The sequence below is a fragment of the Pontibacter sp. H249 genome, from assembly GCF_037892465.1.
Lineage (GTDB): Bacteria > Bacteroidota > Bacteroidia > Cytophagales > Hymenobacteraceae > Pontibacter.
Map to the genome: position 1 here is coordinate 1 of NZ_JBBKTR010000009.1, position 176,643 is coordinate 176,643.

General features: G+C 45.3%; 153 protein-coding genes and 2 tRNA genes. 75 read left to right on the forward strand and 80 right to left on the reverse strand.

Features of this window, described 5'->3' with window-relative positions; genetic code table 11:
* Positions 1–1,017, forward strand: a 1,017-nt coding sequence (locus WG943_RS12135; protein WP_340409314.1) for a hypothetical protein, incomplete at its 5' end; no start/stop codon positions are given.
* Between the two features lie 73 nt (positions 1,018–1,090).
* Here WG943_RS12135 and WG943_RS12140 read toward each other — a convergent pair.
* Positions 1,091–2,167, reverse strand: a complete 1,077-nt coding sequence (locus WG943_RS12140) for a mannose-1-phosphate guanylyltransferase (protein WP_340409315.1) — start codon at positions 2,165–2,167, stop codon at positions 1,091–1,093.
* A gap of 4 nt (positions 2,168–2,171) precedes the next feature.
* Complete coding sequence (locus WG943_RS12145; protein ID WP_340409317.1) at positions 2,172–3,143, reverse strand: KpsF/GutQ family sugar-phosphate isomerase; 972 nt, start codon at positions 3,141–3,143, stop codon at positions 2,172–2,174.
* Positions 3,144–3,208: 65 nt separating this feature from the next.
* Here WG943_RS12145 and recQ point away from each other — a divergent pair, with 65 nt between their 5' ends.
* Positions 3,209–5,389: a DNA helicase RecQ gene (gene recQ / locus WG943_RS12150; RefSeq protein WP_340409318.1), complete on the forward strand. Its 2,181-nt coding sequence runs from the start codon at positions 3,209–3,211 to the stop codon at positions 5,387–5,389.
* Positions 5,390–5,576: 187 nt separating this feature from the next.
* Entirely contained in the window at positions 5,577–6,866 is a 1,290-nt protein-coding gene (gene purD, locus WG943_RS12155) for a phosphoribosylamine--glycine ligase (protein ID WP_340409319.1), read from the forward strand.
* Between the two features lie 87 nt (positions 6,867–6,953).
* Here purD and WG943_RS12160 read toward each other — a convergent pair whose 3' ends face one another.
* Positions 6,954–7,367 carry a BrxA/BrxB family bacilliredoxin gene (locus WG943_RS12160; protein WP_340409577.1) on the reverse strand — a complete coding sequence of 138 codons (414 nt, stop codon included), beginning with the start codon at positions 7,365–7,367 and terminating at the stop codon, positions 6,954–6,956.
* Positions 7,368–7,604: 237 nt separating this feature from the next.
* Between WG943_RS12160 and WG943_RS12165 the strand changes: the two genes are divergently transcribed.
* Positions 7,605–7,949, forward strand: a complete 345-nt coding sequence (locus WG943_RS12165; protein WP_340409320.1) for a hypothetical protein — start codon at positions 7,605–7,607, stop codon at positions 7,947–7,949.
* Between the two features lie 205 nt (positions 7,950–8,154).
* Here the strand turns inward: WG943_RS12165 and WG943_RS12170 are convergent.
* Positions 8,155–8,225, reverse strand: a tRNA-OTHER gene (locus WG943_RS12170).
* 97 nt (positions 8,226–8,322) lie between these two features.
* On the opposite strand from WG943_RS12170, the gene WG943_RS12175 reads away from it, so the two are divergent.
* The gene (locus tag WG943_RS12175) at positions 8,323–9,660 is read left to right on the forward strand and encodes a tyrosine-type recombinase/integrase (protein WP_340409322.1); all 1,338 of its coding nucleotides are present in this window, start codon (positions 8,323–8,325) and stop codon (positions 9,658–9,660) included.
* A gap of 403 nt (positions 9,661–10,063) precedes the next feature.
* Here the strand turns inward: WG943_RS12175 and WG943_RS12180 are convergent, their stop codons facing one another.
* Together WG943_RS12180 and WG943_RS12185 are read right to left on the reverse strand one after the other, a co-directional pair.
* Complete coding sequence (locus tag WG943_RS12180; RefSeq protein ID WP_340409324.1) at positions 10,064–10,294, reverse strand: hypothetical protein; 231 nt, start codon at positions 10,292–10,294, stop codon at positions 10,064–10,066.
* Between the two features lie 112 nt (positions 10,295–10,406).
* On the reverse strand, positions 10,407–12,203 hold the full coding sequence (locus WG943_RS12185) for an FG-GAP-like repeat-containing protein (RefSeq protein ID WP_340409325.1): 1,797 nt from the start codon (positions 12,201–12,203) through the stop codon (positions 10,407–10,409).
* Between the two features lie 740 nt (positions 12,204–12,943).
* Here WG943_RS12185 and WG943_RS12190 point away from each other — a divergent pair.
* From WG943_RS12190 to WG943_RS12200, 3 genes are all read left to right on the forward strand, one after another.
* Positions 12,944–14,251, forward strand: coding sequence for a T9SS type A sorting domain-containing protein (locus WG943_RS12190; RefSeq protein ID WP_340409326.1), 1,308 nt, complete (start codon positions 12,944–12,946; stop codon positions 14,249–14,251).
* Between the two features lie 1,195 nt (positions 14,252–15,446).
* A complete protein-coding gene (locus WG943_RS12195) occupies positions 15,447–16,799 on the forward strand; it encodes an ATP-binding protein (RefSeq protein WP_340409328.1) in 1,353 nt (450 codons plus the stop codon).
* Between the two features lie 384 nt (positions 16,800–17,183).
* The gene (locus WG943_RS12200; RefSeq protein ID WP_340409329.1) at positions 17,184–18,449 is read left to right on the forward strand and encodes a DUF1036 domain-containing protein; all 1,266 of its coding nucleotides are present in this window, start codon (positions 17,184–17,186) and stop codon (positions 18,447–18,449) included.
* Between the two features lie 133 nt (positions 18,450–18,582).
* On the opposite strand, the gene WG943_RS12205 is transcribed toward WG943_RS12200, so the two are convergent.
* The 4 genes from WG943_RS12205 to WG943_RS12220 all read right to left on the reverse strand — a co-directional run bounded on the left by WG943_RS12205 (position 18,583) and on the right by WG943_RS12220 (position 22,747).
* Positions 18,583–19,389: an NARF domain-containing protein gene (locus tag WG943_RS12205; RefSeq protein ID WP_340409330.1), complete on the reverse strand. Its 807-nt coding sequence runs from the start codon at positions 19,387–19,389 to the stop codon at positions 18,583–18,585.
* A gap of 39 nt (positions 19,390–19,428) precedes the next feature.
* Positions 19,429–21,564 carry a ThiF family adenylyltransferase gene (locus WG943_RS12210; protein WP_340409331.1) on the reverse strand — a complete coding sequence of 712 codons (2,136 nt, stop codon included), beginning with the start codon at positions 21,562–21,564 and terminating at the stop codon, positions 19,429–19,431.
* Positions 21,557–22,516: a nucleotidyltransferase domain-containing protein gene (locus WG943_RS12215; protein WP_340409333.1), complete on the reverse strand. Its 960-nt coding sequence runs from the start codon at positions 22,514–22,516 to the stop codon at positions 21,557–21,559. The genes WG943_RS12210 and WG943_RS12215 overlap by 8 nt, the downstream gene beginning before the upstream one ends.
* Before the next feature lie 93 nt (positions 22,517–22,609).
* Positions 22,610–22,747 (reverse strand): hypothetical protein, encoded by a 138-nt coding sequence (locus WG943_RS12220; RefSeq protein ID WP_340409335.1) that lies wholly within the window; start codon positions 22,745–22,747, stop codon positions 22,610–22,612.
* A 946-nt stretch (positions 22,748–23,693) separates the two neighbouring features.
* On the opposite strand from WG943_RS12220, the gene WG943_RS12225 reads away from it, so the two are divergent.
* Positions 23,694–23,945, forward strand: coding sequence for a hypothetical protein (locus tag WG943_RS12225; RefSeq protein WP_340409337.1), 252 nt, complete (start codon positions 23,694–23,696; stop codon positions 23,943–23,945).
* 85 nt (positions 23,946–24,030) lie between these two features.
* On the opposite strand, the gene WG943_RS12230 is transcribed toward WG943_RS12225, so the two are convergent.
* The 10 genes from WG943_RS12230 to WG943_RS12275 form a co-directional block, all read right to left on the reverse strand.
* Positions 24,031–24,555, reverse strand: coding sequence for a hypothetical protein (locus WG943_RS12230; protein ID WP_340409339.1), 525 nt, complete (start codon positions 24,553–24,555; stop codon positions 24,031–24,033).
* Positions 24,552–25,505: a relaxase/mobilization nuclease domain-containing protein gene (locus WG943_RS12235; protein WP_340409340.1), complete on the reverse strand. Its 954-nt coding sequence runs from the start codon at positions 25,503–25,505 to the stop codon at positions 24,552–24,554. The genes WG943_RS12230 and WG943_RS12235 overlap by 4 nt, the downstream gene beginning before the upstream one ends.
* Positions 25,480–25,872, reverse strand: a complete 393-nt coding sequence (locus tag WG943_RS12240; protein WP_340409342.1) for a plasmid mobilization protein — start codon at positions 25,870–25,872, stop codon at positions 25,480–25,482. The genes WG943_RS12235 and WG943_RS12240 overlap by 26 nt, the downstream gene beginning before the upstream one ends.
* Before the next feature lie 142 nt (positions 25,873–26,014).
* On the reverse strand, positions 26,015–26,938 hold the full coding sequence (locus tag WG943_RS12245; RefSeq protein ID WP_340409344.1) for a toprim domain-containing protein: 924 nt from the start codon (positions 26,936–26,938) through the stop codon (positions 26,015–26,017).
* Positions 26,939–27,159: 221 nt separating this feature from the next.
* The gene (locus WG943_RS12250; RefSeq protein WP_340409346.1) at positions 27,160–27,495 is read right to left on the reverse strand and encodes a helix-turn-helix domain-containing protein; all 336 of its coding nucleotides are present in this window, start codon (positions 27,493–27,495) and stop codon (positions 27,160–27,162) included.
* A 92-nt stretch (positions 27,496–27,587) separates the two neighbouring features.
* Complete coding sequence (locus WG943_RS12255; protein WP_340409347.1) at positions 27,588–28,562, reverse strand: hypothetical protein; 975 nt, start codon at positions 28,560–28,562, stop codon at positions 27,588–27,590.
* A gap of 570 nt (positions 28,563–29,132) precedes the next feature.
* Positions 29,133–30,011 (reverse strand): agmatine deiminase family protein, encoded by an 879-nt coding sequence (locus WG943_RS12260; protein ID WP_340409349.1) that lies wholly within the window; start codon positions 30,009–30,011, stop codon positions 29,133–29,135.
* A complete protein-coding gene (locus tag WG943_RS12265; RefSeq protein ID WP_340409351.1) occupies positions 29,998–30,531 on the reverse strand; it encodes a hypothetical protein in 534 nt (177 codons plus the stop codon). The genes WG943_RS12260 and WG943_RS12265 overlap by 14 nt, the downstream gene beginning before the upstream one ends.
* Positions 30,532–30,623: 92 nt before the next feature.
* The gene (locus tag WG943_RS12270) at positions 30,624–31,208 is read right to left on the reverse strand and encodes a hypothetical protein (protein ID WP_340409353.1); all 585 of its coding nucleotides are present in this window, start codon (positions 31,206–31,208) and stop codon (positions 30,624–30,626) included.
* Between the two features lie 145 nt (positions 31,209–31,353).
* Positions 31,354–31,995 (reverse strand): hypothetical protein, encoded by a 642-nt coding sequence (locus WG943_RS12275; RefSeq protein ID WP_340409354.1) that lies wholly within the window; start codon positions 31,993–31,995, stop codon positions 31,354–31,356.
* A gap of 283 nt (positions 31,996–32,278) precedes the next feature.
* On the opposite strand from WG943_RS12275, the gene WG943_RS12280 reads away from it, so the two are divergent.
* Positions 32,279–32,923: a hypothetical protein gene (locus WG943_RS12280; RefSeq protein ID WP_340409355.1), complete on the forward strand. Its 645-nt coding sequence runs from the start codon at positions 32,279–32,281 to the stop codon at positions 32,921–32,923.
* A gap of 38 nt (positions 32,924–32,961) precedes the next feature.
* Here the strand turns inward: WG943_RS12280 and WG943_RS12285 are convergent, their stop codons facing one another.
* Positions 32,962–33,432 (reverse strand): JAB domain-containing protein, encoded by a 471-nt coding sequence (locus WG943_RS12285; protein WP_340409357.1) that lies wholly within the window; start codon positions 33,430–33,432, stop codon positions 32,962–32,964.
* 18 nt (positions 33,433–33,450) lie between these two features.
* Here WG943_RS12285 and WG943_RS12290 point away from each other — a divergent pair, with 18 nt between their 5' ends.
* The gene (locus WG943_RS12290) at positions 33,451–33,591 is read left to right on the forward strand and encodes a hypothetical protein (protein WP_340409359.1); all 141 of its coding nucleotides are present in this window, start codon (positions 33,451–33,453) and stop codon (positions 33,589–33,591) included.
* Between the two features lie 435 nt (positions 33,592–34,026).
* Here WG943_RS12290 and WG943_RS12295 read toward each other — a convergent pair.
* Positions 34,027–34,100, reverse strand: a tRNA-Arg gene (locus WG943_RS12295).
* A gap of 66 nt (positions 34,101–34,166) precedes the next feature.
* Positions 34,167–34,889, reverse strand: coding sequence for a TVP38/TMEM64 family protein (locus tag WG943_RS12300; protein ID WP_340409361.1), 723 nt, complete (start codon positions 34,887–34,889; stop codon positions 34,167–34,169).
* A gap of 174 nt (positions 34,890–35,063) precedes the next feature.
* Here WG943_RS12300 and WG943_RS12305 point away from each other — a divergent pair, with 174 nt between their 5' ends.
* Entirely contained in the window at positions 35,064–36,203 is a 1,140-nt protein-coding gene (locus WG943_RS12305) for a cystathionine gamma-synthase (RefSeq protein ID WP_340409362.1), read from the forward strand.
* 156 nt (positions 36,204–36,359) lie between these two features.
* Positions 36,360–36,869 carry a DUF6141 family protein gene (locus WG943_RS12310; RefSeq protein WP_340409363.1) on the forward strand — a complete coding sequence of 170 codons (510 nt, stop codon included), beginning with the start codon at positions 36,360–36,362 and terminating at the stop codon, positions 36,867–36,869.
* 210 nt (positions 36,870–37,079) lie between these two features.
* On the opposite strand, the gene WG943_RS12315 is transcribed toward WG943_RS12310, so the two are convergent.
* Both WG943_RS12315 and WG943_RS12320 read right to left on the reverse strand, forming a co-directional pair.
* Positions 37,080–37,790, reverse strand: coding sequence for an OmpA/MotB family protein (locus tag WG943_RS12315; RefSeq protein WP_340409365.1), 711 nt, complete (start codon positions 37,788–37,790; stop codon positions 37,080–37,082).
* A 254-nt stretch (positions 37,791–38,044) separates the two neighbouring features.
* On the reverse strand, positions 38,045–38,596 hold the full coding sequence (locus WG943_RS12320) for a hypothetical protein (protein ID WP_340409366.1): 552 nt from the start codon (positions 38,594–38,596) through the stop codon (positions 38,045–38,047).
* A gap of 97 nt (positions 38,597–38,693) precedes the next feature.
* Between WG943_RS12320 and WG943_RS12325 the strand changes: the two genes are divergently transcribed.
* Positions 38,694–39,725 carry an isoaspartyl peptidase/L-asparaginase family protein gene (locus tag WG943_RS12325; protein ID WP_340409368.1) on the forward strand — a complete coding sequence of 344 codons (1,032 nt, stop codon included), beginning with the start codon at positions 38,694–38,696 and terminating at the stop codon, positions 39,723–39,725.
* A 71-nt stretch (positions 39,726–39,796) separates the two neighbouring features.
* Here WG943_RS12325 and WG943_RS12330 read toward each other — a convergent pair whose 3' ends face one another.
* Both WG943_RS12330 and WG943_RS12335 read right to left on the reverse strand, forming a co-directional pair.
* Positions 39,797–40,153, reverse strand: a complete 357-nt coding sequence (locus tag WG943_RS12330) for a SpoIIAA family protein (RefSeq protein ID WP_340409370.1) — start codon at positions 40,151–40,153, stop codon at positions 39,797–39,799.
* A gap of 82 nt (positions 40,154–40,235) precedes the next feature.
* On the reverse strand, positions 40,236–40,637 hold the full coding sequence (locus WG943_RS12335) for a DUF5329 family protein (RefSeq protein ID WP_340409371.1): 402 nt from the start codon (positions 40,635–40,637) through the stop codon (positions 40,236–40,238).
* Between the two features lie 136 nt (positions 40,638–40,773).
* Between WG943_RS12335 and WG943_RS12340 the strand changes: the two genes are divergently transcribed.
* Both WG943_RS12340 and WG943_RS12345 read left to right on the forward strand, forming a co-directional pair.
* Positions 40,774–42,705: a hypothetical protein gene (locus tag WG943_RS12340; RefSeq protein ID WP_340409372.1), complete on the forward strand. Its 1,932-nt coding sequence runs from the start codon at positions 40,774–40,776 to the stop codon at positions 42,703–42,705.
* 44 nt (positions 42,706–42,749) lie between these two features.
* Positions 42,750–43,256 (forward strand): DUF421 domain-containing protein, encoded by a 507-nt coding sequence (locus tag WG943_RS12345; RefSeq protein WP_340409373.1) that lies wholly within the window; start codon positions 42,750–42,752, stop codon positions 43,254–43,256.
* A gap of 82 nt (positions 43,257–43,338) precedes the next feature.
* On the opposite strand, the gene trxA is transcribed toward WG943_RS12345, so the two are convergent.
* Positions 43,339–43,665, reverse strand: coding sequence for a thioredoxin (trxA, locus tag WG943_RS12350; protein ID WP_114783039.1), 327 nt, complete (start codon positions 43,663–43,665; stop codon positions 43,339–43,341).
* A 555-nt stretch (positions 43,666–44,220) separates the two neighbouring features.
* Here trxA and WG943_RS12355 point away from each other — a divergent pair.
* Positions 44,221–45,231, forward strand: a complete 1,011-nt coding sequence (locus WG943_RS12355; protein ID WP_340409376.1) for a YncE family protein — start codon at positions 44,221–44,223, stop codon at positions 45,229–45,231.
* A gap of 88 nt (positions 45,232–45,319) precedes the next feature.
* On the opposite strand, the gene dnaE is transcribed toward WG943_RS12355, so the two are convergent.
* A complete protein-coding gene (gene dnaE / locus WG943_RS12360; protein WP_340409378.1) occupies positions 45,320–48,943 on the reverse strand; it encodes a DNA polymerase III subunit alpha in 3,624 nt (1,207 codons plus the stop codon).
* A 212-nt stretch (positions 48,944–49,155) separates the two neighbouring features.
* Positions 49,156–50,235: a mechanosensitive ion channel family protein gene (locus WG943_RS12365; protein ID WP_340409380.1), complete on the reverse strand. Its 1,080-nt coding sequence runs from the start codon at positions 50,233–50,235 to the stop codon at positions 49,156–49,158.
* Positions 50,236–50,412: 177 nt separating this feature from the next.
* Between WG943_RS12365 and WG943_RS12370 the strand changes: the two genes are divergently transcribed.
* Complete coding sequence (locus WG943_RS12370) at positions 50,413–51,738, forward strand: MFS transporter (RefSeq protein ID WP_340409381.1); 1,326 nt, start codon at positions 50,413–50,415, stop codon at positions 51,736–51,738.
* A gap of 133 nt (positions 51,739–51,871) precedes the next feature.
* Here WG943_RS12370 and WG943_RS12375 read toward each other — a convergent pair whose 3' ends face one another.
* From WG943_RS12375 to WG943_RS12390, 4 genes are all read right to left on the reverse strand, one after another.
* Positions 51,872–54,457 carry a LysM peptidoglycan-binding domain-containing protein gene (locus tag WG943_RS12375; protein ID WP_340409383.1) on the reverse strand — a complete coding sequence of 862 codons (2,586 nt, stop codon included), beginning with the start codon at positions 54,455–54,457 and terminating at the stop codon, positions 51,872–51,874.
* A gap of 293 nt (positions 54,458–54,750) precedes the next feature.
* Positions 54,751–55,395, reverse strand: coding sequence for an O-methyltransferase (locus WG943_RS12380; protein WP_340409385.1), 645 nt, complete (start codon positions 55,393–55,395; stop codon positions 54,751–54,753).
* Between the two features lie 157 nt (positions 55,396–55,552).
* Entirely contained in the window at positions 55,553–56,785 is a 1,233-nt protein-coding gene (locus WG943_RS12385; protein ID WP_340409387.1) for a M16 family metallopeptidase, read from the reverse strand.
* A 296-nt stretch (positions 56,786–57,081) separates the two neighbouring features.
* Positions 57,082–57,873, reverse strand: a complete 792-nt coding sequence (locus WG943_RS12390) for a hypothetical protein (protein ID WP_340409389.1) — start codon at positions 57,871–57,873, stop codon at positions 57,082–57,084.
* A gap of 250 nt (positions 57,874–58,123) precedes the next feature.
* Between WG943_RS12390 and WG943_RS12395 the strand changes: the two genes are divergently transcribed.
* The 3 genes from WG943_RS12395 to WG943_RS12405 all read left to right on the forward strand — a co-directional run bounded on the left by WG943_RS12395 (position 58,124) and on the right by WG943_RS12405 (position 62,374).
* Positions 58,124–59,125, forward strand: a complete 1,002-nt coding sequence (locus WG943_RS12395) for a glycosyltransferase family 9 protein (RefSeq protein ID WP_340409391.1) — start codon at positions 58,124–58,126, stop codon at positions 59,123–59,125.
* Positions 59,126–59,215: 90 nt separating this feature from the next.
* Positions 59,216–60,508, forward strand: a complete 1,293-nt coding sequence (locus tag WG943_RS12400) for an aminopeptidase P N-terminal domain-containing protein (protein ID WP_340409393.1) — start codon at positions 59,216–59,218, stop codon at positions 60,506–60,508.
* A 393-nt stretch (positions 60,509–60,901) separates the two neighbouring features.
* Positions 60,902–62,374: an OmpA family protein gene (locus WG943_RS12405; protein ID WP_340409395.1), complete on the forward strand. Its 1,473-nt coding sequence runs from the start codon at positions 60,902–60,904 to the stop codon at positions 62,372–62,374.
* Positions 62,375–62,555: 181 nt separating this feature from the next.
* Here WG943_RS12405 and WG943_RS12410 read toward each other — a convergent pair whose 3' ends face one another.
* The 7 genes from WG943_RS12410 to WG943_RS12440 all read right to left on the reverse strand — a co-directional run bounded on the left by WG943_RS12410 (position 62,556) and on the right by WG943_RS12440 (position 67,712).
* Positions 62,556–63,479 carry an aspartate carbamoyltransferase catalytic subunit gene (locus WG943_RS12410; protein ID WP_340409396.1) on the reverse strand — a complete coding sequence of 308 codons (924 nt, stop codon included), beginning with the start codon at positions 63,477–63,479 and terminating at the stop codon, positions 62,556–62,558.
* Positions 63,480–63,490: 11 nt separating this feature from the next.
* Complete coding sequence (pyrR, locus tag WG943_RS12415; protein WP_340409398.1) at positions 63,491–64,039, reverse strand: bifunctional pyr operon transcriptional regulator/uracil phosphoribosyltransferase PyrR; 549 nt, start codon at positions 64,037–64,039, stop codon at positions 63,491–63,493.
* A 161-nt stretch (positions 64,040–64,200) separates the two neighbouring features.
* The gene (locus WG943_RS12420) at positions 64,201–65,679 is read right to left on the reverse strand and encodes a hypothetical protein (protein WP_340409400.1); all 1,479 of its coding nucleotides are present in this window, start codon (positions 65,677–65,679) and stop codon (positions 64,201–64,203) included.
* Between the two features lie 123 nt (positions 65,680–65,802).
* Positions 65,803–66,207 (reverse strand): EVE domain-containing protein, encoded by a 405-nt coding sequence (locus tag WG943_RS12425; protein WP_340409402.1) that lies wholly within the window; start codon positions 66,205–66,207, stop codon positions 65,803–65,805.
* Positions 66,208–66,322: 115 nt separating this feature from the next.
* Entirely contained in the window at positions 66,323–66,754 is a 432-nt protein-coding gene (locus WG943_RS12430) for a hypothetical protein (RefSeq protein WP_340409404.1), read from the reverse strand.
* Positions 66,755–66,940: a hypothetical protein gene (locus WG943_RS12435; RefSeq protein WP_340409406.1), complete on the reverse strand. Its 186-nt coding sequence runs from the start codon at positions 66,938–66,940 to the stop codon at positions 66,755–66,757.
* Positions 66,941–67,403: 463 nt separating this feature from the next.
* Positions 67,404–67,712 carry a hypothetical protein gene (locus WG943_RS12440; protein ID WP_340409408.1) on the reverse strand — a complete coding sequence of 103 codons (309 nt, stop codon included), beginning with the start codon at positions 67,710–67,712 and terminating at the stop codon, positions 67,404–67,406.
* Positions 67,713–67,923: 211 nt separating this feature from the next.
* Between WG943_RS12440 and polX the strand changes: the two genes are divergently transcribed.
* The 4 genes from polX to WG943_RS12460 all read left to right on the forward strand — a co-directional run bounded on the left by polX (position 67,924) and on the right by WG943_RS12460 (position 71,364).
* Positions 67,924–69,627, forward strand: coding sequence for a DNA polymerase/3'-5' exonuclease PolX (gene polX, locus WG943_RS12445; protein ID WP_340409410.1), 1,704 nt, complete (start codon positions 67,924–67,926; stop codon positions 69,625–69,627).
* 134 nt (positions 69,628–69,761) lie between these two features.
* Complete coding sequence (locus WG943_RS12450; RefSeq protein ID WP_340409412.1) at positions 69,762–70,742, forward strand: glycosyltransferase family 9 protein; 981 nt, start codon at positions 69,762–69,764, stop codon at positions 70,740–70,742.
* A gap of 14 nt (positions 70,743–70,756) precedes the next feature.
* Positions 70,757–71,149: a hypothetical protein gene (locus WG943_RS12455; protein ID WP_340409414.1), complete on the forward strand. Its 393-nt coding sequence runs from the start codon at positions 70,757–70,759 to the stop codon at positions 71,147–71,149.
* 14 nt (positions 71,150–71,163) lie between these two features.
* On the forward strand, positions 71,164–71,364 hold the full coding sequence (locus WG943_RS12460) for a hypothetical protein (RefSeq protein ID WP_340409416.1): 201 nt from the start codon (positions 71,164–71,166) through the stop codon (positions 71,362–71,364).
* A gap of 66 nt (positions 71,365–71,430) precedes the next feature.
* On the opposite strand, the gene serS is transcribed toward WG943_RS12460, so the two are convergent.
* The gene (gene serS / locus WG943_RS12465) at positions 71,431–72,705 is read right to left on the reverse strand and encodes a serine--tRNA ligase (RefSeq protein ID WP_340409418.1); all 1,275 of its coding nucleotides are present in this window, start codon (positions 72,703–72,705) and stop codon (positions 71,431–71,433) included.
* Positions 72,706–72,990: 285 nt separating this feature from the next.
* Here serS and rho point away from each other — a divergent pair, with 285 nt between their 5' ends.
* On the forward strand, positions 72,991–74,805 hold the full coding sequence (rho, locus tag WG943_RS12470) for a transcription termination factor Rho (protein ID WP_340409420.1): 1,815 nt from the start codon (positions 72,991–72,993) through the stop codon (positions 74,803–74,805).
* A gap of 202 nt (positions 74,806–75,007) precedes the next feature.
* Here rho and WG943_RS12475 read toward each other — a convergent pair whose 3' ends face one another.
* The 4 genes from WG943_RS12475 to WG943_RS12490 all read right to left on the reverse strand — a co-directional run bounded on the left by WG943_RS12475 (position 75,008) and on the right by WG943_RS12490 (position 77,804).
* Positions 75,008–75,481: a hypothetical protein gene (locus WG943_RS12475; RefSeq protein ID WP_340409422.1), complete on the reverse strand. Its 474-nt coding sequence runs from the start codon at positions 75,479–75,481 to the stop codon at positions 75,008–75,010.
* Positions 75,482–75,532: 51 nt separating this feature from the next.
* The gene (locus WG943_RS12480; protein ID WP_340409424.1) at positions 75,533–76,408 is read right to left on the reverse strand and encodes a UbiA family prenyltransferase; all 876 of its coding nucleotides are present in this window, start codon (positions 76,406–76,408) and stop codon (positions 75,533–75,535) included.
* 31 nt (positions 76,409–76,439) lie between these two features.
* On the reverse strand, positions 76,440–77,231 hold the full coding sequence (locus WG943_RS12485) for a class I SAM-dependent methyltransferase (RefSeq protein WP_340409426.1): 792 nt from the start codon (positions 77,229–77,231) through the stop codon (positions 76,440–76,442).
* Positions 77,232–77,297: 66 nt separating this feature from the next.
* Complete coding sequence (locus WG943_RS12490) at positions 77,298–77,804, reverse strand: hypothetical protein (RefSeq protein WP_340409428.1); 507 nt, start codon at positions 77,802–77,804, stop codon at positions 77,298–77,300.
* 188 nt (positions 77,805–77,992) lie between these two features.
* On the opposite strand from WG943_RS12490, the gene WG943_RS12495 reads away from it, so the two are divergent.
* Entirely contained in the window at positions 77,993–80,323 is a 2,331-nt protein-coding gene (locus tag WG943_RS12495) for a penicillin-binding protein 1A (protein ID WP_340409431.1), read from the forward strand.
* A 71-nt stretch (positions 80,324–80,394) separates the two neighbouring features.
* Here WG943_RS12495 and WG943_RS12500 read toward each other — a convergent pair whose 3' ends face one another.
* From WG943_RS12500 to WG943_RS12510, 3 genes are all read right to left on the reverse strand, one after another.
* The gene (locus WG943_RS12500; RefSeq protein WP_340409433.1) at positions 80,395–81,306 is read right to left on the reverse strand and encodes a TIGR01777 family oxidoreductase; all 912 of its coding nucleotides are present in this window, start codon (positions 81,304–81,306) and stop codon (positions 80,395–80,397) included.
* 125 nt (positions 81,307–81,431) lie between these two features.
* On the reverse strand, positions 81,432–82,124 hold the full coding sequence (folE, locus tag WG943_RS12505; RefSeq protein WP_340409435.1) for a GTP cyclohydrolase I FolE: 693 nt from the start codon (positions 82,122–82,124) through the stop codon (positions 81,432–81,434).
* Complete coding sequence (locus WG943_RS12510) at positions 82,087–82,494, reverse strand: 6-pyruvoyl trahydropterin synthase family protein (protein ID WP_340409437.1); 408 nt, start codon at positions 82,492–82,494, stop codon at positions 82,087–82,089. The genes folE and WG943_RS12510 overlap by 38 nt, the downstream gene beginning before the upstream one ends.
* Before the next feature lie 221 nt (positions 82,495–82,715).
* Between WG943_RS12510 and WG943_RS12515 the strand changes: the two genes are divergently transcribed.
* Complete coding sequence (locus WG943_RS12515; protein ID WP_340409438.1) at positions 82,716–83,414, forward strand: DNA repair ATPase; 699 nt, start codon at positions 82,716–82,718, stop codon at positions 83,412–83,414.
* A 105-nt stretch (positions 83,415–83,519) separates the two neighbouring features.
* Here the strand turns inward: WG943_RS12515 and WG943_RS12520 are convergent, their stop codons facing one another.
* From WG943_RS12520 to WG943_RS12560, 9 genes are all read right to left on the reverse strand, one after another.
* Entirely contained in the window at positions 83,520–84,104 is a 585-nt protein-coding gene (locus tag WG943_RS12520) for an inorganic diphosphatase (RefSeq protein ID WP_340409439.1), read from the reverse strand.
* A gap of 118 nt (positions 84,105–84,222) precedes the next feature.
* Positions 84,223–84,576, reverse strand: a complete 354-nt coding sequence (gene rplS, locus WG943_RS12525) for a 50S ribosomal protein L19 (RefSeq protein ID WP_340409440.1) — start codon at positions 84,574–84,576, stop codon at positions 84,223–84,225.
* A gap of 160 nt (positions 84,577–84,736) precedes the next feature.
* Positions 84,737–85,426: a tRNA (guanosine(37)-N1)-methyltransferase TrmD gene (trmD, locus tag WG943_RS12530; protein ID WP_340409441.1), complete on the reverse strand. Its 690-nt coding sequence runs from the start codon at positions 85,424–85,426 to the stop codon at positions 84,737–84,739.
* Positions 85,426–86,004 (reverse strand): ribosome maturation factor RimM, encoded by a 579-nt coding sequence (gene rimM / locus WG943_RS12535; RefSeq protein ID WP_340409443.1) that lies wholly within the window; start codon positions 86,002–86,004, stop codon positions 85,426–85,428. Before rimM ends, trmD begins: the two co-directional genes overlap by 1 nt.
* A gap of 12 nt (positions 86,005–86,016) precedes the next feature.
* Positions 86,017–86,568, reverse strand: a complete 552-nt coding sequence (locus WG943_RS12540; protein WP_340409445.1) for a 30S ribosomal protein S16 — start codon at positions 86,566–86,568, stop codon at positions 86,017–86,019.
* Between the two features lie 199 nt (positions 86,569–86,767).
* On the reverse strand, positions 86,768–87,538 hold the full coding sequence (locus WG943_RS12545) for an acyl-CoA desaturase (protein WP_340409447.1): 771 nt from the start codon (positions 87,536–87,538) through the stop codon (positions 86,768–86,770).
* A 160-nt stretch (positions 87,539–87,698) separates the two neighbouring features.
* Positions 87,699–88,388, reverse strand: a complete 690-nt coding sequence (locus WG943_RS12550) for an RluA family pseudouridine synthase (RefSeq protein WP_340409449.1) — start codon at positions 88,386–88,388, stop codon at positions 87,699–87,701.
* 19 nt (positions 88,389–88,407) lie between these two features.
* A complete protein-coding gene (gene panB / locus WG943_RS12555) occupies positions 88,408–89,226 on the reverse strand; it encodes a 3-methyl-2-oxobutanoate hydroxymethyltransferase (RefSeq protein WP_340409451.1) in 819 nt (272 codons plus the stop codon).
* A gap of 76 nt (positions 89,227–89,302) precedes the next feature.
* Positions 89,303–91,972 carry a putative LPS assembly protein LptD gene (locus WG943_RS12560; protein ID WP_340409453.1) on the reverse strand — a complete coding sequence of 890 codons (2,670 nt, stop codon included), beginning with the start codon at positions 91,970–91,972 and terminating at the stop codon, positions 89,303–89,305.
* A gap of 85 nt (positions 91,973–92,057) precedes the next feature.
* Between WG943_RS12560 and WG943_RS12565 the strand changes: the two genes are divergently transcribed.
* The 4 genes from WG943_RS12565 (at position 92,058) to WG943_RS12580 (ending at position 96,609) form a co-directional block, all read left to right on the forward strand.
* Positions 92,058–92,840: an N-acetylmuramoyl-L-alanine amidase family protein gene (locus WG943_RS12565; RefSeq protein ID WP_340409455.1), complete on the forward strand. Its 783-nt coding sequence runs from the start codon at positions 92,058–92,060 to the stop codon at positions 92,838–92,840.
* A 22-nt stretch (positions 92,841–92,862) separates the two neighbouring features.
* Entirely contained in the window at positions 92,863–93,933 is a 1,071-nt protein-coding gene (locus WG943_RS12570; protein WP_340409457.1) for an MlaD family protein, read from the forward strand.
* Between the two features lie 92 nt (positions 93,934–94,025).
* Positions 94,026–95,654 (forward strand): acyl-CoA carboxylase subunit beta, encoded by a 1,629-nt coding sequence (locus tag WG943_RS12575; RefSeq protein ID WP_340409459.1) that lies wholly within the window; start codon positions 94,026–94,028, stop codon positions 95,652–95,654.
* A 106-nt stretch (positions 95,655–95,760) separates the two neighbouring features.
* Positions 95,761–96,609 (forward strand): transglutaminase-like domain-containing protein, encoded by an 849-nt coding sequence (locus WG943_RS12580; protein WP_340409461.1) that lies wholly within the window; start codon positions 95,761–95,763, stop codon positions 96,607–96,609.
* A gap of 65 nt (positions 96,610–96,674) precedes the next feature.
* Here WG943_RS12580 and WG943_RS12585 read toward each other — a convergent pair whose 3' ends face one another.
* The gene (locus WG943_RS12585) at positions 96,675–97,259 is read right to left on the reverse strand and encodes a thioredoxin family protein (protein WP_340409463.1); all 585 of its coding nucleotides are present in this window, start codon (positions 97,257–97,259) and stop codon (positions 96,675–96,677) included.
* A gap of 21 nt (positions 97,260–97,280) precedes the next feature.
* Positions 97,281–97,919 carry a 4'-phosphopantetheinyl transferase superfamily protein gene (locus tag WG943_RS12590; RefSeq protein WP_340409465.1) on the reverse strand — a complete coding sequence of 213 codons (639 nt, stop codon included), beginning with the start codon at positions 97,917–97,919 and terminating at the stop codon, positions 97,281–97,283.
* A gap of 104 nt (positions 97,920–98,023) precedes the next feature.
* Here WG943_RS12590 and WG943_RS12595 point away from each other — a divergent pair, with 104 nt between their 5' ends.
* The 3 genes from WG943_RS12595 to folB are packed head-to-tail and all read left to right on the forward strand — an operon-like array spanning position 98,024 to position 100,278.
* Complete coding sequence (locus WG943_RS12595; protein WP_340409467.1) at positions 98,024–98,986, forward strand: WD40 repeat domain-containing protein; 963 nt, start codon at positions 98,024–98,026, stop codon at positions 98,984–98,986.
* Positions 98,946–99,914, forward strand: a complete 969-nt coding sequence (locus WG943_RS12600; protein WP_340409469.1) for a DivIVA domain-containing protein — start codon at positions 98,946–98,948, stop codon at positions 99,912–99,914. The genes WG943_RS12595 and WG943_RS12600 overlap by 41 nt, the downstream gene beginning before the upstream one ends.
* Before the next feature lie 7 nt (positions 99,915–99,921).
* Positions 99,922–100,278: a dihydroneopterin aldolase gene (folB, locus tag WG943_RS12605; RefSeq protein ID WP_340409471.1), complete on the forward strand. Its 357-nt coding sequence runs from the start codon at positions 99,922–99,924 to the stop codon at positions 100,276–100,278.
* Between the two features lie 425 nt (positions 100,279–100,703).
* Here the strand turns inward: folB and meaB are convergent, their stop codons facing one another.
* Entirely contained in the window at positions 100,704–101,684 is a 981-nt protein-coding gene (gene meaB / locus WG943_RS12610) for a methylmalonyl Co-A mutase-associated GTPase MeaB (RefSeq protein ID WP_340409473.1), read from the reverse strand.
* Between the two features lie 270 nt (positions 101,685–101,954).
* Between meaB and WG943_RS12615 the strand changes: the two genes are divergently transcribed.
* Positions 101,955–103,349: a DUF5723 family protein gene (locus tag WG943_RS12615; RefSeq protein WP_340409475.1), complete on the forward strand. Its 1,395-nt coding sequence runs from the start codon at positions 101,955–101,957 to the stop codon at positions 103,347–103,349.
* Between the two features lie 78 nt (positions 103,350–103,427).
* On the opposite strand, the gene WG943_RS12620 is transcribed toward WG943_RS12615, so the two are convergent.
* The 8 genes from WG943_RS12620 to WG943_RS12655 form a co-directional block, all read right to left on the reverse strand.
* Complete coding sequence (locus WG943_RS12620) at positions 103,428–104,561, reverse strand: hypothetical protein (RefSeq protein WP_340409477.1); 1,134 nt, start codon at positions 104,559–104,561, stop codon at positions 103,428–103,430.
* A gap of 139 nt (positions 104,562–104,700) precedes the next feature.
* Positions 104,701–104,934, reverse strand: coding sequence for a hypothetical protein (locus tag WG943_RS12625; protein ID WP_340409479.1), 234 nt, complete (start codon positions 104,932–104,934; stop codon positions 104,701–104,703).
* A gap of 77 nt (positions 104,935–105,011) precedes the next feature.
* Positions 105,012–106,637, reverse strand: coding sequence for an alpha,alpha-trehalase TreF (gene treF / locus WG943_RS12630; protein WP_340409481.1), 1,626 nt, complete (start codon positions 106,635–106,637; stop codon positions 105,012–105,014).
* Positions 106,638–106,710: 73 nt separating this feature from the next.
* Entirely contained in the window at positions 106,711–107,106 is a 396-nt protein-coding gene (locus tag WG943_RS12635) for a hypothetical protein (protein WP_340409483.1), read from the reverse strand.
* A 321-nt stretch (positions 107,107–107,427) separates the two neighbouring features.
* A complete protein-coding gene (scpA, locus tag WG943_RS12640; RefSeq protein ID WP_340409485.1) occupies positions 107,428–109,569 on the reverse strand; it encodes a methylmalonyl-CoA mutase in 2,142 nt (713 codons plus the stop codon).
* Between the two features lie 145 nt (positions 109,570–109,714).
* Positions 109,715–110,155 (reverse strand): YybH family protein, encoded by a 441-nt coding sequence (locus tag WG943_RS12645; protein ID WP_340409490.1) that lies wholly within the window; start codon positions 110,153–110,155, stop codon positions 109,715–109,717.
* Between the two features lie 3 nt (positions 110,156–110,158).
* A complete protein-coding gene (locus WG943_RS12650; protein WP_340409492.1) occupies positions 110,159–111,985 on the reverse strand; it encodes a methylmalonyl-CoA mutase subunit beta in 1,827 nt (608 codons plus the stop codon).
* 90 nt (positions 111,986–112,075) lie between these two features.
* A complete protein-coding gene (locus WG943_RS12655) occupies positions 112,076–112,456 on the reverse strand; it encodes a YkvA family protein (RefSeq protein ID WP_340409494.1) in 381 nt (126 codons plus the stop codon).
* A 357-nt stretch (positions 112,457–112,813) separates the two neighbouring features.
* Here WG943_RS12655 and WG943_RS12660 point away from each other — a divergent pair, with 357 nt between their 5' ends.
* Complete coding sequence (locus WG943_RS12660) at positions 112,814–114,121, forward strand: amidohydrolase (protein WP_340409496.1); 1,308 nt, start codon at positions 112,814–112,816, stop codon at positions 114,119–114,121.
* Between the two features lie 58 nt (positions 114,122–114,179).
* On the opposite strand, the gene WG943_RS12665 is transcribed toward WG943_RS12660, so the two are convergent.
* Positions 114,180–115,592: a T9SS type A sorting domain-containing protein gene (locus WG943_RS12665; RefSeq protein ID WP_340409498.1), complete on the reverse strand. Its 1,413-nt coding sequence runs from the start codon at positions 115,590–115,592 to the stop codon at positions 114,180–114,182.
* A 174-nt stretch (positions 115,593–115,766) separates the two neighbouring features.
* Between WG943_RS12665 and WG943_RS12670 the strand changes: the two genes are divergently transcribed.
* The 3 genes from WG943_RS12670 (at position 115,767) to dnaA (ending at position 118,998) form a co-directional block, all read left to right on the forward strand.
* Positions 115,767–116,522: a 5'-nucleotidase gene (locus WG943_RS12670; RefSeq protein WP_340409501.1), complete on the forward strand. Its 756-nt coding sequence runs from the start codon at positions 115,767–115,769 to the stop codon at positions 116,520–116,522.
* A gap of 12 nt (positions 116,523–116,534) precedes the next feature.
* Positions 116,535–117,467 (forward strand): bifunctional metallophosphatase/5'-nucleotidase, encoded by a 933-nt coding sequence (locus WG943_RS12675; protein WP_340409503.1) that lies wholly within the window; start codon positions 116,535–116,537, stop codon positions 117,465–117,467.
* Between the two features lie 106 nt (positions 117,468–117,573).
* On the forward strand, positions 117,574–118,998 hold the full coding sequence (gene dnaA, locus WG943_RS12680) for a chromosomal replication initiator protein DnaA (RefSeq protein ID WP_340409505.1): 1,425 nt from the start codon (positions 117,574–117,576) through the stop codon (positions 118,996–118,998).
* 69 nt (positions 118,999–119,067) lie between these two features.
* Here the strand turns inward: dnaA and WG943_RS12685 are convergent, their stop codons facing one another.
* The gene (locus WG943_RS12685; RefSeq protein WP_340409507.1) at positions 119,068–119,580 is read right to left on the reverse strand and encodes a hypothetical protein; all 513 of its coding nucleotides are present in this window, start codon (positions 119,578–119,580) and stop codon (positions 119,068–119,070) included.
* A 51-nt stretch (positions 119,581–119,631) separates the two neighbouring features.
* Positions 119,632–120,066 carry an OsmC family peroxiredoxin gene (locus tag WG943_RS12690; protein WP_340409509.1) on the reverse strand — a complete coding sequence of 145 codons (435 nt, stop codon included), beginning with the start codon at positions 120,064–120,066 and terminating at the stop codon, positions 119,632–119,634.
* A 162-nt stretch (positions 120,067–120,228) separates the two neighbouring features.
* Here WG943_RS12690 and WG943_RS12695 point away from each other — a divergent pair, with 162 nt between their 5' ends.
* From WG943_RS12695 to WG943_RS12715, 5 genes are all read left to right on the forward strand, one after another.
* Positions 120,229–121,728, forward strand: a complete 1,500-nt coding sequence (locus WG943_RS12695; protein WP_340409579.1) for a GH3 auxin-responsive promoter family protein — start codon at positions 120,229–120,231, stop codon at positions 121,726–121,728.
* 152 nt (positions 121,729–121,880) lie between these two features.
* Positions 121,881–123,032 carry a 1-deoxy-D-xylulose-5-phosphate reductoisomerase gene (locus WG943_RS12700; protein WP_340409511.1) on the forward strand — a complete coding sequence of 384 codons (1,152 nt, stop codon included), beginning with the start codon at positions 121,881–121,883 and terminating at the stop codon, positions 123,030–123,032.
* Between the two features lie 47 nt (positions 123,033–123,079).
* Positions 123,080–124,393: an RIP metalloprotease RseP gene (gene rseP / locus WG943_RS12705; protein WP_340409512.1), complete on the forward strand. Its 1,314-nt coding sequence runs from the start codon at positions 123,080–123,082 to the stop codon at positions 124,391–124,393.
* Positions 124,394–124,407: 14 nt separating this feature from the next.
* On the forward strand, positions 124,408–125,502 hold the full coding sequence (locus tag WG943_RS12710; RefSeq protein ID WP_340409516.1) for a LysM peptidoglycan-binding domain-containing protein: 1,095 nt from the start codon (positions 124,408–124,410) through the stop codon (positions 125,500–125,502).
* 2 nt (positions 125,503–125,504) lie between these two features.
* Positions 125,505–126,008 (forward strand): DUF6702 family protein, encoded by a 504-nt coding sequence (locus tag WG943_RS12715; protein WP_340409518.1) that lies wholly within the window; start codon positions 125,505–125,507, stop codon positions 126,006–126,008.
* Positions 126,009–126,062: 54 nt separating this feature from the next.
* Here WG943_RS12715 and WG943_RS12720 read toward each other — a convergent pair whose 3' ends face one another.
* Both WG943_RS12720 and WG943_RS12725 read right to left on the reverse strand, forming a co-directional pair.
* On the reverse strand, positions 126,063–126,806 hold the full coding sequence (locus tag WG943_RS12720) for a DUF4184 family protein (protein ID WP_340409520.1): 744 nt from the start codon (positions 126,804–126,806) through the stop codon (positions 126,063–126,065).
* 9 nt (positions 126,807–126,815) lie between these two features.
* Positions 126,816–128,798 carry an OmpA family protein gene (locus tag WG943_RS12725; RefSeq protein WP_340409522.1) on the reverse strand — a complete coding sequence of 661 codons (1,983 nt, stop codon included), beginning with the start codon at positions 128,796–128,798 and terminating at the stop codon, positions 126,816–126,818.
* A gap of 225 nt (positions 128,799–129,023) precedes the next feature.
* Here WG943_RS12725 and lon point away from each other — a divergent pair, with 225 nt between their 5' ends.
* The 3 genes from lon (at position 129,024) to hslU (ending at position 134,127) form a co-directional block, all read left to right on the forward strand.
* Positions 129,024–131,516: an endopeptidase La gene (gene lon / locus WG943_RS12730; protein ID WP_340409524.1), complete on the forward strand. Its 2,493-nt coding sequence runs from the start codon at positions 129,024–129,026 to the stop codon at positions 131,514–131,516.
* Positions 131,517–131,626: 110 nt separating this feature from the next.
* Entirely contained in the window at positions 131,627–132,673 is a 1,047-nt protein-coding gene (porQ, locus tag WG943_RS12735; RefSeq protein WP_340409525.1) for a type IX secretion system protein PorQ, read from the forward strand.
* Positions 132,674–132,732: 59 nt separating this feature from the next.
* On the forward strand, positions 132,733–134,127 hold the full coding sequence (gene hslU / locus WG943_RS12740) for an ATP-dependent protease ATPase subunit HslU (protein ID WP_340409526.1): 1,395 nt from the start codon (positions 132,733–132,735) through the stop codon (positions 134,125–134,127).
* A gap of 113 nt (positions 134,128–134,240) precedes the next feature.
* On the opposite strand, the gene WG943_RS12745 is transcribed toward hslU, so the two are convergent.
* On the reverse strand, positions 134,241–134,663 hold the full coding sequence (locus WG943_RS12745) for a hypothetical protein (protein WP_340409528.1): 423 nt from the start codon (positions 134,661–134,663) through the stop codon (positions 134,241–134,243).
* Positions 134,664–134,792: 129 nt separating this feature from the next.
* Between WG943_RS12745 and WG943_RS12750 the strand changes: the two genes are divergently transcribed.
* The 22 genes from WG943_RS12750 to prfB all read left to right on the forward strand — a co-directional run bounded on the left by WG943_RS12750 (position 134,793) and on the right by prfB (position 160,825).
* Positions 134,793–135,521, forward strand: a complete 729-nt coding sequence (locus WG943_RS12750) for an SDR family NAD(P)-dependent oxidoreductase (protein ID WP_340409530.1) — start codon at positions 134,793–134,795, stop codon at positions 135,519–135,521.
* A gap of 193 nt (positions 135,522–135,714) precedes the next feature.
* Complete coding sequence (locus WG943_RS12755) at positions 135,715–136,134, forward strand: IS1/IS1595 family N-terminal zinc-binding domain-containing protein (protein WP_340409532.1); 420 nt, start codon at positions 135,715–135,717, stop codon at positions 136,132–136,134.
* Positions 136,135–136,684: 550 nt separating this feature from the next.
* Positions 136,685–138,025: a hypothetical protein gene (locus WG943_RS12760; protein WP_340409533.1), complete on the forward strand. Its 1,341-nt coding sequence runs from the start codon at positions 136,685–136,687 to the stop codon at positions 138,023–138,025.
* A 40-nt stretch (positions 138,026–138,065) separates the two neighbouring features.
* The gene (locus tag WG943_RS12765; RefSeq protein ID WP_340409535.1) at positions 138,066–138,329 is read left to right on the forward strand and encodes a DUF4212 domain-containing protein; all 264 of its coding nucleotides are present in this window, start codon (positions 138,066–138,068) and stop codon (positions 138,327–138,329) included.
* Between the two features lie 25 nt (positions 138,330–138,354).
* Complete coding sequence (locus WG943_RS12770; protein WP_340409536.1) at positions 138,355–140,043, forward strand: sodium:solute symporter family protein; 1,689 nt, start codon at positions 138,355–138,357, stop codon at positions 140,041–140,043.
* Between the two features lie 147 nt (positions 140,044–140,190).
* The gene (locus WG943_RS12775) at positions 140,191–140,409 is read left to right on the forward strand and encodes a hypothetical protein (RefSeq protein ID WP_340409538.1); all 219 of its coding nucleotides are present in this window, start codon (positions 140,191–140,193) and stop codon (positions 140,407–140,409) included.
* The gene (locus WG943_RS12780; protein WP_340409540.1) at positions 140,406–143,129 is read left to right on the forward strand and encodes a sensor histidine kinase; all 2,724 of its coding nucleotides are present in this window, start codon (positions 140,406–140,408) and stop codon (positions 143,127–143,129) included. The genes WG943_RS12775 and WG943_RS12780 overlap by 4 nt, the downstream gene beginning before the upstream one ends.
* A 3-nt stretch (positions 143,130–143,132) precedes the next feature.
* Positions 143,133–143,516, forward strand: a complete 384-nt coding sequence (locus WG943_RS12785) for a response regulator transcription factor (protein ID WP_340409542.1) — start codon at positions 143,133–143,135, stop codon at positions 143,514–143,516.
* A 25-nt stretch (positions 143,517–143,541) separates the two neighbouring features.
* The gene (locus WG943_RS12790) at positions 143,542–145,467 is read left to right on the forward strand and encodes a propionyl-CoA synthetase (RefSeq protein ID WP_340409544.1); all 1,926 of its coding nucleotides are present in this window, start codon (positions 143,542–143,544) and stop codon (positions 145,465–145,467) included.
* Between the two features lie 108 nt (positions 145,468–145,575).
* Positions 145,576–147,489 (forward strand): acetate--CoA ligase, encoded by a 1,914-nt coding sequence (acs, locus tag WG943_RS12795; protein ID WP_340409546.1) that lies wholly within the window; start codon positions 145,576–145,578, stop codon positions 147,487–147,489.
* Between the two features lie 501 nt (positions 147,490–147,990).
* Positions 147,991–149,928, forward strand: coding sequence for a DUF294 nucleotidyltransferase-like domain-containing protein (locus WG943_RS12800; RefSeq protein WP_340409547.1), 1,938 nt, complete (start codon positions 147,991–147,993; stop codon positions 149,926–149,928).
* On the forward strand, positions 149,928–150,629 hold the full coding sequence (locus WG943_RS12805) for a 3'-5' exonuclease (RefSeq protein ID WP_340409549.1): 702 nt from the start codon (positions 149,928–149,930) through the stop codon (positions 150,627–150,629). The genes WG943_RS12800 and WG943_RS12805 overlap by 1 nt, the downstream gene beginning before the upstream one ends.
* 78 nt (positions 150,630–150,707) lie before the next feature.
* The gene (locus WG943_RS12810) at positions 150,708–151,556 is read left to right on the forward strand and encodes a TlpA family protein disulfide reductase (RefSeq protein WP_340409550.1); all 849 of its coding nucleotides are present in this window, start codon (positions 150,708–150,710) and stop codon (positions 151,554–151,556) included.
* A 76-nt stretch (positions 151,557–151,632) separates the two neighbouring features.
* The gene (locus WG943_RS12815; RefSeq protein WP_340409551.1) at positions 151,633–152,016 is read left to right on the forward strand and encodes a RidA family protein; all 384 of its coding nucleotides are present in this window, start codon (positions 151,633–151,635) and stop codon (positions 152,014–152,016) included.
* A gap of 129 nt (positions 152,017–152,145) precedes the next feature.
* Entirely contained in the window at positions 152,146–152,709 is a 564-nt protein-coding gene (locus tag WG943_RS12820; protein WP_340409552.1) for an NUDIX hydrolase, read from the forward strand.
* Positions 152,710–153,172: 463 nt separating this feature from the next.
* Entirely contained in the window at positions 153,173–153,979 is an 807-nt protein-coding gene (locus WG943_RS12825; RefSeq protein ID WP_340409554.1) for a lysophospholipid acyltransferase family protein, read from the forward strand.
* Positions 153,921–154,208, forward strand: a complete 288-nt coding sequence (gene gatC, locus WG943_RS12830; RefSeq protein ID WP_340409555.1) for an Asp-tRNA(Asn)/Glu-tRNA(Gln) amidotransferase subunit GatC — start codon at positions 153,921–153,923, stop codon at positions 154,206–154,208. Before WG943_RS12825 ends, gatC begins: the two co-directional genes overlap by 59 nt.
* A 14-nt stretch (positions 154,209–154,222) precedes the next feature.
* The gene (locus WG943_RS12835) at positions 154,223–157,264 is read left to right on the forward strand and encodes a tetratricopeptide repeat protein (protein ID WP_340409556.1); all 3,042 of its coding nucleotides are present in this window, start codon (positions 154,223–154,225) and stop codon (positions 157,262–157,264) included.
* A 10-nt stretch (positions 157,265–157,274) separates the two neighbouring features.
* A complete protein-coding gene (locus WG943_RS12840; protein ID WP_340409558.1) occupies positions 157,275–158,003 on the forward strand; it encodes an ABC transporter ATP-binding protein in 729 nt (242 codons plus the stop codon).
* On the forward strand, positions 158,004–158,552 hold the full coding sequence (locus WG943_RS12845) for a cob(I)yrinic acid a,c-diamide adenosyltransferase (RefSeq protein WP_340409559.1): 549 nt from the start codon (positions 158,004–158,006) through the stop codon (positions 158,550–158,552).
* Between the two features lie 30 nt (positions 158,553–158,582).
* Positions 158,583–159,656, forward strand: coding sequence for a branched-chain amino acid aminotransferase (locus tag WG943_RS12850; protein ID WP_340409580.1), 1,074 nt, complete (start codon positions 158,583–158,585; stop codon positions 159,654–159,656).
* A gap of 91 nt (positions 159,657–159,747) precedes the next feature.
* Positions 159,748–160,825, forward strand: a protein-coding gene (prfB, locus tag WG943_RS12855) for a peptide chain release factor 2 (RefSeq protein ID WP_340409560.1) whose coding sequence is annotated in 2 segments (ribosomal slippage) — positions 159,748–159,807 and positions 159,809–160,825 — 1,077 coding nt in all. Because the reading frame shifts where the segments join, the coding sequence is not laid out codon by codon here.
* Positions 160,826–160,899: 74 nt separating this feature from the next.
* Here prfB and WG943_RS12860 read toward each other — a convergent pair.
* Genes WG943_RS12860 through WG943_RS12870 form a run of 3 tightly spaced genes read right to left on the reverse strand, consistent with a single transcriptional unit; the run spans position 160,900 to position 166,220 of the window.
* The gene (locus WG943_RS12860) at positions 160,900–161,499 is read right to left on the reverse strand and encodes a hypothetical protein (protein WP_340409561.1); all 600 of its coding nucleotides are present in this window, start codon (positions 161,497–161,499) and stop codon (positions 160,900–160,902) included.
* Positions 161,500–161,522: 23 nt separating this feature from the next.
* Positions 161,523–163,028: a SusD/RagB family nutrient-binding outer membrane lipoprotein gene (locus WG943_RS12865; RefSeq protein WP_340409563.1), complete on the reverse strand. Its 1,506-nt coding sequence runs from the start codon at positions 163,026–163,028 to the stop codon at positions 161,523–161,525.
* Between the two features lie 18 nt (positions 163,029–163,046).
* Positions 163,047–166,220, reverse strand: a complete 3,174-nt coding sequence (locus WG943_RS12870; protein ID WP_340409565.1) for a SusC/RagA family TonB-linked outer membrane protein — start codon at positions 166,218–166,220, stop codon at positions 163,047–163,049.
* A 719-nt stretch (positions 166,221–166,939) separates the two neighbouring features.
* Here WG943_RS12870 and WG943_RS12875 point away from each other — a divergent pair.
* The 3 genes from WG943_RS12875 (at position 166,940) to WG943_RS12885 (ending at position 172,251) form a co-directional block, all read left to right on the forward strand.
* Positions 166,940–170,041, forward strand: a complete 3,102-nt coding sequence (locus WG943_RS12875) for a SusC/RagA family TonB-linked outer membrane protein (RefSeq protein ID WP_340409567.1) — start codon at positions 166,940–166,942, stop codon at positions 170,039–170,041.
* Positions 170,042–170,060: 19 nt separating this feature from the next.
* On the forward strand, positions 170,061–171,557 hold the full coding sequence (locus tag WG943_RS12880) for a SusD/RagB family nutrient-binding outer membrane lipoprotein (protein ID WP_340409569.1): 1,497 nt from the start codon (positions 170,061–170,063) through the stop codon (positions 171,555–171,557).
* Between the two features lie 94 nt (positions 171,558–171,651).
* Entirely contained in the window at positions 171,652–172,251 is a 600-nt protein-coding gene (locus tag WG943_RS12885) for a ribonuclease HII (RefSeq protein WP_340409571.1), read from the forward strand.
* Between the two features lie 45 nt (positions 172,252–172,296).
* Here WG943_RS12885 and WG943_RS12890 read toward each other — a convergent pair whose 3' ends face one another.
* Positions 172,297–172,734 (reverse strand): response regulator, encoded by a 438-nt coding sequence (locus tag WG943_RS12890; RefSeq protein WP_340409572.1) that lies wholly within the window; start codon positions 172,732–172,734, stop codon positions 172,297–172,299.
* Positions 172,735–172,791: 57 nt separating this feature from the next.
* The gene (locus WG943_RS12895) at positions 172,792–174,252 is read right to left on the reverse strand and encodes a sensor histidine kinase (protein WP_340409573.1); all 1,461 of its coding nucleotides are present in this window, start codon (positions 174,250–174,252) and stop codon (positions 172,792–172,794) included.
* 410 nt (positions 174,253–174,662) lie between these two features.
* Here WG943_RS12895 and gcvT point away from each other — a divergent pair, with 410 nt between their 5' ends.
* Together gcvT and WG943_RS12905 are read left to right on the forward strand one after the other, a co-directional pair.
* The gene (gene gcvT, locus WG943_RS12900) at positions 174,663–175,751 is read left to right on the forward strand and encodes a glycine cleavage system aminomethyltransferase GcvT (protein WP_340409574.1); all 1,089 of its coding nucleotides are present in this window, start codon (positions 174,663–174,665) and stop codon (positions 175,749–175,751) included.
* Positions 175,752–175,859: 108 nt separating this feature from the next.
* Positions 175,860–176,585, forward strand: coding sequence for a 2-phosphosulfolactate phosphatase (locus tag WG943_RS12905; RefSeq protein WP_340409576.1), 726 nt, complete (start codon positions 175,860–175,862; stop codon positions 176,583–176,585).
* Positions 176,586–176,643: the final 58 nt, after the last annotated feature.

Below are 176,643 nucleotides of genomic sequence, written 5' to 3' on the forward strand. Positions count from 1 at the left end.
ACTCTTTATTTGTCAAGCAATTTGTATTTCAAGTCAAAGTACAGGCTAAACTTTAAAAGCATCTCACTGATTGGAGAATTGAACTTTCATCACCTTATTAACCACTTGAAATTAGGAGAATTTGGATACAGCCAATCACCTTCTTTCATTAATCCATCAGTAGGATTAGACTGGAGAATTAATGAAAAAAATAAATTAATAACCACATACTCGTTTAATACGACTAATGCTGGTGTACTTGATGTTCATGACAACTTTATACTAACAGGTATAAGGTCTTTCAACAAGGGTACAGGAAACTTTAATCAATTCAATGCTTCATCTGTGTTGTTAAACTATCAGCATGGAGGATGGAGCAACCAGTTCTTAGTAAACTCGTCTCTGTTATACAGCAAGAATCATGATTTCTTCTCAAGTAAGTCATTTGTGAATCAAAACTTCTCACTTAGTGAAAAGATATTAATTAAAGACAGGGAGTTCGTAAGTTTTACTACCGATATAGATCAGTTTGTTAACTTGATTTCTTCTAATCTGAAGCTGAGTGTAGGGTTCTCAAAATCAAACTATAAGAATATTGTAAACGATAATCTCAGATTAGTAAAGTCAATTAATTACTCATACGGCCTTGAAGCTCGTTCTGCTCTTCCCGGATTCTTTAATTTTCATATTGGTTCAGAATGGACAAGGAACCTAGTTGAAACCAGCATCAGGAGTTCATTCACCAATAACTTGTCTTTTGTAGACTTGCTCTTTAAGATAGACAGTAAATCTAATATTCAATTACAAACGGAGCGTTATTTCTTCGGGCAGATTGGAAGAAGTAATACCTATTATTTTATAGATCTAAACTGGAGATATACTGTTAAGGAAAATAAACTGACAATTGTTGTAAATGGAAATAATCTTTTAGATAACCGTAATTTTAGAACTACGGCTGTCAGTGACATTAGCGTTTTAAGAACAGATTACCAGCTCTTGCCAAGATCCCTACTTTTAACTTTAGAGTATAGACTTTAAAATCAAAAGCAACACAAACAACTGCAAGCTGTGATTAGCCTACTTTAAGACAACTCAATCCTGAAGCTGACATCTAAATAAAGTCTACACCTTTACGTGACTTAGCATCAGCCATAAATTCCTTCACTTTCTGCTCTTCAGATTTTTTGCAGATCATCAGCACATTGTCGTACTCTGCCACAATGTAATCCTGCAGGCCCTGTAGTACCACCAGGCGCTCTTTAGGTGTTTTGATGATGCAGTCCTTTGTATCGTAAAGCAGTACTTCGCCGTCAATTACGTTGCCATTGCTGTCTTTATCGTTGATGGTGTAAAGCGAGTTCCAAGTGCCCAAGTCAGACCAGCCGATATCAGCTAATAGTACATACACGTTGTCTACCTTCTCCATGATGCCATAGTCGATAGATACATTGCGGCACTGCGAATAGGCTCTAGTTATAAAGTTCTGCTCCTGTGGGGTATTGTATATACTATTGCCCTCTTCAAAGATCTCTGTGATCTCTGGTAGCTGTGCTCTGAAGGCGCTGATTATACTTTTAACATTCCAGATAAAGATGCCTGAGTTCCATACAAAGTCGCCGCTGTTCAGGAACATCTCTGCCAACTCCAGGTTAGGCTTTTCGGTAAAGGTTTTTACCTTTTTTATACTTTGGCTTTCGTCACCGATGTACTGAATGTAGCCGTAGCCGGTATCAGGCCTGCTTGGTGTTATGCCCAGCGTAATCAGCACATCGTCCTTATCAGCAGCGGTAACAGCCTCTTTAATCACATTCGTAAATACCTCCTGCTTCAGTACCACATGGTCTGATGGCGTAACCACCAAGTTAGCATCCGGATTTATCTGAGCGATCTTATAAGAAGCATAGGCAATACAAGGTGCTGTATTGCGGCCAATCGGTTCTAAAAGTATTTGGTTACTGTTCAGGAACGGCAGCTGTTGCTTTACCAGTTCTTCATAATCTTTGTTAGTTACCACATACACATTTTCAGGTGGGCAAATATCCTGAAAACGTTTTGCTGTCATCTGCAGCATGCTTTCGCCTATACCCAGCACGTCATGAAACTGCTTAGGATAGTTGGTACGGCTAAATGGCCAGAAGCGGCTTCCGATGCCGCCGGCCATAATCACCACGTAAGTGTTTTTGTCCATTATTTTATACAAGTCCTTCTTTAAGAAGATCGTGCAGGTGCACGAAGCCTTCGAAATTACCTGATTTGGTTACAATTAGTTGTGTAATGCTTTTTTCTTGCATGATGGCAAGTGCTTCTGCAGCATACTGCTCCGGCTCTATGGTTAAAGGCGAAGGCGTCATGATGTCGCTGGCTTTAATGCCTTCCGTTGAGTCATACTTGTTTAGCATGCGGCGCAGATCTCCGTCAGTAATAATGCCTACCAACTCTTTCGAACCGTCTTTAACAACGGCTGTTGCCCCTAGTCTTTTAGACGAGATCTCAATAATAATCTCCTTTAACGAAGCGTTTTCATTTACGTTGGGTGCTTGGTTATAACCATAGATATCGCCCACCATCAGGTACAGTCGTTTGCCCAGTGAGCCACCCGGGTGCAGGTGCGCAAAATCAGAGCTGCTAAAACCGCGTGCCTCTAACAAACTTACTGCAAGCGCATCGCCCATAGCTAATGCGGCAGTGGTACTGGTAGTAGGGGCAAGATTGTGCGGGCAAGCTTCACGCTCTACGTTCGCGTTAAGTATAAAATCAGCGCTCTGGGCCAGATAAGAGTCTGTACTGGAGACTAATGCAGCTAATTTAGAGCCTTTGCGTTTAAGAAGTGGAACAAGCACTTTTATCTCTGGGGTGTTACCGCTTTTAGAAATGCAGATTACAAAATCGTCTGGTTGTATCATACCCAGGTCGCCGTGAATAGCATCGGCGGCGTGCATAAACAAGGCAGGAGTTCCCGTAGAGTTTAAGGTGGCTACTATTTTGGTGGCAATGTTGGCGCTTTTGCCAATTCCGGTTACTACAACGCGGCCTTTAGATCGAAGTATGGCTTCGACGCAGTTTTCAAAACTTTCGTCGATAAATTCTGCTAGTCTGGCGATTGCATCAGCCTCAGCGTGCAAGACTTTTTTTGCTGTAAGGGCTATATTATTAACAAGATTCAAAGTAAATTTGTATTAAGGTACCCCGAAAAGGGTGTATGCAATTGATTAATTTTCTGCAAGATTACATGTCAGTACAACAAGAGGTAAATCTCAAGAACAAATTAAAGGAAGTTTTTGGGTATAATCAATTTAGAGGAAATCAAGAGTTGATAATTAATAACATTATCAACGGCAAGAACACCTTCGTGATTATGCCAACAGGCGCCGGCAAGTCGTTGTGTTACCAGCTACCTGCCCTTTCCTTACCAGGCACAGCCATCGTTATTTCGCCGCTGATTGCCCTCATGAAAAACCAGGTCGATCAGCTTAATGCCTTTGGCGTTAATGCTCATTTCCTAAACTCTACCTTGTCTAAGGCTGAGATCAACAAAGTTAAAAAAGAGACGCTGGCCGGTGAGGTAAAGCTGTTGTATGTGGCGCCAGAGTCGCTTACTAAAGAAGAGACTGTAGAGTTTATGCGCGCTTCCAATATCTCGTTTGTAGCTATTGATGAGGCGCACTGTATTTCGGAGTGGGGCCACGATTTCCGTCCGGAATACCGTCGTATCCGTGGTATTATTGATCAGATTGGCAACCTTCCTATCATTGCGCTTACTGCCACAGCTACGCCAAAGGTGCAGTTGGATATACAGCGCAACTTGCAAATGGACGAGGCTTCTGTGTTCAAATCCTCTTTTAACCGCACCAACTTATACTACGAGGTTAGGCCAAAGCACAATACTAAAAAGCAGCTCATCCAGTATGTAAAAAAGAACAAGGGTAAGAGTGGCATTGTGTACTGCCTGAGCCGCAAAAAGGTAGAGGAGATAGCCGAGTTACTGCGTGTAAATGATGTAAAGGCGTTGCCATACCATGCAGGCCTGGACTCCAGTATACGAATGGCCAACCAGGATGCATTTTTGAATGAGGATGCCGATGTAATTGTGGCAACCATTGCCTTTGGTATGGGTATCGATAAGCCCGATGTACGCTTTGTGATTCATTATGATACGCCAAAGTCCATTGAGGGCTACTACCAGGAAACAGGCCGTGCCGGACGTGATGGTATGGAAGGCAACTGCGTTATGTACTATAGCTACGACGACATTGTAAAGCTGGAGAAATTTAATAAAGACAAGCCTGTAACAGAACGCGACAACTCGAAGCTGTTGCTGCAGGAAATGGCCGCCTATGCCGACTCTGCAGTATGCCGTCGTAAGCAACTGCTGCACTACTTTGGCGAGGCTTATGAAAAAGACTGCGGCTTTTGCGATAACTGCCTGCACCCGAAAGAACGCTTTGAGGCACAGGATGAAGTACAGCTGGCGCTGAAAGCCGTGCAGCAAACCGGTGAGCGTTTTGGAATAGAGCATATTACAGCCGTACTGACAGGCCTGCGCAACCAATATGTTACCAGCTACGACCACGATAAACTAGAAGTGTTTGCCGCTGGCAAAGAGCAGGATGTACAGTTCTGGAGCTCTGTATTGCGTCAGATCCTTTTGTCTGAATTCTTAGAGAAAGATATTGAGAACTTTGGTGTAGTGAAGCTTACACAGAAAGGCCTGAATTTTATTGCCAAGCCACACGCTATACAGCTTACCAAAGACCACAACTACGAGCAGGAAGTAAAAGCGGACGAGGAGAAAGAAGAAACACAGGCAGCAGCTGGCCACGACGAAGTGTTGTTCGACCTGCTAAAGACACTGCGTAAAAAGCTGGCTAAAGAAAAAGGCCTGCCGCCTTATGTGCTGTTCCAGGACCCATCACTTAAAGAGATGGCAACCGTTTACCCAACTACCAAAGAAGACCTAGCGCATATTGCTGGTGTGGGTATGGGTAAGGTGCAGAAATTCGGTAAGCCATTCTTGGATCTGGTTACAAAGTATGTAGATGAGAACGATATCGTAACTGCTGCTGATGTAGTGGTGAAGACAACTGTCAATAAGTCTAAAATCAAGATCTACATCATTCAGCAGATTGACAAAAAGGTAGACTTGGAAGAGATCGCCAGTTCAAAAGACCTGACCATGCCAGAGTTGATTGAGGAAATAGAGCACATCTGTTACTCAGGCACGAAGCTGAACCTGAACTATTACATCAACAATATACTGGATGATGAGCGTCAGGGTGAAATATATGATTACTTTATGAACGCCAGCACCGATAACATAGCCGTTGCCCTGAAAGAACTGGGAACCGACGATTATACCGAAGAGGACCTGCGCTTGATGCGTATAAAGTTCTTATCTGAGTATGCTAACTAATTGCTGATTGTTGTTCAGCAAGATATAAACTGAATGGCCGTTGTAGTAGTACAGCGGCCATTTCTTTTTAGGTAAAGTATAAGCCGTAAAGTATAAAACTGCAGATTGTGCTGCGCAGGCACGTATAAATTTATAACTTCGCATCGCATAGTAAAGCAATTAACAATCAGCAATTAGCAATCAAACTATGAACGTATTAATTATCGGATCCGGGGCAAGAGAACATGCCATTGCCTGGAAGCTAAGCCAAAGCGAATACTGCGATCAGATTTTTGTGGCGCCAGGTAATGCCGGAACCTCTGAGTTTCATACCAACGCCAGCATCGACATACATGACTTTGAAGAAGTTGCCAAGTTTGCGACAGACTTTAACATTATGATGATGGTGGTGGGGCCGGAGAACTCGCTAGTAGAAGGTATACACGATTACTTCCAGGAGAAAGAGTATCTGCGCCATATCCTGATTGTGGGTCCGAAAAAAGCAGGTGCTATGCTGGAAGGCAGCAAAGACTTCTGTAAAGCCTTCTTTCAAAAGTATAACATACCAACAGCCAAATACCAAACCTTTACTGAGGAGACTTTCTCTAAAGCTTGCGATTACCTTAAAAACCATAGCTACCCTGCTGTGCTTAAAGCGGATGGTTTGGCTGCCGGAAAAGGTGTGATCATAGCACAGGATTATGATGAGGCTTATGATGCACTGGATGCCATGCTACGCAACAGGCGTTTTGGTAATGCAAGCAGCAAAGTAATTATTGAGGAGTACCTGCAAGGCATAGAGGTTTCGGTGTTTATACTTACCGATGGTAAAGAGTACGTTTTGCTGCCAGAAGCTAAAGACTATAAGCGTATCGGTGAAGGAGACACTGGCCTGAATACAGGCGGCATGGGAGCTATTTCTCCGGTTCCGTTTGTTGATGATACCTTTATGGTGAAGGTGAAGGAACGTGTAATTAAGCCGACACTACAGGGTATGCAAGCGGAGAACATGGACTACTCTGGATTTCTGTTTATAGGCTTGATGAACGTGAACGGAGAACCTTATGTAATTGAGTACAACGTGCGTTTAGGAGACCCAGAGACAGAAGCTATACTTCCACGTATTAAATCTGATTTGTTCGAGCTTTTCAAGGCGCTGCACGACCATACTTTGGGCAGCTTTACATTAGACATAGACCCACGTACGGCTACTACTGTGTTCCTGGTATCAGGAGGGTATCCAGAAGGTTTTGAGAAAGGTAAAGAAATAACAGGTATTGAAAACGTGCCGCAGGATGTGTTGGTGTTTCATGCCGGTACTAAGATGACAGGCGACAAGTTGGTGAACAGCGGAGGCCGCGTTATTGCCGTTACTGCCCTTGGTGATACGATGGATGAGGCGCTTGCCAAAGCCAATGCAGCCGCAGAAGCCATAACCTGGCAAGACCGTAATTACCGCCGCGACATCGGCTTCGACTTAAAGGGGATGCACGCGTAAGCGCAACATATAAAGTATAAAAAAAGCGGCGGCTGGTATTTTACATACCAGCCGCCGCTTTTTTTATACTTTATACTTCAGGCTAAACTAGCAATATGCATCAAAAGCGCCTTTCAGGTTATCCACTATGCGATGCAGTTCGTTGCCCTCAATGTGGTAACGCTCTATCATGTGCACCAACTCCCCATCTTTAAAAAGAGCAATAGAAGGTGAAGACGGAGGATAAGGCAGCATGTGCTCACGCGCTTTGGCTACCGCGTCCTGCTCCATGCCGGCAAATACTGTTACCAATTTGGTTGGCGTTTTATCGCCGGCTGCAACAGCCATTTTAAGGGCAGGGCGCGCCTTAGATGCTGCACATCCGCAAACAGAGTTAACAGCAAGCAGCACAGTACCCTCAGTTTTAAGAGCCTGCTCTACTTCTTCAGGAGTCATTAATTGCTCAAAGCCAGAAGACGTTAAATCTTCGCGTATCGGAGCAACCATATATTCAGGATACATTCCCATAAAATTCAGTGATTTAAATAAATAATTATGATGATACAAACTTAACAAATTATCAGAAATAAAAGTTACTTCTACCGATGTTGTAACAGGAGATCAGGTAGTGGTGCAGGTAAGTATATTTTAGAAACAATTTATAGTAATGTTATGAGAATCTGATGTTTAGGTACAACTCAATTTAGTTGCTCAAGTATAGATGAAAAGGAAAAAAGACCGCATCTTAAAAGTACCCTTATGCAGCATTCCGTTCATAAAGCCTGTGTTCGGTATTACTATTTGCCAGCAAGGCACGATAAATATGCCGAAATTATTGAGGTTGTAAACAGCCAGCATTATACTATAGATGTGCCTATGTGGGAAGAAGACATAATCCTAGAACCGTTTTATACCCGTTTTATAACAACTAAAGAAGAAAAGCATTGTAGAGGTTCAGAAATTTGGAAGCTGTTTTCTGGGTGGGAGAAGCTTTACTCCGATCACCAAAAGTATGAAGTTGAGGAAAAAGATGTGCTGCTGCTGAAAGAATTTAAAAATACGCTGCTACTCTCAAAAGGAGTATCAAATAACATGGTAGCTTAACTTATTAAGCATTCAAAGTTAAAACCAGGTGCTAAACTATACTAATAGAGAAGTGCCTGGTTTTTTTTGTTTTAGGCTTAGTGTGTAACTGTATAAGTAATCTGAGCTAAGACTGAAAAGTCATTTTGTTTAACCAGAGGGGTGCAGTCGTATAAAACCTATTAAATAAAAAAAGCCTCTCACATTGCTGTAAGAGGCTTTTCGGTGGTCGCGAAGGGAGTCGAACCCCTAACCTTCTGATTCGTAGTCATGACAATAGCCTTTATTGCTGGTTACAAATATTAGTAAAATTTGGCTTTTAAGCCAAATTAAGCAGTTTTTGTTTTTCCTTGGTTAGCTATATTAGTTGACTTTTTAATGGTTTGTGTGCAAATTGTGTGTACATAAATTTATTTGCACACACATGATACCTGTACTTACTTCCGTCATGCTGGATACCCGAAGAGCTTTAAAAGATGGCTCCTTCCCGGTAAGGCTAAGGCTTACCCATCAAAGGCAACGCAAATACTATAATACGGGCTACTCTTTGAGCGAGGCAGAGTTTTCAAAAGTCCAGGCGGAAAAGCCGAAAGGGAAGTTTAAGGAGCTTCAGATAGCTTTTCAGGCAATAGAGCAGAAGGCCATTGGTATCATTCGTGACATTGAAGTCTTTACCTTTGAGCATTTCGAGAAGAAGTATCTGAACGCTGTCGTCAAGAACGACGTCTTTGCAGCCTTCGAGCGGCAAGTCAAAAGGCTGGTTGAGGTAGGCAGGGTAGGGACGGCCAGTAGCTATGAGAGCGCGAGCCTCTCACTGCTGGCTTACTTGCAGAAGGAGCCTTTATCCAGAAATAAGGGCTTGTCTAGGGCTAAAGCAATCGAGAAAAAGGAAAACCTTTTGAAGAAACGGAAGCCCTTGACTTATACCTCAATTACTGCTGATTTCCTGTCGGGGTATGAAAAGTGGATGCTTCAGAATGGCAGTTCTATCACCACCATTGGCATTTACCTACGGGCACTTCGGGTCATCTACAACAACGCCATAGCGGCAGGGGAGGTGAACATCGACCTGTATCCGTTTGGTAAGAGAAAATACCAGATACCCTCAGGCCGAAATGTGAAGAAGGCCCTGACGTTGGCAGACATCGAAAAAATATTCTCCTATAAGCCTGTTACCGAAAATGAAGGGCGTGCGCGGGACCTATGGATTTTCTCCTACTTGTGCAACGGTATTAACGTGAAGGATATAGTCCGGCTGAAATACAGGCAGCTAGACCATGAGAAAATAACCTTTATCAGGGCCAAAACTGAGCGGACCAGCCGCCAGAATATTAAGCCCATCACGGCCATGCGCACGCCGGAGATTGATAAGATCATCAAGCGGTGGGGTAATAAATCAACTTCTCCAGATACTAATGTGTTTCCTTTGCTTGAACCAGGGTTATCAGCGGAAAGGGAGCGAGCAAGGATTCAGCATGCCACCAAGACAATAAACAAGTACATCAAGCGGGTAGCCGCCGCGGTTGGCATTGAGAAGAACGTGAGCACCTACACGGCCCGGCATTCGTTTTCCACTGTCCTAAAGCGAGCAGGAGCGCCAATAGAGCTCATATCAGAATCTTTGGGGCACTCTAACCTGAAGACGACAGAGAGCTACTTAGATAGTTTTGAAAATAGTTTGAAGAAGGAGTATGCAGCTCGGCTCACAGCATTCAAAGCGACAGATAAGTGAGTTATCCTCATGCAAGGATAATGTTCTATAAACTCGGAAGAATTAAATTATAATATTATTAATCAGAAATCTGTATGAATTCATATTCTTTTCCTTAGGGTTATTACAAGATTAGTTGCTCTATGCGCTATATTCTTCGCCTTTGGTAAGGCGAAGAAGCAGTAAGGTTAATGTGAAAATTAATTATATGTTTTCTTCCTATTTATTATGGCAGGTGTTACAGTAAATAAAGTGTCAGCACTGAAAAAGCGTAAAGAGGAAGTGACTCTTGGGACTGGCTTTCTGAGTTATTTTTGTTGGAAGAAGAACCGGTTCAATGGTGCAGAAACGTAGTTTGTATGAGGTTGCCACAATAGAAGCACTTCTACTGCAGCTTAATGCTAGCCCTTTTCACTGCCAGAGCTTATGCTGGCCCGGCCTTTTTACGATCCAGCAGCTCCTGCCGCTGCTGTCTTTGGCCTAGCGCAACGAGAAGGTAAGCCTCCCAACGAGACCGCCTTCCAGAGAAGAGTTCTTTATACAGGTGGCCGCTTGGCAGGATAATCTTGCCTCCCTTCTCGCAGTTGCTCGGGAATAAAGTATGAGTAATTAACGATTTTCCATAATTTTTAGGTCCAATAAAAGCTTCGTTCATGCTTTCTCTGTAGCATCATAAGTTGGAAAAAAAATCTGGTCGCTATTAATTCCTGTCATGACAAAATCTCTTAGGAATGAGCTGCTTGACTAAGGGACTTTCCTAACGTCATTTACCTTATCACTTCTATCCATCCCCTTAGGGTCTCGGTTTCTTTGGAGCAGTTGCCTCGCCTAACGGCATGATAGAAATATACCCCGCTTGGAAGTCCCTCGGCGTTCCAGCTATTTCGGTACTCTTCCTCACTAAAGACCAGTTTGCCCCATCGGTTGTAAACATTCAAGGAAAGCACATCAAACTCAGTACTAAGCACGAACCTGTCGTTGAGCCCATCGCCGTTTGGAGTGATAATATTGGGAGGAGTAGTCCCTTGCTTAAGCGGTAAATGGTCTACCTCAAAAAAGCCACCGTCTACAAAGGCAGAACCCCAAAAGCCAGTATCCACTGTCTGAACTCCCCAGCTGTATCTTCCCTTTGGCAGGCGCAGTTCGTGCCTCATTAACTGACCCACATTCCCCCCCAGCACTACCATACGCTGTCCCGAGCCCATCTCTGACATAGGCGGAACTACGAAGCTGCCCTCCTCGTTCCTGACATATAAGTTATAGCTAAGCGCCCTGACTTCCGACTGCAGATCAGATCCGGACTCCCACGTGAGCCTTACACCTCCTTCCTCCACCAGGGCATGCAAGCCTGTGGGTGGGCCAGGCGGCGTGTTGAGCGCAAAGGGAGCGCTATTCAGGTTGTTGACGTAAAGCCGAGCCAGATAGGCACTATCCGAGCGCCGGATTCCCGTTACTATAAAGTCCAGGTCCCCATCGTTATCATAGTCAGCCCAGGCTACTGAGCCCTGACTTACTTGAATTACATCAAGATCAGTGTTGACGAACTTGCCCCCCTGATTACGATAAACACGCGTAACGGAGGCTACCAAGTCCCTGCAGGGGTTGCAATCGCCGCTGGCCAGGATGTCCAGGTCGCCATCATTGTCATAGTCGCCCCAGGCTACCTCACCAAAGCCCCCTAAATCATCAATAATATGGAGTACAAAACCGCATGGCTGATTCTCGTAGAGGCGTATCTTCTTCCGGTTATAGTTAATCAGGGGGAGGTTGTCGTTGCCTGTAACGACAAGGTCAAGGTCTCCGTCGTTATCGTAGTCTCCCCATTTGGCCCAGCTATTAACCACGGGCAGAAAGGCCGGTACTTCCACTTTACTAAAGGTGCCAGCCTCATTGCGAAAGAGCATAAGTACGTATGAAGAATTGTGAAAGCCTGTGACGACAAGATCCAAGTCTCCATCGTTATCGTAATCCCCCCAGTCTCCCTGCCCCTGGTGAGTGTTTAAAATTTTAGCGCCAATGTCGGTGAACTTTCCTGCGTCGTTTCGAAACACCTTGGCGTAATCATAGATGCCCTCCTGAGCATAAATGCCACTCAAGTAAATATCTAGGTCACCATCCCCGTCATAGTCCACCCAGCGGACGTCACCGGAGATAAGTGGGGGCAAGTCTGCCTCGTAAAGAGTGAGTCGGCCTCCCTCGTTGCGGAATATCTGGGTGCGGAAGAAGTCAACATCGGTTAAGTTAGCAGAGGTGCCGCTCACCAGTAGGTCCATATCGCCGTCGCCATCAAAGTCTCCCCAGTCCAGGGCAGCGAAGTTCAAATCTGGCAGATAAGCTTGGCGATGCACAAGTCGACCGCGGATGTTCTCGTAGAGCCTAGTAGAGGGGCTCCCCATGCTATCAGCGCCAGATATGACAAGGTCCAGGTCTCCATCGCTGTCAAAGTCAGCCCATTTAGCAGAGGAGGTGACAACGGCAAGCAGCTTGTCGCTGGAGCTAGTGAAGGTCTGTGCCACCAGCACAACAGGCAGCAACGAGAAGGCAAGTAGCAGAAACATTTTCATTGGCACAGGCGCGGTTAGAATCTGATTTACATGAAAGGTAATTTCATCAACTTTGTTGTTAACTCTAGTATTACAAGCATTTATTCTATCTGATGTGATGATTCCCTATTATCAACCACACCATTTTATGTAGAGCATGATCAAGCATGAAAGCTGTTATATGAGTCTTTACACGAACTTTCAAAGCTTTGGTGAATTATAATTGTATTTGAAATCAATTATACTACAATATGTTTTTGTGCGAATTAAGGATTGGAACTTTACTTTCTCCAATTATAAATTTATATATAAATGCAATATTTTAAAATATCAATCTAGTTTTATTTTAGATTATTTATTTGCTGTAAAATCTATTATCTTTCTTTTGAGGAATAATTATAAAAAATAAATTATAAATCTCGTTTATTGTCTCTTTTTACCCTTCGATTTGCAGTAAAAAAATTAAAATAATATTGTAAATAAATAAGTTGTCCTGTTTTTATTCAAAGTTTGCTTCCATCCTTTTACTAAAATAAAGTAAATTAATTTTTTATATAATGTAACTAATTAAATTATTTATTGTATTAAACAATTAAAACTTTAAAATAGATAGCAATTTTTATTAAAACCTGAAGGCTTAACCTTTAGTGATGTAATGTAATTATTCCGAGAGCTGCAGAGGGGGTGATTATTGGGTAGAACTATTTGACAATGGAATATAAATTAGTTTTGTTTTCTAAAATTATCTAAAACTATAAAATATGAAAAAGATTTATCTGTTTATGTTATTGATACTCTTATGTATCACGGGAAGTTTTGCTACAAACCTTGTAAAGAATCCTGGGTTTGAGCAAAGAAATGATTCTTCATTTTGCCCGGCTGACGAGCTTGCATTGGGGCCCGTTGTGAATGATTATGTGGCAACCTATTGGAAAAGACTACAAAGTGCTGATTATTTTCATACGTGTGCAACCAATGAGAAATACAAGCCTAGTTTTGGAGCGGAACCAGTTCGGGATGGAGGAAATGCATATGCTGGCTTCATTGGGCTTTACTCTACACATTATACTAAGTCGGAGTATCTATACCAACAACTTGACAACCCCTTACAAGCCGGAGTAACATATTACGTGGAGTTTTGGGTGAGTCTGAGGGATGACTCCCGTTACAGCGTACCGTCACTAGGTATGTATTTTGCAGAAACTGAGAACGAAATTACAACTCAATCTATGGGGCTGCACAACTTAAGCCCACAGATTGGTGACAGGAGTTTTACTTCCTATTATGATAACAAAACCGGGTGGACAAAGATTAGTGGTTATTTCACACCACAGTCAGATAACATAAGCTTCTTTGTAATCGGGAACTTTGACCCTACAATTGGGCCTAGCACTGCTCTTAAACAGGAAACTGGAAACGGTTGTACTGATTCCAGCGAAGAATGTTATGCACAGGCCTATTATTTTTTAGATGATGTTGTAATCAAAGCTTGTGATGACTTCCCTGCATCAGTCACATCAATTTCAGGCCCCAGCAGTGACCTTTGTAATTCTTTTGATGAGGCTACATTTACCATTAGTCCTATAGTGGGTGCTGTATCATATGAATGGAGAGTTGTAGGTAGTAATTTGCTTGGCGGGGTACAGACAAGCAACACTTTCAAGTTGACCGGCAGAATGTTAGGCGGCGAGGGGACATATACGCTAAGAGCTAGGGCCTTTAATTTATGTGGTCCAAGCCCGACGTGGTTTGAAGTGAATGTGTATGTAATAAATTGTGGCGGGTGTCGCATTTGTAACTATAGCATGAGCTCTTATCCTAACCCAGCTGATGAGTCAATAGTTATTGAGATGAATGAGGAATACAATAGTAATGCCGTTCATCAAGATAGTGATGTGCCTCCCTACGAAGTTCGGCTTTTAGATAAAGGCCAGGTTGTCGTTAAGCAAATCAAATCAATTAAAAAGAAAGTGGCGCTTGACGTTAGGAGTCTGCCAAGCGGTATTTACTTTCTGCAGGTTACTGATGGGCATAGAATTTTAAGCAAACAGATAAGTATTCAGCATTAGTATTTAATTATTAAGTAGTAAAATCATTCTATAATAGAATAGTCTTAACCTCTAATCTTGCCCTAATGGAATAGATTAAAGGTTAAGACTACCCTTACTTCAAACAATAAATAACCGGAATTAGAAATGTAATTTTCCTGTTAAGATACCAATAGTTGCTCTGAAATATTAAAATCTCCTTTTAAGGAGAGAAATGAGAGAAGGAGCTTATAGGTAAACACTTTGTGTATTCCAGATTCTAAGACGTGTGAATCTGGTATCTGATCAAAAGCCCTTGCAACTCTAGGTTTTTTTTATACTTAAGAGCGGCATGTGGAGTTCGTATGTGTCCTCAGTTGGACTGCGCTCCAGTAAAACAAAGCTGAACAAACTCCCTTTGCCTCTCTGCAAAAAATTAAATCTCTTTGCTGAAAATATTAGTTATTGATTAAATGTGGTGTCTAATGTTAATAGTATTCCAAAAAGAATTTCTATAGTTGAGTATTTGTAATCATTAATAAAAGTAGTAAAAGGAGAGAAAATGAAAACCATAATAAAGGGCGGGGAAACCAAGGAAGCTCGACCCCACCGGACAACCCCACACCTCCTGGAAGCCCTATAGGGCCTGGAAGACCTCCGAGCAGACCAGAGCCGGGTCCAATCAATCCACCAAAGCCACCTGGGGATAGACCTATAGGATAAGGTATGGGTTTGCTACCTTGGTTCGAGGCGGATCCGAATTGGCTTCAGAAGGAATTAGATAGCCTGACAACTCTGGGATTAAAGCTTCACGTTAATGCTGCTTCCAGCCGTCAGGGCATCTTTCAACTTCATCTTACTATCGAGAATAACAACCTAGCTTTTGATCTGGCAGGAAGTACAGGTTCTTAGGAGCTTCAGGTTATATTTTCGGATATTCCGGCCGCGATCTGGGCGGTACAATCTCTGAATAACCAGCAGGCAGAGAAACGCACCAAAAGAATCATAAAAGCTATCAAAGAAGGCCGGCAGGTAGCTTAAAGGCTACAGCGAAAGTTACTAAGCTTGATGAGCAACGGATGAGAATCACAATATGGAATATTGTGCATTGGGTAATGTATTTTAATGTGAGCAAGCACTGGAGCCGTCAACTGATGCTTTCAATTTGTTTGGGTCTCCTATATTATTAGGATCGCTGCACCCGTTTTTAAATTGACGCGCAGATACCTTATTTTTGATGCTCAACATTGATTATACATTCATGTCTGAAAGTCAAAACGTAGAATGGAAAGCCAGTTGGCGCGACGAGTATCTTAAGTGGATCTGCGGGTTTGCCAACGCAAAGGGCGGTAGGATCATCATTGGCAAGGACGACGATGGCCGTGTTGTCGGTGTAGCTGACTTCCGGAGGCTGATGGAAGACATTCCCAACAAGGTACAGAATCACCTAGGCATTATATGCGATGTGAACCTTCATGAGAAGGCGGGGAGGCATTTCATCGAGATTGTCGTGCCGCCCTACGATGTGCCGATCTCTTACCAAGGAAAGTACCACTACCGGAGCGGGAGCACTAAACAAGAGCTCACCGGCGCTTCCCTTAATGACTTCCTGCTGCGCAAGGCCGGCAGAACGTGGGATGATGTGGTGGAGCCAAATGCTACTTTAAAGGCTATCGGGGAGGAGGGCATCGCTGCCTTCAAGCGCGGAGCTGTCAGCAGCAAGCGTTTACCTTCTGTGGCAGATGACAGCTCTGAAGAATTGTTAGAGAACCTGCGGTTAACCAAAGGTGGGGAGTTGAAACGGGCTGCCTTGCTGCTCTTTTCCAAGGATCCCAGGGCTTTTTTCCCGAATGCCTATGTGAAGATCGGCAGGTTTGGTAGTTCTGATGCAGACCTGCTCTACCAGGATGTTGTCGAAGGCAACGCCTTTCAGCTGGCAGACCTTACCCTTGAGGTATTGGAGAAAAAATACTTCACATCCCCAATTTCTTATCAGGGGCTGCAGCGGGTTGAGAGCTCAGAGTATCCTTATGAGGCACTCCGAGAGATCCTGCTCAACGCCATCGTTCACCGGACTTACACCACTGCTCCTGTTCAGATCAGTATCTACAATGACCGTCTTATCGTCTGGAACGAAGGATCACTACCAGACAATCTTTCTGTGGAAGACCTGAAGCGGAAGCACCCTTCGTTGCCTAGGAATCCTGTACTGGCTGATGCTTGCTTTAAGGGCGGCTTGATCGAGGCTTGGGGCAGGGGCACCGTGAAGATCATGGAGGAGTGCCAACGTCTGGGGCTTCCGGAGCCTGACATAACGACCATCGGCGGCGGTGTCTCCGTCACGCTTTTTAAAGATATTTATTCAGAAGAGCAGCTTAAGGGCATGGGGCTGAATGAGCGGCAGGTAGAGGCGCTGCTGCTTTGGAAGAATGATGGGAGGATCCAGAACAGTAAGTACAAAGAAAAATTTAGCATAACAGACCGGACGGCTCTGCGGGATTTAACAGATCTGGTGGATAAAGGTCTTCTTAGCAAAGAAGGAGAGAAAAAATCGACTGTCTATGTCTACAAAGGTCGGAATGTCGGATAAAAGCCATAGATGTCGGATAAATGTCGGATAAACTGGGCAGTAGCTTTAATAGCCTGACTAGCGGCTGCTTTAAAAAAACGAACAAAAAGGGCCGGCGCAACTAATGTGCTGGCCCTTTTTGCAATAGGCAACAAGGGGCTGAAGCCATGCGGTGAAATAAATATTAGCAACATTATATCTAGCAAATATAAAATTATAGTATTTTGCGTCCCTAATGCCACCCAGACCATTGAAAACAAATGACAACCACACCACAGCCCGCATGACCTGCGTCAAGGGCAACCCGCACATCTGCACGTGCTTTAGTTATCCATACACTTTCTATCCAATCATTAACACAAGCGGCGTCAACTCTAACAGCCGCCGTGAACTAATCTAAAATAGATGCATAAACTTTTACTTACCTTTCTTGCCCTCAGCCTGCTTACAATCAGGCCTGCCGCTGCGCAGCTGAAGGTCGTTAACCCTTCCGACCAGGCCGTCTCGCTTGCCATCGGCTATTACCACGAGAAGGGGCTCTTTAAAGGCTGGCACACGCAGGGCTGGATCAACATCGCGCCCCACGACTCTGCCACCCTGCTGCCGGAAGGCATCGCAGGCGGACAGTTCTACTACTTTGGCAGGCTAGCCGGCTGCGATCAGCTCTTCCAGGGGCAGTACGCCCTGCACATTCAGCCGACAGAGGCCTTCTCCATTGCCAACGCGGCAACAGACAGTCCTGTTACCCTAAGCAAGGGCCTGCAGAAAGCAGGCTTTGTCAAGGTGGACGTGCCGGAGGGTAAAAGGCAGCACACGCTGCGCCTGCCGGTGCCCAACTGCACCCAGAACGGCATCAGACATGGCGCCTGGACGCTTTACCTAGACCGTGATAAAGAAGAGGTGAAGCAGGTGCAAGATGCTGCTTTCATCCGAAAGATTACTTATCAGAAGGGAGTACCAAGCGGATTGGTACGCGACTATTATGCCAAGGCAAATGTGCTGCAGTGGGACGGAAAGCTGGTAAGCGAGCGGCCAGACGTGCGGCAGGGCACTTGCATCACCTATAACGAGCAGGGGCAGAAGGTAGAGGAGGCGATCTACAAAGAAGGCCAACTGGCGGGAAGCGTGCGTCGTTGGGGAGATGACGGAAAGGAGATTCTAAGGAAAATGACCTACAGGACCGTGACGGTGCTAGAGCCGCAGGTGGGTTACCTGGTGAGCTACTACAACCCGGGCAACAGCAGGACCCTTATCCCTGTGACGCTCCCGGAGAACACGGTGCGCTGGTACTATGAGTTCACCGCCTACCGCAACAAGGCGGACGTGGAGGCGGTACGGAACACTTTTCAGCTTGCATCAGAGCTCTCTATATTCATTGATCAGACTGGCTTCCTGAAGCTGGCCACGGCTGCCTTGACACCTCCTGTCGGCGGCGACATCTGTAACGTGTACCTGATAGAGGATGAGCTTCAGGCGAAGATCTTCATGCAGAAGCAGTCAAACTTCAAGCGTGTGACCGATGCCTCCCGGACCAGCCTTACATCAGCTGTGGTTCCTGTACAGCATCCGGGCAAGCAGGTGTACCTGGGGCTGCACAACCCGGCCGATGTAGACGGCATTTACTTTGCCATTGAAGTGGTGGCTGTAGTAGAGGAAGAAGAGAAGTTCTAACTGCGTAGTAGAAATAATCTCCTAATTATTCTTATTGTCTGGATTGTCATGAAACCCAAGGTAATCCAGACAATAGATCATGACTCTCAAACGCCAGAGATAGACTGATTAAGCATCTTCTGTGTTAGATAATCTACACGTCTAATGTCTGCTCCTGTAGAATATCTTTAAATATTAGTGTATTAATTATCTGGTGATAAACTGTGAACCTGCTATTTGCGTAATTAAGCTTCTCGCTAAAGTGAGACTTATCTTGTGGCAGGTCTAGCCTTCCTCCATAGTAGACAAACACATCATCTGCATTACTTTCCTCGAGGTAGCTCACAATTGTTGTAGTATCTAAGCTTTTTCTAATATTACAGAATATAAGCAGATCAGACGGTGGAAAAGGTATATAAATGTTAACGGTGGTGCACTCGACATTCTTGAAGCCCATTCGCTTGAGTAAAGTTCTCATAAGCTCAGTTTCATCATCAGATCCACTAACGACCCTTACGAGCTTCTCTTTCTTAACCTTGCTTTCTATTCTATGATTGTTTACCAATTCCATCATTGATTGCGTGTTTTCGAACAGGTATGTCTGAAGTTTTTCCCTTAGGGTCTTTTCAGCAAGCTTTTTCATGCCCCAAAAGAACTGGTAAATTAAGCCTCCTACTCCGAGAGTTAACAAGAGACCGCCAATTATGGCTATCGTGTTTAGGAGCGTAAGCTTGTCGTCAATCTCATTCTTTTTTTCTGTCAGCTGTACATCAATCTCTTGTTGCTTCTCCTGTAGCTTCAGGTGTACTTCTTTCTCCAGGTTATCCACTTTCTTTTGAATTATGTCCTGGTTGTAAGTTTCTAACTGTTGAACGCGGTTCTCAATGGAAGTATTAGGTTCTTTAGCATAGGTAGAAAAACACAATATGGAAATAATCACAGAAAAGGCTAAATTTTTCATTTTATCTTTAATTTAATACCTGAAGTGCCTGAAGCAATATTAGTTGTAAGGTGAAAATTTATATAATTTTTTATTGCCAAATACATAAAAGTTAAGCTGCATCTTTCCTTTGGACCCTGATACGATTAGTAAAAGAGGATTGGCAACAGCCACACTTTCAGCCTCTGCTATTTTCTTCAAAGAAGCAAAATCCTTAGGTGAGAATTGACCGCTGCCATTAGGGTGGGAGTGCCACTCACCCAGATATTCGATCTCTAGATTATGCTCTTTCCCATACTTATGCAGCTTCTGATTAAGCTCATCTGTATCAGGGACAAAAGATGTGGGGGAACTCTTAAATTTGGAAGGTAAAATTACATCAACCACTAATGCCTCCGAAAGATCATCTGAGTAGGAGCCCATCAAAAGTCCTCCATATTCGTTTGGAAAGAAGGAATCAGAATTCGCCAGAATTGTTTCTATAGTGGCTGAAGATACCTTAAGTTTAAGCCCAAGCTTCTGCTGCTTATATTTTATGAAAGACAACTTGCGGATAGATGAATTAGTTTCGGCAGACAGGATAAATGTTTCAGGTTTTTGTCTGTCCAAAGTTGACTTGTTGATATTATCTAGTGCTTTATTAAGCAGCGAGTTAATTTCAGGATAGCTAGCCTCGAATGTAAAGTGCCAACATCCAGTACCAGGCTTAAATGTTGGATAATGGTCTGCTTTAAGCCATTTTAGTAGTCTAGACTTCATCTCAATGAGCCGTGGACTATCCCATGAGGATAAGCACAGTAGTTGCCTTGCCTTATTTGTAGTGGAAAGACTAACGATAGGAGAAATAACACTTCCGTAGGACAGCATTTGAAGCACCTGGTTATCGGCAGTGCAATCGAATATCAAGTCAAACTGGTTCAAGACAGATGCTAAGTTTTGGTAATATCTTCCTTTGGGGCTAGTCGGCTGTATTGCTGCGATTGTCTCTATATCGACGAAGGGAGAAATATCCAGTAAACTCAAACGCAAATTGTGCACTTTGGCCAGATTTGTATGTCTAAAGGTTAATCTACTTCTGCAAACATTGCCAGGTTCAACTGTATCACTATCAGATAAGGTTAGTTTTGTCACGCCTCCTCGCACAAGCAGTTCCGCCAACGAACTGCCAATAGCTCCCGCACCTATTATCAAAATGTTGCTTGATGTCAAAGACTTACTGAGCATTCCACGGCCAAAGAATCTTTGGTAGCTACTGTTAGCCGTCTCATCCCAGAGAAGGGGCCCTACGTGGTTTTTGATATACTTAGGACGACGCTTTAACTCTGTTCTCTTAAAATCTTTGACTGGAACCAACAGAAGATCCCAATGGACTTCTTGCTTATTGTCTAAGGTTGGAATTGCGTAGCCCAAAGTCAAAAGAAAGTACTCTCGTAACCCATCAGGGCCAAGCATATACCTGGCACTCTTTTTACAGAAGTCCAAGAAAAAGTCAGAGAATGACGATGGAAGCAAGTCCTGAAGCTGCTCCCAAGAATCCATCTTCAACCGGTGCCTTACAACCGGCTCCTTTTCCAGAAATACCCAAACGCCCTGATAAAGATCCCCACCTTTGTAAGTTCTAGACCAAGAGGATTCCTTCCCTCCTAACTGTTGAGCCAGCAGAGTGTAAGTTTTGGCTTTTCCGTTAGATACTAGCCTTTGGTTAAGAACCGTATAGGTCATGGTCCCAAACAAATTCTCTTTAAACCTACCTGGTGTTAGATCATTTGCCGTCTCTGAGAAAAGTAGATGAGCTTTACCATGTGTTTTAAAGGCAGGGTATTCATACTCTTGATGGGTTTCATTAAGGTAAAAATCTTCTATCCACTGATACAGCTTATCAACGTCCAAGGAGAGCCTAGTATGCAGGTGGTCTATAAAGGGGGTATTAAGGCAAGCGCTTCCTCCAAGTGTCTCTGTCGCAGTAAGATTTTGATGGCTGTACCCATTAATCGTTCTGCAATAAAAGTGTGCTTCGCCAAAAGGGTAGTCTTCAGGCAGAAGCACTTCAAAGTCTAACGGGCCTTTGGCCGTATCGATACAGATACGGCCGTGGTAAAAAGGCTCTTCATTAAGAAGTTTAAAACTTTGTTCAAGTCGACATCTTTCCAGCCCATCAAAGTAGCTATTATAGAATTCGATGTCACTTTTATGCATAAGATGTAGGGGGTAATTTTGTAGTAGCATCACTTTTCCTCTCATATTGAGAGTTATTACCGCTCTTTTTTTCTTCCTCTTTAGGATATTTAGGGTTGGCCGGGAAGTAGTATTCTATTTTCTTCTCGTCCTTCTCGATCTTCTCTAGCATCTCCTCAATCTCTTCGTGCAGCTCATCTTTTCTCTCTGAAGTTAAGCTATCTGCCACATTATTGTTGCTGTTACCAGGATCCTTAAGCGAGATTGTTTTGATATTGTCCCTTATAAACTCTAAGGACATTTTTAGCCTGGCCCATAGCCCTCTTGGCACATCTTCCGCCTGATCGAAAGCTTCCATGGTCAACAGCTCCACCAGGAAGGATTTTAAGTCATGGTCATGGTTGAACTTCCACACCTTGATTAATTTTATAGTCTCCCTTTCATTAGCCCTTCCACTAATTTTTTCCAGTTGCTTATGAATGTTCGTTTTTTTGGAAGTTGGGTCATCCTCTATGTTCAAATAGAGTTTTATGTCATTTTCATCAGAATTGGAGTCTGAAGCCAACTTACGCCCAGGTGTGACATCAAAAAGCACATCATCCCCATCTACGTTAAACTTCAACCCAACCGATACTTTTTGCTTTCTGACCTTTACTAGGTCATCGTCGGTTTTCTTGTACTCTTTCTTTAGGAACTCATATATTGTATCGTGCATCTCTTTGAGGGTTTTAAACTTCTCTCTTTTGAAATGCACACACAGGTCCAGGTCAAACTTAGTGTTGATAGCTGTAAACTTACTGTAGGACCCGGAATTGATGATCTTTACTATATCACTACCGTACTCTTCACAAAGAGCATCTTTAACTTTGTCTCTTTTTGTTTTATATTTATCCAGGAGGTCTTTCTCCTCTTCTCTGTTAATGTTGTGCGTGTCGAGCACGAACTGAAGGTGGTTGTTCTTGTATGTTGACATGAAATAATTTATAAAGATATTGAAAGATTAAGGATGACTGAGTTTATTTGTTCAGTCATCCTTACATTCTCAAAAGCGTACTAGTGCCGCTTTCTATTTCTTCTTACCGCCCTTGCTTTCTCTTTGAGAAAGAGCGCTTCCCGCAGCTGTCTTGCTTGCCGCACTAGTGCGCCCGTCTCTCAAAACTTTTGATGCAGCAGAAGCAGCTTTTTTGCTTGTTTCTTTACTCATGGCTAAAAGTTTACCTCATCTCAACAAAGCAGGTGAGTTGAATTCCTGCCGAAAGCATTTGCAGATTTAAAAAGATTATTACCTTTGCACTCGGAAAACTGTACGGTAATACTTTTTATGACAACCTTTCGGTATGCTTTACGTACCTACCGATCGAGCTAGTTACGTCAACTTTATCGCCAAAATAGATGGTGGTTTTATATTTGTATAAATATTTATAGTTATTATTAAATATTTAATATACTTAAGTTGCTTAAATACTACTTTGCCTTTTTGTCAGCTTCTGACATATTTTTTCTTTCTCATATCTAGGTAATTTTGGCAGTAGGTGCTGTCAGGGCATCAGAAGCTCCTCCTTAATATAAAGTGAAATTTTAACTTGCTCATGCTACTGTAGGAAGTTAATAGAAAGTTGCACCAGCGCTCGGTTTGGCTGGGAGACATTTGCTTTATGATAGTGTGATTGTAGTATTGCTAATACGCGGTCATTTTTAGTAACAGAGCCTTTTTTTGTTTCAAGGTAGTCTTATAGTATATACTTGAAAACTTAGGTATTTTCTTAAATTTGCCAAACAAGCATTGTTTCAAAATGACTGGTTGTAAAGTAAACTCGTGTATTGCCTCATTTTTATAAGGCTATCTGCTTTTAAACAGGAAATACCATACACTTATGATCCAACTAAATAGAAATGCTTTCACAGCGTTTGGTGTATAAAACAACTATTCTATTGTTGTATACATAGCTAAGTGCTCTTGCTCAAGAGCTAATTTTTTAGTATATTATTGTATGGAAACAGCAGAAAGAAAACGACCAATCCACCTGGGCGACCACGTGCGAAGAATGCGGACCGCATTGGGAGTGAAGCAATCCGCATTGGCCAATGAACTGGGCACCACCCAGCAGAACATTTCGTGAATTGAGCAGGAGGAGGATGTGGACGATACGATGCTGAATAAAATTGCTAGTGCTCTTGATGTAACAGCAGAAGCTATTAAAAATTTTAGCGAAGATGGGGACGTGTTTAACATCCAGCATATGCAGGGACATGCTTCTGCTGGTAGTAGTTTCAATCAGTGTACCTTCAATCCTTTGGATAAATTGATTGAGGTAATGGATGAAAATAAAAAGCTTTACGAGCGCTTACTGGCAAGCGAACGGGAGAAGATCGAAATTCTAATACAGCAGCAGAACTCCTAGCTGTAATAGCTGATAAAGTATAAAAGTAGCCCGTGCTAAGCCACTTTTATACTTTATACAGGAACATACTTAACGCTTACTGCATTTACAGATCAGGACCTTTGGACTCTAGTTGTCTGACTCTTCTTTCTGCCTCCTCCGGGTTAAGGTAATAAACGGAATCTACCCAATGACCAGCATCCGGGTAAGTTTGCCTAATCATTCTGTTCTTAATGTCATTTTCCCGCAACCTACTGTTCTCGCGGTACAGGCTCAGGCACAGGCCTACGGAAATGGCAGCAGCCAACAAGCATACGATGCTCCCGATCACAAATCCCCGTGACCTGTCCTCGAAATGGTGATGGTGCCGGACGGGCAGCACCTTCGGCAGCTTGGTGATGGTATCACGGAAAGAGTCAATCTGGGCGTAAATCTGCAGGGCCTGCACGCCCAGATCGTGCCGCTGGATAAGAGCTTTGAGTTCTTCGAACTGCGCACCGTAGTCATGCGCCTCATCTATTTGTGGCGGGGCTGGTATTTCCCGCTCCTCCAGCTTTTCCAGCCGCTTTCCGTGCAGGGTCAGCACGCGCTCTGCGTCAGCAAGTCTTTCTTCCAGTTCCTCTGTATTCATAAGCGAATTCTCCTTTTCTTTTTGCGTTTCTTTTTAAAGTTGTAGTCATTCAGGTTAGCCGCCTCCGCTGCCTGCCCAGTAGTAGGTGCCAGCAGGCTCTCCAACGGGCCCATAGGGACGTGGCGAGTAAGATTTTTGCCTCCAGAAATACTTCCAGGGGAAGTGTCTGCAGGCGTAAGGCCCTTTTGCCGTTTGGCAGCAATCGAATGCTGCAGCTCTTGCTGCCGGTTCTGCTCCAGCTGTCTGCTGATAGCCCCGTAGCTCAGGCTCCTGTCGATGCCGGAACCCTTGAAGCTGAGCTCTCCTTGGCGGAAGCTCACGCCCTGCACCTGTTCTGTTCCCCGTTTATACTTGTAGTCGATGGTGATGCCTTTGCCGTGAAGCAGATGTTCCAGCTCCGCCCAGCTTTTAGCCTGTGGCATTACCTGCTTGATTGCATCATGTAGTTTATACTTTGCTTTGTCGGCCCCTTTCAGGCACTGGCGATTCACCTGCCCTTTGCCTGGTGCCAGGTAGTAGCCGTGACGCTCAGTCATCTCCCGGCACACCTTGGCGTTGCGCCGGTGCTGGAATTTATCTGTTATTGTTTTCCCCTCGTAGTTGACCCGGTTGTAGACGATGTGCACATGCGGGTGCTCTTTGTCCCTGTGCATTACGATCAGGTGCTGCGTATCCCTGATCTGCATCTTTTCCAGGTACTCCTTTGCCCGCTCCACCATGATTTGCTCACAGAGCTTTGCCTTGTCATGAACGCTCCAGCTCAGGGCGATGTGCCCCACGGCCTTCTCTAGTTCAGGGTTCAACCTACGCTGCAGGTTAAAGTCCGCGACCATCGAGGAGACGGTGTCCGAGCGGATACCGTCCGCATCCAGTACCACGGACTCAGGCTTCTGCACCACATAGCGCACGCAGCCCGAAAAGCTCTTACCGGTCATCACTTTTCCGATCATCTCTGCCCAGTAGGTGAAGCGTGCGGTTGATCTCGTCGAGTGCCTGGCGGCACTTGCCCTGCACCGAAAGCAGGCCCTCGCGGTGGGCCAGCCGGGCCAGCTGGTTGAGGTTGTTGGCCATACCTGAGAGCATGCGCAGCGTGGCCAGCTCCTTAGGGCGGAGACGCGCCGTCACCACCGCTTTTTTGGCCGCCGCCCTAAACCAAGCCGAGAGGCTCAGCCTCGCCTCCCTGGCCTTGCCCGCGACGAGCAGCCTCTCGGTTTCGGTTACCCGCACCACAAGAGTGCAGTTCCGCTTCACCCGTTTGGCGGGGCGGCCGCCCTTCTTTTTACCCTCGCTTTGCCGCTGCATTTGCGCTGTTTCCATGTGCTGTTCTGTTTAGAAGTGGATAAGAAATCCTGCTGCGACCACCGGGAGCGGCTGGGGAGGCCTAGGGCCGGAAGAGGTTTTTGTATGACAAAAACACAAACTTGCTCCCTGCATCTACGAGCGTTCCCCGGCGGCGCTCTCACAGGCTTAGCCGGTGGCGCTTTGCCTGCCGCTGCCCCGCCACCAGGTACGCGTTCACGTCCTTGTGGCCGCGGTAGAGGGCGGAGACGTCCTGGCAATTTAGCTCCGAGCGGAGGAGTCGCTCGGTCACCTTCCGGCCGGGCGGGTCATGGTCCAGGAACAGCAGCACCTGCCTGTGCCGCCCGAGCACCTCCAACCCCTTGCCCAACTGGGTAAGGGAGTTGAGGACCAGAAAGCTGGCGCTTTCCTTCAGGTGAGGCCAGAGCTCCAGGAGGGACAGGAAATCCATGAACCCCTCCAGCAGGCAGACGGTGTTAGTGCCGCGGTCGATGTAAGTGATGTCCTTGGGGGAGGAGGAGCCCTTGAACCAGGCGTTGCGCAGCTCATAGCCGCCCGAACGGTTTTCAAATCCGATGGCGGAATGTTGCCTCGCATTGATGGAGAAATCCACCTCCCGGCAGTAAGGGGCCGCTGTCCGTAGGCTGACGCCGCGCTGGCGCAGGTAAACTGCCATCCGGCTTTTCTCTTCCAGGGGGCTGGAGGCAAGCACCCGGAGGCGATGGGCGTCGCTGTCCTTTTCCGGCTCCTGCTTAGGAGGTAGGTTATTCTCAGCTGAACAGGCGGTAAGGACAGGCGTGGGCGTAGCAAGGAAGGACTGCCTGGAAAGGAGCTGGATGACTTCCCGGATCGTGGCGGTCCGATGCAGGCGCAGGGCCAGGTCGAAGACCTTGCCGCCCTCTCCGGTCCCGTGGTCATACCAGCGGTTGAGGCGCGTGTTGACCTTGAAGGAAGGGGTACGCTCGGCGGTGCGGATTGGGGAGATGTACCACCAGTCCGAGCCCCTTTTGCGCGCAGGCTGAATGCCCTGGCTCGCCAGCAAGTCGGTAATGGAAAGCGCGCTGTTTATCTGCTCGATGTTCATCTTTTGGTTGGCTTAGATTATTTCGAAATCAAGTTGGCCAGGTCCTGTGAAAGGAATCGCTGAAGGATCTTATGCAGTATTGTGGAGGGGTAATGTACCGGAGAACAGGGGAAGCAACGTCCTGGCGGTACCTGTAGCTGTGACCTTTTGCTCCCCCTGCTTTGCAGTATAGTGACCCGGTGCCGGTGGATTACAGTATTCCGGTAGGTGTGGATAGCGCGTCAGGCTTTTCTGCTTACACGCTGCATTTGTTGCCCAGCCTCTTCCTGTAGTTCAGAGACAGTCTTTTTCCGTCCCTTGCGCACCCACTCATCCAGCTCACTTTTATAGAAGTAAAGCCGTTTGCCTTGCTTATTATAAGGAACTTCCCGGCGGCAGACCTTTACGTAGAGGGTGGAGACGGACAGGTGGAGAAAGGCAGCGGCCTGCGTGACGTTGAAGATCGTTTCCGTGTCCTGCGGTGCACGCTGCTCGGTGAACAGCATTTCCAGGCGGTCCATTTTCTCGTGCAGCAGGCGCATGGCCTGGGGCATTTGCTCGAAGGTGAAGTTTTCCATGGCAGTGGTTGGTTTGGTTTACACTGCAATGGTAGCGGGTTTGTTTTCAGGGTTGCAAGAAGGCAGGACAGCATCCTGCCTGTTTCCTACTGCTAGTTATAGTTCTTTTGCGTGCGCAGCACCGGGTAAACAGAGTATGCGCCGCCGGGCTGCTTCCGCACGTCGAGGATGGGTGACTGGCAGGGCCTGGCGTTGGAGGAGATGATGGCGGCCAGGTAGCCGGGAGGCAGGGTGCGCTGCTGCCTGCGGAACACATAGGCAAAGTGGCCGGAGATCCATTCCTCTAGGTCTGACTTCAGGCAGCCCACAATGAGGTTGGCCTCGTAGAGCTGCTTGAAGGCGTCAGCCAGTTGGTTGCCGTTCCCGTGGAAAACGAGGGGAGCGGCAGGCGGTTGGTTCTTTTGCAGAAGGGGCAGGAGCTGCTGCTGGTCTTCCGGGGTGAAGTAGCCTTTGAGTATATGGTAGAACTCTTCGGCCATTCCCTCCACAAAACGCGGTACACTCTTGACCGGTGCGGGGGTGGTTTGGAGCAGAGAGGGGAGTGGGGTAGTTGTGGATTGTTCTTCTTCAACAGCAAGCAGAGTACTAGTGCGCTTACTGAGTTGTTGCAGGTAAGCTTCCCGCAACTTCACCGATTCAGCCAGGTCTTCCACGAACTTTTCCTCAACCAGGACACCTAAAGAATCAGGTTGCAGGTGCCGGAGGAGGAAGAGCTTGTCGAGCCTGATCTGCAGTATATAGCTGTTAGAGTAATTCATACCGTAGCCGTCGTAGTGTGCGTGGTAGTTGACCCAGAATTGCCGGAAGCGTTGCTCCACCTGCCTGATCTGGTCCACAACGGGGCGAAGTCGGTTAGAGGGGAGGGGGAGCAGGTCTAGGCTGGCCATCTCGGAGAGTAGCCGGAGCTCGCTTTCAAAGGTGAAGGCGTCGTAGTACTTTGTCTCGTGCGCGATGTCATAAACCGGTACTTCCTCGGCAGCTCCAAATGGCCGTTTGAAGATTTTCCTCTGGAGCACCCGGAGCTTAAAGGTCTGCAGGCGGGTCAAAAACTTCTTGAGGTGTTTCATAGCGCGTCAGGCGTCTTGGGTTCCCTTTTGTGGACCTCCCTGATGGGGAGACATTGTGTAGCCTCTGAAATGCTTAAGCGAGGCGTCGCCGATACCAGGGGCACATGCATATGATGTATTCCTTGGAGGCAGTACCAGGTTATACGAGAATTATCAGATTAGTATATAGCAATAATCATACACGTAGGTCTAACTGATCCACAGTTTTAATATACTAAAGGTGCAGGCCTCCTGTGCTTGGAGGTTTACCTTAGTCAACCCGCATGGATAATCGGATTGGGGGAAAGGCTGATCAGAAGAGGAGCTCCTTCCTGAATCCAAGCATATTAAACTAGGTAGTTTGATCGTACTTATTTAAATAGAATTGTGCGTTTATAAAAGAGATAATCGCAATTGTTGTACTTGAAGGGATGGTACCATGAAGAAACGCTACATCTGGTGCAGGTTCATCAAAAATGTCAGCATATCTTAGGGAAACGATTAGCACCATCACAGTAAAGGGTCATTGGGTTTATCTGAACTCCTGAATCCTCCTATCAATGCATGTTCCTAACGCAAAGCACGTTAACTCTACAGGTTTAGTGCGGACGAATTTAGGCGTGCGGTTCTCTTCACGTTCCAGCTTATACAGTTCAGCAGTCCGCCGTGCCTGGCTACCTCGTTTATATTGACAGGCTCAACTACCCTGTCTGAGAAAGTTTCGCTTAGAAGGTTCAAAACCTCCTCGTCTTTGTTCCCTTCTACTTCAAACACTGGTGCTATGATCAAGTCACCCACCTCCAGGTAATTCACGTAGCACCCAACGGCGGATTCGGGGAACCCTTTTACCTTAATATCCAGGAACGGCAGGTTTATATAGTCAAGGCTGTAATCCTTTAAAACTTTCCTCATTCCTTCCTTCCAGTAACCATACTCCGCTTCAAGGCAGTTGCCAACCAGCGTTGTCCGGTCATAGAACCGCACCAGCCCGTCCGCGTGGCCTGTCATGTCGGATCTGATCTGGGGAATCACAATGACTTCTGCCTCCAACAGCTTTTCGAGTTCGTCAATCAGTAGTGACTTGTTTGTATATGCCGGATTCTCCGGGAAGACCCTGTCGGTGATGATAACCCTGTCCCGCCATCTCACCACGTTTCCGCCATCCAGGTTGATATTGGAGTACGTCGCCTGCAATTGATTGAGCTCCAGCGCGGCTACCGGGTCGGTCTGCCAGGCTGCATCATCGGCCAGGTAGGAGGGCTCGTACCTGAACTGGATAAATTCTGCAATCCCTTTTTGGATGGGCATGTAGTCCCTGCACCAGATATCCTTTGTTCCTTTCAGCAGCCCGTGCCGGACCTGGTGCCTGTCCAACACCTTACGAACCTTATCATAGGTAGCTGTATAGCGTGCATCTGACGCCAGGAGCCCGGAGAAGAAAACGAAGTCCGTTTCCCTATCTATTATCATCTGTCTGCAGTTGGGTATATTTGTCCTCCAGGTACTTCCTGATCTGTGGGGCGAAGTAAAGCTTGTGCTCATCCTCCGTGATCACATCGCTTTTGTGGTTGTTGCAGAAGTAACATGCCAGTACGCAGTTTTCGACGGAGTATTCGTTTGTCTTTGAGTCCCTCCGCTCCAGCTCCAGGGACCTGCCGCGTCTTCTCTTCGTTGAAAGAGAACCTGTTGAATGGTCGAACAGTTTCTGAAGCTTATTTTCTTCTATACCGCAATAAGCGCAATGCCTCGGCTGCTTCCTGAACCATTCAAAGAATGCCCTCTTTCTCGCTTTCTGAAACGCAGCGAACTCCTCCTTGCCTTTCCTGCTGTCGAACAGCATGTTGGATCTTTTGATTTGCGCCCTCAGCTCCTGGCCGGTTTCCCACCACTCCCGGAGTTCAGTTAAGGTGATGCTGTCATTTTCGTCACAGATCTGCTTGTACTTCTTCCCCTCTGTCAGGTGCTGCAGTAGGAACTCTTCCTGGTTCATGTTTAATATATGTTTAACTGATAAATTACGTTCTGTATGGCAATCCAATGCGCCACCTACCTATAAAAGTTACTCCCGGTGCCCAAAAGATTCTATTTCTCCAGCAGGAGCGCGTTATTGCTTGTTGCCAGAAACCGCCCTAGCGCGAAGAACGCCTCATCCAGCTTTTTCAGGTTGATACTACCCTGATTTCGTATGAAAGGAAGATAGGTGTTGAAGTAAAAATCCTCCTTTGTTCTGCAGGTCATGCCGCTTGCCGATATGTGACGGTACTCCAGGTCATGCACAAAGTTATAGGCCCTGTTGATGTGCTGGTCATAGATTGGGTACCGCAATGGCTTTATGATATGGAGCAGGAAGATCTTCCAAACAGCGGTAAGGCCACTGAATTCGGCCAGAAAACACTCCACATCAAGAACGGCCTGCAGCTTCATTTGGTTAATGACCTTGAGTTGGGACTTTATCTTCGTGTCCAGTGATTGTTGCTTTCTTGAACTAAGATCCATTCCGTTCTTCCATTTGAAAAGGGACTGAATGTCATCGGGGTCAAACTGGCTCTTGGTAATGGTGTTGTTATACAATCTTTCCAGAGGATAGCGATAAAGCCTTGACCAGAAGTCGATGAAGCGCTGTAAGTCTGTTTCCTGAGTTTTGTGGAGTATCAGCAGGTTCCTCATTTGAGTGTTTCGGGTAAGAGTGGATGTATTCTTTTAGTGATGACAGCTGTTTTGTTTTTACAACCGCCCTTTTGGGTGTACGAGTGGATCTATCTGTTTAACATGCCTGTAAAGTAGCATAGGGTAATGTCGGATTCGGACAGGCTTATAAACCTGTTATCTGAGTTGCCTTTGCTAATACCTCTATCTGCGTCTCCTGGTTAAAATACCAGAAGCCAACGTCCTGCTGCCTGGCAGACTCAATCAGGTACTTTAACGTCACTTCTTTCATTCTTTCACCTGGGTCCGGGGCAACATCAACGATGAACATGCCAACCCCTATTCGCCTGTTATAAATTCTTTCAGTCTCAGCCCGCTGCGCCACTAGCTTCCGGATGTCTGTCTCAATTTCCTTTTGCCGCAGCCGTCCCCTGTGCCGCTCAGACGCTTTCACCTCCAGGGAGTACAGAGTTTCTTTCAAGGTATTCGCAAAGTTCCGTCTTCGCCAGTCGTGGTCAATCTCGCGAGTGAAGACTGTGATATCGGGAATGATCTCGATATCTGCATTTTGATAGTTTGTATTTCGCGTAAGGGACTTCTGAAGCAAAAAAGGATTTTGCACGCCTGGAATGGTTGTTTTAACATTCATCCCAAGTTGATTGAAGGGTATTCCCCCTGTTTGCCTGAGATGATGGTAAAGCATCGCCTGGTAATGCAGTTCTGAGGCTAGAATTAGCCTGCATTCACTTGTGACCAACGCAAAACATTTCGAGATGGCTTGTCTTACTTCTTCCGGTGACTGTATCATTCTTCCTAGGTTACTGCTTCAGTTTGCAATGCGGCCTTACATATACAAGCCGCAACAATTGCAATAGGCAATGCTTGCAAGCGGAATTTAAAATGCTTTTTCCGATGCTACTTCCGCTCTCTTTACTAAAGGCAATGACTATATACTTATCAGCTAATGTATTGCATTTCTTTCATTTTACAATTTATTGAGAATCTGCATTCGTCATTATGGACTTATAAGTATACAACCATTACATGTACAATTGAAAATCTTATTCAGTAACTAGATGAAAGAGGATAGTATGTCAACCAAAGATATGCTGATGGATATCAGCTCGATGAGGAGCAAGGCGATCAGACTTACAGTGAATGGGAAAGCCTATAGTGTTCTGCTAAAGGACATACTGGCAAGGGACCTATTCTACGACGACGAGGCGCCAATGCCCTCCTTGAAGGACTTGTCTGCTGCCACGGGGCTGCAGTACGGCAAAATCAGGAAATACGTGGAGGAGATATACCATGACCTTGTACTGGATTATGAGGCAAGGCCTGTATTCTCCTTCACTAAAGTTCGGTACGAGTTTCTGATCAGGGGCTGGAGGAAAGGCAAGTTTATGAGTTTGGAGGCCGACCAGCTACCGGTTGTGCCACGAGTGGGGGAGGAAGTCTCTGTCCCCTTCTTCTCAGCTTACATGCGTGCTTCCCACTTCTTTGTGGAGGAGATTAACCATTATTTCGATGAAGAGACGCAGGTAGTAAAGCTCTGGCTGAGGCCAGGCTCCTATAATACCTATTGGCGTTTCAGGAAGGATAAAGCTAAGGAAGAGTATGAGGTAGGATTTATGGATTTCTTTGAACTTGAGGAGCACGAGCTAAAACGGAAACTTGGCGTTGGAAAAAAGATGGATGACTATTTGGACAGAACGTTTGGACTCTCTAATAAGTAGGGAGCTATTTCAACTATTTTAATTGAACAAAAATGAGGCTATAAAAGCCCCTCGTCTGCCATGGAGTAATATGTTTCGCTCGTCAGGATCAGGTGGTCCAGTAGCACCATGTCCAGCAGCTCGGCTCCCTTTTTCATCTTCTGTGTCAGTTGCAGGTCCGCCGCGCTGGGCTTGAGGTTGCCGGAGGGGTGATTGTGGCAGAGGATGATACCTGAAGCACAAGCCTTCAACGCGGCCACGAAAATAAGCTTTGGGTCTGCTACCGTTCCGGCTACGCCACCTGTGGATACTTCGAAGATGCCCAGCACGCGGTTGGCGCGGTTTAAAAGGAGCACCTTGAACTGCTCTACTAACTCTATTTTGCCGGTATCCCAGCTTTCCTTCATCACCTTGTAAGAGTCTGTTGAACAAGTGACCTGCGGTCTTTCAGAGGGCTTGACGCGGTTGCGGTAGGTGAGCTTTACTTCGGCTACGCGGTGGATGGCTGGGGATTTAGTTGTCTTTTCCATAATCTCAGGTCTTTTAGTGTGAGGAAATTGATTATGGTGCCCTACCTGCCTGGCGGACGGATTAAGGGCATAGGTGGAGCCTGTAAAAATGCGGAGGGCTCCCGCTGGGATGCCCATTTTTTCAGGACTACCTTGTCCCGTATCCGGGCGGCAGGCTAACTTTGCGCCGAAATGAATGACCCTGGACTTTTGCTTTGAAGTGTATTAAACGGTATGTATGCTGGTGTACCATTATATATTAAGATTTGTTAATGATGCAGGGGATGGTTAAGGATGCTTTTATTGAACTATAGGTAAGTTAGAAGGGGAGTATGAGTGTATGTCGTTTGATTATCTCCTGCAGCTTTCACTTAACTGTTCAGCCGCACAGTCTAACCCAATTAGGGATGACAGGTAGAGAATTAGATGATCAAAAGTCAGATTTGTTTGGAATACAATCTATCAGGAAGACTAGCCGAGACGAAATATTTTAAATTTTTTTATTTCGATGAAATAGCAAAAATAGAGATATTGAATTAGGCAACTGGTGTGCAAATTGTGTGCACATAAAAAAAGCCACTTAGCGATTTTACTCGTAAGTGGCTGATTTTAAAGTGGTCGCGAAGGGAGTCGAACCCCTAACCTTCTGATTCGTAGTCAGATGCTCTATCCAGTTGAGCTACGTGACCATTTTCCGTTATTGTGATGCAAAGTAACGGCGTTTTTTGATTATACGCAAGCCCTTTATTAAAATTTTACTCATTTTTTGTGGAGGCGTTACGTAGTGCCTTCTTCAGGGCACGGTCAAAAACAAAGTATAAACCGCCTATCGAAATGACTATCAGCGAGATCATGAGCAGTCTGCCGCTGGTGCCGCTGTCGGGGTCCTGCAATAATTTTATGATGTCGTTTGCCTGTGTGCCTATCCAGAAGAAGAAAAGCGTGCGCGGCAGCATACCAACTATACTTGCTACAAAGAACTTTTTCTTGTTTACCTGCAGCAGCGATAGCACAAAATTCATTAGGGCAAAGGGCAGCACCGGCGAAATACGTGTTAAAAAGATTAGACTCCAACTTTGGTTGCGTAGTTCCTGCATCAGGTTACGTGCCTTCTCAAAGCGGTTCAAGAAGCTCATCATCTTACCGTGGTCAATTAATTGGGCCAAGCTATAGCCTACCAATGCTGCAATACCATACGATACCACAATGCCTGCAAAGCCATTCCAGCCCAGATAAAAGCCGCTCACCAAAGCTATAAAGGTGGTAGGAGTAAGGGCGAAGGCCATTGTTACAGATATCACTGCAAAATACAACAGCATTTGCAGCCAATTAAGCTCTCTCAGAAAGTCCTGGTACTGGTAAAGTATAATAGCCAGCGTAGAGCTTACCACCACCGGTACTACCACCAACAGCAACATCGAAACAAACGTAGAGGCATTTTCACGTACAAGGTTGCGCAGCAGAGGGAGTAACTTCATGTAATAGGTTCTGGTTTATACTTGGTGTTAGACGAAATGCAAAGGACAAAAGATTTTTGCGGCTTTAAAAATGCTTTCTGTCGGAGCGTGTGCGAAGTATAAATAGGTATGCTTTCTTCTGCCCTTATTTTTATATCTTGCTGTATACCGATCATTCTATAATATACTTTGAATATGAAATTCGGAACAAAAGCAATACATGCTGGTGTAGAACCAGACCCAACCACAGGCGCCATCATGACGCCAATTTACCAGACATCGACTTATGTACAGCGTTCTCCCGGCGACCATAAAGGCTACGAGTACTCACGCACACATAACCCAACCCGTACGCAACTGCAAAATGCTTTGGCTGCCCTCGAGAACGGCAAACACGGCCTCTGCTTTGCCTCAGGCATGGCTGCTATAGATGCCATCATTAAAATGCTTAGCCCAGGCGACGAGGTGATCTCTACAAACGACCTGTACGGCGGCAGCTACCGCATCTTTACCAAAATCTTCCAGAACTACGGCATCAAGTTCCATTTTACTAACATGGCCGACCTTAGCAAAGTAGAGGCGCTGGTAAACGAGAACACTAAAATGATCTGGGTAGAAACACCGACTAACCCGCTGCTGAACATTATCGACATTAAAGGCTGTGCTGATATTTCTAAAAAGCATAACCTTATACTTGTCGCTGATAACACGTTTGCCACACCATACTTGCAAACACCACTGGATTTGGGAGCTGATATTGTGATGCACTCGCTTACCAAGTATATGGGTGGGCACTCCGATGTAGTGATGGGTGCTGTTATCGTAAATGAGGATGACCTGCGTGAGCGCCTTGCCTTTATCCAAAATGCATGTGGTAGTACACCTGGGCCACAAGACTGCTTCCTGGTGCTGCGTGGCATTAAAACCCTGCACCTGCGTATGGAGCGCCACTGCCAGAATGGACGTAAAATTGCAGAGTACCTGAAGAGCCACCCTAAAGTAGAGAAAGTATACTGGCCAGGCTTTGAGGATCATGCTAACCACGATGTAGCAAAAGAGCAAATGCGCGATTTTGGTGGCATGCTTTCGTTTGTACTCAAAGGTGATAAAGTAGAGGACGCAACAAAGGTATTGGAGAACCTGAAGTTGTTTGCCTTGGCAGAGTCACTTGGTGGTGTAGAGTCGCTTTGCGGCCACCCGGCTACCATGACGCACGCCAGCATTCCACGCGAAGAACGTATGAAAACTGGCCTTAGCGATTCCCTTATCAGGCTGAGCGTTGGTGTAGAAGATGCAGAAGACCTGATTGCTGATTTGGAGTATGCATTAGGCTAAGTTAGCTGATAGAGTATGTTCGTTAAAGAACTGCCTCTTTTAACAAATAAAGCCGCCTACTAAATTAATTCAGTAGGCGGCTTTATTTGTTTAGGATGCTACTTTTCCCGTACCTTATAAATCCTTTATCTTTTGTGCAAATAGCTTTGTCGTGACATGGCAGATCAGGTTATACTTTTTAAAGAGCAGCAGCGGTTCCGGCAGTTTTGGCTATGGGCTATTATACTTGGTGCTGCTGCTTTGTTCTGGGCAGGGTTTATTTACCAGGTGGCATTAGGCGGGCAGTTTGGCAACAGGCCGGTTTCTGATGTGCAATTAGCTGTACTTTTTGCTTTGATGGGAGTTTGCATGCCTTGGTTCTTTTACTATGTCAAGCTAACGACGGAAGTTAAGCCCGGCGAAATGCGTTTGCAGTTGAGGCCGTTTCATGTGCGGCCAGTAGTTATACATTTGCATGTAGTTCGCCACTATGAGAAAGTGCTTTACAACCCAGTACGCGACTACGGCGGCTGGGGCATAAGGTGGGGCTTTAAAGGAAAAGCTTATAATATGTCGGGCAACGAGGGAGTAAAGTTATACTTTTACAACCATGAGCCTTTACTGATTGGTTCTCAGGATGCTGATAAACTTTTTGAGGCTATAAAACTGGCGAAGGAGCTGAAGTGATTGTTAATCGTTAATAGCTATTCGATATTAATTGTTGGATAACGTAGAGACGCAATAACCATCGCTTTGTCAGTTACAAGGCATTTTAGCCATAACTGAATTTGCCCCTTTAACAATTTGGCCATTTGACCTTCCAACACTAGTAAGAAGCAACAAAAAAGCCGATGCCCTTTTCAGAGCACCGGCTTTTATACTTTTATAGTGTAAGAACTACGCCTGGATGCCCAGGATTTTGTAGATCTCAGTGAAGTCTGGAGTCAGGATGATCTCAGTACGACGGTTCTTAGCTTTCGCATCAGCAGAACGGCCTGTATCTACTGGCTGGTAGTAAGAACGGCCAGCTGGCGTGATTCTGTCTGGAGAAAGACCTTTTTCAGTCATCATACGCGTGATCTCAGTAGCGCGAAGTACGCTTAGGTCCCAGTTGTCAGTCAGGTAACGCATACCGTTAGCAACAGATACGTCATCTGTGTGGCCTTCTACCATGATGCCTACCTGCTGGTTTTTCTTAAGCACGTCTACCAATTGGTTGATAGCTTTTTGGCCACCAGTATTTACTTTAGTGCTACCAGTAGCAAAAAGAAGCTTGTCAGACATAGAAACGTAAACTTTTCCGTCTTTAACGCTAACGCTAAGATCACCTTGGTTGAAGCCCTGTAAAGCTGCGTTAACCTCATTTTTAAGGTTATCAAGAACTTTCTGCTGCTCATTCATAGCACGCTCCATTTCAGCAAGCTTCTGCTCACGCTCTTTCAGCGAAGCAGCTAATTGATCAGCTTTTGCCTTAGAGTCAGCAAGCTCACGCTCCTGAGCTTCTTTGCTAGCTTTTAAATCTTCGTATTTCTTAGAAGAAATACAAGATACCATTAGAGAAGAGCACAGCAACATTGCAAATGCCGCCTTGAAGAAGTTGAATTTCATGTGCGTTTGTAAATTAGTTGTTTAAACTGGTTTTAATTAGTTGTGATAACAGATTGCAAATATGGTAAAAGATTGTTCTACAAACTATAAAAATACGTAAAAACCATCTATTACCCCTGAAATATTTGCTCTAAAACGCTTATTTAACTGATATATTGTATTGTGTATATATTTATTTGATTTCTAATTCTGAAATAGTACTTTTTTATTATAATAAAAATCAGTGGCTAAATATTGTTTAATATAAATATTTGTTAATTAGTTGTTTCCGGTAAAGCTTTGTTTAAGCGCGGTTGTATAAACCAAATACCGATTGGCAGGAAAATAATCTGAACAAGCACCCCAATATACTCTCCTGTAGCAACAACTCGCTGCTTTTCTAAAGTAGTGATGCATCGGGCTACAAAGTATACAACATATAGGTAGCAGAAAGTAGCAAACAGGTGCATGGGCAGCAGCAAGGCAATCAAACCTAATTGTAGCGTACCTTCGGCTAAGGCTTCGCGCACAATGCCTAATGTGTAGATAAGCAGCAATATGTAAAGAGCAAAGTATAAAGCAGCCAACTGAAAGTATACCGCACTAACTCTTGTGCTATCAGATAATTTATTGCGCAAGTATAAGCCAACCCACCAGAGCCAAAGCACGGGAACAAAAGTAGGAAGCGCATCTACCAATGTGCTTATAATACCTGGCGCATCTGGTTGTGCGGCTGCTATGAGCTGTGTTAGTGCGTAGCGTAGTATAAATGGTAGTATAAATACCAGTAAAAATGCCTGCCAGTGCTTTAAGCGTAGTAGAAACATATAGGTTAGTTTGTATAGCAAGTATGCAAATTTGATCAGAATACCCTAAAAATTTATCTTTAAGAAGTAAATTACCTATTTAAACTTAGAACAAACCATGCATAAGAGTTTATATCTGGTGCTGCTCTGCCTGCTTTTGAGCATTGTAAGCTTAGCCCAAACCAAACCTGATTATAGTAAAATTACCCTGGTAATACATGGCGGTGCAGGCACCATTACCCGCGAAAACATGACCCCGGAAAAGGAGAAAGCTTACAGAGAAAAGCTGAATGAAGCCTTACAGGTAGGCTATGCGGTACTGATAAAAGGTGGCAGCAGCCTGGATGCTGTAGAGGCTACAGTGAAAGTTATGGAAGATTCTCCGCTCTTTAATGCCGGTAAGGGAGCCGTGTTTACCAACGAAGAGAAAAACGAGATGGATGCAGCTATCATGGACGGCAAATCATTAAAGGCCGGATCTATTGCCAGCGTAACTATTATTAAGAACCCAATCACAGCTGCCCGTGCTGTTATGGAAAAGTCGGAGCATGTGATGATGATAGGAGCAGGAGCAGAGAAATTTGCCAAAACTCAGAACATCGAGTTGGTAGACCCATCTTACTTTCGCACCGAGACACGCTACGAACAGTTACAGAAGATAAAACATAAAGAGAAAACCCAGCTGGACCACGATGGAGGTACGGGCAGCACAGAGAATATATTTACAGAAGGCAATAAGTTTGGTACAGTAGGCGCTGTGGCGCTAGATGCTTATGGTAACCTGGCAGCCGCAACCTCTACCGGTGGCATGACAAATAAACGCTATGGCCGTGTAGGCGACGTCCCAATAATTGGTGCTGGCACATATGCCGATAACAGCAGTTGCGCCGTGTCGGCTACAGGCCACGGGGAGTATTTTATGCGTGCCGTAGTAGCCCACGACATAGCAGCCATGATAAAGTATAAAAAGTACTCTGTTAAGAAAGCAGCAGAAGAAGTAGTGATGAAGAAATTAGTAGATTTTGGTGGCGAAGGAGGCGTGATTGCCCTTGATAGGAACGGAAACTACGCCATGCCTTTTAATTCGGCGGGTATGTACCGTGGTGTGATAAAAAATGGAAAAGCAGAGGTATTTATTTATAAAGAATAATTAATAGAAGTATGCAAACGCAGCAGGCCCGGAGATAATCCGGGCCTGCTGCGTTTTTCTGTAGTTAATAGCTACTCATGTATCCAGATCCATGCCTGGTCGCGGTGCTTAAACTCAAAGTATTTTATATCTGCAGTTGTAAAGGGCTTGGCTGCCAGCGTTAGCCAGTCTACCCACTTTTGGTCGCCAACAATGGCTACACGGCTAAAGTCTGAGGCATGTTTAAAATCAAATTTTATCTCATCCCATAGTGCCCTTATAGAGATATCCTCAACCTCCCATACTTCGGCGTATACCTTTATTTTACCGTGCTGCTTTATTCTTTCCTGCAACACAGGCAGCATCACATCATAATCGTTTTTATCGATTTGCCCTGATATCCGGAATGCTACTAAATCATCTTTAGACTCTTCTAACAGCTGTATCATAGCTAAATCTTTTACAGTGTGATGCATACTTTTATACTTTGGCTACGAAAATAAGAACGTCACCCGCTGCCGAAAAGTATACTTACAGATTTTCAATTCTTTTTAACTCCTGGTTCAGCACAAAGCTAGTAGTCTGCTCAGAGCCATTGCTAAACCGGATTTTATAAGGCTCTCCTGACATGCCTGACTTAGACGCAAGTTCTTCTATAAACTCTTTGGCTGATGCAATCTTGTTTTTATGCTTTTCCCATTTAGACTGAAGATGATCTGCTGCTTGCTGGCAGGAGTGCTCGCTGCCGTTCCGGATAAAGGTGGCACCTTTCAAACTTCTTACAAACTCTATTAATCTGTCAACTTTCTCAACCTCTGTTAACCCTCCGTTCGGGGTGATAATAACACTGCCTGCAGGTATTGTCCATGCGGCAGCCTGGAACGTACCTAAACCTAGCGTTAGTGCCAGGCAAAACATCACATACTTCAACATCTCTTAACTTTCTTTAAGTAATTATTTTATGATTATAGCGTTATTATTAGCAATTTTAATGCACTTATGTTCAACAAATAGCGTTTCGCTGTCACGGTATTTTTAAACAAGCTGATATAAGACTTTAACGTAGTTTATGAGGAAAATAGTTCTTGCTTTCTTTCTGCTGCTGCTTTGCCAGCAGGCCTTTGCTCAACGTAACATTGAAACCCGCCTGGGCTACAGCTATAACGATGATTTTGCCTTTACGGAAGAGTGGCAGTATCTGTCTACGGATGTTTACCTGTTTAACGGTAATAAATTTACCCGTGTGCTTAACGAGCTGGAGAAAGGGGTTAAAAAGAAGCAAAAGAAGAGGTATGGCAACTCCTTAGAGTACCTGTTTATTACAGCCCAGCTAAAGAATATGAAGCTGTTCGGTAACGATGCTATTGTATACCCGCTCTATAACTTCTACATAGACCAGGATAAAAAATCATACAAGACGCAGGTAAGCGATCATTTGGAGGTGGTGCGCATTATCGATAAAATGCCTTTAACATCTACACAGAGCAGCATCGATGCTGTTATAAATGCCAAAGCAGTTACCAACAACGACGGCGATCAGGTGTTTAGCCTTGTAGCAAACCAACTGGTAAACCTATCTAAGCTTACCAATCCATCTGGGGCTGTGCTTTCTTTGGTGGGGGAGTTTGGTAATTTGCTAAATGCCCGTTCGGGTAAAAAAGAGTATAAGTTCAGCTCTACTATACGCCTTTACGAGGGGCAGGATTTTGATACACGCCTGCACTCGGTGCGTATTTATGTGTTCGTGCCAAGCGATGTAAAGGGTGTAAGTATTAAGTCGGTTAAATTAACTGATTACCTGAGCAAGAGTGCCAGCAAACTAGACCGCAAGAGCTTAGAGGAGTTTGCAGCTTATAAAGACTATCCGTTTATGGTAGTGGCTAACTATAAGTCGCTGTATAAAATGGATGTGCTGACAGGTGATGAGGTAACGCTGGATTTGATTGAGAAGCGCAAGCAGAAGATACTGAATGCCTATGAGCAGAAGCTGGTGAACGACGAGACGTTCCGCCAGGAGAAGCTGTATGTGGAGTTTTTGCGTGTATTTGCCGAGATGAAGCAAAACCTGAACACCTATCGCCTAAACTACCGAAACAACAGCCCGGAGGTAAATGCAAAGAACCTTTTTGGCATAGTGCAGGAGTACAAACGCTTAAAGAGTACGTTTGATGCCCGCGAAAAGGAGTTTGCCAAAAACAGCGCCTACATCAATATCTTTAAGCCAGAATACGAAGCCATACTTAATAATGCAGAACTATACTTGGAGGCCGATCATAATCTAAAGAACGGAAAGGTGCTGGTAAATACACTGCGAGAGCTTGAAAACGAACCAAAAAGCTGGAACACTCCGGAGAAGCGTGAAGCTGCCCTTGCCAAACTTTATGCTGTAGAATTGCCAAAGCCTGAGTACTTATCTGCATCTGTTGAGGGAGAGGCTATTATCAGGCTGATCAAAAAACTAGAAGACCAGCAGTACAACGAAGTGTTTTCACAGGACTTGCAAAAGCTAAGTGCTGCCGAGGCTACTGATGAAACGCTAGCCCAGCGCAATTCCTTACTCGATAAAGCAGCTGCAAGCAAATGCCAGAGCTGCCGTGAAAAAGTGCGTGAAGGTGTTACCGAGTATAACAAGCGTTATGATAGCTTTAAATTAAAGCAAGCCCTTAGAAAGAAGGATGAGTTAAACCAACTAGCCGAGCAAACGGTGTTTAAAAATCTGAAAAAGCAACTGTGCATCGAGAGTAACCTGCAAACAGCAACAGCTGCCTCTAACACAACACTGGAGCAGTATATAAGCCGCATGCATGAGAAGAACAACGAGTTTGGCAAAAGTATAAAACAACTTGATCAGCTTAATAAACAAGAACCTGAAGCTGTAAGGCTATCCAATGTTCAGGAGTATAACACAAAGTTACAGCAACATATAAAGGAGGTGGAACAGAACTTTGAGATACTCTACGGCCTAGATAAAAGCTTATGTAACTGCATGGACGCTAGCTAAGGCAGTTTTAGCAACTCTTCGGATTGCTGTCCGTTTTTTGAAGTATGCAGGATACTTTAGAAACAATAGATCATTTGCTGGGTATTGGTGTCGAGTCGCTTAACTGGTGGCAAATGGCTTTAAGAGCCATCGTAGTGTTTTTTGCAGCACTTGCCATCATCCGGATAGGGAATCACCGCATTTTTGGTAAGAATACAGCCTTCGATATAGTATTGGGTATTATTTATGGCTCTGTTTTAAGCCGTGCCATAACAGGAAATTCTCCTTTCTGGCCCACTATTTTTGCGGCCTTTACCCTAGTTATACTCCATAAAATGCTAGCTGTAATGGCCTTTCATTCTTCATTTGGCTTTGGCAACGTGATTAAAGGCAAACCCAAAGAACTAGTTAAAGATGGGGAACTGCAAAAAGATGTAATGCGCAGCAGCAGTGTAACTGAAAATGATATAAAAGAAGCACTTCGTAACTCCGGGCACAGGCCCGATATTAGCAGCATTCATAGAGCCTATCTGGAGCGAAGCGGTGATATAAGCATTATATGTAAAGATTGAAGACTATTTTATAGTGTAAATAAAAAGCGAAGCCTCTCTTAAGTAATAAGAGAGGCTTCGCTTTTTATACATTTTGCTTTGATTAAGCCATCTGAGCATCAAGTTTCTGAGACAGCACATTCTTCGGAACTGCACCAACTTGCTTGTCTACTACTTCTCCGTTTTTGAACACAAGAAGCGTAGGGATGCTGCGAATACCAAACTTGGCAGATGTCTGCGGGTTTGCGTCCACATCAACTTTACCGATAACGGCTTTGCCTTCGTACTCACCAGCAAGTTCTTCTACAATAGGGCCTACCATGCGGCAAGGACCGCACCACTCTGCCCAAAAGTCAACTAATACTGGTTTATCAGAATTGATGATCTCATCAAAATTTGCGTCTGTGATCTCTATTGCTTTGTTAGCCATAACTTTAATGGTTTGTTGTGTTAATTTCTAAGTTTAAATATAGTAACAATTAAAAGTTTGGCAAATATCTGCCCAAACTCCTTCTTCCTGACAAGCTGTCCTGTTATAGAAAGCTGTTCTAATTTATATATCTGTTTACTTACGACAAATAGCGTCTGCAAGTATAAATTATTTGTATCAACAAATGTTGTAAATAAAAGTTTATGCTGCAAACCTGTGGCTATAAAAAAGGTTGAGCAGGTAAAATAGTAAAAATAGAAAGGGTAGCTTGGCTAAGCTGGCACATGTATCTTTAAAAGTATGAACTAATGGCTGCTATAGGACAAAAGTATCGGTCAGGGCTACAGGCAGCCTGCTACAAAAATTGCATCAGGCTCTTCTGGTCTCCTAAAGCAAATTATTATTAAGTTAAATAAAAGGTATTGGAAAAATAACCTTTGATATGGTAAACAGCTGCATTTTCATAGTAAAAGATAAATCCGGTTTGTAAACACAGCCCGTACGTATAGTCTATTAAATCAAATTTTTTTCTAAACTATTAATAGATTATATGCTATGAGACATGTACTTACCTGCGGTGCTTTATTTACTGCTGCACTATTTACCTTTTCGTCTTGCAACAAAGACGATGACTTTGATTTTGATTTTCCTGAAACCGGGAGCAAGGCATACGTTACCAGCAACACAAGCGGTATGTTAACCATAATGAACACAGACGATGAACTTGAAGACGTTTCTGTGAAAATGAAAAGAATCGCCTCTATGGATGCAGAGGGTGTGTACTATAATAAAGAGCGGGATGAAGTAATCCTGGCCTCCAGAACAACAAACAGGCTAGAAGCATACCAGAAAAAAAACAAAAACAACGAGTCTCTGGAGATCAAGACCACCAGTGATCCCAACTTTACCAATGCCCGCGAAATTGCCGTTAGCGGCAACCTAATAGTTGTTGTACAAGACGCAGATCCTGCTCTTAACAACAACATGAACCGACTGTATGTGTATGAGCGCACACCAAGCGGAATACGTTACCGCAACACCTATGACGTTGATTTTAATTTGTGGGGTATCCATGCCGACGGCACCACACTTTACGCAGTTGTAGACAACACCAGCGACATAGTTTCGTTTAGCAATTTCTTTTCAAACCCTAATGGTATGATACAGCCGACAAAACGTGTTACTGTTGAAGGAATTGTAAGAACACACGGAATAACTCACTCTAAAGAAGACAACAGAATGGTGCTGACAGATGTCGGAGATGGCGCTGTAGACAACGATGGTGCGATAGTGGTGATCAACAATTTTAGTTCTATATATAACAGCGCAGCAAACGGAGGCACCATAGGTACGGGTTCTCAAGTTAGAATTGAAGGTAGCAATACTATGTTGGGCAACCCAGTAGACGTAGCTTATGACAATGATACAGAGTATGTCTATGTTGCCGAAAGAGCCAACGGTGGCGGTAAAGTGCTTATTTTCGATTTGCCTACATCTAATGGTAATCCTTCGCCGGCATATGCTAAAAATGTAGCGGGTGCATCAGCAATTTATCTGCAGCAATAGCCATTATTTTTAGATTTAAAAATACAAAAGCCCCGGCACAAACCGGGGCTTTTGTATTGTGCTTATTGTAAAGCTTTTAAAGATATATTTAGATTAACTTACACTCACCTAATCCTAAGTCTTTGATCGATGTCAGGAACAGTTTTGGGTCAATTCTATACTTTCTAGAGTAAGTTGGCAGTGCAAGTTTCTCTTCTGGTACATGCAGCATAATTTCCAGGCGTTTCTGACCAGGACTTGAAACGATAGCGTTTTCTAGAGCCTCAGCCAGGTTCGGCGTGAAAAGCTGTAGGTTAACGTTTACCTGAACACCCTGTGCCATCTTGTCCATCACATCGCCCAGCAATTGTATGTTCATAGGCTTCAGTTCCCACTGATCTTCGGTTTTGTAACGCAGTTGCACCTTGCCTCTTATAAACAAGTATAAACCCATCTTCAAATAAGGCGAGAACTTCACATAATCTTCCCCAAAAAGCGCCATTTGCATTGAGGTATCATAATCCTCGATAGTGAACAGGGCAAAAGGATTTCCGTTCTTCGCCGTGCGGATCACCACATCTGTCACCATACCGGCCACGTTCACATCACGGGTTTTATACTCTTCTATTCTGTTTAGCGGACAAGTACAGTAAGAGTCTATCTCCAGCTTGAACTGGTCCAGCGGGTGGCCTGACATATAGAATCCTACTACCTCTTTTTCGCGTCGAAGCATTTCGGCCTGCGTCCACACAGGTACTTCCGGTATTTTAGGTAGCGGGGCTGCTACTGCGGCACCGCCACCGAAAAGTGATTGCTGCGCGGCTTGCTGCTCTGCCTGGTAACTGTTGCCATAACGAACTGCCTTTTCCAGCAAAGGCATACTTTCGCCTTCCGGTATTTCTATCAGCTGAGCACGGTGGTATAGTTGCCACGAATCGAAACAACCAGCCAGGGCCATACTTTCGAATGTCTTCTTATTTACCGCACGAAGGTTAATGCGCTTGGCAAAGTCAAATATATCCTGGTACGGGCCGTTGGCCTCACGGTCCGAAATAATGGCATCCACGGCAGCTTCACCAGTTCCTTTTATGGCAGCCAGACCAAAACGAATCTGCCCCTGCTCATTCACGTTGAACTTCAGTAAGGATTCATTCACATCCGGGCCAAGTACGTCTACGCCTTGCTTGCGGGCTTCCTCGATAAAGAACGTCACCTTTTTGATGTCGTTCATGTTGTTGGTCAGCACCGCAGCCATGTATTCGGCAGGGTAGTGAGCCTTTAGGTAACCTGTCTGGTAAGCAACCACGGAGTAAGCGGCGGAGTGGGAGCGGTTGAAGCCATACTGGGCAAACTTCTCCATCACGTCGAACACCTCAGAAGCCTTCTTAGAAGGGATCTTATGAATTTCGGCGGCTCCGGCAATGAACTTCTCACGCTCCTCGGCCATCTTCTTCATGTCCTTCTTACCCATGGCGCGGCGCAGCAAGTCGGCACCACCGAGTGAGTAACCAGCCAGAATCTGGGCCGTCTGCATGATCTGCTCCTGGTACACCATGATTCCGTAAGAGTAATTCAGGATCGGCTCCAGCAGTTCGTGCGGGTATTCTACTTCCTCTTTACCATGCTTCCGGTTAATGAAGTTCGGGATGAACTGCATTGGACCCGGGCGGTAAAGGGCGTTCATGGCAATTAAGTCTTCAATGTTGGTAGGCTGCAAGTCTTTAAGGTACATGCGCATACCTTCCGACTCGAACTGGAACGTACCAATGGTATCTCCACGCTGGTAAAGCTGGTACGTCTTTTCGTCGTCTATCGGAATATTATCGATATCAATATCAACACCATGGTTCTTTTTGATCAGTTCCATGGCATCCTTGATGATGGTAAGGGTTTTCAGACCCAAAAAGTCCATCTTCAGCATGCCCGCACTCTCAATCACTTTACCGTCGAACTGCGTTACCAGCAGGTCAGCGTCTTTAGAGGTAGAAACCGGGATATAATTGGTGATATCATCCGGGGCAATTATCACACCCGCTGCATGGATACCAGTATTACGTACAGAGCCTTCCAGCTTTTCAGCCAATTTTAACACAGCGGCACGGTGGTCGTCTCCTTCTCGGATGGCGGCTAACTCCAGATTCTCCATGAAAGCCTTGGCCAGCGTTGTGCCCGGGGTGTCTGGAACCATCTTGGCCAGCTCGTTAGCTTCAGCCAGTGGCAATGAAGTAGAACGAGCCACGTCTTTGATCGACGATTTAGCTGCCATGGTGCCGAAGGTGATGATCTGGGCCACCTGCGTTTTGCCATACTTATCCACCACGTAATCGATCACACGCTGGCGGTTCACGTCGTCAAAGTCGATATCAATATCGGGCATGGATACACGCTCCGGGTTCAGGAATCGCTCGAACAGCAGATTATACTTGATCGGGTCGATGTTAGTGATACCAATGCAATAAGCCACCGCAGAGCCAGCCGCTGAACCTCGGCCAGGACCCACAAATACGCCCATGTCACGGCCACGGTTAATAAAGTCCTGCACGATAAGGAAGTAACCGGCAAAACCCATCGTTTCCACGATGCGCAACTCGTAATCCAGGCGTACCTCTACTTCCGGGGTGATGTCAGTATAGCGTTTCTTAGCACCTTCATAGGTAAGGTGGCGAAGGTAAGCATCCGGACCGGCATGCTCCGGCGGAATCGGGAAGTTGGGTAGCAGGATATCGCGCTTCAGTTTGGGCGGCGTTATCTTGTCTACAATGTCGTTGGTATTATCTACAGCTTCCGGTACATCCTTAAACAGCTCGTTCATTTCGGCCTGCGTCTTGAAATAGAACTGGTCGTTCGGGAAACCAAAACGTGTCTTCGGGCCAGCCTCATCAATACGGTTTAGCATCTGGCGCACACCGGATTGGTGGCCATATTTGTTGCGCACATTCTCCACCGTATCGTAGATCACCTTCTGGTCATCACTTAGAAAGCGGTAATATTTTGTAGTAAAGTCACCAACCGGCGTGCTTTGATCCTCACCAGTATTCACGCAAAGCAGGATGTCGTGTGCATTCCAGTCTTCCTGATCTACATAATGTGAGTCGTTGGTGCAGATAACTTTTACGTTATACTTTTTGGCCCACTTCAGCAGCACCTGGTTTATATCTTCCTGGCTTTTGCCGGTGCCATCAATGTTCATCAGGCCGTGGCGCTGAATCTCGATATAATAGTCTTCGCCAAACACATCCAGCCACCACTTAAAAATTTCCTCGGCCTCTTCCTCTGTCTTCCAAAGTATAGCCTGCGGCACCTCGGCACCAATACAGCAACTGGTGGCAATCAGGCCTTTGCTATACTTTAGCAGCAACTCTTTATCAATGCGCGGCCATTTGCTGTACATGCCTTCTATATAAGACATAGAGCAAAGCTTGGCCAGGTTCTGATAACCCTCCTGATCTTTGGCGAGCAGCAACTGGTGGTAACGATTATCTTTTACCTCCTTGCTAAAGGTTTTCTGATGGCGATCCTTAACCAGGTAAAACTCGCAGCCCACAATCGGCTTCACGTTATACTTGTTGGCCTCGTTCACAAAATTGAAAGCAGCGAACATGTTTCCGTGGTCGGTCATGGCTACGGCGGGCATGCCATCGGCCTGCGCCTTTTTCATGAGCGCGCTGATGCTGGCCTGACCGTCGAGCAGCGAGTACTGTGTATGGGTGTGTAAATGCGAAAAAACAGGCATTCAGGAGGAATTATAAATTATGAATGACGAAATAAGAATGACTTCTGTATGAAATGGAATTTATACTTTCTGGCCATCTTCGGGATGTTAAAATTACGGAAAATAGGTTGGCTGCCCAAACCTAATGCAGCTCATTTACTAACACACTTACTAACAAAAAAGCAGCGGGAATTGTCCCACTGCTTCTGCTATTTATACTTTATTAATAACGCTTAAATCTGCTGTGCTTTTGCAAACTCCTGCTGCTGGTTAACTACAAAAAGTGTGCGGGTTGGATAAGCCATCTCTACACCCAAACGTTCAAACTCTTTGAATATAGCCATATTAATCGCCTGTTGGGTATCCATGTAAAAGGCATAGTCTGGGCGCAGCACGTTGTATACTATCTCAAAATCCAAGCTGGAATCGCCGTAAGACTTAAAGTGAGCACGGTCAAATTCTGCGTCCTCCTGGCGTTGCACAATAGATTTTAACACAGCTGGCAGCATTTCGAGTTGCTCATAGGTAGTTTGATACGTTACGCCGATGGTAAAAACAATGCGGCGGCGCTGCATGCGTTTGTAGTTGTGTATGCGTGAGCCAGTTAGGTCGCTGTTTGCAAAAACCAGCTGCTCTCCAGATAGGGTCTTAATGCGAGTGGTCTTAACGCCAATATGCTCTACTGTTCCGCTTTTATCATCCACAGCAAGAAAATCGCCTACCTCAAACGGTTTATCCAGGAAGATAACAAAGTAGTTGAAAAGGTCGCCTAGTATATTCTGGGCTGCCAGCGCTATGGCTATGCCACCGATACCTAAACCGGCAATGATTGCTGTAAGGTCATAGCCCATGTTATCCAGCAAAAAGCCGATAGCTATGAACCAGAAAAGTGCATTTATAATAAGTTTGATGGCTCCTAACTCGTTTACGGCATCTTTATCAGGGTGACGCCTGTGCAGGTAAGATCGAATTATAAGTAATACCGTTGAGATCAGGAACCGCACCACCATAACGGTAATGGCAACTGTTACAGCAATTCCAATTACTTTCTGTGCTCTAGGAGTTAAAGTGAGGTAATTTATACTTAAGTAGATAACGCTGAAGTATAATATTGGTATCCCAAACTTATTGATGCCCTCTACTATAAAGTTGTCAAACTTTGTATCGGTGCTCTCTGTCCATTTTATGATCCTAAGTAAGATGGTGCTTTTGAAATACTTGATCAACAGCATTCCAATAAAGATGGCACTTAAAACTATGATGTAATCCTGTACTGTATTCTGAAAGTAGACTCTGTCTAGCAGTTCTTCCATGCTTATCTAATTTGCTTAAAAGTTGTATTGTTTTAAATCGGGTTATATGGCGAAGTTACCACTTATCTCTTTTAATAAGAAAAACAGGATTATTTAAGGGTTTTGCTGACATAACTCTTAAACTTGCCTTGTACGTAAGTATAAACTTGTGCCGGAGCAGTGGCCGCGAATAAAAGTATGGCAGAAACAGCAGATAATAAACTTGGAGGGATGTTCAGAGCGTTGCGATATCGCAACTACAGGCTCTTTTTTGTTGGGCAGGGAATCTCACTTATTGGTACCTGGATGCAGCAGATAGCGCTAAGCTGGCTGGTGTATCGCCTTACCGACTCTGTTTTCCTGCTGGGTGCCGTTACTTTCTCCAGCCAAATTCCTTCTTTCCTGCTTGGGCCTTTTGCCGGTGTGCTTGCCGATAAGTTTAACAGACATAAAGTTTTGCTCGTAACGCAGTCACTATCGATGGTGCAGGCATCTACGCTGGCCGCGCTTGTACTAACAGATACTATTGAAATATGGCATATACTTTCGCTAAGTGCCTTCCTGGGTATCATTAATGGGTTTGATATATCTACCAGGCAGGCTTTTGTGGTGCAGATGGTAGACCAACGGGAAGACCTGAGCAATGCTATTGCCCTTAATTCTTCTTTGTTTAACATGGCGCGTTTGGTAGGGCCTACAATTGCCGGTGTGTTGATAGCTGTGGTAGGAGAGGGCATGTGCATCCTGATAAATGCCATCAGTTATATTGCTGTGCTGGGCTCTTTGCTGCTAATGCGCCTGAAGCCTTTTGAGCGGGTAAGGCAACACCACAAAGTATGGAGTTCGCTGCAGGAAGGCTTTAGCTATACTTTTGGCTTTGCTCCGATACGGGCACTTATCATCATTGTAGGTTTAATCAGTTTGTTTGGAATGCCTTTTACAGTATTGCTGCCGGTATTTGCCCGCGATATATTGCATGGTGGCGCAAACACACTTGGTTACCTGATGGGTGCCTCCGGGTTGGGGGCTTTAACAGGAGCTATGTTTTTGGCGCAGCGTAAATCGGTGGTAGGGCTGGGTAAGGTCATCATCTTTACTATGTCCTTGTTTGGGATGGCTTTAATGGCTTTTTCATTTTCGAAAATGTTTCTGCTCTCGCTGCTGCTAATGCTATTCACAGGGTTCGGTATGATCGTGACGATGGCCTCCTGCAATACGCTGCTGCAAACGCTTGTAGATGATGATAAACGTGGCCGCGTAATGAGCCTTTATGCTACTGCTTTTATGGGTATGGCTCCGATAGGAAGTATGCTGGCTGGCTCTGTGGCGGAACAAATTGGGGTAGCTTATACTTTGCTGGGATGTGGCTTTTTATGTAGCATGAGTGTGATTCCGTTTGCAGTACACAGGCCCCGCCTTCGCAGAATGGTGCAGCCTATCTACGAACGACTAGGTATTGTGCCCGAAATTGCCACCGGCTTACAAACTGCCTCTAACTTAACAGCACCGCCTGAAGAGAGGTAAAGAATCGCTGCCGGTTATTTATTATTCCTAGAATTAGAGCCGGAGCCATAGGTAATATAAACCCTGTAAAAGTATAAAGCCGGCTATAACGGCCGGCTTTATACTTTTACAGGGTTTGAAATGATGTTAGTAACTATTTCTTCTTGATCAACAGTTTTTCACCTGGTTTCACATTAAAGTCTGTTCTGTTGTTCCACTCCATCACATCTTTGATGGTAACGCCATACTTACGTGATATCTGGTACATGCTTTCGCCAGCGACTACGGTATGGTACGTGTTTTCGGTGGTAGCTGGTGCAGACTTCTCTGTAGCAGGAGTTGTTACTTCTTCCTCAGCGGTTTCTTCTTCTGGTGCTGTAACACGTAGTTCCTGACCTAGCTTCAGGTTGCTGTCTGTCAAGTTGTTCCAAGCACGCAGGTTATCTATTGTAACATTATATCGCTTGGATAGCTGGTAAAGTGTTTCGCCGGCGGCTACTGTATGAAATTCGGTAACAGGTCCTGTTTTTGCTGGTGTAGCTTCCTGCATTACTGTTACCTTGGCAGCTGTTGCTGGTGCGCCTAGAGGTTCAGCAACGATTAGCTCCTGGCCTGGCTGCAGTGCAGTGGTGCTAAGGCTATTCCAAGTTGTAAGTTCTGCTACAGTTACATCATACTTTTTAGAGATAGCGTACAGAGATTCGCCTTTAGCTACTACGTGTTTAGCGGCCTTTGCTGAAGCTGTATAGTTCTCACGTGTAACAGGCTCTCTGCTTATTGTTTCAGCATCTGTCCAATCTTCTCCCTCTTCTTTAATCTCCTCCTTATTTGTTTCTGCTGTTGGAGTGGCCGCCTGTGTTGGTTTTGCATTGGCTACAGTTGCAACAGGTGCTGGCTTTTGTTCTTCAGGAGTTTTTTGTGCTGCTGTGGCCTGTGCAGGTGCTTGCTTTGTAGCAGGTGTTTTTGCAGGCTCTTTGTAAAGCACAGACTCTACCTCTTTCACAGTTTCTTGCTGCTGTACCGCAACCGGCTTCTCGGTTACTTTAACCTCTGGTTTTACCTCTGCTTTGGTCTCCTGTTTTGGCTGCTGTGATTTAGCCTCCGCTTTAGCGGCTGCAGGGTTTTCTGCCTTAGGCTTTATTACCAACCTATCTTTGCTAGAAGGGTATAGCACTGTTTTAGGCTTTGGAGTAACCTCTACTACTTCTTCCTGTTCTGGTGTAGTTGTTTCCGGTGCCTTTTCTGTAGCCACTGGTTCTGCTTGCTTAGCAGGACTTGGTTCTGTGGCAGTCTGTGCTACTTCCTTGTTTTCTTCTGCAGCAGGTGCTGTATTTTTCTTCTTTTTAAAGCTGTTAAAGAAACGTTTAAACACGTTGTCTTTTGGTGCCTCGTTTTTAGCAGGTGCTACAGCAACTTGTTTGGTTGATGCTTCCTCAGGACGAGAGGCAACTGCTATACTTTGATTCGTGCTATTACTATTTTTTACCTCAACCGGCGTAGTAGACGGCCGACGCTTTTGCAACCATAACACACGGCCAGGCACAGGCACTTCGTTTTTAGCCATGCGGTTTTTATAGCGCAGGTAATTTAACCTGATGCCGTAGTGCTGCGAGATTAGCTGCATTGTTTCACCGGGCTGTACCACGTGGTACTCGGCATCAGCAGTTATCTTTTTATGCTCGATGTAATACGCAGATCCCTCCACAATCTCATCAAAGTTGTGCAGGTCGTTATACTTTAAAAATTTACGAGTAGAGATACCAGCCTGAAGTGCTAATTTGTCTTTAGTGTCGTTTGGTCGTGCGATAAGTGCGTTCAGGCCATTGCGTTTTACTACCGTGGCGGCGGCTGCTGCCTGCTTTTTGTTACTGGGTGTAGCTTTAGCAGCTGGTGTAGGCGTATCTTCTTTTGCAGCAGAGGCCACAGCGCCTGTTGCATCGCCACGTACCGGTACCATTACATAGTAGTCTTTATCTGATGGAATAGAATTGCCTAACAGCCACTTGTTATACTTCTCAAGTTCAGCGTAGTCGGTTTTAGTAGCCAGGGCAATATCAGTAAGGCTTTGCCCCGGTGTAGCACGCAGTTCGCGCAACGAGATCGCCGGTTTCTCCCTGCCAATAAAGTTTTCGTAAGCTACTTTGTGAGCCAGGAATGTAAGCACATATGGGTGCGATTTTTCTGTAACATCTAACTTTTTGGCGCCTTTGTCTGATGATTTGGAATAAGTTTTTACACCTGTATAGCCAAGGTAGTACGATAGCAGTGATGTAAACCAGTTGTCGTAGTTCTTATTGCTGCGCTTAAAATACAGGGCGGCACCACGGCTGGCTTCAATAATATGGCGGCGCTCATCAATCACGTTATCCATGCGCAGGTTAAAGTCAGAGGCAGCCTCTTTCTTAAATTGCCAGTAGCCTACAGCGTTCGAAGTAGAGATAGCATCACCGATCAAACCACTTTCCTGCAGGGCAAGGTATTTAAAATCATTCGGCACGCCTTCATCTTTAAACACACGCTCAATTACAGGGAAGTAAGCATTAGCCAGGTCTACCTTGATTTTGAAGTAAGTCTGGTTTCGGTGCAGGGCATCAACTTTTTTCTGAATCTCCTGCTGTGCAGCGTCAGAGATTCTCAGGTGCACATCTGCGAAGTAAACGTTTTTTGGAACAGTAACATTTTGCGCCCATGCCAGCAAAGGCAGGAGCAACATAACGAGAAGGGGTAGCTGTTTTCTCATAAAAGGTAATGGTAAATATACTTTGGCTAAAAATTTTGTACTAAAGCTCTACTACCGGTTGAATAGTAGAGAGCTAATCATCTCTAAGTTAATATATTCGGAAAATAATATAGTGTCTGCAAAATTAAAGGATTTTGGCGCTCTTTATACTTTGCAACGAAGTATTTTTAGTAAAATTTTTTAGAGGGAGTAGGATTTATTTTTTCAGGAGTTGCACTGCCTTATTAAGGTTGAAATGAAAAAGGGAACAAGCAGCTTATACTTGTTCCCTTTTTCTTCTAAAGTATAAAACCTTACAATTTTCGGGCAACCATCAAGCCATCTCTTATTGGCAGGAGTATATTCTCTACGCGTGGGTCGTCGTGCACCTTCTTGTTAAAGGCAAGCAAGGCAGCCGTGTCTTCATCGAGTTTCTTTCTATACTTTTCGAGCACTTTGCCACTCCAAAGTACGTTGTCGGCAATAATATAGCCTCCAGGTGCCATTCGCTCTATCACCATGTCGTAATAAGCAGCATTGTTTATTTTATCGGCATCGATAAACACCAGATCGAAAGTGGCATCTATTGTCGGAATAATATCCAGCGCATTGCCGATGTAGTACTTTATACTTTGCGACAGGCCTGCTTCTTTAAAATAGCCGCGTACACGATCTTCTAGTTCTTCATTTATATCAATGGTGTGTAAAGTGCCTCCTGCCTGTAAACCCTCTGCAAGGCAAAGAGCAGAGTAGCCAGTGTAAGTGCCTACCTCCAGTACCTGCTTTGGCTTTATCATGTGCGAGAACATAGATAGCAACCTGCCCTGCATATGCCCCGACAGCATGCGTGGCTTCATGACGCTCAGGTGCGTTTGCCGGTTTACTTTGTGCAGCAACTCGCTTTCCGGAGAGGTGCGGTCTTCCGCGTATCGTTGCAGGTCCTCGTCTATGAATTCCATTTTGATTGCTTATTATTAGTTGTTAATTGTTGAGAACTGAAAGAAAACAAAGTTGTTATGACATAATTTCAAGTGCAGTTCAGATAATTTTAAAAAGTAAAGATTGCCGAGTTACTGCACAAGGTCAATACAACAATCAGCAATTAACAATTAACAATTAATTAGGTACATAATTAAGAAAACTAAGCTGATCTTCGCGCAACACATCATTGGCGATCTCTACCAGATCATTAGCTTCTATACTTTTTATCTTATCAAAAATCTCGTTCAGCGACTCTACTCTATCCAGGTCAAGTATACTTTTGCCGATCATCATCATCAGGCCCATGTTGCTTTCCTCTGCCATAGCCAGTTGGCCCATTAGCTGTTCTTTGGCTGTATGCAGCTGCAGCGAGCCCAGCGGCTTTTCCCGTAGCTTTTTCAGTTCTTTTAATACAAGCGAGGTGGTACGGTTCAGTTGCTTTTTCTCAGTGCCAAAGTATATAGTGAGCAAACCAGTATCAATGTAAGTGGCATAGTTAGCATCTATTGTATAAACCAGGCCATGCTTTTCGCGCACTGCCAGGTTAAGGCGTGAGTTCATTCCCGGGCCACCTAACAGGTTCACCAGCATGAAGAACGGTATGCGGCGATCATCTGACAGCGCATAGGCTGGAGATCCTATTACACAGTGGGCCTGCGAGATAGGTTTCTCCAAAGTAACTGTTTTAGGTGCATAGTTAGTAAACGGCACGCGCTCCCGCTCTTTCTGTACAGTTGGTATGCTGCTTAAATACTTTTCGGCTAGCTTTACTACCTTCTCGAAAGGTAAATTGCTTACTGAACAGAAAAGCAGCGAATTATTACTCAGGTTACGGTTTATAAAGTTCAGGAAATCCTGTTTTGTAAGGCTCGAGACGCTCTCCTTGGTGCCCAGAATGTTGTTGCCTAGTGGGTGCCCGTCGAATATAACCGAATCGAACTCGTCTACAATGGCTTCTTCGGGAGTGTCCAGGTACATGGCCATCTCCTCTAGTATCACGCCACGTTCTTTCTCTATTTCACGTTCCGGGAAAACAGAGTTAAAAGTAATATCGGTCAGCAGCTCAAACGATTTCTCGAAGTGCTTATCGAGTACAGAGCTGTAAAAGCAGATTTTTTCTTTGGTAGTATAAGCGTTTAGTTCGCCGCCTACAGACTCAAGGCGGTTAAGAATATGAAACGACTTACGCTTTTGTGTTCCTTTGAAAGCCATATGCTCCCAGAAGTGCGCCAGCCCCAGTTGGTTTGGGCATTCATCGCGGCTACCTATGTCCATAATAAACCCACTGTGAGCTATTTTGGTATGCAGCACTTGCTTGTGCACAATGCGTATTCCGTTTGGTAATGTATGGATTTGATATTCAAGCATTCAATCTAAAATTAGCCTGCAAAGGTACGGAAAATGTAGGAGAGTTTGAGGAAGGGGAGAAGGTTCTTTGCTTTATAGTTGAGGAGTTCATTCTTCTATTCGCTGCTTCGCCTGCGGCTGTTGGAACCAGAGGAACTGTGGGGCTAAAACGGCAGTAGCAAAGGCCTTACATCTTTTTGAAGGCCTATAAATATCTGGCTAAAAACTAGACAGGTGAGGTATACACACCCGTTTACCAGTTGTATGCTAGCTCTAGAAATAGCTTTTACTATACTTAGCAAAAGACAGGTAAATCTCTAATTACCCTTAGCCCTTCCACCCACATTAATCACAAAACCCAACGAGAAAACAGAATAGGCAGCTGTCAGTTCATCTCGGTTTTTGAGGCCAAAAGTGGTTCCAGAAGTATACTGTAGTTGCACCGATGGGTTTAAGGTAAGGCGGGTATAGAAAATAGGCTCCAGGAAAATATTATCCTCTTCCTGAGCTGGTTCACCATTGATCTTGTAGTCGTGCATGTTTACGTAGCTGGCACGTAAAGTGGTGCCATAGTTCAGTGGGAATTCCCTTTTAAAAAGCTTTAACGATTTCTTCTTTTTGGAAGTGAAATTTGCCTGCACAAAGTATTTGCTAAAGTCGGCTTCCAAGCGTTTTGTGTGCAGCGTACCATCCTTGTGCTCATCGCGCTCGGTGCGATCGCTGCTGCCACCGCCGTAACCGGCATAAAACTCCAGAATACGTTCCTGGTTTGGGCCAAAGGTTGTAAAGTAACCACCACCAGCCTCCAGTAGGTTGTGCCTAAAATCTCTTTTGCTGCGCTCACTGTTCAGCATGGATCCGTTTAATATAACAGCGAAATGGTTGGATACAGCATAGGCTGTATTAAATGTAATGTTCCCCTTTGGTGTAACATGGCCTGCTGCACTTAACTCACCTTTCTGAGTAAACATGGGCACGTTAGGCACATTAGGCATATAGGTAGATACACAACCTGGCAGTAGTAAAAGCATGCCGGCTACAGCACTGTAGTATCTGATATAATTGCTGCTAGTAAACTTATGCAGAAGGCGAGTACTTGTTAATTTCATACTATACTTTAATGCTATGCTTTGGAGAAGGCTATTACTTCTGTAAAGGCAAATACCTTGTAAACTTAAAACAAGACAGAAAACGAAATAAAACCTAACTTATTAAGCAGAAATTAGTGAAAATATTTTGTGATTGAAGTATAGGTAAAGTTCTATATTGAATAACATCCAGCTATATACGCTTATAAGCCTTCGATTTTTAACTGAGGTTGGTTTGCCGTAGCTTTGCCTTTATACTTTATGGTCTTTCATGAAAAAGATACTCATCATACAAACTGCTTTTTTGGGAGATGTGGTGCTGGCAACGGCGCTGATAGAAAAACTGTACGCTTACTACCCGCAGGCGCAGCTTGATTTTCTGCTTCGCAAAGGCAACGAAAGTTTACTGAAAGACCACCCACTGCTACGCCAGGTACTTATCTGGAACAAAAAAGATGGAAAGTATAAAAGCCTGATGAAGCTGCTCTCGCAAATACGCGCTGAAAAGTATGATCTGGTAGTGAATGTACAGCGATTTGGCGCAACTGGCATACTTACAGCTTTGTCCGGGGCCAAGGAAACAATAGGTTTCGATAAGAATCCATTCTCCAGGTTTTTTACTCACAGGCGCAGGCACGATGTTACCTCCGGCACGCACGAGGTAGAGCGTAACCATTTGCTTATAGAAAGTGTAACCGATGCCACACCAGCTAAACCAAAGTTATACCCCAACCAAGTAGATTTTGCTAAAGTAGAGGAGCTGAAGCAGGAGAAGTTTATCTGCATGGCGCCTACCTCGGTGTGGTTTACAAAGCAATACCCGCTGGGGCAGTGGGTTACACTTATTAATAGCATAGATACAAAGTATAAAGTATACCTGCTAGGCTCACCTGCCGACCAGGCACATTGTGATGAGATTATCAGGCAGAGCACTAACCAGCGCGTAGAGAACCTGTGCGGGCAATTAAGTTTGTTACAATCTGCTGCCCTGATGCGCGATGCGGTGCTTAACTATGTAAACGACTCCGGGCCTATGCACCTGGCCTCTGCCCTTAATGCCCCCACCTGCGCTATTTATTGCTCTACAGTGCCTAAGTTTGGCTTTGGCCCGTTGGCAGACTTTGCTAATGTAGTGGAGCGTGAAGAGCCTCTGTATTGTCGCCCCTGTGGTTTGCATGGCTATAAAGCTTGCCCGGAGGGGCACTTTAAATGCGCAAAAGATATCCGCAACGAGCAGTTGCTGGAGGTGCTAAATTTGGCTGTGATAGTATAAGGCATACGTTCGTAAAGTATAGGAGAAACTTACGCCATAAAAAAATGCTATATTAGGCTATCCATTACTTGAATCCTGATCAGCAAAACTATGAGATACGCTCCTATACCGCAGGAACTGTTTACCCGCAATCGCCATAATCTGGTAAAGCACTTAAAGCATTCCTCTGTTGCTATTTTCAATTCTAATGATGTAATGCCCACCAACGCCGATGGTACCATGCCTTTCCGGCAAAACAGCGATCTGTTTTATCTATCAGGCATAGACCAGGAGAAAAGTATACTTTTGCTTTTCCCGGATGCACGCGACGAACGGATGAAAGAGATACTGTTTGTGCGTGAGACCAACGACCATATTCTGAAATGGGAAGGGTATAAGCTAACAAAGGAGCAGGCGCGTGAAGTATCCGGCATCAAAACTATTTTGTGGACACATGAATTCAAATCGGTGCTGCATACATTGCTTAGCGAGGTGGAGCATGTGTACCTGAACTCCAACGAGCACCCAAGGGCTGTGGTGGAAGTAGAAAGCCGTGATGCCCGTTTTATGAAGTGGATGCAACAGCAGTATCCGCTGCACAAGTATGAACGTGCTGCGCCCCTCATGCACTTATTGCGCGCTGTAAAATCTGAGCAGGAGATAGAACTGATACAACAAGCCTGCAAGATTACTGAGAAAGCTTTCAGAAGAGTGCTTGGCTTTATTAAACCAGGTGTAATGGAGTATGAGATAGAGGCAGAACTGTATCATGAGTTTATCCGAAACCGCTCCAGAGGGCCGGCTTATCAGCCTATTATAGCATCAGGGGCAAATGCCTGCATATTACATTATGTAGACAACAACCGTGCGTGCAAAGATGGGGAGTTGGTGCTGATGGACTTTGGTGCAGAGTATGCTAACTATGCCTCCGACCTTACCCGCACTGTGCCCGTGAATGGGAAATTTACCAAACGCCAGCTTGAAGTATACGATTCGGTATTGCGTGTGATGAAAGCGGCCACACAGATGCTGGTGCCGGGCAATACGCTGAGGCAGTACCACCAGTTTGTAGGCACCGTTATGGAGAATGAGTTAATGCAGCTAGGCTTGTTAAGCGAAAGCGATGTACGAAATCAGGATCCTCAGAAACCGCTTTACAGGAAATACTTCCCGCATGGCACCTCGCACCACCTTGGCCTGGATGTGCACGATGTAGGTGATAAGCATCGTGCTTTTGAAGAGGGGATGGTGTTTACCTGCGAGCCTGGCATCTATATAAAGGAGGAGGGAATAGGCATAAGGTTGGAAAACGATATTCTAATTACCGGAAACGGACCCGTAGATTTAATGGCTAATATCCCATTAGATGCCGAAAGTATAGAGCGACTCATGCAAAAGGCTTAAAATTTAGGGCCAACATAACTTATTCTAAGGTTGCCGGGTTTTTTACCCGCAACCTTTTTTATTGTACTTACCCTAAAATACAAGCCCTTACTTCATTTTTCATGCAATGCTAAAACCTTGTAAATCTATATCAGTTTAAAATATTGGGTATTATATGTTGCAAGGATCATAGTATCATTATTAAAGCTGTACAATTTAAACAAATGGTTTGGTACTCAGATGCTTGCTTTGAAAGGCTGTAAAACTAGTTGCTTATGAATGAAATGTTTACTCCCACCTCATACCTTTCTAGGAATCGCCTTTTCGACTCTACGTTCAGCTATTTTTTGAATATCTGAAAACTCGAATGAAAACATGCGCGTATTATCATATCAAAATATACTATACAGAATCATGCGAACAAGAATTACAAAACTGAGTACGATCGCTTTGGTGCTTACCTTACTGCTGTCAGCAAGTACAGCGTTGCAGGCACAAAGCTCAGATCAGAAGACAAATCTCCAGATATACGGAAGCGCTCTGCAGTATAAGGGCGATATTACCGGTGACGATGGATTTAGCAAAATAGAATGGGGCGGTGGCTTATCGCTTAACCGATACCTTAGCAGATCTTTTGACGGAGGTTTGCATCTGACTTACGGAAGCACTGAGGAGACTGGCGAAGGTCCTTTTGCCGGTAGCAGATTTGACGCACAAATGGGTACAGCCATGCTTGGTCTGAGACTAAAAATGTATGGCTCTATCCTGAAAGAGGATGCCTTTATCGGACCATATCTGCAGATTGCAGGTGGTGGTGCCTGGGCTAAGACTGATGCTGTTAGAGCTGATGGAACATCTCAGGTTGATGATAAATTCTTTACAGCCGCTGCAAGAGGTGGTGCAGGTATCCGCTTACGTTTCTCTGATGCGGTTAGCGCTTTCGTTGAGACAAACTACATGATCATCGGGCAGGATAAAATCGATGGTTATGATGTAGGTGACAACGACCGTTTTCTGATGCACAATTTTGGCCTTGGCTTTAACTTAGGTAAGGCAAAAGACACTGACATGGATGGTGTGCCTGACAGAAGAGACAAATGCCCTGACACTCCAACTGGCGTACAGGTAGACAAAGACGGTTGTCCTATCGATACAGATGGTGACGGTGTAGCTGACTACCAGGATGAGTGCCCTACTGAGGCTGGCGTTGCTAACCTGAACGGTTGCCCAGACAGAGACGGTGATGGTATTGCTGATAAGAACGACGAGTGCCCAGATGAGGCCGGTACTACTGCCACAAACGGTTGCCCTGACTCTGACGGTGACGGTGTAGCAGATAAAAACGACAAATGCCCTGATACCCCAGCTGGCCAGCAAGTAGGCCCGGATGGATGCGCTACTGACTCTGACGGTGACGGTGTAGCAGATGATAAAGATGCCTGCCCTAACACTCCTGGCCCAGGTACTGCGAACGGTTGCCCTGAACTGGATGCCGCTACTAAGAAGCTATTAGAAGAAAAAGTACGCTTCGAGTTCGATAGAGCTAGAGTACAGGAAGGTTACAAGCAGCTGTTGGATAGCATTGTAACAGTTCTTGGTAAGTATCCTGACCACGTGCTGCTGATCAAAGGTCACGCTGACTACATTGGTTCAGAAGAGTACAACCAGGCACTATCTGAGCGCAGAGCGCAGGCTGTAAAAGATTACCTGATCGAGCGTGGTGTTCAAAACCCAGACAGATTAGTAACAAGAGGCTACGGTGAAAGCCAGCCACTAGTAAAAGTTAACACAAGGCTGTCTAGATCAAGAACAGAAAGCGCAAGAGCTAGAAACCGTAGGGTAGGATTCGAAATGAACACCCCGGATATGCAACTGAACTTAGATTAGATTAAGTAACTTAATTTAAAAGGGGCCGCAGAGTAATCTGCGGCCCCTTTTGTTATTTTTAACTGTCTGCTTTTGTGGGCAAAGGTCACGACTTGCTCCTGTAAAAGGGGAAGCTGGTGCAGCAAAAAGCCGCTCACTATTTTAGGAGCGGCTTTTATACTTTATTTCAATTTAAATTTTTTTATCCTTTCTGGGCTAGTAAGTATAAAACGGCCATACGTATGGCCACACCGTTTTCTACCTGATTAAGTATGATGGAATGATGTGAATCGGCCGCATCGGAGCTTAGTTCTACACCACGGTTTATAGGGCCAGGGTGCATCAGTACAATCTCTTTATCTAAACTATCCAGCATTTTTTTGTCGATGCCATAGTATAAGGTATACTCGCGCAGCGATGGGAAATACTTCATCTGCTGGCGTTCCAGTTGTATGCGCAATACGTTGGCTACATCGCACCACTGCAGGGCCTTTCGTACATCTAGTTCTACTTTAACGCCTAGCTCCCTGATGTACTTTGGCAGCAGTGTAATCGGGCCGCATACCATAACCTCAGCACCTAGCTTCTGTAAAGCAAATATATTAGAGAGGGCTACCCTTGAATGCAGGATATCGCCAATGATAACCACTTTTTTACCAGCCACATCTCCCAATCTTTCTCTGATTGAAAAGCTATCAAGTAGGGCCTGTGTTGGGTGCTCATGGGTGCCGTCGCCGGCGTTTACGATGTTAGCTTCAATGTGGCGGCTCAGGAAGTGTGGCGAGCCAGGGCTGGAGTGGCGCATCACAATCATGTCCACCTTCATGGCCAGAATGTTGTTTACCGTATCAAGCAGTGTTTCGCCTTTTTTGACAGAGCTGCTGCTGCTGCTGAAGTTGATCACATCGGCAGAAAGTCTTTTTTCGGCAAGCTCGAAAGAGAGGCGTGTGCGGGTAGAGTTCTCGAAAAAAACGTTGGCAATGGTAATATCGCGCAGCGAGGGCACTTTTTTAATAGGCCTGTTAAGCACGTCTTTAAAATTGTCGGCAGTCTCGAAGATGAGTTGAATATCCTGAGAAGTAATGTCTTTGATGCCTAAAAGGTGCCTAACGCTAAGCTCTTGCATGGGTGAGAAATCTATTCGTCGGTTTTAGTAATCAGCCAGATATTGTCTTCCGGTTTATCCTGCCCCTGCCACTCTACCAGTACCCGCTGGCTTTGCAGCGAGTTTACATGGCGGCCCACATAGGTAGGTTGTATGGGCAGGTGGCGCGTGTACAGCCTATCTATCAGCACTAGCAGTTCCACGTTGGCAGGGCGGCCATAAGCAATCATGGCATCCATGGCAGCTCTAACTGAGCGGCCTGTGTACAGCACATCATCCACCAATATTACCTTTTTACCCTCAATCAGGAAATCAATTTTGGTTGCGTTTGCTGTAAGAGGTGTATCGCGGCGGCGGAAATCGTCGCGGTGAAACGTGGTGTCGAGGTGGCCGGTTGGTACCTGCTTGCCAAGTATGGATGCTAGTGTTTGCTGGATGCGCTGCGCTACGTAAATGCCACGGGGCTGCAGGCCAAGTATAACAGAATCAGAAAAGTCGCCGTGATTTTCGATGAGCTGGTGGCAAAGGCGCATCACCATGATCTCGAGCAATTGGTGGTTTACGATGAGTCTTTTCTGCATAGCCGGTTGTCTTGCTTGCAAATATAGGTTAATTGTTGGATTGTTTAATTGTTGAATGGTTAAATTGTTGATTGTGGTGATTGGTAATGTAGAGGACCAACATATTGCATTTTTCCTTTACCCAAATAGCTTAACTGTTTAAGGATTTAAAGATTTAGAAATCAGAAACTGATCTTGTTCATGTAAAAAACAGAGCGTGCCTCGGTGCCGGCGGGCTTTACCCGTTGAAAGCCAAAGGCTACAAAATGGTTGTTGTACCACCTGATGATGCCCGGGTATTCTGTGAGTTGTATTTTGTCGTCTTCGTTATAAGTCATTATTTCAAGTTTGCGTTCTTTATCCTCAAACTTATCCTCACGCATTATCTTGTATTTAATCTGATCTTCTTCAGGGTAGGCCATAATTACGCGACCGTCTTTGGTATAAGCAACTTCTACGGCATGCACCAAGTCCAGTGTAGTTACATCTTTAAGCGGAAAGGTATTATCCCAAAGCAGGTTGCCTTCTTTATCATAACCCATGGCAACAGCATGGGTGCGTTTATAGCCTTCGGTTTGGTTTCCAAAAGATTGTCTGCGCTCTGTTGGTAGCTGGGTAATCGTGTTGCGGTACTGAGGGTAGTAAGCTTCGCCAGCCAGCACATAACCGGTTGGCGTAACTATGAGGTCGTGCAGCAGTATCCTGAAACGATATATGGGCTCCTTGCCTGTTCGGAGGCGTTCGGCCTCACGGCGGCGGGTGCGTTCTTCGCGGCGTGGCTTCATGTACTTCAGGAAATTCTGTAGTTGCAATACACTGTAAAAATCGCCGCTGCTGTACACCGATGAAACTGGCTTCGTGAAAAAGCCCGAAGTATAACGCAGATCGCGGGTGCCATATGTGCCCAGCAACATTTTTTGAGTGCTATCGCCGGGAGTAATCTCAGCGTTTAACAGGCTTTTGTCGTTTTGTTGAAGTATAAACTGGTTGCTTAGCAGTTCGCCGTTGGCATCGAAACTTTTTACCTGCAGCCTGGATATACGCCCATTAGATTCAGTCAGTACTACATCCAGGCGTTGGTTTTCCAGGTCGGCCAGCATATCCGAAAAAGTAGACTCTTCGCCATACACGGAGGGCAGGTGCTTTGGTTTTTCTTCAGAGGGTTTAAGGTAAAGCAGGAGTGGCTTTTGACTCAGGCGGTTACGGCCGATAAGAAAATAGTTGCCTTGTAGTACATTGAATTCAAAGATGGCATCAACATCCTCCATTTTATACTTCTTAACGTCTGTTTGGCCATTGATGTAGTTCGATCGGGTAAATACAAACTCGTCGGAGTTATCGGCAGCAAACACCATGTAAGTATAAGGCGCCTCTGTATAATATCGGAGGTATTCATGCCTGACGGGTATTTCTACAGGTTTACTCCACTGCTCCTCCAGTTTGTGATTATACTTTGTGAGGTAGAAATCGGCTTTGGTATTCCAAGCGTTTGCCGTTTTGTGGTACACTAGCAGGCTACTGTCGGGTAGGGCAAGTACTTCTACAATTGTTTCGGCCTTCAGGTAAGGCAGCTCTAAACGCACAGGTTGAGTGGGCTTCTGCGCAACTGCTGCAGTAGCTAATAAAAGGAATGAGAATAACAAAATACGTACTTTAGCCACAGTAGGGGTTTTATGCTATGTAGTACAGGTAAAGTATAAATGGCGCCTGCCAGTATGTACTTGTTTCAGGCGCCATTCGTTGTTATTTCTTCTGTATTTATTGGATATGCTAGGTGACGGTATTTAATTACCGAGTGCCAGCAGCACATCAAACTCCTCCGCCTTTAGCGGCATAACAGACAAACGCGACTGGCGCAGCAAGGCAATATTTTGCAGGCGTTCGTCTTTCTTTATCTGCTCCAGGGTTACAGGTTCTTTAAAATCTCGGAAAGGTACCAGGTCCACCACTACCCAGTTGCCTTCTTTAGCGGTAGGGTCGGGGTAGGCGGCTTTATCTACTTTGGCAATGCCCACAATAGCCTTTTCTGAAACGCTATGGTAAAATAAAACCATATCGCCGGGCAGCATTTGCTGCATGTTGTTGCGCGCTTGGTAATTGCGCACGCCATCCCACATTGTTTTTCCGTCTTTTACTAAATCGGCCCAAGAGTAAGTTTCTGGTTCTGATTTTACTAGCCAGTATTGCATTAGTTGTAAGGGTGTATTAGTTGTAAGTATAAAATTCTGGTAAAGGTTTAGATACTATCGAAAAGTATGCTTTTGGGTTGCATTCTTATATCGAGCTTCTGACTTATGAATGCTTTCATGTTGCTTTCTGGTTAAGTTTAGCTGCTTTTTCTTTTTTGTGCTGGCGCTTCCGGCGGTTGCGGATAATATCGTTGGCAATTGTGGCAAGTAGTACACCACTGATGATGCCTCCCCAGAAGTTGCCTATTATCCCAACCAGCAAAAGTATGGTAGTAATAACTTGTAAACCGGCCTTTAAGAGTATCTTCTGATCTCCGCTTAATTTTTTGTATCGTCTAAACAGCCCTGTTTTCGAAGATCTATTAGATAAAGACCTTTTATAGAACCTCTGTGCTTCCAGTTCGAACTGCATCAGAAGTACCCCTAGTAAAATCCCTCCGAAAAAACTTATCAACAAATCAGCCATAGCAAGGGCCATGTACAGCATAAGCAGCAGTATAGCTGTTCTGGTGCGTGTCGATTTAGAAAGTTTCTCGTAGTTTACCATTTAGGTTGTCCTGTTTCTATAATAGTAAAATGCCTGTATAACAAGGCCGATGCAACCATTTAAAAGTAAGCCATACTGTGCACCTACCCAGAATTCGGTATAAGATTCGCCGGAAAGTATAAATGCCAGTGCAACCACAATGGCAGCCATATAAAAGATGATTTTGTGGGTAAAAGTTAGTTTCATAGCCTTGGGCAGAAAAATATAGATAACACAAAATAGCTACGACTTTCTCCGCTTTTCAAAGTATCCGAATAGTTCTGTTACTAGTAAGGCAAACAAAAGCCCGCCCAACAGGCCCTTTATAAAGTCAGGAGCCAGATCAAAAGCATTTAGTACAGAAAACAGTAAAAGTAACGGCGTAAAAATTAACCACCGGGTGTTTCTGGATAATCTGTTATAAGGCGGTATCACGGCAAAAAGATATAAGGTAGTTCTATCGTGTACTTTTGCTAAAGTAAAATTTCAGCTATAACTGAGCTAAGAAGCAGACCTGCTGCCAAGCCGCGAAAAAAGCCTGAGCCAACATCTAAAGCCAGCGCAACAAAAACAATTATGCGGGTACGTTTGCTTAACTGCTGGTATCTCATCAGCTTACGCTTTGGCTTTAAAAAACTGTTACTATTTTAGAGCAGCAGAAAAGATGCTGTTATTCCGTTGTTTTCCGAATCTTAAGTACATCGTCTTTTAAAGATACCACCTCTATTAGGTAATCCTGCTCCGGTTGCCCGTTACTCTCAAAAGAAATGCGTAGTTTGTTCTTATCTTCTTTTTTCCATTTGCCTACATGCTCCTCAAGGCCGTCGGTAGGGGCAATTTCATACTGCTTCAGTACACCATCCTCTTCAACTGCAAAACCTGTTCTTCCTCGCGATGGTGGAAAATCATAAGTATTAGGGCGATACACGGTTATGTCGCCTTCGTCTTCCTCGTAAGAGTGCAGCCATGTCTTGCCCATAAGTTTAGATTCCAGCTTATTTTTCTTACAGGTGTTAGCCATAAAAAGCAGACATATCAGGCACAATAACGATGCGTATCTCATAAGTTTTTAAGAGGTTTACTTTGCTAAGATAGTTATTTCTGATGTTATATAGAAGCAAACGAATATAAATGGACTGGTGATGGGTTTGTAGGGTTTTTCTATCTTTGTAAGTATACGCGACATAGCCTTGGAAAATAAAAAGATCATAAAGTTGTTTAAGCTTGCGGCCGAGCTGATGGAGCTGCACGACGAGAACCCATTTAAGGTGCGTTCTTACGCGAATGCAGTAGGAGCCCTGGAACTTGTAGAGGAGCCGCTGGAGGGCATGAGCCAAAGCCAGCTGGAAAGTATACAGGGTGTAGGCAAAGGCATTGCAGCCAAGATTATAGAGATAAATACCACCGGCTCTTTTGAGGAACTGGACCAGATGCTGGCGGCCACGCCTCCGGGTGTTGTGGAGATGCTGCGCATAAAAGGCATCGGGCCCAAGAAAGTACGCAACCTCTGGAAAGAACTAGGCACCGAAACTGTGGAAGAACTGCTGGAGGCCTGCGAGCAGGACAAGGTAAGCAAGCTAAAGGGCTTTGGTGCTAAAACCCAGGAAAACATAAAGCAGGCACTGCTCTTTACACAGCAAAACCGAGGCAAGCTGTTATATGCCGAGGCAGAAGCAGGAGCAGAGACTTTGCTGCAAAGTATAAAAAACGCGCTGCCAGGTGCACAGGTAAGTATAGCAGGAGAGATGCGCCGCCGCATGGAAATCATCACCAGCCTGCAATTTATACTTGCCACGAATACGCCTGTTGCCGCACACGAGGCACTTAATGCTATTCCGGAACTTGAAGAAGATATCAAGGCATCCGGACCTTTTGCATGGCGTGGTACCTATACTTTAAATGGCCTTCATGTTGAAATAAAATTAGTGCCGGAAGAGCGTTTTGCTAATGAATTACTGCTTTGCTCATCGAGCGAGGAGCACCTGGCGCAACCGTTTACCAGCAGCACAAACCTACTTACAGTCGTACGCGAGCAAGGCTATACTTCAGAGGCGGATATCTATAAATCAGCGGGCATGGCGTACATTGAGCCTGAACTGCGCGAGGGTACCAGTGAGATACAGCTGGCACTGGAGAATAAGCTGCCTAAGCTGCTCGAGCTGTCTGACCTGAAAGGTATACTTCACAACCACAGTACCTACTCGGATGGGGCCCATACGTTAGAGCAAATGGCAACTTACTGCCGAGACTTAGGATATCAATACCTGGGCATTTCGGACCACAGCAAAACCGCTGCCTATGCCGGTGGTCTGCGCGAAGGCGATGTGCTGCGCCAGCAGAAAGAGATCGATGAACTGAACAAGAAACTGGCTCCGTTCAAAATATTCAAGGGCATAGAATCTGATATTCTGGGCGATGGCTCACTGGATTATGACAGAGATATTCTCAAAACCTTCGACTTTATTGTAGCCAGCATCCATAGCACCCTGAACATGGACGAGAAAAAGGCTACAGCACGCCTGATCACGGCTATCGAAAATCCTTACACCACCATGCTTGGCCACCCGACTGGCCGTTTACTATTGCGTCGCGAAGGTTACCCAATCAACCACAAAATGGTGATAGATGCCTGTGCCGCTAACAACGTGATTATTGAAATTAACGCCAATCCGTGGCGCTTAGACCTGGACTGGCGCCATGTGCAGTATGCTTTGGAAAAAGGCGTGATGTTAAGTATAAACCCGGATGCGCACCACACCAGCGGCTACGACGACATGATATATGGCGTGCTGGTAGGCCGTAAAGGAGGCTTAACAAGAGAAATGACTTTTAACTCCAAGCCCCTGGAGGAAGTGGAGAAGTATTTTCAAGAGCGGAAGGAGAAGATAAAGTAGACAGCAAAGTATAAACTCAGCTATAATTCCCCTCCTTGGAGGGGTAGGGATGGGTAATACATACTTTGGGCAGAGGCCCCTGTGCTATAGCAAATCACGAGCTAAGACGCTCACGCCATTATTGAAAGTTTAAAATGCCAAAAATCCTCATACTTCGTTTCTCCTCCATCGGCGATATTGTGCTGACAACGCCTGTAATCCGCTGCATAAAAGAGCAGGTGCCGGGGGCGGAGGTGCATTACTGTACCAAAAAAGCCTTTCAAAGTATACTTATCAATAACCCTTATGTTGATAAGGTGCATGTGCTGGGCGATAAGCTGGGAGATCTGGTGCAGGAGCTGAAGGCGGAGAACTTTGATTATGTAGTGGACCTGCATAACAACCTGCGCACGCGCATCATCAAAACCAGATTAGGCAAGCCAAGCCGCAGCTTCGATAAACTGAACTACGAAAAGTGGCTGATGGTGAACTTTAAGATAAACCGCCTGCCGGATGTGCATATTGTGCAGCGTTATTTAGATGCCGCTGCTGCCCTTGGCGTGAAAGACGACGGCAAAGGACTGGATTACTTTATACCTGCCCAGGATGAGGTGAGCACCCACACTTTGCCAGTTGGTTTCCAGAACGGCTACGTTGCCTTTGCCATTGGCGCACAACATTACACCAAGCGACTACCCACAGAGCGTATCATTGAACTTTGCGAACGCCTACAGCAACCAATCATACTTTTAGGAGGCAAAGAAGACGCTGCAACCGGTGAAGAAATAGCTGCACATTTTTCAATAACCAATAATCAGCAAGCAACAATCATTTATAACGCCTGCGGAAAGTATAATCTGAATGGCTCTGCCTCGCTGGTGCGGCAGGCAACGCAGGTGGTAAGCCACGATACCGGCCTCATGCACATTGCAGCCGCCTTTCAGAAAGACATCATCAGCGTGTGGGGCAACACCATTCCGGAGTTTGGCATGTACCCCTTTCGCACAAAGTATAAAGTGCTGGAAGTGCACGGCCTCAGCTGCCGCCCTTGCTCTAAAATTGGATATAAAAAATGTCCGAAGCGGCACTTTAAGTGTATGCGGGATATTTCGTTTGAGAATTTGGAGATTAAATAAAAGGAGGATAAGTGATGCCCAAGTATAATTTAGACTGGCAAGCAACCGATGCAGATTTTGCTGAAGCCATACTTTTAGCAACCGGCGGTGAGGGTGGTGCTCCTTTGCAGGAAGTGCTGTTGATGGCTGATGCTGCAGACGGTACCATTTATACTTTGAAGGAAGTGGAGGAGGCCCTGGAAAAACTAACTGCGGCAGAACTGGTGCAAATCCAGAAAAACAAGTTGGCACTTACTCCTGCTTTTATGCAAGCCTATGAAAGTTTGGAAGTTGCAGAACAGGAAGCTTTACTGGAATTGCTGCAGACATACATACTTACCGAGCAAAGTATAGATGCAGCAAGAGCAGTGCTCAAGAAATATAAGCTAAAGAATTACTATCAGCAGTATCTGGAGCAGTATGGGTAAGTAACTGGCATTGCATGGCGCATGTTTTAAGCGATAACATGACTTACGAATTACATGACAGGAAGTCTTACAAATTACAAAGACCTCGCGGTATCTTTATGACCCGCGAGCGTCTGATCCGCTACGGAGCAACATCCTTTGTAACTAGACGCTCGCAGGACCTCCGAACGCTGCGAGGTCTTTATCATCAGAAGACACAAGATGTATTGCTATAAAACAGAACAGCCGCTGAAATATAAATCCAGCGGCTGTTCTGTTTAAAGGAGAATTATCTCCAAATCTTAAGAGATCTTATCAAACCCTAAATATGGGTGCAGCACCTTTGGCATGTTAATACCGTCTGGTGTCTGGTTATTCTCAAGTATGGCGGCTACAATGCGTGGCAGGGCAAGGGCGCTTCCATTTAGTGTGTGTAGCAGCTGCGTTTTACCTGATTCTGTTTTATAGCGTAACTTCAGGCGGTTTGCCTGGTATGTTTCGAAGTTAGAGGCAGAGCTTACCTCCAGCCAACGGCTCTGTGCAGTAGAGTATACTTCCATGTCGTAAGTTAGGGCAGAGGTAAAGCCCATGTCGCCTCCGCATAGGCGCAGCACGCGGTAAGGCAGTTCCAGTTTCTGTAACAAGCCCTGTATGTAGCTGCTCATTTCTTCCAAAGCTTCATACGATTTGTCTGGAGTTGTAATGTATACAATCTCCACCTTATCGAACTGGTGCAAACGGTTCAGGCCACGTACATCAGCTCCCCAAGAGCCAGCCTCACGACGGAAGCATGGCGTGTGGCCGGTATTTTTGATCGGCAGCTGGTCTGTAGGCACAATTACATCGCGATAGATGTTAGTGATAGGTACCTCGGCAGTCGGAATCAGGTAGTAGTTATCTTCTGTAGCATGATACATCTGGCCTTCTTTGTCTGGTAGCTGGCCGGTGCCAAAGCCAGAAGCTTCGTTTACCAGAATCGGCGGCTGTATCTCCTCGTAACCCGCTTTCATGGCCTCATCTAAGAAGAAGTTGATCAAGGCACGTTGCAAACGGGCTCCCTGCTTCTTATAAACCGGGAAACCGGCACCTGTAATCTTGTTGCCAAGCTCAAAGTCGATGATGTCGTACTTCTGGATCAGCTCCCAATGCGGCTGTGCCCCCTCATGTAATTGAGGAATTTCGCCGTGTTGGAGAACTACTTCGTTGTCTTCCGCTGTTCTACCTTTAGGAACACTTTCGTGCGGAAGGTTTGGTAACTTATAAAGTGCCTGCTGTATTTCCTCCTCAAGGGCAGTTTGCTGCTCAGCCAGGGCCTTGGTCTTCAGTTTAAGTTCGGAGGTCTCTGCTTTGTACGCTTCTGCTTTTTCTCGCTCTCCGTTCTTCATCAGCATGCCTATCTCCTTGGATAGGGAGTTAGCTTTGCTCTGAAGTTCATCGTGCTCGCTCTGCACCTGGCGCCGGTGCTGATCAAGCTCCAGTAAAGCGGCAACCTCTTCGGCCGCGTTTTTGTAGTTTTTCTTGTTCAAACCGGCAATTACATGTTCGGTTTGCTCTCTTAAAACTGTTAGCTGTAGCATAGTTGGTGTTATGTATACCTACAAAAATATACTTTTTTGAGTAGTTTGAGGCATTTACGAAATCTTTTAGACAAAAAATGAAACTTTTTTCATAAAATGCTCCGTAGTATTTGTTAATTACGCGGCTTTGCAATAACATTGCACTGCAATTTTTATGAAGGCGCAATTCTGTGTCGCACAAACTCTTTCGCAACCTATTTCTATTTCCTAGTTTAAAATTGAAATCTCTCGCTGCGTTCGCCCATGCAAACCTAGCAAGTTACGTTAACTACCATACCACTATTTATGTACAACATTGAAGAATTGAAAGATAGGCTTCTTTCAGAACTCAAGGAAATTGCTGAAGATCTGGGTGTTAAGAACTTTAAGAAACTTAGTAAACAAGACCTTATCTACAAAATCCTGGATCAGCAAGCCGTTACCCCTCCCGAAAAAATTGCCAAAAAGTACAAATCTCCTGCCCGTACTTCTGAAGTCTCAGCCAACGAAGCTGAAGAAAACACAACTGTAGCTGTAGAAGAAGCCGTTGCCGAAACAGCAGCGCCTGCCCAAGCAGAGAGGAGAGCACCTCGTGAGCAAGCAAGCCGCAGAGAAAACACGGATCAAGCCTTTGCACCGGCCCCGGCTCCTTTAAAGGATCATGGCCCACAAGACCAGCCAAGAGAGCCACGTGAGCGCATTAACCGCCGCGACAACCGCACCGAAGGTCGTGAGAACCGCACTGAAGGCCGTGAGCAGCAGCGCAATGATAATCGTGGCGAGCAACGCGATAACCGCAACGAGAGCAGAGAGAACCGTTCAGAACGTAACGAAGGCCGCTCAAACGAAGCTCGTGAGCAAAGACCGGACAACCGTACCGAACAACGTGAAAACCGCACTGAGCAGCGCGACAACCGCAACGAACAGCGCGACAATCGAGGAGATAGAAACGATAACAACCCGCGTCGTAACCAGCAGCAGGTAAGCAGCAGCAACTTTAAAGAGTTCGACGGAATAATCCTAAATGAGGGTGTTCTGGAGCTGATGCAGGATGGCTACGGTTTCCTTCGTTCTACGCATTACAACTACCTTGCTTCTCCGGATGATATTTATGTATCACCGTCGCAAATAAAGCTTTTCGGACTTAAGACCGGTGATACAGTTAAAGGCCAGATTCGCCCTCCGAAAGAAGGAGAGAAGTATTTTGCCCTGCTAAAAGTAGAAACTGTAAACGGACGTACCACAGAAGAAATTCGTGACCGAATTCCGTTTCAGCACCTTACACCGCTTTTCCCGGAAGAGCGTTTAAAACTGACAACTCGCCCAAGCCAGATGTCTACGCGTATTCTTGACCTTTTTGCCCCAATCGGTAAAGGCCAGCGTGGTATGATCGTGGCGCAGCCTAAAACAGGTAAAACGGTGTTGCTGAAAGAGATTGCCAATGCTATCTCTGAAAACCACCCAGAAGTATACCTGATGATCCTGTTGATCGACGAACGTCCGGAAGAGGTTACTGATATGGCCCGTAGCGTAAAAGCAGAGGTAATCGCTTCTACGTTTGATGAGACTGCTGATCGCCACGTAAAAGTATCGAGCATTGTGCTGGATAAAGCGAAGCGTATGGTAGAGTGCGGCCACGATGTGGTTATACTTCTAGATTCTATTACGCGTCTGGCCCGTGCCTATAACACCGTAGTTCCGTCGTCTGGTAAGATCTTATCGGGTGGTGTGGATGCGAATGCCCTGCACAAGCCGAAGCGTTTCTTTGGTGCTGCCCGTAACGTGGAGAATGGTGGTTCACTTACCATTATCGCTACTGCGCTAATCGATACTGGCTCTAAAATGGACGAGGTTATCTTCGAAGAATTTAAGGGTACAGGTAACATGGAGCTTCAGCTGGATCGTAAACTGGCCAATAGAAGAATTTATCCTGCTATCGACGTTCCTGCTTCTGGTACTCGTCGCGAAGATCTGCTTATGGACAAAGACGAACTGAACCGTATCTGGATCCTGCGCAAGTTTATGTCGGATATGAATTCTGTAGAGGCTATGGAGTTCCTGAAAGACAGAATGAAAGGCACAAAGAGCAACGAAGAGTTCTTGATTTCGATGAATGGCTAAGCCCAAGCTTTAGCTTAAAGTATAAAAATCGCCTGTTGGGTATTGCACCCGGCAGGCGATTTTGTTTTTGGACTAGACATCAGACCTAGTATTGTAGAGAAGATATATAAAAAACCTACCTAAGGTGAAGCGTTAGATCAATTAGTGCAAGGGAGCGGAAAGCAAATCTTTTATTCTGCACGAAGGCCAACATTACAAAGCTCTACCACCAAAAAGAATAATTAGGCTTTAGCAGCAGGTAGTAAGTGTAGGTAACTATAAACCCAAAAACTATATGTGCAGCAATAAGGGTTAACAGGTATGTTTTTAACGGGATGATAGGAGGATTAGGGTGGAGCATGAAAAAGAAATACCACATCAGCATGGCAATGATGCCGTGCGCCAGTCCAAACAGCAACCCCCAAGATGCGGTTACAAGTCCTACTTCAGAATCCCAGAGGGCCAGGTAAACTATTGCGAAAAGTACTCCAACCAAGTAGTGTGCAAGGTTGCCTATAACCTTTGTGCTGGTTGCATCAGATAAGCTGCCATCGGGTTGGGTGCGCCTGGTCAGCATCGTACCAAGTATCCTTACCACCTTCATAACACGATGCGTCAGGAAAGAGAGCAGGTACAGAAAGGCCGTCATGGCGGCAGTTGCTGCCAGGCCAGCTGGTATGGCGTATAGGAATTTCATAGGCGGCAGGTTGTTTTCCCTGTATACGAAGTATGGCAGTTTGGTTATACTTTATAAGATATGAGCTGATACAATCATTAATATAAAAGCCAGGCTGATGCATACAGAGGATATCTTGTTCATAGCCATTGTGTTGCCGAAGCTTGCTGCACGTGCATCTTTTAAAGATTTTACTACCCAGCCTGAGAAAAAGTATACTATCGGAGCGGTGCAAAGTAAGAAGATGTAAATGTTCTGAACCTGCTCCTGCGTAAAGTATAACCACAGCAACAGCGCGGTGCCCAGCAAAAGACTGATCCCAGAAAAAAGATAAGTGCCTCTAACACCGAGAAGCAAGCTAAGCGTTCTGTCGCCACGTTGGGAGTCTTCCTGATGCTGGTAAATCTGGGTAAGCGGATAAGAGCCACACAAGAATAAAGTACTTACCAACGCAAACCATACATTGGGCTGCTGCAACACTTCTGAAGCCGTTAAACCTACCCCCACCTGCACCATAAAGTAAGTAAATGCCCCTTGAAATACGGTAACAACTAAGGTGCTAAGTATCGGATACTTTTTGAGCCGGATACCTTCATAGCTATAAGCCTTTGAAATTAAAAGGTACAGAGCAATTAAGGCTGCAAAGAGCGGAGAAAGCCACAGCGCAAGTACAACAGCCATCACATCAAAAAGCAATACCAGGTGCATAAGTTCGCGTGTAACTTTCGGAGGGCGCTCCAAGCCTCCTATGCTGCCTTCGTCGCGGTCGTAGTAGGAGTTGTAACCGTTGCTGGCAGGGTAAACGAGCAAATGCAGTATAAGAAAAACGGTTACTGCACGCCATACTTCGAAGCTTTGCAAAGTGCTCAGAGCAAACCAGAATACAGGCATCAGATACACTGAAAACGGTATCCGCATAAGTATAAGTGCACTCCGATAGCCTGTCATTTAGTTGTTAGTTAAACTCTTATTTGCTAGTTTATTCATTGTCTGGATACCCGATCAGGTAAATTACGTGCTTGCCCGGGCCTTTACCTACCCGACCTGCTTTCCAGGTATACTTTGCGCCTTTTACTTTGTTTGCAATGTTCAAAAGCTTTTTAGGCGGGTATATGCGCAGCAGCGATACGGTGCCATCCCATAAAATGCCTATAGGTATAAGTGGTATCAAATAAGTAAAAAAGAGCCTGCTTATTTTAAATGGCTTTATAAACGGAGTTATCAGAAGGATCACAATAGGGAATGTAACCCATAGCAGCAGCAGCTCAGCCCAGCTTTTTTTTGCCCCCTCAAAAATGCCAATGGCGGCACGTTTATCTACTGCATCCTGAAGTATACTTTTGGCAATGTGAGGCGGGAAATGATGGAAAGATGAGAAAATAGTGCGTACGCCATGCAGGTTTTCAGGCACGGCCAAGGCATTAACAGGATCAGGTACAAACGTAATGGCACCCTTCGACTGGTTGTAAAGGTATTCGTAAGCGTCGAGGTTGGGGTAGAGGTCGGTTAAGGTAACGCGTACAGGCATGCCTGTTCGTTTGCTTAGCGCATCGCGTATGCCTGCTATGCCACCGCCTGCTCCTGAGCAAAGGTCGGTAATGTGCTGCTGCTGCTGTGTTTTACTTAAAAGCTCCTCCAGCAGAGGCAAAGCTGCCTCGTAGGTTGATAGTGTGCTGATCATAAAACGCAGGTAGTCCTGCATGCCCTGCCGTACCACATGCGGAAACCATTGCTGGTCTTCGAGCTCGAAAAGTTGAAGGCGGATGTTCAATACCTTTTTTTATTTTAGAGTACTGAACACCCGCCTCAAAAGTTGTCAGGGTAAAAGGCGACTAGCTTATAGCATATAACCGTTTGCGCCGGCGCCAACAGTAAGGCCATCTCCGGTGTTACTGAACATTTGCCAGTATTCATCAACTGGTGTTTCAGGGTCAGGCAGCACCGAAAGTATAGTACTATCACTAAAGTATAGCATCAAAGTATAATCTTCTTGCTGCTCTATGCGCTCCATTATCAGGTTAGGGTTATCAATGGTCAGTTGGGTCAGGCGTTGGTCGCTTAAGCTGGAGCCAGGCTTTTTCCAGTCCCAGACAGGCATAGGCAGGCCGGCTTCGCGTTTGCGAATGTATACTTCGCTGTGTTTTATACTTTGGCCGTCGGGCATTTGCACCTGCCAGGGGCAGTTTACGGCTAGCGTTATTTCCCCGATGTCAAGTATAAGGCCCTGTGGTGTTGTATAATGCGTATTGCCGAAGTGGAAGTACTGTACTGCTTCGTTGCGTGTAGTTTTAGTTAGCGGTAAGCCAATGATCCTGTTAAAAGCTTTCTGAAGTGTCTGCTCCATTTTATTGTTTTAAATTCGCCTGTTAAGGCAAAGATAGTCAGCTACCTTAAAAGTATAGACTATTTACTTGCCACTAGCTAAGTTTTATGGAATTATACCCAAACTTGTGAAGTACAAAAGGTATATTTGCACTCGTTTTCACTTTATTAAAACGGAATTTAAAAGGGTCCTGCCTTTGTTTGAGAACAATGCTGAAAGAGCAAGAAAAAATAGAAAAACCGAAGAGGTCAATTTACAGAGGGATAATCAGGTTTATCTGGAGAGGCTTTTTTCTGGGCTTTGTCTTTGTAGTTGGTTATCTTTTGAGTGTGGAGCACAACATACTGTATTTGTTTGGCTCCTCTCCAAGCTTGGATAAGTTAGAGAATCCGCGCTCAGATCAGGCCTCAGAGCTTTATACTTCTGATGGGCAGTTGATAGGCAAGTACTTTAGGGAGAACCGCAGCCCGGTATCCTATAGTAAAATGTCACCTATACTGATCAAAGCTTTGATTGCAACGGAGGACGTCCGCTTTTACGAACATGCAGGCATCGACCCTGAGGCTATTGTGTCGGCTGTTTACGGCAGTTTTAAAGGCGATGCCCGTGGCGCGAGTACCATAACGCAACAGCTGGCAAAAAACCTTTACAAAACCAGAACCAACGACTCTAAAGGAGTACTCGGCCATGTGCCGGGTTTAAATATAATTATCTCCAAAACAAAAGAGTGGCTAACAGCCATAAAGCTGGAGCAGCGCTACACCAAAGACGAGATTTTGGCCATGTACCTGAATACCGTTGACTTTGGCTCTAACTCTTTTGGCATAAAAGTAGCTTCTAAAACTTTTTTTAATACCTCTCCTGATAGTTTAAAAACAGAGCAGGCTGCTGTACTGGTTGGTTTGTTAAAAGCACCTACCTACTACAGTCCAAAATTTAACCCAGAGAACGCTACGCGCCGCCGTAACACTGTGCTTGCTCAAATGGCAAAGTATAACTATTTACCGCAAGCCAAAGTCGACTCGCTAAGCCAGTTGCCGCTGGTGCTGGATTATAAAGTAGAAAACCACTATGATGGCCCGGCTACTTATTTTAGAGGCGCTGTGGCAGAATACCTGCAGGATTGGTGTAAGCAGAATGGCTACGACTTGTACCGCGATGGCTTGAAAATCTATACGACTATCGACTCCAGAATGCAGCAGCACGCTGAAGACGCTATGACTGAGCATATGCGCAAATTGCAGCGCCGCTTCGATAGCCATTGGAAAGGCCGGAACCCATGGGTTGACGAAAATGACCGTGAGATTCCCGGTTTTATCGAAACAACCATTAAGCGCACCGCTTATTACCAGCGCCTGAAGAAAAAGCATGGCAACGATACCGAAGCTATTAACCGTGAGCTGAACACGCCGCGCAAAATGATGGTGTTTACCTGGGATAACCCTGCCATGGAAAAAGAGGTAACCATGAGCCCACTGGACTCACTGGCTTATTACAAACACTTCTTGCACGGAGGCATGATGACCATGGACCCTTTTACAGGACACATCAAAGCATGGGTAGGCGGTATCAACTTTAAGTACTTTAAGTACGACCACGTAAAGCAGGCACGACGCCAACCGGGCTCTACCTTTAAGCCTTTTGTGTATGTAGCTGCTATCGACAACGGCTACTCGCCCTGCGATAAAATCGTGGATACACGCACAACCATTAACTATGTGGAGAACGGCGAGAAAAAGTCGTGGTCGCCTACCAATGCTGACTGGCAGTATACAGGTGCCCCAATGACCTTGCGCCGCGCTATGGGTAAATCTGTAAACTCTGTTACAGCACAGCTTACAGAAAAAGTTGGCTGGGAAACAGTAGTAAAATATGCTAAACGCCTCGGAATAAATAGTCCGTTGCAGGCAGTGCCTTCTATTGGCCTTGGCCCAAGCGATGTGTCAGTGTTTGATATGGTAGGTGCTTACAGTACTTTCCCTAACAATGGGTTCCATACAAAGCCAATGTTCATTACCCGCATCGAAGACCGTAATGGCAACCTGATACACCAATTTATGCCGAGGCAGAGAAAGGTGCTTAGCGAAGAAACAGCTTTCCTGATGATGCATATGCTAAAAGGCGGTATAGAAGAACCAGGAGGCACCTCGCAGGCACTGTGGGAGTATGATCTATGGAAAGGCAACGAGATAGGAGGCAAGACTGGAACCACCTCTAACCATTCTGATGGTTGGTTTATGGGTGTTACAAAAGATCTTGTTACCGGTGTTTGGGTTGGTGGCGAAGATAGAAGTATACACTTCCGTACATCTCAACTTGGAGAGGGCTCTAAGACAGCGCTGCCTGTTTTTGGCCTATACATGGAGCACATCTATAAAGACAAAGAATTGGGATATACTATGGGACGTTTCCCGGGACCTACTGTAAAGATCAGCAAAAAGTATAACTGCACAACAGTACTGCCTAGAGCTACCGAGCCAGATTCTACAGATGTGGATGCGGTGCTGGAGATTTTGAATTTAGAGAATATCCTGCAGTAAAGTATAAAGTTTAAAAAGAGAAGGGGCCTGCTATACTTTAGCAGGCCCCTTCTCTTTAGGTGTTTTTATATTCAGATGGGATCGTAGAAAGATTCTAAAGCTTCTTCTAAGTAATTAAACTCAAAGGTAAAGCCAGTTTGCAGCACTTTGTTGGCGCTTACACGTTGGCTAGCCAATACAACCTCACTCATTTCTCCCATCATCAGGTTAAGGGCAAAAGCAGGAACATTAGGCAGAACCAAAGGCTTGTGCATTATTTCAGCTAGCTCTTTTGTAAACTCCTCGTTGGTTACAGGGTGCGGTGCCACGGCATTGTATACGCCTTCATACTGTGTGTCTTCTATGGCTTTAATAAACAGGCGGCAGGCGTCATCAATATGAATCCAGGACATATACTGCTTGCCAGAACCAAGCGGTGCACCAGCCATTAACTTAACTGGCTTTGCCATCTGAGGTAGTGCGCCTCCTTTTTTACTAAGTACTATACCCATCCTGAAAATAACGGTGCGCAGGTGCAAATCGCGCATCTGCCAGGCAGCTTCCTCCCAGGCTTTACAAACTTCAGCTAAAAAATCATCCGCATACGTGCTCTCTTCAGATACTAGCCTATCGCCGGAATCGCCGTAGATACCAATGGCCGAGGCAGAAATAAACCCTTTAACATGGTTTTGAGTGCTGTCTAAGCATTTGTGGAGCAGCTTTATACTATCTACCCGGCTATTCTTAATTTCCTTCTTGCGCTCTTCAGTCCATTTTTCATCTGCCACACTAGCACCAGCTAAGTTTATAATATAATCAGCATACGATATGGCATTGTCGTCAATGTATCCGCTATCTACATCCCACTTAAACGTCTTGTAGCTAGACACTTTGTTGGGGTTTCGGCTTAGGTGTGCCACTTCATACCCTAGGTCTATCAGCATTTCAGAAAGGCGCATGCCTATTAACCCTGATCCACCTGTTATAAGTATTTTACCTGGCATAGTTAAGACTTAGAATAAGAAATATAGAAATGTTCCTATACGGATATAAGCAGATAATATGTTTTATCTTCAGCTAATTACTTAGTAAATAGCGGTATTAAGCTAATAAGAAATACTCAGAGAGCTTATTTCTTTTGAATGTGAGCAAGAAACTCATTACGGAAGTGATCTTCCTGGAATACGCCGGAGTACTCTGCAGTTATGGTGCTGCTGGTAACATCGTTTACGCCACGGCTCATTACACATAAGTGATCTGCCTCAATAACAACGGCCACGTTTTCAGTTTTAAGTGCCTGCTTCAGCTCATTTGCTATCTGCATGGTCAAACGCTCCTGTACTTGTGGTCGGCGCGCAAAATACTGCACAACACGGTTAAGTTTTGATAAACCGATTACGTGCTCATTAGGTACGTAGGCAACATGCGCCTTACCAATGATCGGAACAAAGTGATGCTCGCATGAGGAGTATACGGTAATATCCCGCTCTACCAGCATGTGGTTATACTTATACTTGTTCTCGAAGCGGCGAATGGCAGGCTTGTTGTCAGGGTGCAGCCCATGAAAGATCTCTTTCACATACATTTTCGCTACGCGGTGCGGTGTGCCTTTCAGGCTGTCGTCTGTCAGGTCGAGGCCAAGCGTATGCATTATTTCGGCAAAGTGCTTTTCTATGATAGCGATTTTCTCGCTGTCGGATAGAGCAAAAGCATCGGAGCGTAAGGGTGTTTCCAATGAACTCAGGATGTGGTCATCCATTTCATCATCGCGATTCCAATCCTGATTATCCATTGTATTCAACAAAGTTTCGTTCTGTTTCATAAAGTACTACAGCCAGCTGATAACCGGCATCTATTTTGGGACGCAGTTTGTTCCATATTACTATGGCAATGTTTTCGGCAGTAGGATTTAACTGTGCAAACTCTTCTGTGTCCAGGTTCAGGTTTTTGTGATCGAACTTAACTATGACTTCCTGCTGCACCAGGTCGCTCAGCTTTTTCATGTCGTAAACATACCCAGTGTCCGGATCTACCTCACCCGTAAGTTTTACAATAAGTTCGTAATTGTGCCCGTGGTAGTTGGGGTTGTTGCACTTCCCGAAAAAGGCGTCGTTCTGCTCATTGCTCCAGGCCGGATTATACAACCTGTGAGCAGCATTAAAATGTTCTTTTCGGCAAACGGTTACTTTCATAGTTTCACTAACAACCTGGTACAACTTATGTTTTGCCTGTTCTGCGGCCCTTATACTTTGGTTAAGCTATAAGTTTGCAAAGTTAATGTAGGTATTTCTATTCCCAAACCAAATTTTCGCTAAATTAATCCCTTGCTACATCCTGTATATCAGTCTGATTACTTAATTTAGTAGTTCACATCTAGTACAAAACATAAATTTTATTAAAGTCAGGCATGAGAATGAGAACAATTTTACTTGTAATGCTATTAATGGTGGCTGGTATTTGCCAGGCGCAACAGGTTAAGGTAGAGGAGAGCGAGCAAACAGTAAATGGGGTGTTGCGCCGTGGGCAGCAATTAACAGTGCAGCTAGATCCAAAGTTTGTTGAGAAGTACTGGAAAGACCACTTGGGTAGTAAGGCCGGTAAAGTAAAATATAGCAAAGGTGTTTATACTATAGAGAGTGCTGTTATTGATACCATTAATAGTAAGCCTATGCGTGTTCTATCTACTGTAGGGAGCGGTGCCAATGGTAGCTTTGTATGGTGGAGCCTTGACATGGGAGTAGCCTACGTAGATAAAAACGCAACTCCGCAGGAGTATGCTGCTGCAGAGAACTTTATGCGTGGCTTTGCCCGAAAAGTATACCGCGAAGATGTACTGCGCCAGATTAACGAGGCTGAAGAAGTTTTACGTGCCACAAAGCAGGAGCAGGACCGTGTTGTGAAGCAAGCCAACGACATTCAGCTGAACATCGATAAAAACAAAAAACGCAAGCAGGAGTTAGAGGCGGAGCTGGTGCGCAACGCCAATGATCTTAAGCAACTGGAGCAGGACGTAATTAACAACCAGACACAGCAGGAGGTGAGCCGCCAGCGTGTACAGGATATGGAGAAAGCTGTTGAAACTGTACGAGTAAAGCTGCAGCAAATAAAATAAGCTATTCGGTTTATACTTATGCCGGCTTGTAAATGTGTGTTGCATTTGCCAGCCGGCATAATTTTTTGTACAGGCTGTTGTATATACTTTTTCTGGGGCTTACTTCTAAAGCTTCATCCAGCGCTGTATTTCTTTATCTGCAAAATGCTCATCACGCCAGGCTACGAATTTCGTTTTGGCAGTTTTATTCTGATTTACAAACCACTCTTTTAAAATTGTTTGTGCGGCAGGGTACTTTGTCGCAAAAGCAGTTAATGTTGTAGCATCCACTGTCCGTTCGCTGGGGCGTGCCGGTACTGCTATAACGATGGGCTGTAGCTCCCCGTCTGTTTCTAGCTGAAGTATACCAAGCGGCACCACTTCCATTACTGTGCCCGGCTCTACACGTTCAGCCATTACAAGTATAGGCAAGCCATCTCCCTCTTTCCCAACCTCTGTTGACGGTATAAAACCGTAATTCCCCGGGTAAGGCAAAAATTCTGTTACTCTGTCTTTACCGGCGTTTTTAGCTTTTACAAATTCCTGTGCCTTACGGTCATACTTTAGTTGGAGGTTGTTGCCAGCTGGTACTTCAATCACTGCCTGCAGTTGTCTGCTTCCTGAGTAGGTGGGTAGGTTGGCATAATCGGTTTTACAGCTTGTAAGAAGTATAGCACTGCAAAGTAGCAGAGTGTAAAGTATAGGTTTCATGTTCTGAGCAGATTGCCTACTCCTGCAAAAGTACCAGGAGTAGTATAAATAAAAAGAGGAGCTGCGTAAACAGCTCCTCCTTACTAAAACTACGGAAAATTTATGAAAACAGGTATTCTTATCTTCTTTCTTTGATACGAGCTGCTTTTCCAGAAAGACCTCTTAAGTAGAATAGTCTTGCTCTTCTTACTTTACCTTTTCTTACTAGCTCGATTTTCTCGATAGCTGGAGAAAGAAGAGGGAAAATACGCTCAAGGCCGATTTGGTTAGATACTTTTCTAACAGTAAATGTTTCGCCGTTAGTGTTTACATTTTTGCGCTGGATCACAACGCCTTGGAACTGCTGGATACGCTCTTTGTTACCCTCGCGGATTCTTACGTGGATATTGATAGTATCACCCGCCTGGAAAGATGGGAAAGAGGCGCGCTTGTCAGTAGATTCCTGCTCAATAAATTTAATTAACTCGCTCATGATGGCTATTTTCTTAAAGTATCTTCTTCAAAATTCGGACTGCAAAGATATGTAATTATTTATTACATAAGAACATTTGCAGAAAAAAAATATAGTTTTTTGCTGCCTTTACTTCAAAACATGTAGAGAGGCAGTGTAAAAGTATAGATGGGGCTGGTTATCAGCCAATAAAATCGTCATCGAGCAAGTCTGGTCTGCGCTGTTTTGTACGCTCTATAGCCTGCTCAAAACGCCATTGTTCTATCTTGGGTGCATCTCCCGACATTAGGATATCCGGCACCTTCATGCCTTTGTACTCTGCAGGGCGTGTGTATACCGGCGGTGCCAGCAGTCCATCCTGAAAAGAATCTGTCAGTGCCGATGATTCATCGTTCAGTACACCCGGTATAATGCGAATAATGGCATCTGCCAATACCGCTGCACCCAGTTCGCCACCCGAAAGTACATAATCACCTATACTTACCTCGTGCGTAACAAACCGTTGCCTTACGCGCTCATCTACGCCTTTGTAATGGCCGCAAAGTATGATCACGTTCTGCAGCAGCGAGAATTTGTTTGCCATTGGCTGGTTCAGTGTTTCTCCGTCCGGTGTCATATAAATAATGGCATCGTAGGTACGTTCAGCCTGCAGCTCAGTAATAATTTTGTCAATGGGTTCGATCATCATTACCATGCCTGCGCCGCCACCAAAAGCATAGTCATCTATCTGGCCGTGTTTGTTAATGGCATACTTGCGCAGATCATGCACATGCACCTCCACTAAGCCTTTGTTTTGGGCTCGCTTAAGTATAGAATGGCTAAAGGGGCTTTCCAGCAGGTCAGGCTGGCAGCTGATAATATCGAAACGCATTATTTTTCCTCCTCCGCGTCGTCCTGATCGTCGGCATCTTCGGGATTGGCTGGTTCAGTATATACTTCCAGTAGTCCTTCCGGCAGATTAATGTGCAGTTCTTTGGCTTCATGGTCTGCACGTAGCAGGATTTCACCCATAACAGGTATGAGCATCTCCTGGTCCATGTAGTCCATTGCCATCAGCTGCTGCTGCGGAAGGTCATAAAACTCTTTTACAGTGCCTAGCTTGCCATGGTTCTCGTCTACCACCTGATATCCGATTACTTCATGGAAATAAAACTGGTCTTCATCCAGCTCCGGCAGTTCGTTTAGCGGCAGGTATATAGATGTACCACGCAGCGCCTCTGCCTGTTCCATCGTGTTGATATCTTCAAACCTGATGATGAAACGGCTGTTTTTTATTGGCTCCATAGAGTCAATAAAAAAAGGAATCAGTCTTCCTTTTTGCTCAAGGAAAACTGATTCCAGATCTTCATAATCTTCAGGGTAGTCTACGTCGAAAAACGCTACAACCTGACCCTTGGTGCCATGGGTCTTGACGATGTATCCTAACAGAAAGCAGGCATCAATATTCATGGCAAAGATAATTTATGCTTGCTCTTCAGTAGACTCGCCACCTTCAGCAGCTGCCTCAGGAGCTTCTTCTGTAGCCTCTTCAGCTGGAGCGTTAGCAGCAACTTTATCAGCCTCACGCTGACGGATAGCCTCTGCACGAGCTTCTTTAACTTTAGTCTCTGCCTCAAGAGCTGCTTTTCTCTGAGCCGCTTTATCAGAGATAAGACCCTGACGCTTGCTTTCGATCTTAGCTTCTTTCTCTTTCTTCCACTCCTCAAAACGAGAGTCAGCAGTTTCCTGAGAGATAGCACCTTTAATAACACCAATTTGTAGGTGTCTTCTGTAAAGGATACCTGTGTAAGAAAGCATTGCCTTAACTGTATCAGTTGGCTGAGCGCCGTTCATAACCCAAGTAAACGCTTTCTCCTGATCGAAGTCGATAGAAGCAGGGTTTGTGTTAGGATTATAAGTGCCCAGTTTCTCGATGAATTTACCATCACGTGGTGAACGAGCATCAGCTACTACGATATCGTAGATAGCGGCTTTCTTGCGGCCTCTGCGGGCCAGTCTGATTTTTACTGCCATTGTTTATAAGTAGTTAAGTCGGCGAATCCCGTCCGCCAGTTTTTAGAACCGCAAAGGTACGGATTTTATTTGGTTATCTACAAAGTTTTTAAGAATGAAAAGTATATGATACTGAGGGGGAATGCGTTCTTGTATATCAAGAATATATCTACTGACATATAAAAATAAAGCCCTCCGTTCCGGGAGGGCTCTTTTATACTTAAGCGTTGGCTTTCGCTCTTGGGGCTTTGGCAGCTTTCACCTTTACCGGCTTCAGCTTAATGATGCTCAACTTATCCAGCGTCCAGATTACAGGCCAAGTTGGATCTACTTCCCACCACTTAACACCAAAGTTGACGCGGTTAGGCAGTTTGTGGTGGTTGTTCTGAAATAACTCACCGCCTGTCAGGAAGTCGAAGAAAAGTGAGTTTCTGGATTTGTCGTTGTTGTCGAAGTTCTGATAACCATACTTATGGCCGCTCCAGTTTACAATGGCACCATGTACCGGGCCCATCAGGAAGTGGATTGGTAGCAGCAGGAACATCCACCACTGTGTTGCAAACTCAATGTAGAACAACACATAAAGTACACCCCACCCAATTCTTGAAAAGTATGAATCACCGATTCTCTCTAGTAGTGGCCATACAGGATAATTGCCTTCAAAGCGCTGCTCCGGCTCTACACGACGATTTAATACATTATTGTAAATCTTTTTTGTCTTCCACATCATGGTAAATGCATTGTTGGAGAAATGCGGAGAATGTGGATCACGCTCTGTGTCTGAGAAAGCGTGGTGCATACGGTGCAGCACAGCATAGGCGCGTGGCGACAGGAAAGATGAGCCTTGCGCAATGTATGTTAAAAGATAAAATGCTTTTTCCCAGAAAGGGTTCATCGTGAACATTTTGTGGGCGGCATAGCGGTGCAGGTAAAACGTCTGTACAAACAGCGACAGGTACCAATGCACTACAAAGAAAATAAGAATTGCCATTTAAATGATGTATAGGTGTTTAGATTATGTTAGCGGTAAAATATAGGATTGCACCGGCTTATCTGCAAAACTACATAAGCATGAATTAAAGTAAAATAGCTAGGGGTATATAAAAGTTCAGAAAGTGACAAAAATCACCTTTTCGACAGCAACTGAAGCGTTAAATTAAACTTCTGAACGGTTGCCAAACAGGAGCATCGGGAGGCGGTGCATTTACTGTTACTGGCGTTTTAAGGGTAGGGTGCTCGAATTGTAGCTGGCGGGCATGCAAAGCTATACTTTTGTCAGGTAGCGGTTGTGCTGCGCCATACTTTAAATCGCCAAGTATAACGCACTTCATGGAGGCTAGCTGTACGCGTATCTGGTGCGGCCGGCCGGTTATCGGGTTTACCTCCAGCAGGTATTTCCCATTGCTGGCACTTAGTAACTTATAATGCAGTTCAGAGCGCAGGCCACTATTATTCTCTCTTGCAAAAGCTTTGGTTACGTTTTTAGAACTATCCTTTACTAGCCAGTGTATCAGCGTGCCCTGTTCCTGTTGTGGTTTGTTCTGTACTACAGCCCAATATGTTTTCTGGGTTTTCTTGCTCCGGAAAAGTTCATTAAGCCTGGTAAGGGCCTTAGAGGTCTTTGCCATCAGCACCACGCCGCTTACTGGTCTATCAAGGCGGTGTACCACACCTATAAATACATTGCCAGGCTTGTTATACTTCTTTTTGATATACTCTTTCGCCAGGTCTGCTAAGGTAATGTCACCGGTTTCATCGCCGTGCACCAGCAAGCCAGCCGGTTTATTTACCACCAGTACATGGTTATCCTCAAAAAGAACGTCTAATTCTTTAACTCCCAAACTTTCTAACGCTTAAATTTTAGTAGGCTTCTTTCTCGCTCGGGAAATCCTTGTTCTTAACATCTTTCACGTAGTTCTGCACAGCGTCTGTCATAATTGCGTGCAAATCGGCGTAGCGGCGCAGGAAACGAGGCTTAAACTCTTTGTTAATGCCCAGCATGTCGTGTACCACCAGCACCTGTCCGTCTACATGCGGACCGGCTCCGATACCAATAATCGGAATGTGCAGTTGCTCGGCTACACGTTTTGCCAATTCTGAAGGGATTTTCTCCAGCACAATAGAAAAGCAACCTAGTTCCTGTAGCAGTAGTGCATCATCTATTAGCTTTTGTGCCTCGGCTTCTTCTTTGGCGCGTACCGTGTAAGTGCCAAACTTGTAAATTGATTGTGGTGTAAGTCCCAGATGCCCCATAACTGGTACACCTGCGCTAAGTATACGAATGATAGACTCTTTTATCTCTGCACCGCCCTCTAGCTTTATACCATGTGCGCCAGATTCTTTCATGATGCGGATTGTGGAGCGAAGCGCTTCTGAGGAATTGCCCTGGTAAGAACCAAACGGAAGATCTACAACTACAAATGCGCGGTTCACGCCTCTAACAACTGAAGAAGCATGGTATATCATTTGGTCTAACGTGATAGGTAAGGTAGTTTCATGACCCGCCATCACATTAGAGGCCGAATCGCCTACCAATAATACATCTATACCGGCTGCATCCAGAATAGTGGCCATGGAGTAATCATAAGCCGTAAGCATGGAGATTTTCTCGCCGCGCTCTTTCATGTTCTGCAGCTGGTGCGTGGTTACTTTTTTAACGTCGCTTTTATGAACAGACATAGTAATTGCAGTAGTTAAGATGTAAAGCTATAAAATCTAAAACAAAAACAGCCACATTTTGGTGTGGCTGTTTTTGTTAAAATCTATTTCGTGCTGATCTGTTTCTTGTAAGCCGCAGGTCTTGCAGCAGCGCAGACTTCGCATTAATGGTAATGTTATAACCTTGTGCGAAGCCAAACGGTATCCAGCCGATGCTCATTTCCCAGCAGTGCAGGTCGCGGTAAATCTGAAGGTTTGCATTGGCTATATTGTTATTTACAAAGTCGTAGCTAGCAAAGTAGGTTATTTTCCATTTATCGGTCAGGTTAAGAGAACCATTCATGCCTAATGTCTGGGTAATGCTATTGCCTGTATCAATGCCGTTGCGTCTAAAGTAACCAATAGTATAGTCAAAGCTTAAGGTCCACGGAATTTTAAAATCTACGTAGTCCGGCAGCAGCGGGTCCCGGTTTGCTTCATCCAGAATTGGCAGGTTATTGGAAGCGCCTGATGTTCGGGCTCCTCTTGCCTCAGGATTAAGGCTTGCACTTAACGAGAAGTTAGCATTGGTTAAGGTTGCCAGCTTTAATTTTGAGAGATCAAAAACATAATCATCTACCTGTCTGCCTAAAGAGTCGCGCTTGTACGGCTCAAAAGTAGAGTTAAAGGTTATATTAAAAATCTTGAACAGCCTAGTATTAGCTACCAGACTTATAGGTGCCAGTTTTAATGAGTCGGCTGCAAAATTGTAAGAGGTAGATATGCCCAGGTTATCAAGTATACTTACCTTCTCAAACTGGTTAGCTGTGGAGGTTGTGTCATTCCGCGTCTTCACCTTTGCCTCAATATTGTTAGACACATTAAATGTTAGCCTGCTTTGCAAACCGGTACCTGGTGCATTAGCAACGCGTGGCAGCAAGGTAAACATGTCGCGCCCTGGTGTAGGAGAAGCAGTTGTCTGTACACGCTGATAGAATCCGAAATTTTCTCTGCCAAAGTCCGGGCGCCAGCTGTAACCAATGTTCGGGCGGATCAGGTGGCGGATAGCTTCCACGCGTTTACCACCTATGTATGCTGTACCATAAATGGTAGTGCTAAGAGAGGCGTTGGCACTGTAATCGTAAATGCGTCCAAAGTTTGTGGTGTCAACATCTACCTTTCCAGAATCTGGGTTGTAGCGGAAGCTAAATCTTTGGTCGGTCCAGCTTTCTCGGTAGCTAACCGATGGCGAGAAGTTAAAATACCGCGCTACTTTATAGCTACCCAAGTTTAGTTGGAAGTTATGGTCTGCAGAACGGCGGCCATTTTTCCAAAGTTGGTTAAAATCGCTCAGGCTAATAGTATCTGCTCTGGTGTTGCCTTCAGTAACAGGTATGCCCTGAAAAGAATCGCTTGTTGCAGGTCTAACATTGGTCAGCCTGTTTTGTGCATTTACGTTATAGCCAATCGTGAATTGCTCATACCACTTACCTGTAGGCTGGTCGTTTGTGAACACCTCATAAAAGCTAATCGGTGTCATCGAGAAGTTCAGGTCTGGAAGCACAAAGTTGTAAATACCTCCGCTTGTCTGGCCCTGGGATAGTTTGGCAGTATAACTAAATGGAGTATTCTGTATTGTTTTCTGGTACGTAATGTTCGAGTTAAATGTAGGTGACAGGTACTGCGATGTACTGTTGTAGTTTATACGTTGGTGACCTGTGCTACCTGCATTCACGCTTGCCGAAAAACGACCACGGCCTGGCTTCTGTACCGGCGAGTGAGACCAGTTTATCCAGATAGTGCGCTGTGTAGGAGGTAAAGCGTTTAACAGATCGTTGGTAGAACGTGAACGCTCAATATCTGCCTCGTCATTTTTAAAGTATCGGTACGACAAGCTAAGGTTACCGCTGTAAGAATATCTGTTGCGGTAAGTATTATCCATAGTAACATTATAACCTCCCAAAGAGTATATGTCGCCAGTTAATCTTGTGCCGATGTAGTCGTTCCAGGAGAAGTAGTAGCCGCCATTGCTCAGGTAAAAGCCCTGGGCCCGCGACTCACCAAAGCTAGGTACAATTACGCCTGAAGCACGTGTTTTCTTAGGCATCGGGAACAAACCAAACAAGAAGCCTAGCGGCGTAGGAATGTCTGCCACAACCAGGTTAAAAGGCCCTGTCATCACTTTATCGTTTGGGATGCCTTTCATTTTTGAAGCACCTATAAAAAAGTGCGGGTGCTCTAAATTACAAGTAGTATACTGCGCATGGTAGCCAAAGAACTCATCGTTCTCATTCTTTTTTACTACCTCTGCATGTATGTATCCTTCACCTTGCTGCGTTACAACTTCAGATATGCGTCCTTTTTTGGTTTTGTAGTTGTAGGCAATACGCTTGGCAGCATAAGTTCCTCCCGAATCTTTAAAAACTGGTACGCCTGTTTCCTTTCCGGTAGAGTCGGGCAGGGGAGTGGCAAGCAGGGAGTTTGATTCGTAATCTATCTGAATGTAAGCAGCCTCCAGCGTCAGTTCTCCGTAGTTGATTTTGGCATCGCCGTAAAGGTTTACCACCTTGCGGTCTACCTCAAACATAATGGAGTCTCTGGCAGAATATTTGATAGTGGTCTCGATGTCGCCTTTTGGTGCCGAAAGCCTAAGCGAGTCTTGCCCGGTGGGAGGAACAGTATCCTGCTGCTGTGGAGGTGGTTGAGGTGTACGACTTTGTGGCACACGCTGACCAATTACCAGCGAGGGAGTAAGTATGGCAAACTGCAGCAGCAGTAAAAAAATCAAAATGTGTCGCAACTTCTTCAGACTTCCCTAAAGTTTTATTTATTTTGTACAAAGTTATTGTTTTAGCTTTTAACTAACGAACGTTGTGAGAAATATTGTTACTGTTTCATTTCTGGCTATCGTTTTCTTGCTTTGCTCATCCAGCACCCTAGAATTCAAGAAGGCTTATAAAGTACGCACGGTGGTGATTGATGCCGGGCACGGAGGTAAAGATGTTGGCTGTAATGGCAAATTTTCTCATGAGGCAGATGTTGCTTTGCAGTTAGCAATGCAAGTGGGCAACCTGATAGAGAAGAACTTACCAGATGTAAGGGTAGTCTATACACGTAAAACAGATACTTTTGTTGAGCTGATAGACCGTGCCGGCATTGCCAACAAGAATAACGCGGACCTATTCATCTCTATCCACTTGAATGCAGGCCCAAGTGCTGCTTATGGCACCGAAACCTATACGATGGGGCTTCATACTTCCAATGGTAACCTGGAGGTGGCTAAACGTGAGAATGCTGTAATCTTGCAGGAGGACAATTATAAAGAGAATTACGGAGGCTTTGATCCTAAGTCGCCGCAGAGTCATATCCTTTTTGCCCTGCATCAAAGTGCCCACATGGATAACAGCATACGATTTGCAGATAAAATCGAAAAGGAATTTAAACACAGAGTGGGCCGACATAGCCGTGGCGTGAAGCAGGCAGGCTTCCTGGTGCTCTGGAAATCATATATGCCAAGCGTTTTGATTGAATGCGGTTTCCTTACTAATCCCACCGAAGAAAAATTTCTTAACGATAAAACCGGCCAAACGTATATGGCATCAGGAATATATCGTGCCTTCAAAGAGTATAAGCAGGAACTGGAGGCAATGAACTAACGCTATTTAGCAACACCCCTACGTGAAGATATCCAAAGAAGTAAAAGTTGCGCTGCTTGGTATAGTGGCGCTTGTAATCCTGTATTTCGGGTTCATGTTTCTGAAAGGATCCGACCTGTTTTCCGATACCCGCAGGTTTTACGTAATCTACGATAATGTTGACGGACTGACTCCCTCTAATCCAGTTATACTGAACGGTATTCCGGTGGGAAACGTGCGTGACATGAAACTCTTGTTCGATAAACAGAATAAAATACAGGTAGAACTGGAGGTGATGAAAGAACTGCAGATCGGCGACTCTACCATTGCAGCACTCGGTAACTCAGACCTTTTGGGTAGTAAGGCTATTACACTGTACCTAGGCAACAATTCTAAAAAGTATGAAGGCGGCGAAACGCTGATCCCTTACAAAGAAAGCTCTATTACAGATATAATATCATCTAAAACAGTACCTGTTATAGACAAAGTAGATACAACGCTTGCACGTGTAAACAGGCTACTGAACAGCGAGGCAAAAGAAAATATCCAAACTATACTTGCCAACACCAGCGAAACCACAGCTGCGCTAAACGACTTGCTGCGTGCCAATCAAAGTAATATCAATGCGATTACTGCAAACGTCAATGCCCTTACCTCATCACTTCGTCAGACAGAGCGGCACATAAATCAGCTGGCCCGTAACATGACTGAAATAACCGATACGCTAAAGCAGGCTGAATTTAACAAACTGATTTCAAATGCTAATTTAGCGGTAGTAGATTTACAGTCTGCGGTTAACAAACTAAACTCCGACCAGGGTTCTATTGGAAAGCTGATGAACGATGAGCAGCTGTATGAAAATATGAACCGCTCTACAGAAGCGTTAAACCTGCTGCTGCGCGATATACAGGCTTATCCGAAGCGCTATGTAAATTTCTCGGTATTTGGCCGCAAAGACAAGTATAAAATAGATGCCACAGGCCGTGTCATCACTTTAGAAGAGGTAAAAGAGTTGCAGGACCAAAACCCAGAAGAGTTTCGTACTGTGCCGGATACTGTATATGTGCCTGTGCCAGTAAAAGGGAATAACCCTGCCGGCTCAAAATCTAATTAAGCCTTATATGTAAAATTGTATATTTGTGAAATCCGCTTCTTTGGGCGGATTTTTCTTTGATACTAAATCCCCATACTACAAACTAGCCCTACATGGATATTGAATTTAACAAAAACGAAGACGCACTAAAACAACTTATTTTTCAGCTAAAGAGCAAATTAAAAAAGGTACACCTTGGTGGCGGTGAAAAGCGCATCCAGAAAGAACACGACAAAGGCAAAATGACAGCCCGGGAGCGTGTAGACTACTTGTTAGATGAAGGATTAGAGTTTTTAGAGATTGGCGCTTTTGCAGGCGAGGGCATGTACCAGGAAGTAGGTGGCTGCCCAAGCGGAGGCGTTGTTACGGGTATAGGTTACATCAAAGGCCGCCAGTGTGTAGTGGTTGCCAATGATGCCACTGTAAAAGCGGGTGCATGGTTCCCAATCACAGCCAAGAAGAACCTGCGTGCTCAGGAAGTTGCCATCGAGAACCGCTTGCCCATTGTATACTTGGTAGATAGCGCCGGTGTGTTCCTGCCGATGCAAGATGAGATTTTCCCGGATAAAGAGCACTTTGGACGCATGTTCCGCAACAATGCCGTGATGAGCTCAATGGGGATTGTACAGATTGCTGCGATCATGGGCAGCTGCGTGGCTGGCGGTGCTTACCTGCCAATCATGAGCGATGAGGCTTTAATTGTGGAAGGCACAGGTTCGATTTTCCTGGCTGGCTCATACTTAGTTAAAGCAGCCATAGGCGAAAGTATAGACAACGAAACCCTTGGTGGGGCTACCACTCACTCAGAAATTTCCGGCGTTACCGATTATAAATGTAAAGACGATAAAGAAGCGCTGGACCACATCCGTAATATCTTTGATAAAATGGGTGACTACAATAAGGCTGGTTTCAGTCGTACAGAGCCTGCCGTACCAAAGTTGGAAGAAAAAGAAATCTACGGTTTAATGCCAGCCGACAGAGCTAAGCCTTACGACATGATGGATATCATACTTCGTTTGGTTGATAATTCTGAGTTTGAGGCTTATAAAGATCACTATGGCCAGACCCTTATCTGCGGCCTTGCCCGTATAGACGGTTGGGCTGTAGGTATAGTAGCCAACCAACGCAAGATCGTGAAAAGCAAGAAAGGTGAGATGCAGATGGGTGGTGTAATCTATTCCGACTCTGCCGACAAAGCCGCGCGCTTTATCATGAACTGCAACCAGAAGAAGATCCCGTTGGTGTTTTTACAGGACGTATCCGGCTTTATGGTAGGCAGCAAAGCTGAGCATGGCGGTATTATTAAAGATGGTGCCAAAATGGTGAATGCTATGGCCAACTCGGTAGTGCCTAAATTTACCATACTTATCGGTAACAGCTACGGCGCAGGCAACTACGCCATGTGCGGAAAAGCGTACGACCCACGCCTGATTTATGCCTGGCCTACGGCACAACTGGCAGTAATGAGCGGTGCTTCGGCTGCCAAAACGTTGCTTCAGATTCAGGTATCGGCACTAAAGGCAAAAGGAGAAGAAATTACACCAGAGGCAGAGCAGGAGCTGCTGGAGCGTATTACAGCAAAGTATAACGAAGAACTTTCGCCGTATTATGCAGCCGCACGTTTATGGGTAGATGGCATCATCGATCCGATGGAGACGCGCAAAGTAATTTCTATGGGTATAGAGGCCGCTAACCACGCGCCAATCGAGAAGCCGTATAACGTAGGGGTTATCCAAACATAAATAAAGAATTAAAAATCATGAATTAGAAATTGGAGTATACTAGAGAAAGTATGTGGGTAAACCTCTTTCTAATTTCTAATTTTGAGTTTCTAATTGATATTGTATAGTGACGAAGAACGAAATAAAGGCGCTTATCTCGCTGTTGGATGATAATGACTACGAGGTAGCGTCGCATGTGGAGAGGCAGATAGTTGCGTTAGGCGAAGGAATAATCCCTTATCTGGAGGAGGAGTGGGAGGAAACTCTGAACTCTGATCTTCAGAAAAAGATCGAAGACTTAATCCACAACCTGCAGTTTGACGGCCTTATGGCCCGAATGAAAGACTGGAAGGAACGAGGTGGGACAGATCTGCTGGAGGGGATGTATTTGGTAAATTCATACTTATATCCGGATGTAGAGTATGCCAATATCACCAAAACCATAGACCAGCTGTACTTCGATACCTGGACGCACATGAAAGAGGAGATGCACCCTTACGATCAGGTTAAGGCGCTGAATAATGTGCTGTTCAGAGAGAAACGTTTCACGGCGAACACCAAGAACTTTCATTCTCCGGCCAATTCTATGCTGCACCTGGTGCTGGAAACAAAGCGTGGAAACCCGCTTACGCTTTGCGTGATCTACATGACGCTGGCTCAGCGCCTGGAAATGCCAGTATATGGCGTAAACCTGCCTAACCTGTTTATACTTACTTATAAGCTGGACGGGGTGCAGTTTTACATTAACGTGTACAACAAGGGCCTCATACTTTCTAAAGCAGATATCGACAATTATATCTTGCAGCTAAACCTGAATCCGATCGATATCTTTTATGAACCGTGCAGCAATTTAGATATTGTAAGGCGTGCCCTGCGTAACCTGGCTTTCTCTTTTGAGAAGATGAAAGACCCCGAAAAAGCAACAGAAGTGACAAAGCTACTTGCTGCTATAACCGACGAGGAACCTCCGGTTTAAAAATGCTCTAACATAAAAAAAGGCGGGCCAACTTAATAGTTGGCCCGCCTTTTTTTATGTTTTAATTAGTATTTCTTGATTAAACAGCCTGTAGCACGCTTGTCTCCGGCAGCAACGGGCCTGTTCGAAAGTACATCATCAATCACACCACGCAGGTAGTGGTTCTTAACTCCAGTCTCAACCTGAGGGTTATCATCAATTGCGCCTTTATATTTAAGTACAAAACTATTACCGGTGTTGTGTAGCACAAAAACCTCCGGAGTTTTGGTAGCTCCAAACTGGTTGCTGATCTTCTGGTCGTTATCAGCCAGGTATGGAAAGCTATAGTTTTTGGCACCCATTGCCTCCAATGTTTCAGTTCCCTCACCTGCACCTGGATTTACAAAAATAAATTGTACGCCTCTGTTGGAATAGGTACTGGCAAGAGTAACCAAACGATTCTCATATAATTTTGCGTAAGGGCATTGGTTGTTGGTAAATACCAGCACTACCGTTTTGGCACTTGCAAAATCACTCAGTGATACAGTTTGATTATTGGCACCCTGCAATGTAAAGTTCGCAACCTTATCACCTAACTGGTAACCTCCGCTCTGTGCAAAGGCAAATACATTTAACATGACGGCGGCGGCAAATGCGGCAAAGTATTTCATGACTTTAGGTATTTGTTTAATTTAAGTTTGTGTATCGTTGATGCAGTAAGTTAGTACGTGGTTTTGCAGAAACTCGTATTTAATATGGTACAATTTACTTATTTCAGCGGTTATTACCTGCCCTTCCAGCACATTTTGATCACTGCCAGGAGATAAAATCAGGTTGTCTTTAAAAATCAACTGTTTACGGCTGTACAATTTATATAATGTTTCTTTGGCGCTCCAATAAAGGCAGGTTCTGTTCTCGTCAGTTGCCGTAAACTCTTTTTCTGCTTCATTTAAAAACTTATTAGCCACCCGTAGCGCCTTTTGCGATAGTAGTTCAATATCTATGCCAACCTCATACTTACTAGAGATAATAACAGCTGCAAAACAAGGCGAATGGGAAATAGAAATGCAAAGTTGTTGGTCTTCAAAGTATGGCTTGCCGTTTTCATCTTTCTTAAGAAAGGCAGGAGCGGAGGTAAATTGCTTCAGTAAAGTATAAGCTAACACTCGACTTGCTAGCCATTCCTTTTTGCGTTTGTCGTGCACCTGTGCTATTTGGGTACAGTCTACATGGGGTGGTAAAAGGGTAAGCAACTCCTCTAGCGGCTCTTCGGTTTGCCAGATGCCTAGTAAGGTGTGCGGATTTGGTTGCTGTATTTGTAAGAGTGGCATAGGCAATAAACTGGCAAGCGGCAGGTTTTATAAGTATGGGCACGCTTTGTTAGGCTATATTGTTGTAAATTTAGCTAAAATTTAAGACTCAGAAATAATTGGCAATGGCCAGCAAAATACAAGTACAAAAAATAGCCAGCTTAACCGGCCACCGCGACTGCATTTATACTTTAGAGCGAAGCGGAGAGGATAGTATTTTCTTCTCGGGTGCAGGCGATGGTATGGTAGTAGCCTGGAACCTGAACGATCCTGAAAACGGTGAGTTGATGGCTAAAATGACCAGTTCTGTTTACGCCCTGCGCTATGTGCCGGAGCGCAACCTGCTGCTGATAGGCCAGAACCACGTAGGTGTGCAGGTAATAGACCTGGCAAACAAGCAGATACTAAAGTCTGTGCCACTGCCTAAAGTTGCCATTTTTGATATAGCTTATTCTTTAGAAAAAGTTTATGTAGCCTTGGGCAATGGGGCAGTTTGTGTGCTTAACAGCCATACTTTTGAACTTGAAACCATCATCCGTAAATCTGACCAAAGTGCCCGTTGCCTGTCTTACAACAAGTTTACTGGCGAATTAGCTGTTGGCTATAGCGATAATGTTGTTCGTGTTTTTGATGCTACAAGTATGGCGGTAAAGTATGAGTTAAAGTCTCATGCAAACTCTGTTTTTACAGTGGCTTATACTTCTGATGGAAAGTTATTACTTACGGGCAGCCGCGATGCACATCTGCGTGTTTGGGAGGCTGAAAATCAGTACAAAGAACGCGGCTACCTGATTGCGCATATGTATGCCATTAACCATATTGCCTTTAGCCCAGATGGCCGCTATTTTGCTACCTGTAGCATGGATAAGTCTATCAAGATATGGGATGCCGAGACTTTTAAGTTGCTGAAAGTGATAGACAAAGTTCGGAATGCGAGCCACGGTACATCGGTTAATAAATTATTTTGGTCGGCTCACAAGAATCAGTTAGTTTCGTGTAGCGATGACCGCACCATTTCGGTTTGGGATATAAATTTAGGTTTGAATTATGAAGATTACACCATTAGAGATCAGGCAAAAAACGTTTGAGAAGGCATTTAGAGGACTAGATAAGGATGAAGTAAACGCGTTTTTGCTAACCCTTTCGCAGCAGTGGGAAAAACTGCTGGATGAGAATAAGGATCTGCGCATGAAACTGGACGCGTCGCACCGCGAAACCCAGAAACTGCGTGAGGTGGAGTCGTCGCTATACAAAACACTGAAAACTGCCGAAGATACTGGTAACAGTATTCTGGAGCAGGCTACTAAATCTGCAGAACTTAAAGCACGTGAGGCAGAGTTAAAAGCTAATGAACTGCTGAACCAGGCCCGCAACGAGGCGCGCCAGCTGCTAGAGCAGGCCAAAAGAGAATCAGAGAAACTGGTGGCTGAGATGCAGCAGGAAGTAAAAGCCTTGGAGCAGGACTATATGCGCATGGAAAGCCATCTGGATACCATGGTGCGTGACCTGAAGAACCTTGCCAATGAGGCATTGGAGAAGGCAGAGCGTACTAAATCCAAACCTAAGAGCGATACTAACAGTATTCTTTCAAGAGCGGCTGGTGTTCGTGTTGACAACACCGAGCTATTAAAAAACCTGAAAGAAATGAATACTGTGAAAGAAACATATGTACTGCCGGAGTCTACGGCTGCCAACGCGCCTGTAGCTGTAAGAAATGGTAATGGCTACGAACCTTTTGGCGACCCTGCTCCAGATGTAACGCAACCAAACGAGGTGCCAACGCCGGTTACTCCAGTTCCTAATATACCTTCTCCTGAAGTAGAACCAGTAGAGCCTGATTACCCGGGTCGTGTACCAGCACCGGATATTGAGCAACCGGTACCTGAAATTAAACCTGTAACGCCCGACAAACCAGAAATACAACCTCCTTTGACTGAGCCATCACGCAATGCCTATGCAACTAACGGTGCTGCTGTAAAGCAAGGCGGCGGTTCTTTCTTCGACGAGATAGGTTAAGTTAAGGATGGGGCAGATTGCACTGGAGGGCATGGAGTTCTTTGCCTTCCACGGGTTTTACGACGAGGAGCAGCGTATTGGTAATAAGTATGGCATCGACCTGATTATTAACACGGACCTGCGCCGCGCCGCCGAATCTGATAACCTAGATGAAACGGTAAACTATGAAGTACTGTATAAGTTGGTGCTGGAGGAGATGAAAATTCCGGCCCGCCTGCTGGAGCACCTCGGTCACCGCATCATCGACAAAGTATACGAACGTTTCCCGTTTGTGCAGTCAGTTAAAGTTAACGTGTATAAATTTAACCCACCGCTTGGCGGCATTTGTAAATGGGCCAAGGTTAGCCTAGAGGAAGCAAGGTAATTAATACTTTAAGAAATATGTAGAAGCAGCTGGTTCAGGAGATGAGCCAGCTGTTTTTGTTTTATAATACTGTGGTCCAACCACCCTTAGCCCCGCTGCAAGCGAGTACCAGCGAATATTTGTAGGGACAGGTCGTGACCTGTCCGGGGAATGGCCGATGCTATAAAACTGAAATGTTGTCTAAAGCACGATACCAGCACGTGTAAAACATACCCTTGTCCCTCTCAAGAGGGGAATTTCTGAATAAGGTGGAAGTGTGTACATCTCTTTTCAGAGCTTCCGTTTAACCTCCCTTTACCAAGATCCTTCACAGGATGACAAAAAGATAAGCTGCTATAAAACAAAAGCAGCTGAAACAGTAGGTAAAATGCCCCGCCCTTTATAAGGAGGTATAAGGGATGGTTGGACCCGGTACTACAGAAAACCTAGACCAACCTCAATAACTCAGCAGCAGCAGCAAAGGCAGACTTTTGCCCATTCTTCACTTCCTCAGCTGTACTTTGTAATTGCTCCTTTACCTGCTGATGACCATAAAAGTTATCCTCTAAGCCCTGGCGGATAGCTTCATACATCCACTGCAGGTTTTGGTCACGGCGCTTTTTATCGAAGAAACCGTTGCTTTGGGTAAGTTTTAAGTAATCAGCGATGGTTTGCCAGATAGTGTTAAGGCCTGTATTTTGTAAGGCAGAGCAGGTACTAACGCGCGGTACCCAACCTGAGGCACCAATAGGGTAAAGGTGCAGGGCATTCTGATACTCGACTTTGGCAGAAGTAGCTTTGCCTGTGTTGGAGCCGTCGGCTTTGGTTATGGCAATGGCATCGGCCATTTCCATAATGCCTCGTTTTATACCTTGCAGTTCATCCCCGGCACCGGCCAGCATCAGTAGCAAAAAGAAATCAACCATGGCATGCACGGCCGTTTCTGACTGGCCCACACCTACGGTCTCCACAAAAATAGTGTCAAATCCGGCAGCCTCGCAAAGTATAATGGTTTCACGAGTGTTCTTAGCCACGCCACCCAGCGATTTGCCAGCCGGTGAAGGACGTATATATGCCTGCGGGTTCATGGAGAGTTCTTCCATGCGGGTTTTATCACCGAGTATACTTCCGCCGGAACGCTGGCTGGTGGGGTCTATGGCTAATACGGCTAACTTTTTCCCTTGCTCTTTAATTAGATAGGTGCCAAATGCTTCAATAAAAGTACTCTTGCCTACGCCTGGCACACCCGTAATGCCTATTCGCACAGAAGTACCAGCATGCGGTAATACAGCATCAATAACCTGCTGCGCCAACTCTTGGTCAGACGATAGCCTGCTCTCTATAAGTGTAATTGCACGACTCAGCAGGACGCGATCACCGGCAAGTATGCCTTGTACATATGTATCAGCGCTGAATCGTTTAGCCAAAGTCTGTAAGTTTTAAGGTTGAGGAACTACTACAAATTTAAGGTTTATCAACAGATTCATTTAAAGAAACATCAATAATATAAGTTTCGCTATATAAAAGATCAAATATTTTTGTGGATATATATGGAAATGAAATCTAAAAGCTAGAAATTGCATTCAAATTGACGGCTTCATAAAATGTTGAAGTTTAAATAGTTTACCATTAACACCTCTGAGGCCCCGTCAGTAAGACCTAATCAGAAAATATATTTAATACATCTACCAACTTTTATGAAAAAATTGTTGATGCTGGCTGCTGCCTTTGCAGGTATACAGGCAGGTGCACTGGCGCAAACAGAACTTAACAGCTTCTCGGTAACTGGCCGTGGAGGCGTAATGAACACTTTCGTTCACGACTACCAGGCAATTGGGGTTAACCCTGGCAATTTAGGCCGTAGCACATCTATTGTATCGTTTACTATTGCTGAGGGTGGAGTGGGAGCCAGTACACAGGCAATGAACAGAACCACTTTGAACCGCTTTATTGAGGCAGCCGAGAATAACGAGCTCACCCTTGCAGCACGCCGCGATCTGGCAAAAGCGTTTACCAGCGATAACGTATTAAACGCTGGCGCAGACCTAAACACATTTGCTATTTCCATTAACCTGCCAAAGTTTGGTGGCCTTGCTATTAGCAACCGCCAGCGCGCCTTAAGCCATGTAGCATTTAACAAAAATTTCTCTGAGTTGATGTTTCTGGGGCAGGAGGCGGAGCTGTATAAGCAGTTTAGCCCGGGGCAAACAGTGTTTGTGTCACAGTTATTCGAAGGCACCGAGATAAAGGCGTCGTGGGTAAACGAGTGGAACATTGCCTATGGCCGTAAGATCATAGACTTGCCAGCACTTAATATCTACGGTGGTGCCGGATATCGTTATATACAAGGTATGGCGCTGTACGAGTTTAGCTCCAAAGCTGGTGAGGTAAAAGCCTATAGTGCTGCCTCGCCTGTGTTGGATATAGACTACGGTGACTATCTAAACGATCCTAAATTTACTTACAATGATGCAGATAAGCTTTTAAGCCCTGTTGGACGTGGGCATGGGTTTGATGTAGGTTTATCAGCAGAGATAGTGAAGATAGTGAAGGTAGGTTTATCTGTAACAGACATTGGTAAAATGACCTGGACAGAGAACCTGCTGCAGGCTCAGGACAAAGGCTTTAAGCTGCCAGAAGTAGATGGCTCAGAAGAGTATGATTTTGAGGATGCTGCAGATATGGCAAAAACGATAATCGACAGTGCTCTAGTGTTTAGCCCAGTAAGTGAGTTATCAACGGACCTGCCTACGCGACTAAGAGCTGGTGTTGGGGTAAAATTAGGCGAAAGAGTTGAGGTGGGCGTAGATTATGTGCGTGCGCTAAATAATGCTCCGGGCAACATTTCAGAAGATTTTATCGGACTTGGGCTTGATGTGAAGCCGCTTTCATTTTTCCGTTTAAGTACGGGTGTAACTACTGGTGCAGGCGATAAATTTAACCTGCCGCTTGGCTTTGCAATTGTAACACCTGTGTATGAGTTTGGTGTAAGTACCCGAGATGTTACTGCACCATTTACCGAAAACAACCCAGGCGGTTCTTTTGCCATGGGATTCCTTAAATTTAAGATTGGTAAGCCAAAAGTATTGTAACTAACTTTAATTTAAGCTATTGCTAAGTATAAAGCAGCAGCGCCAGCCTTTGTTAAGGCTGGCGCTGCTGCTTTATACTTAGTTTATACTTTGCTTCGCTAAGCCATGTGGGAAGTTAGGCAAACCGAGATCACTTTTCTGCTTGCCCAAATGAAAGCCATTATCTATGTAGTCGCTGGTCTTACCTTTTGCATTTGGGTTATTGATCACTCCTAGGTAATAGTTGTCTTTTCTGGCAACATAAATCTTACCATCAGGCCCCAACTGGAGCGCGCCTATACTAGGGCTGCCAGAGGTAGCCACTACCGTAGCTGATTTGGCGATAGCCTCTGCACTGCCGGCTCTTAAATCAAACTGTACAATCTGTGCCTTATTCATCTGGCCGTTATTAGTAGTACCGTAAAGTTTGCTGCCATCCGGCGAGAAGGCTACACCATAAGCCTGCGAAAAGCCCTTTAAATGTATAGGATCTGATATTTTGCCTGTGCTGCGATCAAACTTTAGTATCTCGAAACTGCTGTCGTCGTTCCAAAGCGCTGCTGCCAATCGGTTACCGTCTGGTGATGGTACTAAATAGCCGATAGCTTTCCGGTTGGGGCCGCCATGCACTATGCCTACCATACTCATTACAGGTTCTGTGGCCACTCCGTTAGTATCTACCAAGTAGGCCATGTAACCGTTGCTGTTCCAGCGGTGTGCGAGCAACCACCAATCGCGGCCATTGCTGTGGCGCACAGCCGTTAACTTTTCTGTGGCAGGGGCAATCATGAAGTTGTTACGGGTAACAATATCGCCGTTGCCGTTGTCCTTGCTCATATCCACCACACTGTAGCGTAGCCCGTTGCTCTGCGCCTGTATGTCTGTAGTAAAAATATAATAGATAGCTTCGTTGCCTGGTTTAGGAAGTATAAGTGCCGATTGGGTAGAAGATTTACCACCCATCAAGCCGTTTCCGTTTGGCATAACTTTGTGATCACGGTTCCATACGGTGATGCCGTTGGTGTATAGCAACAGGTTGCCGTCTTTATCTGAAAGCGAAGCGCTGCCCTCCTCTGTAAACAAACGGCTTGAGGTAGCTGTAGGAGTTCCATTCTCAAATACGACACCGGCACCTTTGCCAAAGTACCAGTTGTTTTTTTCGCCTTGCGCAGCTGCAGAAAGTGTTGTTAGGGCAAATATAGCTGCTGATGCTAAATGTCTAAATCTTATCATAGCAATAGTATAAACGTCTGTTACGCCAAGAAAGTACAAATGCAGTGCCAAGTATAAAGCTGTAGCGGCTGGTAAGTATAAAATAACAGAAGCAGGCCGTTTTTGCCTGCTTCTGTTATTTTATACTTATTTACTATAACTAGTTCTGCAATGTAGAGTCTCCTGCCAGTACATCGTTTATGTGTGATGAGTCTGCACCTGTACCAGGTTGATCACCAGAGATGTCAACACCTGTTTTTTGAGCATCTTCTGTAGACTCAGGTGGCATTTCGGTATTTTCGCCATATTCTTCGCTACCACAAGATGCAAGCAGCAGGGAAGATGAGAAAAGTACCGCCGCCAAGATATTTATTTTCTTTTTCTTAGCTGTCAAATTTTTATACTCTTAGTAATACGAGCTTCAGGAGCATTTATTTGCAGAAAATGCGAGTTAACAGTGTTAGGTTTTTTTTAATTCTCCTGCAGTGTAGCCTCCTTTTCGGTTTGCTTGTACAGGTTGGGATACTGCGAAAGCAGGCGCAGCAAAACTCCGTTGGTCCAGCCAAAACCATCTTGGTTCGGGTACTCGCCACCGCCAGCTTCCAAAGTGATGTTCTCCACGTTATACTTTTCCATCAGCTTACCGGTAGCCAAGTATACTTCATTGTTCAGCAGCGCCCAACTTTGCGCAATATCCTCGGCCAAATCTTTGTAGCCGTAGTTTTGCAGTGCCTGTATGGTTAGCCATTGCAGCGGAGCCCAACCATTAGGTGCATCCCACTGCTGGCCGCTTTTGTTTAAAGTAGTAACCACACCACCCGGACGCAGGAAGTCGTTTTGAATTTTTTCGGCAACGGATTTGGCATGTTTTCGCTTTACCATGTTAAAGTATAGCGGGTACACAGCTGCAAGGCTTGGTATGTTAGTTATACTTTGTGTTTTAATGTTGTAATCATAAAAGAAGCCATCTTTCTCGCTCCAGTTATACTTTAAAACAGCATCACGACGTGCTTTAGCCAGCTTCTCATACTTTCGTGCTTCATCGCGGTTACCCCCAAGAACAGCCATCTCCTGCAGCATCAGCTCCATGTGGTAGAGTAGGGCATTTAGGTCTACAGGAATGATGTTGGTAGTTTGGATGGTACTGATGTTTTGGCCATCGGCGAACCAGCGTGTGCTAAAGTCCCAGCCTGATTCTGCTGCGGCTCTTATGTCGCGGTAAACTTCCTGGGGTAATCTGTTCGAGTGCTTAGCTAGTTCTACATCTTCTAGGTATGATTCAGGACGTGGAGCAGGGCTGTCGTCCCAATAGCGGTTAAGTATGCTACCGTCGGGCATGCGTACTACGCGGCGGTAAGCAGGATTTGCCACGGATAAGGTTTCGGCACCCATCATCCAGAAGTCATACTCTTTTTGCAAAGCCGGAGCATATTTTTGCAGCACCTCCCTGCCTTTTTGCTGTGCCAGCACCCGCAGCATAAGTGCGTAAAACGGAGGTTGTGAGCGGCTAAGGTAATAGGTGCGGTTGCCGTTCGGTATATGTCCAACGGTATTGATCAGGTGCGTGAAGTTATCTACCATACTTTGGATAAGATCTGTATGCTTGCTGGCTTGCAGCCCAAGCATGGTAAAGAAGCTGTCCCAGTAGTAAATCTCCCGGAACCTGCCACCTGGCACAATGTAAGCGTGCGGCAAAGGTATAAGCGAACCTTTATCGACGCCAGGCTGACGAGTAAGTATAGGCCAGAGCCGTTCTATATGCTGTGTTACAGAGTGGCTGGAGTCGGTGGTGAAACCTGTTGCAGGTTGTGGCGGTAACTCAAAGTGCTCGAGTATAAAAGCCTTCAGGTTAAACCCAGGCTGTTGTTTTTGCTGCTGGTAAGCTTGCAAAATTACATCTGGAGCGGCCAAAGGTGTACAATCCGGAAACGTTTTAGAGTCCGGGAAAACGCGCTGCAACTGCACTTGCTCAAACAGCTCTCCCAAATCTTGAGCAGGATGGTAAAGCTTCTGCGCCTGGGTAGGCTGCAGGGTAGTAAGGGTGAAAGGTAAAACTAGCAGAAGGTATAGTCTCTGAATGTTAAAAATATACTTCATACTTTGCGTGGTTTGGCGTGAGATAAAGCACTAGATTTTTCTTACGCAAGCCAGCTGCAAAGCGACAAGTATACTAACGGTAAGGATACCGCACAAACGAAACCTGCCCCATGGCATCTTTTTCATACTTGGCTACAGCAAATTCTTGAAATCGTGCTTCAAAGTTCTCAGTGCCAGGGTATACTTCGGAGGGTAAGGGTTTAGTATTCAGAAAGTAATATATTTTGGTGGTGCCATACTTTGTGTGTGGCATCAGTTCTCCGTAGGCTTGCATTTCCTGCCAAAGCGTGTCGTTTACACTAACGGCATAGATTCTGATAATTGGGCCGGTGTTATTTTCGTTGCGGTAAAATGCTTCTTCTTTAAAATCGCCCTTCAGATCATCTACACCAGGTATGGAAATGGTATCGTAAATAAACCAGGCAATAAGAACTACTGATATAAGTATAAGGATGTGTTTTAGTTTCATGGCTTAAGTATAACGATGGCTAAACAGTGATTAAATGGTTTTGTTTTTCCTTTTGATGAAGGAGAAGAGCAAAATGCAAACAATAGCTGGCAGCCCCACCCATAATATTTCGCTCTTGATTACCCGCAAGCCCCACTCGCTAAAGAAGTTGCTGATGCCATGGCTTTATTTTGTTCTAAGTGTGAAGGTAAGAATAAAGCTATAGATGGGGTAATCGTGGCTAAATTAATAAACGGCTACTGCCGGTATTAAAAGTATGAATCCGCAGCTGAGGCAAGTCAACTGCGGATTCATACTTATAGCTTCTAAACTTTTAGCTCCCTAACTCTTCACTTGATCCATCAGCTTTTCCAGAATATTCTGTGCTGCTACCGAAATAATAGTGCCTGGGCCGAAAACACCTACAGCGCCAGCCTGGTATAAAAAGTCATAGTCTTGTGCCGGAATCACGCCCCCAACTATAACTAAAATATCTTCACGATCTAGCTTACGAAGCTCCTCGATGAGTTGCGGTACCAGCGTTTTGTGCCCGGCTGCCAGGCTGCTTACGCCTACCACGTGCACGTCATTTTCGGCGGCCTGCATGGCTACTTCGGCTGGGGTCTGGAACAGTGGTCCTATATCCACATCAAAGCCGAGGTCGGCGAAGGAAGTAGCAATTACTTTGGAGCCGCGGTCGTGGCCATCCTGGCCCATTTTAGCAACCATGATGCGTGGACGGCGGCCTTCGAGCTCTTCAAACTGATCGGCCAAGGCTTTGGCACGTTGGAAGTTTTCGTCGTCGGTTATTTCTGCTGAATACACTCCTGAAATGGCTCTGATTACTGCTTTATGTCTGCCGTATACTTTTTCTAATGCATCTGAAATCTCGCCTAAAGTGGCGCGGTGGCGTGCTGCTTCAACTGCAAGGTCAAGCAGGTTTTCCTGCCCTGACTGAGCTGCTGTTGTTAAAGCATCTAGTGCCTTAGTTACGGAGGCTTCATCACGGGTTTCTTTTACATTGGCCAAACGGCGCAACTGCGATTCACGCACTGCTGTGTTGTCAATATCCAGAATGTCGATTTCCTGCTCTTGTAGCGGTTTATACTTGTTGACACCAACAATAATGTCTTTACCTGAGTCGATACGGGCTTGCTTGCGGGCAGCGGCCTCTTCGATGCGCATCTTTGGTAAACCGGTTTCGATAGCTTTCGCCATACCGCCTAGTTCTTCCACTTCCTGAATTAGTGCCCAGGCTTTGTGAGCCAACTCGTGCGTAAGCGCCTCTACGTAGTAAGAGCCACCCCACGGGTCTACAACTTTCGCGATGTTTGTTTCCTGCTGCAGGTATATTTGGGTGTTACGCGCAATGCGCGCTGAGAAGTCCGTTGGCAAGGCAATAGCTTCGTCCAAAGCGTTGGTGTGCAAACTTTGCGTACCACCTAAGGCAGCAGCCAAGGCCTCCACACAAGTGCGGGTCACGTTATTGAACGGGTCCTGCTCGGTTAAGCTCCAGCCAGAAGTTTGGCAGTGTGTTCTTAAAGCCAGCGATTTTGGGTTTTTCGGGTTAAACTGTTTAATCAGCTTGGCCCACAGCATACGTGCGGCTCTCATCTTGGCAATCTCCATAAAGTGGTTCATACCAATAGCCCAGAAAAACGACAGGCGCGGCGCGAAATCATCAATATCCATACCTGCCTGCAAACCGGTACGCACATACTCCAGGCCATCCGCCAAAGTATAAGCCAGTTCAATATCTGCTGTAGCTCCGGCCTCCTGCATGTGGTATCCCGAAATAGAGATGGAGTTAAAGCGCGGCATCTTTTTAGAAGTATACTCAAAAATGTCGGCGATGATTCTCATGCTTGGCTCCGGTGGGTAGATGTAGGTGTTACGCACCATGAACTCCTTCAGGATATCGTTCTGGATAGTACCACTCAGTTGCTCCGGTTTCACACCCTGCTCTTCGGCGGCTACAATGTAAAAGGCCATAATTGGCAACACGGCACCGTTCATCGTCATGGATACCGACATCTGGTCCAGCGGAATCTGGTCGAAGAGGATTTTCATGTCTTCCACGGAGTCGATGGCCACACCGGCTTTGCCTACATCGCCTACCACACGGGGGTGGTCGGAGTCGTAGCCACGGTGCGTAGCCAAGTCGAAGGCTACTGAAAGACCCTTTTGCCCTCCGGCCAGGTTGCGGCGGTAAAAGGCGTTAGATTCTTCAGCTGTAGAGAAGCCGGCGTACTGGCGGATGGTCCAAGGCTTTTGCACATACATGGTGCTGTAAGGGCCACGCAAGTATGGCGGCAGGCCAGCGGCAAAATCCAGGTGCTCAAAGTGGGCGGCATCCTCCGCAGTATAAAAGCTCTTCACTTTTATCTGCTCCGGTGTTTTCCATACTTTCGCATCAGCGGGTGCAGGGCTGCCATTTGCCGCAGCTACTTTGTTTATATCTATTTTAGAAAAGTCAGGCTTCATATTTTAATTTTGAATGAGTGATGGAGTGAATGAGTGAATCTTTAATCAATTCATTCGCTCATCAAAATTCAGTCTTACCTTTTATAGTTTAGAATGAGTTTATAAGTGTAAAAAAAAGTCACTCAACCACCCATTCAGTTATTATCTAACTGGCATGCTCGGATGTTATCACCCAACGGCCATCCAGCTTTTTCCATACCTGCGACGAAACACCACCCATCAAGCGTTTGCCGTCCAACTCAATCTTCCAGCGGAACACAAAGTATACAGCTTCTTTAGAAACCTGCTCGATGTGCAGCGGCTCGTACGAATAAACACCCATTTTGCTACGGTCTTTAAAGTCCTGCAGGAACATATCGTATACTTCCTGATAGCCTTTATCGGTGCCGTTCTTGCTTATCCAAAGCATCTCCGGAGAGTTCCAGTAAAAAGTCATGGCTGTTTCAAGGTCGCCTTTGTTCCAAGCGGAAATCTGTCCTTCCAGAGCTTGTTTTACTTCTTGTACGGCATCGCCTTTGGGCATGGTAAAAGCAGAAAGTATAGTTGCAGTAGCCATTGCTAATATTGTTAACGTGATTGTTCGCATGCGTTAATTTTCTTCTCCGTTGTATAGGCGCCTCTGGACTAACTCCAGTATGGTAGACATATCGCAATCTTCGAAAATGAACTCCTGGTAACCATTAGCCACCATTTCATCTTTCATATGCTGCGGATCGTCGGCAAGTATAATGGTGGGCTTTGCATGGTGGTTGCGAAGCCGTGGGCCAAACTCCCGAACGTAAGCTGCTTCTGAAGATGATACGATCATTACCTCAGCAGAAGTACTCTCCAGTTTCTCGGAGGCTTCTTCTACGGTGGTAAACTGCTGTACGTGTGTCTCGAAGCCGGCGCAAGAGAAGAACTCCTGGGCAAAAGTAGCATTGATGTGGCGCTGTACTGCTTCTCCGATAACTGCGATAATTGCTTTCGGACGTCGCTGCAGCTTACGCAGGTGCAATTCTGTGGCCATTCGCATTACCTCTGTTGGGTAAGCTGCACGGGTTGTGTCAAAGATATCGCTTTGGATAAGCTCTTCCGGGTCGTAGTCTATTGCCTCTTTTGGGTTCGGGTACTTATTTGTGCCTACCAAAACCTCACGTCCTGTGGCTATGTTCCGGAACTTGCGGCGACTAATCTCTGTGATGGTGCCAAGTATAAAGCCTTCGTCATAGGCAGCCTCAAAACCTCCGCGTTCCTCTACTTCTTTAAATAACTTCCAAGCTTTAGTAGCCAATGAGTTGGTAAGCGACTCCAGGTAATAAGATCCTGCAGCAGGATCTATGGCTTTGTCTAGATAGGCTTCCTCTTTAAGTATGATAGAAACATTGCGGGCAATGCGCTCCGAAAACTCATCAGACGCTTGGAAAGTGCTGTCGTAAGGTGTAACGGCCAGAGAATCGCAGCCTGAAATAACTGCAGCCATAGCTTCGGTTGTGGTACGCAGCATGTTCACGTACGGGTCGAGGGTAGTCTGGTACCAGCTGGAGGTAACGCTATGGATACGCAAGCTTGCGGCAAGTTCTGGTTTAGCACCATAAGCCTCTACCACGGCAGCCCATAGCAAGCGCAAAGCTCTCAGTTTAGCTATCTCGAAAAAGTAGTTTGTGCCTGATGCCATTAGAAACTGCATGTTAGCCAGCACAGTTTCCAGCGGGGCACCTGCATCAGTCAGTTTGTTTATATAAGCTACAGCTGCGTTTAGCGTATAAGCCACTTCTTGAGTAACAGACGCACCAATCCCGCTAAAACTAGTACCGCTCACGGTAATACCATAAAAGTCCTGACTGTTTTTTGCCAGGTTAAGCACTTCTATAATAGCATTGCTTTCATCTTCGGTTATAGTGCTTTTAACGGTTACGGGGTCAAAATTTATAAAGCCATGCAGGTTCTGGGGCAATACCTGGCGCTGCTCTAACGCTGTATACAGGCGCTGCAGAAACTGCTGCGGCTGCTCTTTTAAAGTATAACTGATGCTATACTTCGCCAGATCTATACTTTCGATAAGATAGGCGGCATCCAAATCAGTGTGGCTCTGAAGTATAAAATGTATCCCATCTGCTCCGCGCGAAAGAGCATCAGCTGCTTTGTCTATGGCTGCTCTACCGTTTCCTGTAACGTTAACTTCCTGAATGTTTTTCCAGGTGTTGTCGGTGGTTTTGCGGCCACGCAGGTACGGGAACTGGCCAGGTTGCTGCTTTAAAGTGGGCAGGTTGGCAATATCGTCTTTCGCGTAAAATGGCTTGATAGCGATATTTTCGTAGGTGTGCCAGGTAAGGCTTTCGAGAGGTGTTTCGCGCAGGTCTTTCTGTGCTTTATGCTCCCAGTCAGCCGCTGTGGCCGGGTTGAATTCTGAAAATAGCTTCTGCTCTTCCGTCATCGTGCTGTTGTTGTATTTTGATGTAAAGATAATCTTTTCTGCGTAAGGTTTTAGTGCTGCAGGAGCTGTATATCTTCTAAAAGCTATACTTTAGTTAATCTGGTCCATGTATGCCTGGTAAACCCAGTAACCGATGAGCAGCCATATGATTACAATAACTGCTGCCATTATATAATTTGGCTTCCGCTCCAGTATTTGCTCCTGGGCCTGCTTTCTGTACTGCTCCAGCACACGGGGCGGTATTAATTTTATAGAAAGCCAGATGCCTAGCGGCAGTATCAGCAAATCATCAAGATAACCTATTATAGGTATAAAATCCGGAATCAGGTCGATTGGGCTGAAGGCGTAGGCTACCGTAACAATAAGTACTACTTTTGCGGCAAAAGGCACCCGTGGGTCTCTGGAGGCGAGGTATAAAGTATAAATGTCTTCTTTAAGTTTTTTTACTATCTCTTTCCATTTCCGAAGCATAGTAGTTTGTACGGGAGATTTGTGGTTTTGGAAGACTTCAGTAGTGATTCTTAGCTTTTGCTTATTTTATACTTTATAACTGCTGCTCTTTGGAGCTACTGCCTTTCTTCAGTCTTATTTGTCTATTTTTCATTTTTGGCTTTGGTTAGCTACTAGGCTGGGAGGCCTCGTTTCTCTGCATCGCTGCTGTTTTCCGGAGGTAGAGCTCAGCCGAAAAGCTGGCTAATAACTAGAAAACTTCATTGATCAAGAAAGTATAAAAGAATTAAGAAGGGCATTACAAATAAAACCCACTCATACTTCCAACATTACATCTAACTCATTATCTTCATACTTCCCTTACTACAAAGTAAACTGATGAGCACAAAACGAATTATACTAGCCGTACTAGGCTTGCTAACGGCTCCTGCCATGGCACAGGATGCCAAGCTGCTGGCCAAAGCAAATACCCTGGCAGATAAAATAGAGCCGCAGGTAATAGAATGGCGCCGCGACTACCACCAGCATCCGGAACTGGGCAACCGTGAAGTAAAAACCGCAGAGAAAATAGCAGAACACCTTAAAAAGCTGGGCCTCGAGGTTGAAACCGGTGTAGCTAAAACCGGTGTGGTAGGTGTACTGAAAGGCGGAAAACCCGGGCCTGTAATTGCCTTAAGGGCAGATATCGATGGACTGCCCGTCACAGAGCGTGCCGATGTGCCTTTTGCCTCGAAAGCCAAAGGCGTTTATAATGGGCAGGAAGTAGGGGTAATGCACGCCTGCGGCCACGACACACACATTGCCATGCTGCTAGGCGCTGCCGAAGTACTAACAAGTATGAAAGCTGATTTAAAAGGTACTGTGAAGTTTGTGTTCCAGCCGGCCGAGGAAGGACCGCCAGCCGGAGAGGAGGGAGGCGCTGCCCTGATGGTAAAAGAAGGTGTACTGGAAAAAGGGCCCAAACCAGAGGTTATTTTTGGTCTGCACATCAACTCTCAAACAGAGGTTGGTACTCTAAAGTATAGGCCTGCTGGTATTATGGCTGCAGCAGATGTTTTCACTATCAAAGTAAAAGGCAAGCAGGTACACGGAGCAAGCCCCTGGAACGGCGTCGATCCAATTGTGGTGTCAGCACAGATCATCAATGGTCTTCAAACTATCATCAGCCGCCAGACAGAGCTTACTGAAAATGGCGCTGTGATTACGGTAGGCCAGATACACGGTGGCGTGCGCAACAACATCATACCGGAAGAGGTGGTGATGGAGGGCACCATCCGTACACTCGATAAGGGAATGCAGCAAAAGATACATGATAAGATCAGACTTACAGCAACCAAAATCGCTGAAAGTGCCGGTGCTACAGCAGAGGTAGAGATAAGGGAGGCAGCAGCCTTAACATACAACGATCCTGCTTTAACAGAAAGAATACTGCCCACTTTGCATGCAACAGCCGGTAAAGACAAGGTGGTACTAATGAACGCCATGACCGGCGCCGAGGACTTTTCATACTTCCAGCAAAAGATTCCGGGGCTGTACCTGTTTGTAGGCGGCATGAAAAAAGGCCAGGATCCTGCTACTGCACCTGCACACCACACGCCAGATTTCTATATTGATGAAAGCGGAATGAAACTAGGCGTGAAGACCTTAACGAACCTTACGCTGAATTATATGAACAGCAAAAAGTAAAAAAAAGCGGAGCCTCAACAGTTCCGCTTTTTTTATTGGCTTGGCTATACTTTTCCTGCTACTCAAGCACCAGCTTACCTGCTTTCAATACTTGACCTGCATAAACGATATGGTACACATACATGCCAGCTGGCACACGTGCAGGGCGTACTATTGTGTTCTTACCTGCTTTTAGCTCAGAGGTAAAAATTTGTTGACCGTTGCCATTGTATATTTTCAGCTGGCTTCCGTGCAGCTTGTCTCCTTCCAATATAAGCTTATCTGCAGCAGGATTTGGGTACACATACAGGCTGATTTTGTCTGTCAAGTCTCCGGATGAAGTTGGCTGCTGTGCTCCGATGTATACATTCACAAAGTCCCAGCCATAGGCAAATTGATTTCGTGCGCTAGGGTTCATATTAATCCTGGAGGCCCCTCTTAAACCAATAATGTAAGGCTCGTTGCGTATTATATTTATAGTTGGGATTAATCTTAAAGTTATAGCCAGGCCATTAGCAGAGTCGCGGGCCGCAAATTCAGGGGTTGCCAGATCAAGTGTGTCTAAATCACTAAACTGCTTTGCGTACACAGGAAAAGTACTATTGGCTGTTTTCTCTACAAAGAACTCAAGCTTGAGCGTCTGTTCTTGTCTGGCATACACAGAGCCGTCGTAGTTTACGGTTAACTTGTCTCTGTTCAATAATTTTACAATAGGGTAATTTTGCCTTTCTCTCACTCTAATGCTTAAGTCAACTATGGTATATCCAACCGGCTGATCCCCTTTGTATTCTGTAATTTTAACGGCAATTGCATACTCGTCGAAACTGTCAGGGCCTATTTTAGGCGGCGTCTGCCAGTGCAGTTCTCCAAACTTATCAATGTATAACCCCGCAGGAACATGATAACCAGGCAGGTTCTGGGGTACAAAGTTTTCATCAGTATACTTAGGAGGGACCAGTTCATAAGTTAGTCGGTCGCCATCGGCATCGTAGGCAATCATATTCATTTTAAAAGGCTCTCCTACAAATGCCTCAAGAGGAGCGGGTACAATGATTTCTGCACTATTATAATTAACGCTTGTCTGACCGACTTTTACCTGCGAATAAATAAACTGGGTCATCTGATCAGAAGGGTGACCAGCATTTATAAGACTTGGATTTCTATTTATACCAATCCAGTACACCATGTAGTTACCGGGTGCAGCATAAGTGTATTCCCATTCAAAAATCTCAATGCTGTTGGAGTTAAGGTATGATATCTTTTTAGTATTAGGAACTGTAACCTGTGTAAGGTCGCCCATGCCTATTTGGACAACAGGATCATCTGCATTGGAATGGTCATCAGAAAATAAAGTAAACTTAAATTTATACTTCAGTGGGTTCTGCGGATCAACTTTATAGCTAAAGTAAGCTCCATTTATATGCGTGGCAGAAACAGAATTTGAAGCAAGCAGTATGGCAACTGCTAAGAGGAGTAAAAGTCTGGTTTTCATAGGCCTAGAGGTTTATGCACAATATACAATATTAACTGAAAATTAGATATGGATATTGTTGAAATTGTGCTAAAAGTATGGTAAAGACCGCTGTAGAATTTCTGTGTAAGAACTTACCTTGTTTGCTTGCTGTTGAGGAGGCTGGTAACTTTGCGCCAGATTTTACACAAATACATGAAACGAAATACCCTGCATTACATAAGTGGGCTTTTATTAGTGCTCGGCATAGGAGCCTGCCAGCGCACTTTTGTAGCCTCAACTAGCTTAACTAATACCGATGTTCCAGTCGATAACACCATCTCAGCAGACCCACAGATGGAGGCGCAGATACAGCCCTATCGCCAGGAAGTAACCGTTAAAATGTCGGAGGTTGTTGGTACAGCACCAAAGGCTTTGCAAAAAGGAGATTATGAGTCGCCGTTGGGTAATTTTGTAACAGACCTGCAGATAACGCAGAGCAAGCCGCTTTATAATAAGCCCATAAACCTATCGCTTACAACCAATGGCGGTTTACGTGTTCCGCTGCCGGAAGGAGATATTACAACAGGCCATGTGTTTGAGTTGATGCCTTTCGAGAACGAGCTGGTGGTGCTAACGCTAAGCAGTGATAAGGTAAGAGAGCTGTTCGATTATGCTGCCGAGAAAAAGTTTGTGGTAATTAATAACGCAACCTATACAGTAGCTGGGAGCAAGGCAACAGACATAAAGATAAACGGCAAGCCACTGGATCTAAAGCAACAGTATACTTTGGTAACCTCAGACTACCTGGCTGGCGGCGGCGACGGACTAGCCATGTTGAAGGAACCATTGAAGTATGAGAAAATAGGCTTCCTGCTGCGCGATGCTATACTTCAGCAAATCAGGCAACTAACAGCTGCAGGCAAACCTGTAACAGCAGAAGTGCAAAACAGAGTAACCATCCTCCCTTAAATATAAACCATCATGAAAAGAAGAGACTTTTTAAGAACAACAGCAGTAGGGGCGGCTGGTATCAGTTTACTTGGTGTTCCGTTTTCGGCTGCCGCTGCGCAAAGTATAACACTTACCATTCTGCACACCAACGACCAGCACTCACGCATTGATCCTATTCCGGATGATGGTCGAAAGTATGGCGGTATGGGCGGTATGGCCAAGCGTAAAACCCTGATCGAGCAGATCCGGAAGCAGGAGCAGAACGTGTTGCTGTTAGACTGCGGCGACATATGGCAGGGCACGCCATACTTTAACTTTTTTGGTGGTGAGCTAGAGTACAAGCTAATGAGCGACATGAAGTATGATGCTGCCACCCTTGGCAACCACGACTTCGACAACGGCCTGGTGGGGCTGGAGAAGATGCTACCACATGCAGCTTTCCCGTTCCTGTCGGCCAACTACGATTTCTCAAAGACAATATTGAAGAACCGTTTCGAGCCCTATAAGATCTTCGAGAAACAGGGTGTACGCATTGGCGTTTTTGGGCTGGGCATTGAGCTGCAGGGGCTGGTAGGCGACAACAACATTGGGGGCACAATTTACAACGACCCGGTGGCGGTTGCCCGTGAAATGGTGCAGGAGCTGCGCGATAAACAAAAGTGTAACCTTGTTATCTGTCTTTCACATTTAGGTTACAAGTATGAGAGCGGTAAAATAGATGATTTGAAGCTGGCTCAGCAGGTGCAGGGCATCGATCTTATACTTGGCGGCCATACCCATACTTTTCTGGATGAGCCTACTGTAGTGCCACATAGCAGCGGCCACGAAACACTTGTAAACCAGGTAGGTTGGTCGGGTATTTTCCTGGGCCGCATCGACTTCTCGTTTAACAAATCTTCTAAGAAAAAGACAGATATGAGAACCGCCCTTTTGCCGGTAAACACACCTGTAACAACTTCGTGAAAAAATAATTTTTTGTTTACATATATTTAAGCAAATTTGTAACCCCCCTGCCGATAAAAGGAGGTTGGTTTCACCAAACTAATCTTAGTGAGTTTTGGAAAATTGGATGATTAAAGATTGTACGACTGTATGGAGTAACTGCCTGCAGGTGATAAAGGAAAACATTGGCGAACAAAGTTTTAAGACTTGGTTCGAGCCGATCAAGCCTATATCCTTGCGCGATAGTGTACTTACCATACAAGTGCCTAGCCAGTTCTTTTACGAGTGGCTGGAGGAGCACTATGTGCAGTTACTTAAGAAGGTGATTTACCAGGAGTTGGGCAGCGAGGGCCGGTTGGAGTACTCCATTATTGTGGACCGCGGCAACGAGGTTAATAAACCACAAACGGTAAACATCCCAACTAAAAAGATACCACAGGCTGTAGTTAACTCGTACCGCCCTGAGCAGAACTTCATCAAAAGCCCGTTCGAGTCGAAGACGATTGACCGTAACTTCCTGAACTCGCAGTTGAACCCGGCTTATACTTTTGAGAATTACATCGAAGGCGACTGTAACCGCCTAGCTCGTTCTGCGGGTTATGCTGTAGCCAACAAACCAGGTACCACATCTTTTAACCCGCTGATGGTATATGGTGGCGTAGGACTAGGTAAAACACACTTGGTGCAGGCTATCGGTAACCAAATCAAAAACAGCAACCCCGAGAAGTTTGTACTTTACGTTTCGTCAGAGAAATTCGTGAACCAATTCATCGAGTCCCTGAAAACAAATAACGTACAGGACTTTGCGAACTTTTACCTGCTGGTAGATATCTTGATCATCGACGATGTGCAGTTCTTAAGCGGCAAGGAGAAGACTCAGGAAATGTTCTTCCATATCTTTAACCACCTGCACCAGTCCGGCAAGCAGATCGTGATGACCTCTGACTGTCCGCCACGCGACCTGAAAGGATTAGAAGAGCGTTTATTATCCCGCTTTAAGTGGGGCTTGACTGCCGACCTTCAGAGCCCGGACTTCGAAACGCGTATGGCTATCATCCAGAAAAAGATGCAGGGCGATGGTATTGATATTCCGGATAACGTGGTAGAATACCTGGCTTACAGCGTTGATACCAACGTGCGTGAACTCGAGGGTGTTCTTATTTCATTGATCGCGCAGTCGTCGCTTAACCGCAAAGAAATTGACCTGGAGCTTGCCAAGCAGGCCCTGAAGCATATTATTGAGGATGTAGAAACAGAGGTTAACCTCGACTTCATCCAGAAAACCGTTGCTGAGTACTTCCAGGTAAGCCTGGACTCCCTAAAGGCCAAAACGCGTAAGAAAGAGATCGTAACGGCGCGCCAGGTGGCCATGTATTTTGCCAAAGAGTTTACCAGCCACTCGCTTAAGTCCATCGGTTACCACTTCGGCGGCCGCGACCACAGTACGGTAATTCACTCGGTACAAACAGTATCCGACTTAATTGATACAGACAAGAAATTTAAAGCCAGCATTCAGGAGCTTCAGAAGAAGTTTAAGTCTAAGGCTGGTTAGAAAGTATAAAGTATAAAAAGAGAGCGGGCCATACTTTGCAAAATATGGCCCGCTCTCTTTTTAGTTTAGTTATGGTCTGTTAGCAGTTGACTCAGAAAGTGCAAAGCCATTAACAGCGGCAATATCTTTTATCTTATTCCTGATTTTTTCTAGATCACGTTTTTTGCGTACCTGTTTCAGATCCATGTATACTTTAGATTCATCTTTCAGAGTAATCCGCAAAGCATACGGCGATACATGTACAGCTGCAATATCAGGAATAGAAATAATGTGTTTCGTCCGGAAAACGCCATACTTCTGCACAATGTATTGTGGGGTTACCTCTATGTAAGACTGCACCCCAAAAATAGAAGTGTTTTGCAGCACCACATATGTAAAAAAGACCAAGGCTAACCCGAAGAAAACATAGTACAGGTAGCCTTGTCCGCTATCACCGCTATCAGTTACGAGCAGCATTACAGACCATGCAAGCCAGAAAAGTGTAAGTATAATTTGTACTGTAAAGGAGATCTTTGCACTTTTTGTTGGGCTTAGCTGCACAATCAACGTAGATCGCGCATTACTACTACCAGGTACTGCCATTTCGGGGTGATTTAGTTATACTTCAGTTTGTCTTACCTGCAATATAAAAAATTATTCAATTAAAGTTGCCTGCATTGTTATTTCTGGGATAGCCGCAAGAGCTTTTGATACCGGACACTTTTGCTTTGCCTCCTGCGCCAGTTTCTGCAGGTCATCATTTGTTAGCTTAGGAACTTTGGCTTCCACAGTCAGGTCGATACGTTCTATTAATGGTGCACCGTCTTTTTCTCCGAGGGTTACTTTTGCCTTAGTATGAATGTAATCAGGGGTGTAGCTCTCTTTACCAAGTAAGGCACTTAAAAACATAGAAAAACATCCAGAATGAGCCGCCCCTATTAATTCTTCGGGAGTTGTGCCATTTGTCTCGTTCCCAAATCGGGTGCCGTAGCTGTAATTCGACTCTATAGTGCCGTTACCTGTTTTTACGTTACCTGTGCCGTCTTTTAGGCCTTTTTTCCAGGTTGCTTCTGCGTGATGCTCTCTCATAGCTTTTTATTTTTTATAGTGTATCCCTTACAATAGTGGGAATCAGAGCCAGAGGTTTCAGAAAAGTATTAATTTAAAATTAACAAATGCCTGAAATTGGCAGACGCTATGGCAATACAGGTTTATCTGGCTATATTTACCATCAGACGAAAAAAAAGAAGTATGGGTGTAAAAGCATTGTTAAGCAAACCGCTTGCTGCCTATGTGTTTAAAAAACACCAGAACTGGATTGATAACCCGGTGGAGGCACAGCAGGCAGTTTTCCAGAAGATTATTAACAAAGCTCAGAACACCCTGTTTGGCCACGACCACAACTTCAGCAACATAAAAACACACGCTGATTTTGTAAAAGCTGTGCCAGTACGCGACTACGAGGGCCTGAGCCAGTATTTTAATAAAGTTAAAGCAGGAGAGAAGGACATTCTATGGCCGGGCAAGCCGCTTTATCTTGCTAAAACATCCGGAACCACATCTGGTACAAAGTATATTCCGATCAGTAAAGACTCTATTTCTAACCACATAAACGGAGCCCGTGATGCGCTTTTGGCTTATGTAAACGAAACGGGAAAATCTGCTTTTCTGGATGGGAAAATGATATTCCTGTCAGGAAGCCCGGAACTGGAGGAAGTTGGAGGCATAAAGACCGGACGCTTGTCTGGCATTGCCAACCACCATGTGCCCGGCTACCTGCGCACCAACCAACTGCCTAGTTATCGCACCAATTGCATCGAAGATTGGGAAACAAAGCTAGACCAGATTATCGAAGAAACCATAGATCAGGACATGACCTTGATCTCCGGAATTCCGCCTTGGGTGCAGATGTACTTCGATAAATTGATGCGGCAGACGGGTAAGAAGGTAAAAGATATTTTTCCGAATTTCAGCCTATTCGTATACGGTGGCGTAAACTTTGAGCCTTACCGCAAAAAGTTGTTCGAATCTATTGGTAAGCAGATAGATTCTATTGAGCTCTTTCCGGCATCAGAAGGTTTTTTTGCCTTCCAGAACAAACAAAGCGATCCAAGTCTGCTGCTGTTGCTTGATACGGGTATCTTCTACGAATTTATTCCTGTTTCGGAGTACTTTAACGAGAATCCTACCCGTTTAACCATTGGCGAAGTTGAGGTTGGTGTGAATTATGCTTTGGTAGTTAGCAGCAATGCTGGCTTATGGGCGTACTCTATAGGCGATACGGTTAAGTTTACTTCAGTAAAGCCATACAAGCTAGTAGTTAGTGGCCGCATTAAGCACTACATCTCTGCCTTTGGCGAGCATGTTATTGGCGAGGAAGTAGAAAAAGCCATGAAAGCAGCAATGGCAAAGTTTCCGGAGGTAGAGCTCACCGAATTTACAGTTGCACCTTACGTGAGCCAGGACCAGGGACAGTCGTACCACGAATGGCTGGTAGAATTTGCAAAGCCGCCGCTTAACGAGGTTGCCTTCGCCGATGAACTAGATGACCAACTACAGAAACTTAACACCTATTACTACGATCTGATTGCTGGAAACATTTTGCAAAAGCTGAAGCTGACACAGCTGCCAAGAAGTGCCTTCCGGAATTACATGAAGTCGCAGGGCAAGCTAGGTGGCCAAAACAAAGTGCCCCGCCTGAGCAACGACAGAAAACTGGCAGAAGGGCTGTTAGCTATGAAGAGTGATTAATCAAGCTAATGTAAATCTAACAAGTTTATACATTAGCTTTTTCGAAGCAGATTTATCAAACAAAAGAACATCAAATTGCCTTATACTGCTGTTAAATGTGAGCAGATAGTATGCTCAAAGCTATTTACATGCAGTTTACACTTCGTAATTAAATGAAAAGAATTGCCATACTGGGCTCTACCGGTTCTATTGGTACGCAGGCCCTGGACGTTATTAAGGCAAATCCTGAGAGCTTTGAGCTAGAGGTGCTTACTGCCCACAACAACGCCGACCTTTTAATACAACAAGCGCTAGAGTTTAATCCTAATACTGTTGTAATAGCAAATGAGAGCCTTTACGACAAAGTACAGGATGCCCTGCAACATACTGACATTAAAGTATACGCCGGCGCTAATGCCCTTTGCTCTGTAGTGGAGATGGGTACTGTGGATATGGTGCTTACCGCTATGGTAGGCTATGCTGGTTTACAGCCAACAATTCGCGCTATTAAAGCAGGAAAGCACATTGCACTAGCTAACAAGGAAACGTTGGTAGTGGCAGGGCAACTGATCACAGATTTGGCAAAAGAGCATGCTGTAAATATTTACCCCGTAGATTCGGAACACAGCGCTATTTTCCAGTGCCTTGCCGGCGAGTTTCATAACCCAATCGAGAAAATTATACTTACAGCCTCCGGAGGTCCGTTTAGAGGGAAAACTGCTGCAGAACTGGCTAGCGTAACCAAGGCGCAGGCCCTAAAGCATCCGAATTGGGACATGGGCGCAAAAATCACGATCGACTCGGCATCTTTAATGAACAAAGGTCTGGAAGTGATAGAGGCCAAATGGCTCTTCGGTCTTAAAAATGAGCAGATAGAGGTCGTGGTGCATCCGCAGTCTATTATTCACTCGCTGGTGCAGTTTGAAGATGGCTCGATAAAAGCTCAGTTGGGCCTGCCTGATATGAAATTGCCGATACAGTACGCATTGGGTTACCCTAACAGGTTAAAATCTGATTTTCCTCGCTTTAACTTTATGAACTACCCGCAGCTTACGTTTGAGCAACCAGACCTTGAAACTTTCCGGAACCTGGCGCTGGCCTATGCTGCAATGGAGAAAGGTGGAAATATGCCTTGCATCCTGAACGCAGCAAACGAAGTTGCCGTAAGTGCTTTTCTTCGCGATGAGGTTGGCTTCCTGCAGATGTCTGATATCATCGAAAGTTGTATGGCAAAAGTTGCGTATATTGCGAATCCTTCTTACGAGGACTATGTTAATACAGACAGAGAAGCTCGTGAGAAGGCCTCAGAACTTATAAACAAATAAAACTGATGCCCTTGCGGCGCACAGCACAACAAGATTAACTTTTTTTGATGGATATTTTAGTAATGGTCGGTCAGCTCATTTTGGGCCTGACGATTTTGGTAGGATTACACGAGCTGGGCCACATGCTGACAGCTAAGTGGTTTGGAATGCGCGTGGAAAAGTATGCCATAGGCTTCCCTCCAAAGATTTTTAGCAAGAAGATCGGCGAAACAGAGTACATGCTGGGCATGATTCCGCTGGGAGGCTTTGTGAAAATTTCCGGTATGGTGGATGAGTCGATGGACACAGAGGCGCTGAAGGAAGAGCCAAAGCCTTGGGAGTTCCGTGCTAAGCCAGCCTGGCAACGCCTTATTGTGATGATGGGCGGTATTATTGTAAACGTGATCACGGGTATTGTTATTTACATTGCCCTTACCTATAACTATGGCGAGCAGTACATACCGGCAAAAGAAGTAAAATATGGCATTGTGCCTAATGAGATCGGCCAGGATATCGGTTTTCAGACTGGCGATAAGGTAGTGGCCGTAAATGGCAAAGAACTGGAGCGTTTCGAGGATATCCGCTCGATGGATGCCTTGCTTGGCAGAAACTCATACTATACTGTAGAGCGCAATGGCCAGATGGTTGACTTGAAGGTGCCGGTAGACTTAATGGACAAGTTGGCTGACAACAAAAGCCAGATGTTTTTTGTGGAGCCTCGCATGCCATTTAAGGTAGGGCAAGTGGTAAAAGGTAGTGCTGCAGCCAAAGCAGGTCTTCAGGAAGGCGACTTTATTACAATGATAAACAGCGAAAGCGTTAAGTTTTTCCATGAGTTTCAGGAAGCACTAAAAACCAACGCTGGCAAGCCTGTTACCATGACTGTAGAGCGAAATGAAAAGCTGGTAAAACTGAAAGTTGGAGTAGACGAGGACGGTACGATTGGTTTCCGGGCTGTGCCACTGCTGCAGACGGCCACCAGAGAGTATAGTTTAGCAGAATCCATTCCGATGGGTACAGACCAGGCCTTTAGCGTAATAACGGCTAACCTGAAGGGTTTTGGTAAGATATTCAGAGGTGAAGTTTCGGCTTCTAAATCGTTAAGCGGCCCTATCGGCATTGCTCAGATCTTCGGTGATACCTTTGACTGGTACAAGTTCTGGAATATTACGGCTATGCTTTCGATGGTGCTGGCGTTTATGAACTTTCTGCCAATTCCGGCCCTGGATGGAGGTCACGTAGTATTTCTTACTTACGAAATGATCAGCGGACGCAAGCCGTCGGATAATTTCTTAGAGAATGCCCAAAAAGTGGGTATGGTTTTATTGTTAGGCTTAATGGCATTTGCTATATTTAACGATGTGTTCAAGATAATCTTCTAACCAAAGATCCTCTCATGAAAGCCATCGCGACGTATACCCTAACAAACTTATTATTAGTATTTGCACTTATTACCGCTGAAGCTGCTCCTGCAGCAAAGCTTACAAATATAAACCAGCACGCTGTTGCCGCACCCGGCGACAGCGTGTACCTAGTACAGCAAGGCGACACTTACTACAGCCTTTCCCGCCGATTTAATATTAACTTAGATTCTCTTCAGAAGTGGAACGGCCATAAACTGCAGATAGGACAAACGCTGTACCTTGATCGCCAAACCATGGTTGCAGCTTCAGTAGCTAAACCAAAATCACGTACTGTAGCAACTTCTAAAGCCGCACCCGCTGGCACATCTCCGGTTGGCAGTACTTCTGCATCCCGATCATCAGCACCTGCCACAGCCGAGTATAAAACCAAGAGTAGGGTGATGGTTATCCCCTTCGACCCATACTTATACTTCTCTGATGCCGACGATGAGATCGCAAGAAAATCTAAGATTCCTCGTCAGAATGTGCGACATGTTTTCCGAAACAGGTTGAATGCCTTGCTAGCTCCAGATGGGTATGAAACGATACACTTGCTGGGTGGCGTGTACCGCGATAGTGTAAGTGAACTGAACCGGCTTTATAAATCGCTTAGCTACGGATACCAAGATAACAAGCAATCAAAGTATAACAGCCAGCCGGTGGTAAAAGAAGACAAAGGCGGTGCCCTGGATTGGGTAGAGCGGCAGAAAGAAAAACTAGGTCTGGAGAAAGAGCAGCAACCCTTACCTGTTGCCCAGGATCCATCAAAGCACTTTGGTGTCAAGGTTAAAGACCCTGATTTTTTTAATTACTTTAACAACCAGTACGGCATCGACTATTATGTTTTTATCAATCAGTTTGAAGTAAAAACCAATTACGAAAACTGCCTGGATCGTGCTGCCCTGAACTATGAGCGTGATTTCATGGTTCATTACTCTATCTACAACAGCAAAGGAGAGTTAGTGTCGGGTAATAAGGTAAAGGTGCCATATCATTCCAACATGAACGATGTGCAGCGCATTGCCAGCGATAATATGCCGGCAATGGCCAAGCGTGTATTATCAGACCTGCCTGTATCCGGAAAGTAAGTATGAAGTATAAATTTCTGTTTTTACTGCTGTTTTTTGTGGCAGCATCTGTTGTGCCTGCTCTGGCGCATGATTTCCATACCAGTATCACGGATATAAAGTATAATCCACGCACACAGTCTCTGGAGGTGTCGCTGCGGGTGTTTACCGATGACCTGGAAAATGCTGTATCTAAGTTTACAAAGACGAAGGTTATCTATAACAGTGCCTCCGCTGAACAGCAACAGCAAATTTACGCTTACCTCCAAACTAAACTTAGCTTTGAATTGACGAAGGGAAAACCCCTAAAGTATAAATTACTTGGCTCAGAGGCTGAGACTGATGCCGTTTGGATGTATGTTGAGGTGCCTGTAAAAAGTGCATCGGTGGGGCAGCTATACGTTAAAAACGCTGTACTTACTGAGATCTTCAACGACCAGATGAATATTGTAAACCTGAACTACAAAGGCAAAACCGAAAGCGCCCTGCTGCAGCGCGGCGAGGAGCAGAAGAAGTTCGATTTGTAAACTACGCTACCTGTCGCTACTATACTTTAGCTAAGTATACAGCAGAAATTGCTATTAGCTAAGCAACCGCTGCCACAGCTTTGTAATAGCCGAAAGTATAATTAAAGCTGCCAGGCTACCACTCAAGTAACGCACCACCCATCGCTCTACTTCATTTAACCCGGATACGCTTGGCTTTGTAACAAGCAGCAGCAGGAAACCAGCTCCCAATACAATTCCCCAAAAGTATAACCAGCCATGCTTTACGTTCTGTGGTAAGGTATAAGCAGGCAATATTCTGATGTAAAAAGCTATAGCTGCTAAACCCATTAAAGTACTAATGTGCTGTATCCAGCGGCAAAGCGGTAAGGCGTAGCCAAAAAAATCAACTGGCCTGCGAAGTATAGGGAAGTGGCGTACAAAAAAGCCGGAGTAGTGAGTAAAGCTGTCCCAGAAGAGGTGCGAAAGTATACCGATCAAGGTGGAAATCAAAAAGATGTGCCAGTTCTTTTTGAGGTAATTAAACCATTTTACTTGTGCCGCAATAACTGCTTTCTGCTTTAAGAAAGGTGGCAGGAACCGAATAACCTGTTCGCGCACAATTGCATGAAAAAGTATAGCAAGTATGATAGTAATCGGCAGGTTAAATACCAGCACTCCTTTTAAAGTATGGCTAACCTTAGTGGTGATGATCGGATTAAGAAAATAGGCAAAATCCGGTGCTATACTTCCAATTACCAGACCTGTAGTGGAAAAGAAACGGCCAAACTTATACTTTAGCGGGAGTATAATGGCAGGATGGGCTGCGGTAAAAGGCATTTTATCAATCTAAAAACCACGCTCAGGCTTCTCAGGCTTTATCAACCTGAACTCTACACGGCGATTCACTTTTCGGTCTTCTGCAGTTTTCTCTTCTTTTATCGGTTTAGAGCTTCCGTAGCCAATGGCATCAATTCGGTTATCAGCCATACTTACGCGTTGCATAATGTATCGTTTTATAGCATCTGCACGGTCCTGAGACAATACGAGGTTAAAGTCTTTGTCGCCGGCGCTGTCGGTGTGGCCGGCAATTTCCAGCCTGAAGGTTGGGTGGTCTATCAGAAACAAAGCTACTTCATCTAGTATCGGCTTCATTTCCTCTTTTATATCAGACTGGTTCTGATCAAAAACAATATTCTCGAATACCATCGGTATGCTGTAGTCTATCAACGTAGTCATCAGTTGTATCGATGTATCGTCGCGCAACGAGATTTCCCGCTCAATCGTGAAAAAGTCCGGCCCCTGGATCAGGAGAAGATAACGCGAATTGTCTATCAGTTCAAATTCAAAAGACCCATCAGGCCGCAGGTATTTAGAAGACACCTCAATGCCATTATCCAGGTCAATAATAGAAACGATGCCTGACAGTGGCTTATTTGTAATAGAGTCGGTTAAAACACCATGAACTTTTGTTACGGCCAATGGGTGCGCCTCCATTGGTAGCGGGAACGAGTACAGGTCTAAATTCTGGATATCGTTGGCTTCGGAGCGAGCGTAGTATAAATTTTTGGACCCGGCATCGATGGTAAAGTAATATTCACTGCCCCTGCCATTAACCAACGGCCCTATATTGCGAGGCTCCTGCCAATGCCCCTGCACATAATAGGTTTTATAGATATCAAAGTCGCCGAAGTTGTAAAGCTGGCCTCTGGAGCTAAAGTATAACACCTGGTATTTAGGGTGGTAGAAGGGGCTAACTTCGCTTTCGCGTGTGTTAATTGTAGGACCCAGATTCTGCGCCGATGCCCAGCTGCCATTTTTGGTTTTATACGTGTAGTAGATATCCGATAAGCCAAAACCGCCTAAGCGGTCAGAGGCAAAGTATAAGGTATCCTCGTTTAATGAGAGCGTAGGCTGAGAATCCCATGCATTAGAATTTACTTCAGGTCCCAGGTTTTTGATGTCTCCCCATTTACCGTCTGGTTGCATTTTAGCTACATACAGGTCGCAGTTGCCGTAACCGTCCGGAGATTCGCAGCGAGCAAAGTATAAAGTTTGGCCGTCGCGGCTAAGGCAAGCGGAGCCTTCGTTGTAAATACTGTTAATAGGTTTGCCAAACGATTGTGCCTCTTCCCAATAGCCGTTATTTTGTTTTGAAAAGTATAAATCTTCGTTGGCGCGGCCGTTAAGCCCTTGTAAGTTACGCTTCGAAGTATAAATAAACACCTCGTTCTCGCTGTTAATGGTTGGGCCGTAATCCTCGAAAGGAGAGTTGATGGTATTGCCCATGTTCAGGTAAACACCTTTTGGCGGCTTAAATGTGGCAACAGACTTTCGGTATTCCACCAGCTCGTAGTAATAATCCAACGGCACGTAATAGTTTTTACTGTTCTGCTCCAGCGAGTCGTAGTAGGAGTAAACGCCACGGGCATCGGTGCGATGGTGCTTTAGAACGAGCCTATAAAGTTCTTTTGCTTCCTCTTTTCTGCCGGTGCGCTCAAAAAGCTGCCCCAGGCGCCAGAGCAGGTAAGTGTCTTTATAAAAGTTTTGGATGCCGAAACTCGTAACATAGCTCTCCAGTAAAGGCAGCACCTGGTCGTATTGCTTTCTTTTTTCCAGCTTTTGAATTGTAGAAAGCTTTTTGGTATCGCGATAATACGGGATTTTATTTATATTAGGGAAGCTGAGGTGAATCTCTGGTTTTGGGGCTGTTTTACTAATTTTAAGGCCTTGCGTACTGTCTAACGGCACATGCTGCATCTGACCGATACTGTACAGCGGTATCAGCATGAAAACAACAAATGTAGATATGAGCAGGGGGAGTAGCCTCATTAAAGTAGATTTATCCTCTGGCCAAAGATATTGTTTTTGTATTAAATTTTTGTGATTAATTCGTTTAAAGGTGCCGCATTAATCATAATTTTGCATTACATTTTATCACTAGGCAAGACAAAAAAGCAGAATAACACAGTGTGGCATAAGTCTTGACTAGTATACCGAAAATAGTGAACAGGAGCTTTTCATACTTGTACCTGTCATAATGGCATTGATCTTTATATGAACTATACGCTAAAGAACTTCCTACAAAATCTTTTACTGAGCAATATATCCGACGACGACGAAGTTGAAATGATCCCGATCATTACTGCTGAGGCCGAAGATGACCTTCCTGCTGATACTTTACCTGACGAACTTCCGATACTGGCTGTGCGCAATACAGTATTGTTCCCGGGAGTGGTGCTGCCTATTACCGTTAGCCGCAAAAAATCGGTGAAGCTGGTGCGCAAAGCCCACAAAGGCGATAAAGTAATAGGCGTGGTTGCCCAGAAGAACTCCAACAGCGACGACCCTACTGCAGAAGACCTATTTGAGGTAGGCACCATGGCTAAGATCCTGAAAATGCTGGTACTGCCTGATGGCAATACAACCATTATCATTCAGGGCCATAGCCGCTTTAAAATAGAAGAGGTAACAGCAGAAGACCCATACCTTACTGCTAAAGTTACTGCCTGCACAGAAACTCCTCTGAATAAAAAGGATAAGAACGTGAAGGCATTGGTACAGTCGCTGAAAGATGCGGCCGGCAAAATGCTGAAGCTGAACCCTGAAATACCGCAGGAGGCACAAGTAGCGCTGGATAACATCGATAACCCTGGCTTCCTGACGCACTTCCTGAGCAGTAATCTTAACGTGGATGTGGCGCAGAAGCAGGCATTGCTGGAGGTAAACGATGGGAAAGAGCGCGGTACCCAACTGCTGGAAATGATGCTGCGGGAGATACAGCTGCTCGAATTGAAGCAGGAGATCCATACTAAAGTACACACCGACCTGGACCAGCAGCAGCGCGATTACTTTTTGCGCCAGCAGATAAAGGTGCTTCAGGACGAACTGGGGCAGGAGGGACCGGACCAGGAGATTGAGCGCTTCAGAGAGCGTGCCGCTAAAAAGAAGTGGCCGGAGCCTGTAGCGCAGCACTTTAAGAAAGAAATAGATAAGCTGGCTCGCCTAAACCCGCAGGCGGCAGAGTACCCGGTGGCTGTAAATTACCTGGAATTCCTGCTGGACTTGCCCTGGAACGAGTACACCAAAGACAACTTTAACCTGAAGCGCACCAAAAAGATACTTGATGCAGACCATTATGGACTGGAGAAAGTAAAAGAGCGTATTTTGGAGTACCTGGCAGTGCTGAAACTAAAGAATGATATGAAGGCGCCTATACTTTGCCTGTACGGACCTCCGGGAGTTGGTAAAACATCCTTGGGCAGGTCTATAGCAGAGTCATTGGGCCGTAAGTATGTCAGGATGTCGTTGGGTGGTGTGCGTGATGAGGCCGAGATTCGTGGCCACCGCCGTACCTACGTAGGGGCTATGCCGGGCAAAATCATTAATCAGATCAAAAAAGTTGGATCTTCTAACCCGGTAATTATACTGGATGAGGTAGACAAGATTGCTTCTGATTTCCGTGGCGATCCGTCTTCTGCTTTGCTGGAGGTGCTGGATCCGGAGCAGAACAGCACGTTCATGGATAACTATCTGGATGTGGAGTACGACCTTTCTAAGGTGCTGTTCATTGCCACAGCCAACTCCCTGGATACCATTCAGCCTGCCCTACGTGACCGTATGGAAATTATTGAGCTGACGGGTTATACCATGGAAGAGAAAACCGAGATTGCCAAGCGCCACCTGCTGCCAAAGCAGATTACCGAGCATGGCCTGACGGAGGAGGACGTGAAAGTATCCAAAGCGACGATCCAGAAGATTATTGAGGATTATACCCGTGAGTCTGGGGTGCGTAACCTGGAGCGTAAAATTGGCCAGTTGGTGCGCCACACGGCTAAACTGAAGGCAATGGAAGAGGAGTATTCAATAGCTCTTAAGCCGGAGGATGTAACTAAGCGTCTTGGGCCGGAGATTTTTGACAAAGAGATTTATCAGGACATTGATACAGCAGGTGTAGTAACCGGCCTTGCCTGGACATCGGTAGGTGGCGATATACTTTTCATTGAATCTATACTTAGCAAAGGTAAAGGCAAACTTACACTTTCAGGCCAGTTAGGTGATGTGATGAAGGAATCGGCTATGACAGCTATCTCATACTTAAAAGCACATGCCGAGCTGCTGAACATCGATTACCGCCTGTTCGATCAGTACGACCTGCACATTCACTTCCCGGAAGGAGCTGTGCCTAAAGATGGTCCATCAGCTGGCATTGCCATTTTCACGTCTATTGCCTCTGTGTTTACCCAGCGTAAAGTAAAATCTCGTTTAGCCATGACAGGTGAAATTACGCTTCGTGGTAAGGTATTGCCTGTTGGTGGTATAAAAGAAAAGATTTTAGCTGCTAAGCGTGCCGGCATCACAGATATTATACTTAGCCAGAAAAACAAGAAAGACATTACCGAGATTCCGGACCAGTACATAAAAGGCTTGCACATCCATTATGTTGATCGTGTGGATGAGGTCGTGAAGATCGCGCTGCTGAAAGAAAAAGTGAAGAACCCGTTGAAACTGGTGGTAACGGAAGAGAAAGCTGTAGCTGATAAAGAGTAAATAATTCTGTCATTTCGAACGTAGTGAGAAATCTGAAGCATTTCACAGTTATGCAATAAGTTAGATTTCTCGCTTAGCTCGAAATGACAATAACACGCATACTAGTTAACGTGAAAAAACTCCCTGCTCTCATACTTTGCATCTTGCTGGGCTTTACCCTTAAGGTACAGGCGCAGGTGGGAGGGCAGCGTGGGTTTACGTTTCTGGAGTTACCTGCCAATGCCAAACAAGCTGCTTTAGGTGGCGTGAACATTACGGCGGGTGGCCACGATGTGAACATGGTTTCGGCTAACCCTGCCTTGCTTAATTCCGAAATGGACAACCAGCTTAGCCTGAGTTATGTGGGTTACTTAGCCGATATCAAGCAGAGTAACCTGGCATATGCTTTTAATAATACAAAGTATGGCCGCTGGGCTGTAAACCTGAACTACCTGAACTACGGTGATTTTATACAGCGCGACGCTACAGGTTTAGAAGAGGGTACTTTCAATGTGAATGACTATACTTTGGGTATCACCCATGCTCGGCAAGCAGATGCCTTTACCATAGGCGCAACGGCTAAAATAGCGGTATCAAGTATGGCGGGTAACAAAGCAGTAGGTATACTTGCCGATGCCGGTGTTGCCTTCAAACATCCTGAAAAAGACTTTACTGTTGGCCTTGCCTTTAAAAATTTAGGCTATCAGGTAAAAACCTTTGATGACGGAGAACGCCAGCCCATGCCCTGGGATGCTCAGTTGGGTGTAAGCTATAAGCCAGAGCATATGCCGGTCCGTTTGTCAGTCACAGCACATAAGCTTTACCAGTTCGATATTGTATACCTTGACCCGTATGCCCCCGGCCAGCTGGACGAAAATGGCAATGAGGTAAAGGAAGAAAAGCAGCTGGGAGACAAGATCGCACGTCACTTTGTAGCAGGCGCTGAGTTTGTGTTCAGTAAGAACTTTAACCTGCGGGCAGGCTACAACCACCTACGCCGCAAAGAGCTGAGCCTGGACAATGGAGGTGGCGGAGCAGGCTTCTCGCTTGGCGGAATGTTACGCGTGCGTGCCTTTGAATTAAACTACAGCAGCGCCTTCTTTCATCCGTCCGGTGCCACCCATTATATTACCGTCAGCACCAACACCAGCACAATTCTTAAAAAGAAAAGCAGTTAATAACGTATAAGCTATGGCGCTTGTAAAGTACCGTAGCGTACCTTAACTTAAAGACTACTATGTTAGAATCAATAGAACACTTAACACCGGCTCAGATTGTAGCAGAGCTGGATAAATATATTATTGGGCAGAACGATGCTAAACGTAACGTAGCCATTGCACTTCGTAACCGCTGGCGCCGCATGAATGCCGACAAAAGTATACAAAGCGATATTGTGCCGAACAATATTCTAATGATTGGTGCAACCGGTGTAGGTAAAACAGAAATTGCCCGCCGTCTGGCTAAAATTGCCGACGCACCCTTTACTAAAGTAGAGGCATCTAAATTTACCGAGGTAGGTTATGTAGGCCGTGATGTAGAAAGTATGGTGCGCGACCTGGTAGAGCAGTCTGTGAACCTGGTAAAGCAGAAGAAAAAGGAAGAAGTAAAGCAGAAAGCTGCCGAAATGGTAGAGGATATCATACTTGATGCGCTTATTCCACCTATCCAGGGACGCAATAACTCGCCTGTTAGCCTGAGCTCTGACCCTAACGCAATGCCAGACAATGATTATGAGCTGAACGAGCGCACTCGCGAAAAATTCAGAGAGAAGATCAGAAACGGCGAATTGGAAGATCGTAAAATAGAGATACGTGTGCAGCAAAGCGCCATGCCAGGTATTGGTGGTTTAGGTCCGGGTATGGACGAGGCTTCTATGATGAACATCCAGGAGATGATCAGTGGTATGATGCCCAAGAAAACCAAGAAGCGTAAAGTTACCATAGCCGAAGCCCGTAAGATTCTTTTGGAGGAAGAAGCTTCTAAACTGATCGACATGGACGAGGTGAAGGAAGAGGCCATCTTCAAAGCAGAGAACTCCGGCATTATCTTTATCGATGAGATAGACAAAGTAGCCAGCTCGAGCAAAAAAGGCGGTGGCGGTCCAGACGTAAGCCGTGAAGGTGTGCAGCGTGACCTGTTGCCTATTGTAGAGGGTTCTACAGTAAACACAAAGTATGGCATCATCAACACAGATCATATTCTGTTCATCGCAGCCGGTGCGTTCCACGTGGCCAAGCCATCTGATCTTATTCCAGAGTTGCAGGGCCGCTTCCCAATTCGCGTAGAACTGGATAGCCTGACGAAAGATGATTTCTACCAGATCCTGAAATTTCCAAAAAACGCTCTTACAAAACAGTATGAAGCACTTTTAGGAGCAGAAGACGTGGAACTTACCTTCAACGACGAGGCCCTGGACGAGATCGCTTCGATAGCCTACGAGGTAAACACAGAAGTAGAAAACATCGGTGCCCGCCGTCTGCAAACAGTAATGAGCCGCCTGCTAAATGACATCCTTTTTGATGTACCGGATAAGATCGGCGCCAATGCACGCATTTTAGTAGACCGCGCTATGGTGCAGGAACGCCTGACAGATATGGTAAAGAACCGCGACCTTAGCCAGTATATACTGTAAATTAGAGAGTGAAGTATAAATGCAGGCTCTTCTGTAGATTTATACTTTTGATCATACTTTAAAGCTGGTGTTTCTGCTATGGTAGGAGCACCAGCTTTTTACATTTGTATAAGTCAAGAAAGAAGCCAGTTATATGCTTCGGATTCATTGGTGAAGAACTGCAGCTGATACTGAGGGGTTTTGTTTACAGTATGCATTTTTTGGATTAGCATGCGTTGGTAAATGTTATCTGCAATTACCGAAGCCATTTTCTTAAGGTTGGATTTTGGCAGCAGTTTTTTAATAAATGCTTCACTCCATACTTTATCTTCGTCAGATATTAATCCCGCTTTTAAATTATAAAATAGCGTTCGCTCTGCTTGTTGCGTTTGCAGATGATGAAACCAATGGGTGATTGCGTGCTTATACTCTAAAGTGTTGGGCTTGCGCTTCCATATCAATCTTAGATAGCTTTTTGACTCAAGATATTCCAGCACGAAATGAGGAGCATCTTCTAGGCAAATGGCATCATCTAACGTTTTTAAACCTTTCTCCATAACTTTTGCGACTTGCTTTAGTACTATATGTTATTTAACAAAGGTTGTTCGGTTTATAGTTTAACCTTTTTCCAACATAATTATATTTATTGACAGAAAGAATAAAGATACGCTTAATTATTTAAGAGCATGAACTACTACATCATCACCGGAGCCAGCAAAGGCATAGGCAAAGCGATAGCCGAAGAACTACTGAAGGACGAGAACAACCATGTTGTGGGCGTATCGCGCACCAATAGTATAAAGCACCCAAACTATCGCTACCAACCCCTCGACTTTTCAGATATCCCGGCTGTGGAGCATAACCTGCAGAAGGTGTTTCTGCCTTACAAAGATGCCGAGCGGCTGGTACTGATAAACAATGCCGGTGTGCTGGGCGATATTGGGTATGTAGGTGAGGGAATGCCTAACGAGCGTTTCGAGTTTGTGTTTGATGTGAACGTGATCGTACCTGCCATGCTGATGAACACTTTTCTGGAAGTATACCGCAATGTGCCATGCGAGAAGGTTATCGTGAACATCAGCTCTGGTGCCGGCAAGTACCCTATTGATGGCTGGGCAAGTTACTGCGCCTCTAAAGCTGCCTTGGATATGTTCTCGCAAACCATACAGCAGGAGCAGAATGTGCGTGGTAGCGGTGTTAAAGTATATGCGTTGTCACCGGGTGTGGTGGATACGGGCATGCAGGAGCATATCAGAGAAAGTAATGCAGAGCGCTTCAGTAATGTAGAGCGTTTCCGGGAGTATAAAGCTAAAGGCGAACTTGCCTCCCCTGAGGAAGTAGGTAAAAAGATAGTAGCTTTTCTGCACAATACTGATAAGTACAATGAGGTGCTGGTTTCGGTGCGGGATATGTAAAGGTTTGTGCCTTCAAGTCATGAGGAAATAAAGTATGGCCTGGCTAAAAAGTCAGGCTTTTTTATTGATAACAGTAATCCCTTGATAAACAAAGGTATAACATGAATCAATTTTAATGTGAATGTTGCTAAATTACTATAGTTATGCTAAATTACTATACTTATTTAATTAAGAAGCTAAATCTTAGTAGTTTATGAAGAACCCAATCTGCCCTAAGTGTGATGCCCTGCATGTTGTAAAGAGCGGCATTATAGGCGACAGGCAACGCTACCGTTGTAAAAAATGCGGTTATTACTTTACAGTAAACAAGATCGGGAAGAATATAGACAGCTACTACGTAACCAAAGCACTGCAGCTTTACATTGAGGGCATCAGCTACCGTGAAATAGAGCGCATCTTAGGCGTTAGCCACGTTTCGGTAATGAACTGGGTGCGCAAGTATAAAATAAAGGCCCCGGAGCAAACAGAATACCACCCAACTTACAAGATCATGAACCATGCAGAGTTGGTAGAATACTTCAAAAACGGAGGTAATTTAAAAGGTGCCGGTATGATGATCACAGAGCTTGGTGACAAGTATATGATGATTAAATGGAAGCGATTTAAGGAGTAGTACGTTGACAGTTTTTTGTCTCTGCATTCTGCAGTATCGGGTCTAACCACACCTGTGCCGCCTTAGCCCTATTCTTTTTTGTCATCCTCCCAAGGATCTTGGTATAAGGGAGGTTAAGCGTCTGCTATTGTGAAACCCAACCCAATCCTTCCGAGGAGGGGAATTAGGCAATATCTTTCTATACTTTTTGATCAGTTGCGACAGTCGCTAATGAAGAAGTGACGATCCCAGTCCTTAGATGAGGACCCCTACCCCCAGGACAAGGCCTTCCGGACTTGAGGGCGCCAAAACATAAGGTGAAACATCATAGCAAGTAAGACTAAGGAACACCAGTGACTCTATAAAATAGCTCAACAAAACCTACCTGAAGCATAGCTCAAACACTATTCATATTATACTAAGAACTGCTATAAATAACCCCATATGCACATAACTATATCAAATTACCAAAAATCAACATCTGCTCATCTTTTTCCCTAACTTTTAGATAATATAGATTAAACAAACAGGGGAAACAGCTGACCTCTCTTAAACCTTTAAAAGTAACCAAATGAAAAAACTGTTGCTTTACTTGGCAGCGGGGCTGATGCTCTGCTGTACCGTGAGAGATGTAGCTGCCCAGGGCTCAACAGAGTATAGCTCAGGTATAAAAATACCTGTTAGCCCCGATGGTACTAAGTATATCCGATTTATTACCTGGCACCAGGTCTGGGTCAGGTACAACGAGAACAACTCGGGCTCCATCCGAAACAACGAACTCCAGAACAATACCTTTGATGTTGGGCTTCGCCGCTCCCGCTTCCTTACTTACTCCCAGATTTCGCCGCGTTTCCTGATTCTGCTGCACTTTGGTATTAATAACCAGAATGCGGTAAGCGGCGGACTTAACCCGGCATTAGACGGTAAAAAGCCACAGCTGTTCATACACGATGCCTGGACAGAGTATAAATTGTTTGACAACTATTTATCAGTTGGGGCAGGCCTGCACTACTGGAACGGTATCTCGCGGAGTACCAATGCCAGCACGCTTAATTTTATGGCTATTGATGCGCCTATTTTTAACTGGGCAACCATAGATGCGGCCGACCAGTTTGCGCGTATGCTGGGCGTGTATGCGAAAGGTAAAATTGGCAAGCTGGATTATCGCATGGCCGTTAATGATCCTTTTGTCACTAACACAGCTCAGGCCATAGCTCCGGCAACCAACTATAATCCCCGCAACAACAAGAAGGTTTTCCAGGGTTACTACAATTACCAGTTTTTAGAGCAGGAGTCTAACCTGCTGCCCTTTATGGTGGGAACTTACCTGGGCACAAAAAGAGTGTTTAACATTGGTGCCGGCTTTCTGCACAACCAAGACGGCATGTGGCGTGCCGAGCAGCGCGGACTGGTGCAGGACACCGTTCAATCTAACATCAGCCTTTTTGGTGTAGATGCTTTTCTGGACCTACCCATGAACCAGGAAGCTGGTACTGCACTAACAGCCTACGCAGTATACTATAACTACGACTTCGGCAGAAACAATGTGCGCAACATCGGCATCATGAACCCAGCCACAAGCGGCGGTGCTTTGCGTGGTAATGCCTTCCCGACCATAGGTACCGGCGATATACTTTACGGGCAGGCAGGCTACCTGCTCCCTAAAAACCTGATTTCCGAAAAAGCCAGGCTACAACCTTACACCGCCTTTAGTTACGGCAACCTGGATGGTTTGCGCGACAGCAGCGGTGACAAAGTACCGGTAAAAGTGCTGGATATAGGCGCTAACCTGTTGCTGGAGGGGCATCATTCCAAACTAACCCTTAACTGGCGCAACCGGCCGGATTTTACTAACCCAAATGACATAAAGTATAGGCCCGAAATCACCTTGCAGGCCATGATTTACTTATAAGAACCTTAAAAAAACTAACCATACTTTAAATAACAACCTTATGGAAAATAATAAAGGAAAAATGCAGGAGTACTGGCAGCGCAACGTCCGGATTCTGCTCACGCTGCTGGGGCTCTGGTTTGCGGTATCCTACGTCTTTGGAATCTTGCTTGTAGACCAACTCAACGAGATACGTCTGGGCGGCTTTAAACTAGGCTTCTGGTTTGCGCAGCAGGGCTCCATATACTTTTTCGTGCTGATCATCTTCATCTATGTATGGCTGATGAACAGGCTCGACAGGGAATACGATGTACACGAAGATTAATCTCCCACTATAAAATCTTAAAGCAATGGATATCTTAACCTGGACATACATCATAGTAGGCTTAACGTTTACTCTCTATATCGGTATCGCCATTTGGTCGCGTGCCGGCTCTACAAAAGAATTTTACGTGGCAGGTGGTGGTGTAAGCCCGCTGGCTAACGGTATGGCCACAGCCGCCGACTGGATGTCTGCCGCCTCTTTTATCTCCATGGCCGGCCTTATCTCGTTCATGGGCTACGATGGCTCTGTATACCTGATGGGCTGGACCGGTGGTTACGTACTGCTGGCACTGTTGCTGGCGCCGTACCTTCGAAAGTTTGGCAAGTTTACTGTTCCTGATTTTGTTGGTGACCGCTACTATTCTAAAACAGCGCGTTTGGTGGCTGTAGTTTGCGCCATTTTCGTGTCGTTTACTTACGTGGCCGGTCAGATGCGCGGGGTAGGTATCGTATTCTCACGCTTCCTGGAGGTACAGATCGAAACAGGCGTTATCATTGGTATGATCATCGTGCTGTTCTATGCTGTGCTGGGTGGCATGAAAGGCATTACCTACACACAGGTGGCACAATACTGTGTGCTGATCTTTGCTTACATGGTGCCGGCCATTTTTATATCGATGATGCTGACCGGCAACCCGATTCCGCAGTTAGGTTTAGGCGGTACTTTGGAAGACGGAACTTACCTGCTGGATAAACTGGATGGTTTACTAACAGAGCTTGGTTTCGCAGCTTATACCGACGGTAGCAAGGCAACAATCGATGTGTTCTTTATCACAGCGGCCCTGATGGTGGGTACAGCTGGTTTGCCACACGTAATTGTGCGCTTCTTTACAGTGCCTAAGGTAAAAGATGCCCGTATGTCGGCTGGTTATGCACTGGTGTTTATTGCCATACTCTATACTACAGCCCCTGCGGTAGGTGCTTTTGGTATGTACAACATGCTGAACACTACTGTTAACAAGCCTATAGATTCATTGCCCCAATGGGTTAACAACTGGCAACAGACAAAGCTGATCGGCATCGATGATAAGAACGGCGACGGACGTGTGCAGTACGTAAAGGATCCAGCTAGAAATGAGCTGATGATCGACAAAGACATCATGGTGCTGGCCAATCCTGAAATTGCACGTCTACCGAACTGGGTAATTGCCCTGGTGGCAGCTGGTGGTCTGGCTGCGGCGCTTTCTACAGCAGCTGGCTTGTTGCTGGTAATCTCTACGTCTATTGCCCACGACCTGCTTAAAAAATCTGTGATGACAGAGATATCTGAAAAGCAGGAGCTGATCGCAGCACGCATTGCAGCAACTATAGCAGTAGTAATTGCAGGCTATTTTGGAATCAACCCGCCAGGCTTTGTGGCAGAGGTAGTAGCATTCGCTTTTGGTCTGGCAGCGGCATCGTTCTTCCCGGTCATCATCATGGGTATTTTCTCTACCCGTATGAACAAGCAGGGAGCCATCTGGGGAATGGTGGTAGGTATGATCTTCACGATCAGCTATATCTCATACTTTAAATTCGTTAACCCGGAGATGAACACTCCTGAAAACTGGTTTATGAACATCTCTCCGGAAGGTATAGGCACCGTTGGTATGATTCTGAATTTTGTTGTATCTTTTACTATATCAAGGTTCACGCCAGCCCCGCCAGCCCATATTCAGGACCTGGTAGAGGATATCCGTATCCCACGTGGAGCAGGAGAGGCGGTAGCTCATTAATTGCTAATTGCTAATTGTTGATTGGCTATATAAATCATTGTCAGTTACCTAGCAGTTGATCTAATAGAATTATAACTCCCGTAATTCCCCCTCCTGTTTTTAGGAGGGGGTTAGGGGGAGGTAAAACTCCTAAACTCTCTAACTACCATGCGCGACAGGGTAAAAGGCAGGCGGTTATTTTTTATCAGTGCGCTGTTTATGGTGCTGCTGAACTTCCCGTTGATCTCCATTTTCAATAACGGTGGAACGGTGGGAGGAGTGCCTGTACTGTACCTGTACATTATGGTAGTGTGGCTGGCATGCATTGCGGCCATTGGTTTTTTCATTAACAAGCAAGACCCCAAAAAAGGAAAAGGCAAAGTATGAACTATTGGGTTGTTATCGGCATATCGTTCTGCTATTTGGCGCTGCTTTTTGTGGTGGCATCCTGGGCAGAAAGACGTTCTGCGGCCGGGCGTAGCCTGGTAAGCAACCCCTACATTTATGCACTTTCGATGGCTGTGTACTGCACCGCCTGGACCTACTATGGCAGTGTAGGCAGAGCAGCATCGGGTGGCTTGGAATACCTGGCTATTTACATTGGCCCAACCCTGATGGCACCGCTGTGGTGGGTAGTGCTGCGCAAGATTATCCGCATCTGCAAAGTACAGCGCATTACCACCATTGCCGATTTTATCTCGTCGCGGTATGGCAAAAATATTACCCTTGGCAGTATCGTTACCGTCATTTTTGTGCTGGGCATCATCCCTTACATCTCTTTGCAATTAAAAGCCATAACAAGCAGTTTAACTATACTTACAGGCCGTGCAGGAGAGATTGAGGCTTTCCCGGATACATCGTTCTTTATTGCAGTTGGTCTGGCGTTGTTCATTATAGTATATGGTACGCGCCACATCGAGGCTACCGAACGGCACGAGGGGTTGGTAACTGCCATTGCCTTTGAGTCGGTGCTGAAGCTGGTGGTTTTTATAGCTGCTGGTTTATTTGTAACCTATGGCGTGTTCAACGGCTTTGGCGACATTATGCAGCAAGCGGCGCAACTACCGGACTTTGCACAACTAATGACATTTGATGCGGAAGGAGGTTATGGGCAATGGTTCTGGATGGTAGTGCTCTCTATGCTGGCTATACTTTTGCTGCCTCGCCAGTTCCAGGTGGCTGTAGTGGAGAACGTAAACGAACAGCACCTGAACAAAGCCATGTGGTTGTTCCCGCTGTACCTGTTCGCCATTAATATTTTTGTATTGCCCATTGCCTTTGGCGGTGATATTTTATTCGCTAACGGTACTGTAGATGCCGATATGTTTGTGCTGGCCATTCCGCTAAGCGAAGGTAAAAGTATACTTTCGGTACTGGTATACCTGGGCGGATTTTCTGCTGCTACCAGTATGGTGATTGTATCGGTGATGGCGCTGAGTGTGATGATGAGCAACAACCTGATCATGCCGGTGTTGGTAAGCGTGCCCGGCATTAAAAACCGTTACCAGCACAAACTCACAGCCATACTTGTAAACAGCCGCCGCTTCTGTATTTTGCTGGTGCTGTTGCTGGCTTACCTGTACTACAAAGGTGTGGCAGAGTATTACTCGCTGGTAGAAGTTGGCCTGGTGTCCTTTGCGGCGGCGGCACAGTTTGCGCCGGCTGTTATTGGGGGTATTTTCTGGAAAGAGGCCACTAAGAACGGAGCATTGGCAGGCATCATTGTAGGCGCTATACTGTGGTTTTATACATTGGTGGTGCCCTCTATGGTAGGGGTAGGAATGTTGCCGGAAACCATACTTAACAATGGGCTTTTCGGGGTGGAGTGGCTAAGGCCTTTCGAACTGTTTGGCATGCAGGGTATGGATTACATTTCGCACGGCATGTTCTGGAGCATGTTCCTGAACACCGGCCTGTACATAGGGGTGTCGCTGCTCAGCCGGCAAACCTCCCAGGAACGAAACCAGGCCGAGGTTTTCGTAGATATCTTCAAGTACTCCACAGTATACGAGTCATCCATTGTATGGAAGGGTACAGCCTACATTCCGGATATAAAGTCACTTTTGGTAAGTTTTTTAGGAGAGAAACGTGCCGAGACCGCTATGAAAGCTTATCAACGCAAGTATCCTGAACCAGCTGACGAATCAGGCAAAGCAGACCCCAAACTGGTTACCTATGCCGAAAAACTTTTGGCTGGCGTGATAGGCTCTTCTTCGGCGCGCATCATGGTATCGTCGGTGGTAAAGGAGGAGGAAATAAGTATAGACGAGGTGCTCAATATTTTAAAGGAGTCTCAGCAACTGATCTCGATCAACAACGAACTTCGCCGCAAATCGATGGAGTTGCGTAGGGCAACGGAACAACTGCGCAATGCCAATGATAGGCTAAAGCAACTCGACGAACTAAAAGATGAATTCCTTTCTACAGTTACCCACGAACTGCGCACGCCTCTTACATCTATTCGTGCTTTGTCGGAGATACTGTACGATAACCCGGACATGGAGCGCGACGACCAGGAGCATTTCCTGCACACCATCGTAAAGGAGTCGGAGCGGCTAACTAGGCTGATAACCCAGGTGCTGGACCTGGAGCGGTTCGAGTCGGGTAAACAGAAGCTGAACCTGGCACCGCTGCAGATGAAAGAAGTGATCGACGAATCGGTGGAGGCGCTGATACAATTAGTGCAGGAAAAGCACATAGAACTAGTAGTGGATGTACAGCAAAACCTGCCGGAGGTAAACGGCGATAAAGACCGTCTGATACAGGTGCTGGTAAACCTGATCTCCAACGCCATCAAGTTCTGTAACCCGGAGCACGGCAAGATCATCGTATCCAGCTATTACATCGACGGCGACATTAAAGTAAACGTGGCAGACAATGGCAAAGGCATAGAGCCGGAGGCCCAGAAACAGATTTTTGATAAATTCTATCAGGCCAGAAACCAAAACCTGAGAAAGCCGGAAGGCAGCGGCCTGGGTCTTGCCATCAGCAGGCAGATCGTAGAGTCGCACCAGGGTAAGTTGTGGGTAGAGAGTGAGCCCGGACATGGCGCTAAGTTCTCTTTTGTGCTGCCTGTAAAAGTGGCTGTTCCGGCAGCTAAAGTATAAATTATGAAGAAAGTAAAAGATAAGATGAAAGTGCTGGTGGTAGATGATGATCCAAGTATACTGCTCCCGCTGGAGTTCCTGATGCGCAAAAATGGCTTTAATGTATTTATAGCCCGCAACGGTACAGAAGCCATCGAAAGCGTGAACAAGGAACTGCCGCAGGTGGTGGTGCTAGATATCATGATGCCCGATGTAGACGGCTATGAAGTATGCCGCTACATCCGCAGCAAAGAAGAAATGAACGGAGCCAAGGTCATTTTCCTGAGTGCCAAAACAAAGGAGGCCGATATCAAAAAAGGCTACGAAGTAGGAGCAGACCTGTATATCCCGAAACCGTTTTCGCCCCGTTTTTTAATGGAGAAGATAAAAGAACTGTCAGCCAGCTGACGCCATAATTTTAAAGCCTGATACTATGGAAACCTTAACCCAAACCCCGAGTACATATGCAGCGGCTTACAGCAAAAGTATAGCCGATCCTGAAGGCTTCTGGGCCGAACAGGCAGAGCAGATTGCCTGGTTCGAAAAGCCGGAGCAGATCCTGAGTAACGATGAGAAAGGATTTTACCGTTGGTTTAAAGGTGGCAAACTAAACACCGCTTACCTGGCCCTGGACTACCACGTAGAAAACGGCCGTGCCGACCAGACTGCCCTTATCTACGACTCACCAGTAACAGGTACCATCAAAAAGTATAGTTACCGTGAGTTCCGGGATATGGTAGCGCGTTTTGCCGGGGCTTTGCGTGGTTTGGGTGTGGGCAAAGGCGACACGGTGGTAATTTACATGCCGGTAATTCCGGAGGCAGTTGTAGCTATGTTGGCCTGCGCGCGCTTGGGTGCTATCCATTCCGTAGTGTTTGGTGGCTTTGCACCGCATGAGCTCAGCGTGCGGATAGATGATGCCAAACCTAAAGTAGTTATCTCTGCATCCTGCGGCATCGAGTTCGAAAAGCATATTCCTTACAAGCCCTTGTTGGATAAAGCCCTGCTCGACAGCCAGCACAAACCGGATCATACGATCATACTTCAGCGCCCTTACGTGGAAGCAGAAATGCAACCCGGCCGCGACCTGGATTACATAGAACTGCTGCAAAAAGCCGAACCTGTAGATTGTGTTCCGGTAGATGCACACGACCCGCTTTACATACTTTATACTTCAGGCACAACCGGCAAACCGAAAGGCATCGTGCGCGACAATGGCGGCCATGCCGTAGCGCTAAAGTATAGCATGAAAGCTGTGTATGGTGTGGACCCGGGAGATGTGTTCTGGGCTGCTTCGGATGTGGGTTGGGCAGTAGGGCATTCGTACTTAGTATACGCGCCGCTGATCCATGGCTGCACAACAGTGCTGTTTGAAGGCAAACCTGTTCGCACACCCGATGCCGGTACGTTCTGGCGCATCATCAAGCAGCATGATGTAAAGGTGCTGTTTACGGCTCCAACAGCCATACGTGCCATCAAAAAAGAAGACCCCGACGGACATCATAAAAGACGTTTCGACCTGCCCTCGCTTAAGTACCTGTTCCTGGCCGGAGAACGCTGCGATGTGGCAACTTACTATTGGGCTAAAGACATGCTACGGGTGCCGGTAGTAGACCATTGGTGGCAGACAGAATCAGGGTGGCCGATGGTGGCGAATATGGTTGGCTATGGCTTGTTTCCTGCTAAACCTGGGTCTGCCGGTAAACCTGTATGCGGCTATAAAGTAGAGATTTTGGGCGAAGAAGGGCAGGAGCTGATTCCGGCGCAGGAAGGCTATGTGGCGGTAAAACTACCGTTGCCTCCAGGTTGCCTGCCAACGCTTTGGGAAGATGACGAACGTTTCCGGAAATCATACTTAGAGCGTTTCCCGGGTTACTACATGACCGGCGACGGCGGCTACATAGACGAAGAGGGCTATGTGTACATCATGGGTCGTATCGACGACGTGATCAATGTGTCGGGCCACAGGCTTTCTACCGGCGAAATGGAAGAAATGGTAGCCTCGCACCCAGCAGTAGCCGAGTGTGCCGTAATCGGTATCTCAGACGAACTGCGCGGCCAGAGGCCCATCGGATTGGTAGTGCTAAAAGACGGACAGATCATAAAAGAGGAGCAGCTGGAACTGGAGCTGGTAGCGCTTATAAGAGAGAAAATCGGTGCAGTGGCATTCTTCAAAAATGTACTGATAGTACAGCGATTGCCTAAAACACGCTCAGGTAAGATTCTTCGTAAAATAATGCGGAACATCGCCGACGGTGACCACTATGCCATTCCATCCACCATAGACGACCCGGCTATACTTACCGAGATCCACGACAGGTTAAAATCCCGTGGCATTGGCAATGCTTTTATACTTTAAAGTGGCAAGCTGCCTTCCTCGGAGGGATTAGGAGTGGGTAAATCACTTCACAGAAGAAAAGTTAAAACCGACTAAACTGAACCTATAAACAACTAAACCAACCAAACGATGACAAATTTTCAAGTTAAGACATACGACGAGTACCAGCAGGCTTACCAGCGTAGTTTAGAAGATCCGGAAGGTTTCTGGAGTGATATTGCGAGCACCTTTACGTGGCGCAAAAAATGGAACACCACCCTGGAGTGGAACTTTGAGGAGCCTGACGTGAAGTGGTTTAAAGGTGGTAAACTTAATATCACAGAAAACTGCCTGGATCGCCACTTGAAAACGCGCGGCAACAAACTGGCCCTGATCTGGGAGCCAAACGATCCGAAAGAAAGATTTGTGCGCTATACGTACCGAGAACTCCACGAGAAAGTATGCCAGTTTGCCAATGTGCTGAAGAAGAACGGAGTGCAGAAAGGAGATCGTGTGTGCATTTACATGCCAATGATCCCGGAGTTGGCTTTTGCAGTACTGGCCTGTGCGCGAATTGGTGCCATTCACTCTGTAATTTTTGCCGGTTTTTCGGCCGTAAGTATGGCTGACAGGATTAACGATGCCGGTGCTAAAATGGTACTTACCTCGGATGGCCTGAATCGCGGAGCCAAGCAGATTCCGGTAAAGCGTGTGGTAGACGAAGCCCTGGAAACATGCCCAACTGTTGAGAAGGTTATTGTAGTAGAGCGTTTAGGCTGGGCCGTGAACATGGTAGAAGGCCGGGATGTGTGGTACCATGACGAAATAAAAGATGTCAGCAAAGAGTGCCCGGCAGAAGTAATGGATGCGGAAGACATGCTATTTATACTTTATACTTCGGGCTCTACAGGCAAACCAAAAGGCGTAGTGCATACCTGTGGCGGTTACATGGTATATGCACACTATAGTTTCTGCAACGTGTTTCAGTACGAAGAAAGCGATATTTACTGGTGTACTGCTGATATTGGCTGGATTACTGGCCACACCTATTTGCTGTATGGCCCGTTGCTGGCAGGTGCTACCACACTTATGTTTGAGGGTGTGCCAACGTACCCGGACATGGGCCGCTTCTGGCAGGTTTGTGATAAGTTTGGCGTTACTATCTTCTACACAGCACCTACTGCCATCCGCTCTCTGATGGGCGGCGATATCGATGACGTACTATCCTATAGTCTCGACTCGCTGCGGGTACTCGGTTCGGTGGGAGAGCCGATAAACGAAGAAGCCTGGCATTGGTACCATACCCACGTGGGTAAAGAACGATGCCCTTTAGTGGATACCTGGTGGCAAACCGAAACAGGCGGTATCATGATCTCTACGCTGGCTAACGTTACACCAATGAAACCCAGCCATGCAGCGCTGCCTTTGCCAGGTGTGCATCCTATACTTGTAGACAGCGACGGAAAAGAGATCACCGAAAACGGCGTAGAGGGTCACCTGTGCATCAAGCATCCATGGCCAAGTATGATCCGGACCACGTACGGCGACCACGAACGCTGCCGCCTGAGTTACTTCTCTACTTACAAAGGTTTATACTTTACCGGCGACGGAGCCAAGCGCGATGAGAATGGCCTTTACCGCATCATCGGACGTGTGGATGATGTGATCAACGTATCCGGTCACCGTTTTGGTACCGCTGAGATCGAAGAAGCCATCAACCACAACAGCCATGTAATTGAGTCGGCAGTAGTAGGTTTTCCGCACGATGTAAAAGGCCAGGGCATCTACGCCTTCGTGATCTGCAAAGACAGGCCTGAGAATGACGAATGGCTACGCGCCGAGATCATCGAAACGGTAGTGGAGAAGATAGGTAAAATTGCCAAGCCGGATAAGATTCAGATCGTGACAGGGCTACCGAAAACCCGCTCCGGCAAGATCATGCGCCGCATCCTGCGTAAAGTAGCTGAAGGCGATGTTTCTAACCTAGGCGATACCTCTACCTTACTTGATCCTGCTGTAGTAGATGAGATTGTGGAAGGATCCTTAAGCAAAGCAAAAGTTTAGTTGATTATAGTTTAGTTGATTGTTAAAAGTCCTGCTGCACCTGTAGCAGGACTTTTGTTTTATCTTCTCCTACCCCCTCCTAAAAACAGGAGGGGGTATCTTTATCTTATACTGGCGCCAGCATCCAGCTGGTGACGTTGGGTGTGTGCGAGTCTCCAGACTCGCATTCTAGTTGCCGTTGGTCCAACCACCCCTGCCCCCTCAGAGCTACGCTCGCTACCTTCGAACTCGCGTTCTCGGTAGTCTAAGGCGGCGAATCTGCTATCGCTAATTCAATTTCATTACTCTGTAGACTTTGCTTAATCTCTATTCCCTAAGATCTTTCCAAGATGACAGAGAGAGATGGCTTCAACTATAGTGATGGAAGAAGATATAGTAAGAAAAATTCCCCTCCTTAGACAAGGAGGGGCAGGGGTGGTTGGACCCAGTACTGCCAACTAACAACTGACACCTTGCAAAGCCACAACCAAACCCGTAACTTAACACCTATAAACCACCGCTATGAAACCCTCCAACGCCATACAGGAACGGGTGCAGGAATTCCTGAACAAGTATCCGCCATTTAACCTGGTAAAGCCTGAAAAGCTGCAGCAACTGGCGGCGCACGTGCGGGTTTTATTCTTGGAGCCGGAGCAGGTGCTGTTCTCGCAAGAAGATGAAGCACATTTATACTTCTATCTAGTTCGGCAGGGATCGGTCAGGCTGGAGCAGCAGGATACAAACGGCAACACAAGACTGGTTGATGTATGCGACGAAGGTGACGTATTTGGCGCGCGCGCGCTTATTGCCAAAAAGAGTTATTCCTCCACAGCCACCGCTGCAGAAGAAACGCTGGTGTATGGCGTACCGATTGCGCAGTTCGAACCCATACTTCACGAAAACCCTGAGGTGGCTTTATACTTTGCAGCCGGCTTCGCAGCAGGAGCTTCGGTACAACATGGCCGCATGCAGGAAACCAACCAGGCCCGACGCGGACTAAAGAGCCAGTTGGGTTTGCCGTTGCCTCTGCACCTCGAAGATGTATTGGCTGTGGATACCTCGCAGAGTCTCGTTACCTGCTCACCGGAAACCTCGCTGCGCCTGGCTGCCCAGATCATGAGCGACAAAGACTCCAGTTTTATGGTGGTGGTGGATGAACAGCAAAAGCCTTTAGGTATACTGACGGACACCGATATGCGCAAACGTGTAGTGGCTGGCCATGTAAGTATAGATGATACGGTAACAGCTATTATGTCGAAGCCGGTGGTAAGTATAAAACCAAACCCGCACATGGCTGAGGCGCTGATCGCGATGATACGGCACAAGATTAAACACCTCTGCATTACATCTGACGGAAGTATAAATACAGTGGTGCAGGGCGTTCTAACGGAGCATGACCTGCTGCTGGCACAGGGCAGTAACCCGGCAGTGCTGGTGCAGGAGATCCGTCAGACTAAAAATATCGAAAGCCTGCCAGTCCTGCGCGACCGTGCTGAAGAGTTGCTGCACAAATACCTGGAGCAGGAGGTAAGCATAGCCTTTGTCGCCAACATCATCACCGAAATAAACGATGCGCTTATAGTTCGGGCTTTGCAGTATGCCGAAAGTGTACTTGGCGAGCCGCCTTTGCGCTATTGCTGGCTGAGCATTGGCAGCGAAGGCCGCGAAGAACAACTGCTGCGTACCGACCAGGATAACGCTTTGGTATTTGAAGACCAGCATGCCGCCGGCGAGAAAGAGGCGCAGACATACTTCCTGAAACTGGCAACTATAGTGAACGAATTGCTGGAGAAAAGCGGCTTCGAGAAATGCCCAGCCAACATGATGGGCAGCAATTCGAAATGGTGCCAGCCGCTGCACACCTGGAAACAGTATTTCTATAGTTGGATACACGAGCCAACCGAAGAGGCTATCATGCACACATCCATTTTCTTCGATTACCGCCCCGTATACGGCGACTTTAAACTGGCCACGCAACTAACCGACTATATTTACGAGCACATACAGCAGGAACGGATCTTTCTGCCGTTCCTGGCCAAACACGCGTTGCAAACACCGCCGCCGCTCAGTTTTTTCCGGAATTTTATAGTTGAACGTGGCGGCGAGCACAAAGACCAGTTCGACATAAAACTGCGCGCCATGACACCCCTAATAGACGCTGCCCGTGTGCTGACGCTGGACAACCGCATTGCCGGAATGAACAATACCTTTAAGCGTTTCGAGAAGCTGGCGGAGTTGGAGCCCCAGAATGCCGATCTGTACCGCGAAGCAGCCATGGCCTACGAAATTATGATGCGTTACCGTGCCCTGAACGGCTTGCGTAACCACAACTCCGGCCGCTACCTGAATCCACAGGAACTGAACAAGCTGGAGCGGCAAACGCTGCGTAACACGTTTAAACCTATCAGCGATGTGCAGGAGTTGCTGCAGGTGCGTTTCCAACTTAGCTATTTAGGCTGATGCTTAATTGGCTGCAGAATCTGTTTTCGCGCCCACCGCAGGCTGCACCCGATGATCCGGAATTCTGGAAAGTATACCTGCAAAGTATAAACAGCCAACCCTCTGCCGCTACTCCAATACAGGAGGCGGTATTTGTAGTATTTGATACCGAAACCACTGGCCTCGATACCAAAACAGATAAAGTACTAAGTATAGGTGCTGTTAAAGTGCAGGGGCAGCAGGTGCTGGTGCAGGATAGTTTTGAGTGCCTGGTGCAGCAGGAGGTGGAACTGGGCAACAAGAGCTCGGAGGTGCACGGCATACTTCCCTCGCAGGTGCAGGAGCAGGGGTTAACCGAGCAGGAGGCGCTACAGGCGTTCCTGACTTCTGCCGGCAATGCCATACTGGTAGGCCACCACGTAAAGTTCGACACCGAAATGCTGAACGGCATGCTCCGACGCAGCGGCATACAAGGCAAGCTATATAACCGAAGTATAGACACCGCCCAACTGGCCCAGCGCCTCGAGCGTTTTCGCCAAAGTCCCGATAGCTTCAGCCGTTCCGACTACAGCCTCGACGCCCTCAGCCAAAAGTATAACCTGCCCACCGAAGCCCGCCACACTGCCCCCGGCGATGCCTTCACCACCGCCATACTTTTGCTGAAGCTGCTGGCCCTTGCAAAGAAGCGAGGGATAAAGACGGTAGGGGAGTTGGTGAGGTAGGGGGAATATCGATGAAATGTTGTATGCTTATTTGGTATAACCGCTGATTGGGAAAAATCAGTGTTAAAAGTATTTGATATGAAAATGAAAAGAATTGTCCTCCTTTTTGTATTTTCAACAATTGCGATGTTCGCCTTAACACCACTTGGAATGTATGGTCATCAGTATAAATTCTCGGCCGTTACCATTCTATACTTTCTCTTCACATGGTATTTTCTGTGTAAGGCAGCTAATTTACAGGAAAAAGTATGGGTAATCATCCTAATATTGCTTCCTCCGGCAGCTCTTTACCTGCCTGCACATCTGATAAATTTTGAAAATACTCAGAAGTCAATTCCAAGTTCTGCAGCACACTTTATTGGTATAAGTGCAGGCGCCTTAGTAAGTATGTCAGGCAGGCCTCTCAAAATTGGCTTAGTAACTTTAGTATTGCTCCTATGTGTTTGGACTACTTCAAAGGGTTACGATCTTTGGCTTCATAAATTGAATTTTGGAACATTCACAGGTTCTGTTTCAGAGCAGTCGCCTCATTTTTCTTTGTCGGATTCAGAAGGCAATGTTGTGACGAACAGTAACTTTAATGAAAAACTGGTCGTGATGGATTTTTGGACTACAAGCTGTGGAATATGCTTTAAGAAATTTCCTGTTTTACAGGAGAAGGTCCAAGCTTATAAAGACCATCCACAAATCGAATTTTATGCTGTGAACATACCCATACCCAGAGATACATTAGGGCAGGGGCAAAGAACAATCGAAAATTTAGGTTACTCATTTCCCAATTTTTTCGCTAGTGGGGTGGAAGTAGCAAAAGCCTTTGGAGTACAATATTATCCGACAGTACTTATACTTAAAGATGGAAAGGAAATAGTCTATAGAGGTAATATTGAGGGTATAGAAGACGAAATAGCTAGTTATTTAAATCAATAAAAGTACCTAGGCGGCATCTTTGGTACAATTTTGCACTGTGCGTTGCCTATATCAGTAATATTAAATAACCCACACCATGCCAAGAAAATCATTTACCGCAGAAGGGGCAGTAGCCGTAGGCCCGTATTCACATGCCGTGGAGGCCGGCGATCTGGTTTTCATCTCCGGGCAAACACCAATTGATGCAGCAACCGGGAAACTGGTAGAAGGCGACATAGCTACCCAAACGGAACAATGTTTTAAAAACCTATTTACTGTGCTAGCTGCTGCTGGTCTAACGCCTGATGATGTGGTGAAGGTAAATGTGTTTCTGACAGACATGGCCAATTTTGCAGCTATGAACGCTGTGTACGAAAAGCATTTTGCCGCTCCCTATCCTGCCCGAACAACTATAGGCGTGGCCTCACTACCTTTAGGCGCGCAGGTAGAACTGGAGATGATTGCCAGGAGAGGCTCATAAAGTATACCTATACTTTGCCATTTATACTTTCATCAACCATTGTCGGCATTTCCATTACAAGCAAAACTCCCGTTACCCATACTTCTCACGTAACAAACCCATATCTTTGCAGCAGCAAAAGTATAAGCTATGATCGACGAGACACATAACCCCTGGACTATCCTGTCCAGCAAAGATATTTACCAGAACCCCTGGATACGCGTGCGCGAAGACCAGGTGCTTAACCCAAAAGGCGGCGAAGGCATCTACGGCGTTGTAAGTATGAAAAACAAAGCTATTGGCATTATACCCATTGATGACGAAGGCTATACTTACCTGATTGGGCAATATCGTTATCCCCTAAACGAGTACAGCTGGGAGATACCCATGGGTGGCGGCTTGGTAGAGAACGACATCTTGGAATCTGCAAAGCGTGAGTTGCAGGAGGAAACCGGCTTTACCGCCGCAAAGTGGACCAACATCTGCAGGCTTCATACTTCCAACTCCGTTACCGATGAAGAGGGCTTTGTGTTCCTGGCGCAGGAGCTTACCGCCGGTGAAACCGCTTTTGAGGAAACCGAGGAGTTGCACATTAAGAAAGTGCCTTTTGCAGAAGCCGTACGCATGGCCATGAACAACGAGATTACCGATGCAATTAGCGTAGCCGGTATACTTAAAGCGCACATCATGCTGCAGCAGGAAGGGCAGAAGTAAATTTACAGGTTTAACCCACCCCTAACCCCTCCGAGGAGGGGAATCCTGGGCTACTGCTGTAGTCAGATTTTAGTTTCAACGTTAACGGTATTAAGCGGGCAGGTTGCAACCTGTCCCTATGAAAATATAGATACGAAAATTCGAAGCTCGGAGCTCCCAATTTTTAATGAAGGTAGCTATGAGAAAGATATCAGCCCATAGACGTGGCCTTGCAGCCCAGAAGCAAGCCAAAGCCAAAGGTGAAGCGAAAGGCAAGTAAAACTGAGGAACACAAACAACTATAAAACTTTAACTTGGTTCGGGTAGTAAGCAAAGTTACCTACAGAATAGTGGCTACCAGTAAATCAACATATCTTATCTAAACCTATACCACGCAGCAACACAGTACGTTATTGAATTATTCTGAAACTGCTTTGGTTCTTGAGGAGTTGAACAATAAGGGAATATTATTACATTTGAGTGCATGAAAGCGATTAAATACCTTTCCCAAAGACTGTATGCAACCTGGTGCTGCACCTGGTTCATAGTGCCGTTTGTAATAACATACCCGGCACAGGCCTTCCTTATCCGGAAAGAGAAGTGGTACAAGCACGTGCACGGCATCAACAGAGTATGGTCTACGGTATTTCTGCGTATGTTTATAACGCCTCTGATTGTAGAGTGGCGTATGAAGTTCAACCCGAAACAGCAGTATATTTTTACGCCCAACCATAGTTCTTACCTCGACATCCCGATGATGCTGCATTCCATCCCCGGATTTCTTAACTTTGTAGGGAAAAGCTCGCTGACGAAGGTGCCTTTGTGGGGAAAAGTATACAACAAACTGTATATCTCCGTAGACCGTAAAAGCGCTGTAAGCAGTGCTAAGAGTTACATTAAGTCGGTTAAAACACTGGAGCAGGGCCGTAACCTGGTTATTTTTCCGGAGGGCACTATTCCGCCTACAGCCGGAGAGCAGCTGTTGCCTTTTAAAGACGGACCTTTTAAACTGGCCATCGAAAAGCAGTTGCCGCTGGTGCCGGTAACCATGCCTTACAATCAGCACTTTCTGCCTGACTTGGACGGTAAGCTAAAAATAAGGTGGCATCCGCTTAAAATAGTGTTCCATGAGCCTATTGAAACAAAAGGGATGACACAAGCAGATCTGCCATTATTAAAAGAGCGGGTCTTCAATATAATACAAACAGAAGTAACGAAACATATAAAGACCGATGTCAACAGATATTCAGACTATCAGAAAATTAGCGCACTTAGCAAGGCTGGAGTTTAACGAGGAGAAAGAGCAGGAGGTATTGCAGGACCTGAACAAGATCCTGAACTGGGTGGACCAGTTACGCGAACTGGATACTGAAAATGTGGAGCCCCTGACGCACATGTCTGAAGAGATGAACGTGATGCGCGAGGATGTGGCACAAAATACCATCACGCACGAACAGGCATTGCTGAATGCCCCTAAAAAAGACTCCGATTATTTCAGGGTACCAAAAGTGCTGGAATAGTCTGCTGACTACATATGGATAAAATAAAGTTTTGGAAAGGTTGGGATGCTGATATTAAGTATCCCTATCTTTTTTTATTGCTGCTGAGTTTATTGACGCTGGCTTTGGGTGTGTTCTACTACTTTGCCGGTGAAAATCTGACCTACAGCTGGGACAAGATATCAGATCTGCAGGTAGTGCCGTTGCCGGTGCATGAGGTATCACGGCTGCTCGAGAGCTTTACCTTGTCTGCAGATGGTTACCTGCTTTTTGAGCAGTATGATGTGTCCTTGCCCGCAGTTAACACTACGGCAGCTACACTGTTCATGGGGCTTATTGCGCTATGTATTGCCTTTTATGCTGCTGCCATTAGTACTATGCAGCGCATCCCATACTTTGTGGGGATGCTCCTGCTGATGCTTTTCCTGGCTAGTTTTAATTTTGATCTTCTTTCTATTTTCGGATCAGGTGCCAGCCAAACGGCTCTTCTGTTAAGTATAGTCTTCCTGGCAATCAGCAGTTATGTTTTCCACGCTTTCCTGCCTCAAACCGGGTTCTCGTTGCGCTTGCTTACTATGCTGGGAATTGTAAGCATACTTGGCGTACTTTATTACACTGAGGCAGAATTCTCTGGAGAGTTAGTAACCCTGCATTTGGTTAACTATAGCAGTATTGGTACCCTTGTTGTTACACTGCTGTTCATGGTGTGGGTATCTTACGAAAACGTAAACGTACTGCTTTGGATAAACACACAGGCCAAAACACCGGAGCGCCGCTTTAGCATGTGGCAGTTTGTACTGGTTACTGTATTATACCTGCTTACCCTGCTGCTGCTATACCTGCGCCACATCGGGTACCTGCACGCCGACCTGGTATTTATAAATGCTTATGTTGTGCTGCTCCTGTCTACTTTTGCGGGTTTCTGGGGAATGCGCCAGCGGGAAGCATATTATAAGAAACTGTTCCTTTTTAAGCCAACAGGGGCTGTTTTATACTTGGTTTTTGCAACACTAGCCTTTGCCAGCATAGGGTATGCTTTTGCCACTGCCAACGATACTTATATCGCGCTCTTCCGCGACCTGATCGTTTACACCCACCTGGCCTTCGGTTTTGTGTTCTTTATCTACATCATGATAAACTTCGGCAGACTGATAGAGCAGCGGCTGGCAGTTTATAAGGTTGTCTACGAGCCAAAGAGTCTGTCCATATTCTCGTTTTTCATGATGGGGCTTATACTTTGCGGTATACTCATAGTACGAACTCAATATCGATCATACATATATGCAAAGGCCGGCTATTACAGTTATCTAGGCGACCTTTACACGGCATCTGGAAACGATATACTGGCGGAGCGGTTTTATGAGGAAAGTGATGTTTACGACGTAAATAACGTAAAGGCAAACTATAGTCTAGCAGGCCTGTACCGTAAAACTTACCAGCACAACAACGAAATACTTAGGCTCAAAGATGCTATCTCTAAAAGGCCAAACCCAAAGCTGTATGTGCGCCTGGCAAACCTGTACGATAGTAAACGCTATTTCTTTGAGAAGCTCTATGTGTTGCAGGAGGGAGCAAGGGCTTTCCCGGAAAGTGCTGAAATTTATAACAACCTAGCCTTGATGTACGCGCAAACCAACGTGCAGGATAGTACCGAATACTACTTTAACCTGGCGCAGCGGCACGCATCTAACGATAATTTTATTTATAGCAACAGGCTCGCTTTTTATACCCGGCAGGCCATGCTGGAGCCTGCACAGGCATTGCTTAGCGAGTCCATCAAAGGAAAGTATAAGACACTGCGCAGCAACACAGCATTGTTAAGGCAACTGCTGGGGCTCGAACCACAAGAAAAAGAAGCCTACATGCCAGACTCTCTGGATGATGTGGAAGATCTGACGCTTTTTTATAACCAGACCATCAGCAGGCTAAGTGAAGGCGACACAGGCAGAATTGAACCTATAAACCGCTACCTGGCCTCGCCGGGTAACCAACTGTTTTTAGAGGACCTGCTATACCTGAAAGGGCTGGTGCACCATTACAATGGTCGCCCGAAAGAGGGTAGAAGACTGCTTGAGAACCTGGCTTTGCAAGCAGAGGCTAAAAGCGGCTACTATAACTATGCCTTGGGGCATTGGATGCTGGAAGAAAAAAACTACAGAGCAGCAGCTTTTTACTTTAAAAAATCGAAAGATAACGGTTACCAGAATGCTTTCCTGGCACATGGGTATGCACTTGCGCTAGCTAACCAGCCGCAACAGGCCGTAGAAGCTTTGCAAGAGGTTGGCTACACCGAAAACGAGGCAGCCATAGCGGTAGCCCAAGATCTGATGGCAGTTTTGCAGCAGAGTAGCCAGGCTGTTGTTGAACAGGCTCCTGATAAAGATAAAGTACAGTACATGCTTTCTTTCCTGCCCCGGCTTACCTTGCAGGAGGTGAGCCAACTGGTGGAGGCTGTACAAGATAAAGAGCTAAATCGCCAAACCCTTGTAGCACGTGTGGATTACCTGATGGGCAGAAAGCGCTGGAAAGAAGCCTATGATGCTATACAAGATGCATCCTCGAAGTTACAACCGGAGGGCGATCTGCGTTCAGCTTTAAACCTGCAACAACTGCGCCTGTGGCTTTACACTGGAAAGTATGATGTACTGCTAGGCAAAATGGACCAGCTTTACCTGAAAGACCGTGATAAGCGACAGTACTTATACTTTAAGGCGAAAGTAGCAGAAGCCAAAGGACGTAACGAGGAAGCTGCAAGTAGGTATGAGCAGGCACTCAAAATGTTGATCTATGATGAAGAAGTGGTGTTGGCAGCGGCTAACTTCTTTAATACTCATGAGCCCAAATCAGAGAAAGCCTATAATATACTGCTGAGCGGTATTACCTATAACCCCTTTGCCGTTGAGCTTCAAAAAGCCTATGCCCTAGAAAGTACTGAACTAGGCCTTTATAGTTATGTAGACGAAGCTAAAGAGGCGCTTAAAGGCTTGCTTCCTGCCTCAGAATACACTACATTTATAGAGAAATTAGACAAAAAGCGCCAGGAGGCAGAAGCACGCGCCGACGAATGGCAACTATGAAATTAGCTGTATGAGCGTAATCATCGAAACTCACGATATCTCTAAGGTATACAGAATGGGAGCCGAAACCATTCATGCCCTTAAATCTGTATCCATCAAAATAAACAAAGGCGAGTATGTCGCCTTTATGGGGCCTTCGGGGTCTGGTAAATCCACGCTGATGAACATTATCGGCTGCCTGGATACCCCTACCGGCGGACAGTACATCCTGAACGGACAGGACGTTAGCAACATGACCGATAACGAACTGGCAGAGGTGCGTAACAAAGAGATCGGTTTTGTTTTCCAGACGTTTAACCTGTTGCCGCGCCAGTCTTCTTTAGAGAACGTAGCCCTGCCGCTAATTTATGCCGGTTACAGCAAGAGCCAGCGCGAGGAAAAAGCGCAGAAGGCACTGGAGAGTGTAGGCCTGGGCAATCGGGGCAAGCATAAACCTAACGAACTATCGGGCGGACAGCGGCAGCGTGTTGCCATTGCCCGTGCTCTTATAAACGACCCGAGTATTATACTTGCCGACGAACCAACCGGTAACCTCGACACCAAAACCTCTTACGAGATTATGGAGCTGTTCGAGAACCTGCATGCCAAAGGCAACACCATTATCATGGTAACGCACGAAGAGGATATTGCCAGGTATGCTCACCGTATTGTGCGCCTCCGCGACGGACTTATAGAGTCTGATACAATAAACGAAGATGTAGTAACAGCCTCTAGGTTTCAGGCTGAGCATTCAAACTAAATGAAAATTTATACTAAAACAGGCGACAAGGGGACAACTGCACTCATTGGCGGTACCCGTGTGTCTAAAGCCGACTTGCGCATCGAGTCTTATGGAACTATAGATGAGCTTAATTCATATATTGGCCTGGTGCGTGATCAGGATGTGAACAAAAACCGCCTTGATATTTTAAAAGAAATTCAGGACAGGCTGTTTACCATAGGTGCATTGCTAGCCACCGATCCTGAAAAATCAAGAATGAAAACCCCTGACCTGCACGAGGAGGATATAACTTTGCTGGAGCAGGAAATTGATAAATATACAGCAGAGGTGCCGCCATTGCGCGCCTTTGTGCTGCCGGGAGGGCATCAGTCGGTGTCGTTCTGCCATGTGGCCCGCTGTGTGTGCCGCCGTGCTGAGCGCCTGGCTATTAGCCTGCAGCAGGTAGCGGAGGTGGATAACCTGATCATAAAATATTTAAACAGATTATCTGACTATCTGTTTGCCCTTTGTCGTAAAATGACGCAGGAATTAGGTGTAGAAGAGATTACTTGGAAGCCTCGCGTCTGATACAAAATGGAAAAATCAAACAAACCTACTATGTCTTTAGATATGTTAACGATACCAGCCGAATGCGTAACAGAATCGCGTATTTCGGAACTGGACTACAACAACATTGAGTTCGGGAAAATATTCTCTGACCACATGCTGGTGGTGGATTACAAAGACGGAGCTTGGCAAACCCCGCAAATCATGCCTTACGGCAACATGTCATTAAGTCCGGCTACCTCTGCGCTGCACTACGGACAAGCTATTTTTGAGGGAATGAAAGCCTACAGATCAGCAGACGGAGATATTTTACTTTACAGACCGCTGGACAATTTTAAGCGCCTGAATATATCTGCTGAGCGTATGTGCATGCCGGCTTTGCCGGAGGATATTTTTATGCAGGGGCTAGAGCAACTGCTTAAGCTTGATGCTGCGTGGGTGCCGCCAACAGCAGGCTGCGCGCTTTACATCCGTCCGTATATGTTCGCTACCGACGATTTTATCGGGGTGCGTCCGTCTTCAAGCTACAGATTTGTGATTTTTTCGTGCCCTGTGGGCGCTTATTATGGTCAGCCGCTAAAGGTAGCCATTGAGCCGCATTTTGTGCGTTCGGCAGAGGGTGGTGCCGGTTATGCTAAGGCAGCTGGTAATTATGGCGCTGCTTTGTATCCGGCTAAAAAAATGCAGGAGCGAGGTTATCATCAGCTAATCTGGACAGACGCGAAAGAACATAAGTATATTGAAGAGTCTGGCACCATGAACCTGATGTTTGTGATTGATGGTAAGTTGATTTCGCCTCCGGTAAGCACTACCATACTAAGTGGCATAACCAGAGACAGTGTACTGCAACTGGCCCGCGACTTTGGTTATACTGTAGAGGAGCGTAAAATATCAGTAGATGAAATTGTAGAAGCGCATAAAACAGGCAAGCTGCAAGAGGCTTTCGGTACCGGTACTGCCGCTACTATTGCCCAGATCGCCATCATTCACTACAATGGCACCGACATGGAACTGCCTGCTATTGAAGGTCGTGAGATATCGAATAAAGTTGCCACTGAGTTGGATAAAATTAAAACCGGAGAGACACCAGACCCACACAGCTGGGTGTACCGAATCAGCCTATAAAGTATAAAGTATATTACAAAATGCTGGAGTATAAGCCTGTAGTTTATATTTCAGCATTTTGTCGTTTAAATAAAAGTATAACGCATAGCTAATGACAACAGAGCAAGTAAAAGAGTTGAAGGCCAGAGTAGAGGCCTTGAGGAGGTACCTTTGACTACGATAATAAGAAAGAGCAGGTAGCCGAAACTGAAGTACGCACAACCGCGCCTGATTTTTGGGATGAGCCCAAAGAAGCCGAAAAAGTACTGAAAGAGATCAAAAGTGTAAAAGTATGGACAGATCACTACGATGAAGTAGAGAAAGCTGTTTCTGACTTCGAGGTGCTGTTTGATTTTTACAAAGAAGGCGATGTATCGGAAGAGGACATACAGGTAGAGTATAAAAAAGCAGTTGGAGCTGTAGAAGGCCTTGAGTTTAAGCGTATGCTAAGCGGCGAGGAAGACCAACTAAGCGCGATACTGGAGATTAACCCGGGAGCCGGTGGCACCGAAAGCCAGGACTGGGCCGAGATGCTGATGCGTATGTACATTATGTGGGCAGAGTCGCATAACTTTGGGGTGAAGCAGATTAACTATAATGCCGGTGAAGGTGCAGGTATAAAATCTGCCACACTGGAAATTACAGGTGATTTTGCTTATGGCTACCTTAAATCTGAGATTGGAGTGCATCGCCTGGTACGCATCTCACCGTTTGATTCCGGAGGCCGCCGCCATACTTCGTTTGCCTCGGTTTTTGCCTACCCCGTAGTAGACGATACCATCAACATTGAGGTAAACCCTAGTGATATTGAGTGGGATACGTACCGTGCCGGAGGTGCAGGTGGCCAGAACGTGAACAAAGTAGAAACTGCCGTTCGCTTGAAACACAAGCCAACAGGTATAGTGATAGAATGCCAGATTGAGCGTTCGCAGCTAATGAACAAGGAGCATGCTATACGTATGCTAAAGTCGCGACTTTACCAGATAGAAATGGAGAAGCGCAACGAAGAGCGTGACAGGATAGAAAGCACCAAAAAACGCATCGACTTTGGCTCTCAGATCCGTAATTACGTGTTGCATCCCTACAAGCTTGTAAAAGATATCCGTACAGGTGTAGAACGCTCTGATGTACAGAATGTGCTGGACGGTGACCTGGATGAGTATATAAAAGCCTTCTTGATGCAGGCGTAAGTTTACCTAAAGTATAAAAGAAAAGGAGGCGCCTATCTTAGGCGCCTCCTTTTCTTTTATACTTTAGGTAAGGATTAACCTGTAACTACTACCCTCACTTCCATGGCACGGTGTACTGAGCCATCTGATAAAGTTACTCTGAAGAACATTCTAATAACATCATTAACCTGCAGAGGGCCTAAAGCATCATCAGTAATAGCGGCTGGCAAATCAGCTGCCGGAATAGTAAAAGTAACTGTTTGGCCAGGGCCTATGGGTTGATCTACAGCAATATTAGGTGCTGTATTTCTGTTAATTACTGCATTGGGTGCACGTGCATCAACAGCTGCCTGTGTTGTACCGGTTGGTAAGGTCGGACTGATGTTAGGAGCAGTAGCAGCACCATTGCGAAACCGTTGAGCGGCTACTGAAACTGCAGTAATCTGTTTCCCTTGCGGTACTTGTACATCGACTGAAATTGTGCCCGTCGAAACTGAGTTCTGAAATATTATAAAAGCATTTTCGTCTAGTTGTGGAAAACCATTAGCTCCAACTGATTGTGGAAATGTGACTGCTGCCTCAGGAACCGGATCAACATTTAATAATCCGTCAAATTCATCATCCTGGCAACTTGATGCCACAAAACTTATTAGAAGCAGTATGGCACAGTTTAAAAGTATATTTTTAAGTTTCATAATTAAAGTCTTTAGAAGTTATACTATTGAGGCATCCACCAAACCGGCACAAGCAATCCTGAAGGGTAATCCTGTAGCGGCACATTCTCCGAATTAGATTGAATTTCAGAAAGAGCATAGGGCCATCTGAATGGTATGTTCGTAACACCTGCCTGTGCATTCTGAGCGAGAGCCAAATTAGGAAACCCTGTACGACGATAATCATTGTATGCTTCATAGGCATTACCTACACTTGATGCCCATTTATCCCTAATCAGAATGTTTAACTTTCCTTGTGTAGATGATGCAGCATTAAATGCGGCTACCCGTCTGTCAATATAAGCAGCTGCGTTTGCCTCAAAGTTAGCGGGTAAGCTGGCACCACTCACAAATGAGATGATATCAGCAAACTGAGCTTCTAATGCTGCCCTGAAGTATTCAGAAGCATCTCCTGTGGTTCCAAGAGTTAAAGCGGCTTCTGCTAACCAGAAATTAACAGTACTAGCGGTGATGAGACGTATTGGAGCTCCACCGGCATTTGATATAGTGCCATTTGCTAGTTGATTACCATTACCCACAACATATACACCCCAACGAGAACGGTTAGGACTAATAAAGTTGATAGCTGTGTGCACACCGTTATCATAAGTAATAAAATTGCCACCCGTCCTAGTAAAGAAAACTGGTAATCTTGGATCATTCAGTACACTAAGCGAATCATAAAAACGCTGACTCAGAATCATGTCGTTAGCACGCGTTAAATGATTGTATTGATAGATAGGATTAAAAGAACCGGAGGATGCGAAGAAATTAACATTGAAGTTCTGGCTATTATTGCTAATAAGGTTATTATTAGCAATAAGTTGATTTATACCTTCAGTAGAACCAGGGTTTTCTAGTCTGCTCTGCAAATATAATTTCAACTTAATTGAGTTAGCTGCTCTTCTCCAGTTATCAAGATTTCCACCGTACATTTGATCGCCTTGCGATGGAGCTACTATTGTTTCTCTATCTAAATCAGCAAGGCCTTCATCAAGTAAGGTTATGAGTCTAGCATAAATAGCTTCCTGCGAGTCGTATACAGGTTTTTCTGCCTCATCAAAGTTCAGTGATTGGCTAAACGGTACATCACCCCAAATATCAGTGGTTAATGCCCACACATATACCTGCAGTATCTGCGCCATACCAGCATATTGAAAGTTGCCTTCCTCTCTGCCTTGCACAATTATCTGCTGCAGATCGTCTAAGACAGTAGCATAAAGTGCATTCCATTCATTATTGAAGTCTCCAGGTGACACGTTGTAACGGTCATATGGATCGGTTTGTGTACCAGTACCAGCCATTTGCTGAACCCAGAGGGAACTTACAATCTGAACAGTATTTCCTAATAAGAAACCTGTGCCTACCTGTGCTCCCGGTAAAAGACTCTGAACAGAGGCACTAAGTGGGTTATTAGGTGTCTCGTTCACATCCAAATAATCGTCGCAGGCGCTGATGGCGAAGAACGAGAGCGTTAGTATAGCCGTTTTATATATATTTATCTTTTTCATGATCTTATTTCATAATGTTTAGAAGGTGAAACGCAGGTTTACTCCATAGTTTCGAACTGCAGGAGGAGAGTTAAATTCGAAACCGCGTGTGTTACCTCCTAACTGGTTTGACTCGGGGTCTGCGTGCGGCAAATTAGGTGCATAGAAGAAAAGGTTGCGACCAGTTAAAGAGATAGATGCGCTGCCAAAAGGTGTTCTCTCTAAAATTGAAGCAGGCAATGCATATGCTAGCGTAACTTCCCTAATTCTAAATACTGAGGCATCGAAAACAGCAAATTCATTAGCGTTCTGGAGAGCCGTCCAGTACTCTTGTGCAGAGATTTGAATATTATTTGGAACATTACTTGGTGTGCCGTCAGCGTTAGCTAGAACTCCCTCAAACATATAAGGCCGTTCTCTATCAGTTTGTTCTTCCAAAACACCTCTTAAGCGAGCAATTTGAGTTTGTCTAGAGTAGAAGTCTCCTCCATGTACATATTGCAATAAGACATCTAATGTTAAACCTTTGAAGCCAAAAGTATTTGAAAGGCTGCCCCACCAGTCAGCATTTGGGTCTGCAATGATCTGAGGGTTCTGGTCTACAACTGGCACGCCTGTGCTAGGGTTTATTACAAAACGGCCTTGGTCATCTCTTCTAAAAGCTGATGATTGAATTATACCGAATGGCTCGCCAGGTATAAGTAATGGACTTAAACCTGTAAAGGCACCACCACCTGCACCAGTTAAAAGTGTGAACTGATCTAAACCAGGAGCCAGTGACTTAACTTCAGATTGTATATCTGTAAAGTTGGCATTTATGTCCCATCGGAAGCCATCCGTAATGTTTACAGGAGTAACTGTAGCAGATATTTCCCAACCCCTGTTATCAATGCGGCCAGCATTTTGAGTAACGGTTGTGAAACCTGTTGAGCCAGGTACAGAAACGTTAAATATCTGATCAGTAGTTTTGTTAAAGAAGTAGTTAACATCCAGTGATGCTACGCCATCAAATAAAGTAAACTCAGCACCAGTTTCATAAGAGGTAGTAAATTCTGGGCTAAGTAATAAGTTACCTCTTCGGTTACCCCTTGTTAACGCTGCTATTGTTCCATTGAACGGAAAAGAGATACCTGCAACGTTGTTACCAAAGGTCTGATTTACAAATACAGTTCTTGTAAGGTACACAGGAGCATCGTTCCCCACACGTGCATAGCTTGCTCTAAGTTTACCATAGCTCAGAACATTGTTTGCGATGCCTAACGCATCAGTAAATACAAAACCCAAACTAACTGCTGGATAGAAGAAGCTATTTCTGTCAGGTTCAAGCGTAGAAGACCAGTCATTTCGCGCTTGAAACTCAGCAAAAAGCCAATTTTTATAAGACAAGCCTAACTGACCGTATAGACCTACTAATCTACGTTGTGTTTCGGTATTAGTAGTGAAAATATTAGTGTTAGTATGATTAATCAGGTTATAGAATTCTGGGGTTATAAGATCTTCTGCTCTTATGTTTCGGTTATCAGTATTAATAGTATTAATTTGGTTACCTAACATAAATCGAAAGCCTATATCCTCTGTTATATCTTTTTGGTATACACCAAAGATATCTTGGTTGAACTGCCTGTAGAAGATATCGTCATAAATTTGAGAGCCTCGTCTGTTAGTGGCTGTGTTACCATTAGAGTTGATGGAGCCAAAAGCAACAGCCTCTAAACGCCTGTCTGAATATTGATCCAAACCAACCCGGTAAGTAAATGTTAAGTCTTCTAAGAACCCTGGAGTCCAGTTTAATGTGGCACTTGTGATTGTTCTGTTTACTTCACTGTTAAAAAAGTTCTCATTAACACTCCATAGCGGGTTATCACGGTTAAGCTGTGTAAACAGTGTTGGGGCCTGTACACCAGGTGATAATTTAAAAGGTACATTATTAATATTAAAGCTTCTAGGTATGAACGGTAGCGTGAACCAAGGGCTTGCTCCTGAGTTACCTTGAAGTGATCCTTCCTGTTGAGTATTTGTGTAAAGTATAGATGCATCAAGAGAAAGGCCATACGAGAGTTCAGCGGTACCGGCAGCTCTTAATGAAATACGATCAAGCTCACTATTAGGAATGATGCCCTGTTGATTTGTGCTGTTTGCGCTAAATATATAACGTATTTTTTCGCCTGCTCCAGATAGTTGGAGACCGTTATCTAGTATTTTACCAGTATCAAAGAAGTCTTCAACATTATCTTCGTATGCTCTATACTCAAGCGTCTCTAAGGGATTCCCTGGCACGTTTGGAACGGTTGTTATACCTGGAGTTCCGAAACGAGGTCCCCAACTATCGGTCACGTTAGGACTGTAGCGAAAATTACTGCCCGCACCATATTCATTTTGGTATTCTGGTAAACCATATACATCCTGTAAATTGAATGATGAAGTAACAGTTACTTCAAAACCTTTATTTGCATCACCTGCTCTCCCTTTTTTAGTAGTGATGAGAATAGCGCCGTTAGCAGCTCTAGAACCATACAGAGCGGCGGCAGCCGGGCCTTTAAGCACTGTCATGGATTCAATATCGTTCGGGTTGATATCCAGACCACGGTTGGAGTATGCTGCACCACCCACTGTAGGAGCGGAGGTATAGTTGGTAGAGTTATCAATTGGGATGCCATCTACCACGAACAGCGGCTGGTTGTTACCTGTTGCGGAAGAAATACCACGAATAAAAACTTGAGTTCCCGCACCAGGTAAGCCGCTTGATGAGATAATTTCGACACCGGCAACTTTACCCTGTAAGGCATTCACTACATTTGGTTCCGATTTTTGAGCTAGCTGTTCTCCACCCACATCCTGCACAGCATAGGCAATTTCCCTTTTCTGTCGCTCTATACCTACAGCCGTTACCACAACTTCTTCCAGTTGCTTGGCATCCACGCTCATGGTTACGCTGATAGTGTTTGCATTACCTATAGCACGCTCAATGGTGTTATAGCCAATAAATCTGAATACTAGTGTATTGCCAGTGGCGGGTACATTAATTGAGTAATCTCCATTGGCACCTGTAGTAGTGCCCACCGTAGTTCCTTTTACCAGTACAGCAACCCCTGGTAGCCCCTGGCCTGTTTCCTGGTCAGTAACCGTACCGGTTACTGTTCTGCCTTGCGCCATTACCTGCTGTTGAAGCAAGGTAAACACCAGCACAAAACTCAATAGTAGTAGTCTTTTCATTGGTTAATTGAATTTTGGTTAATAAAATAAGCATGGTAATTCTGTTGTGGTTTGGATGATGTTATTACAGAAGGGTGCGTCAGGTAACACTGCTCAGGAGCAGCAAATCGGCTGGCTCAGTAATGGCCATACAGAAGGGTGAATTAGAAAGAGTTCTTATTATGATATCATATCACAATAAAAAATAGTGCAAAAATGCAATACGCTTAAGTAGTATACGATAAAAATAGGCTGCTGTTGATACAGGCTGTGCAATTGTAAGAGAGTATTTTTTCAGAAATTGTATTATTGATACTCAGTGTAGGGTGTGTTGGAAACGATATTGTAGGAAACGAATATTTCTAAACATTACATTTTAATGGTGAAACATTGATTTAGTAGATATAATATACCTGTTCATCTATAAAATATATTTTTCTAAAGAGTTGTATTTATCATAAAACCTAAATATTATTGGCAGCTGAATAGGAGTATATAAGCTGGTTGAACAGCAGTTGAGTTGAATTATTTGCATCCTATTCCCTTTCTCTTTTAAGTTTTCGCTGCTTTGTCTGTTGTATAGCAGGGCAGTAAATAATATTACCTTACCAATTTTAAGATTCCCTTTAACTGCATTATGCTCGGCAATAGCATAATGGGTAGTTGCTTATTGCCAAATTTTACAAACACTTTCACTAACCTAGTTTTTACTATTTATTCACCTTAATTCAAACACTTAAATGAGAAAACTATTACTCATGAGTTTTGTTTTGATGCTCACCCTGCTGAATGAGGCAGTTGCTCAAAGCAAAACTGTGTCTGGTACGGTAACGGACCAAGCAACAGCACAAGGACTGCCAGGTGTAGCAGTCATTGTAAAAGGAACCTCGGTGGGTACAACCACTGCTGGGGATGGATCCTATACTATTAACGTGCCTGCTAATGGCACTACGTTAGAGTTTCGTTTTATAGGTTACACTACTGTAGAGCGTACTATAGGTAATGCTGCTACTATTAATGTGGCTTTAAACACCGACACTAAACTTTTAAATGAAGTAGTTGTAACTGCTCTTGGTATCCAAAGAGATAAAAAGGAGTTGGGTTACTCGGTTGGAACTGTTAAGGCCGAAGAACTTACAGTAGGTCGTCCTACAAACGTGGTTAACGCTCTTTCTGGTAAAGTAGCAGGTGTAAGAGTATCCAGCGCCAGCGGTATGGTGGGCTCTTCTTCGGGTGTATTTATCCGTGGTAACACTACCTTTACTGGCAGTAACCAGCCTCTTTTCGTTGTTGACGGTGTTCCGATCGATAACGGTGGTGGTGGTAACGCACTTCAGACTGGTGTATCTAACTCTAACCGTGCTATCGACCTTAACCAAGATGATATTGAGTCTGTTAACATCCTAAAAGGACCAGCAGCAGCAGCTCTTTACGGTTCCCGTGCAGCCTCTGGTGCGATTATCATCACTACTAAAAAAGGTGCAGCCGGACAGAAAAACAGAGTTGAGTTTAACTCTTCTTATAACGCTGTAGAAGTAAACAGATTCCCGGACTGGCAGAATGAGTATGCTCAGGGTACAGGCGGCAACTTTATTGCGACAAGCAATATGTCATGGGGCCCGCGTATCGCCGGACAAACTGTAACAAACTTCAGAGGTGAGCAGGAGCAATTAGCTGCTTATCCTGATAACATCAAGGATATTTTTAAAACAGGTAGCAACTTGCAGAATACTGTTAGCTTAAGCGGCAGCGGAACAGGTACAACTTACCGTTTATCTTATGGTAACACTGCTGAGAGAGGTATTCTTGAAAACAATGAGTTAAACAGAAATAACATCACTTTCAACGGTACTGCTGATATTACTTCTAAATTAACATCAGGTATCGGCTTACAGTACATTAACTCTAACTCTAAGCGTACGCAGGTTGGTAATCAGTTATCAAACCCATTCTTCAGAGGCTGGTTTATTCCTCGTAACATCAACCTTTCTGGTATTCCTTACGAGGATGCTTCTGGCAATCAGATCTATTTCGATGCAGTGGACAACCCTTACTGGACCATTGCTAACAACACATATGATGACGAAGTGAACCGCATTATCGGTAACGTAAACCTGAAGTATGAAATACTACCTTGGTTAAACGCAAACTACCGTTTAGGTGTGGATACTTATAATTTCGTTGCAAAGGGTTACGACCAGATCGGTGCCAGAGGTCAGGCAAACGTAGCAGCTGGTGGTACTGGCGGTATTTATGACCAGAGCTTCTTGTCAAGAGATATTAACTCTAACTTTATTTTATCTGGCCGTCAGAAGTTCGGTTCTGATATTGACTTCAGCTTTAACATTGGTAACGAGATTGTTCATACTTCTAGTAAAAACGTAACAGCTACAGGTAAAACGCTTGGTATCAGAGATCTGAAGAATATTTCTAACGCCTCAGTAGTAACTGCATCAGCAAACAGCAGCATGCAGCGCCTGGTAGGTATTTTTGCTGATGCGACAATTGGCTATAAAGGCTTTGTAACATTAAACGTTACTGGTAGAAATGACTACTCTTCTACCTTCGGTGAAGAAGAAAACTCATACTTCTATCCATCAGTAGCATTAAGCTTTATCCCAACAGAGGCGTTCCCTGTACTTAAGAACGATGTAGTTGAGTTCATGAAGATCAAGGGTAACTATGCTAAAGTAGGTAAAGAAGCCCCGGCTTTCTCAACAAACACATACTTTGTACAAGCTGGCGCAACTGATGGTTTCGGTCCTTCAATTGTTTTCCCTTATAACAGCTTGGGTGGCAGAACATTGAGCAACGCTGCCGGTGATCCTAACCTAAGACCAGAATTCACTACATCTAAAGAAGTTGGTCTGGAGATGCAGTTCTTTAAGAATCGCATCGGGTTTGAGGCAAACCTTTACGAAACTGAATCAAAAGACCTGATCTTCAGCGTTCCAATCTCTAGCTCATCTGGTTTCACTAGCCAAACTAAAAATGCTGGTTCATTAAGAAACAGAGGCGTTGAATTCTTGTTAAATGCAAATCCTATCAAGTCAAATGGCTTCTCGTGGGATATCAGCTTTAACTTTAACAGAAACAGATCTGAAGTTCTAGAGCTTGCTGATGGTGTGCCAAATATTATCCTGGCAGGCTTTACTACTCCAAACATTCGTCTGGAGGCAGGTCAGCCATACGGTGTAATGTACGGCTCTGTGTTTAAGCGCAATGATAAAGGCGAATTGCTGATCAACACGAATGGCTTGCCAACTGTTGATGCAGTATCTGCTAAAATAGGCGACACTAACCCTGACTGGACTGGTGGTATCACAAATAACCTGAACTACAAAGGTGTTAACCTAAACTTCCTGATTGATATCAGAAAAGGCGGCGATGTTTACTCTCGTAACCTAGGTGACCTAATCAGAAGTGGTTCTGTGAAGGAGACAGCTGAGTTTGACCGCTTTAACGCAGACGGTACAGTAGCTAAGCCTTATGTATTTGAGGGCATAATGGCAGATGGTTCTAAAAACACAACTGGTGTGAGCGCGGAGCAGTACTTTACTACCCTGCACACTGCCGGCGAGAGCTATGTATATGATGCAACCTGGATCAGACTAAGAGAGGCTTCTATCAGCTATGCGCTGCCACAAAGCCTACTGCAGAAAACTCCATTTGGCAGACTTGAGATCGGCTTAAACGGTAGAAACCTGCTGATGAAAGCACCTAACTTCCCTCACCTTGACCCAGAAAACAACACGCTGGGTGTGAGCAACGCACAGGGCTTCGAGTTTAACGGTCTGCCTCAGACAAGATCTTATGGTGCATTCCTGAGAGTTACACTTTAGTACTTTAAAACAGATTAAAATGAAAAAATTTAAATATATAACCTTAGGCCTGGCTGCAGCAGCGATGTTATCGTTCAGCTCCTGCGACGAGTTCCTGGATGTAAACGTTAACCCTAACAGCCCTACATCTGCGCCTATAGCTCAGGTACTTACCAACGTAACTGTTAACACCGGATTTAGAAACGGTAGTGACCTGCACCGTTACTCATCGCTGTTAATGCAGCAGTTCTCGGGCCAGGCTGGCCCAACTATCCAGACTAGAGAGTATCAGCGTTATTTGATTCAGCCTTCTGACCTGAATAACATGTACAATGCTTTCTATGCTACTGCATTGCCAGACATTGAGTATATTATAAGCAACAGCGAAGGTAGCCCGCACTACACAGGTGTAGCCAAAATATTAAAGGCTTATACTTTAGCACAGGCTGTTGACATCTGGGGTGATGTGCCATCTTCTGAAGCGTTGCAAGGCACGGCTAATACTCAGCCTAAGCTTGATAACGATGAGGAGGTTTACAACCAGATTTTTGCCATGCTTGATGAGGGCTTAGCAGGAATAAAAGCTGCTTCTTCTAGCTCATCTCCAGGCCCGAACGAGACTATCTACAAAGGTGACCGTGCTAAGTGGGAGAAGTTTGCAAACACATTAAAACTGCGTTTGTACCTGCACTACAGCGAGAAAGACGCAAGTTTTACAAAGTCTAAAATGGATGCCCTTATTGCAAGCGGCGCACCATTTATGGCTTCAAACGCAGACAACTTTGAGATGTCTTTTATAGATGCGACTTCATCTCAGAACCCGATCCATCAATTTGAGGTGTCTCGTTTAAACTATACTTTCCCGAACAAGTTTTTGGTTGACATGATGAACGCGAAGGCTGACCCGCGCAGATCTTCCTACTTCACAGACTTCCCATTTGGTTCTGGCGAGTATAAAGGTGCAGCAGCTGGTGATCCTGAATCTATTGCTTACTCGCGTATGCATACTTACCTGAGAGGCTCTCTTAAATCTGCGCTTGCACCTGATGCTCAGGGACGTATTCCTGCCAGCACAGCCAACAATGGCGCTTATACTGGTACAGCTCCAATCAGGATGTTAACTTTTGCTGAGTATAACTTTATCAGAGCCGAGCACGCGCTTCGCTTTGGAGGTGGTGCAGCAGCAGCTCTTCCATTCTTCCAAGCTGGTATCCAGGCTTCTATGACAGCTGCTGGTGTTGCATCTACAGCTCAGCAAGCTTATATAGCTACTAATGGTGTGCTGTTGGGTTCTCAGGCAGATATGTTAAGACAGATCATCACTGAGAAGTATATAGCAAACTACGGCGTAGCCCTAGAGCCTTGGACAGATTGGAGAAGAACAGGCTACCCTGCTATTTCTCCTGTTCCAACTACAATTGCTGTAACAGATTACATCCCAAGATCGCTTTACTACCCTGAAGCAGAGACAAATTCTAACCCGAACATTCAGCAGAAGCCTGATATGAAGGTTAGAGTGTTCTGGGATACTAAATAGTACTTTAACAAATTTTTTCTCATACTTTCTAAAAGCCCGCCGTCGCTTGACTGGCGGGTTTTTCTTTTTTTACTTGCGGCTATACTTTATACTTATGCTTTTATCCAACTACAGCGGCTATACTTTGGAGGCCGGCATTGATGAGGCTGGCCGTGGTTGCCTGGCCGGGCCTGTTGTGGCAGCTGCCGTTATACTTCCGGCTGGTTACAGCCACCCACTGCTAAACGACTCTAAGCAACTAAGCAAAAAGCAGCGGGAGCAGTTACGCGAGGTTATACTTCAGGATGCGGTGTGTTGGGCAGTAGGGGAGGCAAGCCCTGCAGAGATTGATGAGGTAAATATACTTAACGCAACTTACCTGGCCATGCACAGGGCTATTGCAGGTTTGCAGCTACAGCCGGAGTATCTACTTATAGACGGGAACAGGTTTAAGACAGCCTTGGCTACACCTTATGCTTGCATTGTAAAAGGAGATGGAAAATATTTATCTATAGCGGCGGCTTCGGTGCTGGCTAAAACGCACCGTGATGACTACATGTGCAGTTTTACAGAGGAGAGCGAAAAGTATGGCTGGGCACAGAACGCAGGGTATCCCACAAAACAGCACAGAGATGCTATTGCAAAGTATGGCGCAACGCCTTACCACAGGCAGTCGTTTACGCTCCTGCCAAAACAGTTACCTTTGTTTAAGTAATTTTTTGCACCAGTTTTATACTTGCTGCAGCTATTGCAACAAATACTACTTCATTTTAATCAGATCGAGAAATAAGCTGAAACTATCAAGTGAAGAATGACTCTTCTCAAAATTATCGAAAGAAAGCGGCTTAACAACGTACCCAGATACGTTCAGGCGTTGTGCGGCCATTCTATCGGTTTCCTCATTAGAGGTGGTCATAATGAACACTGGAATATGGCTGAACTCCGGCTCTCTTCTCAGTTCTGTTAAAAACTCGATGCCATTCATTTTAGGCATGTTAATATCCAGAAGGATAACGCTTGGCGCCGGGCTAATCTTTGGAGTATCACCCTCGCCACGTAACATACTCAGGGCTTCGCGGCCATTTCGCGCAACATGAATCGGGTGTTCTATATTTATTCTTTTAAGCTCGCGTTCTACATTCATAATATCCAGATAGTCATCTTCTACTAAAAGGATATTTACTGTTTTGTCACTCATTTTATATAATATCTGGTGCGTTTAAAGCAAAAATAACAAAAATTATACTTCTTTGCCTTATTTAGGCCACGTGAAAGTAAACGTGGAGCCTTTACCAGGCTCTGAATTAACCCAGATGGAGCCACCCTGCCACTCAACAATCTTTTTAACAATAGTGAGGCCTACTCCGGTGCTTTCTACCGCATCGCGTTCCTGTAATGTCTGAAACAAGACAAAGATGCGATCATGGTAAGCCGGATCTATACCTGGGCCGTCATCAGAAACAGAGAATACGTGGTGTGCGTCTGTTTCGTGATGGCGTACTGCAATCAGACCAGTGTTCTTATCATGGTATTTGATAGCGTTACTGATCAGGTTGCTGAACACTTGCTGCAACTGTATACGAATAGTACGAAGTACGGGCAGGTTTTCTTGTACATCAAAAGTAAATTTACTTCCAGCAGCCAGCATATCAATTACTTCTACTAGTAATTCATTTACATCTACCAGCTCTTCTGCCTGCTCGTTACGTCCGATGCGGGCCAGCGCAAGTATACCGTTGATCAGGTTCTCCATGCGGTGCACACGTACACGCATCATCATGAGGTACTCCTGTACATTTGGCGGCAGTTGGCTTCCCATGTCTTCTTCAACCCACCTGGAAGCTACTTCTATGCCTCGCAGCGGCGCCTTCAGGTCATGCGATACTACATAAGCAAACTGGTCGAGCTCCTTGTTTTTTCTGTCCAGTTCCGAAAAGGTTTCATCGATAGTGGCAGACATTCGGTTAAGAGAGTCAGAAAGCTGGCTCAGTTCGTCTTTGGATTCATCCACAATCTGTGTTTTATAATCGCCTTTCGAAATCTGCTCAGCCAGCTTAACCATCTTGTTAATGCGCTGCGTTATTATCCTAACAATATAGTATGCCCAGCCAAGTGCAAGTATAACCGATAGTATGGTTAATACAGTAGATACATGGCGGGTGGTATCTATACTTTTGGCCAAGCGTTCGGCTCGCTCGGCCCTTACACTATACTCAAATGCGTTAAACTCCCTGAATGCAACACGTATCGAGTCTATAATGGCTTTCTCGCCTAAAACCAGGCTGTCTATCTGGGCTGTATAATTCTGCTCTGAGCCTGCTGTATCTGCCCTCACAATAGCAATCAGGGGCTCCGCGTAATTATCCTGAAACTCTTTTTGAAACCGAATGATCTTCTGCAATTTTTGGTCCTGTTCGGGTGTGTCGGCTGTGTAGCGTTTTGTTTCCTCAAACAGGTTGCCTAGCAGGTCTTTGGCCACATAGTAAGGGCTCAGAAATGTTTCGTTCCCGTTAAGCAGGAAACCACGCACACCCGTTTCCATATCAATTATGTTACGTTGCAGGGCGGCAGAATTTCGAACTACTATCTGAGAACGGTTTACCCATTGCGTGTTTTTAATCACATCTTCTGAAAGCTGGAAGTTCACAATGGCAACAGCCGTAAACAGTATCGAGATCAAGATGAACCCGACAAATAGTTTTACAGATATTTTCATGAATCAAATTTGACCTATCATGGCAGACATTAGCTACCTGCTTAAAGCGGGCAGCAGAAGTATATACCCTGTAGTACAAGAGCAGCTAAGGCGCAGCTTGTACCAGGATTGGCTATAGCAGGATAAGCTGTAAAACTATATTGGGTGTTTAGAAATGGTGATTAAGTATAGGTAGTGGCTAGATAACATGGTTTTTCCTTTGGCTAATAATACCGTAGCAATAACGGCAAATACGAATATAGGGTTTTTAATTTTATTGCACTCTTTTTGTGACTTTTTAAGAATTTGATTTACTGCCAAAGTATAAGTTGGTTAAAAGCAAATTAGAGCTAACCTAAGGTAATTAATTTCGGATGCGGTTTAAATTTAATTAATTTTGTCTCTTAACCACTTAGAACAGCTTTACCGAAATGGAACTAAAGAAGATAGCTTTAAATGATGTACATGAGGCGCTTGGTGCTAAAATGGTACCTTTTGCCGGATATAATATGCCTGTGCGTTACTCATCAGACTTGGATGAGCATAACACAGTACGCAATGCGGTAGGTATTTTTGATGTGTCGCACATGGGTGAGTTCATGCTGCGCGGTCCAAAAGCTTTGGACCTGATTCAGCATATTACCTCTAACGACGCATCTAAACTGGCCGACGGTAAAGTGCAGTATTCCTGCTTTCCGAACGAGGAAGGTGGTATTGTAGACGACCTGCTGGTTTACCGTTTAGGCGAAGAAGAGTATATGCTGGTGGTTAACGCCTCTAACATAGATAAAGACTGGGCTTGGGTAAACAAGTATAACACAGAGGGTGTGGAGCTGGAGAACATTTCTGATGAGATGTCTTTGTTTGCTGTGCAGGGCCCAAAAACTGTTGAAGCGCTGCAGCCGCTAACAAAGTTAGATCTTGCCGGCATGGTATATTATACTTTTGACAAAGGTGAGTTTGCAGGCGTGCAGGATGTGATTGTTTCAGCTACAGGTTATACTGGCTCTGGCGGTTTCGAAATCTATGTTAAGAACGAGGATGCAAAAAAAGTATTTGAAGCCATTATGGAGGCAGGCAAAGAGCACGGCATCAAGCCAATAGGTTTAGGTGCCCGCGACACGCTGCGCCTGGAGATGGGCTTCTGCTTATACGGCAACGACATTAACGATACTACTTCTCCGTTGGAGGCTGGCTTGGGCTGGATCACGAAGTTCGACAAAGATTTTACCAATGCTGCCAACCTAAAGGCACAGAAAGAAGCCGGTGTAAAGCGTAAGCTGGTGGGTTTCGAGATGCTGGAGAAAGCTATTCCAAGAGCACACTACGAGATCGTAAACGAAGCCGGTGAGCAGATCGGAGAAGTTACTTCCGGCACCATGTCGCCATCTATGGGCAAAGGCGTTGGCTTAGGTTACGTTACAACTGAGTACAGCAAGCCAGGCTCAGAAGTGTTTGTGCGTGTGCGTAACAAGGATATGAAAGCACAGGTTGTAAAACTGCCTATTTTAAAGAAGTAATTCTTTTGACCGTTTGACAAAGGACTATTTGACAAAAGAGATTGGTTTAATTACCTGTAATGTTTAGTCTTTAAGCCCTTTGTCATATAGTCAAAATATCAAAAATATATGCCAAGTATAGATGTGTGTTTCAGCCCGGAGCTGTTGCACTTGTATGACCTGAAGGGAAAGGCTGTGGTAGCCGTGGATATTCTGCGTGCTACCTCTACTATGGTTACTGCTTTTGCGCATGGTGCCACAGACATTATTCCGGTAATGAAGCTGGAAGAGTGCCAGGCCTTTGCTGCTAAAGGTTGCCTGATAGCTGCTGAGCGTGATGGTATAAAAGCAGAAGGCTTTGACCTGGGTAACTCGCCGTTTGCCTACATGAACGGCAACGTGCAGGGCAGGACCATCGCCATAACCACAACTAACGGTACCCGTGCCATCCATTTATCCATGGAGGCCGATGAAATTATTGTGGGTTCTTTTCTGAACCTGCAGGCTGTGGCCAACCACTTGCAGGAACTCCAACTGGATGTGCTGATCGTGTGCGCCGGCTGGAAAGGGAAGTTTAACCTGGAGGATACACTGTATGCCGGAGCTTTAGTAGAGCGTATGCAAGATACTTTCTCCTTCGAGAATGATGCTACCCTTGCTTCGCTGTACCTGTATCAGACTGCCAAGAATGATTTGGTTACCTTTCTGCGCCAATCCTCACACGTGCGCCGCCTAGAGAACCTCGAAATACACAAAGACATAGAGTTCTGCCTGCAGCATGATAAGTTCAGTGTTTTACCCGTTTGGCAACAGGACAGGTTGGTAGACATTGGAGTGAAGGAGTTGGAGAGTTAGAGGGTTTATGAGTTAGAAAAATAAAAAGGGGAAGTATAACCGACGCTTATACTTCCCC

What these genes read in the sequence shown, in the direction of transcription:
- WG943_RS12140 (WP_340409315.1), bottom strand. Translation starts at nt 2,167, where the DNA reads ATGGACAAAAACACTTACGTGGTGATTATGGCCGGCGGCATCGGAAGC.
- recQ (WP_340409318.1), top strand. Translation starts at nt 3,209, where the DNA reads ATGTCAGTACAACAAGAGGTAAATCTCAAGAACAAATTAAAGGAAGTT.
- purD (WP_340409319.1), top strand. Translation starts at nt 5,577, where the DNA reads ATGAACGTATTAATTATCGGATCCGGGGCAAGAGAACATGCCATTGCC.
- WG943_RS12160 (WP_340409577.1), bottom strand. Translation starts at nt 7,367, where the DNA reads ATGTATCCTGAATATATGGTTGCTCCGATACGCGAAGATTTAACGTCT.
- WG943_RS12165 (WP_340409320.1), top strand. Translation starts at nt 7,605, where the DNA reads ATGCAGCATTCCGTTCATAAAGCCTGTGTTCGGTATTACTATTTGCCA.
- WG943_RS12180 (WP_340409324.1), bottom strand. Translation starts at nt 10,294, where the DNA reads ATGAACGAAGCTTTTATTGGACCTAAAAATTATGGAAAATCGTTAATT.
- WG943_RS12185 (WP_340409325.1), bottom strand. Translation starts at nt 12,203, where the DNA reads ATGAAAATGTTTCTGCTACTTGCCTTCTCGTTGCTGCCTGTTGTGCTG.
- WG943_RS12190 (WP_340409326.1), top strand. Translation starts at nt 12,944, where the DNA reads ATGAAAAAGATTTATCTGTTTATGTTATTGATACTCTTATGTATCACG.
- WG943_RS12195 (WP_340409328.1), top strand. Translation starts at nt 15,447, where the DNA reads ATGCTCAACATTGATTATACATTCATGTCTGAAAGTCAAAACGTAGAA.
- WG943_RS12200 (WP_340409329.1), top strand. Translation starts at nt 17,184, where the DNA reads ATGCATAAACTTTTACTTACCTTTCTTGCCCTCAGCCTGCTTACAATC.
- WG943_RS12205 (WP_340409330.1), bottom strand. Translation starts at nt 19,389, where the DNA reads ATGAAAAATTTAGCCTTTTCTGTGATTATTTCCATATTGTGTTTTTCT.
- WG943_RS12210 (WP_340409331.1), bottom strand. Translation starts at nt 21,564, where the DNA reads ATGCATAAAAGTGACATCGAATTCTATAATAGCTACTTTGATGGGCTG.
- WG943_RS12215 (WP_340409333.1), bottom strand. Translation starts at nt 22,516, where the DNA reads ATGTCAACATACAAGAACAACCACCTTCAGTTCGTGCTCGACACGCAC.
- WG943_RS12220 (WP_340409335.1), bottom strand. Translation starts at nt 22,747, where the DNA reads ATGAGTAAAGAAACAAGCAAAAAAGCTGCTTCTGCTGCATCAAAAGTT.
- WG943_RS12225 (WP_340409337.1), top strand. Translation starts at nt 23,694, where the DNA reads ATGCTGAATAAAATTGCTAGTGCTCTTGATGTAACAGCAGAAGCTATT.
- WG943_RS12230 (WP_340409339.1), bottom strand. Translation starts at nt 24,555, where the DNA reads ATGAATACAGAGGAACTGGAAGAAAGACTTGCTGACGCAGAGCGCGTG.
- WG943_RS12235 (WP_340409340.1), bottom strand. Translation starts at nt 25,505, where the DNA reads ATGATCGGAAAAGTGATGACCGGTAAGAGCTTTTCGGGCTGCGTGCGC.
- WG943_RS12240 (WP_340409342.1), bottom strand. Translation starts at nt 25,872, where the DNA reads ATGGAAACAGCGCAAATGCAGCGGCAAAGCGAGGGTAAAAAGAAGGGC.
- WG943_RS12245 (WP_340409344.1), bottom strand. Translation starts at nt 26,938, where the DNA reads ATGAACATCGAGCAGATAAACAGCGCGCTTTCCATTACCGACTTGCTG.
- WG943_RS12250 (WP_340409346.1), bottom strand. Translation starts at nt 27,495, where the DNA reads ATGGAAAACTTCACCTTCGAGCAAATGCCCCAGGCCATGCGCCTGCTG.
- WG943_RS12255 (WP_340409347.1), bottom strand. Translation starts at nt 28,562, where the DNA reads ATGAAACACCTCAAGAAGTTTTTGACCCGCCTGCAGACCTTTAAGCTC.
- WG943_RS12260 (WP_340409349.1), bottom strand. Translation starts at nt 30,011, where the DNA reads ATGATAATAGATAGGGAAACGGACTTCGTTTTCTTCTCCGGGCTCCTG.
- WG943_RS12265 (WP_340409351.1), bottom strand. Translation starts at nt 30,531, where the DNA reads ATGAACCAGGAAGAGTTCCTACTGCAGCACCTGACAGAGGGGAAGAAG.
- WG943_RS12270 (WP_340409353.1), bottom strand. Translation starts at nt 31,208, where the DNA reads ATGAGGAACCTGCTGATACTCCACAAAACTCAGGAAACAGACTTACAG.
- WG943_RS12275 (WP_340409354.1), bottom strand. Translation starts at nt 31,995, where the DNA reads ATGATACAGTCACCGGAAGAAGTAAGACAAGCCATCTCGAAATGTTTT.
- WG943_RS12280 (WP_340409355.1), top strand. Translation starts at nt 32,279, where the DNA reads ATGTCAACCAAAGATATGCTGATGGATATCAGCTCGATGAGGAGCAAG.
- WG943_RS12285 (WP_340409357.1), bottom strand. Translation starts at nt 33,432, where the DNA reads ATGGAAAAGACAACTAAATCCCCAGCCATCCACCGCGTAGCCGAAGTA.
- WG943_RS12300 (WP_340409361.1), bottom strand. Translation starts at nt 34,889, where the DNA reads ATGAAGTTACTCCCTCTGCTGCGCAACCTTGTACGTGAAAATGCCTCT.
- WG943_RS12305 (WP_340409362.1), top strand. Translation starts at nt 35,064, where the DNA reads ATGAAATTCGGAACAAAAGCAATACATGCTGGTGTAGAACCAGACCCA.
- WG943_RS12310 (WP_340409363.1), top strand. Translation starts at nt 36,360, where the DNA reads ATGGCAGATCAGGTTATACTTTTTAAAGAGCAGCAGCGGTTCCGGCAG.
- WG943_RS12315 (WP_340409365.1), bottom strand. Translation starts at nt 37,790, where the DNA reads ATGAAATTCAACTTCTTCAAGGCGGCATTTGCAATGTTGCTGTGCTCT.
- WG943_RS12320 (WP_340409366.1), bottom strand. Translation starts at nt 38,596, where the DNA reads ATGTTTCTACTACGCTTAAAGCACTGGCAGGCATTTTTACTGGTATTT.
- WG943_RS12325 (WP_340409368.1), top strand. Translation starts at nt 38,694, where the DNA reads ATGCATAAGAGTTTATATCTGGTGCTGCTCTGCCTGCTTTTGAGCATT.
- WG943_RS12330 (WP_340409370.1), bottom strand. Translation starts at nt 40,153, where the DNA reads ATGATACAGCTGTTAGAAGAGTCTAAAGATGATTTAGTAGCATTCCGG.
- WG943_RS12335 (WP_340409371.1), bottom strand. Translation starts at nt 40,637, where the DNA reads ATGTTGAAGTATGTGATGTTTTGCCTGGCACTAACGCTAGGTTTAGGT.
- WG943_RS12340 (WP_340409372.1), top strand. Translation starts at nt 40,774, where the DNA reads ATGAGGAAAATAGTTCTTGCTTTCTTTCTGCTGCTGCTTTGCCAGCAG.
- WG943_RS12345 (WP_340409373.1), top strand. Translation starts at nt 42,750, where the DNA reads ATGCAGGATACTTTAGAAACAATAGATCATTTGCTGGGTATTGGTGTC.
- trxA (WP_114783039.1), bottom strand. Translation starts at nt 43,665, where the DNA reads ATGGCTAACAAAGCAATAGAGATCACAGACGCAAATTTTGATGAGATC.
- WG943_RS12355 (WP_340409376.1), top strand. Translation starts at nt 44,221, where the DNA reads ATGAGACATGTACTTACCTGCGGTGCTTTATTTACTGCTGCACTATTT.
- dnaE (WP_340409378.1), bottom strand. Translation starts at nt 48,943, where the DNA reads ATGCCTGTTTTTTCGCATTTACACACCCATACACAGTACTCGCTGCTC.
- WG943_RS12365 (WP_340409380.1), bottom strand. Translation starts at nt 50,235, where the DNA reads ATGGAAGAACTGCTAGACAGAGTCTACTTTCAGAATACAGTACAGGAT.
- WG943_RS12370 (WP_340409381.1), top strand. Translation starts at nt 50,413, where the DNA reads ATGGCAGAAACAGCAGATAATAAACTTGGAGGGATGTTCAGAGCGTTG.
- WG943_RS12375 (WP_340409383.1), bottom strand. Translation starts at nt 54,457, where the DNA reads ATGAGAAAACAGCTACCCCTTCTCGTTATGTTGCTCCTGCCTTTGCTG.
- WG943_RS12380 (WP_340409385.1), bottom strand. Translation starts at nt 55,395, where the DNA reads ATGGAATTCATAGACGAGGACCTGCAACGATACGCGGAAGACCGCACC.
- WG943_RS12385 (WP_340409387.1), bottom strand. Translation starts at nt 56,785, where the DNA reads ATGCTTGAATATCAAATCCATACATTACCAAACGGAATACGCATTGTG.
- WG943_RS12390 (WP_340409389.1), bottom strand. Translation starts at nt 57,873, where the DNA reads ATGAAATTAACAAGTACTCGCCTTCTGCATAAGTTTACTAGCAGCAAT.
- WG943_RS12395 (WP_340409391.1), top strand. Translation starts at nt 58,124, where the DNA reads ATGAAAAAGATACTCATCATACAAACTGCTTTTTTGGGAGATGTGGTG.
- WG943_RS12400 (WP_340409393.1), top strand. Translation starts at nt 59,216, where the DNA reads ATGAGATACGCTCCTATACCGCAGGAACTGTTTACCCGCAATCGCCAT.
- WG943_RS12405 (WP_340409395.1), top strand. Translation starts at nt 60,902, where the DNA reads ATGCGAACAAGAATTACAAAACTGAGTACGATCGCTTTGGTGCTTACC.
- WG943_RS12410 (WP_340409396.1), bottom strand. Translation starts at nt 63,479, where the DNA reads ATGCAAGAGCTTAGCGTTAGGCACCTTTTAGGCATCAAAGACATTACT.
- pyrR (WP_340409398.1), bottom strand. Translation starts at nt 64,039, where the DNA reads ATGCAGAAAAGACTCATCGTAAACCACCAATTGCTCGAGATCATGGTG.
- WG943_RS12425 (WP_340409402.1), bottom strand. Translation starts at nt 66,207, where the DNA reads ATGCAATACTGGCTAGTAAAATCAGAACCAGAAACTTACTCTTGGGCC.
- WG943_RS12430 (WP_340409404.1), bottom strand. Translation starts at nt 66,754, where the DNA reads ATGGTAAACTACGAGAAACTTTCTAAATCGACACGCACCAGAACAGCT.
- WG943_RS12435 (WP_340409406.1), bottom strand. Translation starts at nt 66,940, where the DNA reads ATGAAACTAACTTTTACCCACAAAATCATCTTTTATATGGCTGCCATT.
- WG943_RS12440 (WP_340409408.1), bottom strand. Translation starts at nt 67,712, where the DNA reads ATGGGCAAGACATGGCTGCACTCTTACGAGGAAGACGAAGGCGACATA.
- WG943_RS12450 (WP_340409412.1), top strand. Translation starts at nt 69,762, where the DNA reads ATGCCAAAAATCCTCATACTTCGTTTCTCCTCCATCGGCGATATTGTG.
- WG943_RS12455 (WP_340409414.1), top strand. Translation starts at nt 70,757, where the DNA reads ATGCCCAAGTATAATTTAGACTGGCAAGCAACCGATGCAGATTTTGCT.
- WG943_RS12460 (WP_340409416.1), top strand. Translation starts at nt 71,164, where the DNA reads ATGGCGCATGTTTTAAGCGATAACATGACTTACGAATTACATGACAGG.
- serS (WP_340409418.1), bottom strand. Translation starts at nt 72,705, where the DNA reads ATGCTACAGCTAACAGTTTTAAGAGAGCAAACCGAACATGTAATTGCC.
- rho (WP_340409420.1), top strand. Translation starts at nt 72,991, where the DNA reads ATGTACAACATTGAAGAATTGAAAGATAGGCTTCTTTCAGAACTCAAG.
- WG943_RS12475 (WP_340409422.1), bottom strand. Translation starts at nt 75,481, where the DNA reads ATGAAATTCCTATACGCCATACCAGCTGGCCTGGCAGCAACTGCCGCC.
- WG943_RS12480 (WP_340409424.1), bottom strand. Translation starts at nt 76,408, where the DNA reads ATGACAGGCTATCGGAGTGCACTTATACTTATGCGGATACCGTTTTCA.
- WG943_RS12490 (WP_340409428.1), bottom strand. Translation starts at nt 77,804, where the DNA reads ATGGAGCAGACACTTCAGAAAGCTTTTAACAGGATCATTGGCTTACCG.
- WG943_RS12495 (WP_340409431.1), top strand. Translation starts at nt 77,993, where the DNA reads ATGCTGAAAGAGCAAGAAAAAATAGAAAAACCGAAGAGGTCAATTTAC.
- WG943_RS12500 (WP_340409433.1), bottom strand. Translation starts at nt 81,306, where the DNA reads ATGCCAGGTAAAATACTTATAACAGGTGGATCAGGGTTAATAGGCATG.
- folE (WP_340409435.1), bottom strand. Translation starts at nt 82,124, where the DNA reads ATGAAACAGAACGAAACTTTGTTGAATACAATGGATAATCAGGATTGG.
- WG943_RS12510 (WP_340409437.1), bottom strand. Translation starts at nt 82,494, where the DNA reads ATGAAAGTAACCGTTTGCCGAAAAGAACATTTTAATGCTGCTCACAGG.
- WG943_RS12515 (WP_340409438.1), top strand. Translation starts at nt 82,716, where the DNA reads ATGAGAACAATTTTACTTGTAATGCTATTAATGGTGGCTGGTATTTGC.
- WG943_RS12520 (WP_340409439.1), bottom strand. Translation starts at nt 84,104, where the DNA reads ATGAAACCTATACTTTACACTCTGCTACTTTGCAGTGCTATACTTCTT.
- rplS (WP_340409440.1), bottom strand. Translation starts at nt 84,576, where the DNA reads ATGAGCGAGTTAATTAAATTTATTGAGCAGGAATCTACTGACAAGCGC.
- trmD (WP_340409441.1), bottom strand. Translation starts at nt 85,426, where the DNA reads ATGCGTTTCGATATTATCAGCTGCCAGCCTGACCTGCTGGAAAGCCCC.
- rimM (WP_340409443.1), bottom strand. Translation starts at nt 86,004, where the DNA reads ATGAATATTGATGCCTGCTTTCTGTTAGGATACATCGTCAAGACCCAT.
- WG943_RS12540 (WP_340409445.1), bottom strand. Translation starts at nt 86,568, where the DNA reads ATGGCAGTAAAAATCAGACTGGCCCGCAGAGGCCGCAAGAAAGCCGCT.
- WG943_RS12545 (WP_340409447.1), bottom strand. Translation starts at nt 87,538, where the DNA reads ATGGCAATTCTTATTTTCTTTGTAGTGCATTGGTACCTGTCGCTGTTT.
- panB (WP_340409451.1), bottom strand. Translation starts at nt 89,226, where the DNA reads ATGTCTGTTCATAAAAGCGACGTTAAAAAAGTAACCACGCACCAGCTG.
- WG943_RS12575 (WP_340409459.1), top strand. Translation starts at nt 94,026, where the DNA reads ATGGATATTGAATTTAACAAAAACGAAGACGCACTAAAACAACTTATT.
- WG943_RS12585 (WP_340409463.1), bottom strand. Translation starts at nt 97,259, where the DNA reads ATGAAATACTTTGCCGCATTTGCCGCCGCCGTCATGTTAAATGTATTT.
- WG943_RS12590 (WP_340409465.1), bottom strand. Translation starts at nt 97,919, where the DNA reads ATGCCACTCTTACAAATACAGCAACCAAATCCGCACACCTTACTAGGC.
- WG943_RS12595 (WP_340409467.1), top strand. Translation starts at nt 98,024, where the DNA reads ATGGCCAGCAAAATACAAGTACAAAAAATAGCCAGCTTAACCGGCCAC.
- WG943_RS12600 (WP_340409469.1), top strand. Translation starts at nt 98,946, where the DNA reads ATGAAGATTACACCATTAGAGATCAGGCAAAAAACGTTTGAGAAGGCA.
- folB (WP_340409471.1), top strand. Translation starts at nt 99,922, where the DNA reads ATGGGGCAGATTGCACTGGAGGGCATGGAGTTCTTTGCCTTCCACGGG.
- WG943_RS12615 (WP_340409475.1), top strand. Translation starts at nt 101,955, where the DNA reads ATGAAAAAATTGTTGATGCTGGCTGCTGCCTTTGCAGGTATACAGGCA.
- WG943_RS12620 (WP_340409477.1), bottom strand. Translation starts at nt 104,561, where the DNA reads ATGATAAGATTTAGACATTTAGCATCAGCAGCTATATTTGCCCTAACA.
- treF (WP_340409481.1), bottom strand. Translation starts at nt 106,637, where the DNA reads ATGAAGTATATTTTTAACATTCAGAGACTATACCTTCTGCTAGTTTTA.
- WG943_RS12635 (WP_340409483.1), bottom strand. Translation starts at nt 107,106, where the DNA reads ATGAAACTAAAACACATCCTTATACTTATATCAGTAGTTCTTATTGCC.
- scpA (WP_340409485.1), bottom strand. Translation starts at nt 109,569, where the DNA reads ATGAAGCCTGACTTTTCTAAAATAGATATAAACAAAGTAGCTGCGGCA.
- WG943_RS12645 (WP_340409490.1), bottom strand. Translation starts at nt 110,155, where the DNA reads ATGCGAACAATCACGTTAACAATATTAGCAATGGCTACTGCAACTATA.
- WG943_RS12650 (WP_340409492.1), bottom strand. Translation starts at nt 111,985, where the DNA reads ATGACGGAAGAGCAGAAGCTATTTTCAGAATTCAACCCGGCCACAGCG.
- WG943_RS12655 (WP_340409494.1), bottom strand. Translation starts at nt 112,456, where the DNA reads ATGCTTCGGAAATGGAAAGAGATAGTAAAAAAACTTAAAGAAGACATT.
- WG943_RS12660 (WP_340409496.1), top strand. Translation starts at nt 112,814, where the DNA reads ATGAGCACAAAACGAATTATACTAGCCGTACTAGGCTTGCTAACGGCT.
- WG943_RS12665 (WP_340409498.1), bottom strand. Translation starts at nt 115,592, where the DNA reads ATGAAAACCAGACTTTTACTCCTCTTAGCAGTTGCCATACTGCTTGCT.
- WG943_RS12670 (WP_340409501.1), top strand. Translation starts at nt 115,767, where the DNA reads ATGAAACGAAATACCCTGCATTACATAAGTGGGCTTTTATTAGTGCTC.
- WG943_RS12675 (WP_340409503.1), top strand. Translation starts at nt 116,535, where the DNA reads ATGAAAAGAAGAGACTTTTTAAGAACAACAGCAGTAGGGGCGGCTGGT.
- dnaA (WP_340409505.1), top strand. Translation starts at nt 117,574, where the DNA reads ATGATTAAAGATTGTACGACTGTATGGAGTAACTGCCTGCAGGTGATA.
- WG943_RS12685 (WP_340409507.1), bottom strand. Translation starts at nt 119,580, where the DNA reads ATGGCAGTACCTGGTAGTAGTAATGCGCGATCTACGTTGATTGTGCAG.
- WG943_RS12690 (WP_340409509.1), bottom strand. Translation starts at nt 120,066, where the DNA reads ATGAGAGAGCATCACGCAGAAGCAACCTGGAAAAAAGGCCTAAAAGAC.
- WG943_RS12695 (WP_340409579.1), top strand. Translation starts at nt 120,229, where the DNA reads ATGGGTGTAAAAGCATTGTTAAGCAAACCGCTTGCTGCCTATGTGTTT.
- WG943_RS12700 (WP_340409511.1), top strand. Translation starts at nt 121,881, where the DNA reads ATGAAAAGAATTGCCATACTGGGCTCTACCGGTTCTATTGGTACGCAG.
- rseP (WP_340409512.1), top strand. Translation starts at nt 123,080, where the DNA reads ATGGATATTTTAGTAATGGTCGGTCAGCTCATTTTGGGCCTGACGATT.
- WG943_RS12710 (WP_340409516.1), top strand. Translation starts at nt 124,408, where the DNA reads ATGAAAGCCATCGCGACGTATACCCTAACAAACTTATTATTAGTATTT.
- WG943_RS12715 (WP_340409518.1), top strand. Translation starts at nt 125,505, where the DNA reads ATGAAGTATAAATTTCTGTTTTTACTGCTGTTTTTTGTGGCAGCATCT.
- WG943_RS12720 (WP_340409520.1), bottom strand. Translation starts at nt 126,806, where the DNA reads ATGCCTTTTACCGCAGCCCATCCTGCCATTATACTCCCGCTAAAGTAT.
- WG943_RS12725 (WP_340409522.1), bottom strand. Translation starts at nt 128,798, where the DNA reads ATGAGGCTACTCCCCCTGCTCATATCTACATTTGTTGTTTTCATGCTG.
- lon (WP_340409524.1), top strand. Translation starts at nt 129,024, where the DNA reads ATGAACTATACGCTAAAGAACTTCCTACAAAATCTTTTACTGAGCAAT.
- hslU (WP_340409526.1), top strand. Translation starts at nt 132,733, where the DNA reads ATGTTAGAATCAATAGAACACTTAACACCGGCTCAGATTGTAGCAGAG.
- WG943_RS12745 (WP_340409528.1), bottom strand. Translation starts at nt 134,663, where the DNA reads ATGGAGAAAGGTTTAAAAACGTTAGATGATGCCATTTGCCTAGAAGAT.
- WG943_RS12750 (WP_340409530.1), top strand. Translation starts at nt 134,793, where the DNA reads ATGAACTACTACATCATCACCGGAGCCAGCAAAGGCATAGGCAAAGCG.
- WG943_RS12755 (WP_340409532.1), top strand. Translation starts at nt 135,715, where the DNA reads ATGAAGAACCCAATCTGCCCTAAGTGTGATGCCCTGCATGTTGTAAAG.
- WG943_RS12760 (WP_340409533.1), top strand. Translation starts at nt 136,685, where the DNA reads ATGAAAAAACTGTTGCTTTACTTGGCAGCGGGGCTGATGCTCTGCTGT.
- WG943_RS12765 (WP_340409535.1), top strand. Translation starts at nt 138,066, where the DNA reads ATGGAAAATAATAAAGGAAAAATGCAGGAGTACTGGCAGCGCAACGTC.
- WG943_RS12770 (WP_340409536.1), top strand. Translation starts at nt 138,355, where the DNA reads ATGGATATCTTAACCTGGACATACATCATAGTAGGCTTAACGTTTACT.
- WG943_RS12775 (WP_340409538.1), top strand. Translation starts at nt 140,191, where the DNA reads ATGCGCGACAGGGTAAAAGGCAGGCGGTTATTTTTTATCAGTGCGCTG.
- WG943_RS12780 (WP_340409540.1), top strand. Translation starts at nt 140,406, where the DNA reads ATGAACTATTGGGTTGTTATCGGCATATCGTTCTGCTATTTGGCGCTG.
- WG943_RS12785 (WP_340409542.1), top strand. Translation starts at nt 143,133, where the DNA reads ATGAAGAAAGTAAAAGATAAGATGAAAGTGCTGGTGGTAGATGATGAT.
- WG943_RS12790 (WP_340409544.1), top strand. Translation starts at nt 143,542, where the DNA reads ATGGAAACCTTAACCCAAACCCCGAGTACATATGCAGCGGCTTACAGC.
- acs (WP_340409546.1), top strand. Translation starts at nt 145,576, where the DNA reads ATGACAAATTTTCAAGTTAAGACATACGACGAGTACCAGCAGGCTTAC.
- WG943_RS12800 (WP_340409547.1), top strand. Translation starts at nt 147,991, where the DNA reads ATGAAACCCTCCAACGCCATACAGGAACGGGTGCAGGAATTCCTGAAC.
- WG943_RS12805 (WP_340409549.1), top strand. Translation starts at nt 149,928, where the DNA reads ATGCTTAATTGGCTGCAGAATCTGTTTTCGCGCCCACCGCAGGCTGCA.
- WG943_RS12810 (WP_340409550.1), top strand. Translation starts at nt 150,708, where the DNA reads ATGAAAATGAAAAGAATTGTCCTCCTTTTTGTATTTTCAACAATTGCG.
- WG943_RS12815 (WP_340409551.1), top strand. Translation starts at nt 151,633, where the DNA reads ATGCCAAGAAAATCATTTACCGCAGAAGGGGCAGTAGCCGTAGGCCCG.
- WG943_RS12820 (WP_340409552.1), top strand. Translation starts at nt 152,146, where the DNA reads ATGATCGACGAGACACATAACCCCTGGACTATCCTGTCCAGCAAAGAT.
- WG943_RS12825 (WP_340409554.1), top strand. Translation starts at nt 153,173, where the DNA reads ATGAAAGCGATTAAATACCTTTCCCAAAGACTGTATGCAACCTGGTGC.
- gatC (WP_340409555.1), top strand. Translation starts at nt 153,921, where the DNA reads ATGTCAACAGATATTCAGACTATCAGAAAATTAGCGCACTTAGCAAGG.
- WG943_RS12835 (WP_340409556.1), top strand. Translation starts at nt 154,223, where the DNA reads ATGGATAAAATAAAGTTTTGGAAAGGTTGGGATGCTGATATTAAGTAT.
- WG943_RS12840 (WP_340409558.1), top strand. Translation starts at nt 157,275, where the DNA reads ATGAGCGTAATCATCGAAACTCACGATATCTCTAAGGTATACAGAATG.
- WG943_RS12845 (WP_340409559.1), top strand. Translation starts at nt 158,004, where the DNA reads ATGAAAATTTATACTAAAACAGGCGACAAGGGGACAACTGCACTCATT.
- WG943_RS12850 (WP_340409580.1), top strand. Translation starts at nt 158,583, where the DNA reads ATGTCTTTAGATATGTTAACGATACCAGCCGAATGCGTAACAGAATCG.
- WG943_RS12860 (WP_340409561.1), bottom strand. Translation starts at nt 161,499, where the DNA reads ATGAAACTTAAAAATATACTTTTAAACTGTGCCATACTGCTTCTAATA.
- WG943_RS12865 (WP_340409563.1), bottom strand. Translation starts at nt 163,028, where the DNA reads ATGAAAAAGATAAATATATATAAAACGGCTATACTAACGCTCTCGTTC.
- WG943_RS12870 (WP_340409565.1), bottom strand. Translation starts at nt 166,220, where the DNA reads ATGAAAAGACTACTACTATTGAGTTTTGTGCTGGTGTTTACCTTGCTT.
- WG943_RS12875 (WP_340409567.1), top strand. Translation starts at nt 166,940, where the DNA reads ATGAGAAAACTATTACTCATGAGTTTTGTTTTGATGCTCACCCTGCTG.
- WG943_RS12880 (WP_340409569.1), top strand. Translation starts at nt 170,061, where the DNA reads ATGAAAAAATTTAAATATATAACCTTAGGCCTGGCTGCAGCAGCGATG.
- WG943_RS12885 (WP_340409571.1), top strand. Translation starts at nt 171,652, where the DNA reads ATGCTTTTATCCAACTACAGCGGCTATACTTTGGAGGCCGGCATTGAT.
- WG943_RS12890 (WP_340409572.1), bottom strand. Translation starts at nt 172,734, where the DNA reads ATGAGTGACAAAACAGTAAATATCCTTTTAGTAGAAGATGACTATCTG.
- WG943_RS12895 (WP_340409573.1), bottom strand. Translation starts at nt 174,252, where the DNA reads ATGAAAATATCTGTAAAACTATTTGTCGGGTTCATCTTGATCTCGATA.
- gcvT (WP_340409574.1), top strand. Translation starts at nt 174,663, where the DNA reads ATGGAACTAAAGAAGATAGCTTTAAATGATGTACATGAGGCGCTTGGT.
- WG943_RS12905 (WP_340409576.1), top strand. Translation starts at nt 175,860, where the DNA reads ATGCCAAGTATAGATGTGTGTTTCAGCCCGGAGCTGTTGCACTTGTAT.